Annotated in this window: 145 protein-coding genes, 1 tRNA gene and 2 pseudogenes; 69 read left to right on the top strand and 79 right to left on the bottom strand. The window is 72.6% G+C overall.

Going from position 1 to position 184268, the window contains the following annotated elements; all coding sequences use genetic code 11:
* Positions 1-60 precede the first annotated feature (60 nt).
* Both rox and ABT053_RS23830 read right to left on the bottom strand, forming a co-directional pair.
* Positions 61-1593 carry a rifampin monooxygenase gene (rox, locus tag ABT053_RS23835; protein WP_350971413.1) on the bottom strand — a complete coding sequence of 511 codons (1533 nt, stop codon included), beginning with the start codon at positions 1591-1593 and terminating at the stop codon, positions 61-63.
* 165 nt (positions 1594-1758) lie between these two features.
* On the bottom strand, positions 1759-1926 hold the full coding sequence (locus ABT053_RS23830) for a hypothetical protein (protein ID WP_350971411.1): 168 nt from the start codon (positions 1924-1926) through the stop codon (positions 1759-1761).
* Between the two features lie 34 nt (positions 1927-1960).
* On the opposite strand from ABT053_RS23830, the gene ABT053_RS23825 reads away from it, so the two are divergent.
* The gene (locus ABT053_RS23825) at positions 1961-2404 is read left to right on the top strand and encodes a VOC family protein (protein ID WP_350971410.1); all 444 of its coding nucleotides are present in this window, start codon (positions 1961-1963) and stop codon (positions 2402-2404) included.
* A 246-nt stretch (positions 2405-2650) separates the two neighbouring features.
* Here the strand turns inward: ABT053_RS23825 and ABT053_RS23820 are convergent, their stop codons facing one another.
* From ABT053_RS23820 to ABT053_RS23815, 3 genes are all read right to left on the bottom strand, one after another.
* Positions 2651-3313 (bottom strand): class I SAM-dependent methyltransferase, encoded by a 663-nt coding sequence (locus ABT053_RS23820; protein WP_350971408.1) that lies wholly within the window; start codon positions 3311-3313, stop codon positions 2651-2653.
* A 14-nt stretch (positions 3314-3327) separates the two neighbouring features.
* Positions 3328-3672, bottom strand: a complete 345-nt coding sequence (locus ABT053_RS43495) for a LuxR C-terminal-related transcriptional regulator (RefSeq protein ID WP_502991842.1) — start codon at positions 3670-3672, stop codon at positions 3328-3330.
* 174 nt (positions 3673-3846) lie between these two features.
* Complete coding sequence (locus ABT053_RS23815) at positions 3847-4452, bottom strand: TetR family transcriptional regulator (RefSeq protein ID WP_350971406.1); 606 nt, start codon at positions 4450-4452, stop codon at positions 3847-3849.
* A gap of 87 nt (positions 4453-4539) precedes the next feature.
* On the opposite strand from ABT053_RS23815, the gene ABT053_RS23810 reads away from it, so the two are divergent.
* The 5 genes from ABT053_RS23810 (at position 4540) to ABT053_RS23790 (ending at position 8182) form a co-directional block, all read left to right on the top strand.
* Positions 4540-5253 (top strand): type 1 glutamine amidotransferase domain-containing protein, encoded by a 714-nt coding sequence (locus ABT053_RS23810; protein WP_350971404.1) that lies wholly within the window; start codon positions 4540-4542, stop codon positions 5251-5253.
* Positions 5254-5391: 138 nt separating this feature from the next.
* Positions 5392-5685, top strand: coding sequence for a hypothetical protein (locus ABT053_RS23805; RefSeq protein ID WP_350971403.1), 294 nt, complete (start codon positions 5392-5394; stop codon positions 5683-5685).
* Between the two features lie 169 nt (positions 5686-5854).
* A complete protein-coding gene (locus ABT053_RS23800) occupies positions 5855-6292 on the top strand; it encodes a helix-turn-helix domain-containing protein (RefSeq protein ID WP_350971402.1) in 438 nt (145 codons plus the stop codon).
* A gap of 146 nt (positions 6293-6438) precedes the next feature.
* The gene (locus tag ABT053_RS23795; protein WP_350971401.1) at positions 6439-7467 is read left to right on the top strand and encodes a zinc-binding dehydrogenase; all 1029 of its coding nucleotides are present in this window, start codon (positions 6439-6441) and stop codon (positions 7465-7467) included.
* A 292-nt stretch (positions 7468-7759) separates the two neighbouring features.
* Positions 7760-8182, top strand: coding sequence for a transposase family protein (locus ABT053_RS23790; RefSeq protein WP_350971400.1), 423 nt, complete (start codon positions 7760-7762; stop codon positions 8180-8182).
* Here the strand turns inward: ABT053_RS23790 and ABT053_RS23785 are convergent.
* Positions 8131-8706 (bottom strand): TetR/AcrR family transcriptional regulator, encoded by a 576-nt coding sequence (locus tag ABT053_RS23785; RefSeq protein ID WP_350971399.1) that lies wholly within the window; start codon positions 8704-8706, stop codon positions 8131-8133. The genes ABT053_RS23790 and ABT053_RS23785 overlap by 52 nt on opposite strands.
* A gap of 95 nt (positions 8707-8801) precedes the next feature.
* Here ABT053_RS23785 and ABT053_RS23780 point away from each other — a divergent pair, with 95 nt between their 5' ends.
* Complete coding sequence (locus ABT053_RS23780; RefSeq protein WP_350971397.1) at positions 8802-9767, top strand: alpha/beta hydrolase; 966 nt, start codon at positions 8802-8804, stop codon at positions 9765-9767.
* A 21-nt stretch (positions 9768-9788) separates the two neighbouring features.
* Positions 9789-11096, top strand: coding sequence for an SDR family NAD(P)-dependent oxidoreductase (locus ABT053_RS23775; RefSeq protein WP_350971396.1), 1308 nt, complete (start codon positions 9789-9791; stop codon positions 11094-11096).
* Between the two features lie 405 nt (positions 11097-11501).
* Here ABT053_RS23775 and ABT053_RS23770 read toward each other — a convergent pair whose 3' ends face one another.
* The 4 genes from ABT053_RS23770 to ABT053_RS23755 all read right to left on the bottom strand — a co-directional run bounded on the left by ABT053_RS23770 (position 11502) and on the right by ABT053_RS23755 (position 16774).
* A complete protein-coding gene (locus ABT053_RS23770) occupies positions 11502-12218 on the bottom strand; it encodes an SDR family oxidoreductase (protein ID WP_350971395.1) in 717 nt (238 codons plus the stop codon).
* A gap of 386 nt (positions 12219-12604) precedes the next feature.
* Positions 12605-13774 (bottom strand): NAD-dependent formate dehydrogenase, encoded by a 1170-nt coding sequence (locus ABT053_RS23765; protein ID WP_350971394.1) that lies wholly within the window; start codon positions 13772-13774, stop codon positions 12605-12607.
* Between the two features lie 97 nt (positions 13775-13871).
* Positions 13872-14798 (bottom strand): LysR family transcriptional regulator, encoded by a 927-nt coding sequence (locus ABT053_RS23760; protein ID WP_502991837.1) that lies wholly within the window; start codon positions 14796-14798, stop codon positions 13872-13874.
* A gap of 296 nt (positions 14799-15094) precedes the next feature.
* Positions 15095-16774, bottom strand: coding sequence for a sensor histidine kinase (locus ABT053_RS23755; protein WP_350971390.1), 1680 nt, complete (start codon positions 16772-16774; stop codon positions 15095-15097).
* A 537-nt stretch (positions 16775-17311) separates the two neighbouring features.
* Here ABT053_RS23755 and ABT053_RS43490 point away from each other — a divergent pair.
* On the top strand, positions 17312-17746 hold the full coding sequence (locus ABT053_RS43490; protein WP_502991841.1) for a response regulator: 435 nt from the start codon (positions 17312-17314) through the stop codon (positions 17744-17746).
* 40 nt (positions 17747-17786) lie between these two features.
* On the opposite strand, the gene ABT053_RS23745 is transcribed toward ABT053_RS43490, so the two are convergent.
* From ABT053_RS23745 to ABT053_RS23720, 6 genes are all read right to left on the bottom strand, one after another.
* Entirely contained in the window at positions 17787-19286 is a 1500-nt protein-coding gene (locus tag ABT053_RS23745) for a cation:proton antiporter (RefSeq protein ID WP_350971386.1), read from the bottom strand.
* A gap of 125 nt (positions 19287-19411) precedes the next feature.
* Positions 19412-20635, bottom strand: coding sequence for an MFS transporter (locus ABT053_RS23740; protein ID WP_350971384.1), 1224 nt, complete (start codon positions 20633-20635; stop codon positions 19412-19414).
* A gap of 70 nt (positions 20636-20705) precedes the next feature.
* The gene (locus ABT053_RS23735) at positions 20706-21155 is read right to left on the bottom strand and encodes a hypothetical protein (protein WP_350971382.1); all 450 of its coding nucleotides are present in this window, start codon (positions 21153-21155) and stop codon (positions 20706-20708) included.
* Complete coding sequence (gene hisG, locus ABT053_RS23730) at positions 21152-22042, bottom strand: ATP phosphoribosyltransferase (RefSeq protein WP_350971381.1); 891 nt, start codon at positions 22040-22042, stop codon at positions 21152-21154. Before hisG (ABT053_RS23730) ends, ABT053_RS23735 begins: the two co-directional genes overlap by 4 nt.
* An 85-nt stretch (positions 22043-22127) precedes the next feature.
* Positions 22128-22832 carry an SDR family NAD(P)-dependent oxidoreductase gene (locus tag ABT053_RS23725; protein WP_350971380.1) on the bottom strand — a complete coding sequence of 235 codons (705 nt, stop codon included), beginning with the start codon at positions 22830-22832 and terminating at the stop codon, positions 22128-22130.
* The gene (locus tag ABT053_RS23720; protein WP_350971378.1) at positions 22819-23511 is read right to left on the bottom strand and encodes a phosphoribosylaminoimidazolesuccinocarboxamide synthase; all 693 of its coding nucleotides are present in this window, start codon (positions 23509-23511) and stop codon (positions 22819-22821) included. Before ABT053_RS23720 ends, ABT053_RS23725 begins: the two co-directional genes overlap by 14 nt.
* 202 nt (positions 23512-23713) lie before the next feature.
* On the opposite strand from ABT053_RS23720, the gene ABT053_RS23715 reads away from it, so the two are divergent.
* The 18 genes from ABT053_RS23715 (at position 23714) to ABT053_RS23630 (ending at position 44696) form a co-directional block, all read left to right on the top strand.
* Positions 23714-24985: an aminotransferase class III-fold pyridoxal phosphate-dependent enzyme gene (locus ABT053_RS23715; RefSeq protein ID WP_350971376.1), complete on the top strand. Its 1272-nt coding sequence runs from the start codon at positions 23714-23716 to the stop codon at positions 24983-24985.
* Positions 24978-26009: a Gfo/Idh/MocA family protein gene (locus ABT053_RS23710; RefSeq protein WP_350971374.1), complete on the top strand. Its 1032-nt coding sequence runs from the start codon at positions 24978-24980 to the stop codon at positions 26007-26009. Before ABT053_RS23715 ends, ABT053_RS23710 begins: the two co-directional genes overlap by 8 nt.
* A 41-nt stretch (positions 26010-26050) precedes the next feature.
* Positions 26051-27808: an ABC transporter ATP-binding protein gene (locus ABT053_RS23705; RefSeq protein ID WP_350971373.1), complete on the top strand. Its 1758-nt coding sequence runs from the start codon at positions 26051-26053 to the stop codon at positions 27806-27808.
* A complete protein-coding gene (locus ABT053_RS23700; protein WP_350971371.1) occupies positions 27801-29579 on the top strand; it encodes an ABC transporter ATP-binding protein in 1779 nt (592 codons plus the stop codon). Before ABT053_RS23705 ends, ABT053_RS23700 begins: the two co-directional genes overlap by 8 nt.
* Positions 29576-30133, top strand: a complete 558-nt coding sequence (locus ABT053_RS23695) for an NUDIX hydrolase (RefSeq protein WP_350971370.1) — start codon at positions 29576-29578, stop codon at positions 30131-30133. The genes ABT053_RS23700 and ABT053_RS23695 overlap by 4 nt, the downstream gene beginning before the upstream one ends.
* A gap of 4 nt (positions 30134-30137) precedes the next feature.
* On the top strand, positions 30138-31028 hold the full coding sequence (hisG, locus tag ABT053_RS23690) for an ATP phosphoribosyltransferase (protein ID WP_350971369.1): 891 nt from the start codon (positions 30138-30140) through the stop codon (positions 31026-31028).
* 133 nt (positions 31029-31161) lie between these two features.
* Positions 31162-32043, top strand: a complete 882-nt coding sequence (locus ABT053_RS23685; protein ID WP_350971368.1) for an HAD hydrolase family protein — start codon at positions 31162-31164, stop codon at positions 32041-32043.
* A 53-nt stretch (positions 32044-32096) separates the two neighbouring features.
* On the top strand, positions 32097-33140 hold the full coding sequence (locus ABT053_RS23680) for a BMP family lipoprotein (RefSeq protein WP_350971366.1): 1044 nt from the start codon (positions 32097-32099) through the stop codon (positions 33138-33140).
* A complete protein-coding gene (locus ABT053_RS23675; protein WP_350971365.1) occupies positions 33137-34666 on the top strand; it encodes an ABC transporter ATP-binding protein in 1530 nt (509 codons plus the stop codon). Before ABT053_RS23680 ends, ABT053_RS23675 begins: the two co-directional genes overlap by 4 nt.
* A 59-nt stretch (positions 34667-34725) precedes the next feature.
* Entirely contained in the window at positions 34726-35862 is a 1137-nt protein-coding gene (locus ABT053_RS23670; protein ID WP_350971363.1) for an ABC transporter permease, read from the top strand.
* Entirely contained in the window at positions 35859-37076 is a 1218-nt protein-coding gene (locus ABT053_RS23665; RefSeq protein ID WP_350971361.1) for an ABC transporter permease, read from the top strand. The genes ABT053_RS23670 and ABT053_RS23665 overlap by 4 nt, the downstream gene beginning before the upstream one ends.
* A 2-nt stretch (positions 37077-37078) precedes the next feature.
* Positions 37079-39244 (top strand): N,N-dimethylformamidase beta subunit family domain-containing protein, encoded by a 2166-nt coding sequence (locus ABT053_RS23660; RefSeq protein WP_350971359.1) that lies wholly within the window; start codon positions 37079-37081, stop codon positions 39242-39244.
* 1 nt (position 39245) lies between these two features.
* Complete coding sequence (locus ABT053_RS23655) at positions 39246-40157, top strand: 6-phosphogluconolactonase (RefSeq protein WP_350971358.1); 912 nt, start codon at positions 39246-39248, stop codon at positions 40155-40157.
* Positions 40133-41086 carry a PfkB family carbohydrate kinase gene (locus ABT053_RS23650; protein ID WP_350971357.1) on the top strand — a complete coding sequence of 318 codons (954 nt, stop codon included), beginning with the start codon at positions 40133-40135 and terminating at the stop codon, positions 41084-41086. The genes ABT053_RS23655 and ABT053_RS23650 overlap by 25 nt, the downstream gene beginning before the upstream one ends.
* A complete protein-coding gene (locus tag ABT053_RS23645) occupies positions 41083-41808 on the top strand; it encodes a GntR family transcriptional regulator (protein ID WP_350971355.1) in 726 nt (241 codons plus the stop codon). Before ABT053_RS23650 ends, ABT053_RS23645 begins: the two co-directional genes overlap by 4 nt.
* Positions 41809-41932: 124 nt before the next feature.
* Positions 41933-42931, top strand: a complete 999-nt coding sequence (locus ABT053_RS23640; RefSeq protein ID WP_350971353.1) for a nucleoside hydrolase — start codon at positions 41933-41935, stop codon at positions 42929-42931.
* Positions 42928-43680, top strand: coding sequence for a helix-turn-helix transcriptional regulator (locus tag ABT053_RS23635; RefSeq protein ID WP_350971352.1), 753 nt, complete (start codon positions 42928-42930; stop codon positions 43678-43680). The genes ABT053_RS23640 and ABT053_RS23635 overlap by 4 nt, the downstream gene beginning before the upstream one ends.
* A gap of 74 nt (positions 43681-43754) precedes the next feature.
* On the top strand, positions 43755-44696 hold the full coding sequence (locus ABT053_RS23630) for a 2OG-Fe(II) oxygenase family protein (protein ID WP_350971351.1): 942 nt from the start codon (positions 43755-43757) through the stop codon (positions 44694-44696).
* A 204-nt stretch (positions 44697-44900) separates the two neighbouring features.
* Here the strand turns inward: ABT053_RS23630 and ABT053_RS23625 are convergent, their stop codons facing one another.
* On the bottom strand, positions 44901-46013 hold the full coding sequence (locus ABT053_RS23625) for a hypothetical protein (protein WP_350971350.1): 1113 nt from the start codon (positions 46011-46013) through the stop codon (positions 44901-44903).
* A 106-nt stretch (positions 46014-46119) separates the two neighbouring features.
* Entirely contained in the window at positions 46120-46866 is a 747-nt protein-coding gene (locus tag ABT053_RS23620; protein ID WP_350971348.1) for a phosphotransferase family protein, read from the bottom strand.
* A 267-nt stretch (positions 46867-47133) separates the two neighbouring features.
* On the opposite strand from ABT053_RS23620, the gene ABT053_RS23615 reads away from it, so the two are divergent.
* Positions 47134-47748: an MBL fold metallo-hydrolase gene (locus ABT053_RS23615; RefSeq protein ID WP_350971346.1), complete on the top strand. Its 615-nt coding sequence runs from the start codon at positions 47134-47136 to the stop codon at positions 47746-47748.
* A 163-nt stretch (positions 47749-47911) separates the two neighbouring features.
* Here ABT053_RS23615 and ABT053_RS23610 read toward each other — a convergent pair whose 3' ends face one another.
* The 6 genes from ABT053_RS23610 to ABT053_RS23585 form a co-directional block, all read right to left on the bottom strand.
* The gene (locus ABT053_RS23610) at positions 47912-49393 is read right to left on the bottom strand and encodes a cryptochrome/photolyase family protein (RefSeq protein WP_350971345.1); all 1482 of its coding nucleotides are present in this window, start codon (positions 49391-49393) and stop codon (positions 47912-47914) included.
* 108 nt (positions 49394-49501) lie between these two features.
* A complete protein-coding gene (locus ABT053_RS23605; protein WP_350971343.1) occupies positions 49502-50149 on the bottom strand; it encodes a peptidoglycan-binding domain-containing protein in 648 nt (215 codons plus the stop codon).
* Between the two features lie 58 nt (positions 50150-50207).
* Positions 50208-50423, bottom strand: coding sequence for a hypothetical protein (locus ABT053_RS23600; RefSeq protein ID WP_350971341.1), 216 nt, complete (start codon positions 50421-50423; stop codon positions 50208-50210).
* Between the two features lie 142 nt (positions 50424-50565).
* Positions 50566-51255 carry a response regulator transcription factor gene (locus ABT053_RS23595; protein WP_350971339.1) on the bottom strand — a complete coding sequence of 230 codons (690 nt, stop codon included), beginning with the start codon at positions 51253-51255 and terminating at the stop codon, positions 50566-50568.
* Positions 51227-52996 (bottom strand): sensor histidine kinase, encoded by a 1770-nt coding sequence (locus ABT053_RS23590; RefSeq protein ID WP_350971337.1) that lies wholly within the window; start codon positions 52994-52996, stop codon positions 51227-51229. Before ABT053_RS23590 ends, ABT053_RS23595 begins: the two co-directional genes overlap by 29 nt.
* On the bottom strand, positions 52989-53357 hold the full coding sequence (locus ABT053_RS23585; protein WP_350971335.1) for a response regulator: 369 nt from the start codon (positions 53355-53357) through the stop codon (positions 52989-52991). The genes ABT053_RS23590 and ABT053_RS23585 overlap by 8 nt, the downstream gene beginning before the upstream one ends.
* 408 nt (positions 53358-53765) lie before the next feature.
* On the opposite strand from ABT053_RS23585, the gene ABT053_RS23580 reads away from it, so the two are divergent.
* The 3 genes from ABT053_RS23580 to ABT053_RS23570 all read left to right on the top strand — a co-directional run bounded on the left by ABT053_RS23580 (position 53766) and on the right by ABT053_RS23570 (position 58169).
* The gene (locus tag ABT053_RS23580; RefSeq protein WP_350971333.1) at positions 53766-54863 is read left to right on the top strand and encodes a right-handed parallel beta-helix repeat-containing protein; all 1098 of its coding nucleotides are present in this window, start codon (positions 53766-53768) and stop codon (positions 54861-54863) included.
* A 658-nt stretch (positions 54864-55521) separates the two neighbouring features.
* Positions 55522-57339 carry an RICIN domain-containing protein gene (locus ABT053_RS23575; protein WP_350971331.1) on the top strand — a complete coding sequence of 606 codons (1818 nt, stop codon included), beginning with the start codon at positions 55522-55524 and terminating at the stop codon, positions 57337-57339.
* A 125-nt stretch (positions 57340-57464) separates the two neighbouring features.
* A complete protein-coding gene (locus ABT053_RS23570) occupies positions 57465-58169 on the top strand; it encodes a ThuA domain-containing protein (RefSeq protein ID WP_350971330.1) in 705 nt (234 codons plus the stop codon).
* A gap of 66 nt (positions 58170-58235) precedes the next feature.
* Here ABT053_RS23570 and ABT053_RS23565 read toward each other — a convergent pair whose 3' ends face one another.
* The gene (locus tag ABT053_RS23565) at positions 58236-58796 is read right to left on the bottom strand and encodes a hypothetical protein (protein WP_350971329.1); all 561 of its coding nucleotides are present in this window, start codon (positions 58794-58796) and stop codon (positions 58236-58238) included.
* A gap of 235 nt (positions 58797-59031) precedes the next feature.
* Here ABT053_RS23565 and ABT053_RS23560 point away from each other — a divergent pair, with 235 nt between their 5' ends.
* Positions 59032-59667, top strand: coding sequence for a TetR/AcrR family transcriptional regulator (locus ABT053_RS23560; RefSeq protein ID WP_350971327.1), 636 nt, complete (start codon positions 59032-59034; stop codon positions 59665-59667).
* 175 nt (positions 59668-59842) lie between these two features.
* Here ABT053_RS23560 and ABT053_RS23555 read toward each other — a convergent pair whose 3' ends face one another.
* Positions 59843-62968: an AfsR/SARP family transcriptional regulator gene (locus ABT053_RS23555; protein ID WP_502991835.1), complete on the bottom strand. Its 3126-nt coding sequence runs from the start codon at positions 62966-62968 to the stop codon at positions 59843-59845.
* A 658-nt stretch (positions 62969-63626) separates the two neighbouring features.
* On the opposite strand from ABT053_RS23555, the gene ABT053_RS23550 reads away from it, so the two are divergent.
* From ABT053_RS23550 to ABT053_RS23540, 3 genes are all read left to right on the top strand, one after another.
* Positions 63627-64826 carry a cytochrome P450 gene (locus tag ABT053_RS23550; RefSeq protein ID WP_350971324.1) on the top strand — a complete coding sequence of 400 codons (1200 nt, stop codon included), beginning with the start codon at positions 63627-63629 and terminating at the stop codon, positions 64824-64826.
* A 235-nt stretch (positions 64827-65061) separates the two neighbouring features.
* On the top strand, positions 65062-66357 hold the full coding sequence (locus ABT053_RS23545) for a cytochrome P450 (protein WP_350971322.1): 1296 nt from the start codon (positions 65062-65064) through the stop codon (positions 66355-66357).
* Positions 66358-66439: 82 nt separating this feature from the next.
* The gene (locus tag ABT053_RS23540; protein ID WP_350971321.1) at positions 66440-67186 is read left to right on the top strand and encodes a TetR/AcrR family transcriptional regulator; all 747 of its coding nucleotides are present in this window, start codon (positions 66440-66442) and stop codon (positions 67184-67186) included.
* 256 nt (positions 67187-67442) lie between these two features.
* Here ABT053_RS23540 and ABT053_RS23535 read toward each other — a convergent pair whose 3' ends face one another.
* Positions 67443-67829 carry a tautomerase family protein gene (locus tag ABT053_RS23535; protein WP_350971319.1) on the bottom strand — a complete coding sequence of 129 codons (387 nt, stop codon included), beginning with the start codon at positions 67827-67829 and terminating at the stop codon, positions 67443-67445.
* Positions 67830-67891: 62 nt separating this feature from the next.
* On the opposite strand from ABT053_RS23535, the gene ABT053_RS23530 reads away from it, so the two are divergent.
* Positions 67892-68359, top strand: a complete 468-nt coding sequence (locus tag ABT053_RS23530) for a MarR family winged helix-turn-helix transcriptional regulator (RefSeq protein WP_350971317.1) — start codon at positions 67892-67894, stop codon at positions 68357-68359.
* 198 nt (positions 68360-68557) lie between these two features.
* Here the strand turns inward: ABT053_RS23530 and ABT053_RS23525 are convergent, their stop codons facing one another.
* Entirely contained in the window at positions 68558-69463 is a 906-nt protein-coding gene (locus ABT053_RS23525) for a LysR family transcriptional regulator (protein WP_350971315.1), read from the bottom strand.
* A gap of 142 nt (positions 69464-69605) precedes the next feature.
* On the opposite strand from ABT053_RS23525, the gene ABT053_RS23520 reads away from it, so the two are divergent.
* From ABT053_RS23520 to ABT053_RS23500, 5 genes are all read left to right on the top strand, one after another.
* On the top strand, positions 69606-70910 hold the full coding sequence (locus ABT053_RS23520; protein WP_350971313.1) for an aspartate aminotransferase family protein: 1305 nt from the start codon (positions 69606-69608) through the stop codon (positions 70908-70910).
* Between the two features lie 505 nt (positions 70911-71415).
* Positions 71416-85698, top strand: a complete 14283-nt coding sequence (locus tag ABT053_RS23515; protein ID WP_350971311.1) for a hemopexin repeat-containing protein — start codon at positions 71416-71418, stop codon at positions 85696-85698.
* 100 nt (positions 85699-85798) lie between these two features.
* Positions 85799-87886, top strand: a complete 2088-nt coding sequence (locus tag ABT053_RS23510) for a hypothetical protein (protein WP_350971310.1) — start codon at positions 85799-85801, stop codon at positions 87884-87886.
* 111 nt (positions 87887-87997) lie between these two features.
* Positions 87998-89047 (top strand): permease, encoded by a 1050-nt coding sequence (locus ABT053_RS23505; protein ID WP_350971308.1) that lies wholly within the window; start codon positions 87998-88000, stop codon positions 89045-89047.
* A gap of 52 nt (positions 89048-89099) precedes the next feature.
* Positions 89100-89933 carry a TIGR03943 family putative permease subunit gene (locus tag ABT053_RS23500; protein WP_350971307.1) on the top strand — a complete coding sequence of 278 codons (834 nt, stop codon included), beginning with the start codon at positions 89100-89102 and terminating at the stop codon, positions 89931-89933.
* 92 nt (positions 89934-90025) lie between these two features.
* Here the strand turns inward: ABT053_RS23500 and ABT053_RS23495 are convergent, their stop codons facing one another.
* Together ABT053_RS23495 and ABT053_RS23490 are read right to left on the bottom strand one after the other, a co-directional pair.
* Positions 90026-90862, bottom strand: coding sequence for an MBL fold metallo-hydrolase (locus tag ABT053_RS23495; protein ID WP_350971306.1), 837 nt, complete (start codon positions 90860-90862; stop codon positions 90026-90028).
* Positions 90863-91572: 710 nt separating this feature from the next.
* On the bottom strand, positions 91573-92739 hold the full coding sequence (locus tag ABT053_RS23490) for a Gfo/Idh/MocA family protein (protein ID WP_350971304.1): 1167 nt from the start codon (positions 92737-92739) through the stop codon (positions 91573-91575).
* Positions 92740-93258: 519 nt separating this feature from the next.
* Here ABT053_RS23490 and ABT053_RS23485 point away from each other — a divergent pair.
* Together ABT053_RS23485 and ABT053_RS23480 are read left to right on the top strand one after the other, a co-directional pair.
* The gene (locus tag ABT053_RS23485) at positions 93259-94230 is read left to right on the top strand and encodes a LacI family DNA-binding transcriptional regulator (RefSeq protein ID WP_350971303.1); all 972 of its coding nucleotides are present in this window, start codon (positions 93259-93261) and stop codon (positions 94228-94230) included.
* A complete protein-coding gene (locus ABT053_RS23480; RefSeq protein ID WP_350971301.1) occupies positions 94227-95180 on the top strand; it encodes an aldose epimerase family protein in 954 nt (317 codons plus the stop codon). The genes ABT053_RS23485 and ABT053_RS23480 overlap by 4 nt, the downstream gene beginning before the upstream one ends.
* A gap of 76 nt (positions 95181-95256) precedes the next feature.
* On the opposite strand, the gene ABT053_RS23475 is transcribed toward ABT053_RS23480, so the two are convergent.
* Positions 95257-96354, bottom strand: coding sequence for a hypothetical protein (locus tag ABT053_RS23475; RefSeq protein WP_350971299.1), 1098 nt, complete (start codon positions 96352-96354; stop codon positions 95257-95259).
* A gap of 472 nt (positions 96355-96826) precedes the next feature.
* Between ABT053_RS23475 and ABT053_RS23470 the strand changes: the two genes are divergently transcribed.
* The gene (locus tag ABT053_RS23470; RefSeq protein ID WP_350971297.1) at positions 96827-98086 is read left to right on the top strand and encodes a flavin monoamine oxidase family protein; all 1260 of its coding nucleotides are present in this window, start codon (positions 96827-96829) and stop codon (positions 98084-98086) included.
* Here the strand turns inward: ABT053_RS23470 and ABT053_RS23465 are convergent.
* From ABT053_RS23465 to ABT053_RS23435, 7 genes are all read right to left on the bottom strand, one after another.
* Complete coding sequence (locus ABT053_RS23465; protein WP_350971296.1) at positions 98056-99303, bottom strand: cytochrome P450; 1248 nt, start codon at positions 99301-99303, stop codon at positions 98056-98058. The genes ABT053_RS23470 and ABT053_RS23465 overlap by 31 nt on opposite strands.
* A gap of 118 nt (positions 99304-99421) precedes the next feature.
* The gene (locus ABT053_RS23460) at positions 99422-100186 is read right to left on the bottom strand and encodes an SDR family NAD(P)-dependent oxidoreductase (RefSeq protein WP_350971294.1); all 765 of its coding nucleotides are present in this window, start codon (positions 100184-100186) and stop codon (positions 99422-99424) included.
* Positions 100186-101964 carry a JmjC domain-containing protein gene (locus tag ABT053_RS23455; protein WP_350971292.1) on the bottom strand — a complete coding sequence of 593 codons (1779 nt, stop codon included), beginning with the start codon at positions 101962-101964 and terminating at the stop codon, positions 100186-100188. Before ABT053_RS23455 ends, ABT053_RS23460 begins: the two co-directional genes overlap by 1 nt.
* Positions 101961-102755 carry a SagB/ThcOx family dehydrogenase gene (locus tag ABT053_RS23450; RefSeq protein WP_350971290.1) on the bottom strand — a complete coding sequence of 265 codons (795 nt, stop codon included), beginning with the start codon at positions 102753-102755 and terminating at the stop codon, positions 101961-101963. Before ABT053_RS23450 ends, ABT053_RS23455 begins: the two co-directional genes overlap by 4 nt.
* 31 nt (positions 102756-102786) lie before the next feature.
* Complete coding sequence (locus tag ABT053_RS23445; RefSeq protein ID WP_350971288.1) at positions 102787-104055, bottom strand: YcaO-like family protein; 1269 nt, start codon at positions 104053-104055, stop codon at positions 102787-102789.
* A 115-nt stretch (positions 104056-104170) separates the two neighbouring features.
* A complete protein-coding gene (locus ABT053_RS23440) occupies positions 104171-105100 on the bottom strand; it encodes a TOMM precursor leader peptide-binding protein (RefSeq protein ID WP_350971287.1) in 930 nt (309 codons plus the stop codon).
* A gap of 4 nt (positions 105101-105104) precedes the next feature.
* Positions 105105-105518 carry a hypothetical protein gene (locus tag ABT053_RS23435; protein ID WP_350971285.1) on the bottom strand — a complete coding sequence of 138 codons (414 nt, stop codon included), beginning with the start codon at positions 105516-105518 and terminating at the stop codon, positions 105105-105107.
* Positions 105519-105658: 140 nt separating this feature from the next.
* Here ABT053_RS23435 and ABT053_RS23430 point away from each other — a divergent pair.
* The 3 genes and pseudogenes from ABT053_RS23430 to ABT053_RS23420 all read left to right on the top strand — a co-directional run.
* Positions 105659-105877 (top strand): annotated as a pseudogene (locus ABT053_RS23430) (Rieske 2Fe-2S domain-containing protein); the annotation flags it as partial.
* A 168-nt stretch (positions 105878-106045) separates the two neighbouring features.
* On the top strand, positions 106046-106588 hold the full coding sequence (locus ABT053_RS23425) for a hypothetical protein (RefSeq protein ID WP_350971423.1): 543 nt from the start codon (positions 106046-106048) through the stop codon (positions 106586-106588).
* Entirely contained in the window at positions 106569-107750 is a 1182-nt protein-coding gene (locus tag ABT053_RS23420; protein ID WP_350971283.1) for an alpha/beta hydrolase, read from the top strand. The genes ABT053_RS23425 and ABT053_RS23420 overlap by 20 nt, the downstream gene beginning before the upstream one ends.
* A 21-nt stretch (positions 107751-107771) precedes the next feature.
* On the opposite strand, the gene ABT053_RS23415 is transcribed toward ABT053_RS23420, so the two are convergent.
* From ABT053_RS23415 to ABT053_RS23400, 4 genes are all read right to left on the bottom strand, one after another.
* Entirely contained in the window at positions 107772-109322 is a 1551-nt protein-coding gene (locus ABT053_RS23415) for an acyl-CoA reductase (protein WP_350971281.1), read from the bottom strand.
* Entirely contained in the window at positions 109319-110599 is a 1281-nt protein-coding gene (locus ABT053_RS23410) for a LuxE/PaaK family acyltransferase (RefSeq protein WP_350971280.1), read from the bottom strand. Before ABT053_RS23410 ends, ABT053_RS23415 begins: the two co-directional genes overlap by 4 nt.
* A gap of 149 nt (positions 110600-110748) precedes the next feature.
* Positions 110749-111399: a LysE family translocator gene (locus ABT053_RS23405; protein ID WP_350971278.1), complete on the bottom strand. Its 651-nt coding sequence runs from the start codon at positions 111397-111399 to the stop codon at positions 110749-110751.
* 97 nt (positions 111400-111496) lie between these two features.
* Positions 111497-112381 carry a LysR family transcriptional regulator gene (locus ABT053_RS23400; RefSeq protein ID WP_350971276.1) on the bottom strand — a complete coding sequence of 295 codons (885 nt, stop codon included), beginning with the start codon at positions 112379-112381 and terminating at the stop codon, positions 111497-111499.
* 75 nt (positions 112382-112456) lie between these two features.
* Between ABT053_RS23400 and ABT053_RS23395 the strand changes: the two genes are divergently transcribed.
* Positions 112457-112981 (top strand): cysteine dioxygenase family protein, encoded by a 525-nt coding sequence (locus ABT053_RS23395; RefSeq protein ID WP_350971274.1) that lies wholly within the window; start codon positions 112457-112459, stop codon positions 112979-112981.
* A gap of 426 nt (positions 112982-113407) precedes the next feature.
* Here the strand turns inward: ABT053_RS23395 and ABT053_RS23390 are convergent, their stop codons facing one another.
* From ABT053_RS23390 to ABT053_RS23380, 3 genes are read right to left on the bottom strand one after another with little or no spacing between them, the layout of a single operon-like run.
* Positions 113408-114154, bottom strand: a complete 747-nt coding sequence (locus ABT053_RS23390) for a PspA/IM30 family protein (RefSeq protein WP_350971272.1) — start codon at positions 114152-114154, stop codon at positions 113408-113410.
* 9 nt (positions 114155-114163) lie between these two features.
* Complete coding sequence (locus tag ABT053_RS23385) at positions 114164-114904, bottom strand: hypothetical protein (protein WP_350971271.1); 741 nt, start codon at positions 114902-114904, stop codon at positions 114164-114166.
* Positions 114904-116730, bottom strand: a complete 1827-nt coding sequence (locus tag ABT053_RS23380) for a substrate-binding and VWA domain-containing protein (RefSeq protein ID WP_350971270.1) — start codon at positions 116728-116730, stop codon at positions 114904-114906. Before ABT053_RS23380 ends, ABT053_RS23385 begins: the two co-directional genes overlap by 1 nt.
* Before the next feature lie 303 nt (positions 116731-117033).
* Between ABT053_RS23380 and ABT053_RS23375 the strand changes: the two genes are divergently transcribed.
* Positions 117034-117942 (top strand): hypothetical protein, encoded by a 909-nt coding sequence (locus tag ABT053_RS23375; protein ID WP_350971268.1) that lies wholly within the window; start codon positions 117034-117036, stop codon positions 117940-117942.
* A gap of 64 nt (positions 117943-118006) precedes the next feature.
* Here the strand turns inward: ABT053_RS23375 and ABT053_RS23370 are convergent, their stop codons facing one another.
* The 4 genes from ABT053_RS23370 to ABT053_RS23355 all read right to left on the bottom strand — a co-directional run bounded on the left by ABT053_RS23370 (position 118007) and on the right by ABT053_RS23355 (position 121916).
* Entirely contained in the window at positions 118007-118888 is an 882-nt protein-coding gene (locus ABT053_RS23370; RefSeq protein WP_350971266.1) for a bifunctional diaminohydroxyphosphoribosylaminopyrimidine deaminase/5-amino-6-(5-phosphoribosylamino)uracil reductase RibD, read from the bottom strand.
* A 26-nt stretch (positions 118889-118914) separates the two neighbouring features.
* Complete coding sequence (locus tag ABT053_RS23365) at positions 118915-119226, bottom strand: 4a-hydroxytetrahydrobiopterin dehydratase (RefSeq protein ID WP_350971264.1); 312 nt, start codon at positions 119224-119226, stop codon at positions 118915-118917.
* Positions 119227-119233: 7 nt separating this feature from the next.
* A complete protein-coding gene (locus tag ABT053_RS23360; RefSeq protein ID WP_350971262.1) occupies positions 119234-120418 on the bottom strand; it encodes a helix-turn-helix domain-containing protein in 1185 nt (394 codons plus the stop codon).
* Positions 120419-120569: 151 nt separating this feature from the next.
* On the bottom strand, positions 120570-121916 hold the full coding sequence (locus ABT053_RS23355; protein ID WP_350971260.1) for a M20/M25/M40 family metallo-hydrolase: 1347 nt from the start codon (positions 121914-121916) through the stop codon (positions 120570-120572).
* Between the two features lie 281 nt (positions 121917-122197).
* Between ABT053_RS23355 and ABT053_RS23350 the strand changes: the two genes are divergently transcribed.
* Together ABT053_RS23350 and ald are read left to right on the top strand one after the other, a co-directional pair.
* Complete coding sequence (locus ABT053_RS23350; RefSeq protein ID WP_350971259.1) at positions 122198-123592, top strand: aspartate aminotransferase family protein; 1395 nt, start codon at positions 122198-122200, stop codon at positions 123590-123592.
* A 283-nt stretch (positions 123593-123875) separates the two neighbouring features.
* Positions 123876-124991, top strand: a complete 1116-nt coding sequence (gene ald, locus ABT053_RS23345) for an alanine dehydrogenase (protein WP_350971257.1) — start codon at positions 123876-123878, stop codon at positions 124989-124991.
* A gap of 142 nt (positions 124992-125133) precedes the next feature.
* Here the strand turns inward: ald and ABT053_RS23340 are convergent, their stop codons facing one another.
* From ABT053_RS23340 to ABT053_RS23315, 6 genes are all read right to left on the bottom strand, one after another.
* Complete coding sequence (locus ABT053_RS23340; protein WP_350971255.1) at positions 125134-126546, bottom strand: tetratricopeptide repeat protein; 1413 nt, start codon at positions 126544-126546, stop codon at positions 125134-125136.
* A 221-nt stretch (positions 126547-126767) separates the two neighbouring features.
* Complete coding sequence (locus ABT053_RS23335; RefSeq protein WP_350971422.1) at positions 126768-127781, bottom strand: sulfite exporter TauE/SafE family protein; 1014 nt, start codon at positions 127779-127781, stop codon at positions 126768-126770.
* A gap of 359 nt (positions 127782-128140) precedes the next feature.
* Entirely contained in the window at positions 128141-128422 is a 282-nt protein-coding gene (locus ABT053_RS23330) for an SHOCT domain-containing protein (RefSeq protein WP_350971253.1), read from the bottom strand.
* A gap of 104 nt (positions 128423-128526) precedes the next feature.
* Complete coding sequence (locus ABT053_RS23325; protein WP_350971251.1) at positions 128527-129150, bottom strand: Uma2 family endonuclease; 624 nt, start codon at positions 129148-129150, stop codon at positions 128527-128529.
* A gap of 93 nt (positions 129151-129243) precedes the next feature.
* Positions 129244-129891, bottom strand: coding sequence for a response regulator transcription factor (locus ABT053_RS23320; protein WP_350971249.1), 648 nt, complete (start codon positions 129889-129891; stop codon positions 129244-129246).
* Positions 129888-131015, bottom strand: a complete 1128-nt coding sequence (locus ABT053_RS23315) for a sensor histidine kinase (RefSeq protein WP_350971248.1) — start codon at positions 131013-131015, stop codon at positions 129888-129890. Before ABT053_RS23315 ends, ABT053_RS23320 begins: the two co-directional genes overlap by 4 nt.
* Before the next feature lie 130 nt (positions 131016-131145).
* Between ABT053_RS23315 and ABT053_RS23310 the strand changes: the two genes are divergently transcribed.
* A complete protein-coding gene (locus ABT053_RS23310) occupies positions 131146-132900 on the top strand; it encodes a gamma-glutamyltransferase family protein (protein ID WP_350971246.1) in 1755 nt (584 codons plus the stop codon).
* A 321-nt stretch (positions 132901-133221) separates the two neighbouring features.
* Here the strand turns inward: ABT053_RS23310 and ABT053_RS23305 are convergent, their stop codons facing one another.
* Both ABT053_RS23305 and ABT053_RS23300 read right to left on the bottom strand, forming a co-directional pair.
* Positions 133222-134685, bottom strand: coding sequence for a flavin-containing monooxygenase (locus ABT053_RS23305; protein WP_350971245.1), 1464 nt, complete (start codon positions 134683-134685; stop codon positions 133222-133224).
* 354 nt (positions 134686-135039) lie between these two features.
* A complete protein-coding gene (locus ABT053_RS23300) occupies positions 135040-135216 on the bottom strand; it encodes a hypothetical protein (RefSeq protein ID WP_350971244.1) in 177 nt (58 codons plus the stop codon).
* A 132-nt stretch (positions 135217-135348) separates the two neighbouring features.
* On the opposite strand from ABT053_RS23300, the gene ABT053_RS23295 reads away from it, so the two are divergent.
* Entirely contained in the window at positions 135349-136344 is a 996-nt protein-coding gene (locus tag ABT053_RS23295; RefSeq protein ID WP_350971242.1) for an SURF1 family protein, read from the top strand.
* Between the two features lie 29 nt (positions 136345-136373).
* Positions 136374-136691 (top strand): DUF3817 domain-containing protein, encoded by a 318-nt coding sequence (locus ABT053_RS23290; protein ID WP_350971240.1) that lies wholly within the window; start codon positions 136374-136376, stop codon positions 136689-136691.
* 84 nt (positions 136692-136775) lie between these two features.
* Here ABT053_RS23290 and ABT053_RS23285 read toward each other — a convergent pair whose 3' ends face one another.
* From ABT053_RS23285 to ABT053_RS23270, 4 genes are all read right to left on the bottom strand, one after another.
* Positions 136776-136967, bottom strand: a complete 192-nt coding sequence (locus ABT053_RS23285) for a tail-anchor membrane protein (RefSeq protein WP_350971238.1) — start codon at positions 136965-136967, stop codon at positions 136776-136778.
* Positions 136968-137093: 126 nt separating this feature from the next.
* On the bottom strand, positions 137094-138131 hold the full coding sequence (locus ABT053_RS23280; RefSeq protein WP_350971236.1) for an LLM class F420-dependent oxidoreductase: 1038 nt from the start codon (positions 138129-138131) through the stop codon (positions 137094-137096).
* Positions 138128-139297 (bottom strand): acetyl-CoA C-acyltransferase, encoded by a 1170-nt coding sequence (locus ABT053_RS23275; RefSeq protein ID WP_350971234.1) that lies wholly within the window; start codon positions 139295-139297, stop codon positions 138128-138130. The genes ABT053_RS23280 and ABT053_RS23275 overlap by 4 nt, the downstream gene beginning before the upstream one ends.
* A gap of 227 nt (positions 139298-139524) precedes the next feature.
* Positions 139525-140976 carry a carotenoid oxygenase family protein gene (locus tag ABT053_RS23270; protein ID WP_350971233.1) on the bottom strand — a complete coding sequence of 484 codons (1452 nt, stop codon included), beginning with the start codon at positions 140974-140976 and terminating at the stop codon, positions 139525-139527.
* 284 nt (positions 140977-141260) lie between these two features.
* Between ABT053_RS23270 and ABT053_RS23265 the strand changes: the two genes are divergently transcribed.
* Entirely contained in the window at positions 141261-142181 is a 921-nt protein-coding gene (locus ABT053_RS23265; RefSeq protein WP_350971231.1) for a winged helix-turn-helix transcriptional regulator, read from the top strand.
* Positions 142182-142272: 91 nt separating this feature from the next.
* On the opposite strand, the gene ABT053_RS23260 is transcribed toward ABT053_RS23265, so the two are convergent.
* Genes ABT053_RS23260 through ABT053_RS23245 form a run of 4 tightly spaced genes read right to left on the bottom strand, consistent with a single transcriptional unit; the run spans position 142273 to position 149040 of the window.
* On the bottom strand, positions 142273-143652 hold the full coding sequence (locus ABT053_RS23260) for a protein kinase family protein (protein ID WP_350971230.1): 1380 nt from the start codon (positions 143650-143652) through the stop codon (positions 142273-142275).
* A gap of 45 nt (positions 143653-143697) precedes the next feature.
* On the bottom strand, positions 143698-145257 hold the full coding sequence (locus ABT053_RS23255; protein ID WP_350971228.1) for a serine/threonine-protein kinase: 1560 nt from the start codon (positions 145255-145257) through the stop codon (positions 143698-143700).
* On the bottom strand, positions 145250-147472 hold the full coding sequence (locus ABT053_RS23250; RefSeq protein WP_350971226.1) for a hypothetical protein: 2223 nt from the start codon (positions 147470-147472) through the stop codon (positions 145250-145252). Before ABT053_RS23250 ends, ABT053_RS23255 begins: the two co-directional genes overlap by 8 nt.
* Positions 147469-149040, bottom strand: a complete 1572-nt coding sequence (locus ABT053_RS23245; protein WP_350971224.1) for a serine/threonine-protein kinase — start codon at positions 149038-149040, stop codon at positions 147469-147471. The genes ABT053_RS23250 and ABT053_RS23245 overlap by 4 nt, the downstream gene beginning before the upstream one ends.
* A 165-nt stretch (positions 149041-149205) precedes the next feature.
* Here ABT053_RS23245 and ABT053_RS23240 point away from each other — a divergent pair, with 165 nt between their 5' ends.
* Positions 149206-150879, top strand: coding sequence for a class I adenylate-forming enzyme family protein (locus ABT053_RS23240; protein WP_350971222.1), 1674 nt, complete (start codon positions 149206-149208; stop codon positions 150877-150879).
* Between the two features lie 66 nt (positions 150880-150945).
* Here the strand turns inward: ABT053_RS23240 and ABT053_RS23235 are convergent, their stop codons facing one another.
* The 3 genes and pseudogenes from ABT053_RS23235 to ABT053_RS23225 all read right to left on the bottom strand — a co-directional run.
* Entirely contained in the window at positions 150946-151794 is an 849-nt protein-coding gene (locus ABT053_RS23235; protein ID WP_350971220.1) for an arylamine N-acetyltransferase family protein, read from the bottom strand.
* A 287-nt stretch (positions 151795-152081) separates the two neighbouring features.
* On the bottom strand, positions 152082-152831 hold the full coding sequence (locus ABT053_RS23230; protein WP_350971218.1) for an ABC transporter permease: 750 nt from the start codon (positions 152829-152831) through the stop codon (positions 152082-152084).
* A gap of 263 nt (positions 152832-153094) precedes the next feature.
* A pseudogene (locus ABT053_RS23225) lies at positions 153095-154048 on the bottom strand (ATP-binding cassette domain-containing protein); the annotation flags it as partial.
* Positions 154049-154122: 74 nt separating this feature from the next.
* Here ABT053_RS23225 and ABT053_RS23220 point away from each other — a divergent pair.
* From ABT053_RS23220 to ABT053_RS23205, 4 genes are all read left to right on the top strand, one after another.
* Positions 154123-155097, top strand: a complete 975-nt coding sequence (locus ABT053_RS23220; protein WP_350971216.1) for a helix-turn-helix transcriptional regulator — start codon at positions 154123-154125, stop codon at positions 155095-155097.
* A gap of 164 nt (positions 155098-155261) precedes the next feature.
* Positions 155262-156278 carry a GNAT family N-acetyltransferase gene (locus tag ABT053_RS23215; RefSeq protein WP_350971214.1) on the top strand — a complete coding sequence of 339 codons (1017 nt, stop codon included), beginning with the start codon at positions 155262-155264 and terminating at the stop codon, positions 156276-156278.
* Positions 156279-156615: 337 nt separating this feature from the next.
* Positions 156616-157305, top strand: coding sequence for a response regulator transcription factor (locus ABT053_RS23210; RefSeq protein WP_350971212.1), 690 nt, complete (start codon positions 156616-156618; stop codon positions 157303-157305).
* A 337-nt stretch (positions 157306-157642) separates the two neighbouring features.
* Positions 157643-161371: a DUF4153 domain-containing protein gene (locus ABT053_RS23205; protein ID WP_350971210.1), complete on the top strand. Its 3729-nt coding sequence runs from the start codon at positions 157643-157645 to the stop codon at positions 161369-161371.
* Between the two features lie 161 nt (positions 161372-161532).
* Here ABT053_RS23205 and ABT053_RS23200 read toward each other — a convergent pair whose 3' ends face one another.
* From ABT053_RS23200 to ABT053_RS23190, 3 genes are all read right to left on the bottom strand, one after another.
* Entirely contained in the window at positions 161533-161967 is a 435-nt protein-coding gene (locus ABT053_RS23200) for a plasmid mobilization protein (protein ID WP_350971208.1), read from the bottom strand.
* Between the two features lie 2 nt (positions 161968-161969).
* Complete coding sequence (locus ABT053_RS23195) at positions 161970-162278, bottom strand: BrnT family toxin (RefSeq protein WP_350971206.1); 309 nt, start codon at positions 162276-162278, stop codon at positions 161970-161972.
* Positions 162279-162507: 229 nt separating this feature from the next.
* Positions 162508-164133: a glycosyl hydrolase family 8 gene (locus tag ABT053_RS23190; RefSeq protein ID WP_350971205.1), complete on the bottom strand. Its 1626-nt coding sequence runs from the start codon at positions 164131-164133 to the stop codon at positions 162508-162510.
* A 309-nt stretch (positions 164134-164442) separates the two neighbouring features.
* On the opposite strand from ABT053_RS23190, the gene ABT053_RS23185 reads away from it, so the two are divergent.
* The 4 genes from ABT053_RS23185 to ABT053_RS23170 all read left to right on the top strand — a co-directional run bounded on the left by ABT053_RS23185 (position 164443) and on the right by ABT053_RS23170 (position 168977).
* Positions 164443-165966 (top strand): N-acyl-D-amino-acid deacylase family protein, encoded by a 1524-nt coding sequence (locus ABT053_RS23185; protein ID WP_350971204.1) that lies wholly within the window; start codon positions 164443-164445, stop codon positions 165964-165966.
* A gap of 238 nt (positions 165967-166204) precedes the next feature.
* Positions 166205-167314, top strand: coding sequence for an alanine racemase (locus ABT053_RS23180; RefSeq protein WP_350971202.1), 1110 nt, complete (start codon positions 166205-166207; stop codon positions 167312-167314).
* 33 nt (positions 167315-167347) lie between these two features.
* Positions 167348-167734: a Rid family detoxifying hydrolase gene (locus ABT053_RS23175; RefSeq protein ID WP_350971200.1), complete on the top strand. Its 387-nt coding sequence runs from the start codon at positions 167348-167350 to the stop codon at positions 167732-167734.
* Between the two features lie 31 nt (positions 167735-167765).
* On the top strand, positions 167766-168977 hold the full coding sequence (locus tag ABT053_RS23170) for a hypothetical protein (RefSeq protein WP_350971199.1): 1212 nt from the start codon (positions 167766-167768) through the stop codon (positions 168975-168977).
* A gap of 171 nt (positions 168978-169148) precedes the next feature.
* Here the strand turns inward: ABT053_RS23170 and ABT053_RS23165 are convergent, their stop codons facing one another.
* Positions 169149-169769, bottom strand: a complete 621-nt coding sequence (locus ABT053_RS23165; RefSeq protein ID WP_350971197.1) for a LysE family translocator — start codon at positions 169767-169769, stop codon at positions 169149-169151.
* Positions 169770-169888: 119 nt separating this feature from the next.
* Here ABT053_RS23165 and ABT053_RS23160 point away from each other — a divergent pair, with 119 nt between their 5' ends.
* Complete coding sequence (locus tag ABT053_RS23160; RefSeq protein ID WP_350971195.1) at positions 169889-172702, top strand: helix-turn-helix transcriptional regulator; 2814 nt, start codon at positions 169889-169891, stop codon at positions 172700-172702.
* Positions 172703-172905: 203 nt separating this feature from the next.
* Here ABT053_RS23160 and ABT053_RS23155 read toward each other — a convergent pair whose 3' ends face one another.
* The 3 genes from ABT053_RS23155 to ABT053_RS23145 all read right to left on the bottom strand — a co-directional run bounded on the left by ABT053_RS23155 (position 172906) and on the right by ABT053_RS23145 (position 175009).
* Positions 172906-173286, bottom strand: coding sequence for a response regulator transcription factor (locus ABT053_RS23155; protein WP_350971421.1), 381 nt, complete (start codon positions 173284-173286; stop codon positions 172906-172908).
* Between the two features lie 448 nt (positions 173287-173734).
* Complete coding sequence (locus ABT053_RS23150; RefSeq protein ID WP_350971193.1) at positions 173735-174736, bottom strand: serine hydrolase domain-containing protein; 1002 nt, start codon at positions 174734-174736, stop codon at positions 173735-173737.
* Positions 174737-174739: 3 nt separating this feature from the next.
* Positions 174740-175009, bottom strand: coding sequence for a hypothetical protein (locus ABT053_RS23145; RefSeq protein WP_350971191.1), 270 nt, complete (start codon positions 175007-175009; stop codon positions 174740-174742).
* An 803-nt stretch (positions 175010-175812) separates the two neighbouring features.
* Between ABT053_RS23145 and ABT053_RS23140 the strand changes: the two genes are divergently transcribed.
* Entirely contained in the window at positions 175813-176232 is a 420-nt protein-coding gene (locus tag ABT053_RS23140) for a C40 family peptidase (RefSeq protein ID WP_350971189.1), read from the top strand.
* A gap of 330 nt (positions 176233-176562) precedes the next feature.
* Positions 176563-176634 (top strand) — tRNA-Arg (locus ABT053_RS23135).
* A 222-nt stretch (positions 176635-176856) separates the two neighbouring features.
* Here the strand turns inward: ABT053_RS23135 and ABT053_RS23130 are convergent.
* Genes ABT053_RS23130 through ABT053_RS23115 form a run of 4 tightly spaced genes read right to left on the bottom strand, consistent with a single transcriptional unit; the run spans position 176857 to position 181506 of the window.
* Positions 176857-178008 (bottom strand): alpha/beta hydrolase family protein, encoded by a 1152-nt coding sequence (locus tag ABT053_RS23130; protein WP_350971187.1) that lies wholly within the window; start codon positions 178006-178008, stop codon positions 176857-176859.
* A gap of 11 nt (positions 178009-178019) precedes the next feature.
* Entirely contained in the window at positions 178020-179555 is a 1536-nt protein-coding gene (locus tag ABT053_RS23125; protein WP_350971185.1) for a S41 family peptidase, read from the bottom strand.
* Entirely contained in the window at positions 179552-180619 is a 1068-nt protein-coding gene (locus tag ABT053_RS23120) for an ABC-2 membrane transporter-related protein (protein ID WP_350971184.1), read from the bottom strand. Before ABT053_RS23120 ends, ABT053_RS23125 begins: the two co-directional genes overlap by 4 nt.
* Complete coding sequence (locus tag ABT053_RS23115) at positions 180616-181506, bottom strand: ABC transporter ATP-binding protein (protein WP_350971182.1); 891 nt, start codon at positions 181504-181506, stop codon at positions 180616-180618. The genes ABT053_RS23120 and ABT053_RS23115 overlap by 4 nt, the downstream gene beginning before the upstream one ends.
* Before the next feature lie 932 nt (positions 181507-182438).
* Between ABT053_RS23115 and ABT053_RS23110 the strand changes: the two genes are divergently transcribed.
* Positions 182439-183548, top strand: coding sequence for a sensor histidine kinase (locus ABT053_RS23110; RefSeq protein ID WP_350971181.1), 1110 nt, complete (start codon positions 182439-182441; stop codon positions 183546-183548).
* Positions 183545-184234 carry a response regulator gene (locus tag ABT053_RS23105; RefSeq protein ID WP_350971179.1) on the top strand — a complete coding sequence of 230 codons (690 nt, stop codon included), beginning with the start codon at positions 183545-183547 and terminating at the stop codon, positions 184232-184234. The genes ABT053_RS23110 and ABT053_RS23105 overlap by 4 nt, the downstream gene beginning before the upstream one ends.
* Positions 184235-184268: the final 34 nt, after the last annotated feature.

The raw sequence follows: 184268 nt of genomic DNA, 5'->3' as shown, positions 1-184268 counted from the left end.
CGAGCAGGCCGCGCGCTTCCCCGCCCGTCCGGCCCGGACCGGACGGGCGGGCGGGCGGAATCAGCCGGCGGGCTCGCCGAACCAGCGGGAGAGGTGGTCGTCCAGGTCCCGCTGGTCGTCGCCGATCCAGGCGACGTGACCGTCGGGGCGTACCAGGACGCACGGGACGTCCAGGTCCGCGGTGGGATCCGCGAGGTGGTCGACCCGGTCCGACCAGCCGCCGGCGGTCAGGCGTCCGGTGCGGTCCAGCAGCAGGCCGCGGCCGCGATGCAGCAGGCCGTAGAGGTTGCCCTGTCTCACGCCGACGTCGCGCAGGCGGCGGCCGAGCAGGTCGGGGCCCTCGCCGAAGTCGTAGCGGACGCCGATCGCGGTGATCTTCTCGATCAGATGGCGGTTCACCTCCTCGAAGTCCATCAGTTCGGTGAGCAGCCTGCGCACGGCCCGCGGGCCCGGCTCGGGGGACAGCAGTTCCGTCTGGGCGCGGGTGTTGTCCAGCACGTCCTGGGCGACCGGATGACGTTCGGCATGGTAGGTGTCGAGCAGTGTCTCCGGCGCCCAGCCGCGGACCTGCGCGGCCAGTTTCCAGCCGAGGTTGAAAGCGTCCTGAACGCCCAGGTTGAGGCCCTGTCCGCCGATGGGCGGATGGATGTGGGCCGCGTCGCCGGCCAGCAGCACCCGCCCGACCCGATAGCGTTCGGCCAGCCGGGTGGCGTTTCCGAAGCGGGACAACCAGCGCGGGGAGTGCACGCCGAAATCGGTCCCGGCGATGGCGCGCAGCCGTTGTCTGAAATTCTCGAGGGTGGGCGGTTCCGCGCGGTCGCCGACTCCCCCGGCGGGAACCACGACGCTGTAGACGTCCTCGCCGAAGGGCCGGAGCCAGAACGGCTGATGGATCTCGCGGATCTCGGCCACCCTGGCGGCGATCTCCTCCCCCGGTACGGCCGCTCTCATCTCGCCCATGAGCGTGTCGGCCTGTGAGGGCTCGCCGGGGAAGCCGACGCCGAGCAGTTTGCGCACCGTGCTGCGCGCGCCGTCACAGCCGACGAGGTAGCGCGAGCGCAGCCGTTCGCCGTCGGACAGCTCGACGGTCACGCCCTCGTCGTCCTGCTCGAAACCGGCGACCGCGCGACCGCGCCGGACCCGCGCGCCCAGTTCGAGTGCATGTTCTTCGAGCAGGCGAACGATGACCGGCTGCGGGATGCCCAGCAGATAGGCGTACGCGGAATCCAGGCCCTCGGGCGCGGGTTTGGGGATGGCGGCGAAGAAGCCGCCGGCCGGACGCCGCCTCCCGTGCGGGAGGACGCGCTCCAGCAGTCCGCGCATCGCCATCAGCTCGAGACTGCGAACGTGCAGGCCGACGATGCGGACGAACGACGCGGGCTCGGTCTCCCTCTCCAGGACGAGGACCCGCACATCGTGCAGCCGCAGTTCGGCGGCGAGCGTCGCGCCGGCCGGCCCGCACCCGGCGATGATCACATCGAAGGCGGGGGGCACGCGATCGGCGCCGGAGGCCGGAGACCGGAGAGGTCCGGGGACGTCACGCCCGGCCGTGTCGTTCGACGGCGGCTCGGGGGTGAACTGCTGAGAGTGCATGGGTGTTGCCTTTCGGGAGTGCCTTGTTGGCGAGGCGCTCCCGGCGACACCTACGTCAGTCGCCCGACCGTGACGGCGAGGGGGAGCACCCACATCGATACAGCGTTCATGGGTCTCACCTCCTCGGGCGGTGTCACGTTCGCCCGTAAGCTACAAGCCCGGCCGTCACACCGTCCAGTCCTTTTCCAGCCACATGATCACGACTCCGGAAGGGCGCGCGATCGCCGGGCGAATCCGGCGCGGCGGCCCGGCCTCCGGCCGGTCACGGTCGAGGGTCTTGCCCTCCCCCGAGACGGCCGGATCAGGGAACGACGCGGTGTCCGATTCGTTCAAGACGGCCTTCTCGCTGCTCGGACATACTGGCGGCATGGAGCAGAAAGTGCATTTCATCACTTTGTCGACGCCTGATCTCGACGCCGCCCGCGCGTTCTACCGCGGAGGCCTGGGCTGGACGCCGCTTCTGGACGTGCCGGGGGAGATCATCTTCTTCCAGGTGGCCCCCGGGATGGTCCTGGGGCTGTTCGACGCGGAGAAGTTCGTCGCGGACATGCACGGCACGACGGCCGACGGCAAGCTGGGGGGTCTCACCCTGTCGACCAACGTGCCGACACCCGCCGACGTCGACACCACCGTACGACGCGCCGTCGAAGCGGGCGGCACGCTGGTGAAGCCTCCCCAGACCGCGGCCTTCGGCGGCTACCACGGCCATGTCGCCGACCCCAACGGGGTGATCTGGGAGATCTGCCACAACCCCGGCTGGCGGCTCGACGACACCGGCCGGGTCCACCTCGGCCTGGTGGAGACGGAATAGCCACAAGGCGGGAGCCCCGAGCCCTCCGTCGCACGCACCCGTCCCCGTCAGGACGTGCGGCCCGTCGCGGGGCCGGGCGCGAGGCCACGGGGCATGACGAGCATCGGAACGAAAAGTCCCGTTAGCAGAGCAGCGTTGAGCGGCCTACCCTGACTTTCCGTTCGGATGCGTCTCACGAGAGCGTTTTCGCAGGTCACGATTTGCGGGTAAGCCAGTGGGGGTCGGCCGCCCACTGAGGCGATCACGTCAGTTTCGGTGGAACGCCCTTACCGCCAGCACCGACGGGACGGGGTGCTCGCGTGGCTCGGAGAGCCGATCGATGCTCAGTCCCGCGTCGATGAACGCGTTGATCAGGTCGGGCAGCGGCACGTGGCTCATTCCGACCCGGTCTCGGACCCCGCCTTCGCGCCACCACGGCGAGCGCTTGTGCCGGCCCTTGAGCCGGTAGGTGGGGTGGATGACCACCGCTCCGTCCATGCGGAGCTCAATGTGCGGACCGTTGAAACAGGGATGCACCCCGTAGAACAGCAGCAGCCCGCCAGGAAGCAGCACTCGGGCCGCCTCCTTGATCAGCCCGGCGAAGTCTCCGATATCGGTGGAGACCCAGAGCGCGGTGACGGTGCCGAAGGTGTCCGCGGCGAACGGGAGCGTGGTCGCGTCGCCCTGGAGGAGCGGGGCGCCGTCCCTGCGGCGGGCGAGACGCAATTGGTCGGCCGAGCGGTCGAGGCCCACGACGGTTCGACCAGTGGATCGGATGGCGTCGAGGTAGAGGCCGGTGCCGCAGCCGACGTCCAGACACAGGCCTTCACCAGGGCCCAGGAGATCGGCTATGTCAGCGATGTCGGCGGTGGCACCGGGCCCGATGTAGTCGTCGTACCACTCGGCTTGGCCGTCATATCTCGCGGTCATGATTCATTCAAACATCAAGTCCGCACGGCTACTGACATCATCTCCGCGCGCAACAGCTGTGATGCGCGACTTGGGTGGAGTGAGTCCACACGACGCACGGCGACCTCGCCGGCCCTGGACTGTGGCCGGTGGGAGGTCTCCGTAGCGTCACTGCACCGAGCAAGCACGCGACACGCCCCCGTCACGTTCTCCACGTACGTCTTCACCGTGGACTCGCCAAGCACGAGCCGCTGGGCGGTCCGAGTGTTGTTCGAACTGCTGGCGACCAAGCGCAGGATCTCGGTTTCCCGGGCGGTCGGGCACGCGAGGTCGGTGTCGCGCGGGGCCGTAAGCCGGTGGCGTGTCGAATACGTCTCCACCAGGCGCCGGGTGACGGCGGGGCTGATCAGCACGTCGCCGACGGCTGCCGCGAACACGGCAGCGGCGATGCCGGTCGAGGGCCGGCGGTGAGGACGCCGCCGTAGAGTTCGGCGCGTTCGCGCATCCCGATGACGCCGCGCGACGGGCTGCGGTGTCGCCAGCCCCGTAGCGGGCTACTCGTCCGCGAGGGCGGAGCGGACGGCGGCGATGAACTCGTCGCTGATCGGGTCGCCCTCGGTGGCTCGGGACAGCGCGAGCACGCCCATGAGCATCGAAAGCCGGGCAAGTGAACGTGCCCGGTGTCCGGGTGTCCCATCGTTGTCGAGCGCCTCGACGCCATCCGCGAAGGCGCGCACACCGGCGACGAATGACGCGCGGGCTTGGCTGTCGGCGTCGGTGCGGACGATGTCGCCGCTGAGGGAAGCCAGCGGGCAGCCGTTGGCGACATCGGAGCGGTGCGGGTCCGACAGGTAGAAGTCGACGAACGCCTGCTCGGGATCTTCGGCGGTGCGGGCGAACTCGTGCAGCCCGTGGACCTGCTCCGCGAAGGCGTGCGCGCAGGCGATCGCGGCCAGCTCCTCCTTGGAGGAGAAGTGGCGGTAGAAGCCGCCGTGGGTCATGCCGGTGGTCGCCATCAGCTCCGGAATGCTCACGTTGTCGACCCCGCGCTCGCGGAACAGCTGCGATGCGGCCGCGATCAGCTGCTCACGGTGCTCCTGAGCCTGCGCCTTCGTGGCCCGTCCCATGTCGCGCTCCTCAAAATAGATGACGCCGTTCATCTTACCCCTTGCGCAGGTCGCGCTGGATAGCTTATAGTCATCATCTATCGGAGGTCAGCGAGCCTCCTCCCACACGGAAGGCATGACATGATCAAGGTTCTGCTCGTCGTCTCCGGCTCGGACCACTGGACCCTCAATGACGGTTCCAAGCACCCCACGGGATTCTGGGCGGCGGAGTTCATCCACCCGCACCAGGTGTTCAGCGCGGCCGGCTACGACATCACGATCGCCACCCCAGGTGGCGTCGCCCCGACCGTGGACGAGGTCAGCCTGCGTCCCGACCTGAACGCCGGGCAGGCCGACGTTGACGCGCAGCGCCAGTACCTGACCGACCTCGGCGAGACGCTGACCAAGCCGGCGCGGCTGGAGGATGTCGACCCGGCTGACTACGACGCCGTGTATGTCTCCGGCGGTCACGGCCCGATGGAGGACCTGGCCGACAACGCGGTGATCGGAAAGATCTTCGCGGCACTGTACCCGGACAAGAACAAGGTCGTCGCGGCTGACTGCCACGGTGTCGGCGCCCTGCTGCCGGCCCGCGACGCCGACGGGACCTGGCCGTTCGCCGACGTCAAGATGACCGGCTTCACCGACGAGGAAGAGACGCTGTTCGGGTTCGGCGACAAGGCCCCGTGGTTGCTTGAGTCCCGGCTGCGGGAGAACGGTGCCGATTTCAACGGTGGGGCGGCCTTCGCGCCCACGGTCGTGATCGACGGCAACGTGATCACCGGCCAGAACCCGGCCTCGGCTCAGCCGTCGGCCGAGGCGGTCGTCGAGTACCTCGCCGCCCACACCGCCTGATTCGCGGAAGCGACCACTGTGTCCGCCACAGGTGCGTCGCGGCGGACGCGATGGTCCGCGAACTCTTCACGAGCTTCCCCCCGCAGGACGGACACCTCGTCCGAGTCGACCTTGTGTCGGCCGGGAAGGAAGAGATCCGTGCCCGCACCTCACTCGCCCGAGTTTCGTGAGCGCGCCGTCGCGTTGGCTCGACTCGGTGACAAACCGATCGTCACCCTGGCGAAAGAGCTGGGAATCAGCCGCTCCTGCCCGCGAAATCGGCCGGCCCAGTCCGACGCCGATGAGGAAGGCGGAACATCGGGCCGGCTGACGACGGCCGAGAAAACCGAACTCGCCGAGCTGCGACGTGAGAACAAGCAGCCGGCGCCGGAAAATGAGATCCTCAAACGCGCGGCTGCTTGTTTCGCGCGTGAGAACGTTCTCCAAAAATAGCGTACTCGCTGGTCCGTGAACTCGCCGATGACGATATCCCTATCGCGGTGGCCCGCCGAGTGCTGAAGGCATCGCGCTCTGGATACCACGACTGGCTCGGTCGGCCCGCGCCCGCAAGGGAGCAAGCGAATGCCGAAACGGCGAAACGGCGAAACGGCGAAATGAAGAAATGGCGAAAATCATCCGCGAAATCCACGCCGAGTCCCGCGGTAGCTACGGCTCGCCGCGCGTGCATGCGGAGCTGACACTCGGTCTGGGCCTGGCAGTGAACCGCAAACGTGTTGAGCGGCTCATGCGCCGCGCCAGCGACGGAGCTGGTCGTCAACGCGCTTTCCATGGCCGTCACCCGCCGCGCTCCGGACGGTGGATCGACAATCCCGAATTCCGATCACGGCTGTCAGTACACGTCCTGGGCATTCGGGCAACGACTCCGGAAGGCCGGGTTTCTGGGCTCCATGGAGACGGTCGGCGATTGCTTCGACAACGCGATGAGGGAATCGTTCTGGGGACAATTCAACTCGAACTACTCGACACCAAGAAAAGGGTAACAAGAGCAGAACTCGCCAACGCGGTGTTTGAATGGATCGAGTGCTGGTACAACCCCTAGGGGCGGCATTCCAGCATCGGAACGCTCAGCCCGAACGAGTACGAGCGGCGTCACCAGCCGCCAGCCCCGGAAGCCTGATGGCACACCGCCGGTGTCCCGGCTACGGGGGAACCTCACTTACCGTCAAAACTCTGAAGGAACACATAATGACCGTCGCCGCGCAAAAGACCTACCGAGCGATCCACGTCGCTCCCTCCGGTGACCTCGAACTCACCGAACGCCCGCTGCTCGACCCACCCGCCGGGCACGTGCGGCTGCGGGTCGAGGCGTGCGGGATCTGCAACACCGATGCCCGCCCGGTCCACCCCCATCCCGAAACCGAACCGGGCATCGTGCCCGGCCACGAGGTGGTCGGGGTCATCGACGCGATCGGGCCCGAGGTCTCCGGTGGCTGGAGGGCCGGCCAGCGGGTTGGCGTCGGGTTCCTGGCCGGCCACTGCGGGTACTGTGCCGCGTGCGGGCACGGCGACTTCGTGCGCTGCCAGAACCAGGTGCAGACGGGGATCGGTGTCGACGGCGGCTACGCCGAGTACATGACGGCGCGGCAGAACGCGCTCGTCGCCATCCCGGACGAGTTCACCTCGGTCGAGGCGGCCCCGCTGTTGTGCGCCGGCCTCACCACATACAACGGGATCCTGCGGGCCGCCCCCCGCCCCGGCTCGACTGTGGCAATCCAGGGCATCGGCGGTCTCGGACACCTCGGCATCCAGTACGCCCGCAAGATGGGCATGAACACCGTCGCCATCGCCCGCGGCACGGCCAAGGAGCAGGTCGCCCGCGAGCTCGGCGCGGATCACTACATCGACGCCGCCGACCCCGACGCCGCCGTCGCCGCGCTCCAAGCCCTCGGCGGCGTCGACCTCATCGTCGCCACCGCCGCTTCCGGCGCCGCCTCCTCGGCGCTGATCGCGGCGTTGGCCACCAACGGCAAGCTCGTGATCGTCGGCGCCTCGGCCGACCCCATCACCGTGTCGACCGGCGATCTCATCGGACGCGGCATCCAGGTGCTCGGTTCCCTCACCGGGCGCCCCGTCGAGAACGAGGAGAACCTCGCCTTCGCACTGCGTGAGGGCGTGCGCCCGGTCATCGAGCAGACATCGCTGAGCGAGGCACCGGCCGCGTTCGCCCGCATGCAGTCCGGCCAGGCCCGGTTCCGCATGGTCCTCGTACCCTGACCTCAGCTCGTCCGCGACATCTCACGACCGGAGCAGGCGGTGAGGTGATCTCAGCGACTTTCATTTCAGGTAGCCGTGTTTGAAATGGGGGAGAACGAGCGCGGCTTTGACGATGTCGCCGATTCTGCCGGGGCCGGCGGTGATGTGCTGGGATGTGCTGGAGGGTGCGCCGGCGGAGGGTGAGCAGGGCGAAGCCGCGTTCACCCAGGCAGCGCAGGGCGGGGACCGTACAAACAACGGCTCTGTCTCTCTCTCGGTGGTGACGGAGCGCCCTGACGCGTCACGGTGAGTCATGCGTGATGTCGATGAGCTTGTGAGTGTGGTGTTCGCGGGGTTATCGCCGCTGGTCGTGGAGAACGTGGCGGACGAGCGCGAGCGGATTCGGGTACGGGCGCGAACCCCGGACGGCCCTGTCGCCCGCCCTGGCTGCGGTGCCGAGACCGCACGCGTGCACGGCCATCACGAGCGGAACGTGGCCGATGTCCCGGTCGACGCACGCCGCGTGTTCGTGGCGATGCGGACCCGCCGCCTGACATGCCCGACGCGAGGCTGCCGTCAAAAGCGTCCGGGACGAGAGAATCGTCAGCCTGGTGATCATCTTCACCCGGCCGGCCGACTACTGAAGGGCAGCCGCAGACGCGGGAGCGGGCAGGCTCGAATCGTTCAGGAGCGCGGGGTATCGCTGATCAGGTCGGTTACGACCTGTGCGATGTAGCAGCGGCGGGCCGCCGCCGACGGGGGTTTGCCGGCCGAGGCCGCCTCGGGGCTGGTGCTCGCCCACATGGCGGCGGTGTGCAGGATGGCGGTCAGCAGCACGTCGGCCGGGTAGCGGCTGCTGACGCGCCCCTCCCGCTGGGTCTGGGCGATCTGGCTGACCTTGCGCTTGGTCACTGCGACTGCGGCCTCACTCGGCGGCTGGTCGCCTCGCTCCAGCCGCTGCCAGGTCACGAGCCGCAGGATGTCCGGATGGCGCTCGTAGCCGTCGGCCAGCTTCACGGCGTAGCCAGGCAGGTCATCGGGGTCCAGCGGAGCCTCCCGCAGCACCTCCTCGACGATACCGGCGAACACCGCGTCGAACAGGCCCTCCTTGTTGGTGAAGTAGTGGTAGATCTGCGCCTTGTTGCTGCCCGCCTCGGCGGCGATGCGGTCGACCCGGGCCCCGGCGATACCGTGTGCGGCGAACTCGGCCCGGGCCGCGGCCAGCAGCCGGGCCCGCGTCGCATCCGCATCCCGAACCATGCCCGAGAGTGTATCAACTAACTAGACGGTTGACAGCGTGGGCCAAGGGACGTAGCGTTCCGGTAATCAACCAACTAGTTAGAAAGTAATCGGGTATGGCCGTCATGTCACCACACGACCAGCCCGCGCCGCGCGCCGCCGCGATGCGGGCCCAGCTGTTCCAACGGACGTTTCCGCTTCTCCGCCCTCTGCTGCTGGCCTCACCGCAGCTGCAGTTCGCGACAAAGCCGATCGCCAAGCCGACCACGCTCGACGTGCCCACCCGCCACGGCCGTGTGCGGACCCTCGTCTACGCCCCGACCGAGGACGACATCGCCGCGCAGCGGGCCGCCGGGCAGCGCCCTCCGGTGCACCTGATCACTCACGGCGGCGCGTTCATCCTTCGCTCGCCGAAGCAGGAGGACAACGTTGCTCGTTACCTGGCCAGCGAGGTCGGCTGCTACGTGCTGGTTCCCGACTTCGACACGGCACCGCAGGTCCGGTTCCCGGTCCAGGAAGAGGAGTGCTACGACGTCTTCCGCTGGATTCACGAACAGGCCGCGCGGCACCCGTGGGACGGCGACCGGATCTCGGTCGGCGGGGCCAGCTCTGGCGGCAAGCTGGCGCTCAACGTCGCGCTGATGGCCATCGATGACGGCTACCACCGGCCGGTCGCGGTCTCCAGCGAGTTCGGGGTGGCCAACGTGTCGCTGCCCGATTCGACGCGAACCTCGAGCAAGCCGCGGCCGGTCGTCGGCCCCGGCCTCATGACCCTGGTGCGTCAGACCTACTTCCACGGGGTCGACCTGCAGTCCCCGCTTGCCTCGCCGGCGCTGCATCCACGCCGGGCCGAGCTACCACCCATCCTCATCGAGACGGCCGAGTTCGACACGCTCAAGCACGAGTCCAACTCCCTCGCTCTCGACCTGATCGCCCGGGGCGTGGCCGTGACTCACCGCGAGTTCGCCGGGGTCGACCACGGCTTCACCCACGTCAAGCCCGTCGAGACCGCCCGCGCGGCCGTCGCGCTCATCGGCAAGCACCTCGCATCGGCCTACGCCGCAGCGATCGAGACCACGTAACGACCGGCAGGAGTCCGCAACATGAGCAGCAAACCCGACACCACCACCGTCTGGCTGGTCACCGGCAGTTCCCGGGGCCTGGGCCGCGAGATCGTCGAGGCCGCCTTGGAGCGCGGCGACTCCGTCGTCGCCACCGCCCGCCATCCGGAATCGCTGGCCGACCTGACAGCGAGGTACGCCACGACGTTGCGGACGGCCACCCACGACGTGAAGGTCCGCGCCCACGCCGACGCCGCGGTCGCGCTGGCCCACGACGCGTTCGGCGGACTCGACGTGGTGGTCAACAACGCCGGATACGCCAACCTCGAAGCCATCGAGGACGCCGACGAGGACTCGTTCCGCGATCAGATCGAGACCGTTTACTTCGGCACCGTGCACACCACCCGCGCTGCCCTGCCGGCCCTCCGCCAACGCGCCGCCGGCGACCGCACGCCGCACATCATCAACGTCAGCAGCGTCGGCGGCCGACTCGCCTCACCCGGTCTCGGCGCGTATCAGTCGGCGAAGTGGGCCACCGGCGGATTCACCGAGGTCCTCGCCCAGGAAATCGCTTCACTGGGCATCAAGGTGACCGCCATCGAGCCCGGCGGCATGGACACCGACTGGGCCCGCTCCTCGATGACCATCCCGCCGGTGTCGGCGCCCTACCAGGCCACCGTCAGCGCGGTGGCGACGCAGCTCGGGGTGATGCGCCCACTCGGCGACCCAGGCAAGGTTGCCCGGGTCGTCCTGCAACTGGCCGACATGGATGAGGCCCCGGTGCGGCTGCTGCTGGGTAGCGAGGCGTATGCCTACGCCACCGGCTACGCCCAGAACCTGCAGGCCGGCGACGCCCGGTGGCTACCGCTGACCCGCTCCACCGACCGCGACGACGCCACCGACACCGACCGCGACCCGCTCGGCGCGCTCGCGAGCAACCCCGAGAGCATCGTCCGCCGGTTCATCGACGAAGTCATCAACGGCGGCAACCACGACGTGCTCGGCGAACTCTGGTCCGACGACCTAGAGTGGCACGGCGGCAGCCTCGGCGACATCCACGGACTCGCCGCCTACAAAGCGTTCGCCGCCGCCAACAGCACCGGCGCGTTCAGCGGCATGCACCTCGACATCAAAGAAGTCATCACCGCCGGCAACAAGGTGGTGGTCCGCTTCACCAACAGCGGCACCCAGATCGGCGAGTTCATGGGGACACCGGCCAGCGGCAAGCACGCCGAGTGGCTCGGCATCGGCGTCTACACCGTGCAGAACGGCAAGATCACCGAAGGATGGTTCGGCGAAGACATCCTCGGGATGCTCATACAGCTCGGCGTCCGCACTTTGCCGGGCTGAGGCCGACCGGTTGTGCTGCCACCGGCACGCAGTCGCCCCACCTCCGGATGTGATGCCCAGAGATACCGTGCCGACAGGAAGAGGAATCACTCCACCTCCGCCTGGGACGGAGCCCCCGAGAACCGGCCGTACGCGGCCACCTCGCCATCACCTAAGAACTCGACTGGCATAGCCGCTGAAAGTAGGGCAGTCCCGGCGGCCAGGGCGAGCAGAAGATCAAACAGTTGGCCGGGGCAGCTGCTTCGTTTCGATGCTCGTCATGCCCCGCCACGGGCCGGAGCCGTTCACCCCTGCTCGTGAGGGCCCGGGCCGTTCCCCCTGTTCGTGACGGTCGCCACCGTCCTGGCACGCACCCCGGCACGCATCCCGTGTGGCCGGTGTCATCGCCGTGGTGGGCGGCGGCGCTCAGGTCAGCGGCTCCCCGCCGTCGACGCGTAGCGTCACACCGGTGAGGAACGGGCTGGTCATGGCGTACAGGACCGCGTCGGCGATGTCCTGTACGGTTCCGATGCGACGGGCCGGGTTGCGGGCGCGGAGATCGTCGAAGTAGGCGCGCTTGCCCTCGTCCCCGAAGGAGTCCCAGATGCCGGTGTCGACCACGCCCGGCGAGATCGCGTTGACCCTGATCGGTCCCAGTTCGAGCGCCAGGGACCTGGTGAGGAAGTCGACCGCTCCGTTGGTGGCCGCCACGCCGAGGTAGCCGACGACGGGCTTGAAGGCCGCGACGCCGGAGAAGAGCACGAAGGAGCCGCCGTCTGCGATGTGCGGCGCGAAGTGCTTGGCGAGGATGACCGGCCCGATGACCTTGGTGTCGAAGGAGCGCCGCAGGGAGTCGCGGTCGAGATCGGCCAGGAGCCCCCGGGCGCGTGCCGAGGCGGTCGAGACGACGTGATCCACCGGCCCGAGCCGCTCGGCGAGGGCCTCGATGGTCGCGTCGTCGTTGAGGTCGACGGTCTCGGCCGTGACCCCCGGATCGTCGTAGGCGGATCGCAACGCCGCCCGGTCGCGTCCCGCGACCACGACACGGGCTCCCTGCGCACGCGCGGTCAACGTGACGGCATGGGCGATCCCGCTGCCCCGGCCGACGACGAGGACGGTGCGGTCGTGCAACGACAGTGCCATCCCTGCTCCTCCCCGATCCTTCGGCCCTACCCTCCTTTCGACTCTAACTTTCCCGTTCTCCCAGGTCAGAGAGGGGGCCCGGCATGAAGTGGCGCGATCCGCGCCCCGGGCCTCGCACCCAACCCGCCGGACAGCGCCGCGCACCGCCGGTAACCGAGCCCTGAAGATCACATCCGTGCCGGAAGGAAAGCCCCGGAACGACCCTCCCTCGTACATGATCACGAGCATCCCGGAAGCCGGGCGGCGGGGACGTCGCCCCTTCGTGATCATGTACGAGGAACGGGGTGGGAAGCCTCTGCCCGCGCGAGGTGATCGGCGCCGGGCTTCCCGGTGCGGGTGGAGATTCTCAGGTGCGGGGGGAGGTTCTCAGGTGCGGGTGGAGGTTCTCAGGCGCGGGTGGAGTAGGAGTGGGCTCCGGTGCCGGCCAGGCGGCGGTCGTGGACGATCAGGTACTCGTCGCGGATGGGCTTGTCGTCCAGCCAGGCTTCGAGGATCTCGCGGGTGCCGGCGGCGTAGCGGGCCTGGGCCGAGAGGGAGGAGCCGGAGATGTGCGGGGTCATGCCGTGGTGGGGCATGGTGCGCCAGGGGTGCTCGGGGCCTGCGGGCTGGGGGAACCACACGTCACCGGCGTATCCGGCGAGCTGCCCGCTCTCCAGGGCGCGCACGACGGCGTCGCGGTCACAGATCTTGGCGCGGGCGGTGTTGATCAGGTAGGCGCCGCGTTTCATGGTGGCGATGAGCTTGTCGTCGAAGAGGTTCTCGGTCTCGGGGTGCAGCGGGGCGTTGATGGTCACCACGTCGCAGGCGGGGACCATGTCGGCGGCGGTGGGGTGGAAGGTGAGGTTGAGCTGCCGCTCGATCTCGCGCGGCAGGCGGTGGCGGTCGGTGTAGTGCAGGTGTACGTCGAACGGTGCCAGGCGGCGCAGGACGGCCAGGCCGATCCTGCCGGCCGCGACGGTGCCGACGTGCATGCCCTCCAGGTCGTAGGAGCGGCTCACGCAGTCGGCGATGTTCCATCCCCCCTCCAGCACCCGGCGGTGGGCGGGCAGGTAGTCGCGTACCAGCGACAGGGTCATCATGACGACGTGCTCGGCCACGCTGATGCTGTTGCAGTACGTGACCTCGGCGACGGTGACCCCGTGGGCGATGGCGGCCTCGAGGTCGACGTGGTCGGAGCCGATGCCCGCGGTGATCGCGAGCTTGAGCCTGGGGGCGCGGGCGATGCGCTCGGCGGTCAGGTACGCGGGCCAGAAGGGCTGGGAGATCACCACGTCGGCGTCGGCGAGCTCGCGGTCGAAGACCGAGTTCCCGGCGCCGTCGGCGTCCTTGTCGGAGGTCACGACCAGCGTGTGCCCGCGCTCCTCCAGGAAGCGGCGCAGGCCGAGCTCGCCGGAGACGCTGCCCAGCAGGTGCCCGGGGGTGAAGTCGACGGCCCCGGGGGTGGGCAGGGACTGGCCGCCGGGATAGTACTCCAGCGCGGGGAGGTCGTCGCGGGCGTAGGAGGAGGGGTAGCCGTCGATGGGGTCGTCGTAGAGCACGCACAGGACTTTCGCCATGGCCGTCGCCTTTCGTCCGAGGGGCCGGTGCGTTCACCTTCGGCGGGCGGTGAAGTGATCGTCAAAGCGCGAAGCCCTATGGGCCGATAGCCGGCGCCTATCGGCCCAGGTGGTCGCGGAGCATCCGGTCGAAGGTGTCGCGCAGGTCGAGGTCTCGGGTGACCTCCAGCAGGGCGCGGGCCAGTACCGGCTCGGGGGTGCGGTCGGCCATCACCAGCCCGACGCGCGGCGCCTGGAGGGGGCGTTCCATGCCCACCACCCGCATGCCGTCCGGGACGCCGAACATGTGCAGCCAGGCGTGGGCGATGACGCTGGACCAGCGGTGCGTGGCGACGTGGGCGAACAGGGCCGAGACGGTGTCGGTCTCGACGGCGGGGACCGCGACGGCGCCGGAGGCGGCGAAGACGGCGTCCAGGATCCGCCGGTTGCGCATCCGCGGGCTGAGCAGGCACAGCGGGAGCGCGGCGACCTCCGCCCAGCGCGCCACGTCCCGGCCGGCGAGCTCGCCGTCGTCGGGGGTGAGCAGCAGGTAGCGCTCCTCGTACAGCGGCCTGGCGTGCGTGCCGCCCAGGTCCGCCTCGTCGAGGTAGGTCAGCGCCACGTCGATCTCGAACTCCGCCAGCTGCCGGTCGATCTCGCGCGAGGACAGCGAGGTGAGGCTGACACGCACGTGCGGGTGGCGCTCGCAGAAGGGTCCGGTCAGCAGGGGCGCCGCGGCCAGCGCGGTGGGGATGGCGCCCAGGCGCAGGGTGCCCGACAGGCTCTGGCGCATCGTGGCCAGGTCGTGGCGCAGCGCCTGGCAGTCGGCCAGGATGCGGTGCGCCCAGGGCAGGACCCGCTCCCCCTCGGCCGTCAGGCCGTCGAACCGCTGCCCCCGCCGCACCAGCGGCACGCCCAGGTCGCGCTCCAGCCGGCGGATGCCCGCCGACAGCGACGGCTGGGAGACGTGGCACGCCGTGGCCGCGCGCGCGAAGTGCCGTTCCCTGGCCAGGGCCACCAGATACTCCAACTCTCGCAACAGCACGCCACAGGATGCCCCGCCACCGGGCCGCGCGTCCAGGCTCGCCGCCGGCCGGGTTCTCCGGCCGTCCCCGCCGGCGTCCGGCTGGAGGCCATGAGCCGGTTCCTCACCCGCGTCGGGTTCCTCACCCGCGTCGGGGAGGACCTGGTCCGCCCGGCCGAGCACCGGCGCCGGGTCTACGCCGCCCCCGGACGGGTGAGGACGGGTAGGCCACGCATGACCGCTCTCGTTCGCCCGGCGCCCGGCCCCTGGTAGGCCGCCGCGGGAAGTGCGTGCTCTCGGGCGGGGTGGACGTGCCGTCAGCCGGGCGGATTCGCCGGTGTCGTCCCGGCCGGAGTGGCGGGGAGGGTGAAGGTGATACGGGTCCCGGGCTCGGTGGCCGGGGGGTCGGGATCCAGGGGGCCGGTGGCCAGAGGGCCGGGGTCCAGGGGCTCGGCGTCGAGGGGGGCGGGGTCCAGGGCGATGACACCGCCGTGGAATTCGACGATCTTCTTGCACAGGGCCAGGCCGATGCCGTTGCCGGGGTAGGCCTGGCGGGTGTGCAGCCGCTGGAAGATGACGAAGACGCGTTCGGCGTACTGCGGTTCGATGCCGATCCCGTTGTCGGCGAGGGTGAAGCGCCACATCCCCTCCTCGCGCCGTACGGCCAGGTGGACGCGGCAGGGCCGGTCGGGAGAGCGGAACTTGATCGCGTTGCTCAGCAGGTTGTGCAGCAGCATGCCCAGCTGTGTCCTGTCGCCGGTAAGGGTGGGCAGCGGGTCGTGGGTGAGGTGGGCGCCGGATTCGGCGACGGCCAGGCTCAGGGCCTCCGCGGTGTCGGCGAACACGGCCTCCAGGTCGACGCTGGTGTGCTCGTGGTCCAGGCGGCCCACCCGGGAGAACTCCAGCAGGTCGCTGATGAGGGTTTGCATCCGTGACGCGCCGTCGACGGCGAAGCCGATGTACTGCCGGGCCTGGTCGTCGAGGCTGCCGCCGTAACGGCGCTCCAGCAACTGGCAGAAGGCGGTGACCTTCCGCAGCGGTTCCTGGAGGTCGTGGGAGGCCACGTAGGCGAACTGCTCCAGCTCGGTGTTGGAGCGGCGCAGCTCGGCGGCCTGCTCGTCCAGGCGGGTGCGCGCCTGTTCGGAGTGGGTGAGCTCCTCGGCCAGCCTGCGGCGCATCGCCTCCACGTCCTGGCCCAGGGCGCGCAGATCGGCCGGTCCGCTGCCGACGATGGGATGGGAGAAGTCGCCTCCGGCCACGTCGCGCGCGTCGGCCGAGAGCCTTTCCAGCGGGCCGGTGACGGCGCGGCGCAGGGCGACGGAGACCAGGAGGGCCAGCGCCACGACCAGCAGGGCGATCGCGCCGAAGACCCCGTTGCGCAGCGAGGTCGCCGCCCTCAGCGCCTCCCGGTTGTCGTCGCGGGAGATCTGCAGGTGCCGCTGCTGGGCGGTCAGCGCCCGCCGGAGTTCGTCGAAGGCGGCCTTGCCCGCCCTGGCGCCCTCCTCGGTGGTCACGACCGGCTGTCCGGCGGGGGTGGCGGCGACCTCGGCGGCGAAACCCCGCTGCCAGGCGCGGGCCCGCTCCCGTACGAGCAGCAGGTCGTCCTCGGAGGTCCGGTCCCCCGCCAGGGCCCGCAACTGCCGTTCGGCCTGCCGCTGCTGGACCAGGCCCAGTCGGTAGGGCTCCAGGAACACCCGGTTGCTGACGACGCCGTAGCCGCGAATGCCGGTCTCCTGGTTGACCAGCGCGGTCTCCAGCCGGATGGCGGCGGTCAGGGCGGGCGAGCTGTGGTCCACCAGGTGGTCGCTGAGCGTGGTCATCCGGTTCAGCACCAGCGCGCCGGTCACGGCCAGCAACGCCAGCACGAGCAACGACGACGCCATCCCGATCCGCAGCCACTGCCGCGTCGTCCGGCGCGCCCACCGGGCCGGGGCCGCCGGTCGCGCCGGCCCGCCCGCCTGCGGTGGCGGCTGCGCGGATCGTGCGGTGGTGCTCACGTACGGCTCCTTCGACGAGACGGCCACAACGGGCCCCACCGGCGGGATGCGAGCCGGCCGGTCCGCCCACCCCGGGCGACGGTGTGTCGGATCCTACTGCCCGCTCGACAACACATGTTGTCCACGGTCGGGGAGGTGCGTAAGGTGGGCGGCATGGCGCGGAACAGTTTCCCGACCGGCCTCACCGAACGACAACTCGACGATCTCGCGGAGGAAGCCGTCGCCCGCCTCGCCGACGACCTGGCGGAACGCGTCTTCGCCTCGCCTCCTCCCGGAACCGGGGACCCGGCGGCGCGGGCGCCGCGTCCGGTGCCGGCGCTCAACCGGCTACGGATCCTGGCGCATCTCAGCCGCGCGATCGAGCGCCGCGCCCACCGCGAGGCCGCCGACGCCGTCCGGCTCGGTGCCGGCTATCCGCAGCTGGGCGAGGCCTGGTACATCACCCGGCAGGGAGCCCGCCGCCGCTGGCCGGGACTGGTCTTCGCGGCACACCCCTCTACCCGGCCCCTTCCCGGCGGCCATGACAGGAATCTCGGCGTGAACACCGACCCCCGCACCTACAGCGTCCTCCTGGTCGAAGACGACGACGCCGACGCCGCACTGATCGACGCCGCCCTGAACGAGCACGGCACGGCCCGTGACATCCACCACGTCCACGACGGCGTTGACGCGCTGCACTACCTGCGCGACCCCGGCACCCCGCGCCCCGACCTGATCGTCCTGGACCTCAACATGCCCCGCATGAACGGGCGGGAGCTGCTGGCCGTGCTCAAGGACGACGAGAACCTGCTGAGCATCCCCGTCGTGGTCCTGACCACCTCCTCGGCCCCCGGCGACGTCAGCGCCGCCTACCACCAGCACGCCAACGCCTACGTGACGAAGCCCATCAACCTCGACGACTTCCTCCAGGCCGTCCGCAGCATCGACGCCTTCTTCCTGGAGATAGCCGCGGCACCCCGCCGCCGCCCCTGACCCGAGGTGGCCGCCGGTTCCCGGCGGGTGTACGCACCCCTCAGGGAAGAGGACGGGCCTCGACGCGGTACGGACGCGACGTCACGTCCGCGGCGGTCACCTGCCCGTCCGGCTGGAACAGCCGCAGCAGCCGCAGCGCCGGCACGGTCATCACCGTGGTGAGCAACGCCATCATCACCAGGACGGTGAACGTCCCCGACGAGATCACCCCGATGCTCAGCCCCGTGCTCAGCACGACGATCTCCGTGATGCCCCGCGCGTTCATGAGCACCCCCAGCCCCACGGCGAGCCGTCCCGGCATGCCGCCGACCCAGGCGATCACCGCGGCGGTGCCGAGCTTGCCGAGTACCGCGGCCACCAGCAGGATCGCCCCGCCGACGAGCACCACCGGCTCGTCGAAGGCGAGGAACACGTTCGTCTGCAGGCCGATCGAGGCGAAGAACACCGGCAGCAGCAGGGACCGGTTGAGGGCGCCCAGCCGCCGTGGCACGGCGCCGAGCACGGGCGCGTCGCGGGGCAGCGCGATGCCCGCGAGCAGGGCGCCGAAGATGGCGTGGGCACCGGCGACGTCCGTCGCGGCCGACAGCGCGAAGATCAGCCCGAGGACGAGGACGAGCCCGGCGGGCGTGGGCAGCGTGACCGCCGAGTACCTGGCCGCCAGGGCCCGCAGGAGCGGGCGCAGCACGAAGATCACGGCCAGGACGATCGCGGCCGTCACCGCGATCGTCGTCAGGACGCCCGCGGCCGAGCGCGCGTGCGCGAGCGCGACGACGGCGGCCAGCGCGCACCAGGCGAGCACGTCGGCGACGCCCGCGCAGACGATCGCCAGGGTGCCCAGCCGGGTGCCCGCCAGCCCCGACTCCTGCAGGATGCGGGCCAGGACGGGGAACGCGGTGACGCTGAGCGCCGTACCGACGAACAGCACGAACGCGGCGCCGCCGCCGGAGGGACCGGCGAGACCGGCGGCGAACGGCAGGGCGGCGAGCACGCCCAGCGCGAACGGGACGGCGACCATGGCGAGGGAGGCGACCCCGATGACGGTGCGCTGGCGGCCGAGGGCGGCGGTGTCGAACTCGGCGCCCACGGTGAACATGAAGATCACCAGACCGGCCTGGGCGAGCAGGTCGAGCTGCGGGTGCGCCCACTCCGGCAGGATCAGGCCGGTCACCGCCGGCGCGACCGAGCCCAGCACGGACGGCCCCAGCAGCAGCCCGGCCGCGATCTCCCCCACCACCGCGGGCTGGCCGAGGCGGCGGGCCAGGCGTCCGCCGAGGGAGGCGAGGCCGCCGATGACGGCGACGGCGAGGAACAGGCGCAGGATGGGCTGGGCGGGGCCCGTCCCGGCCCCGGGCGGCGGCGCGGGCGCGGCGGGTGCCGGGCCGGAGCCGGTGACCATGACGAGCAGGAGCGACCCGGCGGCCACGACGATCAGCGCTCCCGCCAGCGCCAGCGCGCGGGCTGGGGCGGGCAGCAGGCGGCCTTCGGCCTCCTCCAGCGGGCTCTCGCCGCGCGCGTGCACGTCGGGTCGCACCTGTCGCACCTGTCGGTCCTCCGCGTTCTCGGCGTGCTCGGCGTTCTGGCGTTCTCCACGTACTCGGTGTTCTCGGTGTTCTCGGTGTACTGACGTTCTCGGGGTTCTGGCGTGCTCGGCGTGCGAGGGGTGGTTCAGGCGGCGTCCGGTGGGCGTCTCACGGCGCGGCCACCGGCCAGCAGCAGCGCGGCGACGGCGGCGACGAGCCCACCGGCGATGACCGGCACGAGCGCCGCGAAGCCGAAGGTGGCCGCGACCTCGCCGAACATCGGCGGGCCGAGCAGCGAGCCGAGGCTGCCCGCCTGGGCGACCAGGCCGCTGCCGACGTCGGCGTGGTCGAGCCGCTCCAGGATCAGGGGCAGGGCCGCGAAGACGAGGGCGGCCAGGAACCCGTTGGCGAGCGACAGCGTCCCGGCGCCCGCGAGCACGCCCGCGAGCGGGCCGCCGCCGTACACGAGCCAGGCGGCGGGCACGGCGAGCAGGCCGAGCAGCGCGAGGGCGCCGACCCGGGCGCCGCGGCGCAGCAGCATGCCGGCGAGCAGCCCGCCGGCCGCGCTGAGCAGCGAGATCACCGAGGTGCCCGCGCCCGCGCCGGCGGCCGAGTGCCCGTGCTGGTCGATGAGGAGCGTGGGGAGCAGCACGATCACCGGGATGGTCACCAGCGCGGTCAGGCAGAACGAGGCGGCCAGCACGCCCGGCCAGCGCAGCGCGCGCAGCCGGGGGACGGGCCCGGCGGCCACCCGCGGGCCGGCCCCCGAGCGGGGCAGCCGCAGCCGTACGGCCACCGCCATCAGGAGGGTGAGGCCGGCGAGCAGGCCGATCCAGCCGTGCCAGCCGAGGGCGTCCCCGGCCGCGCCGCCGACGAGCGTGCTGGCGAACAGGCCCACGGACACGAAGGTGGCCCAGATCGACAGGGCGGCGCTGCGGTCGCGTTCGTCGGCCAGGCGCAGGACGAGCACCGGCCCGGCGATGGTGACCAGCAGGTAGCCGAAACCCTCGACGAGGCGGGCGGCGAGCAGCCCGGCGAAGTCGCCGGCCAGGGCGCTCGCCGCGCTCGCCACGGCGATCAGGACGAGGCCGTACACCAGCGACCCCTGCGCGCCGAAGCGGCGCATCAGGTAGCCGCCGGGCAGGCCGAGGACGGCGCCGACGCCGACGACCGCCGAGATGATCCAGCCCAGCTGCGACAGCGACAGCGACAGCTGTTCGGTCACCGCCGGCCCGACGGGGGCGAACTTGCCCAGGCTCATGGCGGCGACGACGCCGCCGAGGTAGACGACGCCGATGGTCGCCCACCGCGAGCGCCGCCCGGCCTGTACGGGGTGCACGGGCGTGTCCGGGGCTGGCTCAGACTTCACGGTCTCTCCTTCGCACGATGTCACGGCGGCTCGATGATCGCTCAATGGTCATCGTGCCCTCACGTGCCGGTCAACCCGGCACGGCCCGGACGGCGACGAGGCGCGGGCCGGCGAAGGAGAAGCGGACGAGCGCGGGCTGCCGGTGCCGCGACGCGCGGCGGCCGTCGCGGACGTGGAGCCACAACCAGGCGGCGTCCTGGTCCAGGGCGATCGAGCCGCAGCGGGCCGACGGGTCGGCGGGAGCGGTGTAGCGGCTCAGCCAGGCGAGCAGCTCGGGCGGCAGGCCGACGAGGTCGACGTCCAGGATGCCGGCGCGTTCGTCCAGGTCGACCCCGAGGACGACGTCCACCTCCAGGTGGTGGAGGGCGGCGGGGGCGGCACCGGCGAGCCGCAGGTCGAGCGTCGCGGAGCCCGGCCGCCACCCGGCGCCGTCGGCGGGCAGCAGCCGGTCGTCCACGGGGTGGGCCGGGGTCGACAGGTTCGACGGTGTGGCCGGGGTCGCCGGGGTCGGCGGGGTCACGGCCGCACCGCGTTCGTGGCGAGGATGCCGATCCCGGTCTCGGTGACGTTGACGGCGCCGGCCGACAGCAGGACGTCGATCGTCTCCGGCACGTCCCGGCTGGACAGCACGCCCTGCAGGACGACCATGTTCTCGTCGGCCAGCTCCGCCCCGGCCCGCCACGACCGGCCCGGCATGGCCAGGGTGACCTCCGGCAGGCGGTCGGCGGGGGCGCGGACCGTGAGCAGCACGTTCGCCGGGCCGGTCCAGGCGCCGCGCAGCAGCCGGGCGACCTTCCGGATGACGGCGCTCCTCTCCTCGTCGGCGTACGCGGCGGGGTTGGCGATGAGCTGGGCGCCGCAGGTGCGGATCGTCTCGATGACGCGCAGGTTGTTCTGCTGGAGCGAGTGCCCGGTCTCCACGACGTCGACCATCACGTCGGCGAGCTCGGGGATCTTGGCCTCGGTGGCGCCGTAGGAGACGACCACCTCGGCGCGCCGTCCGGCGTCCTGGAAGAAGCGGCGGCCGATGTTGGGGTACTCGGTGGCCATGCGGACGCCGTCGGCGAGGTCGGCCACGCTGGTCGCCGGGTGGTCGGCGGGCACGGCGAGGACGAGCCGCCAGGGTTTCTCGGTGTTGCGGGAGTAGTCGAACGACTCGACCACCTCGACCTCGGCGCCGGTCTCCTCGACCCAGTCGGCGCCGGTGAGCCCCATGTCGAAGGAGCCGTCCTGGACGACGAGCGGGATCTCGCGCGGTTTGTAGAACGCGACCCGGGTGGTGCCCGCGTACTCGATGGTGCCTCGGTAGGAACGTTCGGAGGGCCGTCGCACGTCGAGGCCGGCGGCCGCGAAGAGTTCCAGGGCCCGCCGTTCCAGGGATCCCGTCGGCAGGGCGAGCGAGATCATGGTTCCTCCTTCGCGTGTCGGGTGTTTCGCGTGTCGGTCGGGCGTTTCGCGTGTCGGGTGTTTCGCGTGTCGGGTGTTTCGCGTGTCAGACGTGGAGCAGCCGGTCGATGCCGACGATCGGCGGCGTCGCCAGCTCGGCGGGGCGTACCTCGATCTCTCCGACGACGAGGTCGGTGGGCCAGGAGTCGACGATGGTGCCGACGCAGCGGGCGATCGAGCGCGTGCTCATCTTGTACGGGTCGTCGTCGCCGTCGAGGTTGGCGATGGCGCCGGGCGAGACGAGGCAGGCGCGCACGCCGTTGCGCCGCTCCTCCAGCAGCAATGTCTCGACCAGCGCCTTCAGCCCGGCCTTGGTGGCGCTGTAGGCGGCGCCGCCCTCGAAGTAGCGGGTGCCGGCGTGGCTGCCCATCGCGACGAAGACGCCGCGGCGGGCCCGCAGCGCCGGCAGCGCCGCCTGGAGGAGGTGGAAGCCGGCGCTGAGGTTGATCGCCACCAGGCGTTCCCAGTCGGCCTCGCGCAGGTCGGCGATCGGGTCCAGGACCCGGTCGACGGCGTTGGACACGCAGACGTCCAGGCGTCCCGCCTCGGCCAGGACGTCGGCGACGGCCCATCTGATCTCCGCGGGCCTGGACACGTCGCAGCGCCGTTCGCCGAGCCAGTCCGCGCCGGCGAGGGAGCGGTTCAGGGAGAAGACGCGGAACCCGCGCTCGCGCAGCTCCTCGGCGATGGCCCGGCCGCTGCCCCGGTTGGTGCCGGTGATCAGCGCCACCCTGCCGTCATCTGATGACATCGAGGATGCGACTCCACTGGTTGACGATCTCGTCGGCGTCGACGCCGTCGCGGAACAGGTCCTTGTCCAGCGGGGACCCGTCCTCGTGCCGCAGCCGCATGCAGTCCTGGGAGATCTCGGAGATGACGCTGAGGCCTCCCTCGGCGGTGACGCCGAAGATGAGGCACATGTCCCAGACGTCCACGGGGTGCAGCCAGGAGCGCAGCGTCTCGTTGACGGTCAGGGCGAGCTCGCGCATCTCCTCGACGGGCAGCCCGAGGGCGCGCAGGTAGTCCTCGCCGATCGGCTGGTCCTCCGGGTCGACCCGGTAGTCGAACTTCACGACCGGGCGCGGCAGCGGCGCGCCGTCCTCGAACAGGCCGGGGTACTTGCGCGTGGTCGAGCCGGTGGCCCGGTTCTTCACGATGACCTCGAAGGGCGGGGCCGGGCAGTAGTCGGCGAGGTAGGTGTCCGGGCCGACCCGTTCACGGAACGCGCACGCCACCCCGGCCTCCTCGATCCGGGCCGCGGCCTTTTCGTAGAAGGTCAGCCGCAACGGGCCGGTGCGTTCCACCATTTCGTCGCGCTGGTAGGTGAAACTGCGCAGGCTGGGGACTATCTGCACGAGGCACCGGCCGTCGGGCAGCCGCCACAGGCGCTTACTGCGCCCGACGATATCCGGTTGCACCGTTCTGGCCATTTCGGAGATCGGAATTCGCCGGCTCGATCCGTGGTCCACATCGCCTCCATATCGGAGTTCGGCTCGATCTACCACCTCGACCGTTGCAGTCTTATTACGGCGTTGTAAACCTAGAAGAAAGTTCACCTTGACCCTCCTCCGAGGCCGCCGCTACGGTCTCGGAAATTAAGCGCATGATCTTATTCACGATTTCCGGGGAGGGATGAGGGTCTTGTCGCAAAATGAGCGAATAGCTCACTCGAAGATCACTCGTAAGTTCCGGTCCGAAGGCCGCCAGCTCCTGTTCACGCAGGGGAAGGGGGGTGAGGTATCGGACGCGAACGGGATGACGTACATCGACTTCGTCATGGGATACGGGCCGGTGATAATCGGCCACTCGGACGAACTCTTCAATGAAATTCTGAGCGGCTATCTCGGTAACGGCGTGATGATGCCGGGCTACACGACCTTCCACGCGGAGTACCTGGAGCGGCTGCTCGGCGAGCGGACCGGAGACCGCGGCGCGTTCTTCAAGACCGCCTCCGAGGCGGTCACCGCGACCCTGCGGCTGGCCGCGATGCGCAACGGCCGGCTGGGGGTGGTGCGCAGCGGTTACATCGGCTGGCACGACGCGCAGATCGCCAATTCCCTGAAATGGCACGAGCCGCTGCACTCGCCGCTGCGCGGGAAACTGCGCTACACCGAGGCGATGCGCGGCATCGGCGACACCGAGCCCGCGGTGAACTGGGTGGACCTGCGGCTGGAGTCGCTGGCCGAGATCCTGGACCGCCACCGCGACCGGCTGGGCTGTTTCGTCTTCGACGCCTACCTGGCCTCGTTCACCACGCCCGAGGTGCTGCGGCGGGCCGTCGCGATGTGCCGGGACGCCGGCCTGCTGACCGTCTTCGACGAGACCAAGACCGGCGGCCGCATCTCGCCGCTCGGCTACGACCACGACCACGCCATCGGCTCGGACCTCACCGTGATCGGCAAGGCGCTGGCCAACGGGGCGCCGCTCAGCCTGGTGGTGGGCGACGCCGAGCTGCTGGCCGACGCCGAACGGGCCCGGCTCAGCGGCACGTTCTCCAAGGAGATGATCGCCGTGTACGCGGCGCTGGCGACGCGCGACATACTGGAAAAGCCCATCGGCGACGCGCCGGACGGCTGGGCCGAGATCGGCCGGATCGGCACGCAGGTGGCGGCCACCCTGACCGCGGCGGCCGAGGACGCCGGCGTGGCGGCCCTGGTCGGCGCCCGCCCCGTCCTGGGCGGCGGGATGTTCGAGCTGGTCTACCACGACGACGCGCTGCTGGGCGACAAGGCCCGGCGTGAGGCGCTGCTCGCCGCGCTCACCGGCGCCGGCATCCTGCTCCTCGAGGGGCACCCGTCGTTCGTCAGCCTGGCTCACCGGGAGGTCGACCCGGACGAGCTGCGCGGCCGGGCGCGCCGCGCCTTCGAGCAGTGGAGCGCGACCGTGGAGGCCGGCCGTGACTGACCTCCCGCGCCTCGCCCTGGTCGGCTGCGGCCGGCAGATGCGCCAGAACCTCCTGCCGTTCCTCCAGCGCGCACGCGGCAACCGGATCGTGGCCTGCGTCGACCCCGACCTGTCCCTGGCCAAGGAGCTGCAGGAGGAGTCCGGGGCCGCGGTCTGCGCCGACTCGATCGAGGCGCTCGACCTCGACACCGTGGACGCGGCCGTCATCGCGGTGCCGCCCGAGCCGTCGTACCGGCTCACCCGCCAGCTGGTGGAGGGCGGCGTCGACTGCTTCGTGGAGAAGCCGGCCGGGCCCTCGACGCCCGCGTTGCAGGACCTGCACCACGTCGTGGACCGCAGCGGCAGGCACGTCCAGGTGGGCTTCAACTTCCGGTACGCCGAGACGTTGCAGCGGCTGCACGAGCTGAGCCGCGACGCCCGCGCGACCTCGTGCTCGGTGACGATCGACTTCTACAGCCGTCATCCCTCGGCCCCGCAGTGGGGCGTGGACACGACGCTGGAGGCGTGGATCCGGCACAACGGGGTGCACGCCCTGGACCTGGCCCGCTGGTTCACCCCCTCCCCCGTCGTCCAGGTGGACGCGCACGTCATCCCGGGCGAGGGCGACCGCTTCCAGGTGAACGTGTTCGTCCGGCACCGCGACGGGTCCCTGTCGACGCTGCGGATGGGCAACCACGTCAAGCGGTTCCTGGTGGGCGTCACGGTGCAGGGCATGGACGGCAGCCGCTACAGCGCGCCCTCCCTGGAGCGGGTGACCCTGGACCTGGCCGACGGCCTGCCGCTGGGCCAGGAGCTGCACGGCACGAAGAACCTCGACCACGGCTGGGGCCGGAGCGGCTTCGGGCCGGAGCTGGAGGCGTTCGTGGCGTCCTGCCGGGGCGACGCCGCCCGTCCGGACGGCACGCCGTCGGTCGCCGACGCGCTCGCCGCCTCCGTGCTGGCCGACCAGGTGATGGAGGAGATCGACCGGGCCGGCAAGAACGGCCTGGGACACCTGACGGACACGGTCCAGGCCTCCGCGTAGGCCGGCCGGTGACCACGGAGGAACCGACGACGGAGGAGTCCATGGGCCAGACGCGACCGGCAGGCCGGGCCGGGAGGGCACGGCCGGTCGCGTCACCGGCGGTGCTCGGATGGATCGCCGTCCGGCTGCGCGCGCACCGGCCGCTGCTGCTGGTGTTCACCGTGGCGGCGGTGGCGGCGAACGTGTGCACGACGCTGGTGCCGGTCCAGATCGGCGCGGCGTTCGCCGAGGCGACCGGCGGGCGCGCCGACCTCGGCGTGCTGGCCGCGGCGGCGGTCGCCGCCGCGCTGCTGGCGGCCGGCCGGTTCGCCGCCGACCTGCTGTCGCACGGCTCGATGGAGGTCGTCGCCCAGCGGGTCAAACGGGACGTGCGCGACGAGCTGTACCGCAGCCTGCTCGCCAAGCGCATGTCGTTCCACGACCAGCAGCGCGTCGGCGACATCATGGCCCGCGCCATCAACGACGCGCGGCTCGTCGACTACATGTTCAGCCCGGGCACCGCCACCGCGTTCAACGCGCTGCTGGCCCTGGCGGTGCCGATCGTGTTCATCGCCTCGATGGACGCGCAACTCCTGCTCGCCCCCTGCGCGCTGATCGTGGTGTTCGCGGTCGCGCTGCGCCGGCACCTGCGGCGGCTGCAGCCGCTGACGATGCGCATCCGGGAGGCGTTCGCCGACCTGAACGAGCGCTTCTCCACCACCCTGGCCGGCATCGCCACCGTGAAGGCGGCCACCCAGGAGGAGCACGAGCGGCTCGCGTTCCGGCGGGCCGCCGCCGCCTACCGGGACGCCTTCGTGCGGCGCGGCCGGGCGCAGGCCGTCTACCTGCCCGCGCTCAGCTTCGCCGTCGCGATGGCCGTCGGCGCCCTGCACTCCCTCTACCTGTACGGCCAGGGCGGGCTGACGCTCGCGCAGGTCGTCACCTACCTGGGCTGGCTGGTGTCGCTGGCGCAGCCGGTCACCCTGTCGGAGCAGGCCGTGCCGGTCGTCCAGGAGGGACTGGCCGCCGCCGCCCGGATGCGGCACATCATCGACGGGCCCGGCGACCTGGAGGAGACCACCGGCGTCACGACGGCCGTCGAGGGCGCGATCACCTTCGACCGGGTGACCCTGCGCCACGACGGCAGGGACATCCTGCGCGACGTGTCCTTCCACCTGCCCGCCGGGCGCACGCTGGCCGTCGTCGGCCCCACCGGCAGCGGCAAGAGCATGTTGCTGAAACTCGTCGGCCGCATGTACGACGCCGACGAGGGGCGGGTGCTGGTCGACGGCCGGGACGTGCGCGACTGGGAGCCGGGCGCGCTGCGCCGCCAGATCGGCCACGTGGACCAGGAGATCTTCCTGTTCTCCAAGAGCGTGCTGGACAACATCGCCTTCGGCGCGCCCCCCGGGACCGCCGCCGACGAGGACGTCAAGCGCGTCGCCAAGCTGGCCTGCGCCGACGAGTTCGTCCAGGCGATGGAGCACGGCTACGCCACCGTCCTGAACGAGGGCGGCACGACGCTGTCCGGCGGCCAGCGCCAGCGGCTCGCCATCGCCCGCGCGCTGCTCACCGACCCGCGCGTCCTCACCCTGGACGACGCGACCAGCGCGATCGACGCGAGCACGGAGGCGACCATCACCGAGGCGATCGAGCGGGCGACCACCGGCCGCACCACCGTGCTGGTCTCGCACCGTCCGGGCCAGATCCGGCGCGCGGACCTCATCCTGCTGCTGGACGCGGGACGCGTCGCCGACCTCGGCGGGCACGACGAGCTGATGGCGCGCTGCGCGCTCTACCGGGAGATCTACAGTGACTGACCTGTTCGCGGGCCTGCACGCCGACTCGTACGACCGCGTGTACGGCAACCGCCGCCTCCTGGGCCGCATCCTGACCTACCTGCGCACCCAGCGCGCCACGATGCTGGGCTGCGCCGTCCTCGTCGTGGGCTCGGCCCTGCTGACCGCCTCGGTGCCCGTCGTGATCGCGCAGCTGATCGACGAGGTCGGCGGCGGGGCCGGGCTGGGCCTGTGGCTGTGCCTGTTCGTCGTCGCCGCCGCGGTGCTGGCGTGGGTGATGAACTGGGCGCGCCAGGCCGTCACCGCCCGGCTGGTCGGCGACATGGTCTACCGGCTGCAGTGCGAGGCCGCCGACGCCGCGCTGGACAAGGACGTCGCCTTCCACGACGACAACTCCGTCGGGCGGGTGCTCAGCCGGGTCACCGGCGACACCGAGGGCTTCGGCTCGGTGATGACGCTCACCCTGAACCTGCTCAGCCAGTCGCTGCTGGTCCTGCTGCTCGGCGGCGTGGTGTTCTGGACCGACCCGGGCCTGGGCCTGATCATCCTGGCCGCGCTGCCGTTCCTGCTGGGCACCGCGCTCGCCTTCCGCCGGATCGCGCGCACCGCGGCGGCCGCCACCCGGCGGGTGATGGCCAAGGTCAACGCCAACGTGCACGAGTCGATGATGGGCATCGCCGTCGCCAAGAACTTCGGCCGCGAGCGGACCGTGTACGGCGACTTCGACGACGTCAACCGGCTGTCGTACCGGGTGTACGTGCGCCAGGGGCTCATCTACGCGGTCATCCTGCCGGTGCTGACCCTGCTGGCGGGGCTGGTGACGGCCGTGGTGCTCTACCAGGGCGGGCGTTTCGCGGTGCTCGGCCGGCTCTCGCCCGGCGAGTGGTACTTCGCGCTGCAGGCGCTCGGCATGCTGTGGCAGCCGGTCACCCAGGCGGCGGCGTTCTGGAGCCTGTTCCAGCAGGGGCTCGCCGCCGCGGAACGGGTGTTCGCGCTGATCGACGACCGCGGGTCGGTCGTCCGGCGGGGGCGGGAGCCGGTGCCCCGCCTGGACGGCGGGATCGAGGCGCGCGGCCTGCGTTTCGGCTACGGCTCCGGCGCCCCCGTCTTCGACGGGCTCGACCTGCGGATCCCCGCGCGCGAGACGGTGGCGATCGTCGGCCGTACGGGGAGCGGCAAGTCCACCCTCGCCAAGCTCATCGCCCGCGCGTACGACTTCCAGGACGGCGACCTGCTCGTCGACGGCCGCGACGTCCGCGCGCTCGACCTGACGGCCTACCGGCGGCGCGTCGGCGTCGTCCCGCAGCACCCGTTCGTGTTCGCCGGCACGCTCGCCGAGAACATCGCCTACGGCCGGCCCGGAGCGGACCTGGCCGACGTCGAGCGCGCCATCGACCGGATCGGGCGCCGGGTGTGGACGCGCAGCATGCCGATGTCCCCGCACGACCGGCTCGCCGACGGCGGCCGGGGGGTGTCGGTCGGGCAGCGGCAGCTCATCGCCGTGGCGCGGATGTTCGTGCGCGAGCCCGACATCGTGCTCCTGGACGAGCCGACCGCCAGCGTCGACCCCCTGACCGAGCGGGGCATCCAGAACGCGCTGACGCGGCTGTTCGCCGGGCGGACCGTCCTGGTCATCGCGCACCGGCTGTCGACCATCCGGCGGGCCGACCGGATCCTCGTCCTCGACGAGGGCCGGATCGCCGAGGACGGCCCCTTCGACGAGCTGCTGAGCCGCGACGGGCCGTTCGCCGCCCTGTACGCCACGTACTACGCCCACCAGGAGACGGCGTGACCGGCCCACCGCCGGACCGGCAGCCGCACCCGGCGCCGGGCCGGTGCGCGCCGCACCCGCCGGAGTTCGACGTGATCCAGCGGGAGGCCTCGGCCGAGGGCGTGCGCTGCGTGGTGGGCGCCGTCCTGGTCAACCCGCGCGGCGAGGTGTTCCTGCAGCGCCGCGCCCCGCACGTCCGGCTGTTCCCCGGCTGCTGGGACATCGTCGGCGGGCACGTGGAGGCCGGCGAGACGCTGTGCGCGGCGCTGGCCCGCGAGATCGCCGAGGAGACCGGCTGGCGCCTGGACCGGGCCGGCGACCTGGTCAAGGTGTTCGACTGGCAGGGCGGCGACGGCGTCCGGCGGCGCGAGATCGACGTGCTCGCCACCGTCACCGGAGACCTGGAACGGCCCCGGATCGAACGCGACAAGTTCGTCGAGGCCGGCTGGCTGGACGCGGCCCGGCTGCGCGCCCTGGCCGCCGGCGGCGGCGAGACCGGCATGATCGACCTCGCCCTGCGCGCCCTCGCCACGCGCTCCCTCAGGGAGAACGCCCCACCTACCTGGAGACGCTGACCACATGATCTCGCTCGCGCTGCCCAAGGGGTCCGCTCTGGAGCGGCCGGTCCTGAACCTCTTCGCCGCCGCAGGGCTCGGCGTGCGCCGGACCTCCGGCCGCAGCTACCGGGCGAGCATCGAGTACGGCGGCCCGATCCAGGTCGTCTTCTTCAAGCCCCGGGAGATCCCGCTGGTCCTGGAGAAGGGCGTCTTCGACTTCGGCGTCGCCGGCACCGACTGGATCGAGGAGACCGGCGCCAAGGTCGAGATCGTGGAGCCGGTGGCGGCGGGCGGCCCGTGGCGCCTGGTGCTGGCCGTACCGGCGGAGGGTCCCGGCGGCCTGTCACCGGGCGCCCGCGTGGCCACCGAGTTCCCCGACATCGGCCGGCAGTACCTGCGCAGCCGGGGACTGGCGGCCGAGGTGGTGCACTCCTACGGCGCGAGCCAGGCCAAGATCCCCGAGCTCGCGGACGCCGTCATCGAGGTGCTCGAACCGGGCGCGTCCCTCGCGCCGGACCTGCGGGTCGCCGACACGGTGCGCACCTGCGCGCCCAGGCTCGTCGCCGGGCCGCACGCCTGGCGCGACGCCCGCAAGCGCGCCCGGATCCAGCGGGTGGCCCGGCTGCTGGACTCGGTGCGGGCGGGGGCGGCGCACGTGCTGCTGACGGTGCGCACGTCGGCGCGCGAGCTGCCGCGCGTCGCGCCGGCGCTGCCCCCGCGGTCGTGGCGCGTCGGCGGCGACCCGCGCGAGGACGGCCTGGTGGTGGTGCAGGGGCTCGCGGCGCGGAGCGGCGTGGCCGAGACCATCGACGGCATCCTGGCCGCGGGCGCGGCCGACGTCGTGGCGTCCCCGGTCGGACGGGTCGCGACGCATCAGCCGGAGCCCCCTTCGCGGGAGCCCCGCCGGCCGTGAGGACGGCGGGTCGTGACCCGTCAGCCGGGGCGCCCGTCGCGGAAGCCCCGCCGGCCGTGAGGGCGGCCGGGTGGTGACCCATCAGCCGGGGCCTGTCGCGTGAGCCCCGCCGACCGTGAGGAGCGTGCCGCCCGTGGAACGCCGAATGATCGTCTGCGACCTGGACGGCACCCTGCTCGACTCGCGCGGCGAGCTGTCGGAGCGCACCCGCGCGGCCGTGCGCCGCGTCCGGGCGGACGGTCACGTGTTCGTCGTCGCGACGGCGCGGCCCGTCCGCGACACCCGGCACCTGGTCGCGGGCCTGAACGACGCGCCCGGCACGACCGGCACGACCGGCACTGCCAACGCAACCGGCACGACCGACGTGACCGGCACGACCGGCACGACCGGCACGGCCAACGCGACCATCGCGGTCTGCGGCAACGGCTCCGTCGTCTACGACTTCGCCCGCGACGAGGTGGTCGATCACCACCCGCTCGCCGAGGCGGACGTGGTGACGGCGCTGACGGCGCTGCGCGAACGGTTCCCCGGCATCCGGCTGGGCGCCGAGTGCCACCTGGAGCTGCTGCTGGAGGACGCCTTCGAGCTGGCCCCCGCGCTGGCCGGCGACGCCCGGCGGGTGCCGAGGCTGGAGGAGGCCATCGACCGGCACGGTGTCGGCAAGATCATGGTCCAGCTGGAGGGGGCGGCCCGCCAGTACTACGAGAGCGTGGGCGTGCTGCTGCCCGGGTGCGAGGTCACCGTGTCGGCGGACGTGTTCTGCGAGGTGACGCGCGCCGGGGTGACGAAGGCGGCGGCCCTGGAGGCGATGGCCGGCCGGCTCGGCTTCGGCCGCGCGGGGGTGATCGCCTTCGGCGACATGCCCAACGACCTGCCCATGCTGACCTGGTCGGGGACGGCGGTCGCGGTCGCCAACGCCCATCCGGCGGTGCTCGCGGTGGTCCACGAGGTGACCGCGTCCAACGACGACGACGGCGTCGCGGTCTGGCTGGAGCGGTTATCAGAGAAGCATTGACACTTGTCTGATGAGTACGCATTCTGGTCGGAGGTTCGGTTTGGGAGGTGCGTATGACCCGCCTGTTCATCCGGTTGTCGGCCGCTCTTTGCGTCCTGTTCACGCTCGCCGCCTGCGGGGGCGCGCAGGGCACCGCCCGGGAGGCGGGGGCGACCGGGGCCGCCTCCGCCGGTTCCGACCTGCGGGTGGGCGTCGCCTACAGCCGGGGCGGGCGCGGCGACAAGTCCTTCAACGACTCCGCCGGGGCGGGCGTCGACCAGGCCAAAGCCAAGCTCGGCGTCGGGGTCAAGGAGCTGAGCCCGAACGCGGCAGGCTCCGACCTGGAGGAGATCCTGCGCCTCCTGGCCGAGACGGGCCACAACCCCGTCCTGGCCGTCGGCTTCTTCTACGCCCAGCCGCTCACGAAGGTCGCGCCCGCGTACCCGAAGACGCACTTCGTCATCATCGACGACGCGACGGTGAAGCTGCCCAACGTCACCAACGTGGTGTTCCGCGAGGAGCAGGCCAGCTACCTGGTCGGGGCCGCGGCGGCGCTGAAGTCCGCCACCGGCCGGATCGGCTTCGTCGGCGGCGTGCAGACGCCGCCCCAGGAGAAGTTCCTCGCCGGGTACGCCGCCGGCGCCCGCGCGATCGACCCGAAGATCCGGCTGTCGAGCGTCTTCATGACGCAGCCGCCCGACTTCAGCGGGTTCTCCTCTCCCGACAAGGCGCGGGAGGCGGCCCGCGGCATGTACGACGGCGGCGCCGACGTCGTCTACCACGCGGCCGGCGCGTCGGGGCTCGGCGTCTTCCAGGCGGCCAAGGCGGCGGGCAAGTGGGCCATCGGCGTCGACGTCGACCAGCGCCGCACCGTCGGCAAGGACCTGTCCGACGTGATCCTCACCAGCGCCACCAAGCAGATCGACGTCGCGGTGCGGAGCATCATCGAGGAGGAGGCGGCGGGCAAGGCGGTCTTCGGGGTGCGCGAGTTCGGGCTCGACGAGGACGGCGTCGGCTACGCCACCACCGGCGAGGACCTCGCCGACATCCGGCCCCGGCTGGACGAGCTCAGAAAGAAGATCATCGCGGGCGAGATCGACGTCCCGGTCGTCCCGTGACGCGTCCCGAGATGGCCTCCTCCGGCACGGGTTCCCCCCCGGGCGTGCCGCTCGTCGAGCTGCGCGGCATCACCAAGCGCTACCCCGGCGTCACCGCCAACCGTGACATGAACCTCGTCGTGCGGCCGGGCCAGGTGCACGCCGTGGTGGGCGAGAACGGCGCCGGCAAGTCGACCCTCATGCGCATCCTGTACGGCGAGGAGCGGCCCGACTCCGGCGACCTGCTGCTCGACGGCGTCCCCGCGCGGTTCCGGTCGCCCGCCGACGCCATCGCGGCCGGCATCGGCATGGTGCACCAGCACTTCCTGCTCGCCGAGAACCTGACCGTGCTGGAGAACGTGGTCCTGGGCGCCGAGACCTCGCGCCGGGGGCTGCTCGACCGCCGCGCGAGCGGCCGTGCCCTGCGCGACCTCGGCGAGCGCTACGGCCTGGCCGTCGACCCCGGCGCCCGGATCGAGCACCTGGGCCTGGGCGAGCGGCAGCGGGTGGAGATCCTCAAGGCCCTGTACCGGGGCGCGCGCGTCCTCATCCTCGACGAGCCCACCACGGTGCTCGCGCCCGGCGAGGTGACGCGACTGTTCGCCAGCCTCGCCGAGCTGCGCGCGCGGGGCCTGGCCGTGCTGTTCATCTCGCACAAGCTCGACGAGGTGCTCAGCGTCTCCGACCACATCACCGTCATCCGCGCCGGCACCGCCGTGGGCGAGTTCGCCGCCGGTGAGGCCGACCCGGGCGTGCTCACCCGGCTCATCGCCGGTGGCGACCTGCCGCCCGCCGCGCGCGCCGGGCGCGCGGAGAGCGGCCCCGTCGTGCTGCGCCTGGAGGGCCTGCGCGCCGACGCCGTCCAGGAGGCCACCCTGGAGCTGGCCAGGGGCGAGATCCTGGGCATCGCCGGTGTCCAGGGCAACGGGCAGTCCGAGCTGATCGACGCGCTGGTGGGCACCCGCGAGATCACGGCCGGGACCGTGCGCCTCGGTGGCCGCGACGCCACCCGGCTGGGCGTGCGGCAGCGCCGCCGGCTCGGGCTGGCGTGCATCCCGGAGGACCGGCACCGCCACGCGCTGGCGCTGCCCGCCACGCTGTGGGAGAACGTGATGCTGGGCAGCGAGGACCTGCGCCGCCGCAGCCGGTGGCGCCTGGACCGCGCGGCCGCCCGGGAGGCCGCCGGGGAGATCGGCGCCCGCCTCGGCATCGGCGCGCCCTCCCCCGACGTCCCCGCCGCCGCGCTGTCCGGCGGCAACCAGCAGAAGCTCGTCGTCGGCCGGGCGCTGCGCGGCCGTCCCGAGGTGCTGCTGGCCGCCCACCCCACCCTCGGCGTGGACGTCGGCGCCCAGGCCGTCATCTGGGACCTGCTGCGCGACGCCCGGGACGCGGGCCTGGCCGTCCTGCTGGTCAGCGCCGACCTCGACGAGGTGCTCGCCCTGAGCGACCGCGTGCAGGTCATGCTGCGCGGCCGGCTGACGCCCGCCCTGCCGGCCGGTGAGCTGACCCCGGCGCGCCTGGTCCGGCTGATGACGGGGACGCGATGAACACGGGGCAGACAGCGAACACCGCGAACACGGGGCACACGGCGAACACCGCGAACACCGTGAACACTGCGAGGGCCCGGATCCGGGGGGTGCCGCGCGCGCTCGCCGCGCCGGCGCTCGCGCTGCTGCTGGCCCTCGTGGTGGCCACGGCGCTGCTGGCCGTGGCGGGCGCGTCGCCGGGCAGGACGTACCTGACGATGCTGGAGTTCGGCGCGCGGCCGGACTCGGTCGTCTCGGCCGTCAACCGGTCGGTCGTCTACTTCCTCGCCGGTCTCGCGGTGGCCGTCACGTTCCGCATGAACCTGTTCAACATCGGCGTGGAGGGCCAGTACCGCCTCGCCGCGCTGCTGGCCGCGGCCGTCGGCGCGGGCCTTGACCTGCCGACGCCCCTGCACGTGGCCGTCGTGTGCGCGGTCGCCGTGCTCGCCGGGGCCGCGTGGGCCGCGCTGGCCGCGCTGCTCAAGGTGTGGCGCGGCGTCTCCGAGGTGCTGTCGACGCTGCTGCTGAACTACGTCGCCACCGCGGTCGTGGCCTACCTGCTGGCCGAGGTGTTCGCCGCCGGCAGCACGACGGGATCGACCGCCGAGCTGCCGCCCTCGGCCCGCCTGCCCGAGCTGAACGGCCTGCTGGGCCTGGTGGGGGTGACGCTTCCCGGCGGCGCGAGCCTCGGCGGGGCCGTGCTCGGCGCCGTCGTCCTGGGCGTGGCCGTGCACCTGCTGCTCACCCGGACGCTGTTCGGGCACGACCTGCGGATGAGCGGGCTGAACCCCGCGGCGACCCGCGTGCACGGCGTCGAACCGCGCCGCATGGTCATCGTGACGATGCTCGTCTCTGGCGGGATCGCCGGGCTGGCCGGGCTGCCCCACCTGCTGGGCACCGCCTACCACTTCGGCCTGGACTTCCCGGCCGGGGCGGGCTTCACCGGCATCGCGGTGGCCCTCCTCGGCCGCAACACCCCGCTCGGCATCGCGCTGGCCGCCCTGCTCTTCGGCTTCCTGGAGCGGTCGGCGCTCATCCTCGACATCGAGGGCGTGCCCAAGGAGATCGTCACGATCATGCAGGGCGTCATCGTGATCAGCGTCGTGGTCGCGCACGAGGTGGTGCGCCGCGCCGACCGCCGGCGCGCCGCGCGGCTGGTGCGCGAGCGGGCCGAGCCGGACGCCACGCCGGCCCCGGTGGCGGGGAGGGTCCCGTGAACGCGCTGACGCGGCGGCTGGCACTGATCGCCCTCCTGGTGCTGCTGGCGGTGGCGGGCGTCCGCGTCCTCACCGGCGAGGCGCTCACCGGCTCCGGCATGGTCGGCGCCGCGCTCCGCCTCGCGGTGCCGATCGGGCTCGCCGGTCTGAGCGGGCTGTGGAGCGAGCGCGCGGGCGTCGCCAACCTCGGCATCGAGGGCATGATGATCATCGGGACGGTGTGCGGGGCGTGGGCGGGCCACTTCCACGGCGTCTGGGCCGGCGTGCTGGCCGGGATCCTGGGCGGCGCCGCCGCCGGACTGCTGCACGCCGTCGTCACCGTCACCTTCGGCGTCGACCAGGTGGTGTGCGGCATCGCCGTCAACATCCTGGCGGCGGGGGTGGCGCGCTTCCTGTGCGTCGTCGTGTTCACCGGCCTGCCCGGCGCCGGGGCCACCCAGTCGCCGCCCGTCACGGGCGACATCGGCACCGTCAGCATGCCGCTGCTCGCGGGCGGCGCGGGCACCGGCGACCTGCTGGGCGACCTGGAGCGCGGCGGCGTCTTCCTCCTCGCGGACACCGCAGGACTGCTGCGGGGGCTGCTGCACGAGGTGTCGTGGCTCACCGTGGCCGCCGTCGTGCTCGTCCCGGTCAGCGTCGTCGTCCTGTGGCACACCGCGTTCGGGCTGCGGCTGCGCTCGGCCGGGGAGCACCCGGCCGCGGCCGACTCGCTCGGCGTGCCGGTCCGGCGCATGCGCTACTGCGGGGTGCTGGTCTCCGGCGGGCTGGCCGGTCTCGCCGGCGCCTACCTCGTCACCGTCTCCTCCGGCCTCTACCAGGAGGGCCAGACCGGCGGGCGCGGCTTCATCGGGCTCGCCGCCATGATCTTCGGCAACTGGCGGCCGGTCGGCACGGCGGGCGGGGCGCTGCTGTTCGGCTACGCCGACGCCGTGCAGCTGCGCCAGGCGAGCGCCGTGCACACCCTGCTGCTGCTGGGCGCGGTGCTGGCGTGGGCGGCGGCGATCGCCCTCGCGCGGCGGCGGCCCCGCCTGGCGGCGGGCACGGCCCTGCTCGGCGCGGCCGCCTTCGTGGTCTTCGAGAGCACCGGCTCGGTGCCCAGCCAGCTCGTCTACGCCACGCCGTACCTGACCACGCTGCTGGTGCTGGCCACGGTCGCCCAGCGGCTGCGCATGCCCGCCTACGTCGGCCTGCCCTATCGACGGGGAGGTGCCTGACGATGGCGCACGTGCCCCAGACCCGGCTGCTGGCCTACCTGGACCGCTGGTCGGCGGCGCCCGGACAGCACGTGACCGTGCACGCGAGCGGGCCCGCCGGGGCCGCGGAGGTCGAGCTGACCGACCTGGTGGACCAGACCGCGCTCGGCCCGGCGACACCGGTCACCGTCGAGCCCCGGCGCATCCGGACCGGCTCCCACCTGGAGGCCGCCGGCGTGCCGGCGCCCGCCCGGGGCGGCGTCGCGGTGTGGCTGCGCCCGCACGAGCGCCGCGACGCCGGCGCCCGCCAGGTCGTGGCGGAGCTGGACACCGGCGGCTGGCGGCTGCTGGTCACCCTGGACGGGACCGGGCATCTCGATGCCGTCGTCGAGACCAGGTCCGGCTCCCTGCGCGTACGGTCCGGCCAGGCCCTCCCCTGCGGGTCGTGGTCCCTGCTGGCGGCCGCATGGGAGGCGGAGCCGTCCGGCACCCGGCTGCGCCTGGCCGTCCGGGGCGGCGTACGCGACGACGCCGCCGCGCACGGGGCGGACCTGCCGCTGCCTCCGGCGACCGCGACCCTGCGCCTCGGCGCGGGCGCGGGCCACGGCGACCCGTACGCCGGGCGCCTGGCGCTGCCCCTGCTGACCACGAACGCGCTCACCCCCGGCGACTGCGACGCCCTGGCGGGCCTGACCACCGGCCCGGCCCTCGCCCGGCACCTGGGCGCCGGCCTCGTCGCCCTGTGGGACCCGGCCGCCGATCCGGGCGCCCCCGCCGTCCCGGACGTCAGCGGCAACGGCCGGCACGCCCGCGCCGTCAACCGGCCGCTCGCCGGGCTCGCCGGCCCCGGCGGAGACGGCACCCGCAGTGCCCTGCAGCTCAGTCCCGAGGACCTGGACGACGCCCGCTGGCCGCGGACGTGCGCGGTGACCGTGCCCGCCGGCACCGGCTCGACCGTGCTCGGGGTGCGGGTGCGCGCCGGCGGCGACTCGTACGTCGTCCCGCTCGTCGTGCGCCCGGAAAGCCCCGCGGGCCCCGCGGGCCCGGCGGGCCCGGCGCGCACGGCCGGTCCGGCGCGCCCGGCCGCGGTCGTCCTGCCGACGTTCACCTACCTGGCCTACGCCAACCACCGCCAGTCCAGCGAGGCCGAGTACTTCGGCGACTACTCGCGGGTGACCGACCGGGGCATCGAGCTGTCCGGCACGGACGCCTACCTCAACGAGCACCGCGAGCTCGGCCTGTCCCTCTACGACCAGCGGCGCGAGGGCGGCCCCGTCTACCACTCCTCGGGGCGGCGCCCGGTGCTCAACCTCACGCCCGGCTACCGGTGGTGGATGACCGGGGCGCCCCGGCACTTCGCCGCCGACCTGCTGCTGCTGCGCTGGCTGCGCGCCGAGGGCTTCGCCTTCGACGTGCTGACCGACGAGGACGTGCACGCGGGCGGGGCCGCCCTGCTGGCCCGCTACCGCGTCGTGCTGACCGGCAGCCACCCCGAGTACGTCAGCGCGCCCGAACGCGAGGCCGTCGCGGCGTACGTGTCCGGCGGCGGGCGGCTCATGTACCTGGGCGGCAACGGCTTCTACTGGGTGACCGGCGTCGACCCCCGCCACCCGCACGCGATCGAGGTGCGCCGGGGCCGCACCGGCGCCTGGTGGGACAACGAGCCCGGCGAGGACGTCCTCACCTCCACCGGGGAGCCCGGCGGGCTGTGGCGCGAGCGCGGCCTGCCGCCCCAGGAACTGCTCGGCGTCGGCTTCGCCGCCCAGGGCTGGGGCCCGGCACCCGGCTTCACCCGCCTGCCCGACAGCTACCGCGCCGAGGCGGCCTGGGTGTTCGACGGCGTCACGGAACCGGTCGTCGGCCGCCACGGGCTCGCCCTCGGCGGCGCCGCCGGGGACGAGATCGACCGCGCCGACCCCGGCCTCGGCACCCCGCCCGGCACCCTGCTGCTCGCCACGTCCGCGGGCGGGCACAGCGGTCACTACCAGAACGCGCCGGAGGAGGCCCGCCTCGGCGCGGACGCCGTCCGCGCCGACATGACGTTGCGCCTGACCCGCGCGGGCGGTGCCGTCTTCGCCGCCGGATCCATCAACTGGGTGGCCAGTCTCGCCTGCTGCGACGGCGACGTCCGGCGCGTCACGCGAAACGTCCTGTCCCGGTTCCTTTCCCCGAAACCCACCGAGGAGTGACGTGACCGTCGTCAGGACAGAGGCGCACGCCTACCCCTATCCCCGCACCTCGGACGAGCTCACCGAGGAGCACCTGAGCATGCCCGCCGCGTCGCTCGCGGCGATCGCGCGGTACCCGGTGACCGTGCATCCGGACACCAAGGCCCTCTACCAGCGGCTGGCGCGCGAGATGGCCGACGAGCTGCGCGACAACAACCTGCGCGGCGAGCCCACCCGCTGGATCCTGCCCGTCGGCCCCAAGGCGCACTACCCGCTCCTGGCGCGCATCTGCAACCGGGAGCGCATCAGCTGGGCCGACGTGCACGCCTTCCACATGGACGAGTTCCTCGACTGGCAGGGCCGCCCCGTCGAGCCGTCGCACCCGTTCAGCTTCCGCGGCTACTGCGACCGCAACCTCTACCAGCTGCTGGACCCCGGGCTGCGCCCCCACCCGGCCAACGTCGTCTACCCCGACGTCCTGGACCCCGACGCGTACGGCGCCCGCCTACGCGAGGTCGGCGGGGCCGACACGTGCTTCGCCGGCTTCGGCTTCCGGGGGCACCTGGCCTTCAACGAGCCGCCCTCGACCCGCTGGCACCGGTACACCGTCGAGGAGTTCGCCGCCTCCACCACCCGGGTCGTCACCCTGCTCGACGACACGCTCGTGGCCCTTTCCAACCGCCTGACCGGCGGCTACACCCAGGCCATCCCGCCGATGGCCATCACGCTGGGCATGGCGGAGATCCTCTCGGCCCGGCGGCTGCACCTCATCACCGACGGCGGCGCCTGGAAGCGGTACATCGTCCGCGTGCTGCTGCTGACGACCGAGCCGGAGGTGCTGCTCCCGGTCACGCTGGCGCACCGCCACCCCGACGTGCGCGTCTCGGTGGACGCCGACAGCATCGCCCCGTGCGCGCTGGGGCTGGGCGCATGACCGTGCTCGCCCTCGGCGCCTACACCCTGGACCTCTACATGTTCGGCGACCGCCTGCCGGTGGCCGGCGAGAGCGTCAACGCCGCCGAGTACGCCACCGCGCACGGCGGCAAGGCGGTGAACGTGGCGGTCGCGGCGGCCCGGCTCGGCGCGCCCGCGCGCTTCGTCGGCTGCCTGGGCGACGACGCCGACCGGCTGGCGGCGCTGGAGGCGCTGCGGGCCGACGGCGTCGAGGTGGGCGACTGCGCGGTCGCCGAGGGGGTGGCCACCGGGCGCAGCTTCGTCTACGTCGACGGCACGGGGCGGCAGATCGTGATGACCTGGCCGGGGGCGGCCGACCTGCTGGACCCGGCGCGGGCGGCCGCCACGGCGGCGCGGCTGCCCGCCGGGTCGGTGCTCGTCCTGCAGGGCGAGATCCCGGTGGCGACCTCGTGCGCGGCGGCGGCGGCCGTCCCGCCCGGGGTCCGCGTCCTGGTCAACCCCAGCCCGGCCAGGGCGTTCCTCGGCACCGGCGGGGCGGACCTGCTGAGCCGCGCCGACGTGGTGGTGCTCAACGAGGGGGAGCTGAGCGTGCTGACCGGCGGCCACGCCGCGAACTCGCCGGAGTCGCTGCGCCCCCGTACGAGAGGGGGCGCCGTGGTCGTCACCCGGGGCGAGCGGGGAGCCGGGGTGAGCGACGATCACGGCACTATGCTGGTCGACGCACCCCGCGTGGACGCCGTCGACACGACCGGAGCGGGCGACGCCTTCACCGGCGCGCTGGCAGCCGCCCTGCGCGCCGGCGTGAGCCTGGCGGCCGGGGTCGGACTCGCCTGCCGGGTGGCCGCCGTCTCGGTCACGCGACGTTTCTGCGCGCCCAGTTACCCGTCCGCGGGAGAGCTCGGCCTCGCCCCTCTCCACGGTCCACCGGCGCAGGAGATATCCGCATGACACCACGACCGCACACCCTGGCCATCAGGATCCGCGACCGGCTCCGCCTGCTCATCGTCGAGCAGGGCCTGCGCCCGGGTGACAAGCTGCCGTCGGAGAACGAGCTGATGAGCCTGTTCGACGCGGGCCGTACCAGCATCCGCGAGGCGTTCAAGCTCCTGGAGCAGGAGGGCGTCATCCAGGCGCGCCACGGTGACGGCCGCTACCTCACCGCGCAGCCGAGCCTGGACCGCCCGCTGACCCGCCTCGAAGGCGTGACGGAGATGCTCGCCAGCCGCGGCTTCACCGCCGACGACACCGTCCTGGACGTCGCGTCGGCCGAGCCGGACCGCCACCAGCGCGAGGTGCTGCGGATGGCGCCCGGCGAGACGATCGTGCGCCTGGAGCGGCTGCGCCGCCACCGGGACGACGCGCTGCTCTACTCGATCGACCTGTTCCCGCGCCAGCTCGTCCCCCTGCCGATGGACGAGGTCGACTGGTCCGGGTCGCTGTTCCAGCTCCTCACCGAGCACGGCCACACGATCGCGTACGCGGTCACCCAGGTCCGCGCCGTCACCCTCGACGCGGCGCAGGCCGAGCGCATCGGCGGCACCGAGGCCGGAGGCGCGTGGCTGCTGCTCATCCAGACCCACCACGACAGCGCGGGGCGGCCCCTGCTGTTCTCGCAGGACTACCACCGCGGCACCGACTTCTCCTTCCACCTGGTGAGGCGCCGTGACTGACCCCCCTGTAAGCGGCACCGCGACCGGCGCCACCGGCGCCGTAACCGGCGCTGTGACAGGCGCTGTGACCGGCCCACCGAACGGCCCCGTGAACGGCGCCGCGACCGGCGCTGTAAGCGACCCTGTGGCCGGCGCCGCGCCCGGTGCCGTGACCGGCGCGCGGCGCCGCCACGTCCTGTTCGACCACGACGGCGCGCCCGACGACCTGCTGGCGCTGCTGCTGCTGACCCGCTACGAGAACGTCGACCTGCGCGGTGTCGCCGTCACCCCGGCCGACTGCCTGCCCGCGCCCGGCCTGTCGGCCACCCGCAAGATCCTCGCTCTGATGGGCCGGGACGTGCCGACGGCGCTGGGCGTGCTGCCGGGCCGCAACCCGTTCCCGCTCGCCTGGCGGATCGACGCCCTGCGGGCGGACGCGCTGCCCGTGCTCAACCAGCGCGGCCACACCGTCCCGGCCGGGGACGCGCCCCCGGCGCACGAGCAGCTCGCCGCCTGGCTGGCGCAGGCGCCCGGACCGGTCACCGTGCTGGCCACCGGCCCGCTGACCAACCTCGCCTGGTGCCTGGAGCACCATCCCCGGCTCGCGGCGCGGATCGAGGAGATCGTGTTCATGGGCGGCGCCCTGGACGTCGCGGGCAACGTCCACCAGCCCGGCCACGACGGCACCGGCGAGTGGAACGTCTACTGGGACCCCGACGCCGTCAAGCGCGTGTTCGACTCCGACGTGCCGATCACCATGTTCCCGCTGGACGTGACCAACCGGGTGCCGGTGACCGCCGGCTTCGCCGAGACCTTCGGCCGCGCGTACGGCGAGCAGGTGAGCGACCTGGCCGGGTCGCTGCTGGCGCTCACCTTCGGCACGCTGGAGACCACCGGGCTGCCCTACTGCTGCTGGGACAGCCTCACCACGTCCTACCTCGCCGACCAGGACATCTGCACCTTCGAGACGGTGCGCTGCGATGTCGTGACCCGGAGCGCGAGCCAGGGACGAATCGTACGAAGTGCCGGTGGACGCGCGGTCCGCTGCGCCCGGTCGGTCGACGCGGACCGGTTCTACCGGCACTTCCTCACCACTCTCGCCCCGCGGGCGATGACCTCAACCACAGAGAGGATCATGCGATGAGCAGGAGCACGATGGACGCGGGCGAGCGGATCGCCGCGTCTCTTTGCGTCCGCCGCCGGGTCCTGTCCGTCTTCTGGCTGGCAGAGGACGAGATCTCCTTCTACGGACTGCCGCTGATGCTCCGCCGGGTACCGCACGTGGTCAGGGCGAGGGTCGGCCGGAGCGTGGCGGAGGCCGGCCAGGCGCTCGGCGGAGGGGACTTCGACGTGGTGGTGCTGCCGGTCGCGGCGGTGCCGCAGGTGATGGCGTCCGCCGGTGCGCTCCGCGGCCGGACCAGGGTGCTGGCGCTGACGCGGACCGAGGAGGCGCGCCACCTGTCCTCCCTGGCCGGTGACCACGGTGTCGACGGCTGCCTGCCGTGGGACGTGGTCAACGTCGCCGGATTGTCCGACGCCTTCGCGCACCTGCTCAGCGGCGACCCGCCCGCCTCCCCCGCCCCGCCGGTCGTTCCCGTCGTACCGGCCGCGTCGGCTGTGCCAGCCGGGTCGCTGTCCGAGCCCGCCGGCGCCGAGCTGACCGACCGGCTGACCGAACGCGAGCACACGGCGCTGACCCTGCTGCTGCGCGGGATGAGCAACAACCAGATCGCCCGCGCCATGGGCATCTCGATCCACGGCGTCAAACGGCACGTCTCGAACCTGCTCGTGAAGTTCGACTGCTCCAACCGGACGGAGGTGGCGCTGGTCGCGCAGCGGCTGGGACTCAGCTCCGCCACCGGCGTCCCACGCGTCAACCCGGCGGTCAGGTGAAGGACGGCGCCGCTGCCCTTCCCGATACGCATATTGCCCGCACCCCGAAGTGACCGAAGAGAAGTGGAGCGACAATGGACGTCCCCCCCATGGAACTCAGTGGTCGCGTTCCCATCGTGCGCGCCGACGAGCTCGACGCCGACATGGAGAAGGCGGCGGAGGCCATCAGGACGCAACTGACCGACTGGGGCTTCATGGCAGCCGAGGTCCCCGGCATCGGCGCGCGCGTCCGCACCATGATGGAGGAGTTCGCGTCGGCGTGCCGGTCGTCGGAGCCGAGGCTGGCCGACTACGCGCAGTCGTCGGTGCCCCAGCTGTCCGTCGGCGGCACGCACGGGTTCTTCCCGTACAACTCCGAGATCCCGCGCCTGGCCAACGGCGTACCCGACCCCAAGGAGTTCATCCACGTCAGCGGGGCGCTGCTGGCCGACCAGCCGCCCGGTGCCGGTGACGTCATGCGCGCCTTCCCGGCGTTCGGGGCGGCCGCGGCCGACGTGTTCGACACCGCGTTCCGGCTCATCTCCCTGTTCGGCGAGGTCGTCCGCGGCATGCTGCCGCCCGGCACTCCCGAGCTGGACCTGTCGCGCGAGGCCACGAACCTGCGGGTGATCCGCTACCGGGACGTGGGCGACCGCGAGGTGCTGGCGCACGAGCACTCGGGCATCCAGATGCTCGGGCTGCAGCTGCCGCCCTCCGACCAGGGGCTGCAGTACGTGCTGCACGACGGCACCTGGGTGGAGCCGGTGATCGCCGGTACGGACGTGGTCCTGTGCAACATCGGCCGGATGCTGACGAGCGCCTCCAACGACCGCTTCCGGCCGTCGACGCACCGGGTGCACACCAAGCCCATGCCGGCCGGCTACGAACGCCTGTCGTCGGTGCTGTTCGCCTACCCGCCGCACAAGGCACCCCAGTGGAAGATGGTCGACGGTGAGGTGACGATGCTCGACGCGACCTGGGGCGACTTCATCGACAACCGGTTCAAGGGCCTGGGCGACCCGCAGCCGTCGTCCTGACGAGACCTCCCGGATCGGGGTGGACGCGACGTCCGCCCCGATCCGGGAGGCTCTCCCGGCCCGCGGCGATCACCGGCCAGAACCGTGGCCCGTGACCCGTGAGCCGTGGTCGGTGACCCGTGGCCCGTGGCCGGTGGCCCGTGGCCGGTGGCCCGTGATCCGTGGCCGTAGGACGCCGGCCGTCACCGTCCCGGGCACCGGAGATCACCTGCCCGCCTCGTTCTCAGGGGCCGGCCGGAGGGCGAGGAGACGGCCGATGGTCTGCTGCGCGGTCTCCTCGCGCCGCTCGGCGGCCTGGGCGCGGTGTTCGGTCTGCCGCAGCGCCTGTCGCAGGTCCTCCAGCCGGGCGTCGGCCACCGCGGTCGCGGTCCGCGCCTCGTCGCGCTGGGCCCGGGTCCGCCGCAGGTCCTCGCGTTCGGCGGCGAGTTCCTCGCTCAGCCGGGTGACGTGCGCGGTGAGCTCCTCGCGCACCCGGCCGGTCTCGGCGCGAGCCGTCTCGGCCGCCCGCCGCGCCTGCTCCCGGGCGGTCTCGGCGCGTTCGGCGCGGCCACCGGCGGCCTCCAGGCCGGCGCGGGCCTGGTCGAGGTCGGCGGTGCGGTCGGCCAGCGCGTTTCGCAGGGTGGCGATCTGCCGGTCGTGCTCGTCGGCCACGGCCGCGGCCTGGCGGCGTTCGGCGTCCAGGACCCCCTGCAGGGCGTCGCGTTCGGAGGTGGTCCGCCGGACGGCCCGCTCGGCGGCCGCGGCGCGTTCGCCGGCCGCGGTGGCGTCCTGCCGGGCTCGGGCGCGTTCGGACTCGTGCTCGCCGGCCGCGCGCCAGGCCGCCCGCTCGGCGTCCTCGGCGCGCTGTTGCGCCGCGACGGCCCTCTCCCCCGCGGTGACGGCCGCCTGGGCCTTGTGCCGGGCGTCGGCGGCGCGCTGCTCGGCGGCCGCGGCGGCGGCGCGGGCCTCTTCCGCGGCCTGCTCGGCGGCGTCGATCTGGGTGAGCACGCCGGCGGTCGCGGCGCCCAGCGCCTCACCGAACGCGGCCAGCTGGGCGCTCCACCGCTCGCCCGCGGCCAGCAGCTCGCCGCTCAGCGCGCCGGTGCGGCGCAGGGCCTCGGTGACCGCCGGGGTGTGGGCGGCGGTGCGGGCGCGGTGCGCGGCGGCGCGGCAGGCGTCCCCGCAGTACAGGGCGGGCCGGCCCCCTCGACGGCCACCGCGGCCCGGCGGCTCCAGCCGGTTGGCGCATCCCGAGCGGGCGCACATCCGTCCCGGACCAGGATCATCGTGACTTCCGGCCGGGGAGGGCTCGAAGGCGTGGGGAGGGCCGTCGCTCACCCGCGAAGGGTAACACCGTACCGTTCGCGAACGATCAAGCTTCAAACGTACGGGACGGAATCGAGAGGATCGGCGCGCTCTGACCAGGCTCGCGGCAGGCGCGGCCTCACAGCCGGGATCTCAGCACGTCGACCTCACAGCCCGGCGCGAACGGGTCGAAGCCGTGCTCGACCAGCCAGCGAACCACCAGCAGGCTGCGCAACGACCACCACGCGCGGATCACGTCGAGGTCGACGCCGGTGCCGTAGCCGGCGACGACGTCGCCGAGGTGTTCCTCGTGTCCGAGCGTCAGGGTGGCGAGGTCGAACAGGGCGTCACCCCGGCCCGCCTCGGACCAGTCGATGATGCCCGTGATCCCGTCGCCGTCGACGAACACGTGAGCGACCTGCAGGTCGCCGTGCGTGAACACCGGAGCCCACGGCCGGAGCGCGGCCTCGGCGACCTGGCGGTTGCGGGTGACCAGGCCGGCGGGCAGGACGCCGTTCGTCACGAGCCACTCGCACTCACCGTCGAGCTCCGCCGCCAGCTCGCCGAGGCCCCGGCCGGCCTGGCCGCGCCTGGGCGGCAACGGCGCGTCGTGCAACCTCCGGACGGCGGCGCCCGCCGCGGCCCACGCCGCCGGGGACGCGGCCGACGGCTCGCCGAGGCGGCCGAGTGCCGTCCCCGGGACCGCGGCGATCGCGAGCACCGGCGGCTTGTGCCACAGGACCTTCGGGGTCGGGACCGGCGCCAGGGCCATCGCCTCGACCTCGGCCTCGAGGCGCGCCCGATCGGCGTCCACCTTCAGGAACACGTCGCCGACGCGCAGGGTCGCGCGCTCGGAATGGGCGACGATCATTTCGACCTCATCCATGGGCGACCAGTATCCCGGGGGTGATCGCCGGCGTCACCGGGTTTACCGCGTGCGATCGCGTACCGCCGCCGAGCGGCCTCGTGCGCGACACCGGCCGCCGGCCAGGGCGGATTCACCGCTTTCGCCAGGAGCCCCGAGGGACGGGAGGAGATCGGGGGTTTCGCGGAGGGCGGCGCTCGTCGTCACCGGTCTCATGACGAGACCGGTCGCCTCGGCCTCGGATTCCAGCAGGGAAGCGGCCTTTTGGGCAGTCGATAGGGTGATCCGGTGATACTTACGAAATTCGGGCACGCCTGTGTGCGCGTGCAGGACGGCGATCGAACGCTGGTGATCGATCCGGGCACCTTCTCCGGGGCGGAGACCGCGCTGTCCGGCGCCACGGCCGTGCTCGTCTCGCACGAGCACGCCGACCACCTCGACGTCGAGGCGCTCAGGGCGGCCCGGGCGCGCAACCCCGCGCTGACCGTCCACACCCATGCGGCGCTGGCCGCGGAGCTCGGCGAGGGAGCGGTCGCGGTCGCCGCGGGCGAGACCTTCACCGCCGCCGGCTTCACCGTGAAGGCCGTCGGCGGCGAACACGCCGAGATCATCGACGGCCTGCCCGGCTGCCCGAACCTCGGCTTCCTCGTGGACGGCCTCTACCATCCGGGGGACTCCTTCTTCGTGCCCTCCGAGGAGGTCGAGACCCTGCTGGTCCCGGCGTCCGGGCCCTGGGTGAAGATCGGGGAGGCCATCACCTTCGTGCGAGACGTCCGGCCCGCGCGGGCGTTCCCGATCCACGACATCCACCTCAGCGGGATCGGCCTGGAGTACTTCGACGCGTGGCTCGAAGCGGAGACCGACTACGCCCGGATCCCGGCAGGCACGTCCGTCGATCTCTAGGCCGCCCGTTCCAGGCGTCCGACGCCGACCGGGCAGGACGCGACGGCGCCGGAACGGGAGTCCCGCCAGTGGCGCCGTGATCGGCCAGGACTCCGGCGGTCCGGACACCTCCGGCCTCGATGAAGCGGGGCGGTCATGTACGGGTACCGCACCCCGGCCGGGGTCAGGGGGGCGCGTCGCCGCGCGCGGCCTCCTGGGCGCACACCTCGTCCAGGTCGTCGAGCCGCCGCATGCCGTGCACGCCGCGGGCCGTGCGCGGGTTGGCGGCCAGCCACTCCTCGTTGCGGGCGAAGAACCACCAGTAGCCCGCGGTGAACGGGCAGGCGTCCTCGCCGGTCCGCCGGGAGGGCCGGTAGCGGCAGGGCGCGCAGAAGTCGCTCATGCGGTTGATGTACGCGCCCCCGGCCGCGTACGGCTTGGTCGCCAGCATGCCGCCGTCGGCGTGCTGCGACATGCCGATCACGTTGGGCACCATCACCCAGTCGTACCCGTCGACGAAGCAGCGGTGGAACCACTCGGTCAGCCGCGCGGGGTCGTACCCCCGCTGGAGCGCGAAGTTCCCGAACACCATCAGCCGGACGATGTGGTGGGCGAACCCGGTGTCGCGCACCTGGGCGAGCGCCCACGACAGGCAGCGCGCCTCGACGGCGCCGGCGTCCAGCTCCTCGAACCAGGCGGGCGGCGCGACGCGGGCCGACAATCGGTTGAGGTCGCGGTAGTCCTCGCCGAAGTACCAGTACAGGTGCCAGATGTAGTCGCGCCAGCCGATGAGCTGCCGCACGTACCCCTCGACGCTCGCGAGCGGGGCGTGGCCCGCCCGGTAGGCGGCCTCGGCGGCCCGCACGCACGTCATGGGGTCGAGCAGCCCGAGGTTGATGGCGGGCGAGAGCATGCTGTGCGCCATGAACGGGTCGCCGGTGAGCATCGCGTCCTGGTACGGGCCGAAGGCGGGCAGCCGGTGGCGGACGAAGCGCCGCAGCGCGTCGCGGGCCTCCGCGGCGGTGGCGGGGAACAGGCGCGGGCCGTCGCGCCCGACGAAGGACACCTCGCCGTCGCGTTCCCACCGGTCGAGGTCGTGGCGCACCCGCTCGTCGATCTCGTCCTCCTCGGCCGTCCACGGGCCGGGCACGTCCAGCCCTCCGGCGGGCGGCGGCTCGCGGTTCTCCGCGTCGAGGTTCCACCGGCCGCCGGCGGGCTCGTCGCCGTCCATGAGCACGTCCAGGCGGCGCCGGGCGTCGCGGTAGAAGTCCTCCATGAGCAGCCGGTGGCCCTCCCTGCTCCCGGCCCAGGCGGCGAACTCCTCCGCGGTGCTGGTGAACCCGCGCGAGGGCAGGACGGTCACCTCGGCGCGGCTCCGGACGAACGCGTCGGCCGCGTGGCTGGTGGGCCCGCAGACGGTGAACCGGCCGCCGGCGCGGTCGAGCGCCTCGCCGAAGGTGCCGGTGCGCAGGAACAGCGCGCGGTCGCCCAGTTCGGCTGCCCGGTGCCGCAGCGCCGAGAGCACCAGGTGCGCCTTCTGCCGGTGGTAGCGCCGCCGCCGCAGCGCCGACCTGGCCTCGACCAGCAGCACCGGCTGGTCGTCGGAGTCGAGGAAGTGGTCCCCGAGCTGATCGGCGAAGAGCCATCGCCTGCCGTTTTCCCCCATGTCGTCATCTTGACGGCTCGGCGCGCCGCTTCCGCCGCGCCTCGCCGGTCGGGCCGCCTCCCGCCGAGATCCCCCGCTCAAGAGCGGCCGGGAGGCGCGGAGGTGTCCTCAGCTCCGGCATGTCACGGAGGCGAACCTGAGGAGGTTCGGGGTGCCGCCGCGGGGAAGGCCGATGGAGATCCGCACGCAGGCGTTCCTCCCGGCGGCCGATCTGAGCGTCGCGATGAAGTCACCGGCCTCCCTCTCCACCAGTTTCTCGCAGCCGAACCTGGCGATCGTCGCGATCCTGGCCGCGCCGCACACCTGGAGCGCGAGCAGGTCGGCGGACGCGTCCACGGCACGGCCGGGATTGTTCGCCAGCCAGTTCCCCACCTGACGGGTGGCCCCCCGGGGTACGACGAAATGGCAGACCTCGCCCCGGCAGTACGGCGAGCCCAGGTCCAGCCCGGAGAGGGCGAGGGGCGCGGAGCCGCCGAACAACGCCGCGAGGGTCCGCGGGCCGGCCGCACCGTCCGGCCGCAGCCCGGAGGCCCGCTGGAAGGCCATCACGTTCGCCCTGGTACGCGGCCCGAACCTGCCGTCCACCCGCTGGCCCGGGTAGCCGAGGTCGCGCAGTCTCCGCTGGAGCACGCGCACGCAGTCCTTCCCGCCGACCGGGTCGGTCTGGCCCGCCCGCAGGAGCGGGCAGCCGCCCGGCCCCCCGGTGACCAGCGGCCCGGCGTCGATCGGCGACCTGGAGATGAGCCCCGAGCCCATGAGGAAAACGCTCAGAAGCGCGATTCCCGCCATCCACCTGAACACGTCGGCCCCCGGATCAGCGGGCGGTGCCGACGGAGGCGGGAACGCTCCGGGGACCGCGGCCGGACCCGGGCCGCGACCCGCCGGTGTCGCCGCGGCCCTGGACGGTGAAGGCGGGCCTCCCGGCCGGGTGACCGTCGAGGGCCCCCGCCGTGACCGCCGCCGCGAGCGGGGCGGTCCTGGGCTTTCGGGTCCGGGTCTTCCGTACGCCCGGCGTGCCTGGGTCCGGCATCCGATCTCTCCTGCCTGTCGGTGTCGTCTCGCCTTCCTCATGGTCGGGCGCGGACGGCCGTCGCACATGCGTGCGGGCACGGAGGTGTTGGCACGGTCCAGGGGCGGGGGCGGGGGCCGGGGGCGGGGGCGAAGGCCGGGGGTCAGCCGATCTCGCCGCGCAGGTAGGCGAGGACCGCCTGCACGCGCCGGTGGTAGTCCGGCGCGGGCGGCAGGCCGAGCGTGCTGAGCAGGTGACCGATGTGCGCCTCCACCGTGCGCGGCATCACCTTCGCCCGTGCGGCGATCGCCCTGTTCGACAGGCCCTCGGCCATCAGGGCGAGGATCTCCTTCTCGCGCTGCGTCAGGTGCGGCAGCCGTTCGCCGCCCCCGCGGCGCATCATGCCGGCCACCACGTCCGCGTCGACGATGTACTCGCCCCGGTGGATCCGGTGGACCGCCTCGGCCAGTGCCTCCACCCCCGCGACCTTGTCCTTCAGCAGGTAGCCGACGCCCCGGCCGCCCTTGCCCATCAGGGTGAACAGATCGCGGGTCTGGAGCTGGGACGACAGCAGGAGCACGCCCAGGCGCGGGTCGGCGGCGCGCAGCTCCACCGCCGAGCGCAGTCCCTGCGTCTCGCCCAGCGGCGGCATCCGGATGTCGATCACCGCCACGTCTGGCCGGTGCCGGGCCACGGCGTCCATCAGGCCGGGCCCGTCCCCGGCGCCCGCCACGACGTCGATGCCCGATTCGCGCAACGCGTCGACGAACAGTTCGCGCAGCAGCGGGGAGTCCTCGGCGACGACGACCCGGGGAGCCACCGGGTCAGGCAGGGGTGGGTGCTGGAGGTTCACGGGGGAACACCGCCTCAAGGTTGGTCCCGCCGCCCGCGGGACTGGACAACGTCAGTTTGCCGCCCGCCGCCGCGACCCGGTCGGCCAGCCGCGCCAGGCCCGAGCCGGGCGAGACGGTGGCACCGCCGCGGCCGTCGTCGACGACGCTCAGGGTCACGTCGGCGCCGGTCACCCGCGCCTCGATGCGGGCACGCGTCGCGTGCGCGTGCTTCATCGCGTTCGTCAGCCCCTCCGCGGCGACGAAGTAGACCGACGCCTCGGTCAGCGGATCCAGCCGCGGCAGCGCGTCCAGGTCCAGGGTGACCGGGACGGGACACTGCCGCCCCAGTTCCCGTACGGCCGTCACGAGGCCGGCCGTGGTCAGCAGCTGCGGGTAGAGGCCGCTCGCCAGGATCCGGATCTCCTCGATCGACTGCTGCACGTTCTCCAGCGCCTGGACGAGCCGCTCGTCGGCCTTGTCCGGGTCGGTCCTGAGCGCGCCGCGGGCCATGTCGATGCGTAACTTCGCCGCCGTCAGCAACGGCTGCGCCCCGTCGTGCAGGTTGCGCTCGATGCGTTTGCGTTCCTTGTCGGCCGCCGCGAGGATGCGCGCCCGGCTCCGGCGCACCTCCTGGAGCTGGGCCTCCACCGTCGCCGCCAGCGACTGGTTCGTCAGCGCCAGACCGGCCGCGGTCGCCACGACGTCCAGGACCTTCGGGTCCTCCTTCAGCAGCGCGTCATGGACGAGCACCGCCCCGCGCGGGCCGCCGACCGAGGTCACGGCCTGCCACGGCCTCACCTCCACCGGGGCTCCCGCGAAGTCCAGGAGACCGGCCGGCGTACGGTGGACGAGACGCAGCGAGTCGTCACGCAGCGACCTCGCCAGCAGCTCCTCGACGTCTCCGGCCCGGGTCAGGGCGCGCATCTCGTTGAGCAGCCGGTTGACCGCGCCGTTGCCGAGATAGAAGTACAGGGTGCCGGCGAGCAGGGCCAGGGGGACCGAGGCGTACATGACGTCGTAGAACCGCAGGAGCCCGCCGCGGACCGCGCCGTCTCTGGGGAACGCGGCCTGCAGGGTCAGCCCGACCACCGCGACGAGCCCGGTGGCCAGCACGAGCAGGATCACCGGCGCCAGGAGCCGGCGCATCAGCAGGCGCCCGGTGATCCAGCGGCGGAGGAGCACGACGACCAGCCCGGCGGCCACGACCACGGCGGCGGCCTGGGAGGTGTCCTCGGCCAGCCCGCCGACCACCGGGTGCTCGCGGACGAACAGCATGCCCGGCGGGGTGTGGTCGTCGTCCGACGTCTGGTCCATGAAGAAGGCCACCGCGACGCCCATCTGGGCCGCGAACGCGTAGGCGACGGCCATCAGGGCCTTCTGGACCCGCGTCTCCAGCCGCCCGGTGGGGAACATCAGGAGCAGGTGCGTGACCACGGCGCCGGAGAAGGCGACCAGGAACTGGCCGATCGTGTGCGGCCACGCCTCGTCCGACAGCTGGAGGTCCTCGGCGAACATCGCGATCCCGGCGACCAGCATCAGCGGGCCGATGGCGTTCGCGCTGTACCTGTAGTGCGCGACGACGCCGGCCGACAGGTACAGGACGCCGGTCACCGCGTGCATGACGACGCGGAAGGGGTCGGACACCGGGTACAGGGCGGCGGCGGTGGTCGTGTAGCCGCCGAGGAGGAGCCCGGCCGCCGCGACACACCAGATCACCGTGTCGGACTCCCACCACCGGGGCCGCTCCTCCACCTCAGCCACCCGGCCCGCTCTCCCCGAGAACCGCGGAGAGAGCCGCGACGGACAGGTGGTCCTTGAGGACGAAGCCCCGGGCCCCGCTCCGCCCGACGAGCGACCCGTAGGACGAGGCGTCCCTGATCGAGGTCAGTACGACGGCCGCGCCGGAGTCCGCCATCGCGGGGCAGACGTCGAATCCGCTGGCGTCGGGCAGCTGAACGTCCAGGAGGACCACGTCCGGGCTCAGCCGCCGGGTCGCGTCGAGCCCGCCGGAGCCGCTCGCCGCCTCGCCGACGACGGCGAACCGTTCGCCGTCGAGCAGGTCACGGGCGACGGCGCGGAAGACCGGGTCGTCGTCGACGATCAGCAGGCGTTCTCGGGGCACAGCGTAACTGTGACGCGTTCCGCCGTTTCGTGCATCCGTGCTGGCCCCGATACCGGGGATGCCGGGGATGCCGGCCGGGGCTCGCCCGGTGGGGGCCGCGGCGCGGTGGCCGGGATTTTCTCGATCTTGTAGCGGCCACCGGTGAGGAGCGTCCATGATTGCAGCGTTGATCATCCCGATGTGACGGGCAGGCGGTGTTCGTGGTGGGGTGGGTGGGTTCGGTACGGTGATCGCCGTTCGTGCCGGAGCCGTCCCGTGGCCTCGCGGGCGGGCCGGGTCGCCGGGGAGCGTCCCCGTTTCCAGTGACGTCAACCTTTGATCATCAGTAGGCGTCATCTCACGAGTTTTCATGTTTTTGATGGACTAATGGACTAATCGTCTGTCGACCCCCGGAAAGGGAGACGAGTCATGAGGATCGGTATCAGGCTGACCGCCGGGCTGGTGGGCCCGCTGGTCGTGGCCACGGGGCTCTGGCCGGTGGCCGGCGGCGAGGGCCTGGGCCTCGGGAACGGCACCGGCGGTCACGGGAACGGGGAGGCGAGCGACCTCGGGGGCCTGAGGACGGTGTCCGCGTCCGCTCCCGCACCGGTCGCGGCGGTGCCGACCGGCCCCGGCGCGGTGCGCTGCCCGCCGCCGACCAAGATCGTCGGCAATGCCGACGAGCTCCGGCGGGCGATCGGGTCGGCACGGCCGGGCGACGTCATCCGGCTGCGGCCGGGCACCTACGACGGCAGGTTCGTCGCCCGGAGGCCGGGAACCCGGGGTAAGCCGATCTTCCTGTGCGGCAGCGCCACATCGGTCCTGGACGGCGGCGGCATCAAGAAGGGCTACGCCTTCCACCTCGACAGGGCGAGTTTCTGGCGGTTGGTGGGCTTCACCGTGCGAAACGCCCAGAAGGGTGTGATGGCGGACAGGAGCAACGGCTCGATCCTCCAGGGCCTCACCGTGCGCGACATCGGCGACGAGGCCGTCCATCTGCGCAATTTCAGCAGCGGCAACACGGTGCAGTACAACAAGATCTACAACACCGGCCTGCGCCGCGCGAAGTTCGGCGAGGGCGTCTATCTCGGCTCGGCGGAGTCGAACTGGAAGCGGTACTCCGGCGGACAGATGGACAAAAGCGACAACAACCTGGTGCGCGGAAACGTGATCCGGGCCACGGCCGAGGCCGTGGACATCAAGGAGGGCACCAGCGGGGGCCGCGTCGTCGGCAACGTCTTCGACGGGTCGGCGCTCGGCGGGGACGAGCTCAACGACTCCTGGGTCGACGTCAAGGGCAACGGCTACGTGATCGAGGGCAACACCGGGAAGAAGACGCCGCAGGACGGTTTCCAGACCCACGAGATCGTCGACGGCTGGGGCACCGGCAACGTCTTCCGCAGGAACACCATCGACCTCGCCGGTGGCGGGGGCGTCGGCATCAACGACACCGTGGGCGGCAACACGATCACCTGCGACAACAAGGTCATCGGTGGCCGGCTCACCAGGAAGGGCGGCTGCTCCTGACGCTCCGGCGGCGGCACGGGGGGCCGGCGTCGCCGGTGTCGACGGGGCATCGTGGGATCGGCGGGTTCTCACGAACACCGCGAGGTCGCCGGTGTTCCCACGAGCACCGCGAGGTCGGCGGTGTTCTCACAGGCACCGCGACCTCCCCGGTGTTCCCAGAAGCACCGCGACGTCGGCGGCGTTCCCACGAGCACCGCGAGGTCGGCGGTGTTCTCACAGGCACACCGGCGCCCCGCGCGCCCTCGCTCCCGCCGCCGGCCCCCCGCCCCGCCCCCGATCTGACCGGCCCGCGCCCCCGGTTCGGTCGTCACCCGGTCGTCACCCGGTCGTCATCCGGCCGGACCGGACGGTTCACCTCGCCATCGACCCTCGGTAAGCGGTAACACGTATCGGCCGAGGAGACCGAAAAGCCCGTCGCGCGTTTCGGCGGACCGAATTTCCGGTCGGCGAAAGGCGAGATCGGCACAAAAATATCGTTTCTCATAACATGCTGGGGTTATTACACAAGGTGATAAGCACCTAATTGGCCATTTATGTCACCTCGCGTCAATGGCTTGTGATAAATGTTACAGTCAGCCGTATTTACATACTTCTGATGTGATCATTACCGATGAATCGTCCATATCGGACGTATCCGTACCGATCGGAGTTCATCGGAATGCAGCTCAGGCGAAAACTCTCTCTGGCCGCCGCGTGGTTGCTCGTCGCGGCCGGTCTGGTCGCCTCACCCCCCGCGGCGTCTGCCGCAGAACCCCCCGGCAAGGGCCCCCAGGTGGTGTCCGACGTCTTCCCAGGCGCCAAGATCGGCCAGCGCGTCGGCCCCGAGGCCATCGCGCAGAGCCAGTCCCAGGCGAAGGTCAGCCCGCAGCTGGTCGCCTGTGACGGCAACGGCACCAGCGGCAAGCGGGTCGAGGTCCTGTACGTGCGCGAGGCGTCGATGCCGGACCGCTACACCCAGTTCCTGCCCATCTTCCGCGCCTGGCTGGCCAACGCCGACGACGCGTTCAACGACGCCGCGGCCACCTCCAACCGCAGCAGGCACATCCGGTACGTCACCACGGCGGTGTCCGGCGGCTGCGCCGCCGTCGTGCGCAACCTGGTCGTGCCCGCCGGTTCGCTGGTCGACTTCTACTCCAGCGTGAGCGCCGTGCAGGCCCTCGGCTACACCAGCACCGACCGGCACTACCTCCTGCTCACCGAGGCCACGGCGATCTGCGGCATGGGCGAGATCCAGGGCGACGACCTGACCACCGGGTCCACCAACCTCAACAACGGCCGCGCCTACGCCCGCGTGGACGCCATCCCGGGCTGTTTCGGCGCGAACGCCATCGCCCACGAGCTGGGACACACCTTCGGCGCGGTCCAGCTCAGCGCGGCCCACTCCGACGGCAGCTGGCACTGCCTGGACCAGTGGGACCTCATGTGCTACGGCGGCACGCCCTCGTGGAGCTGCCTGCAGTGGAACGACTACCGGCTGCCCGACTGCAACCGGGACGACTACTACAACGCCGCCCCCACCGCCGGAAGCTACCTGGCCACCCACTGGAACGTCGCCAACAGCGCCTACCTCATCGCGGGCGGCACCGCCGACAGCGATCCACATCCGAAGGTCGGCAACACCTACGTCATAACGAACGTGTCCACCGGAGGCGCGCTGGAACCCATCGGCGCCTCCACCGGGACGCTGACCGAGCTGAGCCAGCGCACCCGCGTCGACACCCCCAGCCAGAAGTGGCTGATGGGCTACACGACCGGCCTGCAGTTCATCAACGTCGGCAGCCGCCTGTGCGCCGACAGCGCCTACAGCGGCACGACCCCCGGCACGACACTCCTGCAGTACATCTGCGCAGGCCAGGACGGCATGCGCTTCGCCTACCTGTCGACCGGCGGGAACACGTACGCGATCTTCGACTGGCTGTCCGGGCTGGCCCTGACCGCGGGAGGCGCGTACCCGGCACCCGTCACCCAGCAGACCTACACCGGCGCCACCAACCAGCAGTGGGTGTTCAACCAGGTCTCCAACACCGCGCCGGTCAACAACGGCGTTTACTACCTGCAGGGTCTCGGCAGCCGCGACAACGCCGAACCCGTGGGCGGCTCGACCGCCTCCGGCGCGCTGGTCACGCACAACGCGCCGTCCGCCGCCACCAGCCAGCGCTGGCAGCTCCAGGCCACCGGGTCGTACTGGAAGCTGGTGAACGTCAACAGCTCCAAGTGCCTGGACCTCGTCTCGGCGAGCACGTCCAACGGCGTCCAGATCAGGCAGGCGAACTGCGGTAGCGCCAACAGCCAGCAGTGGACTCTCAAACGGGTCGCCGACGGAACGTTCTACCTGGTCAACCGGCACAGCAGCAAGGTGCTGGACCTGCCGCCGGGCAGCGGCACCACCCTCGACCAGCAGACGATCACCGGTAACACCGACTCCGGTCTCGGCATCGTGGCCGGCAACCAGATCTGGTACCTCAACCCCGTCTGACCCGTACGGCCGCCCGGTCCCCCCGGGCGGCCCCCGGTCTCGGGGAGTGCCCATGCGGCACTGGTGACACCAGCTGTGAAATGTGAAGATTGCAGTCATTTGTCCCCTGACCGACGGGTGAAGACATGACAGGCGATCACGCGCGCAGAGCCCTGCTGGTCCGGGGCGGCTGGGAAGGACACGCCCCGGTGGCCGCCACCGAGCTCTTCGTCCCCTTCCTCCAGAGGAACGGGTTCGAGGTGCACCGGGCGGACTCCCCCGCGCCGTACGCCGACACCGCGTTCATGTCCGGTGTCGACCTCGTCGTGCAGTGCCACACCATGGGCACGATCGAGCCGGACGAGCTGCGCGGGCTCGAGGCCGCGATCCGCGCCGGGACCGGCATGGCCGGCTGGCACGGCGGCATCGCCGACTCCTTCCGCGGCTCCTCCGACTATCTGCACCTCATCGGCGGGCAGTTCGCCTGCCATCCCGGCAAGGACCCGGCCGAGCGGGACGGCTCGCAGGCCGACAACTTCGTCCCGTACACCGTCACCATGCTGCCCGGGGCCGGAACCCATCCGATCACCGCGGGCGTCGCCGACTTCGACCTCGTCACCGAGCAGTACTGGGTGCTGACCGACGACTACGTCGACGTGCTGGCCACCGCGACCCAGAAGGCCCGCCCGTGGGACCCCTGGCACAGGGAGGTCACCTCACCGGCGATCTGGACCCGCGACTGGGGCGACGGGAAGATCTTCGTCACCACCCCGGGACACGACCTCGGCGTCCTGCGCGACGACAACGTGCGCACCGTCATCGAGAGGGGGATGCTGTGGGCCGCCCGGTGAACGCCGGCGTCGCGCCGGGCCCGACCGGCCCCGAGGACGACGGCGTCGCAGGCGTGGCCGCCCGTCTCAGTCCCCCTTCGCGGCGCGGCCGAGACGGAGGGCCGAGATGAGGAAGAAGACGCCGCCGGGGATGGCGTAGCCGGCCACGTTGGTCAGCGTCGCGCCGGCCGCGGAGGCACCGGCGACGAACGACGCGCCGGCGAGCACGGAGACGCCGCCGCTGATGATCATCGGCCACTGGCCGCCCATCTTGCGGCGGGTGACCCCCACGATCAGCTGGACCAGCCCGGCCACGACCGCCCAGGCGCCCCACACGCGCAGCACCGCCGGGATCCCGGACGCGCAGGCGACGGCCACGCCGACGGCGGTGATCAGACTGACCGCGACGTTCACGTAGAGCAGGGCGGGTGATCCGGTGGCGCGCGTCGCGCAGGCGTCGACGACGGCGGCGGCCACGTCGAACAGCGGGTAGAGAACGAGCAGGGCGACCGCGACCGGGCCCAGGTGCGAGGCGGTCGTGAACATCACGAGGGCCCAGGCGACGGCGAACACGAACCGGACGAAGTACAGCCGCCGCAGGACGGAGGCGGTCCCGGAGACACCGGGCGAGGCAGCGATGGCGCTCATGACGAGCCTTTCGGTGGGTGAGTGACGAGGAGAGAGGTTCGGCGCGTCCCGCGGCCGGGCCTTCCCGGCCGGGTGGGTGGCCAGGCCGGCGTGGCCGTTTCATGACAGCGGGGCGGCGCGTGCACGGGCCGCCGGAGCGGTTCTCCGGCAAGACCGAACGTTCTATCGCGACTCAGCATGGCGGCCTGTGGCGCGAACTGTCAAGACCGAACGTTCTACCCGCTAAGATGGCGGCATGCGCAGCCAATCCGAGGGCAGGCCGTCCGAAGCGCGATCCCGGCTGCTCGACACGGCCACCCGGCTCTTCTACGCGGAGGGCATCCACTCCGTCGGCATCGACCGCATCGTCGCGGAGGCGCGGGTGACGCGGGCCACCCTCTACCGGCACTTCCCCGGCAAGGAAGACCTCGTCCTCGCCTACCTGAACCAGGTCGACCTGGCCATGAGAGGCCAGGCGGACGAGGCCCTCGCCGCCGGGCTCCCGGCCGACGGCACCCTCCGGGCCATCGGCGAGTCCATCGCCCAGGGCATCGGGTCCCCCGGCTTCCGGGGATGCGCCTTCCTCAACGCCGCCGCCGAGTATCCCGACCCCGAGTCCCCGGTCCGCAAGGCCGTGCTCGCCCACCGCCGGTGGTTCCTCGAAACCGTCACGGAACCGCTGGCCAGGATCCGGGAGACGGGCGCCGAGCCCGCCGCCCGCCACTTCGTGATGCTGCGCGACGGCGCCATGGCCGCGGGCTGCCTGTTCGACCCGGCGCTGATCTGCGAGACCTTCCTGCACGGGGTCGACAGGCTCCTGCGGGTGCACGCCGCCGCCGGCGACCTCGGCCCGGCGAGCCCGGAAGACGCCGTCGACGCGCCCGTACGGTGACCGGGTGGTGTGAGACGTCAGTACGGCCGAGCACGCGGCTACCGAGCACGCGGCCACCGGCCCCGGCCCGGCCGGGAGCGGTGGTCACCGGGCCGGGCACTTCCCGTCCGGGCGCGCGCCGGCCCGCGGCCCGTCCCGGACCGGAACCCACCCGGCGGGCGGGGACGCACGGCGTTCACGAGGCGAGCGTGGTCTCCGCCAGCTCACGCCAGTCCGCCCGACGGCCCGCGCGGGTCGCCTCGGCGAACGCGGCCTCCCCGAGGTGCTCCCGCGCGTCCGCGGCGATCCTGGAGGCATCCGGCTGCGAGCGATCCGGCATGCCGCGCACCTCGTCGCTCGCCGCGAGCAGCCGCGTGGCCTGCTCGTACCGTCCCCGGCGCAGCGCGAGATCGGCGATCCCGATCAGCACCTCGGCGACCAGCGGCGGATACGCGTACTCCGCGACCGCGCGGAACGCCTTGGCCCGGTACGCGCCGGCCTCGCCGGGATCCTCGCTGAGGTAGCCGTACAGGTCCAGGGCCCTGGCCTGGACGGAGTCGCCCAGCTCCGCCCGCGCCGCGGACAGGTGCCGGCGTGCCTCGTCCGGCTCGCCGCGCCAGCGCGCCAGCTGCGCCTTCGAGAGCGCCAGCTCGGCGAGCGCGTCCGGCCAGGTGATCCCGCCCGCGCACCGCTGCGCCTCGGCCATGGCCGAGGCGCTGGACCGCTCGTCGCCGAGCAGCCAGTACAGCTGGGCCTGCCGCGCCCGCAGGCCGACCACGTCCTCGTCCGCGCCTATCTCGGCCAGCGCCGCGACCGCCTCCTCGTAGTGCTCACACGCGCGGGCGAACTCCCCGCGCATCGCGAGCCGGTCGGCCAGGAAGGTCAGCGCCATCGAGATCCCCCACCGGTCGCCCAGCGCGCGGAACCCGGCGAGGGCGATCTCGATGTCGGCGTCCACGTCGGTCTCGTCACCGCCGAGCGTGAGCCGCAACCGGCCACGGGTGAGCCTGGCCTGCGCGCGCACCCACGGGTCGCCGTCGGCGATGAGCGGCTCGAACGCGGGCAGGAAGTCCTCCGGCTCCCGCAGCATCCGCTCCAGCGGCTCGACGAACCCCAGCAGCGGGTTGCGGTACCCGCCGCTCCGGGTGAGCCGGTGCGCCTCGTGGATCCACTCCCGCGCCTGGTACTGGTCGCCGACCCCGGAGGTCACGAAGATCGCCACGATGGTGTACGCCATCGCCCGCACCTCGTCGGACACCTCACCCTCCAGCGAGGTCGCCGCGATGCCCAGCTTGGTGCCCTCGGCCCGGTACCCGCTGAGGAACCAGTACCAGCCCGCGGCCGCGACCAGCCGCATCGCCTCCTGCGCCCACCCCTCGGCGATCGCCCCGCGCAGTCCCACGCCGATGTTGTCCTTCTCGGCGTCGAGCACGGGCAGCCACTCCAGCTGCGCGGCCCGGCGCAGGTGCGGGTCGGCCGTCTCGGCCAGCTCGGTGAAGTAGGCGAGGTGCGCCCGGCGCGCCCCCTCTGTCTCCCCGGCCTCGGCGAGCCGGTGCGCGGCGTACTCCCGGATGGTGTTGAGCATCCGGTAGCGCGGCGTGCCCTCGCCGTCGGCGAGCAGCAGCGACTTCTCGATCAACGCGGTCAGCACGTCGAGCGTCTGCTCCCCGCCGGGCGCCTCGTCCCCGCACACCCGTTCGGCCGCCTCCAGGCTCGCCCCGCCGGAGAACACCGACAGCCGCCGCAGCACGGCGCGTTCGGCCTCGGTCAGCAGGTCCCAGCTCCAGTCCACGACCGCGCGCAGCGTCTTGTGCCGGGGAAGCGCCGTGCGGCTGCCGCCGGTCAGCAGGCGGAACCGGTCGTCGAGCCGGCGGGCCAGCTGGTCGACGGACATGGTGCGCAGCCGGGCCGCGGCCAGCTCGATCGCGAGCGGCATCCCGTCGAGCGCCCGGCAGATCCGCGCCATCGCCGACAGGGTGGGCGCGTCGGAGCCGATGTCCTTGCGTACCAGCTCCGCGCGGTCCCGCAGCAGCCGCACCGCGGGCGAGGACCCGGCCTCGGAGGGGGCCGCGCCCGGCGCGGGCAGCGCGAGCGGCTCGACCTGCCACAGCACCTCCCCGGTGATGCCGAGCGGTTCCCTGCTCGTGGCCAGGATCCGCAGGCTCCGGCACTCCCCCAGCAGCCGGTCCGCGAAGGCCGCGGCCGCCTCGATCACGTGCTCGCAGTTGTCCAGGATCAGCAGGATCGTGCGCCCCCGGGCCGCGGCGACGAGCCGGTCCATCGGTTCCCCGCCCCGTGCGCCCCCGAGCAGTGCCTGGTCACGCAGGCCGATCGCGGTGAGGGCGGCCTGCGCCAGCTCGCCGCCCGCCCGTACCGAGGCCAGCTCGACCAGCCACGCCCCGTCGGGCAGCTCGGCGAGCATCGTCCGCGCGGTCTCCGTGGCCAGCCTCGTCTTGCCGGAGCCGCCCGCCCCCGTCAAGGTGACCAGCCGGTGCCCGACGGCGAGGGCGGCGACCGCGGAGACGTCCTCGTCCTTGCCGACGAAACTCGTCAGCTCGGCGCGCAGGTTCGTCCTGCGGCTCTCCGCCCGCTCGCCCAGCTCGCCCCGCAGCAGCGCGGTGTGCAGCGCGGAGAGCTCGGCCGACGGATCGGCGCCCAGCTCCTCGGCGAGCCGCTCGCGCGTCCGCTGGTAGGCGGTCAGCGCCTCGGTGCCGCGCCCCGCCTCGGCGAGCGCCCGCATCAGCGCCGCCACGAACCCCTCGCGCAGCGGGTGGGCGGCGACCAGCTCGGTCAGCTCGGAGACCAGCTCCGCGCCGCGGCCGAGGCGGATGTCGGCGTCCACCCGATCCCCGAGCGCGGCGACGTGGAGCTCGTCCAGGCGCGTGACCACGGCGTCGAACGCGTCGCTGTCGCGCAGCGCGATGTCGGCCATGGCCGTGCCCCGCCACAGGGCCAGGGCCGAGCGCAGCAGGTCCGCCCGCGCCGCGGGCTCGGCCGCGCGGGCCTGGCCGATCAGCCGCTCGAAGCGGTGCACGTCCACGGCGTCGGGGGGCACGGCGAGCCGGTATCCGCCGGAATCGGCCTCGATCACGCCGTCCGGCACCACCCTGCGCAGCCTGGACACCAGCGCCTGCAGGGCGTTCGCCTCGTCCGCGGGCGGCCGGTGCCCCCAGATCCAGTCCACCAGCCTCGCCCGCGAGACGCTGCGGCCGGGTTCGAGGGCGAGTGCGGCCAGCAGCGCGCGCAGCCGGACCCCGGGAACCTCCACCACGGCCCCGTCGCGGTTCCGGACCTCGAACGGACCAAGCAGTTCAACTCGCACATCAGTCATTGTGCCGAACCGTGGCGACGCCCCGAGCCGGTCCCCGGGCCGGCCGGTCCCGGCCCCGGCGACCACGAGGCCGATCACGGGGGCCGGCGGTGCCGGGAGGGACGGTGCCGACGCGGATGCCGCGCGGGCGTGTCCGGGGACGGCGCCGCCGTTCAGGCCGGCGATCCCGTGTCCGGGCCGGGTGTCGTGGTCGTATCAGTGGCCGTGTCAGCACGGCGACGGTCCCGTGTCAGCGCGGTCGGCGAGGGTGGACGCCATGAACGGTTCGGCGGGCGTGGGGTGTGCGGGGTGTGGCGCGGGGTGCGGGGTGCGGGTGTGCGGGGCGCGGGTGTGCGGGGTGCGGGTGTGCGGGGTGCGGCGCGGGGTGCGGGGCGCGGCTTCATCGCCTCGACGGCGTCTCCGTGCCGCCTCGACGCCGCTTCCGTCCCGCCTCGGCGTCGCTCTGACATCGCCCGGTGTCGCCCGGTGTCGCTCGGTGTCGCTCGGTGTCGCTCGGTGTCGCTCGGTGTCGCCTCGATCCGTGCTGATCACCTGCTTGAACGCGCCCGCTGCGACCGGCCCGGAACTCCGAACGCGACGCGGCCACCGAGCCGCGTCGAACCGCACCCCATCACGTCCTGTACGTCCCATCTCAAGACGGGGAACGACCATGGAACACACCGTCACCACGCTGCCGGCCGTACGTGAGCCCGGCTGCCCCTTCGACCCGCCCAAGGAGCTGATCCGGGCCCGCGAGCACGGCCCGATCAGCCGCTATCCCTTCCCCGACGGGCACCGGGGCTGGCTGATCACCGGATACGACCTGGTCAGGGCGGTCCTGGCCGATCCACGGTTCAGCTCCCGCAAGGAGCTCATGCGCCACCACCCGACCATCGACATCGGCGACTTCGAGGTCCCTCCGGCGGCACCCGGCGAGTTCCTCCTCATGGACGAGCCGCAGCACGGCCGCTACCGGAAACCGCTGGTGGGCAAGTTCACCGTCCGCCGGATGCGGCTGCTCACCGAGCGCGTCGAGCGGATCACCGCCGAGCACCTGGACGCGATGGAACAGGCCGGGCCGCCGACGGACCTGGTGACCGCGTTCGCCAAGCCCATCCCCTCCATGGTGATCTGCGAGCTGCTGGGGGTGCCGTATCGGGACCGGGGCTCCTTCCAGGAGAACATCGACAAGTTCCTCGGCGGGGAGGTCGGCGACGAGGAGCTGATCGCGGCCTACACCGCGACCCAGCACTACCTCGCCGAGCTGGTGGCCGCCAAGCGCGCGAACCCCACCGACGACGTGCTCAGCGACCTGCTCGACAGTGACCTCACCGACGAGGAACTGAGGGGCGTCGCCCTGATCCTGCTGGCGGCCGGGTTCGACACCACCGCGAACATGCTGGCGCTGGGCACCTTCGCGCTGCTGAGCAACCCGGCGCAGCTGGCCGCGCTGCGCGCCGACCCCTCGCTCACCGACAAGGCCGTGGAGGAGTTGCTGCGGTATCTGAGCGTCGCCAAGACCTTCATGCGAACGGCCCTGGAGGACGTCGAGCTGGGCGGCCGGACCATCGAGGCCGGAACGACCGTCATCCTGTCCTACAACACCGCCAACCGCGACCCCGAGCGCTTCACCGACCCCCACACGCTCGATCTCGGCAGGCAGGAGGGCGGGCACCTGGCCTTCGGCCACGGCATCCACCAGTGCCTGGGCCAGCAACTGGCCCGCGTCGAGATGCGAGCCGCCTTCCCCGCGCTGCTCACCCGCTTCCCCAGCCTGCGCCTGGCCGTACCGGCCGAAGAGGTCGGCCTGCGCCCGGAGACCGCGGACATCTTCGGCGTGAAGAGCCTCCCGGTCACCTGGGACGCGTGACCGGGAGGCGGTGACGGGCGGGGTCGCGTACAGGGTGCGACAGGGGTCGCCACTGGAATCAGCCGGGATCAGCCCGGCCGGTCGAGGAGAGATGAGGCCGGGGGCCGGGCCCTTGGGTAAAGAAAAGATGCACGTTGTGCATCGATGCTCGTCGTGCATGTTCTCCGTGTAGGGTGGCGGCGAACCCCGCCAGTGATGGGCGGCGCGGCCCGCCGCCCAGGAAGAGGATGTGGTGATGACGACTCGCGACGAGCCGGTGACGAAATCCCCGACGCAGATGCGCAGGATGCTGCCCGCGGACCTGGTGGAGCGGGGCGGCTGCCCGTTCGACCCGCCCTCCGGGCTGCGGCAGCGGCGTGACCAGGGGGCGATCCAGCCGCTCAGGCTCCTCAACGGCGCTCCCACCTGGCTGGTCACCGGCCTGCAGGAGGCCCGCGCCGTCCTGGCGGACGCGCGCTTCAGCGCCGACCGGGTGCGCTATCCCGACGTCACCAGCCTGCAGCCGCACGAGGTCGAGCAGCTGGTCGCGGCACAGGGCGGCCAGGGGGCGGCCGGCCTCGCGCCGAAGGTGGAGAGCCGCGCCGACGGGATGTTCGTCTTCATGGACCCGCCGGAGCACACGCGCCTGCGGCGGCTGCTGACCGGCCAGTTCACCGTACGGCGGATGAAGGCGCTGGAGTCACGCCTGCGCGAGATCGCCGTGGAGCACATCGAGGCCATGCGGGCGGCCGGCACCGAGGCCGACCTCGTGCCGGCCTACGCGCTGCCGATCCCCTCGCTGGCGATCTGCGAGCTGCTCGGCGTCGACTACGCCGACCGGGCCGAGTTCCAGGAACGCACCTCCATCGCGCTGAACTCCACCACCCCCGAGGAGGAGCGGATCCGCTCCGGCCTGGAGCTGTACGGTTTCATCCAGGAGCTGGTGGCGGCCAAGCGGGCCCAGCCGGCCGACGACATCCTGTCCGGGCTCGTCCACGACGCCGACCCGCCGCTGACCGACGCCCAGCTGACCGACATGGCGCTGGTGCTGCTCGGCGCCGGGCACGAGACCACCGCCAACATGCTGGGCCTGGGCACCTTCGCGCTGCTGGAGCACCCCGAGCAGCTCGACGCGCTGCGCACCGACCCGGCGCTGATGGACAACGCCATCGAGGAACTGCTGCGTTATCTGTCCATCATCCAGATGGGCGTCAGCCGGGTGGCCGTCGAGGACGTCACGCTCGGCGACGTGAAGATCCCCGCGGGTGCCACGGTGATCATCGCCACGCCCGAGGCCAACCGCGACTCCCGCCACTGGGACGATCCCGACCGGCTCGACGTGCGGCGGCCCCGCGCCGCGCACCTGGCCTTCGGGCACGGCATCCACCAGTGCCTGGGCCAGCAGCTCGCCCGCGCGGAGATGAAGGTCGGCCTGGGCGAGCTGATCACCAGGATGCCGAACCTGCGCCTGGCCGTGCCCGCCGAGCGGGTGCCGCTGCGCAACGAGATGCTCATCTTCGGCGTGCACTCCCTGCCCGTCACCTGGGCCTGAGAGGATCTGCTCCAGACTGGGTTCACCACGCCCCGGCGGGCCCGGCCCGGCCGGGCCCGCCGACCCCGCGAAAGGGGACACCATGGCCCGCCCCGAGGCGCCGCTCACACCGGTGAGCGCCGAACCCGGCACGACCACCGGGACAGGGGCCAGGACCGGGGCCGGGGTCGTGACGGGGCGCCGCGAGCGCAAGAAGCTGGCCACCCGGGCCGCCGTACGGGAGGCGGCGCTGCGGCTGGGGCTGCGCCACGGCGTGGAGAACATCACCGTCGAGCAGATCGCCACCGAGGCCGACATCGCGCTGCGGACCTTCTTCAACTACTTCTCCAGCAAGGAGGAGGCGGTGGTGGCGGTGCTGGCGGCCGGTTCCGAGGCGCTCACCGCCGAGTTCCGCGCCCGGCCCCGGACCGAATCGGTGCTGTGGGCGCTCCGCCAGGCGGTCCTCGCCGTCGTCGACCACGACGACGAGACCAGCCGTGACTACGTGAGGGCGACCCGGCTCATCTCCAGGACGCCGTCGCTGCTGCCCCACCAGCTGGCCCTGCTGGCCTCCCAGGAGAAGGCGCTCGCCGAGGCCATCGCCGAACGCCTCCGGTCCGGCGCCGACCCCGCGCCGAGCGGGATCTACCCGGCACTGTGCGCGGCGACGGCGCTGACGGCGCTCCGCGTGGTCCTGGGCCGGTGGCTCCAGCACGCGGACGGCCTCGACGAGACGCCGCCCATGGACATCCTGCGCCGGGAGATCGACCAGGCGATCGCCGACCTGGCCGCCGGGCTGGACCGGCCGGGTTCGGCCGGGACCGGCGATCCCCCGCTCACCGCCCCTTGAGCCGGACCCCCGCGCGGGACAGGGACCGCGCGCCTGCTTCACGCGCGTCCTCTTCACGTGTGCCCGCTTCATGCGCGTCCTCTTCACGTGTGCCCGCTTCACACGCGCCCGCTTCACGCGCGTCGCTTCACGCGCCCCGCTCCTCTCATCGCGAGCGGGCCCGCTCCTCATCACCGCGGGCGGTCGGGCGGGGACGCCGGTGAGGCCCGCTGGCGGCCTCCGGCGGCGCCGGGCACCTCGGTGCGCGAGAGCGGGGCTAGCCGTCGACGATCACACCTCCGATCGCGGTGCGGCCGGCCGGGGTCGCGACGAGCTCGACCGTGACGGTGTCGCGCAGGTGCGCTCCGAGGACTCCGGCGGTGGCGTCGGTGACGTCTCGCACCAGCCTGGCGACGAGCTCGCCGCTGTCGGGGCGGGCGAACGCCGCCTCGCGGATACCGAACACGATCACGGGTGGGGCCTCGCCGACCGGCTTTCCTCGCAGGCCCCAGCGTCCGGCGGGCACGCCCTCGAGGTGGACGACCGCGACGTCGCGCGCCCACTCGCCGTACACGCCGACGACGGCGTCGGTCAGCGCGGCGATGAGGGCCGGCTCGTTGCCTTCGAGCTGCGGCTCCAGGACCCGGACGGTCAGATGTGGCATCGTGGACCTCTCGTTTGCTTCCAAATTAGCTTTATGTTCAAAGGTAATAGGTGAAGTGCCATATGGTCAACGACGCGGACGGCATGACGTCCCAGCAGGCGGTGCGGTCGATGCTGCTGCTGATGCCCAGGCTCGTCGGGCGGGCCAAGCGGCTGCCCGTCCCGGAGCCGCTGCGGACGCTCGACCTCGCGCCCCGCCACCTGTCGCTGCTCGCCTACCTGCAGTACGACGGCCCTCTCACGGTGAGCGGGCTGGCCGAGCGGCTGGAGGTCGCCCCGACGACCGTCAGTCTCATGGTGGGCGACCTGTCCCGGCGCGGCGTCCTGACGCGGGAGGAGGACGACGCCGACCGGCGGCGGCGGGTCGTCGCGATCGCGCCGAGGTACGCCGAGCCGATCCGCGAGTGGCTGTCGGGCAGCGCGCTGGCGTGGGCCGAGGTCCTGGCCGACCTCACCCCGGCCGAACGCGCCACGATCGTGCGGACGATGCGCGCCTACGAGACCGCCCTGGGCAGGCGGATGCCCGGCTGAGGCGAACAGGCGCCGGACCGGCTCGCGGCCGACGCCGGGCACACGGCGCTCATGCGGGACGCGCCGGTGCCGGTCACACCACGCTCGCACGAAGCACGGCCGACGCCGGGCACACCGCGCTCGTACGGGAGCGCGGCCGGAGGGGTGGGCACCGTCGCCGTCCGGCTCGCGGGAGGGTCGTGCCGGTGGACCGGCGGGTTACGCGGGTTCCTCCTCGCGGGCGCCGGCCCGGAGCTGGGCCACCGCGCGGGCGATGAGGTCGCCGCGGCGGCGGTCCTGGCGGGCGTGCACGACGACGCGCCGCAGGACGGCGGGGCGGACCAGGGGCCTGGCGACGACCCCGCCGGGGAGCTCCGCGACGGCCAGGCGCGGCAGGACGGTGACGCCGACGCCCGTCGCCACCAGCCGCAGCGCCGCCCGGTGGTCGTCCAGGCGGGCGGCGTGGCGCGGCGTGAACCCGGCGGCCCGGCAGGCGGTCTGGATGATCTGCCCGATCGGGCTGTCGTAGATGTCGTGGTCGATCCAGGGCTCCCCTTCGAGGTCGCGCAGGGTGAGCTCCCGGGCGGCGGCGAGGGGGTGGGCGGCGGGAAGCACGGCGACGAGCTCCTCGACGGTGAGCTCGTGACGCCGGTAGCCGTCGAGGTGCACCCCGGCTCCGCCCGCGGGCTCGGTCCGGATGTCGAGGTCGGGCCGCCGGCGTCCGCGCCCGTCGACGGGCTCGTTGAGGCTGATCTCGACGGTGAGGTTCGGCTGGTGGCGGCGAACGGTCCGCACGACCTCCGGGATCCACCGCTCGGCCGCCGAGGCGAAGCAGGCGATCGCCAGGTGCTGCGCCTGACCGCCCCGCAGGTCCGCGACGACGCGCTCGAGGCGCCCGAAGTCGGCCAGGAGCGACTGGGCCTGGTCCGCCAGGTGCCGGGCGGCGTCGGTGGGGCTGATGCCGCGCCCCTGCCTCTCGAAGAGGACCAGCCCGGTCTCCCTCGCCAGGGTGGTCATGTGCTGGCTGATCGTCGCCGGGGAGTAGCCGAGGTTGCGTGCCGCCCTGTTGATCGACCCGGCGGCCAGGACCGCGCGCAGGATCGCTAGACGTTGCGGGTTGAGCATGGCGTCAAACATAAGGCAGTACCGAACGGTGAGGCGTATTTGTTTGCTTGTTACGAGCTTTGCCGCCGATGGAGGATGGCGAGGAGGCGGCATCGAGCGGGACATCCGGTGTCCTGCCGGGCGCGGTGGGAGAGGACTGGCGATGGACGACACGACGTTCTGGGACGAGGCGGACCGCCTGCTGGTCCGCTACGGAGCCCGTTTCACCCCCCGGGTCATCGAACGCGCCTCCGGCGCGTACGTCTTCGACCGCCAGGGCAGGCCGATCCTCGACTTCACCTCGGGGCAGATGAGTTCCATCCTGGGCCACGCGCACCCGGACATCGTGGCGACGGTCTCGTCCGCGGTCGCGTCGCTGGACCACCTGTTCAGCGGCATGCTCAGCACGCCGGTGCTGGAGCTCGCCCGCAGGCTCACCGCGACCCTGCCCCCGGCGCTCGCCAGGATGCTGCTGCTCACCACGGGAGCCGAGGCGAACGAGGCCGCGATCAAGATGGCGAAGCTCTCCACCGGCCGCTTCGAGATCGTCTCCTTCGACCGCTCCTGGCACGGCATGACCCAGGGGGCCGCCGCGGCGACCTTCTCCGCCGGGCGGCACGGCTACGGCCCCCCGATGCCGGGAAACCTCGCGCTGCCCACGCCGAACGCCTACCGTTCGCCGTTCCGCTCCTCCGACGGCTCCCACGACTGGGAGGCCGAGCTCGCCTACGGCTTCGCCCTGGTCGACCGGCAGTCCGCCGGCAGCCTCGCCGCCTGCCTCGTCGAGCCCATCCTGTCCTCGGGCGGGATCATCGACCTGCCGCCCGGGTACCTGCGCCGCCTCAGGGAGATGTGCGACGAGCGCGGGATGCTGCTCGTCCTGGACGAGGCGCAGACCGGCCTCGGCCGCACCGGGACCATGTACGCGTTCGAACGCGACGGGGTCGCGCCCGACATCCTGACGTTGTCGAAGACCCTGGGAGCCGGGCTGCCCGTGGCGGCCGTCGTCACGACCGCCGAGATCGAGCGGGTCTGCCACGAGCGGGGGTTCCTCTTCTACACCACCCACGTCTCCGACCCCCTGGCGGCGGCCGTCGCGCTGACGGTCCTCGACGTCATCGACCGGGAGAACCTCACGGAGCGCGCCGCGAGGCTGGGCGAGCAGCTCACCGGCCGGCTGCTCGCGCTGCGCGACACCTACGAGGTCGTCGGCGACGTCCGCGGCCGTGGCCTGCTGCAGGGGGTCGAGCTCGTCAAGGACAAGAGGAGCAAGGTGCCCGCCGACGCGCTGGGCCACGCGATCACCTCGGCCTGCCTCGAACGGGGCCTGCACATGAACATCGTCCAGCTGCCCGGGATGGGCGGCATCTTCCGCGTCGCCCCGCCCCTCACGATCGGCGAGGACGAGCTGCACGCCGGTCTGGACATCCTCGAGACGTCTCTCGAAGCCGTGCTCCGCGCCGGGTGAGGACCCGCCGGCCGAGGTGGGGGCGGCCTTCGCCGGCGTGTCCGGCGCGCCTGTCTCCCCGGACGCGGCGGGAGCCGCCCCCTGACGCGCGGGTGTGACCCCTGGTGCGCATGTTACGAATATGCCCCGTTTGCCGTCAGACGGTGAATTCTCCAGTATTCGCCCGGTATTCGCCTGCCCCAAAAGTGCTGTCCGAAAAATGGCATTTGCTTATGGGGGCAATTCACGGCCGATGACCGATCCGAATAGACCACCCAGTTGAGAGGCTATGGCTATCCTCGTACGAGGTTGATACTATTCGTCCGCTTAGCTTACGCATGCATGATCTTTCGCTCGGGGATCCGAGGTCGGCTGCGGTTTTTCGCACCACGGGGGACCCGCGGCAGCACCCGCAAGGACGGCGCGCCGATACGTCCTGCCCGAAACGCACGGCAATTCCCCTGCCCGTTCCATGCCCATGTGAATTCCGCACGCCCGCGGTCTCGCGGCCCGCCCAGGAGGATCTATGCAGCCGGCCGACTCTCTCCCCAGTTACGAGCAGTTGTTCGGTGACCTCGACTTCCGCGAGCTGGACGAGTCCCGCTCCGTGTACTCCCCCGCCGCCTACCTCGCCGAGCTGATCCAGCTCCTCGGCGACGACGCCCCGGCCGGGCTGCTGGGCGACCTCCTCTCACGCCGCCCCGCCATCGGGAACGTTCCACTGGACGGCGCGAACACCTACACCGAGCTGCCCTACCTCGACGTGGTCAACGAGGTCCTGGAGAAAGAGCTGACCCGGGGCCGGACGGTCGGCGCCGACCAGGTGCTGCGGGCGCTGCGGCACCCGTTCACCATGCCGTTCTCGCTGCGGCACGAGCGGCTGCGCCGGCTGCTGCACCACCTGCGGGTCGAGCCCGCCGAGCTCTACCGCCACCTCGCCGACGTCCCCGCCCCCGACGTCGTCGCCCGCGAGTACCTGGGCCTCACCCCCGACGACGTCGAGGTGCTCACCACCCCGCTCGGCGACGGCCCCGTACTGCGCGGGCACTGGGGGCTGGACGCCGAGGCGGAGGAGAGCCTGCGCGTCCTGGAGGCGGTCCCCCGCTTCCGGCAGGCCGCGTCGATCACCGGCGCCGAGCTGCGGGACCTGCTGTACGGCGGCCTCGGCGCGGCCTCGAAGGGCGGGGTGCCCCCGGAGCGGGCCGCGGCGTCCGCGCTCTTCGTCCACCACGGCGGCCCGGTGGTCGTCCTGGACACCGAGGAGGAGGAGCTCGTCCGCGCCGACGGCGACGGGCCGATCCCCGCGGACTGGTTCGACCGCGTCTCCCGGTTCGTCCGGCTGGCCCGCCGCACCGGCCTGGCCTTCACCGACCTGGACCTGGTGCTGCGCGACTGCTGCGGCAACCGGATCGACGCCCGCGCGCTGCGCCACCTCGCCGTGCTGCTCCACCTGCACCGCGGCCTGGAGGTGCCGATCGACGTCGCCGTCAGCCTGGTCGCCCCGATGAACACGCTCGGCGCGGGCGACGGCGAGACGCCGCGCGACCTGTTCGACCGGGTGTTCAACGTGCCCTTCGCCACGGCGGGCGCCCCGGTGGTCCTCGGGTCGGCGCGGGTGCCGCACGGCTACGCCGACCGGCCGGTGCTCGCCTGCTCGGGCGACGTCCTCGCCACCCGCAACAGGGACTACCGGCGGCGGATCACCGCGGCGCTGTCCCTGACCGAGGACGAGCTGGCCGCCCTCGTCACCCGCTTCCGGGAACGGTCCACCCCGGACGGCACGGCGCAGCCGCGCCCCTTCGACCGCGCGACCGGCCCGGCCGAGCTGTCGCTGCTGCACCGGATCCACCGGCTCTCCACCGCGCTCGGCGTCTCGGCCGCGGAATTGCTCGACGTGCTCGACGCCCTGGAGAGCGACCCGGCGCTGCGACGGCACACCACCTTCCCGCTGCTGATCGACACCGGGGCGACCACCGGCGACTACCACGCGGTCCTGGCCGGCGGGGATGTCGCCTCCGGCCTGTGGCTGGCGCAGACCCTGCTGGCCGTGGTGCCGTGGATGCGCTCGGCCGACCTGAGCGGCCGGGAGCTGGCCACCGTGCTGGGCGCCGCGGCGGCACGGGCCCGGGCCGGAACCGCCGGGCGGAACGGATCCGGTGGCGGGCTCGGCAGCGGGACCGGTGGCGGGCTCAACGCCGGTGCCGGTGCCGGTGCCGGTGGCGGGGCCGGGGCGCGGGCCGTCCTGAACGGGCAGGCCGTCCCGGGCGCGGAAGAGGAGCCGGACGCCGACGCGGCCCTGCTGGCGCAGCTGCGCCTGCGCTTCGAGGAGCTCGCCCCCTCCCCCGACCTGTTCGTCTCCCCCCGGTTCGGCCCGCGCGCCGCCGCGGTGATCCACGACATCGCCGTCGCCCACCCCGACGGCGTGGTCTCGCGCCGCGACGCCCGGCTGCTGCGCGTCGAGGCCGCCCAGGCCGCGGCCGCCGCCTACAACGCCCTCACCGAGCTGGACATGGTGGTGGGCGGCGACCTGGAGGGGATCGGGCTCGGCGACCGCCTCGCCGTCAAGGTCTACACCAACCTGGTCATCGCCGGCCATCTGGAACCGGGCGGCGCCCTGGTCGCGGACCGGCTGCCGGACACGCCCGCGCGGCTGCGGCTGGCCCGCGACTTCGGCGGGTACCGCGACGCGCTGTTCGGCCTGCTGCGCGACCTGTGCCCGGTGCCCGTCCCCGGGCGGCCGCTGCCGGAACCGGCCGTCTTCTTCCCCTCCGACCTGGCGAAGCTGGCGGGCCTGGACGACGCCGGGCGCGCCGAGCTGTACGACAACCTGATCTTCAACGGCCACCTCGACGAGGCCGGGACCGTGCTGCGGCCCGGCTTCTTCGCCCTCCCGCACAACCGCGCCGCGTTCACGGTGAACGCCGACCTGGGCGGCGTCGCGGCCGGAGTGCACGCCCGCCTGGGCGAGCTGGCCGCCCGCTTCACCGCCGGCGCCGTCGTCTTCGACCCGGCCGCCCTGGCCGCGCTGCCGCTGTCGCCGCAGCAGATCACCGCCCTGGTCGAGAGCCTGCGCTTCAACGGCCACCTCGACGCCGGCGGCTTCTTCGCCGACCCGGCGGCGCTGCTCGACCCCGGCCTCGGCGAGCTAGCGCTGGCCCTGGAGTTCTACCCCTACCGCCGCCACGTCCTGACCGCCCTGCGCGGCCAGCTCACCGGGGCCCGCGCCAGGCTCCTCGCCGTCACCCCGGCGGACTTCCTGGACATCACCGACCCGGCCGCCGCGCAGCGGGCCGCCGACCTGCTGGACGGCGTCCACCTGGCCGACGACCGCGTCCTGCAGGGCAGCAAGGCGTTCTTCGCCGACCCGGCGAACCGGCTGGAGCTGGCCGGGTTCACCGCGGCCGAGAACTCCGCGATCTTCCAGCGGATCGCCACCGCCCTGGCCGACCACCGCCCCTACCGGGTCGACCCGGTGGCCTCGGCCGAGTTCGGCTTCGACCCGGACGAGCAGGCCCAGCTCGTGGCCAGGCTGGTCAAGGCCGGGCACCTCACCCCGGAGCTGGGCGTCCCCGAACACCGGCTCGGCTACTTCGCCGAGGTGTACAACGCGCTGGACTTCGCCCTGCCCGGCCTGGAGGACTTCGCCAAGGACGTCTTCTTCCTGCTGCACGCCGTCGCGAAGCGGACGAACGCGGCGATCGCCGAGATCACCGCCGGGCTGGAGGCGCTGGCCGTCCGGCAGAGCGCGGCGCTGCTCGCCGTGCTCCAGGACGAGCTGGGGATGAGCGCGCCGATCACGGCGGCGGCCTGCGCGGCGGTCACCGGCGGGGCGGCCGGGGCGGTGGAGCTGCTCGCCGCCCCCGCGCTGGCCGGCGCCGGACGCGGCGCCGACCTGCCGCCGGACTCGCGCGCCGCCCTGCGGCGGATCCGCGCCGTCGCCCTGCTCGCCGCGAAGTTCGGCCTCGACGCCGGCCAGATCGCCCTCGCCTTCCGCGACCAGGACCTGGCCGGCAAGTTCCCCGAGCCGCTGGCCGCGCCCCCCGGCGTCGACCGGATCGACGCCCTGCTGGAGAGCTCCGACGGCAACGTCTACCTGTTCCGGGACCGGGGGTGCTGGGTGTACGGCCCCGGCTACGTCCGTACCGGCGAGGAGGCGGTGCCGCTGGCCACGCTGTCGGCCCGCTTCGCCGGCCTCGCCGGCGTCGACGCCGCGTTCAGCGACGTCACCGGCACCGACTGGATCATCGGCCGCGACACCGGCGGGGTGGCGCGCACCTTCACCCGGCAGCGCGGCGGCGCCCGGTGGGCCCCGAACCAGCAGGAGTGGGGCGTGGTCGAGAACGCCTTCGACGCCCCCGCGGCGATCGACGCGGCGTTCACCGACGAGGAGGGCCGCGTCTACCTGTTCTGCGGCGACCAGTACGTGCGCTACTCCGGGACCGGCCGCGAGCACGTCGACCCCGGCCACCCCCGCCGGATCGGCGAGTGGTGGCAGGACGGGCAGCGCGGCGCCGAGCTGCCCGAGCGGTTCCGCCGCTCGCTGGACGCGGCCTTCCGCGGCACCGACGACACCACCTACCTGTTCTCCGGCGACCGGTTCCTGGCCGTTGACAGCACGGCCGCCGTCGTGGACGGCACCGCCACCGAGCGGCCGGTCGCCGACGCCTGGGGGCGGATCCGCAACGCGTTCGCCGAGACCGGCCGCGTCGACGCCGCCTGCGCCGACGGCGCCGCCTACCTGATCTTCTCCGGCGACCAGGTGTTCCGCTACAGCGGCGACGTCGAGAGCGGCGAGCCGCAGGCCGACGCGGGCTTCCCGCGGCTGATCGAGACGTTCCTGCCGCAGGCCCCCGCGGAGTTCACCGGCGGCCTGGAGGCGGCGTTCCGCGACCCGGCCGGGGTGCTGCACCTGTTCAAGAACGGCAGGACCGTCGCGCTGCGCCCGGACGGGCCCGACATCGCGCCCACCGCGCAACGCTGGGGGTCCCTCGGCGCCGCCCTGCCCGGCGGCACGGTCGACGCCGCCTTCGTCGGCCTGGACGGCCGCACCTACCTGTTCTCCGGCGACCGCTACCTGCGCTACTCCGGCGCCGACTACTCGACGGTGGACCCCGGCTACCCGCGGCGCGTCGCCGACGACTGGGGCGGGCTGCTGCGGGTGGACGCCGCGTTCACCCTGGGCGGCGCCACCCACCTGTTCGGCACGGCCGGGCTGATCACCACCCTCCCGGTGGAGCACGCCGGCGACCTGGACGCCGGACGGCTGCCGCACCCGGTGCGCAGGCTGCTGCTGGAGCACGGCATCGCCGCCGCCGAGGACGCGCCCGTGTCCGGGACCGGCCCCGAGTGGCACGTCGGCGCCGACCACGGGATCCGGCTGACGCTGCGCCGCGCCGCCGACCCGGCCGCCGTGGACCCGATCACCGGCAAACGAGCCTTCGGGGAGCGCATCGAGGTGCACTACACCACCGGCTCCGAGGAGTCCGACGCCTCCTTCCACGTGCGCTACTCGACCAGGGACTACACCGTCCCCGACGCCGCCCACCCGCAGGCGCTCGCCGCCGGCCGGTGGAACCTGCCGGACGCGCTGGCCGACGCCCCGTTCACCCGGGTGGACGCCGTCTTCACCGGCCGCGACGGCCTGGTGTACCTGTTCTCCGGCGGGCACTACGTCACCTTCGACAACAAGCGCCGCTGGTGGTCGGAGCCGCGGCCGCTGCGCCGCCACTGGGACGACCTGCCGTTCGACCGCGTCGACGCGGCCCTGCTCGGCAAGGACGGCCGCACCTACCTGTTCTCCGGCACCCGCTACGTGCGCTTCTCGACCGGCGACCACACCAGGATCGACGACCGCCACCCGGCGACGATCACCCGTTTCTGGGGCAACGTCGTCAACGCCATCGCCCGCACCGGGCGCGTCGACGCGACCCTCGTGGCCGACGACACCGGCACCGACGGCGTCGTGCGCACCCGCACCTACCTGTTCTCCGGCAACCACTACGTCCGCTACACCGGCACCGACCTGTCCGCGCCCGACCTCGGCTACCCGCAGGTCCTGGCCGCGCTGCCGCGCGAGCCTCGGCTGGGCGCCCTCAAGGAGGCTCCGGCCGCCCTGGACGCCGCGTTCGCCGACCGGGGAACCGTCTACCTGTTCGGCGGCGGGCGCTGCCACGCGGTCTCCCAGAGCGCCTACCGCCGCTACGGCGACGCCCTCGCCGAGCCGGTCGGCTGCGCGTTTGACCAGGACGGCGCCCTGCTCGCCGAGCACGGCGGCGGCTGGTACCTGCACGGCCAGCCGGAGCGGGGGGCCGTCGCGCCGAGGCGGGCCCGGCCGAGGTTCCCGCGCGCGGTGCCGCCGGAGTTCCGCAGCGACCTGGACGCCGTGCTGCACGGCGCCGACGGCAACACCTACCTGTTCAAGGGCACGTCCTGCTTCGACGCCCGGCTGGGACGGGCCTACCCGCTGGCCGAGGAGTGGGGCCGGGCGCGCAACAACGTCTACCACGACAACGCGGTGGACGCCGCGTTCGTCGGCGCCGACGGGAAGACGTACCTGTTCAGCGGCGACCAGTTCGTGGCCTACGACGGCGCCGCCGCGATGGACGCCGACGTCGAGGGCGCGCCGCTGCCGATCGCGGCGCACTGGGGCGGGCTGACCCGGGTGACGCTCGCCTACGTCCAGGACGGCACCACGTACCTGTTCGAGCCCCCCGGGCCCGACGGCACGATGCGCTACGTCACCTACACCGGACGCGACTACACCCGGGCGCCGCAGGGCGGGGTGCCTCGGGTCGCCGACGCCGGGTTCTGGGGCGTGCCCGAGGAGCACCGGCCCGCCGGGTTCACCGTGCCGGACGCCGTGCTGACGGTCGGCGAGAGCACGCTGCTGCTGTTCGACGGCCAGTACGTGCGCCGGGACCCGGCCACCCCGGCCGGTACGACGACCGGCGGGCCGGTGACCGGGGCGTGGTCGCAGCCGCGCCCGCTGGAGCGCGTCTGGCGCGGGCTGGCCAAGGCCGACGGCCTCACCAGCGCGTTCGTCGGCCGCGACGGCGCCGCGTACTTCTTCTTCCCCGGCGAGTTCGCCCGCCACGACGGCACCCTGGCGGCGCGGCGGCCGATCAGGGACGCCTGGGGCCGGACCCGCAACAACTTCCTGGGCACCGGCGACGACGTCGTCGACGCCGCGTTCGCCGACACCGCCGCCGACGGGAGCCGGGTCACCTACCTGTTCTCCGGCGACCAGTACGTCCGCTACACCGGCACCTCCTACCGGCACGCCGACCCCGGCTATCCCAGGCCGATCGCCGGCAACCTGCGCGCCGAGGAGGCGTTCACCGGCCTGCCGGTCTCCTTCGACGAGGACCTGGCCGACCGGCTGGAGACCGGCGGGCGCTCCATGGTCGACGCCGTGACCGGGAGCGGGCGCACCGTGCGGATCCTGTCGGGCACCGTCTGCCACGTGCTGTCGCGCGGGCTGAGCGCGCGCTTCGAGCAGACGGCGCTGGCCCGGGTCCGCAACACCGTCGCCGAGCGGGGGCGGGTCGACGCCGCCCTGGTGATCAGCGGGACGATCGGCGGGACGACCGGCGGGGAGAGCCGCCGGAGCACCCTGCTGTTCTCCGGCGACCAGTACGTGCGCTACTCCGGCGCCGGCGGCTACGACCGCGCCGACGAGGGCTACCCCCGGAGCATCGCCGAGGCGCTGCCGGACGAGCTGGGGATCGCCGAGCTGCCCGAGGCCTTCCGCGACGCGATCGACGCGGCCTTCCAGGACGGCGACGGCGCCGTGTACCTGTTCGCCGGATCCCGCCACCTGCGCGTCCACGACGGCCGGGTGAGCGAGGCGGCGATCGCCGGAACCTGGGGCGTGGTGGACAACGCCTTCCGCCGCCCCGGGGCGGGCGTGGAGGCGGCGTTCACCTCCCGCGACGGCGACCTGTACGTCTTCTGCGGCGGCCAGTACGCCCGCTACCGGATGACCCGGCTGAAAACCGTCGAGGACGGCTACCCGCGGCCGGTGGCCGGCGACTGGGGCAACCTGCCCGAGGCGTTCGACGCCGGGCCCGACGCCGCGTTCTCCTTCGAGGGCCGCGCCTACCTGTGCCGGGACACCGAGCACGTCCGCTACTCCGGCGAGCGCTACGACACCCCCGACCGGACCTACCCGCAGCCGCTGCGGCACCGCTGGTCCGGCACGGCCGACTTCCGGCTCGGCGACGTGCGGACGATCGCCCGCTTCGCCGAGCTGGCCCGCGCCCACCCCGGTGACCTGGCCGCCTTCCTGCTGCCCGGCGAGAGCGCCGTCGAGGACCCGTACCGCTACCTGGCCGACCTGTTCGGCTGGGACGCCGACGAGATCCGGTGGTGCCGGCGGCGGGTCGGCCTGCTGACCGACGGCGCGGCCGACGAGTCGCTGTTCGAGCTGGAGTTCCTGATCCGGATCGCCGGCCTGTTCGCGTTCACCGCCCGGCTGGGCACCGTGCCGTCCGCGCTGCACGCCGACGTGTGGTCCCGGCTGCACGCCGACGACGCCGACAAGGGCGGCAGTGGCGGCGATGCCGCGCTGGACGCCGCCGCCGAGGCGTTGCAGGAGCTGCTGATCCGCCGCGAGGACCCGGCGGACCGGCCGGCGCTGCGGCGCGTCCTGCACGACGAGCTGAACGTGCTGCGGCGCGACGCGCTGGTCGCGGCCCTGCTCGCCCGCGGTCCCGGCGACGGGTTGCGCACCCCCGGGGACCTGTTCGACCGGTTCCTGATCGACGTCGAGATGGGCCCCCGCGGCACCACCTCCCGGGTCCGGGAGGCGATCGCCGCCGTCCAGCTCTACGTGCACCGCTACCTGCTCGGCCTGGAGGCCCCCGGGGCCCCCGGGGCCCCCGGGGCCGCCGCCTCCAACGGGGCCACGCCGAACGGGCCCGGCGGCACCGGTGCCGCCGCTGCCGCCGGTGTTGTCGCTGTCACCGGTGCCGCCGGTGCCGCCGGTGCCGCAGGTGCCGTCGAGACCGCCGAGGAGGTCCGCCGCCGGATTCGCGAGTGGTGGCAGTGGATGCGCGGCTACCGGCTGTGGGAGTCCAACCGCAAGGTCTTCCTCTACCCGGAGAACTACATCCGGCCCGAGCTGCGCGCCGACCGCACCCCCGCCTTCCGCGCGCTGGAGGGCGACCTGCTGCAGAACGAGATCACCGCCGTGACGGTGGAGCACGCCTACAAGCGCTACCTCGACGAGTACACCGAGGTCTCCCGCCTCACCATCGCCGGCGGCTACGTCTACACCAAGGACCGGGCGGCCGACGGCCCGTACCGGCTGGCGCTGTTCGGGCGCACCAAGACCGACCCGCGCCGCTACTACCACCGCCGGGCGGAGTTCACCAGCCGCGAGCGGCTGTCGGCGTCCTGGGAGCCGTGGCAGAAGGTCGGCCTGCAGATCGACGCCGACCAGGTGCACCCGGTGCACGCCTTCGGCCGGATGTTCGTGTTCTGGGCGGCCGTCGAACCGGTCGCCGGCGACGTGGCCACGAGCACCGTGGTGTCCGAGTCCAGGGGCGACGGCCAGCAGGTCAGCGGCAAGCCGCCGACCCGGCAGATCAAGATCTTCTACTCGTTCGAGAACCTGAACAAGGAGTGGGTGGCGGCCCAGACGCTCGGCGTGAGCGCCCCGCGCGGCGGCACCATCGACAACGTCACCCTGTTCATCCAGCCGGTCGCCGCCGGCGAGGACCGCACCTCCGTCGTGGTCGCCTGCGCCTACACGCTCACCACGCCGAACCCGCCGGACAAGGACGGCAAGCCGCGGAACCCGACCGTGCGGCGCATCGGCCTGATGTTCTCCCTCAGCCCCGAACTCGTCGCCGAGGACCTCACCGAGCGGGCGCTGGCCGACATCCCCGGCATCTCCGACCTGCCCTTCGGGATCTTCCACGGCCCCGTCCTGGAGGTGCTGGCCGGGGCGTGGGTCGCCGGCGAGACCGACGACAAGGTCGCCCAGGCCCTCTCCGCGGCGGCCGAACGGGTCGCCAAGATCTTCGTCGACCCGGTGAGGCCGGCCGACGTCGTCCGCTTCGACACCCCGGTCGCCGCGGAGTCGGGCTCCTGGTTCAGCGTGGACGTCCAGGGCGGCAGCTTCCTGTGCCGCCCGGCCGACGCCGGCCCCGACACCTCGGCCGGCCTGCTGCCGCTGGCGGGCAACGGCGACGGCCTGCCGGAGTGGGGACAGGTGGACGCCGCGGTCGAGCTGCCCGGCGGCGCCCGCTACTTCTTCGACAGCGCCACCGGCCAGTACGCGGAGTCGGTGCCGGGCGAGGTCCCGGCCGGAGCCCCGGCGGGCACGCCCGCGGGCGCGCTGAGCGGGCGGCTGGCCACCGCCTCCCGGTGGGGCCTGGTCCCCACCGTCCTGCCCAGGGCCGACAAGGTCGACACCGTGCTCACCCGTGGCCGGCACACCTTCGTCTTCTCCGGCCAGCGCTACGTCCGCTTCACCGGCGTCCCGTTCCAGGTCATCGACGAGGGCTACCCGAAGAACATCAAGACCAACAGGGACGGCCTCCCGCCGTGGACGAAGGTCGACATCACCTTCACCACCCCCGACGACGTCGAGTACTTCGTCTCCTACGGCCTGGGCCGCTACACGACGTCCGAGGACATCGCCGCCGCCGCGGCCAAGAACCCGCCCGAGCCCCCGGCCGACCACCGGCTGGAGGACCTGTGGATCTTCAAGGACCTGCCGGCCACCTTCAAGCCGCTGGACGCGGTGCTGGTCGGCAACCGCTTCGCCTTCGCCTTCGCCGGGAACTTCTACGCCCGCTACACCTGGAAGACCGACCCGGACGGGCCCGGCAGGGGACACGGCGCGGGACAGGGCGGCGGGCAGGGCGGAGGACAGGGCGGTGGACAGGGCGGTGGACAGGGCGGTGGACAGGGCGGGCCCCGGCGCAGCCGGTTCGTCCTCGACGAGCTGGAGGGGCAGAGCAAGTACCCGCTCCCCCTCGCCGGCAACCGGGCGGGCCTGCCGCAGACCCGGGTCAACGCCGCCGCGTGGCGCGACGACACCACCTACTTCTTCGACAACGGCGACAACGGCACCGCCGGCGGCACCGGCAGCGGCTTCTACCGCAAGATCACCTCCACCGGGACCACCACCCAGCACCAGATCAGCGCCACCACCCACCTGGCCTCGACCGGGAAGGCCGGCGCGGCCTACACCGGCGACGGCAAGCTGTACCTGACCAGCGGCGACGAGTACGTCCGCTACACCCTCGGCACCGACGGCCTGCCCGGCCGCCTCGTCGACACCGGCTACCCCAAACCGCTGACCAGGGAGATCGACACCGCCTTCACCCGCGGCGACAAGGTCTACCTGTTCTCCGGCGCCGCCTACGCCCGCGGCGCGACCGGCCACGGGCCCGACGAGGCCGGCGAGTACCTGCCGGTCGCCGGAGCCTGGGGCGGGCTGCCCCGCGAGTCGCCCACCCCGTTCGACGCCGCGATGGACTCCGACGAGGGCCTGTTCCTGTTCGTCGGCGGCTTCTACGCGCGCCGCACCAAGACCGCGGCCGTCCCCCGCCCCTACGAGCGCACCGCCCTGCCCTTCGAGATCATCCGGCTGACCACCGGCACCGCCGCCGCGCTCAACCAGCGGCTGCTGTCGGGCGGGGTGGCCGGTCTGCTGGACACCGCCACCCAGGAGAGCGACGAGGTGGCCGTCACCACCGACCCCGGCGCCACCACCGCGGTCCGGGTCCACGAGGACACCGTCGACGAGGGACGGCTGCCCACCGGCGCGCACCTGGACTTCCAGAGCGCCAACGGCGTCTACTACTGGGAGATCTTCTTCCACGCGCCGCTGCTCATCGCGCAGGCGCTCAACGAGGCCCAGCGGTTCGAGGACGCCAAACAGTGGTACGAGTACGTCTTCGACCCGACGAACCCGCACGGCCACTGGCGGTTCCTGCCCTTCCTCGGCACCGACCTGCGAGCGCTCGCCGACGGCTGCGCCCGCGACCTGGAGGTGCTGCGCGAGCTCGCCGTCCCCCTCACGACGGTCGAGGACGCCGGGCTGCCGGACGTGCTGGCCGCGCTGCGCAGGCTCGCCGCCGCCGACACCGGTGACGGACGGCCCCGCGAGAGCGACCTGCTCACCGTCACCGCCGACGACACCCACCGGGCCGTCGCCGCCGCCGTCACCGCGCTGGCCGCCACCACGGGACTCACCCCCGGGCAGGCCGCCGCCGTGGCCGCGCTGGGCGAGCGCACCGCCGTCCTCGCCGACCTGGAGAAACAGCTCCAGGCCCTGGGCGGCCGGGCCGACCTGCTGCGCGCCTACCGCGACGACCCGTTCGACCCGCACGCCATCGCCCGGCTGCGCCCGGTCGCCTACCGCCGGGCCGTGGTGATGGGCTACATCGACAACCTGCTCGACTGGGGCGACATGCTGTTCCGGCAGTACACGCCGGAAAGCGTCGACGAGGCACGCATGCTGTACATCCTCGCCTTCGACCTGCTCGGCGAGGCCCCCGAACGGCTGGGCACCGCCCTGCCCCCGCGGGCACAGAGCTTCACCGACCTGGACCGGGAGCCCGGCGACCTCGACCTGCTCGGCTACCTGACCGGTGGCGGCTCCCTGCTGGAACAGGCGGGCCGGGTCAACGCGGGCGTGGCCGACTCCTACTTCCACATCCCCGACAACACCGTGTTCACCGAATACTGGGAGCGGGTCATCGACCGGCTGCGCAAGATCCGCGAATCGCTGAACATCCTCGGCGTCAGCCAGCCGCTGCCGCTGTTCGAACCGCCGCTGGACCCGATGCGGCTGGTGCGTGCCGCCGCCGCCGGCACCCCGCTCGGCGAGGCCGCCGCGGCCGCGGCGACCGTGCCGGTACCGCCGCAGCGCTTCCCGGTCGCCCTGCGCCGCGCCCAGGAGCTCACCGACCGCGTACGCCAGTTCAGCGCCGACCTGCTGGGCGTGCTGGAGCGGCGCGACTCCGAGGAACTGAACCTGCTGCAGGTGAGGCAGGAGGGGACGATCCTCGGCCTGACACTCGCCGTGCGGCAGGCACAGGTGAGGATCGCCGAGGAGGACCTGGCCGAGCTGCAGGAGAGCCTGTCGGCGGCGAAGGGGCGCTCCGACCACTACGGCGACCTCGTCGACAAGGGGATGTCGCCGCTGGAGCAGGGCCAGCTCGCGATGATGTCCATCGGCGCGTCCCTGCACGTCGTCGCCGCCATCCTCAAGACCGGCGCCGCGTTCGCCTACCCGGCGCCGCAGGTCAAGGTCGGCCCGTTCATCCTGGGCACCGAGTGGGGTGGCGAGCAGGTCGGCCGCGCCCTGGACAAGGCCGGTGAGGTGGCGGAATCCTCCGCCGAGGGCCTCAGCATGACCGGCGAGGCGATGGGCGTGCGCGCCCAGCACGAACGTTCCGTCGAGGACTGGAAACTGCAGCAGGCCATCGCCGGCAGCGACATGCTCCAGCTCGGCCACCAGATCACCGCGGCGAACCACCGGCTGGAGGCCGCCCGCCAGGAGCTGCGGATCCTGGAGCAGGAGACCGCCCACAACGCCTCGACCGCGACGTTCATGCGCGACAAGTTCACCGGCGCCGAGCTGTACGGCTGGCTGTCGGCGCGGCTGTCCGGCCTGTGCTTCCAGGCCTACGAGCTGGCCTACGAGGCGGCGCGGGCGGCCGAGGCGGCCTACCGGTTCGAACGCGGCGTGCCCGACGGCGAACCCGAGCTGATCCGGCCGTCGTACTGGGAGAGCCGCCGCAGCGGCCTGCAGGCGGCCGAGGGCCTCGGCATGGACCTGGAACGGCTCGGCCACGCCTACGCCACCGGCAACACCCGCGGCATGGAGATCACCAAGAGGGTGTCCCTGCTGGAGGTGGACCCGGTGGCGCTGCTGCGGCTGCGCTCCGGCGGCCGGTGCGAGTTCACCCTGGGCGAGGACCTGTTCGGCCGGGACTTCCCCGGCCACTTCCTGCGCCAGATCCGCACCGTGTCGGTCACCTTCACCGACGCCGCCGGCGAGCAGCTCGGGCTGAACGCGACGCTGACCCAGCTCACCAGCAAGACCGTGCTGGAGGCCGACCCCAAGGCGGTCAAGTACCTGCTCGACCCGCAGGGCGACGCCCCCGCCACCCTGCGCGGCGACTGGCGCCCCGGCCAGCGGATCGCGCTGTCGCAGGTCGAGTACCCGCTGGAGAACAACGGCCTGTTCGAGCTGCGCTACGACGACGAGCGCTACCTGCCCTTCGAGGGCACCGGCGCGGTGTCCACCTGGCGGCTGGAGCTCGGCGGCGGCCCGCGGGGCGCCGCCGCGGCCGGCGCCCTGACCGACGTGACACTCACCGTGCGCTACACCGCCGAGCACGGCGGCGACGTGTTCACCGAGGCGGTCAAGGGCATGCTCCGCCCCTACCCGGCGGCCCACCTGATCGACGTGGCCCGCGACTTCCCGAGGGAGTGGGCGGCCTTCCTCGACGGCGACGGCCCCCTGGTGCTGCCGCTCTCCCCCGAGCTGTTCCCCGCGATGAGCAGCCGCCGGATCACCGGCCTGTACGCGAGGTACGAGTACGCCGGCGAGGGCGGCGCGGGCAGTGAGGGCGGTGGAAGCGGTGGGGGCGGCGAGGGCACGGCACGGCTGGTGCTGGAGACCGGGCGGCGGCTCCCGCTCGCCGACGGCGTCCCGCTCACCACCCCCGGCCTCAGCCTCAACGGCGGCGGCCCGTCCCCCTGGACCTTCACCACCGAAGGCGACCGGAGCGCCCTGGGCAACGTCACCCTGGTGCTCACGTACCAGGCCGCCGTCCGATGACCTTCCCGAGCCGAGGCCCCGGGCGGAGGGCGGACCCCCTCCGCCCGGCCGCCTCGGTCACCGGGAGCACGACGAGACCGACCACACAGGAGGAGGCACGATGAGCGGCTCAAGCTCGAAGAGAAAATCGCTGCGGCGCAAGAGGTCCTCCCGCACCACCACCCCCGACTCGTCCTCCGCCGACTCGTCCCCGCGCTCCTCCCCGGACCTCTCCGAGAACGAGTCCGGCGACGATGACCCCTGGGCCGCGATACAACGCCAGATCGCCGCCACGCAGATCGACGATGACGAGATAGACGATGCCGGCGAGGACTTCTGGGCCGATATAGAACGCCAGATAACCGGCACGCCACCAAACAGGCGGAGCCGCGATGACGACACGAACGAGGAGACGGCCGACGAGACGATCGAAGCGGCGACGCGAGCGATCATGGAGGAGCTGGACGCGCTCAGCCGGGTAGAGGCCGGGCCGTCCCGGCGGGAAGGCCAGCCGGAGACGTCCACCCCCGAGGACGGTGAGGAGGCCGACGCCGCCGAGGAGGCCGAGGACGTCGAGGGGGCCGGCACGCTGACCCTGAACAAGCGGGATCTCCTGACGGACTCCGGCTCGGAGGCGCCCTTCGGCGCTCCCACGTCGTCGGCGATCGAGCTGGTGGAGCACCCCAGGTTCCACGCTTCGGTCAACACCCCCGCCCCCGCCCGTACCCCCATCTACCGGCGGAGGCCGAACGGCGAACTCGGCGACGCCGAGGAGAAGCAGCTGGGATACGGCGACTTCATGTGGCACAGGATCGGTCAGCCGGTGCCCGTCCGCGGCCCCAACGGCGTGCCGATGGTCGCCTCCAAATCAACACTCGACGACGGTGACTACCTCATCGGCCGCGACGCCCTCGTCGAGAAGACGTACCAGAAGACGGTGGACGCGATAGACGCGACCGAGAAGCGGCACGACGCGGACCACTCGGAGTTCTGGACGAGAATGCTCGCGACACTCAAGGAGCTGCCGGAGGTGACAGTCCCCTCCCAGCTGTCCGCGTTCCCCAAGACCGCGGTGGACCAGCGCAAGCTCAGGAACGCGCGGCCCGTCCCCGTCCCGCCGGGAACCTACCCGAAGACCGGGATCCTGGACCGGAGGATGGAGTCCGGCCAGTTCTCCCCGTTCAGCCTGGCCATCACGGTGGGCACGCAGGAAGTGGTGATCAACCCCGACCTGGTCGTCAGCGACCTGATCCCGTCCAGGGACTCCAACACGCCCGAGGGGAACACGCCGCAGGTCGTCGACGCGCTACAGCGGGCCGTGTCGGAGTCCGGGGGCGAGAAGGCCAGGGCGGCGCGGCTGACCGCGGAGCAGATCGTGACCCTCTTCACCGGCAGCGCCACCTTCCAGCAGTACGTGACACTGCCCGCGGATCCCGGCTGGCTCCGCGACGAGCACGTCCACTACGTCACCCAGGACGAGATGGGCGCACTCCTCGTGCTCAACAGGATGCCGGACAACCCGGGGGAGATCGAGAAAGCGCGCTCGGACGACAGGTTCGCCACGTCGGACACCACGAACGGCACCCAGATCGACGACCACATATACATCAAGGAGAACCGCACCGGCATCGGCACCGAGTACCACGAGACGGTCCACAGGCTCTCCAGCCCGGCGGTGCTGGCGGTCTTGGGCTTCTGGTTCAACGAAGGCCTCACCGAGCACTTCACCCAGCTGCTCCTGGAGGGCGGAACGCTCGTCAGGAACAAGAACCAGTACGGCGAGCAGCACCAGGCGATCACCGCGCTCATGGAGTACGCGGGGGTGACCGAGACCGAGCTGGCCGACGCCTACTTCCGGGGTGAGCTCCAGCCGCTCTACGACCGGGTCGCCCGAACGGCCGTCCACCCCCCGTTCAGCCGGAGCGCCCCGTTCAGCCTCGACGGCTACGCGGCGCGCGTCGACGAAAAACGCTCCGCCGCGGCGCGGGAGACGCTCAGGGTCGCCTGCACCGCCCCCACCCAGGACGACTCGGACGACGTCACCACGACCATCGCCACCGACATCACCGACATCACCGACGACACCGCCGACGAGACCGGCCAGGGCGAGGAGCAAGCCGACGACCAGGACGACGAGCAGAACGACGACCAGGGCAACGAGCAGGACGACGAGGGCGACGAGGGCGACGAGGGCGACGACAAGCACTGACCCCTCTTGGCTTCCGGGTTCTGTCCGATCTTGAGGTCGCCGTATGCCTTCACGATGTGGATTTCTGGAGGCCGTCCCGGCCCGCCGGAGCGGTCTGCCACGATAGGGCGCATGTCCGATCTTCGATCCGGCCCGCGCGACGTGGACGCGTGGGCCACCGACGAGAGCCCGTTCCCCCCTGACTCCTGGGGACGTACGGGCTCGGCGGGCGCGGGGGCCGCCGCCGCCCTGCCGTGGGGGTTCGCGCTCGTCGTCGTCCTGCTGGTGGTGGGCCGCCTCGCCCTCGCGCCGCACCTGACGGCGCCCGCGTTGCGGACGTGGGCCACGATCTTCGTGGCGATCTGCGTGCAGGCGTTGCCGTTCCTGGTCTTCGGGGTGGCGCTGTCGGCGGCGATCACGGCGTTCGTCCCGGCGTCGTTCTGGACCAGGGCGCTGCCGAGGCACCCGGCCGCCGCCGTACCGGTCGCCGGGGTGGCGGGGGCGGTGCTGCCGGGGTGCGAGTGCGCGTCCGTCCCGGTCGCCTCGGGCCTGATGGCCAGGGGGGTGGCCCCGGCCGCCGCGCTGGCGTTCCTGCTCGCCTCCCCCGCGATCAACCCGATCGTGCTGGTCGCGACCGCCGTCGCCTTCCCGGGGCAGCCGCTGATGGTGCTGGCCAGGTTCGGCGCGTCACTGACCGTGGCGGTGCTGGTCGGCTGGCTGTGGCTGAGGTTCGGCCGTACCGGCTGGCTGCGGATCCCCTCCCGGCCGCACGGCGACGGCCGTAAATGGGCGCGGTTCGGGGAGGCGATGCGGCACGACCTGCTGCACGCGGGCGGGTTCCTCATCGTCGGCGGGCTGGCCGCGGCCACGATGAACGTCACCGTCCCCCGCGAGTGGCTGACCGCGATCGCCGAGGTGCCCTGGCTCGCCGTCCTGGTCATGGCGCTGCTGGCGGTGCTGCTGTCGATCTGCTCGGAGGCCGACGCGTTCGTGGCCGCCTCGATGACCGCCTTCTCCCCCACCGCGAAGCTCGCCTTCCTGGTGGTCGGGCCGATGGTCGACCTCAAGCTGATCGCGCTGCAGACCGGCACGTTCGGCAAGGCCTTCGCCCTCAGGTTCGTCCCGGTCACCTTCGCCCTCGCCGTCCTGGTGAGCACCCTGTTCGGATGGCTGCTGCTGTGAAGCCCCTCTCCCTCTCGCGTCCCGTCACGGCGGAAGGAACCCGCGTCCCCCGATGAACCGTGTGACCCAGAACCTCGTCCTCACCCTGCTGGGCTGTGCCGTGCTGTGGATCTCGGCGTTCTCCACGACCTACCTCAACTACGTCAAACCCGGCTTCCGGCCGTTCCTGATCGGCGCCGGGGCGGTGCTGGTGGTCCTCGGGCTCATCGGCCTGTTCCAGGCGATCCGGGCCCAGGAGGACGTGACCGGGGAGGGCGTGCGCGAGCACCCGCACGACCACGACCGGCCCGGCGCGAGCGGGCACGGGCCCGCAAACGGCGGCGGCGACAGTGGCGATGACGGTGACAGTGACAGGGACGGTGACGGTGACGGGCACGACCACGCGCACGGCGGCCCCCGGGTCGCGTGGCTGCTGTGCCTGCCGGTGTTCGCGATCTTCCTGATCGCGCCGCCCGCACTGGGCTCGTTCGCCGCCTCCCGCGACGACACGCCGCCGCCCCGCGACCGGACCCCGGGCTCCTTCACCCCGCTCACCGGCACCGGCGCCGTGGAGATGACCGTCGGCGACTTCATCGGCCGCGCCTGGGACGACGACAAGAAATCCCTCACCGGCCGCGAGGTCAAGCTGACCGGCTTCGTCTCCCCCGCCAAGAGGAAGGGCCAGTGGTACGTCACCCGCATGCAGATCGCCTGCTGCGCCGCGGACGCCTTCCCCCTGAAGGTCGCGGTCAGGGGACTGCAGGCACCGCCCACCGACACCTGGGTCGAGGTCACCGGCACCTGGATCCCGCAGACCTTCGGCAAGATGACCACCGGCGTCATCTACCCCCAGCTCACCGGCAAGAGCCTCGTCAGGGTCGACGCCCCCGACGAGCAGTACGAGTAGCACCAGTAGCACCAGTAGTGCGTACGACCCCGGGTTCGCCTTCCACGTCGAGGGAGCCGGCGGGACGGATATGCGGCCGGGTGTCCCGTCCGCTAGCCGGTCATCCCGTCGCGCTCGCCTCTCCGGGCGAGGCGCCGGGCCTGCCCGTCGTGCACGTCGCTCACCCACTCCCAGCCTGGCTTGGCCGCCGGGCCGATCCGCGGGTCGTCGGGAACCCGGTCCTCACGCAGGGCGAGCACGTACGCCCGGTCCCGCTCGATCCGTGCGCGCACCTGATCGGCTCCACCGACCGACCCGTGTCCGGGGACGACGGCGCCGACGTCGTCCGCCACGGCCTCCAGCAGCCGTAGCGCCGCGAGGTAGTCCTCGATCGGGTCGGCGGTGCCGTCCAGGTCGAGCATCGGGACCAGGACGTCGGAGAGCATGTCTCCGGCGACGAGAACCCCGCGTTCCTCGATGAACAGCGCCGCGTGGCCCGGGGCGTGCGCCTGGTGCTCGATGATCCGGACGTGAGGGCCGTCCCACGGGATCCGCGCCGTGCCTGCGGGCAGGGCGGTGATGAGGCCGAGCAGGTCCAGCGGGACCTTCCCGCCGATCTCCGTCTCGAGCAGGTGGTCGGCGATCTCGGCCTTCGCCCCCGGGGCCGACAGCTGCTCCCGGATGGCGGCCGCGCAGCGGGCCGTGCCGTAGCGAGGGGCCGTGCCGAGCCGTTCGTGCCAGAGCAGGTGGTCCCAGTCCGGATGCGTCGAGAAGCCCGCCACGACGTCCTGCCCCGAATCGGACAGGTCGTCCGCGAGGCAGGCCATCTCGTGCTCCTGCACCCCGGGGTCGATGAGCAACACGCCGGCCCGGCCGTGCACGACGACGGCGTTGCTCTGGCAGAACTCGCTCTCGTGGACCAGTACACCCTCCGCTACCTGCCTCAGCACGGGTGACTCCTTCCGCTTGTGGTTTGCAACCGCTTTTCGGGACCGTAGTGCCAAGTGGTGGTAGTTTGCAAGCACTAAGGGCGAAACGCACGAGCCGCGGCCGGAGCGCCCGATCGACGCCGCCGGGATGTTCGGCGGAGGATCGCGCGGATGACGCCGCCGGGTTCCCCCATCGCCGGGCGGGCCGGTTACACGGTCATCCGGCGGCGTCGGCGTACGCGGTGCGTTTCCCGGGAAGCGGCGCGTTTCCCTGCAAGGTGGCCCGTTCACGGCGGGCGAGGAGAGGGAGGGGGAAAGGGGAGAATCCACTCCTTTCCACTCTCAACGTATAGCGGGCCGGGGGGCTTGCGGCAAGACCCGGGGCGTACCGCATAATCGTCCGCCGGGGCCGGAACCCGCGGAAACGGGGGACGACGAAGTGCGCGTGCCGTCGCCGACGCCACTCGACGCGACCAGCCGGGAAAGGCCGCTCGCGTCCGCGTGAACCCCACGCGATCGACGAGCCAGAACCCGGAACCCGCCAACACTCGACCACGAGACCCATCTGACAGGAGAATCCGCGGATTCTGGCGACCCGGACCGGTGACGGCCACGGGGGCCGTGCCGGGGGGGGGCCCCCCCCGCCCCGCTTTGACGGCCCAGCCGCCGTCGCGCCGCGCGTACGACGCCCGCGCTCCGGTCGGCTGGGCCGCGAACATGTCCGGCCGGGGTCATGGCCGGCCGGAGGGCCGCCGGCCCGTGGGACGCACCGCCCCGGGCAGGTCGCAGCCGGAGGGCGGCCGCTCCGTCCCGGGACGCCGCCCGCTCCAGGGCACCCGGAGCTCCGAGTAGAGCGCGAGCCGTTCCGCGCTCGTCGCCGTCACCTCGGCGATCCTGGGCAGCACCCGGCGCTCGTCGCCGACCTCCTGGAACACGTCCGGTATGGCGAGGGGCTCGGGCGCCAGCCGCACCGCGTCGAGGACGCGCATGAAACCGGCGGTCCTCTCCGGCGGCACGAGCAGGCCGGCGCCGTCGCGGATGTGCGCGACGAGGTTCTCCAGCAGGTCGGTCCTGGGGTGGACGACCGAGGTCCCGTCGAACTCGACCCGGTCCTCGGTGTAGGTCAGCCGGATCCGCCCGCTCTCGCCGTGCACGATCAGGTACGGCTCGTGCCGCCGGTCCGCGCACAGCGAGACCGCGACCGTCACCACCGTCCCGTCGTCCATCCGCGCCCGTACGCACGAGGTGTCGTCCGCCTCGATCGCGTTGGCCCGGTAGAGCTCGACCTCGACGTCCTCGACCCCCGCGCCGGAGACGGCCAGCGCGGTCGCGGTCGCGTGCGCGAGCGGGTTGGTGAGGACGCCGTCCATCACGGGAACGCCGCCGACCTCGCGCCTCCCGGCCCACGGCACCCGGTCGTAGTAGGAGTAGGGACGCTCCCAGGCGCCCGCCGCGCCGATCCCGGTGACCCGGCCGATCGCCCCTTCGGCGATCATCCGCCGGACGGCCGGGATCGCCTCCGAGCCCAGGCTCTGGAACCCCACCTGGCAGGCGAGCCCGGTCTCCTCCACCACCGCGACGATCCGCAGGTAGTCCGCGTACGTGGCGGCGGGCGGCTTCTCCAGCAGCACGTGCGAGCCGGCGCGCAGCGCCTTCTCCGCCAGCTCGGCGTGGGTGTGGATGGGCGTGCACAGGATCGTCACCTCGGCGCCGGTACGCCCGATCAGCCCGGCCAGGTCGCCGGAGAACTCCGCCCCCTCGGGCAGGTCGTCGACGGGCCGCACGTCGCACACCCCGGCCAGGTCCACCAGCCCGGCCTCGGACAGCCGCCGGACGTTCGACAGGTGCCACCAGCCGTGCCCGTGCGCCCCGGCGAGCACCACGCGAACCGGTTCCATCACGCCATCTCCCATCGCAGTCCCCGCTCCCCGGGCCGCGCCCGCCGCGCCGTCGCCGGCCGTCCGGCCCGGCCGGGACCGGGCCGGACCCGGCCGGTCCGGCGAGCCCTTCCACGTGTTCGTGTCATCGGCCGCTCACCGCTCCTCGCTCGTCAGGGAGCTCGTCGGAGAGCTCGTCAGGGAGACCGCCGCCACGCGCGTCACCGGTGCCGGGGGCCTCGCCGTCACGGGCGCCGGGGGATCCGCCGTGGTGATCGACATCGCCGTTGACTCCCTCCGAGTCGGCGTTACGAGCTGCAACCGGTTGCAAGAAACATTGAGGACATCTTCCGGCAACGTCAAGGGCCCAATTTGGTAAATCACCTGTCATCTGCGGATTTTTCGGTATTTCTGATAGCCAGGGGTGCACAACCGATCTCGTACCGCTTCGCAAAGCATCCGATTCCAGCGTTGACAGTCACGCAACCGCTTGCACTAATGTGCTTCAGGGCCCGATACGGGTCAGGGCGAAGGAGCATGGTGGCAGCGACGATCAGGGATGTGGCGCGGGCGTCGGGAGTGCACGTCTCGACGGTCTCCCGCACCTTCTCCGCGCCCCACCTGGTGAACACCGACACCCGCAACCGGGTGCTCGCCGTCGCCGAGGACCTCGGCTACCGCCCCAACCGCGCCGCGCGGGCCCTCACCACCGGCAGGACCCACAACATCGGCCTCATCGTCGCCGACATCTCCAACCCGTTCTTCCCGCCGCTGATCAAGGCCGCCCAGGCGCACGCCAGGGCCCGCGACTACCACGTGTTCGTGGCCGACACCGACGAGGACCCGCTGGTCGAGGAGGAGCTGATCCAGACCCTCGCCAAGCAGGTCGACGGGGTCCTGCTCTGCAGCCCCCGGCTCTCCAACCGGGCCATCGAGCGCCTGCACGCCGACGTGCCGTTCGTGGTGGTCAACCGGCGGATGAAGGGCCTGCCGACGATCCTGATGGACGTCGGCGAGGGCGCCCGCCTCGCGATCGAGCACCTCACCGGCCTCGGCCACCGCAGGATCGCCCTGCTCTCCGGGCCGAGCGGCTCGTGGACCAGCGGCGAGATGAGCGCCGCCGCCACCGCGATGGGCGGCGTCGAGCTGGTCATCCTCGGCCCGAACGCGCCCACCGAGCGGGGCGGCCTTGCCGTCGCGGCGGAGGTGATCGCCTCCGGGGTGACGGGCGTGCTCGCCTACAACGACCTGGTGGCCATCGGCCTCATCGAGGGCCTGTACGAGCGCGACGTGCGCGTCCCCGACGACGTCAGCGTGGTCGGCGTCGACGACATCGTGTCAGGGCGGCTGAACCGGCCCAAGCTGACCACCGTGGCCATGCCCACGGCCGCCGCCGGGCGGATGGCGGTGGACCTGCTGCTGCAGTCGTTCGGCGAGGGTGCCACCCCCACCCTCGCCACCCTGGACACCAGCCTGGTCGTCCGTGAATCCACCGGAGAGGTGCGCACATGAGCTTCGGAACCACCCCGTCGGGCGAGCGGGTCGAGCGGCACGTGCTGTCGAACGGGCGGATGCGCGCCGCGATCCTCAGCTACGGGGCGATCCTGCAGTCGCTGGAGGTCTCCGGCGTCGACGTGGTCCTCGGCTACGACAACCTCGGCGACTATCTGACGCGCAGCCGCTACTTCGGCGCCGTGGTCGGCCGGTACGGCAACCGCGTCGCGAACGGGCGGTTCACCCTCGACGGCCGCGACCACGAGCTGCCGGTCAACAACGGCCCCAACAGCCTGCACGGCGGGCCGCAAGGCTTCGACACCCGGGTCTGGCGGATCACCGACGCCTCCGGCACCGCCGTCACCCTGGAGTACGTGAGCCGGGACGGCGAGCAGGGCTACCCCGGCACGCTCACCGCCTCGGTCACCTACACGCTGACCGGCGACGCGATCAGGCTCGACTACGACGCGGTCACCGACGCGCCGACCGTGCTGAACCTCACCAACCACTCCTACTTCAACCTCGCCGGGGGCGGCGACGTCCTCAAGCACGTGGTCCGCATCGACGCCGACCACTACCTGCCGGTCGACGCCACGCAGATCCCGACCGGGGAGCTCGCCCCGGTCACCGGCACCCCGTTCGACTTCACCTCGCCGTACGAGATCGGCGAGCGGATCGCCGACCCCGGGCTGGGAGGCGGCTATGACCACTGCTACGTCCTGCGCGGCGGCATCGAGGTCCGCGAGCCGGCCGGGGGGCTCACCATGGAGGTCACCACCACCGAACCGGGCGTGCAGTTCTACACGGGCAACTTCCTGGACGGCGTCGCCACCGCGTACGGGAAGCACGCGGGCCTGTGCCTGGAGACCCAGCACTTCCCCGACTCGCCGAACCGGCCGCACTTCCCCTCGGTGGTCCTGCGCCCCGGCGAGCGGTTCGCCTCCACCACCACCTACCGCTTCACCTGACGGCCCCGGCTCCCCGGGGCTCCCCGGGGCTCCCCGGGGCTTCCCGGGTAGCCGTGGACGGCCATCGGAACGGCCGTCAGGTGGGCCAGAAGTAGAAGGTCAGCGAGGGGCGGCGCGCGTCGCCGCCCAGCGCGATCAGCCCCAGCCTCACCCCGGTCCCGTGGGCCGCCATCGCCTCCCGCAGGCGCAGCAGCGGGGTGAGGTCGTGCTCGTACGACCTCCGCAGGAACCCGAGCAGCTCCGCGAGCCCCGCCGGGTCGTCCCACCCCCACGCGGCGCAGAGGAAGAAGATCTTCTGCCGCGTGGTGGTCCCGTCGTGCGACAGCTGCAGGAAGAGTGATCGATCGGCGGGCCCCGGCCGCGCCGCGGTGACGAAGAGGTCGTGCAGCCGGGTGGCGGGGAGCAGGTCCGGGTGCGTCCCCGCACGCTTGGCGAGGGTACGGCCCCGACTCGCGGGCAGCCACTTGTAGGTCTTCCACGCCGTGAGCTCGCCCCCCGCCAGGTCGTACCCGATCACCTCGACGGCGCCGGGAAGCCCGCAGCCGTGCAGGCGCTCCGCCCGCCCGAGGGTCTCCGCCAGGGTGGGGAGCCTGGTGGCGAGCTCGTCCGGGCGCAGCCAGCCGGTCCTGAAGTAGACCGTTCCGCGCCCGCCGCCACCGGCTCCGTAGCCCAGGCCGAGCATCAGCGGCGCCGGGAGGTCGGCGGGGGCCCCGGCCAGGTGGGCCTCGAACAGCCCGGCCATCCGGGCGGCCTGCTCCCCGGTGGAGCACCCGGCGACGGACCGGGCACGCGTCAGGGAGTCCGCCCACTCGCCGGGCCGGTGCCCGACCAGGTCCACGACGCAGCGCAGGGACGGGACACCCCGCTCGTCGAGCTTCAGCGAGACCTCGACCGGCACGTCGGAGCCGGTGAGCAGGGAACGCCGCCGGGGCTCCCCGGTGACCCGCAGCAGCTCGTCCGCGACGGCGCCCGCGTCGTCGCGCACGCCGAGCCGCACGGCGAGATCCCCGAACGCGGTGGCCAGCCGGACCGTCGGCGTGCGGCCCGCCGGAGCGGAGGCCGCCGGAGCGCGGCCCGTCGCGGTCGAAGCGGAGACGGTCGAAGCGGAGGCGATCGAGGTGGAAGTGGTCGAGGTGGAGGTGGTTGGGGAGGAAGCCGTCGGAGTGCGGCCCATCGCGTCCGGTACGGGACTCGCCGGGCCCGGTACGGACCCCCTCGGGCCGGGCACGGAAACCACCGGATCCGGAGCGGAACCCGCCGGACCCGATGCGGAGGAACCCGCCGGACCCGGTGCGGAGGCGGGCGGGCCCGGCGGGGGGAGCGCCGGTTTCACCGGGCGGGACGACCGCCCCCCTGTTACGGTGCTGCTGTCCGGAACGGTCAGCGCCTGACCGTCGCCCGCCCCGGCCGGGCCAGGCGATGAGCTGCTCCCGTGGGGAAACGGGGGAGTGGAGACCACGGTTCTCTCCTCAGGACGGGCGGGCACGGTGACGACTCGCATCGGGGGAGCACGGTGAGGGCTCGGGTCGGGTGGAGCACGTGACAGCTCGGGTCGGGCGGGGCATGGTGAAGGCCCGCATCGGACGGGGCACGGTGAAGGCCCGCATCGGACGGGGCACGGTGACGACTCCGACCGGGTGGGTCACATGACGGACGAGACGGACGACACGGCCGACGTGGTGGTCATCGGTGCCGGTGTCGCCGGGCTCGCCTGCGCGCGAGAGCTGACCGCGCGCGGATTCCGCGTCGTGGTGGCCGAGGCCAGGCCCGCGATCGGCGGCAGGGTCCGCACCCTCAGGACGGGACTGGCCGGACCGGTCGAGCTGGGCGCCCAGGTCGTCCACCCGGCCCGCTGCGACGCCTTCGACGACCTGCTCCGCGAGGAGCGGATCACCACCGCGCCCATGGAGCCCGCCGCCGGGTTCGTGGTCGTCTCCGAGGGCGCGCACCACGACGCCGCCGCCCTCGCCGCGCGGGTGCGCCCCCTGCCCTGGGTCGCCGAGGACGGGCTGTACGCGTCGCACCCGCTGTCCGGCACGGTCGGCCGCGCCCTCTCCGGCCTCGCCCCGCCCGCCCGCGCGCTGGCGCGCTCCTGGATGGAACAGGTGGTGGGACAGGACCCGGCGCTGCTCGACCTGGCGGAGACCGCCGCGTCGTACCACGGCCGGGGGCGGGGCGGGGAGCGCGTGGTCGTGGACGGGTTCGACCGGGTGGTCCACGCGCTCGCCGGGGGGCTGGACATCCGTACGGGCTCCCCGGCCGAGAGGTTGCGCTGGGGGACCGGCGGTGTGGAGGTCGCGACCGCCTCGGCGGTGATCCGCGCGCGTGCGGCCGTGGTCACCCCGCCCCCGCCGGTGGTCGCGGGGGGCCTCGTCCTCGACCCGCCGCTGCCCCGGAGCAGGATCGGCGCGGCCGAGGTCCTCGCCTCGTGCGACGCCGTCGTGGTCGTGCTGGTCAGCGCGGCACCCGCCGCCCGCTCCCGCTCGTTCCTGCTGACCGGCCCTCCCGGCGGCCTCTGGACCCGCCGGGCCGGTTCGCGCCTCACGACCGGCCACGTCAAGGGCCCCTCCGCGCGGCTGGCGCGACGGCCCGGATGGGAGAACGACCTGATCAGGTCGCTCGGCCCCGGCCTGGGGGGCGTGGACGACGTGCTCGTCATGGACTGGGGACGCGACCCGTGGTCGCGCGGCGCCTACAGCGTCCCGGTGGCCGGTGCCGGGGCCGCCTCCGCCGCGTGGGCCGAGCCGCTGGGCGACACCGTCTTCTTCGCCGGGGAGGCGTCGGCGGCACCGGAGCTGCGCGGTCTCGTCCAGGGGGCGCTGGCCAGCGGCCTGAGAGCCGCCGCCGAGGTGGCGCTCAGCCTGTCCGGCGGCCCTCACGACCAGCGCACCGGAAGGGACGCGTAACCGCGGGGAACGGTGCCCGGCCGGCGGATGGCGGGCGCGCCCGGCCGGGGCTCGGCCCCGCAGCCCCGGACCGCCGAGACCAGCAGCCGCGCGAGCAGCCTGACCAGGGGCGCGCCGAGGCAGGCGTGCGGCCCCGCCCCGAAGGACAGGTGCGGGTTGACGCGACGGCCCAGATCGAGCCGGTCGGGGTCGGCGAACCTCGCGCCGTCACGGTTGGCCGCCCCGAGCAGCGGCACGACGCCGTCACCCCGGCGGATGACCCGGTCGCCGACGACGAGATCCTCCCTGGCGGTGCGCGCGGTGAACTGGATGGGCGGGTCGATCCTCAGCAACTCCTCCACGGCCCGCCGCTCCGGCGACCGGGTCTCCGATGAGCGGGTCCTCCCCCGTGACAGGCTCTCCGATGACAGGCTCTCCGGCGACCGGCCGGGGCTCGTGAGGTCGTGCCAGCGGCCCGGTTCGGCGAGCAGGGCGGCGACGGCGTTGGTGATCATGTCGGCCAGGGGCTCGACGCCGCCGACGACGAGGAGACCCGCCGTGGCCATCGCCTCCGCCGGGGCGATCAGCCCTTCGGCGTGCCCCCGCGCCAAGACGGTGAACGCGTCCTGGCGCGGGTCGGCGATCCTGGCGAACAGGTGGTCGGCGAACCGGTCGCACATCGCCGCCATCGCCGACATCGCCTCCTCCCCGCGTCCCGCCCGATCGGCGAACGGGTCGAGGTTGCCCGCCACGGCGTCGGCCCAGCCGCCGAAGTCGGGCAGGTCGTCGTCCGGCAGCCCGAGGAAACCGGCGATCACCCGGACGGCCAGCGGGCGGGCGAACCCGGCGGCGAGGTCGATCTCCCGGCCCGAGCCGGCCGCCTCGCGGACCCGCGACACCCACGCGGTGACCAGAGGGGCGAGCCCGCGCTCGTACTCGCGAAGCGCCCGAGGCCGGAACGCGGGCGTCGCGGCCCGCCGGAGCCTCGTGTGGTCGGGCGGGTCGGTGTTCAGCATGGACACCGGCAGCGCCGCGTGCCCCTGCCGCAACCGCTGCCCCTGCCGCGCGGAGAAGCGGGCGTCGCCGAGCACGGCCAGGCAGTCGCGGTGCCGGGTGAGGAACCACAGGCGGGCCCCCGGCACGAGACGCATCGGATCGTGCTCGCGCAGGGCGCGGTAGGCGGGATAGGGATCGGCGTGGATCTCCGGGGCACGGGGGTCGTACGCGGGCTCTGTCATCGGCGTCAATCAGCGTCAATCAGCGTCGCTCGGTGTCGTCGGGGGCCGTCTTCGCCGGGCACTCGCCCCATCCGGTTTCGAGGCACGGAGATTCGAGGCACGGAGATCAGTGCATGGATCAGTGCATGGTCAGGCCGCCGTCGACCGTCAGGACCTGGCCGCTCATGAACTCCGAGTCGGGGGAGCAGAGGAACAGCATGGTGCCGACGAGGTCGCGGGGGTGCTGGTGCCGTTTGACGGACTGGTACTGCAGGATCTCCTGCACGGCCTCCTGGCCCGCAGGAGTGAGGCGGCGGTCCGGGAGGTCGGGGACCACCGCCCCCGGGGCCAGCGCGTTCACCCGGACGCCGTGCTCGCCGTACTCGCGGGCGAGGGCCTTGGTCAGCCCGATCACCCCCGACTTGGCCGCGATGTAGTGGGCCATGTTGGACAGCCCCGACCACACCAGGTTCGTCGTCACGTTGACGATCACGCCGTGCCCCTGCTTCCGCATCACCGGCAGCACCGCCCGGCAGCACAGGAACACGCTGTCGAGGTTCAGGGCGACCACCCGCCGCCAGGCGTCGTGGTCGATGTCCTCGAACGCCACGTGCGGGTAGCTGCCCGCGTTGTTGACCAGCACGTCGACGGCCCCGAACCGCGACAGCACGGTGGCGGCCATCCCGGAGGTCTCGTCGGGGGAGGTCACGTCGATGCCGAGGGGGTGCGCGCGTTCCGCGCCCGCCCGCTCGTTGAGCCAGGCGGCGAAACCGGCCGCGCTCTGCTCGTCGATGTCGCACACGACGACCCGGGCGCCCTCCTGGACGAGGGCCGTGCAGTACCAGCGGCCGATGCCGTTGGCCCCGCCCGTCACGATGACGACGCTGTCGTCCAGCCTGCCCATCAGATCCTCTTCCGGTCGTCGTCCGGCTGGTAGAACATCAACCGGTTGCCGTCGATGTCGCTCGCCTCCAGGAACCGCGCGACGCCCGCGACGTCGCGCGTGCGGGCCGGCGGGGTGGTCCCGTCGCCGTCGAGCAGCTCGCGGACGCGCTCCAGGTCGTCCACCCGGAAGTCGAGCACCGCCCCGCGGCTCACCCCGTCGGTGGGGATCTCCGACAGGCCGATGCTCACCCCGGGCACCGGGGACGCCAGCTCGATCCAGCCGAACTCCGGGATCGCCGCCAGGACGCGGCAGCCGAGCATCCGCTCGTACCAGCCTGCCGCGACCTCGGCGTTCGCCACGGTCAGCACGCACTGCAGCCTGCGGTCGTCCGTGCCGGTGACGGCCGGGGGCTGGGCGGCCATCCGGGCGGCGGCGCTGCCCGGGGAGGCGGAGGTCGCCGCCGCCAGCAGGGCGCCGTCCAGCGGGAGCGCCCTGAGCGCGTCGATCAGCTCCTCCCGCCGCTCCGCCAGGAACCCGGCCACCGCACCCGCCACCGCACCCGCCACGTCACCCGCCGTCCTGCTCGTCGTGTCGCCCGCTGCGCCCGCTGCGCCCGCTGCGCCCGCTGCGCCCGCTGCGCCCGCTGCGCCCGCCGCGCCCGCCGTGCCCGCCGTGCCTGTCGCGTTCGTCGTGCCGCTCGTGTCACCCGCCGCCGTGACGTACGCCTTCCCGGTGTTCTCCCTCGACGGATCCCCGACCGGATCCCCGACCGGATCCCCGACCGGAGTCCCGGACAGAGCCCCGGACGAACTCCCGGACGGAGCCTCGGATGGCCTCCCGGTCGTTCCGCCGGTCGCGGGTAGCCCGGAGCGCCAGGTCTCCCGCTCCTCCAGGCGGGGCCTGACCGCGTCGGTGAGGAGTTTGAGGATGTCGGCGGGGGCGAACGCGATGTTGACGGCGAGGGAGTGCCCCACCGCCTTCGCGCTGTGCCAGGTCCCGGCGGGCAGGCACAGCACGTCGCCGGGACCCAGCAGGACCTCGGCGAACGCCTCCTCGGCGATCTCCGGGCGTTCCCAGGGACGGACCGAGCTGGGGGCCCGCCCGATGTAGCGCACCCCGCCGTCCGGGCCGGCGAAGGCGTTGCCCAGGGGGAACGGCACACCGGGTGCCCGTGACAGGCGCCAGCGCTTGTGCCCGTCCAGCTGCAGGGTCGTCACGACGTGGGCGTCGAAGTGGGTGTTGAAACCGTAGCCGTGCGGTGAGAGATAGCACTTGACGCTCGCGTCGCCGTGGTGGCCCAGCTCGTGCTTGAGCCGGGCGGCCAGCTCCGCGATCCGGGGGGCGGCGCGCTCGATGGGCTCCACGCAGATCGAGGCGCCACGCCCGAGATGCCCGGCCACGTCGGCGGCCTCCACCGCGACGTGCGCCCCGGCGGCGCCCCCGTCGCCCTCGTGGTCGCCGCTGGCGCGGATGAGCAGGCCGAGCTCGCGCTGGCGGCTCACCGCCTCGCGCAGGTCCGCCATGGTGAACAGGTCGCGGAACCGGCCGGCGGGCCCCTGGACGTGCAGCGGCCTGCGCTGCCAGTACGCGGTGCGGAACACGCCGGGGTCGAGCGGGTGCACCAGCGAGGCCAGCGCGGAGGCGCCCTGCCGCGCCGGACCGGGGGCGGTGACGGTCAGCGGCCACGTCCCGGTCGTCCCGGCTGTTCCCGTCGTCCCGGTCGTCCCGGTCGTCCCGGTCGTCCCGGTCGTCCCGGTTGTGTCGCTCAGTTCGGCCGTCCCGGTCACCTCGGTCATTCCGCCTCCCGGGAACCGAGGAGGAGGCTGTAGACGACCGACTCGTGCAGCCCGTCGAAGCCGAGCAGGTCGTCGAGCTCGCGGTCGAAGTAGCCGCCGACGGGCACCGCCGCCAGGCCGCGCCCGGAGGCGGCGAGCACCGCGTTGTGCACGGCGTGCCCCGCCTCGATGAGCACGAAGCGGTAGCCGCGCTCGCCGTACTTGAAGACGGAGCGCTGGAACACCGCCGACACCAGCAGCACGGCCGGTGCCGCGCCGACGAGCTCGGACTGGACGAAGCAGCTCCCGGCCTCGAACTCGCCCAGCTCGTGCAGCTCGTGCGCCGTCGGATCGTAGTGGTAGAGCCCCCTGACCAGGCCGGACACGTCGCGCGCCCAGAGATACAGCTCCAGCGGATACAGGGCGCCGCCCGAGGGGACGGCCCGGAAGGGGCGCGGGTAGCGGTTGTCGGCGTTGGGCCTGGTCACCCCGTACGCGCACCGCAGGACCTTCGACACGTCGGGCAACCCCACCGGCCCCCGGCCGAACCCCCGCGCGGACTCGCGGCCGATCAGCGCCTCGTCAAGATCGATCTTCGACGGCGGGAGCTCGTACGGCAGCGCGATCCGGGGACGGTCGCGGTACGGCTTCGTCTCGCGCAGCCCGTTCATCACCGCGACGACCGTGCTGTCGGCGGGGTGCCTGTCGAAGTACAGGTGGGGTGTGGCCCGGCTCGTCTTGGAGTTCTCGTGGAAGCTCTCCCAGACCGCCTCCTCGCTCTCCTCCAGCAGGAACGCGTCGACCGGATGCATGGTGGCCCTTCCTCGTCGGGGATCTTCCTCGTCAGGGAAACGGGTGGGGATGCGGGTTGTCCTCACCGGGGGACCAGCCGGGCAGCGAGGTCAGCCGCCACCCGCCCGTCGCCCGGTTGGAGTGGCCCATGTGCAGCGGGTGCAGGCCGGGGACGACCACCCGCACTACCGACAGGCCGAGCTCCGCGACGTCCGGCGTCGTGAGGTCGCAGGCGATCACGTCCTCACCGGTCGCCGCCACCCCCGCGACGAGTGCGCGGAGGGACAGGTCGCGGTCGCCGGACAGGTCGAGGTCGGTCTCCTGGGAGGAGTCCCAGGAGAAACGGGCGTACTCCTTGGACTCCTGCGGGCAGTAGTAGCGCAGATGGGCCCGCTGGCCGTCGACGGCGGGATGGCCGGACTCCACGTCGACGGGGACGGGGGGCAGGTAGTCCATCACCTGGACGGAGAACTTCCGCGTGTGCGCCAGCTCCTCCAGGCTCTTGCGGCAGGCGACCTCGGCGTCCGGGTGGGAGGCCGCGGCGAAGGCGAGGGCGGGTGACGTCCGGGTGAAGCCCTCCGCGATCGTCATGACGGACGGGCAGCCGACGTCGGTGCCGATGTCGACCATGTGCACCGCCAGCCCGACCTCCTCGAAGCGCCGCACCAGGTCGGTGAGGGAGTCGGGCAGGCGGTCGAGCCTGATCCGGGGACGGCTCAGCCGTCCCTGCCACATGAGCGTGAACGCGTCACGCTCGACGACCTCGCACAGGGCCGACACCGTGGCCTCCTGGACGGAGGGCCCGCAGGCCAGGCCGGTGGAGATGGGCTGGGCGATCGGCGTCTCCGCCCGGTAGTGGTAGGGGACGTACACGAAGGCCGCGGGCAGCAGGATCTCCTCCCCGGTGACCAGGGAACGCCCGCGCGTCCAGGCGACCCGGGTGGCCGACGTGAACGGCCGCCAGGGGAAACCCGGGGTGGCGTACTGCTCGGGCCGGTAGAGGGCGTAGGTGCCCGGCGGGGTGGCCGGGCTGTCGAGGTCGTCGTAGGCGGAGACCAGGAGGTCGTCGTAGGAGAAGCAGGCCGAGCAGTAGCGCTCGACCGCCTCGCCGACCGCCTTGGCCAGGGCCCTGCGCCGATCGGTCGCGGCGCCGCCGTTGTTGCCGAAGTTCTTCAGGAAGCCCATCGCCTCGGTGGAACAGGCTTCGGACAGGTAGTGGACGAAGCGCGGGTCGTCGTCGTCGATCCGCAGCTCGGTGATCTCGCGGACGATGCCCGTACGGGGATCCACGAGATCCGTCCACGCGTCGAGCAGATCCATCGGCCTCCTTTTCCGGTGATCCTGATGACCGCGATGGTCCTGATGACCGCGGTGGTCCTGGCGGTTCCGGCGGTCCCGGCGGTCTCGTTCGCGACAGGTTCGGAGCCGTCACGGGTCATTCGGAGAGCTGGGAGCCGTGAGTGATCACGGGCGCGCCCTGCCTGGCCGTCCCGCCGCAGTCGGGGCAGCGCGGCACCCGCAGCACCCGGCGCACGGCCGAGCGGAACGGCACGAGACCGACCTCGATGACCCGGCCGCACGCGGTCACCGGCAGCCCGGCGAGGTGCTTGACGGCCTCGGTGGCCGCGATCTCCCCGGCCACCGAGGGAATCGAGGGCAGGAACCCCGCGCCGGGCGAACGCTGGGCGCGCAGCATCGCGTGGGCCTCGCGCCACACGTCGCCCGAGTCGATCCTGAGCAGGTAGCAGCGCAGGCAGGCGGTGTCGAAGGGATGGGTGAGCGGGCCGACCCGGATGACGAGGTCGTCGATCCAGACGGGCAGCAGGACGACGCGCGCGTCGAGCGCGCGCCGCGCCACGTCGACGAGGGCGGGGTCGGCCGGGCCGTCGGCCGCGGCGCACCAGAGGTCCCAGCCGTCCTCTCCGGCCGCCGGCGCGGGCCGCGACCCGACCCGGCCCACACCGCACGCCACCAGCGACCGGGTGAGCGCGTCGGCGACCCGGCCGGTGCCGGTCACGAGCACCGCCGACTTCGCGATCTCACCGGGCCCGTCGGGGGACAGCCGCGCCATGCTCGACCAGAACCGGGCCGCGGGGTCGTCACCCGCGTCCTCGCCGAGCAGGCCCCGTGCCCGCAGGTTGACGATCACCTCGCGGGCGCCCTCCCGCTCCTGCGGGGGGAAGGCGTCGACGAGCTCGTCCAGCGAACGCGATCCGTCCGCGAGTTCGGCGATCCGGTCGAGCAGGGCGCCGATTCCCGGTGCGGCCAGCCGCACCTCTGTCAGCCCACGTTTCGCGACGGCCTCGTCGGGGCCCAGACGGGCGATCTGGAGCTCCCGGCCGCTCAGCGGTTCCTGTGTCGCCAAGGCGCTAGGAGGCCGTGGGGGTCATGTCGGCCGCCGCGCAGGAGCAGCAGGGCGTGCAGCAGCAGCACGAGACGTCGACGCTGCGCACCGTGGCCCTGCGGCTGACCAGGTCGCTGCCGACCGCGCGCTTGAACTCGAAGAACACACCCTCCAGGTCCTGCAGGTCGTCGAGGCTCAGGGCCGCGACACGGCGGTTGTCGGTCGGGATGCCGCTGAACTCGGCGGCGAGGTCGTTGAGGTCGTGGACCGTCAGGTCGCGGATCCTGGGCAGCTGCTCCAGCTGCTCCGGGGTCGCGAGGCCCAGATCGGCGACGGTCCGCGACTGCTCCTTCTTCTGGAGGTTCTCCGCGCGCTGCAGGTCGTCCGGATCTCTCGCGGGCACCGCGGACAGATCCTTGAAGGGATTGTTCTCGGTCATTCGAGTCACCTCTTTCGGTTGGGCGCCGTTCCTGTACCGTAAACTTTTGAGGCTTGCCAGGCAATGGCGAATAATTATTCAGGAATGGATTTTCCATGGTGAGGTAACCGTGGTTTCGGGCCAATCGAAAGGAGGGGGAATTGTCGATCTCCTCGGGGTGGACGCAGCTGGCGTTCGGTGCCGACCTCGGCGACGACGTCACCGTCCTCGACCTCTCCGGCCGCTCGCTGATCGCCGTACGGATCGGTGGTGACGTGGGAGTTTATGACGCGACATGTCCGCACAGAGGGGCCCATCTCGGATACGGCGGAAAGGTCGATGGAAATGCAATTATTTGCCCTTTTCATGGGCATCGAGTGCAGTTGGGAGGTGAGAGCTCCGGCCGTTTCCGGATCGACCGCCACCGCTCGGCGCTCCGGGCCGGGGGCCTTTTCGTGCTCCTCGACCCGTCGTTCGACACCGGCCTCGAAGATTTCCTGACGAACTTACAGGAAAGCCACAGAATTGTTTCGGGATTCTCGCTCCACGTGAAGGTCCCGGCGGAATACGTCATCGAGAACGTCTTCGACGCCGATCACTTCGCCCCCGTCCACGGGCTCGGCAGGCGTCCCCGGCTGAGCGTCCGCCCGGCGGAGGGCGGGGTGCTCTGCGTCGAGGGCGACCTCGACATGGCGCGTCCCAACCGCTGGCAGGCGAGGGAGCCCGAGGACGACCCGGCCAGGGCCCACTTCCGCGCCCTGGTGTTCAGCCCGAACCTGGTGGCCACCGAGCTGGGGCCGCCGGACGAGCCCAACGTCGTCGTCACCGCGGCCACCCCGGCCGGTGACGGGGCCTGCGTGGTCAGGGTGACGGTCGCGGTGCCCGCCCGCAGGGCCTCCGGCTCCCCGACCGTCCGCGAGGTCGCCTCGCTCGTCGGCGGCAGCCGCACGGCGTTCGAGCAGGACGCCCTGATCTGGGAGCACCTCGACACCACGGTCGTCCCCCGATACACCGAGGGGGACGAGCTCGTGCGCGCCTACCGGTCGTACTGCCAGAGGTTCGGGGGCCCCGATGAGCGCCGACCGGCCTGACCCCGCCGTCACCGCCGGTGGCCGGCCCGGCGCGCCCGCCGTCGAGAACGACGGCCGTCGCGGTCCCGCCATCAGAGGCGAGGGCCCGCCCGGTCCCGCCGTCGTGGAAGGGGGCGGTCCGGCTGTCACCGACGGCGGAGGTTCGCGCGGTCCCGCCGTCGCGGGGAAGGATCCCGCAGGTGAGGGCTCGCCCGGCCTCGTCGTCACGGAGGAGGGCGACTGGGACGGTCTGGCCGTCACCGCGAGCGGCTCGGGGAGCGGAGTCCCGGGGAGCGGGGTGCTGTGGCTGCACGGCTACACGATGAGCGCCGCCATCTGGCCGCCGCTCTGGGAGCGGCTGCCCGGCCACCGCCACGTGGCCGTCGACCTCCCCTGGCACGGGCGCTCCAGGCCGCCGCGCGACGGCGAGGACCGCGCCGCGCTGGCCGATCTGCTGGTGACCCGCGCCCTGGAGGCGGGCGTACGGCATGTCGTCGCCCTGTCCTTCGGCACCGTGGTGGCCCTGGAGATGGCGCTGCGCCACCCGCGCGCGTTCGCCTCCTGGACGCTCGCCGCGCCCTCCTACGCGGGCGGCCCGCAGGACCGGGCGGTCGAGCGCCACTATCTCGACCTGCTCCTCCTGCGCCGAGGTGCCGGTTCGAGGGCACGGACGGCCGCGCTGTGGATGTCGTACGCCCCCATCTTCGGCGGGATCGCGGCCCGGCCCGGGGCGCGCTCCGCGCTCGCCGACGTCATCGGCGGGCACGCCTGGGACGAGCTCGACGGCGCCGGTCTCCGTCCCCTCCTGGAGCCCCGGCAGCCGGTGGCCCGCCTGGCCGCGCTGGCCGCGCCACTCCTCGTGCTCGTGGGCGACGGCGAGATCCCGGCGCACCGCGCCTGCGCGGAGACGATCGCGGCGGCGGCACCCCGGGGTTTCCTGCGGGTCCTTCCCGGTACGGGGCACCTCGCCCTGCTGGAGGAGCCGCGAGCCGTCCTGGAGATCGTCGGCGCGCACATCGCCGACGCCGACCACACCGACCAGACCGACGCCGACCACGCCGACGCCGACCACGCCGACGCCGACCACGCCGACGCCGACCACGCCGACGCCGACCACACCGACGCCGACCACACCGACGCCGCCGACGCCGCCGACCACGCGGACGACGTGGGGCGCGGCTGAACCCGCCCACTCCGGGCTGGTTCAGCCGTTGACCCATCTGACCAGCCGGTTGAGCACCCGCATGCCGTCGTGCGGGCGTCCGGCGTACCCGTGCTCGGCCGCGCCCAGCGGGACGACGTTGTCCACCCCGCACGCGGCGACGGCGTCCCGCAGCGCGAGCCGGGTCTCCTCGGGGGCGATCCCGGCCGTCGAGACGGCGGGTCCCAGCAGGGGCAGCGCCCGCCGCAGGTCGTCGACCGCGCGGACCAGGACGAGCCGGGAGCCGGGGTGCCGCGCGAGGTCGAAGGCGCCGTCGACCCGTACGACCGCCGACGACACCTCGGGCCACTCCCCGTTGACGTACCAGCGCCCGGTGCCGAGCAGGCCCCTGCGCAGCTGGACGAGGCGTTCCCGGGCCTGCCGCGAGGGCCGGTGCGGGAGCGCCACGTCCCACTCGGCCAGCACCCCGGCGAGCGTGCGGGCGTACGCGTCGGCCGTGGGGGCGTCGCACTCCACGACGTGGAGCAGCGAGGACGTGCAGGCGGCCTGGTTGGCGATCAGCGAGTCGACCGCGGCGAGGCGGGCCGCGGCCTCCGGGTCCGAGCGGACCAGGGCGGCCCCGATCATGCTCAGCGAGAACCTCGGGCCCATGACCAGGGTGTCGGTGCTTCCGCCGCGGGCCGCCACGCTGCCGACGGTCTCCGCGGAGCCCCAGACGACCCGCCGGTCGAAGGCCCCGTCGGCGAGCAGGGTCGCCTCCACCCGCCGGTCGCCGCCCCGCCAGTACGCGAGCGTCGTGTGCCTGGCCAGCGGGTGGCCGGGGTCGGTGTCGCGCAGCGCCGCACCCAGCGCGACGACGAGCGCGGCGGCCTCTGCGGCGGGTTTGATCACGGCGGCCCCCTTGGTCGCCCACGCCCACAGCAGGGAGACCACCGGGACCACCGGGGCGTTCCCCGCGGTCAGATGGAGCTGCCTGGTGGGGAGCGCGCGCAGCGCGGGCCGCGTCTCGCGGGCGTGACCGGCGAAACGCGCGGTCATTCCCCGTACGGGCGTCTCGCCGACCTCCCCCCAGGTGTCGAGCGGGCCCGTACCGAGGTCGCGCTCGATCATGCGGCCGACGGCGTCGCCGTCGAAGAGCGCCGGGAGCTGGGCGAGGAAGGCGCGGTGCGCGCGATCGGCGACCAGCGAGGTCGCCGCCAGCAGCGCTCCCGCCTCGGCGGCCTCGGGGGAGCCCGCCAGCAGCGCCCGCCCGACCGCGTCCACGAAGGAGAGCACCTCGGGCACGGGGGTGCGCGCGAGTTCCAGCAGCGCGCCCGCCGGATCGGGTTCGAGCAGGGAGGACGGGTCGGGGGCGGGCAGCACGAGCACCTGCGTCTCACCGGTGAGCGCGAGCGAGTCGCGGTCCACCACCGGCCGCCCGATCAGGTAGCAGCCGTCGCCGCCCGTCCCAGGGACGTGGTGCGACCCCCGCTCGGCGACCGCCAGGCGGACGTCACCCACCCGGGGCCAGGGGGGCATGACGACCTCGCCCCGGACCACGGCCGGGAGCCGGACGATCCGCGTACCGGCGATCGTGCGGGCGTCGAGCGTCATCGGGCCGTCCTCCCCGTTTCCCCCGCTTCTTCCCCGGCGGCGCACCCGCGCTCGCCCGCGCCGACGGCACGGACGATCGGAGCGGCCAGGGACGGTCCCGGCAGACCGCATCCGCAGGGGTCGCGGCGGAGCCGGACGGCGTCCCCCGTGACGACGAACCCCGGGTAGGACAGCGCGAACGGATCCAGCACGGCCAGCACGCCCTCCACGTCGTCGCCGTCGACGGGGGTGAGGAGCCCGTCCACGACGACCGGTTCGACGCAGGGAGGGACGTGGTAGCGGTCGTTGACGCAGCTCGGGAAGACCGTGTTCAGCTCCGAGGTGGAGTAGGTGTCGACGTACCGTTCGCGCGGCACGCCGAGGTGCTCGGCCACGCGCTCCACCAGCTCCTCCCGGGGGATCGCCGTGCGGCCCTTCCAGCCCCCTCCGGTGACGACCTGGCTGCCGGGCGGCAGCCGGATCCGCCGGGCCGTCGGCGAGAGATGGCCGAGATGGCGGAGAAGGCCGGAGAGCTCCGGGGGCGTCCCGAACACGAGCACGGGCCGCTCGGCGCCCCTCAGGAACTCGGCGGCGGCCTCGTGGCCGGGAGGCGCGCCGCCGGGACGGGACAGGGCCTCGCCGGAGAGGGCGCGCAGGCCGGACGGGGTCTCCCGCAGCAGGTGGACGCGGACAGCTCCGGCGGCCAGGCCGGTCGCCCCCGACTGGATCCCCGTGCCCAGCCCGGGGGTGACGAGCTGGAGGAAGTCGTAGCCGCCGGTCGCCGGGGTCCAGGGCAGGCGCACGCCGGAGGTGGCGCGCAGCGCGGCCAGGGTCAGGCGGTCGCGGGGAACGATGGACGGCCGCCCGCCGGTACCGCTGGAGAAGGTGACGTACACCCCGTGCCGCTTCAGGACGGCCCGCCACTGGTCGACGTCGTCGGCGTGCAGGCCGGGGCCGGTGAGCCGCTCGACGAAGATCGACCCCAGCCAGCGCGACAGCTCGGACAGCCCTCCCCGCAGCCAGGCCGGGTCGTAGCCCTTGAAGAGCTCGCCGGTGACCAGGAACCGCTCGCGGACGTCGGCGAGGGTGACCGTCCCGATGGAGGACGACTCGCCGATGAGCGCCGCGTACGCGGGGATGGTGGCGGCGTAGCGGTGGTGGTTGCCGACGAGGGCGGCCTCCCTGAGCCTGGCCGCCAGGTCCTCGTCGATCGGGGCTCCCGAGGACCACAGCCTGGCGCAGACGAGCAGGGACTGCACGGGGGAGACGGCCGTCAGCCGTGGATTCGGACCGGGCACCGTCCGATCGTCGCCCGTATTCGGTTGCCTGACCACCCCGCGGACCGAGAATAACGGCGTGGTTGTCAGTCGGTGAGCGTAATAAATCTGGATTTAATGGGAAAATGCCATAAATTTTTTTGTGGCCTTGACGGCCCGCGGGGCCGGTCTCAGGCCCTGGCTGCGGCGGTGGAGTGCTCGCCGCCGAAGGCCGCGACGGCTCCCAGGCCGAGATAGACGACACCGCTGGTGACGTCCAGGCGGCGGCGGGCGCGGGCCGAGCGGCGCAGGCGGCCCGCCATGGCCGAGGCGAGCAGGGCGAAGGCGCCGTCGCTCGCCACCCCGAGCACCGTCCAGATCAGGCCGAGCAGCACGATCTGCGGGGCGATCGGCCCGGCCTCCGGGTCGGCGAACTGCGGCAGGAACGCGAGGAAGAAGATCGCGGTCTTCGGGTTGAGCACGTTGACCACGAAGCCCTCCCAGAACATCCGGGACCTGGTCGCGATCCGCGGCTCGAAGGACTCCTCCCCGTTCGAACGGGTCATGAGCTTGCGTACGCCCAGCCAGACCAGGTAGGCGGCGCCGAGGTACCTCACGATCGTGAACCCGGTCGCCGAGGCCGCGAGCAGGGCGCTGATGCCCAGGGCGGCGGCGGCCACGTGGACCAGCGAGCCGAGGTGGATGCCGAGCACCGACACCAGCCCGGCGGACCGGCCCTGGGCGACGCTGCGGGTCACGATGTAGAGCACCGCGGGCCCCGGGACGAGCAGCAGGGCGAGGGTCGCCGCGGCGAAGAGGGCGAGAGCAGGCAGATCTGGCATGTCCGGATCGTAGGGTCACCGGTTTCCCCGGCGCCTCACATTTTCACCGCCGGACGGCGGGGCGCCCGTACCGTCCGGAGGCCAGACGGTACGGGGATCACGAGTGTTCCACCGGGATCCGCGACGTCACCGAGGTCAGCGCGGTCAGCAGGGCGGTGGTGGCCGGGGGGTCGGGGGGCTCGCCGTAGGTGGCGGCGTAGACGTGGCGGGTCGAGCAGGGCAGCTCGGTCGTGTTGATCTTCGGGTGCCGGTGGGCGTGCAGGGCGAGCCCCGGCAGGGCGCTCACCCCGATCCCGGCGGCGACCAGGGCCTGGACGGCGACGATGTCGTCGGTGGTGAAGGCGATCTCCGGCTCGAACCCGGCCTTGGCGCACAGCTCCAGCAGGTGGGTCCGGCACCGGTCGCAGCCGCCGATCCACCGGGAGTCGCGGTACGAGGTCAGCTCGCCGACCGGGCCGGAGGTGACCAGGTAGCTGGGGTCGTCCAGCAGGTGGAGCAGCCGGATCCCGTCGGCCTCGGGGGCGGTTTCGTCGTAGCGGAAGATGACCGCCACGTCCACGTAACCCGCCTTGAGCATGCGCAGCGCGTCGGGAGGCTCCGTCTCGGTCAGCCGGAGCTCCAGGGCGGGGTGCCCCTCGGCGAGGACGGCGGCGGCCTCCGGCACGAACGTCCCCAGGGCGGAGGGGAAGGCGGCCAGCCTGACCCGCCCGGCGCGCAGGCCCACGTGCGCCGACAGTTCGGCGGACGCGGAGTCGAGGCGGCCGATGATCTCGGTGGCCCGCTCGGCGAGCAGCCGGCCCGCCTCGGTCAGCCGGATTCCCCGGCCGGCCCGCTGGATCAGCTTGGCCCCGGTCTCGGCCTCCAGCTTCGCGAGATGGTGGCTCACCGAGGGCTGGGAGTAGTGCAGCTCCCTGGCCGCCGCGGTCACCGAGCCGTGCCGGGACACCGAGGCGAGGACGCGAAGGCGCACGATATCGAGCATGTATTAACTTTATCTATGAATGAGCGGGAAGATAGGCATTGGACGTTATGGATCTCCCCGTCGCATCCTTGACGCATGACAACCTTGACGCTCACCCGCCCGGGCCTGGCAGAGCTGGTCGCCGGGGTCCGTGACCTCGTCGGCCCGTCCGCCGACGCTCGGACCACGGCCTTCGCCGTGGCCGGGCTGCTGCGTGAACGGCTGCCGTCCCCCGAGATCCTCACCGAGCAGGAGCGCCTCGGCGACCCCGACCGCTACGTCGGCCACACCCTTCACGCCGAGGACGACTTCTCGATCGTGGCCGTGGTCTGGCGCCCCGGGCAGAAGACCGTGATCCACGACCACATCGCGTGGTGCGTGTTCGGCGTGCTGCAGGGGGTCGAGTACGAGACCCTCTACCGCGACCACGGCGACCACCTGACCGAGATCGGCAGGGCCGCCAACCTGACCGGCGAGGTGAGCGGGTTCGCCCCGCCCGGTGACATCCACCGCGTCCACAACACGGGCGACAAGACGGCCATCTCGCTGCACATCTACGGGGCCGACCTCAGCGCCGCCCCCACCAGCGTCCGCCGCGTCTACGAGCTGCCCGTCCGCTGAGGGTCCGTTCGCTGACAACCTGTTCGCCGACGACCCGTTCGCCGACGATCCGGACGATCTGTTCGCCGACGATCCGTTCGCCGGAGGATCGAAGGATCGTCCGCCGATGAACCGTCCCGCGCCCCGCCCGTCCGGTGAGCGGGGATCACGGGCCCGGCCTCCCCATCGAGCCGGGCCCACCCCCGGGCACCACTGAGCCGCGCACCCCGACCCCCCGGCCACTGCTGAGCCGGGCACCCCGGCCGCCCGCGCCATCGAGGCGGGACCACCCCGACCACCCCGATCACCCCGTCGCCGCCGTCCAGCAGGGCCCACGACTGCTCGCCGCCGTCATCGAGCAAAGCCGAGCTCAGCCCAGTCCTGGCCCGCCGTCGCCGTCGTCGCCGTCGAGCCGGGCCTCCCGGCCGCCCGGCCACCCAGCCGCCGTTATTTCTCCACCTCGGGTTTCCTCTCCGCGTTCAGGCTCTCCCTGATGGCCTCCAGGCGGGCGGCGCCCTCGGCGTCGACGGCGGCGCGCTCGACCTCGATCATCCGGGCCTCGACGGAGCCGGAGGTCAGCTCGGCCTCGCCCAGGGCGCGGGCGTAGCGCTTCTCGATCTTGTCGCGGACCTCGTCCATGGTGGGCGTCTCGTCGGCGGGGGTGAGGCCGGACAGGTCGCCCATCGCCCGGTTGAGCTCCTCCTGCACCTTGGCCTGGTCGAGCTGGGAGAGCAGGCGCATCCGCTCGGCGATCTTCTTCTGCAGGGCCATCGCGTTGGTCTCGACCGCGGCCCGCGCCTGGGCCGAGGCCTGTGTGGCCCGCTCGTGCGCCAGCCGCGACTCCCGCTGCGCGCTCTCCGCCGCCACCAGGCGCGAGGCGAAAGCGCGGGCCGAGTCCTCGTACGACAGGGCCTTGCGCTCGTCACCCGCGACCCGGGTCCGCTCGGCCAGCAGGAGGGCCTGGCGGGTGTTGGCCTGGAGCCTCTCGGTCTCCTCCATGGAACGGGCGAGCCTCATCTCCAGCTCGCGCTCGTTGCCGATCACCGCCGCGGCCTGCTGGCTCAGCCGCCGGTGTCGTTCCTTGGCCTCCTGGATGGCCTGCTCGATCTGGACCCGGGGGTCCGACAGCTCGTCCAGCCGCCCGGAGAGGGCGAAGACCAGATAGCGCCAGGCCCGACGGATGACCTTGAACATGAGGGCTCCTTATCGATCCAGCGCGTCGCGCGTGATCTGCTCGGTTTCGTGGAGGCCCTGGCGGACTCCTTCGAGGGTGTCGGCGAGCTCGTCCAGCACCCGGACCGGCTCCAGCGGGCCGTTCGCCGACACCGCCGACAGCTCCACCAGGCGGGCGAGGAGCCCTTCGATGCCGATGGCGCTCGACTCCATCCGGGCGAGCACCCGCTCCCGGGTCGCGGAGAGCCGCTCGACCACGGCCCGCTGGGAGGCCAGCGAGGCGAGGGCGCGGTCGATGTCCTGGGTCAGGCCCTGCCCCGCCTCCTCGCGGGCCCGCGCCAGCCTGACCTGCTCGTTCCAGAGGCCGCCGAGGTCGAACCTGGCCAGCGCGGCGCCGGTGAGCGAGGCCTGCCCGGCGAGCCGCCGCAGCGTGGCCGTCGAGTCGTCGATCCGGGGCCGCATCAGCGCGATCCGCTCCGCCAGCGGGCCGCGCTCCATCGAGGCGCTCAGCTCGCCGAAGCCGTACGCGGCGGATCCGGCCCGTTCGAGCCAGTACTCCTCCGGGCTGCCGGGGGTGACGGCGAGCCCGTCGCGGTGTCCGTGGTGGCCGCGGTCCTGCAGGACCGCGACGCCCGCCTTGGACAGCCAGACGACCACGCCCACGAACGCGGCGGCCGCCGGGTGCACGCTGACGGCCCACGCGGCGCCGCCGGCGGTCGCGCCCAGCAGCAGGCCCCATGGGTCCCTGAGTTCGTCGGCGAGACGTGCCATTAGAAGTTGGATACCACCGCGGTGAACACCTGGTCGATACTTCCGGATTCGCGAGAGTCGTACGCGGCGGCGGCGGTCGCCTCGGAGATCTGCTTCAGCACGCCGAGGTCGGCGTCCTGGCCGTAGGCGATCGTGAACATCCGCACCGTCTCCTGGCCGGATTCGGTACGCAGGTCGGGCAGCAGGTTCTCCAGGGAGAGGCTGTCGGGGTCCTCGTTCTTGCCGTCGGTCAGGAAGACCACCGCGTTGATCGCGTCATCGTTCCGCAGCTCGCGCACCTGCTCGTGGGCCGCGAACGCGGTGTCGTACAGGCCGGTGCCGCCGTCGGGGGTGAGGCCGTCGAGCCTGGCGCGCAGCTTCTCGCGCTGGGCGGTGTCGACGGTGGCCAGCGGGGCCAGCTCCAGGTGGTCCTTCGCGCCGTCGCGCTTGGTGGAGAACATCCACAGGCCCACCCTGTCGTGCGGGCCGAACTGGGGCAGCGCGTTGATCGCGGCCTGCTTGGCCAGGTCGAGCTTGCTCTTGCCGGTGCCGGGCACGGGGGCGCCCATCGAGCCGGAGACGTCGATGACCAGGAGGACGTTCGCGGGTTTGCGCAGGTCGGCCCAGCCGGTGAGCATCTTGTCGAGCACGTTCGGGGCGGGCGGGCTCAGCGTCGTCCTCGGCTCGGCGGGCAGCAGGCCGTTCGCCTGGGTGATCAGCTTGCCGGCCTCGCCCTCGTGCGAGCGGAACGCGAACTCGGCGAACCTGGCCTGCTGCTCGGGGGCCTGGAGGTGCGCCAGGAAGTCGGCCGCCACCGCCCGCTTCGCGTCGTCGACCCACGGGGCGGTGAGCACCGCGTACGGGTTGTCGGACATGAGCGTGCCCTCCTTGGGATAGATCGCCGCGAGCGGCACCTTGGGCTTGGCGTGCTTGCCCAGCGTCGCGGGGTCACCGGTCGGGTTGCCCTGGTTGTAGTCCCAGACCGACTTCTCCTCCACGGCCACCGCGGAGATGTAGCTCAGGCCCGCGCCCGCGTCGTCGGCCCGCTGGAGGTTCGACAGGAACGTCAGCGTGGTGTCGCCGTAGTGCACGATCGAACGTTCCACGCCCCGCACGAAGTCCCTGGCCTTCGCGTCGGCCACGTTCTTCTCCGACAGGTCGCCGGACAGGCCGGTCGCCGCGAAGTAGGCGCCGACGGTGGCGTTCAGGCCGCTGGTGGAGAAGTTGGGGTTGGTCTTGCCGAGTTTGAACTGACCCCATTCGGGATGCCCGTACTTCGCCCACGACCCGGCCGAGACGGCGAGCACGTCGGACCAGCCGAGCTTCTTGCCCGGCCAGCCCAGCGCCTGGGCCATCGGCAGCGGCATCGCGACGACCAGCGGTGTCTTGGCGATCGACGGGTTGTCGGCGGCGACCAGGGAGCCGGAGTCGTTCGCCGAGGCGCGCTGCTGGAGGAGGGTGATCCAGCCGCTGCTCGCGGGCGACCACACGTCGGGGCGGGGGCCGTCCTGGCGCTCGTCCCAGCCCCGGGCCAGCGCCTGCATCGCGCCGCCGCTCGCCTTGGTCTCGACGACGACGTCGGCGCAGCGCCCGCCCACCTGCCTGCCGTTGTAACCGGAGGCGATCGTCCTGAGGAGCTCGGCCTTCTCCGACGAGGCGGCGACGGTCAGGGTGACACCCCCGTCGCAGACCTTGGCGGGCTGTTCGGTGGCCTCGCCCGCCACTCCGGCTCCGGGCTCGCTCGCGCCGACGAGGATCCGCAGGGCGACGATCAGGGCTCCGGCGAGAATGACGGCGACGATGAACGGGGCGAAGTTTCTCCGCCGCCGCTGTGGTGGCTGGTACAACCCTGCCTCCCGGGGGATGTCTGTACTTATCCGACGAACGAATCGCCCCGAGAGTTCTCCGCGGCCGGAGTTCGTCGCGGGTACCGGAAACCGCGGCGGTCGCGGGGAATCCCGGACCGCCGGAGGTGACCTGGGAAACCCCGCTGCCGCTCCCTCTTCGTGAGCCCGAAGCATGCCGGGGCCGAATGGGCCAGAGCATGCCGGGACCGGATGAGTACGGGTGTACTCATGTGCGGCCGGGCGTCCCAGGACGACGCTGGAGTTCTCGAAACGGGCACCGGACGACGGGAAGGGGCGGCTGGCATGAAGGAGGCGCGGAAACGGCGGGGGATCGTCGAGGTCGGCGACGAGGCGGTCGTCCAGGCCGAGACGCGGAAGGCGATCCAGGCGCGGCAGGAACTGGCCGAGGCCGGGCTGAAGGTCCAGCGGGAGCGGGCGGCGTCGAGCAAGGCCGCGCGAAGGGCGATCGGGGAGACCCTCCAGCGGCTGGTCACCCAGGACGAGGCCGGGCGGGAGGCGGCGCGGAGCCTCCTCGCCGCCCGGGAGCCGGCCTCACCGGACGACTCCACCTCGTCACCGGAGAGGAGACACGCCGCCCGGTCGTCGTTCGCCGCGACGGCCGTCCCGGAGATCGCGCCGGGCGGGGAGACGCTGATCTTCACCGGGCAGTCGTACGACTACTGGAGAACCGGGAACACGTGGGGATCCCCCCTGTACAGCGACGATCCGGCCGACGAGTACGCGGTCAGGGTGCAGTCCATCGACGGGGAGCCCGACTACGCCTACGGGGCGTACGGCTTCGAGATCGTCCTGGAGACGCGGACCGCCACTACCGTCGAGGTGCGGCCCTTCCTGAGGTACGAGTACCAGACCAGGCTGGAGGGGCCGACGAGCTTCTGGGGCGACGGGGAGGCGTGGTTCCGCTGGGGGCTGGAGATGGGGGTCTGGCAGAACGGGAACCCGGTCGCCGACCTCTCCACCACGCAGATCTCCAACGGGAGCATCAGCGGCGGGGCGCCCATCGAGAGCTGGGACGGGGGCTACGCGCCCTCCGAGCTCAAGGTGGGCTTCCTCATGGAGGCCGACCGCCCCTACGTGATCACGGCCGGCGCCTGGGCGAACTGCGACTCCTGGTGCAGCCCGGGAGCCTGCGGCAAGGTGACCGTCGACATGTGGCTGAAGATGCCCCTGCTCTTCGTCGACCCGGTCTGACCCGGGGTGAGCCGGAAGGATCATCGTGTGACGCGCCCCCCGAGGAGATGGCCGGGGTGGCGCGTCACGTGCGCTTGACCGTGGCGCCGAACCTGGTCGCACGTACGCGTACGTGCCCCGCCACCCGCTCGATCCCGGTGATGCGGAAGTCGGCGGGAACCACCGAAGATTCCCCGCCCGCCGGAACGCGGGAAGGAGACGGCTCGTCCGGGAGGTAGGCGACGACGTGATCGACGAGTCCGGAGGCGACGAACGGCCCGGCGAGATCCGGACCCACGTCGAGCAGCAAGGAGCGGACCCCGTCCGCGTACAGCGCCCGTAATGTGTCCGCTGGATCGAGGACCGGCAGGCGTGGCGGAACGCGCAGGACACCCGCGCCGTGAGCGTCCGGTACGCCTTCCTCAAGGTGTCCGTCCACGCGGAGGACCGCGTCGGCGCCGATCCTGAGCCGACCGGCGGCGGGAACCCTTTCCAGCGCGCCGAAGGTCCCGGCGTCGTCGGTGACGTACACCCACGTGACAAGCGTCCTGCCCAGGTCCAGCGCGCCGAGCCAGGGGCCGAGCACGAGCCGTGCCTCGTCGGCCAGTACGCCGGTCTCGACAGCGACTCCCGCGTTCCGCAGCGCGGTCACTCCACCCTCGCCCCGGGACGTCGGGTCGATCAGGGCGACGACCGTGCGGGCGATCCCCGCTTCGATGAGCAGCTGCCTGCACGCGGGCGCGCGTCCCACGTGGTTGCAGGGTTCCAGCGTGACGACGGCCGTACCGCCCCGGGCCGCGACACCGGCCGCGCGCAGGGCGTTCCCCTCGGCGTGTGCCTCGCCCTTGCGACGGTGGTACCCCTCACCGACGGGGTGACCCCACGCGTCCAGGATGACGCAGCCGACCGGTGGATTGGGGCTGGTGGTGCCCAGCCCGTGGGCCGACAGGGCGATGGCGCGCCGCATCCCCCGGATTTCGGCGGAGGAGGCCATCAGGCTGTTACGGCTCCGTGCTTCTCGGCGATCTGGTCGATGCGGGCGACGAGAAGGAAGTCCAGCTCCGTCACCACGTCGCCCGCTGTGTGCGTGGTCATGACGATTTGCAGGCGGTCCCATCGGATATCGATGTCGGGCCGATGCTCCAGCTTCATGGCCGCCTCGCCGATGCCCGCGACGATTCGGATCGCGGAGTCGTAGTCGACCGCGAATGTCTTGCCGATCTGGCGAGCGTCTCCTTCCCACCCGTCTAGGGCGTCAAGGCGGCGCCGTACTTCGTCCTGTGGCAGGGGATCGCGGATAGTCATGGATCCACTATGCGAGGTCGCTCAGTTTCTCCGCTAGATCTCTTCCCACCCGGCTGTCCTTCCAAGCTGTCATCTGGGGGCGTAAGCCGGTCAGTTCGCGGATCAACCTGGCCGACCCGGTTTCCCGGGCGACCTGGATAGCCTCCAGCGCCGCTTGAGCGGCCTGCTCGGCCTCTGTCACGGCGAGCGCGACGGCCTGCCGGGCTCGGAACACCCCGACGTCCCGGCGTGAGGTGACCGGCATGGCGGGGATGATCTCCTCCCACAACACGCTGCTCTGCCGCGCGAGCCCGAGATGTCCGTAACACGTCGCGCGTTGGATCAGCAGGTAGTTAGGGGTACGGCAGGCGGCGCCCACCAGAAGGTCGTCGTCGAGTATGCCGACGAGTCGTTCGGCTTGCTCCAGGAGTCGTTCGCAGTGGCCTTGATTTCCCGCGAGGGCATGCCCGTGAGCACCTTGCTGTAGGGCGAGCAATCGCATTTTCGGAATCAGCCTGTGCTGGTCGGCGAGTGCGGCCTCCGTCAGGTCTATGACGGCGGTGGAGTCACCGAGATCGGCCGACAGCATTGCGCGGTTGGTGAGGGCGTGGCTCACCAGGTGGACGTCCTGCGCGCGATGCGCCGCCTCCAGGTTGGCACTCAGCCAGAACGACGCTCGTTCGGTCGAGCCGGCGTCCTGGTAGAGCCAGCCGGCGAACGCGGCGTAGGCAGCCGCCAGCCGGAACAACTCACGCCGCAGTCCGGGCTCGGCACCGCCCGCGAGCTCCATGATCGATGAGAACTGGGAACAGACCGGACCTACGAGGTAACGGGGCCCAAGAAGGGCATCGGCGCGGTAGTGGATCATCAGCTGATCTCTGAAGTAGCCGACAAGGTCGGGAGAGACAAGCCGGGGGGTCTTGCTCGGGAGCGGCCCCGGGTCTTGTTCCGCCGTGTCACAGGCGTCGCCGAACAACTCCGCCTCGGCGACGCCGAACGCTCGCGCGAACAGCTGGGGGTAGGGATCACGCGGACGATGTTTCCCTGACTCCCAGGTTTTGAGGCTTCGGACCAGGGACTCCCGGGTCGGCAGCCGGGCACGGACACGGTCGTCGGCCGCCTCGGCGAGTTGTTTGGCCATCTCCCTCTGCGACCAGCAGCGGCTACGGCGCTCGGCTCGCAGGCGGGCGGCCCAGGGCGCGACTTCGTTCACGTGGCACCTCACGGAGGTGGGAATCCGCTTGTCTCCTCCAGTTTTCACTGTCAGGGGGCGGTCACGCAGCGTTGTGGCGGAAGTGTGCGGGCATCCGACCGCACACCGCCGCCCTTTGCGCTCGCTGGTCCTGGGACGCGCCGGGGACCCGTCAGAACGCCGCGGAGCCGTACTCCTGGAGGAAGAGGGCCTCGGCGGTGGCGGTGCGGCGGAGTTCCTCGATGTTCACCCGCTCGTTGGGGGCGTGGATCGCCGCGTCGTCGTCCTCGGCGCCGAAGAGCAGGATCGTGGCGGCGGGGAACTGCCTGACGAAGGTGGAGACGAGCGGGATCGAGCCGCCCGCGCCGACGTCGCGCGGGGGGCGGCCGAAGGCACGTTCCATCGCCCGGTTCAGCGCGGAGCGGGCCGCGCCGCCGGTGTCGGCGAGGTAGCCGGACCCCATGGTGTAGTCGCCGACGTCCACCTGGACGCCCCAGGGGGCGACCTGCCGCAGGAAGTCGACGACGGCCTCGACGGTGGTCTTCGGGTCGCCGGCCGGGGGCACCCGCACGGTCACCCTGGCCCTGGCGACGGCCTGGACGGCGTTGATCGCGCCGGAGACCGTCGGCACGTCCAGGCCGGTGACCGTGATCGCGTACGACGCCCACAGCCGGTCGGCGAGCGAGCCGGAGCCGACCGCGGAGACGCCGTCGAGGATGCCCGCGGTGGAGCGGAAGTCCTCCTCCGACGGGCCGGAGCCGAGGAAGCTGCCGCGCGGCAGGCCGGGGACGCGGATGTCGCCGTGGTCGTCGTGCAGGGCGGCGAGCATCCGGATCAGCGCCGCGAGGGCGTCGGGGGCGGCGCCGCCGAACGAGCCGCTGTGCAGCGACTCCTTGAGGGTGCGCACCTCGACGGTGAAGGCGCCCATGCCGCGCAGCGAGGTCGTCACCGCCGGGTCGCCCACCCGGGGGTTGCCGGTGTCGGCGACCACGATCGCGTCGGCGCGGAACAGCTCGGGGTTGTGCTCGACGAAGGACTCCAGGCGCTCGCCGGCGTACTCCTCCTGGCCCTCGATGATGACCTTGACGCCGACCGGGAAGTGCCCCTGGAAGGCGCGGAGCGCCGCGACGTGGGAGATGACGCCCGACTTGTCGTCGGCCGCGCCCCGGCCGTGGATCGCGCCGTCGATCTCCGTCGGCTCGAAGGGCGGGGTGCGCCAGAGCGCGAGGTCGCCGGTGGGCTGCACGTCGTAGTGCGCGTACAGGAGAACGGTCGGCGCGCCGGGCGGGGCGGGGGCCTCGGCGTAGACGGCGGGGAAGCTGCCCTCGACGGGGAACTGCTGGACGCGCGGCAGGCCGGTGCTGCGCAGCAGCTCCTCGACCGTCGCGGCGGCCGCGTGCACGGGCTCCTCGGGGTGGCCGGGGAAGGCCACCGACGGGATGGCGACGAGCCTTTTGAGGTCCGCTATCGCCTGGGGCATGCCGGCGGTGACGGCGTTCTCGATCTCGTCAGGAGTCACGACTTTCCCCCGCATCTCAATATCTGGTGCGTCCTATTGGATCACAACCGCAGGTACGGCCGCTCTCGCGCACGATTCCAGCACACCAGGGTTCCGCCAAGTGGAACCGGGGTTTGGGCAATGCTCGGAGACCCTTCTCGTCTGATCGCGGATTTCGTCGTTGTTACATAGACGTTTTGCGGATTCCGAGGTTCTCGCACTTTAATGCCACGTTTTCACTTGGCAAGCGCTGTTCTGGCAGGCAGACTGGGGGAAGCTCAGCTCAACGAGGGAAGATCGTGATGACGCACCCTGAAAACACCGACGTGACCTCGCTCATGAAGGCCGCGCAGGACAACCTGTGGATGCACTTCACCCGGCACAGCTCGTACGAGGGCGCCGAGGTGCCGATGATCGTGCGGGGTGAGGGCTCCTACATCTACGACGTGCACGGCAAGCGCTATCTCGACGGCCTCGCCGGGCTCTTCGTGGTCCAGGCGGGTCACGGCCGCAGCGAGCTGGCCGAGGCCGCCGCCAAGCAGGCCCAGGAGCTGGCGTTCTTCCCGCTGTGGTCGTACGCGCACCCCAAGGCCGTCGAGCTGGCCCAGCGTCTCGCGGCCGAGACCCCCGGCGACCTCAACCGCGTCTTCTTCACCACCGGCGGCGGCGAGGCCGTCGAGAGCGCGTGGAAGCTCGCCAAGCAGTACTTCAAGATCACCGGCAGGCCGCTCAAGCACAAGGTCATCAGCCGCCAGATCGCCTACCACGGCACCCCGCAGGGCGCCCTGTCGATCACCGGCATCCCGGCCTTCAAGCAGATGTTCGAGCCGCTGGTCCCGGGCTCCGTCAGGGTGCCCAACACCAACCACTACCGCGCCGACGAGATCACCGGCGTGCCCGGCATGACGCCCGAGCAGTACGGCTACTGGGCCGCCGAGCGCGTCGCCCGCGCCATCGAGATGGAGGGCCCCGACACCGTGGCCGCCGTCTTTGTCGAGCCGGTGCAGAACGCGGGCGGCTGCTTCCCGCCGCCCCCCGGATACTTCAAGCGCCTGCGCGAGATCTGCGACGAGTACGACGTCCTGCTCGTCTCGGACGAGGTCATCTGCGCCTTCGGCCGCCTCGGCACCATGTTCGGCGGGCAGAAGTTCGACTACGTCCCCGACATCATCACCTGCGCCAAGGGCATGACCAGCGGCTACTCGCCGATCGGCGCCATGATCGCCTCCGAGCGCCTCTTCGAGCCGTTCAAGAACGGCACCGAGATGTTCGCCCACGGCTACACCTTCGGCGGCCACCCGGTGTCCTCGGCCGTCGCGCTGGCCAACCTCGACCTGTTCGAGCGGGAGGACCTGCTCGGCCACGTCACCCGCAACGAGCCGGTCTTCCGCTCCACCCTGGAGAGGCTCCGCGACCTGCCGATCGTCGGCGACGTGCGCGGCTCCGGCTACTTCTGGGGCATCGAGCTCGTCAAGGACAAGGCCACCAAGGAGACCTTCAACACCGAGGAGTCCGAGCGCCTCATCAGGGGCTTCCTGTCCGGAGCTCTCTACGAGGCGGGCCTGTACTGCCGCGCCGACGACCGGGGCGACCCGGTCATCCAGCTCGCCCCGCCGCTCATCTGCGGCCCCAAGGAGTTCGACGAGATCGAGTCCATCCTCCACTCGGTGCTGACGGAGGCATGGAGCCGCCTCTGAGCGCGCGCGGCCGCGCCGCCTCCGGACCGCCACGGGCGGCCCGGAGAGGTGCGCCGCACCCACCGGTGACCGTGCCGTGCAGGTCCTCCCGGCCCGCCGCGTCCTTCGTGCCCTCCCGCCGCCGTACCGCGTACCCGCCGGTCCGCCACCGGACCGGCGGCCTGCCCGGCGACGGGCCCGGCGGGACACCGTGCCTCCGCCCCGTGCCCCTCCGGAGCGAGACCGCGCCGCACCCGCGGAAACCCCGCCGTGCCACTCCGTCGGAACAACGAAAGGAAATCCCATGAAGATCGGCGTGCCCGCCGAGGTCAAGAACCACGAGTACCGCGTCGCCGCGACCCCGGCGGGCGTGCACGAGCTCGTCCGTCACGGCCACGACGTCTACATCCAGCGCGACGCGGGCCTCGGCTCGCACCTCACCGACGAGGAGTACCTCTTCGCCGGGGCCAAGATCCTCGACACCGCCGACGAGGTGTGGGACCAGGCCGAGATGATCCTCAAGGTGAAGGAGCCCATCGCGGAGGAGTACCACCGCATGCGCCCCGGCCAGGTGCTCTTCACCTACCTGCACCTCGCGGCCGGTCGCGAGTGCACCGACGCCCTCCTCGACCGCCAGGTCACCGGCATCGCGTACGAGACCGTCCAGGTCGGCAACACCCTGCCGCTGCTCGCCCCGATGTCCGAGGTCGCGGGCCGGCTCGCCCCGCAGGTCGGCGCCTACAACCTCATGCGCTTCAACGGCGGGCGCGGCGTGCTGCCCGGCGGCGTGCCCGGTGTGGCCCCCGCCAAGGTCGTCGTCATCGGCGCGGGCGTCTCCGGGCTCAACGCCGCGCAGATCGCGGTCGGCATGGGCGCGGACGTCACCGTCCTCGACCTCAACATCGACCGCCTGCGCTTCGTCGACGCCATCTACCAGGGCCGTCTCAAGACCCTCGTCTCGACCTCGTACGCGATCGAGAAGGAGGTCCTGGAGGCCGACCTGGTGATCGGCGCCGTGCTGATCCCCGGGGCCAAGGCCCCGACCCTCGTCTCCAACGAGCTGGTCTCCCGCATGAAGCCGGGCTCGGTGCTCGTCGACATCGCCATCGACCAGGGCGGCTGCTTCGAGGACTCCCGCCCGACCACGCACGCCGAGCCGACCTACCAGGTCCACAACTCGATCTTCTACTGCGTGGCCAACATGCCGGGGTCCGTCGCCAACACCTCCACCTACGCGCTGACCAACGCCACCCTGCCCTACGCGGTCAAGCTGGCCGGTCTCGGCTGGAAGGCCGCCCTCCAGGGGGACGCCTCCCTCGCGCTGGGCCTCAACACCCACGCGGGACGCCTCACCAACGAGCAGGTCGCCATCGCCCTCGGCCTGCCGTACGTGCCGGTCTCCGAGGTCATCGCCGCCTGAGCCGGGGCCTCCGTACGTCCCGCGCCCGGCCGGCGCGGGGCACGGACGGCTTCCGGCGGGCGCACGGCTTCCGGTGGACGCACGGCTTCCGGTGGACGCACGGCTTTCGACAGGCGGGCGGCTTCCGGCGGGGCGGCGCCGGTCACGACGACCGGCCGGAGCGCAGGGCGCGGGCGGTGACCAGGACGTGCTCGATCTCCACCGGGGTCGGCCAGGGGGCGCCCCCGGGACGCAGCAGCGTGGCCCGTACGGACGCCAGGTGCTCGATCGCGCCCGACGGCAGCCCGCTCCGCTCGGTCAGCCACGCCGTGACGTCGGTGTGGTCGCGCAGCGGACGGGTGACGAGGTCCCAGGTGCCGAGGATCTCGGTCAGGTCGGCGACCCTCAGTGAGGTGCCGCCCCGCCGGGCGACGGCGGCCACGGCGAGTTCGGCGCGGGCGACGAGCTCGGGCTCGGTGGTCCGGCCCCACGGGGGAGCGGGCGGATCGGCGAGCCACCGCTCCGCCTCGCGGGAGAAGCCCGCGGCCGACAGCAGCGCGGCCAGCTCGACCGCGGCCCGGTGGTGCCCGGCCTGTGCCGCCTGGCGGAACCAGTGCTGCCCGCCCCGCAGGTCGCTGTGCTCGGCGATGAGCAGCAGGCCGAAGTTGAAGGCGGCCTCCGGGTCGCCGCCCGCCGCGGCCCGGCTGAACCAGTGCCCGGCCCCCCGCGCGTCGCTCATCTCCACGCACACGAACCCGGCCGTCCGCTGGTCGTCGATCCTGCCGGTGCAGGCCGCCCGCTCGAACCAGGCGCGCGCGGTGCGCAGGTCGCCGAGGGAGAGCGCGATCCCGCCGAGCTGGGACGCGGCGCCGGGGTGCTCGTTCCTGGCGGCGAGCCTGAAGAACGCCTCCGCCCCCTCGGGATCGCGGTTGGCCTGCAGGAACAGCCCGAGGTGGTAGGCCGCGTCGGCGTGGCCGCTCCGGGCGGCCAGCTCCCACCAGCGCAGCGTCTCGTCCTCCTCGCCGGAGGCGTAGGCGAGGAACCCGAGGTCGTGGGCGGAGGCCAGGTCGCCGTCCATCGCGGCCCTGCGGTGCCACTCCCCGGCCGCCTTCGCCTCGCCGCCGTCCTCGCAGAGCAGCGCGAGCCGCCTGGTCGCCGCGCGGGAGCCCGCCCTGGCCGCCGTCTCGAACCAGCGCCGGGCGGCGGGGACGTCGCCGTGCTGGTCCAGCAGGAGGGTCGCCAGGTTCACCGCGGCCTCGACGTCCCCGGCGTTCGCCGCCAGCTCGTACCAGCGCGCGGCCTCCGCGGGAGTGCCGTGCTTCTCGTGCCAGATCCCCAGGTTGTAGGCGCTGTCGAGATTTCCCGCCGCCGCCGCGCGCTCCCACCAGTGCCGCGCCGCCGAGCGGTCGCCCCGCTGCGCGAAGTGGCGGCCCAGCTGGTGGGCGGCCTGCACGTCACCGCCGTGCGCGGCGAGCAGCAGCGCCGTCTCGCCGTCCGTGTCGTTCTCGTGCTCGGTGCTCCGGGGGGTGGGTATCAACCCCGCGGCCGCCTCCGGCTCGTCAGGCCACCACCCCATGTCACCCTCCTCGCCGACGTCGCGCAGCCGACAGACCACAGGGTGCCACGTAACCCTTCGGTCGCGGAGGGTAATCATGACTTCCGGTCGCCGGACCCGTTTGCCGGTCTGGTCACCGGTCCGGTCACCGGTCCGGTCGTCGATCCATTGGCCGATCCGCTCGTCGTGTCCGGGCCGTTCGTCGTGTCCAGGCCGGTGGTCCGCCGCCCGGGTCCCGGCGCTCAGACGAAGCGCACGAACCCCACGTACATGCCCATCGAGCAGACGTAGCGCAGGGAACCGGCCTCCCGCGCGCCCAGCCGTACGGTGGCGGGCAGCACCACGTCGCGGCCGTCGATCGTGAGGGTCCGGGTGCAACCGGGGATGCCTTCGAGACGGAAGACGAGGTCGGTGGGAACCCCCGCGCGGACGGTCACCACGCCCGGCCGGTAACCGTGGCCGGTGGCCCGCACCTCGACCCGCTGGACGCCGCCGACGCGTACGGCCGCTCCCGCCGCGCCTCCCTGGTGGTCCGCCGTTCCCTCCGCCTGGGCGCCCGTGGGCCGTGCCGGGCCGTCCGCCGCCATCGCCGGGCCGCCGGATCCGGGGAGCCACCCCCCGAGGCTCAGCCCCGAGGAGATCGTCCACAGGCCCGCCGCCAGCGCGACGACCCCCGCCAGCGCCGCCAGCCTGCCCGTCGCGGCCCGCCGCAGGGCGAGCCCGAGCAGGGCGAACGCGGGAGCCGTCCCCACCACGAACCCCGCCATCACCGCGGTCCCGCCCAGCGCCGACCCGCTGGAGACCGCGACCATCTCGGTGCTGAGCGTCACCCCGCACGGCAGCAGGACCGTCGCGGCCCCGAGCGCCAGCGCCCTGGGCGCGGGGGCGGCGATCCCGGACACGCGGCCACGCCAGGACGTACGCCTCCTCGGCGGGGCGTCCGGGTGGCATCCGTCCTCCGGTCCTCGGCCGAACATGCGGACGCCGAAGAACACGACCGCGATCCCGGCCGCGACGAGCAGCGCGGCCCTGACCTGAGGTCCCAGCCGCACCGCGGACCCGGCCAGCCCGAGCAGGGCTCCGGCCGCCAGGTGGGAGCCGAGGCGCCCGGCGAGGAACAGCGCGACGACCGCCGGGCCCGAGAGGCCCGCCCCGGCCCCGCCGCACCCGGTCGCGCGGCTGCGGGAGGTGCGGGAGGTGAGGCCGGTGAGCAGGCCGCCCTGCACGGCCGCGCACGAGGCCGTACCCGCGACCAGTCCCGCGGCGAGCCCTCCGGCGAACAGCGCGGCCGGTCCCGCGCTCAGCGGACGTTCCCGGTGACCATCCAGATCCCCACGGACCCAACGTAATCTCGCCGAAGGGTAACCGAAGGTGATATTTCCTTACCGAGCGCGCACGCCGCCCTTACCGGATGTCCAGGTGTCCCGGCGACCGGCTCGCACCCCGGGACGCGAGCCACGTCGCCCGCCCGCCGCCCCGCTCACGTATGGGGACGGGGGCGTAGGAGGGCGCCCGCGCATGGGGTCCGGGTCCGCGAGAGAGCACCCGCCTATGTGGGGACGGGATCCGTGCCTTCCGCCGGTCCTGTCGCCGTCGCGGCCTGATGGGGTCGCGCTCAGGCGACACCGCTCCGCAGCACCGACATGCGCTCGAAGTACTCGTCGCCGCTCATCTCGCCGCGTGCGTACCGTTCGGCGAGGATCTGCTCCGCCGCCACGGTCGGGCCGGGCGGCGGGGTCGCGGGGGACGCGCGGCGGGCTCCCCACGGTCCCCGTCCGTTGCGCCGGGCCCGGAACGCGAGCGTCCCCAGCACGATCCAGAACACGATCCAGAAAGCCGGGAACACCGGCCACCACGGTCCGGGCCCCCACTGGGGGGCCATCGAGAGGACGTCCATGCCCTCACCTCCTTAGACGTCCTCCACCCTCCTCTCGCGACGCCCGCCGCGAATCGACCCGTCGGCTGATCCCGCCCTACCGCCCGTGGCGTACGCCCCGCCCGTCATGACGCGGCCCGGGTGTCCGTGAAGACCGAGGTGTCGAGGGGGAAATCGACCGGCTCGGGGAGGTGGAGGCGCGAGCCCATCTCGACCCGGGTGGAGGTGCGGTACTCGCCCTCCTTGGGGTCGCTGAGGACCGTCACGGTGGCGGGCGCGGCCACCGGGTCGATCAGGAGCGTCACGGGAACACCGCCGGAGGCGTAGATGAGGGGCTTGCGGTCGCGGTCGTCGACGGTGCTCCCGGGGGACACGATCTCGGCGACCATGAGGAGACCGGAGGAGCGCAGCTCACGGGCACCCCGGCGCGGGCAGTCGGCGGGTGCCAGGACGAAGTCGGGCTCGACCGGGTCGCGTGGCCCGTCTATGCAGACGTCGACGTTGCCCGGGTAGGAGCGCCAGCCATTTTTGATGACAAGTGGATGTAGCTCGTATGCGAGAAGCATCGCCAGCCAGCTGTGCTCGGGGGTGCCCACCGGGCTCACTATGAGTCTCCCGTCGATGATCTCGGTCCGCAGCCCGGGAAGCTGCGGGAGCGCGTCGAAGAGTTCGCGCGCCGTTCCTGGCAGGGGCTGGGACGAGGTCTCGGGGGAGGGGCGCAGCTTGGCGTGGCTCCGTCGCGATGTCATGACCATGACGATATGTCCCTTCGTGTTCTGGTGAACACGTTGAGTATCGCAAGTGGGGCGGGCACGCACGAGCCTTTACCGGGATCTGGTACGTCAGATCCAGCCGGGGCGGACGAGGCCGGATTCGTAGGCGATGACGACCAGCTGGGCGCGGTCGCGGGCGTGGAGTTTCATCATGGTCCGGCTGACGTGGGTCTTGGCGGTGGCGGGGCTCATGAAGAGCTCGCCCGCGATCTCGTCGTTGGTCATGCCGGTGCCGACCAGGGCGAGGACCTCGCGCTCGCGGTCGGTGAGCAGGCCGAGGTCGCGGGTGTGGTGCGGCTCCTTGGCGCGGCTCGCGTACTCGGCGATCAGGCGGCGGGTCACGCCGGGGGAGAGCAGGGCGTCGCCCTCGGCCACCACCCGGACGGCCTGGATCAGTTCGGCCGGTTCGGTGTCCTTGACGAGGAAGCCGCTGGCGCCGCCGCGCAGGGCCTCGAAGACGTACTCGTCCAGCTCGAAGGTCGTCAGGATGATGACCTTCGGCCCGGGGGGCATCTCGCGGGTGGCGGTCAGGCCGTCCATGCCGGGCATGCGGATGTCCATCAGGACCACGTCCGGCTCGTGCTCGGCGACCAGCCGCAGGGCCTGCGCCCCGTCGGAGGCCTCGGCCACCACGGTCATCCCCGGCTGCGCGTCCAGCAGGGCACGGAACCCGGCCCGTACGAGGGCCTGGTCGTCGGCGAGGACAATCTTGATCATTGAGGCTCCTCCGGGATCGGCAGCCGGGCCTCGACGCGGAAGCCCCGGCCGTGGTGCGTGGCGGTGAGCGTCCCCCCGAGGGCGGCGGCCCGTTCGCGCATGCCGGGGACACCGTTCCCGCTGCCCAGGCTCTCCCCGGGGGCGTCGCCGCCGGTGTCGGTGACCTGGACGGTCAGCGCGCGGGGGTCGTAGCGGAGCACGACCGTGACCGACGCGCCGGGGGCGTGCCGGGTGACGTTGGTGAGGGCCTCCTGCACGATGCGGTACCCGGCCCGGTCGACACCGGGGGGCAGCGGCCCGGCCTCGCCGACGATCTCCTTGACGACCGGCAGCCCGCTGCGCTCGACGAGCTCGTCGAGCCGGTCCAGCCCGGCGGTGGGGGAGCGGGGGGCGCCGTCGCGCAGGACGTTGAGCACCGACCGCATCTCGGTCAGCACGTCCTTGGACGCCTGCTTGATCGTGGTGAGCGCGGTCCGCGCCTGCTCCGGCTGGTCGTCGATGAGGTGCAGCGCGGTGGACGCCTGCACGTGGATGAGGGAGATGTTGTGCGCGAGCACGTCGTGCAGCTCCTGCGCCATGGTGAGCCGCTCCTCGCTGGCCTGCCGCCGCAGCTCCTCCTCCTCCACCCGCTCGCGCTCGGCCTGCCGTTCCCTCCTGGCCCGCGAGAACTCCGCCACCACCAGGACCAGGCCCATCAGCGCGCCCACCGTGAGGTCGTGGAGCCAGCCGGGCGTACGGACGGGGGCGAGCCAGGACGTGTAGACCACGAAGAACGCGTAGGCCAGGCCCCACGCCGACCAGGCCGCCCGCCGGTGGCCGCTCACCACGGCCGAGTGGAGCGCGATGATCGGGCTGAGGAAGACCGGGCCGTAGGGGTAGCCGAGGCCGATGAAGATCATGGTCGAGCCGACCGCGACCGCCAGGGTGAGCACCGGACGGCGGCGGCGTACGATCAGGGCCAGGGGCCCGGCCAGCGCGAGCGCGCAGCCCAGCGGGTCGAGCGGGACCCTGAGCATGCCGGGGTCGTGGACCTGCCACCACTGCACGCCGCGGGTGGCCATGACCTGGAAGACCCCCGCGAACAGCGGGAGCAGCAACTCGGCCCAGCGGGGTTTGGCGTGCACGCTCAGCACTGTACGTGCGCCCGCCCGGGGAGCGCGTCCATCTCGTGAGGCATGAGGTACTACATCCCCCGCGGTAGGGAAGGGGCTGACAAGGCTCACGGGCTGAGTCAAGCTGTCTGCGGGAGGTCTCATGATCAATCGTCGATTCGCCACCCCCCTGGCGGGGATCCTGGTGGGAAGTTCCTTAGTGCTCGTCCAACCCGCGGCCGCCTCTCCACAGGCGCCGCGGGCGGAGAAGAAACCCGTCGCGGAGGGGTACGGAGGCGCGGTCTCGACCGTCGACCTCGAAGCCAGCGAGGTCGCGCTGGGCGTGCTGCGCGAGGGCGGCAACGCCATGGACGCGGCGGTCGCCGCGGCCGCCACCCTGGGCGTGACCGAACCCTACTCGGCCGGTCTGGCCGGGGGCGGGTTCATCGTCTACTACGACGCGCGCCGCAAGAAGATCCACACGATCGACGGCCGGGAGACCGCGCCGAGGGCGATGGGGCCGTCCTCCCTGGAGGGCATCCCGTTCGAGGAGGCCGTGACCAGCGGGCTGTCCGCGGGAGTGCCCGGCAGCGTGGCCCAGTGGGAGCTGGCGCTGCGCAGGTTCGGCACGCTCTCGCTGCGCCAGGCGCTGAGGCCCGCGGTCGACGTCGCGTCCAGGGGATTCAAGGTCGACCAGACCTTCTACGACCAGACCGCCGCCAACGCCGCCCGCTTCAAGGACTTCACCTCCACGGCCAAGCTCTACCTGCCGGGCGGTGCCCCGCCGCCGGTCGGTTCCACCTTCCGCAACCCCGAGCTGGCCGACACCTACCGCAGGCTCGGCAGGCAGGGCGGCGAGTGGCTGTACGGCGGCTCGCTGGGCGCCGAGGTCGTGGCCACCGTCAAGAAGCCGCCGGTCACCCCGGGCTCCACCCGCAACGTGCGGCCGGGGCTGATGGAACTGGCCGACCTGAAGGCCTACCGGGCGCTCGAACGGCCGCCCACGAAGGTGACGTACAAGGGCATGGACGTGTACGGCATGGCGCCGCCGTCCTCGGGGGGCTCGACGGTCGGCGAGGCGCTCAACATCCTCGAGGCCCTGCCGAAGGTCGGCGAGCACGAGTACCTGGAGGCGTCCAGGCTCTCCTTCGCCGACCGGGGCAGGTACGTGGGCGACATCCCGAACGTCCCGCTCAAGGAGCTGCTGTCCGACGGGTTCGCCAAGGAGCGCGCCTGCCTGATCGGTGAGCGGGCGCTGACGAGCCCGGCCGCCCCGGGCAACCCCGACGGGACGTACGGGCCGTGCGCGCCCGCGCCCTCGGCCGAGGCCACCCCGTCGGCGCCCGAGGGGCCGGAGACCACGCACCTGGTGGTCACGGACCGGTGGGGCAACGTGGTCGCCTACAACATCACCATCGAGTCGACCGGCGGCAACGGCATCGTCGTCCCCGGCCGGGGCTTCCTGCTCAACAACGAGCTGACCGACTTCACCTTCGGACCGGCCCCGGGCGACCCGAACCTGCCCGCGCCCGGCAAGCGCCCCCGGTCCTCGATGGCACCGACGATCGTCCTGAAGGACGGCAAGCCGCTGCTCGCGCTGGGTTCCCCCGGCGGCTCGACGATCATCACCACCGTGCTGCAGATCCTGGTCAACCGCTGGGACCTCGGCATGACGCTCCCCGAGGCGCTCGCCGCGCCCCGGGCCACCCAGCGCAACACCGCGCAGACCCAGGCCGAGCAGGCCTTCATCGACCGCTACGGCGCCGAGCTCACGGCCCGGGGCCACAGCCTCGTGCTGAACCCCGAGATCGGCGCGGCCACGGCGGTGGAGTTCCTGCGGCACGGGAAGCTCCAGGCGGTCGCGGAGCCGACCCGCCGCGGCGGCGGCAGCGCGCTGGTGGTGAGCGGGCGCAGGTAGGTTCCCGTAGTTTCCCGCCCGCGCGCCGGTACGCGCGGCGACGGGCACGATGACGGGCACGATGAGGTACGAACGGACGCCGAAGCCCGGAGGCGCGGTCCCAGCCGCGCGGCCGGGCTTCGGTGCGTCCGGTGGGCGTCCGGTGGTCTCCGGTGGCGTTCGGTGGTGTTCGGCGGCGTCCCGTGGTGTCGGTGGTGGCACCGGTGACGTCGGTCGCGGCCGTGAGTGGTGGCGGGAACGCCGGGGGTGGGGGAGCGCCGGGGGCGGGAACGGTGAACCCCGTGGACGCGGGGGCGGTCGCCTCGTGGGTGGGGGACGTGGTCAGGGGATCAGCTCGTAGGCCTCGCGTCTCGGGGTGCGGGTGCGTGCCCAGTACTCGAAGGTGAAGCCGGGCCAGAGGGTCCTGTTGACGCCGTGCTCGTCGAGGTACCAGCTGCCGCATCCGCCCGTGTTCCAGACGCGGCGGTTCAGGCGCTCCTGGAGGCGGTCGTTGTGGGCGCGCTGCGCCTCGGGGCGGACGTCGAGGGCCCTGACCTTCGTCCGGGACAGCAGGCGCAGGCAGCCCAGGACGTACCGGACCTGTGATTCGATCATGAAGACGACCGAGTTGTGGCCCAGGCCGGTGTTGGGGCCGAGCAGGAGGAACAGGTTCGGGAACCCGGCGACGGTGACGCCGTAGTAGGCCTGCGCGCCGTCCTGCCAGGCGTCCTGGAGCTTCCTGCCGTGCCTGCCGACGATCCGCCGCCCGTCCAGCGCGGGGGTGACCCTGAAGCCGGTGCCGTGGACGAGCACGTCGACCTCGGTCTCCCGGCCGGTGGAGTCGACGATCGAGCCCTCCCGGATCTCCCGCACCTCGTCGGTGATCACCTCGACGTTGTCCCTGGCCAGCGCCGGGTAGTAGTCGCTGGAGATCAGGATGCGCTTGCAGCCGATCGTGTAATCGGGGGTGAGCCTGGCGCGCAGCGCCGGGTCGGGGACCTGGGCGGCCAGGTGGCGCAGGGCCAGCTCCCGGTGGGCCCCCATCAGGCGCGGGTCGACGGCGAAGCCCAGCGCCCGGCTCTCCAGGGCCCAGTAGATCGCGTCGCGCAGCGCGCGGGCGGCGCCGGGCAGGCCGAGGATCCGCTTCGCCCGGGGGGAGAAGGGGAAGTCGGGCTTGGGGTGGATCCAGGGGGGAGTGCGCTGGAAGACGTGCAGGCGGGAGACCCGTTCGGCGATCCGTGGGACGAACTGGACCGCCGACGCGCCGGTGCCGATGACCGCGACCCGCTTCCCGGTCAGGTCCACCGAGTGGTCCCATTCGGCCGAGTGGAAGGACGGGCCCGCGAAGCTCTCGCGGCCGGGGATGGCGGGCAGTGACGGGACGTGCAGCGCGCCGGTGCCCGAGACCACGGCGTTGGTGGTGAAGGTCCCGCCCCCGGCGACGTCCACCCGCCAGTGCCGCGCCGCGTCGTCGTACTCCAGCCCGACGACCTCCTCGCCGAACCTCAGGTGGGGGGCGAGACCGTACTTCCCGACGCAGGCCCGCAGGTAGTCGCGGATCTCGGCACTGGGGGAGAACATCCGCGACCAGCGGGGGTTGAGCTCGTACGAGAAGGAGTACAGGTGCGAGGGGACGTCGCAGGCGCAGCCGGGGTAGGTGTTGTCACGCCAGGTCCCGCCCAGGTCGCCGGCCTTCTCCAGGATGACGAAGTCGTGGTATCCGGCTTCCTTGAGCTTGATCGCCATGCCCAGCCCGGCGAAGCCGGAGCCGATGATCGTGATCCCGGGATGCGTGCTCGTCCTCACCGGGCCTCCTCGCTCCCCGTCGCCCTCGGGCGGCCCCGTCACGCCCTGTCGCTCCCTGCCGCCCTCCGGCGCCTTCGGTCGCTCTCCCGCCGGTCCCTCGCGGTCCCCCGTGGTTTCGGGAGGTGGTGGCGCGGGCGTTCGTGGTGTTCGTTATCTATTGGATTATTCGTCCAATGTAATGAGCGGGGAGCGTGCCGTCCAGCCTAGGAGGTGACGGAGCGTTCCGGGCCGACCGGTCGGTATCTTCCGTCCCCGGAAGGGCCTGGTCGTTGGAAAGGGGCGTTCGGGAACGCGAAAAGCGCCGAGGGCGATGCCGTCGGCGCTGCGGACTCTCCGGTCTTTAGGGCAGGTCGTTCAGAGCAGCAGGTACGCGGCCACGGCGACGACGACCAGCACCGCGACCACCACCGCCGCGGTGATCGGCAGGGCGAGCGACCGCTTCTCGGGAGCGGCCTCCGGGTCCTTGCGCTGGGCGAACGCACGGAACGCCTGGGTGTTGCCCGCGGGGTCAATCGGCTGAGGATCAGACATGGGGATGACTTTAGCGATACGGGATACCCTCCAACACTGATTTGTCCACTTTCACGGGAAGGATGTCCCGGTGCCTGGCCAAGGGCGGGTGCTGGGGACCGGACCGGCGACAGGGGCGGATAGCGTGGTGTCATGCTCCGGACCCTCTTCTCCGCCCGCGTGGTGGCGCTCCACCTGCTCGCGGTCGGAGCCCTCGTCGTGTGCGGCCTGCTGGGCAGGTGGCAGCTCGGTGTCTTCGAGGAGTCCGGCAAGCCCCAGTCGCTGCTCGACCCGGCCCCCGTGGCGGTCGCCACGCTCACCGCGCCCGGAGAGCACCTGACGGCCGACAAGGTCAGCCGCCGGGTGACCGCCGAGGGCACCTTCGACGCCTCGAAGCAGCTCCTGGTGGCCGAGCGCGACGGGGGCCTGTGGCTGCTCGCGCCGCTCGACCTCGGCGACGGCACCTCCATCCCGGTCGTACGCGGCTGGGTGGCCACGGCCGGGGATCCCGCCGTCACCGCTCCGGCCGGGGGCAGGGTGACCGTGAGCGGGCGCCTGCGGCCCTCGGAGGCCACCGACAGCGTCCAGCGCCGGGTCCGGCGGCTGCCGCCGGGGCAGGTGCTGACCGTCTCGTCGGCCGAACTGATCAACGTCTGGCGGGGTACGAGGCTGCGCGACGGATTCCTGGTCGCCGCCACCCAGTCACCGGCCCCCGAGGTCGCGCTCCGGCCGGTGAGCGTCTCTCCGCCGACCGAGCCGGGCGGGCTCACCTGGCGCAACCTCGCCTACGCCGCCCAGTGGTGGATCTTCGGGCTGTTCGCGGTCTTCATGTGGTGGCACTTCGTCCGCGACGCGCTGCGCGGCCGTACCCGGGAGCGCGACTCCGCCGCTCCTTCCCCCGACGGTCCCATTCCGGGGGATCCTCCCGGCGCGCCCTCCTCCGCCGGTCCTGCCCCCGAGGACGCCGGTCCCGCCCTCGGGGACGCCGGTCCTGCCTCCGGGGACGCGCACACCGGCTCCGGGGACGCCGACACCGGTGCCACTCCCAGGGACCCCGGCACCGGTTCCCCCGCCGGGGGCGTCGATCCCGGGGCGGGTCCGGGAGCCGAGCCGGAGACCCCCGCCCTACCAGCCCGCACCGCCCCGTGAACCGAACCCCAAGACCGAGGTAACCGACCGTGGAATCCGCTCTCAAGCCCTTTCGAATCCTGGCCTACATCGTCGGCGTGATGCTGCTCGTCCTGGTCACCTGCATCGTGCTCAGGTACGGCTTCGGCATCGAGGAGCCCTCGAAGATCGTCTCCCCGATCCACGGCTTCCTCTACATGCTCTATCTCGTGGCCACGATGAACCTGGGCATGAAGGCGCGCTGGACGTGGCCGTACATCGTCGGGGTGATGCTCGCGGGCACCGTGCCGCTGCTCTCGTTCGTGTTCGAGCGCAAGGTCACCCGGCGGGTGGAGTCGGAGCTCGCGACCGCCGCCGCTGCCGCCTGATCCGTCCGGCCCGGTCCGGCCCGGCCGGGAGACGCGGGTTCGCGTGGCCGGGCCGGACGGGCCGCGGTGGTGTCATGTGCCGCGTCAGCGGCCGAGCCCCCGGCGACGCGAGCGCCTGAGGCGCGCGCGCTGTGACGGGTCGAGCATCAGGTAGCCGACGACCGGGGCGGCGACGACGCCCAGGAGGATCAGCAGCGTCACGAAACCTGGCAGGAACAGCCACGACAGGAACACCACTGCTCCGGCGCCGATCGCGTACTTCTGGACGGGCGACATCCTCAACATCCTCCGAACGCGGGGCGGACGCCCCGTCTGTAGTTCATTGTGCGTCGCCGGTCCAACGTGTGGACCTACCACGGTGGTTCCAACCGAGATATATCGTGATTTTGCCGTCGGATTTCGCTACCCGGCCAGTGCCTTGAGTGTCGCGACGCCGCCGGGGTCGGCGTCCGTGCTGACCGGGACGAGGGCCACCTCGTCCACGCCCGCGTCGGCGTAGGCGCGCAGCCGCTCGCGGGCCGCACCCACGTCGCCGAGCAGGGCGACCGACTCCAGCAGGCCGTCGGGGATGGCGGCGAGCAGCTCGCGGGGGTGCGGGCGGGTCCTGGCGAACGCGACCACGTCCCCGAACCCGGCCTCGACGAACATCTCGCCGTATCCGGGCGCGGCGAGATATCCCACGACGGCGCGCCGTATCCGGTCGACCGCCTCGCGTCCCGGGTCGACCGCGGCCGTCACCCAGGCCGCCACCCTCGGTACCGGGCTCTGCCCGTGGGCCGCGTCCTGCCCCGGTGCCGGTGCCGCGTCCCGCCCCTCCTCCTGTTCCTCCTGTTCCTCCTGTGCCGACGCCGTCCGGGCCGCCGCGCGGAGATCGGCGGTGAGGCGGGCGGCGGAGGCGGGGGTGATCAGGTTGAGCACCATCCGGTCGGCCGTCGCGGCGGTCCGTACGGCGGAGGGGCCGAAGGCGGCCACGGTCAGCTCGGCGCGGGGTGCCGGGAGCCGGAGCCGATAGCCGCGACTCTTCACGCACTCACCCGAAAAATCGGATTTGTCGCCATCGAGCAGCGGCCTGAGGGCCCGTACCGCCTCCCGCAGCACCGTGGCCGAGCGCGCCCGTGACCTGCCGTGCCACTCCTCGACGACGAGCGGGCTCGACGTGCCGACCGCCACGTTCACCGGCCTCCCGACGAGACCGGCCACCGACGCCACCCCCATCGCGATCGTCACGGGGTCCCGTACGGCCACCGCCAGCGGTCCCACGGTGAGCCCGATCCGGCCGGTGGACAGCCCGATCGCGGTGGCCAGCGCGAAGGCGTCGTAGGTGGCCATCTCGCCCACCCACAGCTCGCCGTAGCCCAGCTCGTCGGCGGCCCTCGCGGTCAGCAGGGCCTCCTCGGCGGGCCGGTCCTGCCAGAGTCCCAGGGAGACGCCCAGCCTCACGCGACACGCTCCAGCAGCACGGCGGAACCGCTGCCCGCGGCCCCGCTCACCGCGGCGACGCCGTACCGGGCCCCGCGGCGTTCGAGCTCGTCCGCGCAGGCGGCGACGAGGAGGGCCCCGGTGGCGCCGAAGGCGTGGCCCATCGCGATGGTGCCGCCGTTGACGTTGAAGCGGTCCTCGCCGACCTTCAGGTCCCGCTGGAACTTCAGGCACAGCGCGGCGAACGCCTCGGCGAACTCGTAGACCTCGACGTCGTCGGGGGTGAGCCCGGCCCCGGCGACGACCCGCTCGACCGCGAGCTGCCCGGCGGTGAGCATGGTGACCGGGTCGACGGAGGCGGTCGCGGTGCCCACGATCCTGGCCCTGGGCCGCAGGCCGAGCTCCGCGCCCGCCGATCCGGAGGCGACCAGGACCAGGCCCGCCGCGTCGCACAGGCTGGGGGAGGTGCCCCGGGTGTGCAGGTGGCGCAGCTCGCCGACCTCGGGACGGTGCCCGCGGACGATGGCGTCCTGGTCGTCCTGACCGGCGAAGGCGGGTGCCATCGCGGCGAGCGCCTCCAGGGTCACGCCCGGCCGCACGTGCTCGTCGTGCCGCAGGTCGCCGACCGGCACCAGCGAGCGGTCGTAGCGCCCGGCGGCCCACGCCTCGGCGGCCAGGGTCTGGGTGCGCAGGCCGTACGCGTCGAGCTCCTCGCGTTCGAAGCCCTCGACCGTCGCGACCAGGTCCGCCGCGATGCCCATGTGGATCGACCCGACCCTGTCCACCACCGCGGGGTCGGCCCACAGCGGTCCGCCGTCGGAGAACATCGGCACCCGGGAGACCGACTCGACCCCTCCGGCGACCACGACGCGGCTCTGCCCGGACTCCACGAGCGCGAAGGCCGTACGGACCGCGTCGACGCCCGAGGTGCAGTAGCGGTTGACGGTCATGCCGGGCGAGTCGAAGCCCGCGGTGAGCGCCGCGGTCCTGGCGAGGTTGCCGCCCTGGTCGGCGTTCTGCGAGGCGCAGCCGACGATCATGTCGTCCGCCCGCTCGACGCCGGTCCGCTCGCGCAGGGCGTCCAGGAGCCTCTCCAGCATGGTCAGCGGCGTCACGTCCGCCAGCCCTCCGCCGGGTCTCGCCTTACCCCGGGGGGTCCTGACTGTCTCGTAGATGTATGTCGTCATCTGTCCTGCTCCTGCCGGGTGTCGTGCGCGGTGCTCACACGGGTCTTACGCGGTTCTCGCGTGGTGCTCGCAGGGTTCTCGCAGGGTTTTCGTGTGGTCCCATGCGGTCCTCGTGTGGTTCTCACGCGGTCCTCGCACGGGTTCTCACGCGGTCCTCGCATGGTTCTCACGCGGTCCTCGCACGGGTTCTCACGCGTTCCTTGCACGGGTCCTCGCGGGGTCGGGTCTCATGCGGTCGAGTCCCTCAGCTGGTCCTCGCGTACCCAGGTGGCGTGGAAGCCGAGCGGCACCCGCTGGGGCAGGACGATCCGGGCGATCGGCCCGGCGCCCAGGTTCGCCGCGTGCAGGACCTGCACCTCGGAGGTGCCCTCGCGCTCGTCGGTGACGAAGCTGACGAGGTAGCCGTCCGCCTCGTCCGTCGCGCCGTCGCGCGGCGCGAACGGGGCCTCGCTGCCGTAGCGGTGCTCGCCGTAGTAGTACGTCTCCTTGCCGCCCGTCACGTTGTCGTAGCGGACCAGGCCGTCGAAGAGGTTGGTCGCGGCGTCCTTGACCGACACGTTGTAGGCGTAGCGCGACCGCAGGCCCGTCAGCCGGGCGTCCATCGAGGGGAACTCGGTGTTGTGGTCGGAGTCCACGAACCCCTCCGACGTGCGGCCGGTGCGCAGGTCGAAGCGGTAGCGGTACATCCGCGCGTCGAGCTTGAGATAGGAGATCATGCGGGCCAGCGGGCTGCCGCTCCCGGCGGGCGCGGGCCGGCCCACCCTGCAGACGTCCAGGACGATCTCCCCGTCCTCCTCCCAGGAGTTGACGACGTGGTAGATGTAGCAGGGCTTCGCGTCGAACCAGCGGATCTCGTGCGCCTGCCCGCGCCGGGGGATGACGCCGAAGCGCGAGGGCAGCTCCCGGTCGAAGGTGAGCTTGTAGCGGCCCTGCCGGGCGGCGTCCATGTCCTGGTAGAGCGGCAGGTCCATGAGGATCGCGTGGTTCTCGGTGATCGCCATGTCGTGCGGCAGCCGCGCCCCCGGCAGCTCCAGCTCCACGCAGTGCTCGACCTGCCCGCCCGCGCCGACCACCCCGTAGCGCAGGTACGGCCTGCGGGGCCCGTAGTCGAACCAGAACAGCTCCCCGGTCCGCTCGTCGACCTTGGGGTGGGCCATGAAGTCGCCGGTCAGCGTGTCGAGGAAGGTCTCGACGCCGAGCGTCTCCAGGCTGAGGGGGTCCATGCCGTACGGGGAGCCGCACAGGTACCAGGTGGTGAGGACCCGGCCGCGGTGGAAGATCACGTCGGTGTTGGCGGAGTCCTTGAGGCCGAGCCCGCGGGTGTTGCCGAACGGGTTGCCCTTCGGGTTCTCCATCACGCCGGTCCACAGCGACCGCCCGGCCGCCGACTCGGCCTCGAACGCCCTGGTCCTGACATAGCGGTTGCGGTAACGGGCCCTGCCGTTCTCGAAGTGCATCGCGTGCACCATGCCGTCGCCGTCGAACCAGTGGTAGCGCCCCTTCATCGGGAACCGGGCGTTGGGCCCGTTGCGCAGGTAGACGCCGTTGAGGTCCTTCGGGATCTCGCCGATGACCTTGAGGTTCTCGGCCGTGATCTCGTCCTGGACCGGCGCGTAGACGCCCAGCAGGTACGGATTCGGCTCGCCCGACTCGTCCATGACCATCACAGGTTCCGCCATGTCCTGACGCTACGATAAAAGAAGTCAGGTCGTCAATGACCGTTCTCCGCCGACGGCGTGGCCGGTCTCCGCGGATGGCGTGTCCAGGAAGGGCGCGCCGCTGTCCGCGCGGCGCCGGGTTGGTAGTTTGGCGGTTTCGCCGGGAGCGGGCAGGGCCATACCTGATGGCGACGAACATGACGGTGTTCGCCGAAAACGGGTACGGACCCGCCTGCCGGCGACGAGCACGACCATGACCATGACCAGGACCACGACCACGCGACCATCCATCGGGAGGACAGGCTGTGAACGGCACTGAGCGGGAGCCGGCGTGGACCGAGCTCAGTGCGATAGGGCAGGCACTGGTGATCCTGGGTGACCGGTGGGTGCTGCTGATCCTGCAGCGGGCGTTCCTGCTGCGGATCAGGACGTTCGCGGGCTGGCGCGACGCGCTGGGCATCTCCGAGTCGGTCCTCGCCGCCAGGCTCAGGGAGCTGGTCGACCACGGCATCTTCGAGCTGTCGGCGTACCGCGACGGCCGCACCCGCTACGAGTACCGGCTGACGGAGCGCGGGCTCCAGCTGTGGGCCCTGCTGGTGGCCATCCAGGCGTGGGAGCGCGACTGGGTCGCCCCGGGGCGGCTCCCGCCGCTGCTGCACGAGCAGTGCGGCCAGGACGCCAAGCCGTACCTCGGGTGCGGTTCCTGCCTGGAGCCGATGAGCGCCCGCGACACCCGGACCGAGCCGGGCCCGCTGGCCACGTTCTCCAGGATCGGCCCGCCGCGGCGGCACCGCCGCACGGTCCGCTCCGACGCCTCGCCCGACCTGATCGGCTACTGCCCGGCGTCGATGGAGATCCTCGGCGACCGGTGGAGCACCAGCGTCCTGGCCGGGGCGTTCCTGGGCACCCGGCGCTTCGTCGACTTCCAGTCCGGGCTCGGGATCGCGCCCTCGGTGCTCACCGACCGGCTGCGCCGCTTCGTCGAGCTGCGCGTCTTCGACGCCCGGCCCGACGGCTCGTACCGGCTCACCGACAAGGGGCTCGCCTTCTTCGAGGTGTTCGCCTTCCTGGTCGACTGGGCCCAGCGCGAGCTCCCCGCCCCCGAGGGCTCGGCCCTGTCCATCACCCACGCGCTCTGCGGCGCCACCTTCCAGCCGGTCCTGCTGTGCCGGGCGTGCGGCCGGCCGCTCCAGCGGCGCGAGGTCCGTTTCGTCCTACCGGAGTGACGGCGGCCCGGGACTCGTCCCCGGCCGCTCTCTTCTCAGGGGTCTCTTTTCCGGCCGTGCTTGTCCCCGGGGCTCTCGTGTCCGGCCGTGCTCATTTCCGGCCGCGTAGGGAGTCGACCGTCCAGCGGGCCGCCTGGAGCGCCCCGGCGCGTCCCCTGCCTCCGGTGTCCGGAACGGTGAACCGGTGGTACTGCAGGGCCGTCACGATGTTGCCCGCCCGGAGGACGACCACCGAGTTGACGCTCGAATGGCCGTTGCTGAGCTGGTAGGCGTAGGCCTCGTCACCGAGACCGGGCACGTCGGCCGGAACGCTCACGATCCGGGTGTCCTTCGCGTCCCTTGAGCGGAGACGGAGGTACGTCGCGTGCGCGAGCTCCGCCTTCGGTTCGCGGACAAGGGTGATCTCCAGCGTGTTCCTGAGACCGCCGGGTGCCTTCGGGTCCGCCGCGGACCAGGCGCACGACGTTTTCCTCCTCGACGAGGAAGTCGCGAGGTAGAGACGCTCGGCCTGTTCCCCCGAGATCAGGGAGCACGGGTCCGGAGCCTTCGCGAAGAAGGTGGGCAGCGGTGCCGGGCTCGGCGGCGGGGCCGCGGGGCGGGGCCAGAACCAGAACGCCGTACCGCCGACGGCCAGGAGGGCGAGCGCGGCGGCCACGAGGAGCAGGCCGGTACGGCGGCGGGACCTCGCGGGGCGGGAGGTGAGTCCCAGCAGGACCGTGCGGGCCGTGGTGGCGTCCGGGCGGTGCGCCGGGTCGGCCGCCAGCAGGCCCTCCAGCAGCGGGGCCAGCGGGCCGGAGTCCGCCGCGCCGGTGCCCCCGGTGCCCCCGGTGCGCCTGTCGTGCCCGGTGACGGCGGGACCGGGCCCGCCGGTGTGCCCCCGGGCCGGGGCGACGCCGTCCGCCGGGCGCGGTCCGGCGTACGGGGCGGTGTGCGGGCCGGTGCCCGGGGCCTGTCCCTCGACGGCGGTGAACAGCACGGCGCCCAGGTCGCGCAACTCGTCGGTGGCGTCGGTGTCGTCGAAGACGGCCAGGCCGGTGACCACGACCCTGTCGTCCGGGGTGAGAAGGACGCTCTCCGGGTCGGCCAGGAGGTGGACGCCCCGCCCGTGGGCGGCGGTCTGCGCGTCCAGGACGCGCAGGCCGACCTCGGCCGCCCGCTCGGAGGTGAGCGGTCCTTCGGCCCGGACGGTCCGCAGCACCGAGCGGCCTTCGACCGACTCCAGGATCAGCCACACCTGGTCGGGAAAGGAGACGACGTCGTGCAGGGTGATGACGTTCGGGTGCCTGAAGTCGGCCGCGGCACGGATCCTGCCGAGAAGCAGGTCACGGTGCGGGCCGGGCGGCGGGAGCGATATCCCGGTGATCGTGACGTCCCGCTGGAGCAGCTCGTCGCGGGAGCGCCAGGTGCTCCCGGCCCGGTCGCGACGCTCCAGCAGCCGGTAGCGACCGGCCAGCAGATTCGGATCGGTCACGCGGACCGTCCGGGGGCGGTGGGGCCGTACGCGGGCCGGGGGTGGTCAGTCACTGCTGTTCAGCTTCTCGGCGACCTGGCGGGCGACGCGGAGGGCGTGCTCGCGCAGCTCGGCGTCGGGGCGCTCGCCCTTCCGCGACACGTCGACCTCGACCAGCAGGTTGCTGATCCGGAAACGGACCGTGGAGTTGACCCGGTCCAGCGCGACCACCTCGTAGGCGAAGGCCTCCGCGCCCAGTCGGCCGACGTTCCGGAGGGCGCCGGTCGAGCCCAGGAGGCCCTCCCCCCTGTCGGCGACGACCTTGGTGCGGTCGGAGGCGAAGAACTCGTGGGCCACCTCCGGGGCGGCCTTCGCCCGCACGGGCGCCTTGCGGGTCAGCGTGAGCCGTAACCAGCGCGCCTCCGTGGGACCGCCCCAGCCGCAGTAGGACTCCCCTTCCTTCGACGCGCTCGGCGCGGGATCCGGGGTCGAGCCGGGTGCCACGGCCCGGCTCTGGGCGCTGTTCAGCAGCGAGCAGGCGTCGGGCACGGTGGCGAACCGCCCGGTGCCGGCCGTCGGCGGCGAGGGCAGGGACGTCTCGGGGGCGTCCGCGTTCGTCGTCAGCAGTACCGTCCCGGTCGCCAGTGCCGCCACCGCGGCTAGCACGGCCGCCGCGATCAGAGCGGTACGGCGGCGCGGGGCCACCCGTCTCCCGGGCACGGTCTCCTGCGAGGAGAGGGACGAGGCGGGCGGGACGGGCAGGGCGGGCGAGAGCTGGGAGAGCGGCTCCACGGGCAGCCCCTGGGAGACCTGCCGCAGGGCGGCGCGCAGCCCGGCCTCTCCCGGGCGCCGCCGGGGATCCTTGACCAGCGCCGCGACGAGCACCGGAGTCAGGTCGCCCGCCCGGCGGGGCGGGGGCGCCTCCTGGGTGAGGATCGCGCCGATGGTCGCGGCCGAGGTGTCGCGACGGAAGGGGCTGTGGCCCTCGACGGCCGTGTACAGGGTCGTCGCCAGGGACCACAGGTCGGTGGCCGGGCCGTCGCCGATGCCGCGCAGCCGTTCGGGGGCCATGTACGCGGGGGAGCCGACCAGCGCGTCCGGTGAGGTGAGCTGGACGTCCCCCTCCAGGGTGGCGATGCCGAAGTCGGTCAGCAGCACCCCGCCGTTCCTGGCGAGCATGATGTTGGCCGGTTTCACGTCGCGGTGCACGATGCCCCGGCTGTGCGCGAGGGCGAGCGCGTCCAGCACGGCCAGGCCGATCACGGCCACCCGCCGTGGCGGCAGCGGTCCCTCGTCCTGGACCGCCTGTTCCAGCGAACGGCCGTCGACCAGGTCCATCACGATCCACGGCCGGCCGTCCTGCGCCACGACGTCGTGCACGGCCACGATGGACGGGTGCCCCAGCCGGGCGGCGGCGCGCGCCTCGCGCAGGGTGCGCTCCCGCGCCTCGGCGCGCTGCGCCTCGGGCAGGTTCGGGTCGAGCTTGACCTCCTTGATCGCCACTTCGCGGTGGAGCAGCTCGTCGCGAGCCCGCCACACCACGCCCATCCCGCCCGCGCCGAGCTTCGCGAGCGCCCGGTAGCGGCCCGCCAGCACGGGCAGCGGGCCCGCGACCCGATCAGTCATCGGTCTTCAGGGACTCGGTGAGCCAGCGCGCCACCTTCAGCGCGCCTTCGGAGATCTTGCCGTCGGGGTCCTCCTTGACGCCGCCCCGCTCGTAGTCGACCTCGGCGATCAGGTTGCTGATCCGGAAGACCACGGTCGCCTTGTAGGAGCCTCCGTACAGGTTGATGGAGTTGTACGCGCTGGAGGTGAACGCCTCCTCGCCGACGCCCCGCAGGTCCTTGGGCGGCAGAGGCTTGGGAGTGGTGAACTGGCTCTTGTCGAGGAGGTCCTTCTTCTTGCCCGCCAGATACTCCCTCGCCCTCGCGACCTCCGACCCGTCCTGCTTCTGGGCGATCAACCGGACCCGCAGGTCGTACTTCTCGACGTTGGGCTTGCGCCAGTCGTGCTGGTTGAGCCAGTTGCAGACGGAACGCTCGACCTCCGAACTCTTGAAGCCCGGCACGACCTCGTTCACCTGCTTGTCGTCGAGCAGGCTGCAGGCCCGGGGGGCCGTGGCGAAGCGGCCCTTCGCGCCGGAGGGCTCGGCGGTGGAGAGGCCGTCGTCCGAGTTCGCGACCACGGAGGTGAGCAGGACGCCGATGGTGACCGCCATGCCGAAGAGCAGCACACCGGTGAGCGCCACGACCGGCCGGGGTACGAGCACCCCCGTCGTCCACGCCGACCGCGCGTCGGGTGTCTCTCCCGGCGCTGGTACGGGGAGGAGGGCCGGCTCGCGCGAGGTGGGGGCGTCCCGAGGGGTCTGATGCGGCGGGGTGGGGCCGGGCGCGCCGGAGTGGGGTCGTCCTCCCTGGGGAGTCGCCTGCCGGGACGGCCCCTGCGGAGACGCCTCCTGCTGGGACGGTCCCGGGGGCGGCCCTTGGGGCGGTCCCTGGGGTGTCGCCTGCTGAGGGAGCCCGGGGTGGGGCGGGCCCTGGTGGAGGGTGTCCTGCTGCGGAGGGACCGAAGGCTGGGCCGTGAGAGGAACCGTGGGAGGAGCCGGGGAAGGGGCCGTGGGAGGGGCCGAGGGGGGGACCTGCCAGACGATCGGCGTGCCCGGGGAGGAGGAGAGCGCGACCTGAGGGGGGACGGGGACGTCCTGGAGGGGGAGCCTCGCCGTGATGGCGGACATCTGCTCGGTCAGGTTCTTCCTGAAAGGCGCGGTCACCTCCCCGGGGGCGGCCGGGGCGATCCCGCCGTCCTCCTGCCCTCCGGGGGCTCCCGGAGCTCCAAGGGGTCCGGGGGCTCCAGGGGCTCCGGGACTCCCGGGCGGCGCGGTCGTGTCCCACCCCTGAGGACCGGCCGCACCCGGCCCTGTCGTCCCTGGCCCTGTCGTCCCCGGCGCTGTCGTTCCCGGTCCGGTCGCGACGGGTCCGGTCGTGCCCGGTCCGGTCGCGGGGTGCGGGCCCGGCGTCCCGGGCGCTCCGGGGCCCTGGAGAGGGGCCTGTCCGAAGGCCGCAGGGGTCCCGGGGGCGGGGGGAGACAAGGGGCCGGAGAACGGGAAAGGGCCGGAGGAGGCGGACGCTCCCGGGTCGGAGGTTCCTGGAACCTGGGGGAGCGAGCTTCCCGAGGGGGACGGGAAAACACCCGGCGGGAGCGGACCAGAGGAGAGCGGACCTGCCGGAAGCGGCCCCGAGGGAAGCGGGCCCGAGGAGAGCGGACCTGAGGAGAGCGGGCCCGGGGGCGGCGCGGCCGGAGGTTCGGGACGGTACTGGGAGACCTCGATCAGGGCGCCGCGCAGGGTGCCCGGGTCGGGCCGCTGGGCGGGGTCGCCCGCGAGCAGGTGGAACAGGACGGGCGCGATCGGGCCCGCGTTGTCCAGGGAACCGCCGGGGGACGGCGGACGGCCCTCGACGGCGGTGTAGAGGGTCGCGCCGAGCGACCACAGGTCGGCGGCCGGGCTGGTCACCCCCTCGGGAGAGGTGAAGAGCGACGAGGGCAGGGAGGGCGCGGCGAGGACGATCTGCTCGTACGGGCCGAGCAGCACCGAACCCGGCCGCACGTCGCCGTGCAGCATGCCCTGCCTGTGCATCGCGACGAGCTGGTCCAGCACGGCCACCCCGACCACCGCGGCCTGCTGCGGGGACATCGGCCCGAAGCGGGCGACCACCTGTTCCAGGGAGCTCTGCTCAAGCATCGGCGGGCCCTCGGCTCCGGCGATCCCGGGCCCCGGAGCGACGGGGGCGGTGTGCCCGCCCGCGTGCCTGCCCTGCGATCGAGGGACGTCTGGATGGTTCATCCGCTCGCCTTCTGCTTGTTCAACGCGTTCGCGATCCACGTCGCGGTGGTGTGGGCTCCGGCCTGGATCGCCGGGCCGTCCTTGCTGCCGTCCACCACGGTGTAACCGACGTCGAGGACGAGGTTGTCCACGCGCATGACCACGTAGCTCTGCTCCAGCCTGCCTGTCTTGCGATTCTCGTAGACGTCGTAACCGAACGCCTCGTCCCCGGCGGGTTTCACCGTCGTCGGCGCCGTGGAGCGGGAGGAACGGATGCCGGCCTGGATCTCCGGCCAGCTCCAGGCGTTCTCCCCGCTCGGTATGACGCTCTGGCGCCGGTTCACGAACAGCTCGTGGGCCTGGCGCGGGCTCTTGCCCCACTGGTCGGCGCCGGAGAGACGCACCTCCAGCCCCATGCCCCTGGCCGCCCACTGGCAGCCGCCGTCGTTGGTCGGCTTGCCCTCGCCCGCCAGCGCGGGCAGCAGCTGCCTGGCCATCGCGCCGGGGACGAGCTCGCACACGTCCACCGGCGTGGCGAAGGCGCCGGGACTCTCGCTCAGCCTGACCCGCTTCTCGGCGGCCGTGGGGTCCGAGGTCAGCAGGAACGTCACCCCGAAGGTGACCGCGATGACCACCCCGATCCCGGCCGTCTCGACGGCGGCCCACAGCGCCGTGCGGCTCGGGCGCGGCGCGGGCGGCCGTACGGGGGCGGACGCGGGGGCGGACGCGGACGCGGGGGCGGGGGACGGCGAGGGGGCGGGTGGCGCGGCCGGTGTCTCGGTGACCGTACGACCGGCGGCCAGCTCTCCCAGCGAGCGGGCGACGGCCTCGAAGGACGGCCGGGCCTCGGGGACCGGGTCGAGCATGCGTACCAGCAGCGGGCCCAGCTCGCCTGCGCGCTCCGGCGGCCTCGGCGGCTCGGTGAGCACCCGGCTGATCGCCGCGATGGGGGTCTCCGCCGGGTGCGGGGGCACCCCCTCGACGGCGAAGTAGAGCGTGGCGCCCAGGGACCACAGGTCGGAGGCGGGGCCGCCGCGCTCGCCGCGCAGCCGTTCGGGCGCGATGTAGTTGGGCGAGCCGACCAGGTGGCCGGTCCGGCCGGAGGTGGCCTCGCCCTCGGCGACCGCGAAGCCGAAGTCGGTGAGGACGGCCTTGCCGGTCCGGGTGAGGAAGACGTTGCCCGGCTTGACGTCGCGGTGGACCACCCCGGCGGCGTGCGCGGCACCGAGCGCGCTGAGGATGCCCACGCCGATCCTGGCCGCCTGGTGCGCGGGGAGCGGGCGCCGGTCGCGGACGGTCTGCTCCAGGGACGAGCCCGACAGCAGCTCCATGACGAGCCAGGGTCGTTCCCGGTCGACGACCACGTCGTGGACGGTCACGATGGAGGGGTGTTTGAGCCGGGCGGCGAGGTTGGCCTCGCGGATCGCCGAGGCGAAGACCTCCTGCCGCCTGACGGGGTCGAGGTCGGCCGGGAGCCGTACCTCTTTCACCGCCACGTCGCGGCCGAGCGTCTCGTCGGTGGCGAGCCAGACCGTGCCCGCCCCGCCCTCGGCGAGAGGGTTGAGCAGCCGGTAACGGCTTGCCAGCACTCGAGTGTCGATCCCGCTCACCCCGTTCGCTTATCCCATCGCGGACAGCAACATAGTCACTTAGTGGCACATGAACCAATGAACAGTTGTTCCGCCCCATCCATTGACCCCTGGCTTCTGTTTTCGTAGTGTCACGACAATCCTCACGACGCCCTTGGAGCCGCGATGAAGCGCCTGCACACGCAAGAGCGGATCGACCGCTACACCTCCGGCGGCTGGTGGACCGGAGACACGATCGACCGGCTGCTCCGTGCCCAGGTGAGCGCCCGTCCCGGCGCCCTCGCGATCGCCGACCCGCTCAACAAGGCCGACCTGCTGCCCGGTGAGATCAAGAGGCTCACCTGGTCCGAACTGGACGCCGAGGTCGACCGGGTGGCGGGGGTGCTGCGCGCTCGGGGCGCCGGTCCCGGGGACGTGGTCGCCGTCCAGCTTCCCAACAGCGTGGAGCTCGCGGTCACCTTCCTGGCCGCGGTCAGGGTGGGCGCGGTGGTCACCCCGTTCCCGGTGCAGTACCGCGAGTACGAGCTGAACCAGCTCTGCGCTCTCGCCGGGGTCGTGCTCTTCGTCACCTCGACGACCGCCGCCGCCCGCGTGCCGGAGGACATCCCGGCCCTCACCTGGGGCGCCGACCTCGACACCGCGACCGTCGCCTCCTCGTCCATGGACTCCTTTTCAGGAGAGCCCGACCCCTCCGCGCCCGGCTCGCGGTCGTCCGAGGTGCCCGGTGTCCCGTACGAGGCGCACCCCGCCGACCCCGTCACGATCTGCTGGACCTCCGGCACCGAGGCCACTCCCAAGGGCGTGCCGAGGTGTCACTACGACTGGCTCGCGGTCGCGTCCACCTGTGCCGACGCTCCGGGCCTCACCGAGGACGACGTCATCCTCAACCCCTTCCCCATGGTCAACATGGCGGGGATCGGCGGGGTCTTCCTGCCCTGGCTGAAGACCGGTGCCGTGCTCGTCCAGCATCACCCGTTCGACCTGCCGACGTATCTCAGGCAGATCGCGGAGGAGCGCGTCACCTACACCCTGGCCCCGCCCGCGCTGCTGACGATGCTGCTCCAGCAGGAGGCGATCCTCGCCAGGACCGACCTCACCACGCTGACCCGGATCGGCTCCGGCTCGGCGCCGCTGCCGCCGCCGATGGTCAAGGGCTGGCAGGACAGGTACGGCATCGCGATCATCAACTTCTTCGGGTCCAACGAGGGCGTCGCGCTGCTCTCCGACCCGGTGCGCATGCCCGACCCCGAGGACAGGGCCCGCTTCTTCCCCCGGCCCGACGCCCCGGGCGCCGACTGGCCCGGCACCCTCGGCGCCACCCGGACCAAGCTGGTCGACCCGCTCGGCGAGGAGATCGTCGAGGCCGGGGTCCCCGGCGAGCTCCACCTGTCGGGGCCGACCGTCTTCTCCGGCTACCTGCCGGGCACGGCCGCCGCCGACCCGTTCGACGGGGACGGCTACCTGAGGACCGGCGACGTGTTCGAGATCGCCGGAGACCGGGGACAGTACCTGCGCTACGTCGACCGGGCCAAGGACCTGGTCATCCGGGGCGGCATGAACATCGCGCCCGCCGAGCTGGAGGCGCTGGTCTCCGGGCACCCGGCGGTGGCCGAGGTGGCGGTGGTCGGCTACGCCGACGAGGTCCTCGGCGAGCGGGTCTGCGTCGTGATCGTCCCCAAGCCCGGCCAGACCGTGGACCTCGCCTCGGTCGTGGACCACCTGCGGGGCAAGGGCATCGCCTCGTACAAGCTCCCCGAACGCCTGGAGGTCGTCGAGGCGCTGCCCCGCAACCCGCTGGGCAAGATCCTCAAGCGGGAGCTGAAGGAGTCACTCGGCTGAGTTCCCTTTCGTCCCGGCGGCCGTGGTCCCCCGCGACCGGGCCGCCGGGCGCGCCGTGCCCGAGGGTCAGTACGAGTCGGACCACTTCTCGTGGGCGGTCCACAGGCGCTGCCAGAGCTTGGCCCGCTCGACGGGGGTGACGTCGGGCAGGGACAGGCCGAAGACGTCGGCCAGCATCTCGAAGTAGTCGCGTTCGGTCCACGCGGTCTGGGTGTGCTCGCGGTCGCCGAGACGGGCCAGGACCAGGCCCCGCATCACGTCGACACCGCTCGCGTCGCGCCGCTGGACCGTGGCCACGCGTACGAAGCCCGACTCCGGCGAGGTGGAGAGGAACTCGTGCATCGCCGCGAACTCCGGCATCGTGGCGGGCCCGGCGCGGAAGTCCATGCCGAGGAAGTCGCCGCGCGGGTCGTGGTCGAACCGCCACCCGCCGGGCTCCACCTCGGAGGGACGCAGGCCGTAGGTGAAGGGGCCCTGCCGGTACGTGCCCTCGACGAGCGGGAGCGGGTCGTGGATCGCGTCGCCCAGGCCCTGGTCGACCAGCCACTCCCCGCCGGGGTTGCCCGGACCCGGGAGTCCCGAGACCGTGAGCACGAGGTGGCCGCCGTCCACGTTCGCCGGGCCCCCGGCACGGCCCTGCACCCCGCCGAGGTGCCGGGTCACCCGGTAGCCGAGCGCCTCCAGCAGCAGGGAGAAGGCCCCGTTCAGGTGGTAGCAGTAGCCGCCCCGGCCCCGCATGATCCGCGCGACCGACTCCATCGGGTCGACGGTCGTCGGACGGCCCAGCCAGATCTCCAGGCACTCGTACGGCACACGCTCCACGTGCGCTCGGTGCAGCAGGTGCAGTGACTCCGCGCTCGGAGGTCCGTCGACCTTCACACCGATCCTGCGGAGATACGTGGTGACATCGATCACCCCGTCACGGTAACGCCGAGGTGGGCGCGGACCTAGCGTTGGACATGCGCTTTCTGGAGAACGGTCGCGAACAGCCGTGAACGGCCGCGAACGGTGGAGACGGCCGTGGACGCTCACGAACGGCCAAGACGTCCACGAACAGCCGTGAACAGTCGTGAACCCGCGCACTTCCGCCGCGCCCCGGCGAGGGTGCCGGGGCGCGGCGCTCAGATGAGGTCGGGAGAGGCCGGAGGAACTGGGAGAAGGGCGGAGGAGGGAGCCGGAGGAGGGAGCCGGAGGAGAGGAGGTCAGGCGCGGCGCATGGCCCGGGTGCCGACGAGCAGGCCCAGCGCGGCCACGACCACCGCCGAGACCAGGCCGCCGCCGGTGGCCGCCGAGACGATCTCGCCGTTGAACAGGGCGCGCTCGGCCTCCACGACGTACGTCAGCGGGTTGAGCCGCGAGAGCGCCTGCAACCAGTCCGGGCCGCCGCTGACGGGCAGCAGCATCCCGGCGAGCAGCATCAGCGGGAAGAGCAGGGTCTGCTGGACCCCCCAGAACATCCACTCGCTGTCCTTGGACGCCAGCGCCAGCGTGTAGGACAGCGCGCCGAGACCCACGCAGAAGACGGCGAGGATCAGCAGGCCGAGGAGGGCTCCGGCGAGGTGCGGGCGGAACCCGAAGGGGATGGTGGCGGCGACGACGACCACCGTCTGGGCGAGCATCGGCACGATCTCCTTCAGGGCCCGTCCGACGATCAGGGCGGGTCTGCGCAGCGGGGAGACGAGCATCCGCTCGTGCGACCCGGTCTGGATCTCGAACAGCAGGTTCGCCCCGGTGGAGGAGGTCCCGAACAGGCAGGACATCACCACGATGCCGGGGACGAACCACTGCAGCGCGGACCCGCCCTCCACGGCCGGGAGCAGGGGCGCGAACAGCGCCAGGAAGAACAGCGGCTGCACCATCGTGAAGATTATGGAGAACGGGTCGCGCAGCACGGGGCGCAGCTCGCGGTTGAAGACGGTGACGGTGTCGGTGACCAGGGTGGTGCCGCTCATGCCGGGTTCTCCTCGGTGGTGGTGACGCCGGACTCGGCGGTGTGCTTCGTGGCCCCGGATCCCGTGGCCCCGGATCCCGTGGCCCCGGATCCCGTGGCCCCGGATCCCGTGGCCCCGGATCCCGTGGTCCCGGATCCCGTGGTCCCGGATCCTGCGGCGCCGGTTTTCGCGGTGCCGGGTTCCGTCGTGCCGGACGCTGCGGTCCCGGTCCCGGTCCCGGTCCCGGTCCCGGGGGCGGGGTCGAGGTCGGGGGTGGGGGCCGCGGTGCCGTCCTCGCGGAGGCTGCGGCCGGTCAGGTTGAGGAAGACGTCGTCGAGGGTGGGACGGGTGACCTCGACACCGGTCACCTCGATGCCCGCGTCGTCCAGGCCGCGCAGCAGCTTCGGCGCGAGCTGGACGCCACCGGCCACCTCGATCACGACCCGCGCGCCGGTCCGCTCGACCCGCGCGCCCGCCACGACGCCCAGCGACTCGGTGACGGCCCGCCGGGCGTCCCGCTCTCCGCCGAACGTCAGGGTGACGCGGTCACCCGCGTGGTCGGCCTTGAGCCGCGCCGGGGTGTTGTCGGCGATGATCCGCCCGTGGTCGATCACGATGACCCGTTCGGCCATCTGGTCGGCCTCGTCGAGGTAGTGGGTGGTCAGGACGATCGTGGTGCCGTGCTCGGCGCGCAGCGCGCGGATGTGCTCCTGGAGGTTCGCCCGGTTCTGCGGGTCGAGGCCGGTGGAGGGCTCGTCCAGGAACAGCAGGTCGGGGGCGTGGATCAGGCCCATCGCGATGTCCAGCCGCCGTCGCTGGCCGCCGGACAGCGACGACACCGTCCGGTCGGCGACGCCCTCCAGGTCCAGGGAGGCGATCAGCTCGGCCGCCCGGTCGCGTGACGCGCGGGCACCGAGCCCGTACGCGCGGCCCTGGCTGATGAGCTCGTCACGGCCCCGCTGGCTGTGCGCGGCCCCGTTGCCCTGGCCGATGTAGCCGATCCGGGAGCGCACGCCGCGCTGTCCGGTCGTCACGTCGTATCCGGCGACCTCCGCGCTGCCCGAGGTCGGGGGGAGCAGCGTGGTGAGCATCCGCAGGGTGGTCGATTTTCCTGCCCCGTTCGGTCCCAGCAGTGCCACCATCTCGCCGGAGGCGACATGCAGGTCGAGGCCGCGTACCGCCTCGACCGTCTCTTTCCTGACGGTGAAGTGCCTGGTCAGCCCGCTCGTGCGGATCATCGTGCTGTTCATGTGGACCACGCTAAAATCCATTCAGGCCACTTCCTGACCGGAATCGACGAGAGTCTGGATTCATGGCGAACACGAGTGCGCGGATGCTGCGGTTGCTCTCCCTGCTGCAGACCCATCGATACTGGCCGGGCGGTGAGCTCGCCGACCGGCTGGACGTGAGCGAGCGGACGCTGCGGCGCGACGTCGACAGGCTGCGCGAGCTGGGTTACCCGGTCGACGCCAACCGGGGCGTCGCGGGGGGCTACCAGCTCCAGACCGGTGCGACGATGCCGCCCCTGCTGCTCGACGACGAGGAGGCGGTGGCCATCGCCGTCGGGCTGCGCACGGCGGCCGGGGGCGCCGTGGCCGGTATCGAGGAGACGTCGGTGCGGGCGCTGACCAAGGTCGTCCAGGTGATGCCGCCCCGGTTGCGGCGGAGGGTCGACGCGCTGCGGGCCTACACCGTCCCCGCCGTCATGGGCGGGGGACCCACGGTCGACTCGCTCGCCCTGACGGTGATCGCCCAGGCGTGCCGGGACGACGAGCGGCTGCGGTTCGAGTACACGGCGCGCGACGGCGACCGGACGAACCGGCTGGTCGAGCCGCACCGGCTCGTGTCGCTGGGACGCCGCTGGTATCTCGTCGCCTGGGACGTCGAGCGCCACGGCTGGCGGACCTTCCGCGTCGACCGGCTGGCCGGAGCGGAGTCGACGGGTGCCCGGTTCCGGCCGCGCGAGCTGCCCGGCGGCGACGCGGGGGCGTTCGTCCGCGACAGCATCACGTCGATGCCGACGCAGTACCAGATCGTGGTCGTCGTACGGGCCACGGTCGCCGACGTCGAACGGGTCGTGTCGCCCCTGGGAGGGGTGGTCGAGGCCGTCGACGACCGGTCGTCCCGGTTGCTGATGAACGCCGACGGGATGGAGTGGCCGGTCCTGGTCCTCGCCGCGCTGGGCGCCGACTTCGAGGTGGTCCAGCCGGTGGAGTTCCGCGACTACCTGCGCACGACCGGCGAACGGTTCGCCCGCGCGAGCGGTGGGGACGGTTTATCTGGTTGAGGTCACTTATCCGGTTGAGGTCGCGGCGGGCACGCCGGTAGCCTGACCGTCCCTTCGAGTGTGAGGAGGTGAGGAGCACATGTTCGCCATCCTGGTCACGCGCTCCCGCCTCGGGCGACAGGCCGCCTGAGCCCGGGAAGCGCACCCGCTTTCTGGAGTTTCGCTTGTCCGAGTTATCGCTGCCCGACCTGTCCGGCCTCTCCGACTCCTCTGATCTCTCTGATCTGTCCGACCCGCTCGTGCCCGGCGTGCGGTTCCGCCCGCTCGGAGCGGGCGAGTTCGACCTGTTCCACCGCTACGGCCCGCTCCCCGCCTCCGGCGTCGGCGCCCGCCACCTGCCCTTCGACGAGCTCGGCTACCGGCCCGGATGGGTCTGGGTCGCGCTGCGCGGCGACGAGGTCGTCGCCAGGGCCGCCTTCTGGGGTCCGCCGGGCTCCGAGCACCCCTTCAGCCTCGACTGGCTCGACCCCGGGTCCGGCCCCGATCGGATCGAGGTGGGGGCAGCCCTGCTGCGAGCCGCGTACGCGGCCCTGGTCACGCCCGGGTACGCCACGCCGTCCGGGGCCCGGCCCGACTACCACCTGTTCCTGCCCGCCGACTGGCGCGAGCGGCCCGACGCGTTCGCCGACGCCTCCGACCGGATCGCCGCCGCCGAGAGGGCCGGGCTGCGGCGGTCCGTCGAGCGGCTCAACCTGCGCTGGCTCCCCGAGTACGGCCTGCCGCCCAGGTCGGCCCGGCTCACCTTCGCCCCGGTCGACGACGACGAGGTGGCGGTGAACCTGCTGGCCCGCGTCGCCGAGGGCAGCCTCGACGACTGGGACCGGCGCAACCTCGCGGAGAGCGGGGCGAGGGCGGCGGCCGAGAAGACCGTGGCCGAGGTCGCGGACATGCCCGGCGGGCGCGGACGGTGGAGGTTCGCCCGCGACGCGTCGGGGGAGCTCGTCGGCATCGTGATGGCGACGCGCAACTCCAGGAACGCCACGATCGGCTACCTCGGGGTCGACCCGGCCCACCGGGGGCACGGCTACGCCGACGACCTGGTCGCCGAGGCGCTGCACATCTTCGTCGCCGAGGGCGAGCCCGAGGTGAAGGACAACACCGACGTGGGCAACGCGCCCATGGCGGCGTCGTTCGCCCGGATCGGCTACCGGATCACCGGCCGCCGCCTGATCCTCGTCTGACGCCGGCCCGGTTCCCGTCCGATCCTCGTCCGATTCTTGTCTGATTCTCCTGGCGGTGAGGATGTGGATGAACGCCTCCCGGTGAGGTCCGGCCCCTCGTCCGACCTGGGCCCGGTCCCCATACGACCCAGGCCTGTATCCCATCCGCCGATTCAGGCCCGCACCCCGTCCGATCCAGGCCTAACCCCGTCCGATCCAGGCCTGATCCCGGACTCTCCGGCTGGGGCCCTCGTACACGCGAGAGCCCCGGCCGGTAGGACGGCCTCGCCGCCGGGTGCGCAGAACCTTCACAATTCACCACAGGTCTTCTGCACGGCTCCGGTCTACGCTGCCGAGCATGGCAACCCCTCAACAACGACGTGTCCTCGTGGTCGAGGACGACGAGACGATCGCGCGGGCCGTACGCCACAGGCTGGCCGCCGAGGGTTTCGACGTGCAGGTCGTCGGGGACGGCCAGGCGGCCCTGGCCGCCTACGCGAGGACGGGGCCCGACGTGGTGGTGCTCGACCGGCTGCTGCCCGGCCTCGACGGGCTGGAGGTGTGCCGGAGGATGCAGGCGGCCAGGCCGGTACCGGTTCTCATGCTCACCGCGCTGGGCGAGGAGACCGACCTGCTCGTGGGACTCGGGGTCGGGGCCGACGACTACATGGCGAAGCCGTTCAGCATGCGCGAGCTGGTCGCCCGGGTGCACGCCCTGCTGCGCAGGGTCGAGCGGGCCTCCCAGCTGGCCGTGAACGACACGGTCATCCGCCTCGCCGATGTCGAGATCGACACCGCGGAGCGCCGCGTCTACGTGCGGGGCACCGAGGCCCAGCTGACCAGGACCGAGTTCGACCTGCTCTGCCGCCTCGCCGAACGCCCCGGCCAGGTCTTCGAGCGGGAGCGGCTGCTGGCCGACATCTGGGGCTTCTCCGAGGCCGCGGCCACCCGTACGGTCGACAGCCACGTGCGGGCCCTGCGCCGCAAACTCGGCCCCGGCGTCGTCCGTACCGTCCACGGCGTCGGTTACGCCCTCGTCAAGCCGTGAACGGGCCTCCGGTCGCGACCGGTGAACACGCGCTCGGGCACGGCCGCGCGGAGGCGCGCTCGCACACCCCCGGAAGGTCGGCATTCGCCCCTGGAACGGTGGTACTCGCGTCCGGAACGGCGGCATTCGTCTCCGAAAGAGCGGCATCCGCCCCCGGAAGGGCGGTACTCGCCTCCGGAGCGGAGGCTTTCGCCCCCGGAAGGGCGGCATCCGCCCCCGGAAGGACGGCTTTCGCGTCCGGAAGGGCGGCATTCGTCTCCGGACGAGAACCGATCGTCCTCTTCGTCACTCAGACACTCATGTGCCCTTCAACTCCAACACCGGGACGCGCCGACCATTGAGACCTCTCGACTTTCTGGGCCGGATCAAGATAAAGCTCGGCCTGGTGATCCTGCTGGCCGTGCTGGCGGCGTTCGTCGTCAACGAGGTCGGCATCAACGCCGGATACTCGCGCAACGTGCGCGTCGCGGTGGCCGCGGTGTTCGCGCTCATTTTGGTGCAGCTGCTCGCGCGGGGGATGACCAAGCCGCTGCGCGAGATGGCCGCCGCCGCGCAGACCATCGCCAAGGGCCGGTACGGCCTGCGGGTCACCGCGTCCTCCCGTGACGAGGTCGGCGAGCTCGCCCGCGCCTTCAACGCGATGGCCACCGACCTGGGCGAGGTGGACCGGCAGCGGCGGGAGCTGGTGGCCAACGTCAGCCACGAGCTCCGTACGCCGATCACCGCGCTCCGGGCCGTGCTGGAGAACGTGGTCGACGGGGTCTCGGAGCCCGACCCCGTCACCCTCGGCACCGCGCTCGCCCAGACCGAGCGGCTGGGCCGCCTGGTCGCGCAGCTGCTCGACCTGTCCCGCCTGGAGTCCGGGGCCCGGCTGATCGAGCGCGAGGACGTCGAGCTGCGCCAGCTGTGCGAGCAGGCCCTGCGGGAGGCCGTACTGGCCAGGGAGGGGGTGGTGGCGCGCTGCGAGGTCCCGGAGGGGCTGAGCGTGCGCGCCGACCCCGACCTGCTCGCGCAGGTCCTCGCCAACCTGCTGGACAACGCGGTACGGCACAGCCCCGACGGCGGGGTGGTGGTGCTGGCGGCGACGGCCAGGGGAGAGGGCGTCCGGCTGAGGGTGAGCGACCAGGGGCCGGGGATCGCGGCCGAGGACCGGGCGCGGGCGTTCGAGCGCTTCTCGCGCCTGGACGCGGGCCGGGCCGCCGACGACGGCGGCGCCGGGCTGGGCCTGGCCATCACCAAGGAGATCGTCGAGCTCCACGGCGGCTCCATCCACGTCGACGACGGGATCGGCTGCCACATCGTGGCCGACCTTCCGGAAAGGATCGAGATGAATCCCCCGTCTCTCCCCGCGAAGGGGTCCCACCCCGCGAAGGGGTCTTTCCCCGCCGAGGTGGACACCGTCGCGCCGGGCAAGGCCTCTCCGGGCGAGGCCTCCGCGGGTACCGCGGTCTCCACGCCTTTCGTCCCGCCCGCGGCCGGTACGCCGTCCGGACGTCGCGAGGCCGCCGAGAGCGTCGAGACCACCGGGGTCGCCGGAGCCGCCGGGGGTTCCGGATCCGACGAACCGGTGGAAGCCGGTCGGGTGTCCGGTGCTGACCAGGGGACAGGGGCCGCCGAACCCGTCGAACCGGTTGAACAGGGCGAACCTCCGGAAACCGAGCGGGTGCCCGAGGACCGTGAGATGGCCGGGGCCGGGCACGGCCTCCGGCCACGAGAGGCCGCGGCGACCGCCCCCGCCTCCGCGACCACCTCAACCTCCGCCTTCGCCTCTGCGACCACCTCCGCCCCCGCCTTCGCCTCCGCGTCCGGCTCGGTGACCACCCCGGTGACGAGTTCCGCGGCAGGTCCGGCGCCCGGCTCGGCGACGGGTTCCGCGGCAGGTCCGGCGACCAACTCGGCGCCGGGTCCCGCGGGCGACCCGGCGATCAGCCCAGTGACCGGCCCGGTAACCGGCCCAGCGATCAGCCCGGCGAGCGGCCCAGCGGTCAGCCCGGTGACCGGCCCGGCGAGCGGCCCGGCGGTCAGCCCGGTGACCGGCTCGGCGACCGGTCCCGGAGCCGCCGTCCCCGAGGTCGCGACCTCACCCTCCCCTCCCGCACGGCCCTCCGCGCAGCCGTACCCTCCGCAGCCCGTTCTCGCCCGGGACGGGAGCGTGCGTCAGAAGCCGGTCGTGGTGCGGAACTGGCCGGGGGCGATCATCGGGGTCATCCTCGGCGGTGTCGGGGGGCTGGTGTGCGCCGCGATCGTGGGCCTCGCCCTCGCGAGCGTCGCCCCCCTGCTGGGCATGCTCGCCGTGGCCGCCATCACCACCGTCGGCGCGTTCGTCGGCACGGTCATCGGCGCCACCACGCCCACCGACGACATCCTGGCGGCCCCCGCGGAGCGGCTCCCGCACCGGCCTCCGGCACAGGGACCCGTCGCGCAGCGCGTCACCGTACCGGGTCCGGAGGCCCCGCACAGGGAAGGGGCGACGGGTTCGACGGCGGTCTCCCGGCCGGGAGGGCCGGCGGAGGGCGGAGTGCGGCCTGGAGGGCCGGTGGAGCCGGGCGGGGGGCGGGGACCCGGGGCTCCCGGCGGGTACGAGGCGCCGCCGATCTTCCCCCGGCCCGAACTGCCTGACACGCCCCGGTGGGTGCTGCCGGTGTCGGCCGCCGTCGGGGCGCTCGCCGCGGTCGCGGTGCCGTACGGCAGGGCCGGGCTGGGGCTCGTGCTGGTGGCCGCGGCGATGGGGGTGGCGACGATCCCCGCGGCGCGCAGGAGGATCAACCCGTGGTCGGCCGGGATGGGGGCGATCGCCTACGGGCTGGTCGCGACGGTGATGTTCAGGGACGCGGACTGGCTGGTCGGCACCCTCCTCCTGGCCGGGTTCCTGACGGCCGCGCTTGCCCTGTCGGGGGCCGGGCGCGGCTGGCTCGGGGTGATCAGGGGCGGCGCGTCGGTGGTCCTGGGCCTGCTGCCGGTGCCGTGGTTCCTCGGCGCGAGGCTGAAGGGCCTCGCGTCCCGCCGCCGGGTGATGCCCCTGCTGCTGGGCGGCGGGCTCACCGTCGTGCTGCTCGCGGTGTTCGGGGCGCTGTTCGCCTCGGCGGACGCGGTCTTCGCCGAGGCGGTCGAACGGGTGTTCAGCGCGCAGGCGTGGGCGGAGTCGATGCCGCTGCGCATCGTCCTCTTCGTCGTCTTCGCGGTCGTGGTCGCCTCCTCGATACTGGTCGGGCTGCGACCGGTGAACGAGCCGAAGGCCCCCGACCTGAAGGTCACGGTCGGCCGGGGTCTCTGGGTGACCCCGCTGACGGCGCTCAACCTGCTGTTCGCCACGTTCGTGGGCATGCAGCTGACCGTGCTGTTCGGCAGCACCCGGTGGGTGCTGGAGGCCACCGGGCTGACCTACGCCGAGTACGCGCGCTCCGGGTTCTTCCAGCTCGTCGTCGTCAGCGTGTTCGTGCTGGCCATCGTGGCGGTCGCCTCGGGGACGCTGGAGCTCAGGGGAGCCGACCGCTGGCTGATGGCCGGGCTGCTCGGCGTGCTCTGCGTGCTGACCCTGGTGATCCTGTTCTCCGCGCTGCACCGCCTGGACCTGTACGCCGACGCCTACGGGCTCTCCCGGCTGCGGGCCTCGGTGTCGGCGGCGGTGCTGTGGCTGGGCGGGATCTTCGCGCTGGTCCTCGCCGCGGGCGCGGCCCGGCTCACCGGGCGCGGGCACGCGCGCTGGCTGCCCAGGACCGTCGTCGTCATGACGAGCGCCTCCCTGCTGGCGTTCGCGGTCTGGAACCCCGACCTGCGGGTCGCGGAGACCCAGATCGCCGTACGTGGGGTGGAGCGGGTCGACCTCGAATACCTGGGCGACCTCGGCGCGGAGGCCGTGCCCGCCCTGGACAGGCTCCCGGAACCGGCCCGCAGCTGCGTCCTGCGTGACGTGGTCGCGGCCAACGAGCTCTCCGGACCCGACCCGTGGAACGGCTGGAACCTGGCCCGCCGCGAGGCACGGGAACTGCTGGAACGACGCCCGGTCGACAGAGGCGCCTCCTGCCCGCAGACGCCCTCCCGCCTGGAGATCCCCGACCAGGACTGAGCGACTCCGGGGGACCGGTATCACGGTGCTTCCCCGCTTTTCGCCGACCGCGCGAAACGGCGTCTGACCAGGTGCCCAGCCTGGTGAGGCGCCGTCGGGCGTCACCGGGACGGGTGACCGCGCGTCACCCCGGGCCGGTGCTCGCGGCTCGGCTCCCCGGACTACTTCCCGGCTTTGATCTTCTTCTTTCGCGGACGGCGCAGTGATTTCAGAACCAGCGATCGATCGCCTTCGTCCGCCGTCGTGTCGAGCCTGATGCCACTGCGCTCCAGCAGTTCCACGATGTTCAGAACGGAATCCTGGAGCCGCCGCGTCTCCTCGCCGGACAGCACCGCCGCGGGCGGAGCGGCGGATGCCATCGCCGCGTTTTCCAACGCCACCTTGCGCAACCACGCGCTCAGTTTCATTCCCGCCGCAGCCGCGGCCTCGGTCAGCAGACCGAGGTCCTCGGGGCTGACCCGGACGGATACGACTCGGTCAAGGACGGCGGGGGTGGACTCTTCGGCGACCTGCTCGCGGTTGTCGTGGAACCACTGGGCGCGTTCGGCCTCGTCCATCGCGGCGATGTCCCGCGCGGTGGGTTCGCTCTCGGTCATGCTCAGCCTTTCTTCGGTGTGTCGTACGAGGTGATCGGCCGTGCGATTTCCAGCTCGTACACACCCCAGTCACGCTTCCTGGTGACGGGATAAAGGATGACCACGGTGACACATCGTCCCGCGTCGGTCACCCCCACCAGGAGGTAGTGATCAGGGACAGGTCTTCCCTCCCTGCGTGATTGGCGCACGTCGGGCAGATTGCGGACGACCTGCTCGATCTCCTCTCGCGAGACTCCATGCCGCTGCGCATGGTCGATGTTCCACTCGTCCCAATCCAGCGGCAGTTCGACGATCGGGAGCGGGTTGCTCATCCACGACCTTCCTCGTCATACAGATTACCCCGTTTTTGTCATACGGACCGGTCTCGGAGGTGAAGCGTCGGATCGGTCTGTCGGGGGTCAGCGTTGCACGCTGCGGATACGCCTCGTCACCCAGATCGCGGAAATCACCTCTCCTGTGGTGCCGAGGCCGTCCCAGGCCAGGTGGTGCAGGACGCGACCCCCGTCCCGGGTGCGGGGGTCGCGTCGTGTCGTCTGAGGGTCAGGGGACCCAGTGGTTGCCGGTTACGGTGATCATGACCTGGAGCTGGATGCTGGTCGAGTAGTAGTCGTTCGCGGTGAACGGGGTGTTGACCATCTTGTTCCAGAGGGCGTCCAGCCAGGCCTGGCTGCCGGGGTCGGTCATCGCCGCCACCGCGAACGGGGCGAAGTAGGCCGGTTCGCTGCCGCCGGAGATCTGGGTGCCGTTGAGGGAGTAGCCGACCGCGATGTTGTTGGGGTTGCCGCCGGTCTTGCCCTTGATCCAGGTGTTGAGCTTGCGCGCGGCGGCGAGGGACTTGGCGTCGCCGCTGGTCACCGCGTCGTCGCCGATCCGCCACGGGTCGCGGCAGGCGTTCCACCAGAACCTGCCGTCGTTGGCGTCCTCCAGCACCTGGCCCGGCGCGGGCTTCGGGGTGGTGTTGGTGTCGACCACGAAGTCGGCGAGCAGGCCCGTGCCCGGGGCGTGGGTCGCCTGCTGGGAGGCGATCAGGTTCTGGTGGTTGGTGCGGACGGTGTCCCAGGTCGTGTCGCCGGTGGCCTTACGGAACGCCCTGAAGTGGTCGATCATCCAGTCCGAGGAGCGGCTGATCCAGTAGTACTGGTCGCCCGGGCTGCTCCAGTCGCCGAGCTTCATGAGCTTGGTGGTCGCGTTGACCTCGCCGGACTTGATGGCGTTGATGTGGTTGATCGCGAGCTGTTTGTAGTTGTAGGTGCCCGAGCTGCCCCACTGCCGGTCGGCGAGCAGCAGCCCGTAGGCCACGTCCAGGTCGCCGTCGGTGGCGGAGTCGCCGCCGTTGACGCTCTGGCAGGCGGTGTTCTGCTCGGCGGCGAGCAGGCCGGGGGTGATCGACGACGGGTGGGCGAGGACGTACTTCACCAGGCCGTCGAAGATCTTCTTCGCGTCGGGGTCGGCCCCGGCCATCGTGGCGGTGACGACCATGCCGTAGCCCTGGGCCTCGGCCACGTACGGGTGGTCGGCGTCGGGGGAGATGATCTGGTACCAGCCGTTGCCGCAGTTCTGCTTGACGAACGCGGCCTTCCACGCCTTGTAGTAGTCGACCACCTTCTGGTCGAGCGCCGCCTGCGCGCCGGTCGGGCGCAGGATCCCGGACGCGTAGGGGATCTTGTGCGAGCCGAACGGCACGCCGGGGCCGCCGGGCGTCGGGGTGATCGTCGGCGTGGGGGTCGGGGTCGTGCCCCCGGTGCTGCCGTAGACCTCCATCTCGTACAGCGAGTAGCCGTAGGAGGTGCCCCGCGCGGTCCCGTACATCCGCACGTAGCGGCCGGTGCCGGACAGGGTCAGGTCGTCGACGCCGCCGTCGCCGGTGGTGGTCGAGTAGGCGGGGGTCCAGGTGGAGCCGTCGGGCGAGACCTCGACGCGGTACGACTTCCCGTACGCGGCCTCCCACGTCAGCTTGACCCGGGAGATGGTGGCGGAGGCTCCGAGGTCGACGCGGATCCACTCGGGGTCGTGCCCCTCGGCGGAGGCCCAGCGGGTGCCGGTGTTGCCGTCGAAGGCGGCGGCGGGGAGCAGCGTGGCGTCCTCGTTGGAGGAGGAGGTGGCCGGGCGGCCCTGGGAGAGCAGGGAGTCGGCGGCGAATCCGGGCGGCGCCACCAGCACGAACACCGATGCGATCAGTGCCGGCGCCAGTGCCAGGGCGAGGACGGTCGAGGGGCGTCGGAGACGTTGGAGGCGCGGTCTCGCATGCACAGGGGGTGCCCTCTCTGCGATCAACTGACGAGAATCTGAGGTCAACTAGTTAGGAAAGATTCCTAACTAGTGAAAGATGGCACCATCCCTGATACGTCACGGTCAAGGGGATGGGGGGCCCAAATTCCCCCACTTCGTGATCGAGGGGAAATCCAGGACATGGGCTGGCAGAACAAAGGCGATCGCTGGATGTGGCGAACACCTTCCGGGTGATTGAATCCCGGCATGTCGTTCGATGTATTGATCAGGGATGGCTGGGTGCTCGACGGCACCGGAGCCCCGGCCTGCCGCGCCGACGTCGGTGTCAACGGTGACCGGATCACCGCCGTGGGCCGCCTGGACGGCGCGGACGCCACGACCGTCGTCGAGGCCGCCGGACGCCACGTCATGCCCGGCCTCGTCGACTGCCACGCCCACGGCGACGCCCTCGTCCTCGACAAGGAGGTGCAGCTCGCCGCGCTCCGGCAGGGCGTGACCACGTTCGTCCTCGGCCAGGACGGGCTCTCCTTCGCCCCCTCCACCACCCCGGAGACCTTCGCCTACGCCACCCGCTACTTCGCGGCCGTCAACGGCGTCCACCCCTCGGCCGACGGGCCGGTCGGCGTCGGGGAACTGCTCGCGGGCTACGACCGGTCGACCGCGCTGAACACCGCGTACCTGCTGCCGCACGGCACGATCCGCCACGACGTGATGGGCCCCGCCGAGCGGGCCGCGACCGCCGACGAGCTGGCCGCGATGCTCGCCCGCGTCGAGCGCGGCCTGTCGGAGGGGGCCTGCGGCCTCTCCACCGGCCTGGAGTACGCCCCGGGCCGCTACGCCGACGCCGCCGAGATCGCCGCGCTCTGCGCGCCGCTGGACCACCTGCCCTACGTGACGCACATGCGCGGGTACGGGGCCGCGGCCCCCGCCGGAATGGCCGAGGTGACCGACATCGCCCGGCGCTCGGGCGCCGCCGTGCACGTCTCGCACTACCACGGCCCGGCCGCCACGCTCCTGCCGCTGATCGACGAGGCCCGGCTCATGGGGGTCGACATCACCTTCGACACCTACCCCTACCTGCGGGGCAGCACGATCCTCGCGATGGTCGCGCTGCCCTCGTGGGTCCCGGCCGCCGACACCGGCCGCGCGCTGGAGCTGCTGGAGTCCGAGACGATCGAGTGGGACGAGACGCTCTGGCCGAGGATCACCTTCTCCCACGTGCCCGGCGCCGAGTGGGCCGAGGGGATGACGCTGCCCGACGCCGCCGCCGAGGCCGGGCTGGAGCCGGGCGAGTTCTGCCGCAGGATCCTGATCGACACCCGGCTGGAGGCCGGATGCGTGGCGGCCCGCCCCGACGAGGGCCCCGAGGGCGAGGCGTCGGTCCGCGCGATCCTGCGCCACCCGGCCCACACCGGCGGCTCCGACGGCATCTACGTGGGCGGCCACCCCCACCCCCGGGGCTACGGCGCGTTCGCCAGGATGCTCGGCCACCACGTCCGCGAGACCGGCGCCTGGACCCTGGAGCAGGCCGTCGTCCACCTCGCCTCGCACCCGGCCCGCCGCTTCGGCCTCGAGGGGCGGGGCCTCGTCCGCCCCGGGCAGGTCGCCGACCTGGTCGTCCTCGACGCCACCGCGGTCGCCGACCTGGCCACGTACGCCGTCCCGCGCACCCCGGCCACCGGGATCGGCGACGTCCTCGTCTCCGGGGTCCCGGTCCTCGCCGGAAGGGAGCTCACCGGCGCCACCCCCGGCAGGGCGCTGCGTCCCTAAGGCGTTCCTAAGGCGTTCCTAAGGCGTCTCCGAGGCATTCCCGAGGCGTTCCCGAGGCGTTCCCGAGACGCTTTTGAGGCGCTCCCGAGCCCTCGGAAGCCCTGCGGGCACGGTCCTGGAGGGGCCGCCGTGAGGATAGGGTCCTCGGGGCGGACAAGAGGGGACGCGATCTCCCACGCCCGGATCCGGCGGACGTCGAGCCGCCACATCCGCGGAGGCGACCAGAGGGGGACGGGACGTGAAGGGGATCGTGGATCCCGGGGCCGCGCTGGGGGCCTCGCTGTTCGGCGGGACGTTCACCTTCCCCGTGATGGTGGCCCACCGCGACGCGCTGGAGCACAACATCGCGACCCTCGCGGCCTTCACCCGCGAGTACGGGCTCACCTTCGCCCCGCACGCCAAGACCACCATGTCGCCCGAGCTGGTCGGGGCGCAGCTCGCCGCGGGCGCGTGGGGGCTCACGGTCGCCACCCCCAGCCAGGCGCTCACCCTGCGCGAGTTCGGCGTCTCCCGGATCGTCCTCGCCAACCAGGTCTTCGACCCGGCCGGGCTGACCGCCCTCGCCGCCCAGCTGGCCGGTGACCCCGCGTTCGAGTTCCTCTGCTTCGTCGACTCGGTCGCCGGGGTCGAGGCGCTCTCCCGGCACGCCGGGGCCAGGCCGTTCCGGGTGCTGGCCGAACTCGGCCACGAGGGCGGGCGGGGCGGCAGCCGTACCCTCGCCCAGCTGCTGGAGGTCGCCTCGGCGGCGCAGGCGGCCGAGGGCGTGGAGCTGGCGGGCGTCGCCGGGTACGAGGGGTCGCTGGGCTCGGCCGGGGAGGTGCGCGCCTATCTGGGACGGCTGCTGGAGGCGCTGGAGCACCTGCGGGTGCGCGACCCGATCCTGTCGGTGGGCGGCAGCCAGTGGTTCGACGTGATCGGCCGCGAGCTCGCCGCCTGCCAGGCCAGGGTGATGCTGCGCAGCGGCGCCTACGTCTCCCACGACGACGGCTACTACCGCGAGCGCACCCCGTACACCCGGATCGACGGGGAGCTGCGCGCGGCGCTGGAGATCTGGGCGCACGTGCTGAGCGTCCCCGAGCCCGGCCTGGCCGTGGTCGGGTTCGGCAAGCGCGACGCCCCCTTCGACGAGGGGCTGCCGATCCCGCGCGGAGCCGTCGCGGACGCGACGGTGCTCAAGGTCCAGGACCAGCACGCGGTCCTGAGGCTGGCGCCCGGCTCGCCGGTGGGGCCCGGGGACCTGGTGTCGTTCGGCATCTCCCACCCGTGCACCGCCTTCGACAAGTGGCGGGTCATCCCGGTGGTCGACGAGGAGTACGTCGTCGTCGATCTGATAAACACCTTCTTCTAAAGTCACGTCTTTTCCGTTGTGAGGAATGCTGAGATGAGCGATAAGCAGGAGCTGAGGACCGACGAGGGCGCGGCGCCCGTCGGGGCGTACTCGCAGGGCCTCGTGGTCGGCGACTTCGTCTACACCTCGGGCATGGGGCCGCTCAGCCCCGAGACCGGCGAGGTCGTCGGGACCGACGTGGCCGAGCAGACCCACCAGGTGATGCGCAACCTCGGCGCGATCCTCGCGGCGCACGGTCTCGGCTTCGACGACGTGGTGAAGTCGACCGTGCACCTGGAGCACCTCAAGCGTGACTTCGCCGCCTACAACGAGGTGTACAAGTCGTATTTCACCCGCCCGTACCCCGTCCGCACGACCGTCGGCTCGGACCTGATGGACATCCTCGTCGAGATCGACTTCGTGGCCCACAAGCCGCGTTAGAGTCTGACCGACTTCGTGGGAGGGCGGCGGCTTGGACAGCTCGCTATACGTCTACGTCGAGGACGTGCGCGGGGAGGGCCTCGAAGCGGTCCTCGACCGGATCACCGGATACGGCGTGACGGGCGTGACCGTGGCCGCGGCCTACCACCGTGCCCGCGACGTCACCCCGCACGGCCGCTCCCGGGTGACGCTCCGCAGTGACGGCGCGCACTTCACGCCGCCCGCCGACCTGTTCGGCGGGCTGCGGCTCGTCCCGCCCGTCCAGGCCGGAGCCGAGGACGAGCCGCTCGCCGCCCTGCGCCGGGCCACCGCCGAGCGCGGGCTCGCGCTGCACGGCTGGACCGTCTTCCTGCAGAACACCACGATCGGCCTCGCCGACCCCGACGTGACCGTGCGCAACTGCTTCGGCGACCGCGGCTCGCCCGCCGACCTGTGCCCCTCCCACCCCGACGTGCGCCTGTACGCGGTCGCGCTGGGCCGGGCGGTGGCCAGGCAGGGCGTCGACAGCGTGGTGGCCGAGGCGTTGCACTTCGGGACCTTCGGCCACGGCTACCACCACGAGCGCAGCTTCGTGCCGCTCGGGCCGATGGACGCGTTCCTGCTCGGCCTGTGCTTCTGCGGCTTCTGCATGCGCCGCGCCGCCGACCTGGGGGTCAACGCGGAGGTGGCGCGCGAGGAGTGCTCCAGGATCGTGGGCGCCGTGCTCGACGGCGACCCTCCCGCCCAGGGCGAGGTGACCCGCGCCGCCCTCACCGCGTACGCGGGACCCGAGGTGGTCGCCTACGCGCGGGCCCGCTCCGAGGTGGTGACCTCGCTCGTCTCCGAGGTCTCCACCGCCGTCACCGACGAGGGCTCGCGCCTCGTCTTCCTCGACGCCACCGGCGCCGTCAAGGGCTACGCCGACGGCCTGCCCTCACCGGGGCTCGCCGCGCACGACTCCTGGCAGCTCGGCGTGGACCTGGTCGCCCTCGGCGACCTGGTGCCCTCGCTCGGCGTGCTCGCCTACGCCCGCGACGCGGTCAGGGTGGCCGACGACGTGGTCGCCTACCGGCGCTCGACGGGCAAGGACAGGGAGCTGCGGGTCGTCCTGCGGCCCGGCCTGCCCGACACCGACTCGGCCGACCGCCTCGCCGCCAAGGTCCGCGCCGTGCGGGCCTCGGGCGCGGACGCGGTCGACTTCTACGCGTACGGGCTCATGCCCTACCCGATCCTGGACCGCATCCCGGGGGCGCTCTCCGTCTGACGCCTTCCTGACCGGGCGGGGGTGGCGTCTCGTACGGCCGGACGCCTTCGCTCGTCGGAGTGCTTCGCGTGTTCGTCAAAGCTTCGCGTGTTCAGACGGAGCTTCGCGTGTTCAGACGGAGCTTCGCGTGTTCAGACGGAGCTTCGCGTGTTCAGACGGAGCTTCGCGTGTTCAGACGGAGCGGCCGGAGAGGGCGGTCGCGACGCCGAGGCCCAGGTAGACGACTCCGCTGAACCGGCCGATCAGGGGTGCCCTGCTCCTCAGCCGACCGCCGATGGCGCCCGCCGCCATGGCGTAGATCAGGTCGGAGAGCAGGCCCAGGAGCAGCAGGGTTCCGCCCAGGACGGCGATCTGCAGCGGCACCGCGCCCGCCTCGGGCTCCACGAACTGGGGCAGGAACGCCAGGAAGAAGAGGATCACCTTGGGGTTGAGCACGTTGACGACCACGCCCTCAAAGAAGATCGCCCGAAGCGGCTGCGGAGCGGTCTCCCGGCTCGCGAGCTCCTGCCTGCTCGTCAGCGCCCGGATGCCCAGATAGACCAGGTAGGCCACACCGGCCCACTTGATCACGTTGAACAGCGTCGCCGACCGCGCGATCACGTACGAGAGACCGGCCGCCGCCGCGGCGATGTGCACCAGCGTGCCCACCTCGATGCCGAACGTGCTCGCCACACCGGCGGCCCGGCCCTGCGAGACGGCGCGGGTGATGATGTAGAGGTGGTTCGGGCCCGGTACCAGGACCAGTGCCAGCGAGGCGAGCGAGAAGATCAGTAATGTGGACGGCGAGATCATGCCCCGACCCTAAGGTCGTCCCGGGCCCCGTCGTCAGAGCCAATGCGCGGACCCTTTGGTGTACCAATCGGTCCATGTTCGTCCCCTGATGGGGGTACCAATGGGCCCTCGTCACCGGGATGTCGATTCCGTCGGTACCCCGTGCGATACTCGCCGACGTGGGGTGGCAAAGCGCGCGGAGTGTTCTGATCGGGCGATCGGTGGAGCTCGATCGCCTCACCGCCGTGCTCGACACCGCGGCCACGGGGCAGGCCGGGGTGGCCCTCGTGGGAGGCGACGCGGGCATCGGCAAGACCCGCCTGATCACCGAGCTGGCCGGGCGCGCCGAGGCCGCCGGGTTCGCCGTTCTCGTCGGCCAGTGCGCCGAACTCGGCGACGCCCTCCCCTACCTCCCGCTCGCCGACGCCCTGCGTTCGGCACGCGGGGAGCTGCGCGCGGCGCTCGACGCGCGGCCGGTCCTCGGCAGGCTGCTGCCCGGCGGCACCGACCCGGGCAGGGAGAGCACGTCGGGCCTGACGCAGCAGCAGCTCTTCGGCTCGGTGCTCGGCTTCCTGTCCGCGCAGCCCGTGCTGCTCGTCCTGGAGGATCTGCACTGGGCCGACCAGTCCACCCGCGACCTGCTGGTCTTCCTCAGCCGGATGCTGCAGAGCGAGCGCGTCTGCCTCGTCGGCACCTACCGCACCGACGACCTCCACCGCCGCCACCCGCTGCGCCGGGTCCTCGCCGAGCTCAAGCGCCTCCCCTCGGTGACATCGGTGGAGCTGGCCCCTCTCGACCGCCACGAGATGACCGACTACCTGGCCGCGCTCGGCGGCGCCGACGCCGGGGTGATGCGGAAGGTCGTCGACCGGGCCGAGGGCAACCCCTTCTACGCCCAGGAGCTGCTGGACGCCGCCTCCGAGGGCTCCTCGATGCCCGACGGCCTGGCCGGCCTGCTGCTCTCCCGGGCGGAGCTGCTCTCCGACCCCGCGCAGCGGGTGCTCGGCGGCGCGGCCGTCGCGGGCCGCCGGGCCGACCACGACCTGCTCCAGCAGGCCTCGGGCCTCGACGACCTCGCCTTCGAGGAGGGCATGCGGGAGATCGTCTCGCGCGGCCTGCTCCGCCCCGACGGGGAGTACGGCTACGCCTTCCGGCACGCGCTTCTCCAGGAGGTCGTCTACAACGACCTGCTGCCCGGCGAGCGCACCAGGATGCACGCCGAGTTCGCCCGCCTCCTGACCGCCAGGGAGGGGGCGGCGGCCGAGCTCGCCCACCACTACCTGGCGGGCCACGACCTGCCCGGGGCGCTGGCCGCGTCCGTGGAGGCCGGGCGAAGGTCCGAGCGGCTCGGGGCTCCCGCCGAGGCGCACCACCACTTCGACCGGGCGCTCGGGCTCTGGGACCGGGTTCCCGACGCCGAGCGGCTCGCCGGGATCGACCACGTCGCCCTCGCCGCGCGCAGCGCCGCCGCAGCGGCCGACAGCGGCGACAACCACCGGGCGATCTCCCAGCTCCGGCGCCTCCCGCCGTCCGCCGAGATCAACGAGCGGCTGTCGTACTACCTCATCGACACCGAAGACGTCGAGGGCTCGATCGCCGCCGCGTACGCGGCCGTCGAGGCGGCGCCGGAGGGGCCGGTGCTCGCCCGCTCGCTCGCGACCTACGCCCGCTCGCTCTACTGGACCGAGCGGCATGGGGAGGTCGAGGCCCTGGCCCGCCGCGCCCTGGAGACGGCCCGCGCGAGCGGCGCCGCCGACGCGGAGACCAGCGCGCTGATCACCCTCGCCGCCCTCGCCGCGCTCGCCGACGACATCCCCCGGGCCAAGGAGTTGCTCGCCTGCGCGAGCGCCGAGAGCTCGGGCAACCTCGCCATCGACCTGCGGGCCACGTTCACCTACGCCCGGGTCCAGTACGAGAGCGGCGACCTGGCGGAGGCGGCGACCACCACCGACCGGGGGCTGCGGCTGGCGCACGAGAGCGGCCTCAACTGGAGCACCTACGGCACCGACCTGCGCTTCCTGCGCCTCCTGATCCACTACGTCGCGGGGGAGTGGGACCTGGCGGAGAAGGTCGCCTCCGGGTTCGCCGTCCGCGTCGGCACCCCGCCGGAGGCGCTCCTGTCGTCCTTCGCGCTCTTCGTCGAGGTGGCCAGGGGCCTTCCCGTCGTCGAGGACCGCCTGTCCTGGCTGAAGTCCTTCTGGCCCGGCGACACCACGGTCATCGCCATGAGCCGGGGCCTGGCCGCCGAGCACGCCCTGTGGCACGGCGACCCCGAGGCCGCCCTCGAACACGCCCGCGCGGGGCTCGACGCCCTGCTCCCCAACGACCCCGCCGTGATCCGGCTCAGCAGCACCGCCCTGTGGGCGCTGACGGACCTGGGACGCGCGGAGGAGGCCGACGCCTTCCTGGAGCGGGCCAGGGTGCCCGCCGCCGTCGGCCCCGGCTCCGTGCGGCGCGGCCCGCTCGGCCCCGAGGGGCTGGCCTGGCTGGCCAGGGCCGAGGCCGAATGGCACCGCGCGCACGGCCGCCCCGAGGTCGCGGCGTGGCGCGCGGTGGTCGAGGCCTTCGACTTCGGATTCGTCTACGAGGTCGCGCGCTCGCGGTGGCGGCTCGCCGAGGCGCTGCTCGCCGAGGGCGACCGTGCCGAGGCCCTGAAAGAGTGGAAGCTCGCCGTCGAGGCCGCCGAGTCACTGGGCGCCCAGCCGCTCGGCGCGGCCCTGGCGGAGCTGGGGCGCAGGGCGCGCTTCACCTCCGCGCCGCCGACCGTGCTCACCTCCCGCGAGCAGGAGGTTCTCGCCCTGGTGGCCGAGGGCCTGCCCAACCGCGAGATCGGCGAGCGGCTGTTCATCGCGCAGAAGACGGTGAGCGTGCACGTCTCCAACATCCTGGGCAAGCTGGGCGTCTCCTCCCGCACCCAGGCGGCCGCCGTCGCCCACCGCGACGGCCTGCTCTGACCCTGTGAGATGGATGCGGCTCTGCCGGGACGGTCTGCTCTGACCTCGTGGTGAGGTCGAAGCGGCTCCGCCAGCACGCCCTGCTTTGACCTTGTGAGGTCGAAGCGGCTCTGCCGGGATGGCCTGCTCTGACCTCGTGGTGAGGTCGAAGCGGCTTCGCCGGGCCGAACGCCGCGAGCACTCGTCCCGTTCGCCCGGTGAGGTCAGGTCTTGCCCTGGCCGCTGCGCGCGGTCAGGGCCAGCTCGCGGACGACCTGGATCAGCTCCGCCGGATCGAAGGGTTTCGTGAGGTAGGCGTCGACCCCGATTCCGAGGCCCCGCCGCTTGTCGTCCTCCTGTGCCCGCGCGGTGATCAGGACCACCTTGATGTGGCTGGTCCCCGCGCCGTTGCGCAGCCTGGTGGCGGTCATCCAGCCATCCAGTCTGGGCATCATGACGTCCAGCGTGATGACGTCGGGCATCACGTCCAGCACCCGGTCCAGGCAATCCTGCCCGTCGGAGGCCGTGTCCACCTGGAACCCCTCCAGGGTCAGGTTGACCGCGATGAGCTGCCGGATGACGTCGTCGTCATCCACTACCAACACCCTGCCCAGAACCTCTCCCACGGCGTGAGGCTAACTCCTCTCCCTCGCCCCCGTGCGGGTTTCCGAGGATGTGTACGCACAGCTATTCGGAGACGGCAGGTGTCTCCCGCTTTTCCCCGAGAACTCCGGGCCCGGCGAACCCGCCGCCGGAGAGACGGGAAGGGGCCGGAGAGGTGGAAAAGCAACCGAGGGAAGGAAAGCGGCAGAGAGGGCAGGGGTGCCGGAGGGGTGGGGGAGGCGGGTCCCGCACGTCGATCGGGCCAGCCACGGACGTTGGTCACGGACACCGGCCATGGACGTTGGCTACGGATATTGGCCACGAACATTGGTCACGGACACCGGTCACAGATGTTGGTCACGAACAGTGGTCACGGGCGCCGGTGACGAATGTCGGTCACGGACACCGGTCACGACAGCCAGGGTAGCCAGGACGGCCGGTGCCCGGTGATCATTGGTTTTTCTCCCCGGTGAGTCGGGCCAGCAAGGCGAGGCCGTGACGGTCCACCGAGACCGAGGTCGCTGACATGACGACCACGCCGGTGCCCGCCGCGCGGTCGATTCCGAGCCACGTACGAAACCCGCCGGTGCCGCCGTTGTGCCAGGTGACGCGGCGCCTGTCCACTTCGACGGTGATCCACGCGGCGCCGACGCGCACCCCCGGCCCGGAGAGGTTCGCCACGGGGTCGAGGGCCGCGATGCCGGGGGCCGTGCCGTCGAGCAGGGCGGACGTCAGGCGCGCCATGTCCTCGATCGACGCCCGGATGCCGCCCGCCGGTGCGATCGCCTCACCCGTCCACGGCTGCCGTACCCGCCCCGACCTGCTTCTGCCGATGAGCGCGCCGGGCGGCAGCTCGTCCGGATTCGAGGGCGTGTAGAACACGCTGAGCCCCAAGGGCCCGGCGATCCGCTTGTGGACGAGGTCGCGATAACTCGTCCCAGCCGCGTGCGCGATCGCGTGGCCGAGCAGCTCGAACCCGAAGTTGGAGTATCGGGCCCGAGGTCTCCCGACTCTCACCCCCTGGGCCTGGACGAGAAGCTGCTCAAGGCTCTCGCCGTAGGGATTCGTCCCGTGCCGCCACAGTGCGAGAGTCCGCCGCCACGGTGCCGCCGACCTGGGCAGCCCCGGCAACCCCGAACGGTGCGTGCTGACCGACGCCAACGTCACCCCCGCCACCTCTGTCCCGTCAAGCCGCAGGAACTCGCCGAGGGTCGACGTCGTACGGATCTCTCCGCGCGTGAGCGCGTCGGCGTAGAGGAGGCCCGTGACCCCCTTCGAGATCGAGCCGATCTCGAAATCCGCGCCCAGGGGCGCGCCCACACTCGCCACCGTCGTCCCCGTGGGCGAGACCGTCGCGACCGCGATCACAGGATGCCGGTCACCCACGAGATCACGGAGCCGCGCCGCGAGTTTTTCGTCACCGTACGAGTCTGCTGGCCGCCTGTCGCTCATGCGTCAACCATAGTTGACATATGTGCCGGCGACAATCATGGCCGACACGACCGGACATTCCAAAGGGCGGCCTGCTTGCGCCTGTGCCGCGCGTGTGTCCCTGTACCCACCCCTCCGCGCCTGCCCTCCGTACCTTTGCCTCTGACCGGTGCCGGTGCCGGTGCCGATGCCGATGCCGATGCCGATGCCGATGCCGATGCCGATGCCGATGCCGATGCCGATGCCGATGTGGGCCGGTTCCCCTCCTGGGTGCGGATATCCCTGGTTGTCCACAGGGGGCGTCATTCTGCGGGGTTATTCACAGAACCCTGTTCGGCTCATTGGTGATCACCTCCCCACGCCGATCCTGGGGCCTCGATCCTTCATCGAGCCCAAGGAGGGCTTGCGTGATCACGACACTCGTCACCGTCACCATCCTCTCGGCGGCCATCGCGGGAAGCTCCCCGTTCCCCGCGCCCCGCCTCTCCCCGGAAGCCTGCGATGCCTGGGGCCGCCTCCTCTCCCTCTCTCCGGCGGTCTCGCCGGACGACACCCCTCACTGGCTGCCGGAGGAGATCCGCGCCGCCCTCGCTGCCGCCTGCGAGCCACGATCCCCGTTCTCTCCGGACGCGGACGGCGGCCGATCGACGTCCTCGCAGGGCCCCTTCCCGGCCTCGGTCCCGATCCCAGCCTTGTCGTCGGCCTCGGCCCCACCTCCGGACCCGATCGGCGAGTGGCCGTCATGGCTCTCCGGGGCGGGCGACGGGTGGGCGGTCGATCCTTCCAACCCGAAGACGGGAAGGACGGTGGGACCTCTGGAGACAGGAGGGCCGGTGGATCCCTCAGACATTCCGGATGTGTGGGCCGGCTCGTCTTCTTCAGTGGAGCAGGGAGATCCTTGGGCCTTTTCCGGGCCGGAGTCCTCGCGGGCGAGTGCCAAGTGGTCTCAGCGCCCCTCTAAGGGACGAAAAGCGCCCTCCAGGCCAGGGAAGGTCTCCTCTCCAGGGAAGGCGTCCTCCCGAGGTAAGGCGTCCTCCCAAGGGAAGACCCTCTCCGGTGGGCGGGCGGCACCCTCGCGAGGGACACGAGGGAGGGGGTTGCCCTCACGCGAAAGCGCCCTGGCCCTGCGGGGCCGGATCGCGGCTGACACGGCGCTCCGGCAGGTCGGCAAGCCATACGTATGGGGCGGCGGTTCGAGTGCGGGGCCGACCGGTGGGGGCTTCGACTGCTCGGGGCTCGCCCTGCACGCCTGGGCCAAGGCCGGGGCCAGGCTCACCCACTACACCGGCACTCAGTTCAAGCAGGGCCGTCGAGTGCCCTTTTCCCGGCTCCGCCCGGGAGACCTGGTCTTCTTCGGCGGAGGCACCGGAGACCCTACCCACGTGGGCGTCTACGTCAAAGACGGCGTAATGGTCCACGCCCCCAAGACCGGCGACGTCGTCAGGACAGCCGATTTCGCCGCCTCGCCCTACTACCTCTCCCGCTACCGAGGCGCCGTCCGCCCCACCCCCCGCTGACCTACCTCACTTTGACCTGACCCGCCCCCGGCTGATCCGTCTCATCCCGCGCCTGACCGCCCACTCCTGTTGACCCAGCTCGTCTCGCGCCGACCCGTCCAGCCCCGCTGACCGCCTTACCTGGCGCCGTTCTGACCCCGTCTGGCGGCGCCGCGTCCGGTGGTGTCCCGTCCCGCGCGGCGCGAGCCCGTCCGTCCCGTCGGCGCTCAGCCGTCTCGATAGCCTTTCACCCTCGGCTCTCCCGTCGCCCCGGCCCTGCTCCGGAGATCACTTGCTTCCCTAACCGAGTGTCGGTTTCCCTCAGGATGCTGGTAATGTAATCACGCGTTGGCCCCCTTAGCTCAGGGGATAGAGCACCGGCCTCCGGAGCCGGGAGCGCAAGTTCGAATCTTGCAGGGGGCACCCTCGATCAGCATCGCGAGATGCACTAGGACCCGCGGAAACGCGGGTCCTTTTGCGTTCCCGGGTGTGCCATCCCGTGCCGCCGACGGCGAGGGTGTGCTCATGATCATGTAGCAGACGCATGCTGATCATGGACCTGGTTGGGACCTGACAGCCGCCACTCTCGCCCCTCCGGCAGGCGGTCTTCGACCTCCTCCGACGGTTTCCAGGATGCGCGGGATCTCAGGATCGGCAGGTCGCGGAGCAGAACGTGACCTCGGGGTGGCGTGACGACGGCCCCTCCAGGAGAGGCTGCGTCCGCGATTTCAGGTGCCGGTCGAGGAAGGCCGCCACGTAGGTGCGGGTGAGCTCGGAGCCACGGGCCGCGGGCAGCATGCCGGGAAGAGGTTCGAGGCCGAGGACGCTCGCCAGCAGCGGGATGTCGGTGAAGGACTGGTGTTCGGCGTCCGTCAGGACGAGCCAGCGTTTCCACCCGGTCAGCAGCTTCCAGTCGCGGTCCCATGAGGTGTCGCGGCCGCCCGGGACATGCTCTCGCGAGCCCAGGAACATGAATGGCCGGGAGAGGCCGCTCTTGGGGATCCGGGCATAGCCGGTGCCGTCCATGTCGATCCCGGCACGTATGCGGGGGTCTTTGACCATGGTCGCTATGGCGGCGGCCCCGCCGATCGACTGGCCCACCATCGCGATCCGGGAACGGTCGATCAGGCCGGAGCCGTCCCATTTCGACGGCAGCTCGTCAAGGACGAAGGAGACGTCGGCGGCGCGGCCCTGGACCAGCCCGGTGCCGAAGCCGGGGTCGGTGTTGCTGTCGCAGGCCAGGCATTCCGCGATCCGGCCGTCGGACAGGGTGGTGGCGTAGCTTTCGTAGGTGTGGTCGATCCCGGCCACGACATACCCTCGGCTGGCCAGGTCCTCGGCCAGTGAGGTGAGCGTGCTCATCGGTTTGGTGAACCCGGGGGAGAGTACCACCAGCGGAAGCTTGCGCCCGGAGGGGGCGGCGTCCTTGACGGCGTTGGTTCGTGTCCTGCTCAGCGTGTCGTACGGCGCGGTCGAGAGCCCGGAGTCTTTCAGGAGGAGTTCCGCTTCCTTGGCTGTCATGTAGAGCGAGCGTTGCCCGTCGCGCTGTCTGGTCGGGTACCACAGGGTGACCTTGAGCTCTCTGGCGTCGATGTCGGGGTTCCAGGGGTCGGGGCGGGAGGTGTCGGTCAGGTGCAGGGTGGTGGTGCCGATCGGGTGGGGGCCGGTGGGGGTTGGCAGGGTGATGGGACCGGTCGGTTTTACCTGCGGGGCGTCGGCTCTGGGGGGTGTGGGGGCGGAGCAGGCGGACGCGGCCAGGATGACCAGTCCCGCGACGGCGGCCAGGAGCTGTCTCATGGGGGGTCCGTTCATTTGTGCAGCAGGGTCAGGGCCTTGGCCAGGGCGGGGTCGTGTCCGGTGGCGGCGTCTTTGGGGGTGAGGGGGATGTGGTGGTGGGGTGGTACGCCGATGCGGTCGATCACTTCGCGGTCGGGTCCGAGGTGGTGTCGGTCGGGGAAGCTCAGGAGGGTGTTGTTGGTGAGGAGGTAGGGCTGGGCCGGGCCGGAGATGAGGCCGGCGGTCCTGGTGCCCACCAGCTGTCCGGCGTGCAGGTCTTTGATCGCGGAGCTGAAGTGTTCGCAGGCTGAGGCGCAGCCGCGGTCGGTGAGTACGACCAGTGGCAGGCCGAGCAGTTCGACGGTGTCGTCGGTGGGGGAGGCTTCGCATCGGGCGTCGGCGGTGCATTGGTAGGCGGTGTTCTTGCCGTGGGCGAACGCGCTCAGGAGCCGGATCGCTTCGGTGGGGCTGCCGCCGCCGTTGCCGCGCAGGTCCAGCACGACCCCGGACAGCATCCGGCCGGTGCGCAGCCGGGAGACGGCTTTGAACACCCGGTTGGCGGAGTCGGGGGCGAATCCGCTTATCCGCACATAGGCCACGTCGTGGTCCACCAGCTTCGATTGCACCACTTGCAGGGTGGTTAAGTCGCGTTGGAACAGGCCGGGCTTGAGGGTGGCGTTCCAGCGGTGGCCGGTGCTCTGTCGTAGCAGCCGCAGCCGCACCGGCCGTGCCTCCGGGTATTGCGGGTAGAGGGTGGCGATCGCGGGGGTAGCGGTGCCGTCGATGAAGGGCGCCGAGCCGTTGACTGCTTCGATGATGTCGCCGGGGCGTAGGCCGGCGGTTTTCGCGGCGCCGCCGTGGACGGTGGTGACGAACAGCGGGGCAAGGGCGGTGCCGGGGTTGGTGTCGGCTTGGGGGCCGGTGATGTTCGCGGCGAGGCCCAGGCCGTAGCCGTCGTCGTCGTAGGAGTCGGGGTGGCGTTTGACGTCGTGCGCCCAGCGGGCGTGGTTGTCGTCGAGGGCGGCCACGATGACTTCAAGGGTGACGTCGGCCAACCGGTCGCGCAGATCGGGGACCTGGTCGGTGACCTTTCGGTAGACGGCCTCGAAGGCGGCCCAGTCGGTTTTGCGGTCACCGGTCAGCGCGGGCATGGTCGCTTCGGGTAGGTCGCGTCCGTTGCGGTTGAGCTCTTGGGTGAGGGCGACGAATCCGGCGTGTAGTAGGGCGCGGGCGTCCAGGGTGGCGCCGCTGTAGTAGGTGCCGAGGATGCAGAAGTAGGCCTGCTCGATCACGTCGATCGTGGTGGCCGTCTCCATCCCGGGTGGGCCTTGGGGGCGGGCGCAGACCGTTGCCCCCGCCGCGCTCGCCTGGACGCGTGGCGGTGTCGGCGCGGTGCAGGCCGCCACCAGGAGAAGGGCGAGCCCGGCGGCGGCGGTCTTGAGGGCGGTGGTCCTGGCGGCGGTGGTCACGGCAGGCAGTCGCGGAGTCTTGGCGGCAGTTGTGACTAATGCCTTCGGGACCTTGGCAGCGGTCGTGACAGGTGCCTTCGGGGTCTTGGTGGTGGTCATGACAGGCGCCTTCGGATCCACCAGAAGGAGAACCAGGTGAGGCCGACAGTGAACAGGGCGTAGATGCCGGTCTCGATCCATTGGAAGGGCCAGAAGCGTTCCAGGGGCTGGTAGGTCGCCTGCTGCCGGTAACCCAGCCGGTTGATCTCGGCTATGCATCCCCCCGCGGGGAGTCCCTGCGGTGAGCAGGGTCCCGACGTCGTGGAGATCGGGACGGCCCGCACGATCGTCGACGACGGGCCCGAACTTCCGTCTCCGCCGGAGAGCGTACGGCCGGACGGATCGACCAGCTTGCTGGACAGGACCCAGGCGCCCGGGTGGCCGGGAACGGCCGACGTCCTCAGGAAGATCTGCAGGGATCCGCCTCTCGGCGCGCCGAGGCCGTCCATGTTCTCCCGGCCGAGCTCGAAGGTCCCGGCGACCGGGGGCATCAGATGGGGCCGTACCAGTAGCGGCATGGCGATCTGGATCGCGGCGAAGACGGCCAGGGTGAGGGCCATGGCGGGCAGCGTGCGGCGCACCAGCATGCCGACGGTCACGCCCAGGACGAAGGCGAAGGCCGCGTACCCCATCGGGACGATGCCGCGCGCGCCGAACACCACGGGAGCCATCTGCGCCATTTCCGGAACGGCCGACCTGTCGAGTGGGGCGGACCACCAGGTCACCGCGAGGCCGCATACGCAGGCCGCGGCCATGGCCGCCAGGCCGGTGAGCCCGAGCTTGACCGCCAGCCAGCGGCCACGGGTGACGCTCTGGTTCCACACCAGCAGGTGCGTGCCCGCCTCCAGTTCGCGGGTGATCAGCGGTGCCCCCCAGAAGAGCCCGACGAGGGCGGGCAGGAGCAGCACGACGAGAGTGAGGGCGAGGAAGAGGAGGTCGTACTCGCCGAAGAACCGGTCGAAGAAGTCGAGGCAGGTGTTGTCCGGGGTGCAGTCGGCGATCCCGGCGGCGTAGCCGGAGGCCAGGTCAGGCCCGGTCAGGGCCAGGACGGCGGTGAGAACCACGAGGACGGCGGCCATCATCGCGGCCGAGCCGCGGAACTGGCGCCAGGTGAGCCAGATCATCGTTGCGCCTCCAGGGCGGCTCGCCGGTTCTCGGCGGTGGGTTCTTCCATGTAGGCCAGGACGAGGTCCTCCAGGCTGGGCTCGGTGACCGTCCAGGCGGGGTCGAGGATCGGGGTGTCGGTACGGACCACGTACGTGCTCTGTCGCTCGGTGTGGCTGGCGGAGACGACGTGCTGGTCGGCGGGGAGGCGGTCGGGGTCGCGGCGCGGGCCGGTGAGCCGGTGGTGGGTGGCGAGTAACCGGTCGACCTTCCCGGCCATCCGTACGCGGGAGTCGACGAGGACGATCAGGTAGTCGCAGACCTTCTCCAGGTCGGAGACCAGGTGGGAGGAGAGCAGCACGCTCAGCTCGTGCTCGGCGGTGGCCTCCATCAGCCCCTGCAGGAACTCGCGGCGGGCCAGCGGGTCGAGTGCGGCGACCGGTTCGTCCAGGATGAGGAGTTCGGGGCGTTTGGCCAGGCCCAGGGTGAGGGCGAGCTGGGCGCGCTGACCGCCCGACAGCTTGCCCGCCCGCTGGGCAGGGACGAGGCCGAGCCGTTCGACGCGCTCCCGTGCCATCGCGGCGTCCCAGCGGGGGTTGAGGCGGGCGCCGAGCCGCAGGTGTTCGGCGACGGTCAGTCCCGCGTAGACGGGGGTGTCCTGGGCGACGAACCCGACCCTGGCCAGCTGTGCGGGCGTGCCCCCGGGCCGCCCGCCCAGCACGGTGATGCCGCCCGCCGACGGCTCCAGCTGGCCACCGGCCAGCTTCAGCAACGTGGTCTTACCGGCCCCGTTGGGGCCCACCAGCCCCACGACGTGGCCCGCCGGGATGTCGACGGTGCACTCGCGCAGCGCCCAGCGCCTGCCGTATTTCCTGCCCAGTGCCTGGGCTTCCAGGACAGCGGTCACGCTGCGTCCTCCTGATATGCGTGGTCCGAAAGGTGATCATGAATAGCGCTTCGGCGCTCTCGTCGAGATTCGAGGTCGAGATTCGGGGTCGAGGGCGAGGTTCGGGGTTGGAGGCGGGGTCGGGGTTCGGGGTGAGGGGGTGGGCCAGAGTGGTGTGGTGGCGGGAACGAAACTAGGAGCCGCCCTCGCCGGTGCGCGTCGGCCGTCCTGCCGAGATCGCGTACCTCCCGAGGACGAAGGGCCGCCGGGTCATCCCCGCGATGTACTCCCCGAGACCGTGAGTCCCCGTCACAACGGCCGATGCGGGACGGACGGGCAGGCGTGAGAATGTGCTGGTGGAAACCGGTGAACGACCGCGATGGTGGCGGCATGTGCTCGACCTGGGCGGCCGGCTGGACGAGGACCACCCGGCCCGGCGCGGCGTCCGGGACACGCCGGGGCCGGGGGGCGACGGACCCCCGAGGCCGTCTCGCGGAGCATTCGCCGCCGATGTGGTGATCGCGCTCGTCCTGACGGTCGTCGCGGTCACCGTATCGGTGAGATATCCGGTGACCGGCCCCGTCGCGGATCAGCCCGAAGTGATCGAGTACCTGCGGCTCCGGCCCACCGCTCTGCCCCCGCAGCCGCTTCCCGACCTTCCGGAGATCCCCGACCTTCCGGAGATCCCTGATCGCCCCGAGATCCCTGATCGCCCGGAGATCCCCGATTTCCCGGAGCTTCCTGATCTTCCTGAGATTCCCGATCACCCGGCGGCTCCCGGTTCCTCGCCCGGCCACTCGTCGCCTCCCGGCCACCTGTCACCTCCTGGCCTCCCGTCACCTCCCGGCCTTCCGTCACCTCCTGGCCTCCCGGTCGGCGGCCTGTCCCCGCTCTCCGGTGACCCGTCAGGCGACCTGTCGGGAGACCTGTCCGGCGACCCGTCCGGTGACCTGTTGGGAGACCTGTCTGACGACCTGTCCGGCGGTCCGTCCGGCAGCGTGCCGGGTCGGCGCTCGGGCCATGACGAGCCGTCCGTGCTGGTGGTGGCGTTGACGACGTTGCCGCTGGCGGTGCGGCGCCGGTATCCGCTCATCGCCTTCTGGGTGGTGCTGCTGGCGGCGCAGGCCACACACGACGCCGCGACCTGGATCACCGTGCTGGCCTGCGCTGTCACCGCGTACGGTGCCGTCGTGCACGGCCGTAACCGGTTCCTGGCGATGGGGGGTCTCGTGCTCGCGGCCGGGCTCGCCGGTAGTGCCTTCCGGGACGTCGCGCCCGAGTTGCCGAACTGGATGGGGCCGTTCGTCGTCCTGCTGAGCGCCGGAGTCTTCGGGAGTTTCGTCCGTTTCTGGCGGCGGCAGCTGGGAGCCAGCAGGCATCGGTTCGCCGAGCTGCAGCAGGCGCAGGAGGACGCCATGCGCAGGGCCGTCGCGGAGGAGCGCTCCCGGATCGCCGCCGAACTCCACGACGTGGTGACCCACAATGTCAGCGTGATGGTGATCCAGGCCGGTGCGGCCCGCAAGGTCATGGACGTGGAGCCGGAGCAGTCGAGGCAGGCCTTGCTCGCGATCGAGTCCGGCGGCCGGGCCGCCATGGCCGAACTGCGCAACGTCATGGGCCTGCTCGCCGGTCCGGGTGGCGAGCGCCTCGACGGGCCCTCCGACGGGCTCGAACCCCAACCCGGCCTCGACCAGCTCGACGCCCTGGTGGAACGGGTCCGCGCGGCCGGCGTGCCGGTGAGCGTCGAGGTGGCGCGGCCCGGACCGCTGCCTCCCGGGGTCGACCTCGCCGCCTACCGCGTCGTACAGGAGGCCCTCACCAACACGATCAAGCACGCGGCCGGGGCCGCCGCGTCCGTGACGATCGGTCACGACGGCGACCGGCTGGAGATCGAGGTGACCGACACCGGCGGGTCGCGGGGCGCCGGGCCGCGGAGCGGCGACGGCAGGGGGCTGATCGGGTTGCGCGAGCGGCTCGCCGTCTACGGCGGGACCCTGGACGCGGGGCAGACGGCCGGGGGCGGATTCCGGATCAGGGCCAGCGTCCCGTGGAGGATGACATGACCGAGCGGTTGCGCGCCGTCATCGCCGACGACCAGGCGCTGGTACGCACGGGATTCCGCATGATCCTCGCGGCCGACGGGATCGAGGTGGCGGCCGAGGCCGCCGACGGGGAGGAGGCCGTCGCCGCGGTCCGCCGTACCAGGCCCGACGTCGTGCTCATGGACATCCGGATGCCGCGGATGGACGGCCTGGAGGCCACCCGGCGAATCCTCGCGGGTGGAGCGGGCGGTTCGAGCGGCGCGGGGGACACCCGCGTGCTGATCCTGACCACCTACGACCTCGACCACTACGTGTACGCCGCGCTCGCCGCGGGGGCGAGCGGGTTCCTGCTCAAGGACGTCACCCCCGAGCACCTGGTGGCCGCGGTACGCCTGGTGCGTTCCGGCGACGCCCTGCTCGCGCCCACCATCACCCGCCGCCTGGTCGAGCGTTTCGCCCGCCGCGACGACGTGAGGCCCGCCCTCCACCGGGACCTGTCCCGGCTGACGCCCCGGGAGCTGGACGTGCTGCGGCTGCTCGCCACCGGGCTGAGCAACACCGAGCTCGCCGACCGGCTGAACCTCAGCGTGGCCACGGTGAAGACCCACGTCGCGCGCATCCTGTCCAAGCTCGGCCTGCGCGACCGTGTCCAGGCCGTGGTGGTCGCCTACGAGACCGGCCTCACCTCTCCCGGCGGCACCGGCTGACGGACGACACCTCCCGGGCCCGCGCGTCCCCGTA

Origin of the sequence: Streptosporangium sp. NPDC002524 (assembly GCF_040295985.1) — a bacterium.
In the GTDB taxonomy this organism is placed as follows: Bacteria; Actinomycetota; Actinomycetes; order Streptosporangiales; family Streptosporangiaceae; genus Streptosporangium.
This window is presented reverse-complemented; position numbering and strand designations above follow the sequence as displayed.

Excerpts from the sequence above, each read along its gene's own strand:
- rox (WP_350971413.1), bottom strand. The coding sequence starts at position 1,593 with ATGCACTCTCAGCAGTTCACCCCCGAGCCGCCGTCGAACGACACGGCC.
- ABT053_RS23825 (WP_350971410.1), top strand. The coding sequence starts at position 1,961 with ATGGAGCAGAAAGTGCATTTCATCACTTTGTCGACGCCTGATCTCGAC.
- ABT053_RS23820 (WP_350971408.1), bottom strand. The coding sequence starts at position 3,313 with ATGACCGCGAGATATGACGGCCAAGCCGAGTGGTACGACGACTACATC.
- ABT053_RS23815 (WP_350971406.1), bottom strand. The coding sequence starts at position 4,452 with ATGAACGGCGTCATCTATTTTGAGGAGCGCGACATGGGACGGGCCACG.
- ABT053_RS23810 (WP_350971404.1), top strand. The coding sequence starts at position 4,540 with ATGATCAAGGTTCTGCTCGTCGTCTCCGGCTCGGACCACTGGACCCTC.
- ABT053_RS23800 (WP_350971402.1), top strand. The coding sequence starts at position 5,855 with ATGGCGAAAATCATCCGCGAAATCCACGCCGAGTCCCGCGGTAGCTAC.
- ABT053_RS23795 (WP_350971401.1), top strand. The coding sequence starts at position 6,439 with ATGACCGTCGCCGCGCAAAAGACCTACCGAGCGATCCACGTCGCTCCC.
- ABT053_RS23790 (WP_350971400.1), top strand. The coding sequence starts at position 7,760 with ATGCGTGATGTCGATGAGCTTGTGAGTGTGGTGTTCGCGGGGTTATCG.
- ABT053_RS23785 (WP_350971399.1), bottom strand. The coding sequence starts at position 8,706 with ATGGTTCGGGATGCGGATGCGACGCGGGCCCGGCTGCTGGCCGCGGCC.
- ABT053_RS23780 (WP_350971397.1), top strand. The coding sequence starts at position 8,802 with ATGGCCGTCATGTCACCACACGACCAGCCCGCGCCGCGCGCCGCCGCG.
- ABT053_RS23775 (WP_350971396.1), top strand. The coding sequence starts at position 9,789 with ATGAGCAGCAAACCCGACACCACCACCGTCTGGCTGGTCACCGGCAGT.
- ABT053_RS23770 (WP_350971395.1), bottom strand. The coding sequence starts at position 12,218 with ATGGCACTGTCGTTGCACGACCGCACCGTCCTCGTCGTCGGCCGGGGC.
- ABT053_RS23765 (WP_350971394.1), bottom strand. The coding sequence starts at position 13,774 with ATGGCGAAAGTCCTGTGCGTGCTCTACGACGACCCCATCGACGGCTAC.
- hisG (WP_350971381.1), bottom strand. The coding sequence starts at position 22,042 with ATGATCTCGCTCGCCCTGCCGACGGGATCCCTGGAACGGCGGGCCCTG.
- ABT053_RS23725 (WP_350971380.1), bottom strand. The coding sequence starts at position 22,832 with ATGTCATCAGATGACGGCAGGGTGGCGCTGATCACCGGCACCAACCGG.
- ABT053_RS23720 (WP_350971378.1), bottom strand. The coding sequence starts at position 23,511 with ATGGCCAGAACGGTGCAACCGGATATCGTCGGGCGCAGTAAGCGCCTG.
- ABT053_RS23715 (WP_350971376.1), top strand. The coding sequence starts at position 23,714 with ATGAGGGTCTTGTCGCAAAATGAGCGAATAGCTCACTCGAAGATCACT.
- ABT053_RS23705 (WP_350971373.1), top strand. The coding sequence starts at position 26,051 with ATGGGCCAGACGCGACCGGCAGGCCGGGCCGGGAGGGCACGGCCGGTC.
- hisG (WP_350971369.1), top strand. The coding sequence starts at position 30,138 with ATGATCTCGCTCGCGCTGCCCAAGGGGTCCGCTCTGGAGCGGCCGGTC.
- ABT053_RS23680 (WP_350971366.1), top strand. The coding sequence starts at position 32,097 with ATGACCCGCCTGTTCATCCGGTTGTCGGCCGCTCTTTGCGTCCTGTTC.
- ABT053_RS23660 (WP_350971359.1), top strand. The coding sequence starts at position 37,079 with ATGGCGCACGTGCCCCAGACCCGGCTGCTGGCCTACCTGGACCGCTGG.
- ABT053_RS23645 (WP_350971355.1), top strand. The coding sequence starts at position 41,083 with ATGACACCACGACCGCACACCCTGGCCATCAGGATCCGCGACCGGCTC.
- ABT053_RS23635 (WP_350971352.1), top strand. The coding sequence starts at position 42,928 with ATGAGCAGGAGCACGATGGACGCGGGCGAGCGGATCGCCGCGTCTCTT.
- ABT053_RS23630 (WP_350971351.1), top strand. The coding sequence starts at position 43,755 with ATGGACGTCCCCCCCATGGAACTCAGTGGTCGCGTTCCCATCGTGCGC.
- ABT053_RS23620 (WP_350971348.1), bottom strand. The coding sequence starts at position 46,866 with ATGGATGAGGTCGAAATGATCGTCGCCCATTCCGAGCGCGCGACCCTG.
- ABT053_RS23610 (WP_350971345.1), bottom strand. The coding sequence starts at position 49,393 with ATGGGGGAAAACGGCAGGCGATGGCTCTTCGCCGATCAGCTCGGGGAC.
- ABT053_RS23605 (WP_350971343.1), bottom strand. The coding sequence starts at position 50,149 with ATGGGCTCGGGGCTCATCTCCAGGTCGCCGATCGACGCCGGGCCGCTG.
- ABT053_RS23600 (WP_350971341.1), bottom strand. The coding sequence starts at position 50,423 with ATGCCGGACCCAGGCACGCCGGGCGTACGGAAGACCCGGACCCGAAAG.
- ABT053_RS23580 (WP_350971333.1), top strand. The coding sequence starts at position 53,766 with ATGAGGATCGGTATCAGGCTGACCGCCGGGCTGGTGGGCCCGCTGGTC.
- ABT053_RS23575 (WP_350971331.1), top strand. The coding sequence starts at position 55,522 with ATGCAGCTCAGGCGAAAACTCTCTCTGGCCGCCGCGTGGTTGCTCGTC.
- ABT053_RS23570 (WP_350971330.1), top strand. The coding sequence starts at position 57,465 with ATGACAGGCGATCACGCGCGCAGAGCCCTGCTGGTCCGGGGCGGCTGG.
- ABT053_RS23565 (WP_350971329.1), bottom strand. The coding sequence starts at position 58,796 with ATGAGCGCCATCGCTGCCTCGCCCGGTGTCTCCGGGACCGCCTCCGTC.
- ABT053_RS23560 (WP_350971327.1), top strand. The coding sequence starts at position 59,032 with ATGCGCAGCCAATCCGAGGGCAGGCCGTCCGAAGCGCGATCCCGGCTG.
- ABT053_RS23550 (WP_350971324.1), top strand. The coding sequence starts at position 63,627 with ATGGAACACACCGTCACCACGCTGCCGGCCGTACGTGAGCCCGGCTGC.
- ABT053_RS23545 (WP_350971322.1), top strand. The coding sequence starts at position 65,062 with ATGACGACTCGCGACGAGCCGGTGACGAAATCCCCGACGCAGATGCGC.
- ABT053_RS23540 (WP_350971321.1), top strand. The coding sequence starts at position 66,440 with ATGGCCCGCCCCGAGGCGCCGCTCACACCGGTGAGCGCCGAACCCGGC.
- ABT053_RS23535 (WP_350971319.1), bottom strand. The coding sequence starts at position 67,829 with ATGCCACATCTGACCGTCCGGGTCCTGGAGCCGCAGCTCGAAGGCAAC.
- ABT053_RS23530 (WP_350971317.1), top strand. The coding sequence starts at position 67,892 with ATGGTCAACGACGCGGACGGCATGACGTCCCAGCAGGCGGTGCGGTCG.
- ABT053_RS23525 (WP_350971315.1), bottom strand. The coding sequence starts at position 69,463 with ATGCTCAACCCGCAACGTCTAGCGATCCTGCGCGCGGTCCTGGCCGCC.
- ABT053_RS23520 (WP_350971313.1), top strand. The coding sequence starts at position 69,606 with ATGGACGACACGACGTTCTGGGACGAGGCGGACCGCCTGCTGGTCCGC.
- ABT053_RS23515 (WP_350971311.1), top strand. The coding sequence starts at position 71,416 with ATGCAGCCGGCCGACTCTCTCCCCAGTTACGAGCAGTTGTTCGGTGAC.
- ABT053_RS23510 (WP_350971310.1), top strand. The coding sequence starts at position 85,799 with ATGAGCGGCTCAAGCTCGAAGAGAAAATCGCTGCGGCGCAAGAGGTCC.
- ABT053_RS23505 (WP_350971308.1), top strand. The coding sequence starts at position 87,998 with ATGTCCGATCTTCGATCCGGCCCGCGCGACGTGGACGCGTGGGCCACC.
- ABT053_RS23500 (WP_350971307.1), top strand. The coding sequence starts at position 89,100 with ATGAACCGTGTGACCCAGAACCTCGTCCTCACCCTGCTGGGCTGTGCC.
- ABT053_RS23490 (WP_350971304.1), bottom strand. The coding sequence starts at position 92,739 with ATGGAACCGGTTCGCGTGGTGCTCGCCGGGGCGCACGGGCACGGCTGG.
- ABT053_RS23480 (WP_350971301.1), top strand. The coding sequence starts at position 94,227 with ATGAGCTTCGGAACCACCCCGTCGGGCGAGCGGGTCGAGCGGCACGTG.
- ABT053_RS23475 (WP_350971299.1), bottom strand. The coding sequence starts at position 96,354 with ATGGGCCGCACTCCGACGGCTTCCTCCCCAACCACCTCCACCTCGACC.
- ABT053_RS23470 (WP_350971297.1), top strand. The coding sequence starts at position 96,827 with ATGACGGACGAGACGGACGACACGGCCGACGTGGTGGTCATCGGTGCC.
- ABT053_RS23465 (WP_350971296.1), bottom strand. The coding sequence starts at position 99,303 with ATGACAGAGCCCGCGTACGACCCCCGTGCCCCGGAGATCCACGCCGAT.
- ABT053_RS23460 (WP_350971294.1), bottom strand. The coding sequence starts at position 100,186 with ATGGGCAGGCTGGACGACAGCGTCGTCATCGTGACGGGCGGGGCCAAC.
- ABT053_RS23455 (WP_350971292.1), bottom strand. The coding sequence starts at position 101,964 with ATGACCGAGGTGACCGGGACGGCCGAACTGAGCGACACAACCGGGACG.
- ABT053_RS23450 (WP_350971290.1), bottom strand. The coding sequence starts at position 102,755 with ATGCATCCGGTCGACGCGTTCCTGCTGGAGGAGAGCGAGGAGGCGGTC.
- ABT053_RS23445 (WP_350971288.1), bottom strand. The coding sequence starts at position 104,055 with ATGGATCTGCTCGACGCGTGGACGGATCTCGTGGATCCCCGTACGGGC.
- ABT053_RS23435 (WP_350971285.1), bottom strand. The coding sequence starts at position 105,518 with ATGACCGAGAACAATCCCTTCAAGGATCTGTCCGCGGTGCCCGCGAGA.
- ABT053_RS23420 (WP_350971283.1), top strand. The coding sequence starts at position 106,569 with ATGAGCGCCGACCGGCCTGACCCCGCCGTCACCGCCGGTGGCCGGCCC.
- ABT053_RS23415 (WP_350971281.1), bottom strand. The coding sequence starts at position 109,322 with ATGACGCTCGACGCCCGCACGATCGCCGGTACGCGGATCGTCCGGCTC.
- ABT053_RS23405 (WP_350971278.1), bottom strand. The coding sequence starts at position 111,399 with ATGCCAGATCTGCCTGCTCTCGCCCTCTTCGCCGCGGCGACCCTCGCC.
- ABT053_RS23400 (WP_350971276.1), bottom strand. The coding sequence starts at position 112,381 with ATGCTCGATATCGTGCGCCTTCGCGTCCTCGCCTCGGTGTCCCGGCAC.
- ABT053_RS23395 (WP_350971274.1), top strand. The coding sequence starts at position 112,457 with ATGACAACCTTGACGCTCACCCGCCCGGGCCTGGCAGAGCTGGTCGCC.
- ABT053_RS23390 (WP_350971272.1), bottom strand. The coding sequence starts at position 114,154 with ATGTTCAAGGTCATCCGTCGGGCCTGGCGCTATCTGGTCTTCGCCCTC.
- ABT053_RS23385 (WP_350971271.1), bottom strand. The coding sequence starts at position 114,904 with ATGGCACGTCTCGCCGACGAACTCAGGGACCCATGGGGCCTGCTGCTG.
- ABT053_RS23375 (WP_350971268.1), top strand. The coding sequence starts at position 117,034 with ATGAAGGAGGCGCGGAAACGGCGGGGGATCGTCGAGGTCGGCGACGAG.
- ABT053_RS23370 (WP_350971266.1), bottom strand. The coding sequence starts at position 118,888 with ATGCGGCGCGCCATCGCCCTGTCGGCCCACGGGCTGGGCACCACCAGC.
- ABT053_RS23365 (WP_350971264.1), bottom strand. The coding sequence starts at position 119,226 with ATGACTATCCGCGATCCCCTGCCACAGGACGAAGTACGGCGCCGCCTT.
- ABT053_RS23350 (WP_350971259.1), top strand. The coding sequence starts at position 122,198 with ATGACGCACCCTGAAAACACCGACGTGACCTCGCTCATGAAGGCCGCG.
- ald (WP_350971257.1), top strand. The coding sequence starts at position 123,876 with ATGAAGATCGGCGTGCCCGCCGAGGTCAAGAACCACGAGTACCGCGTC.
- ABT053_RS23340 (WP_350971255.1), bottom strand. The coding sequence starts at position 126,546 with ATGGGGTGGTGGCCTGACGAGCCGGAGGCGGCCGCGGGGTTGATACCC.
- ABT053_RS23330 (WP_350971253.1), bottom strand. The coding sequence starts at position 128,422 with ATGGACGTCCTCTCGATGGCCCCCCAGTGGGGGCCCGGACCGTGGTGG.
- ABT053_RS23325 (WP_350971251.1), bottom strand. The coding sequence starts at position 129,150 with ATGACATCGCGACGGAGCCACGCCAAGCTGCGCCCCTCCCCCGAGACC.
- ABT053_RS23320 (WP_350971249.1), bottom strand. The coding sequence starts at position 129,891 with ATGATCAAGATTGTCCTCGCCGACGACCAGGCCCTCGTACGGGCCGGG.
- ABT053_RS23310 (WP_350971246.1), top strand. The coding sequence starts at position 131,146 with ATGATCAATCGTCGATTCGCCACCCCCCTGGCGGGGATCCTGGTGGGA.
- ABT053_RS23300 (WP_350971244.1), bottom strand. The coding sequence starts at position 135,216 with ATGTCTGATCCTCAGCCGATTGACCCCGCGGGCAACACCCAGGCGTTC.
- ABT053_RS23295 (WP_350971242.1), top strand. The coding sequence starts at position 135,349 with ATGCTCCGGACCCTCTTCTCCGCCCGCGTGGTGGCGCTCCACCTGCTC.
- ABT053_RS23285 (WP_350971238.1), bottom strand. The coding sequence starts at position 136,967 with ATGTCGCCCGTCCAGAAGTACGCGATCGGCGCCGGAGCAGTGGTGTTC.
- ABT053_RS23275 (WP_350971234.1), bottom strand. The coding sequence starts at position 139,297 with ATGACGACATACATCTACGAGACAGTCAGGACCCCCCGGGGTAAGGCG.
- ABT053_RS23270 (WP_350971233.1), bottom strand. The coding sequence starts at position 140,976 with ATGGCGGAACCTGTGATGGTCATGGACGAGTCGGGCGAGCCGAATCCG.
- ABT053_RS23255 (WP_350971228.1), bottom strand. The coding sequence starts at position 145,257 with ATGACTGATCGGGTCGCGGGCCCGCTGCCCGTGCTGGCGGGCCGCTAC.
- ABT053_RS23250 (WP_350971226.1), bottom strand. The coding sequence starts at position 147,472 with ATGAACCATCCAGACGTCCCTCGATCGCAGGGCAGGCACGCGGGCGGG.
- ABT053_RS23240 (WP_350971222.1), top strand. The coding sequence starts at position 149,206 with ATGAAGCGCCTGCACACGCAAGAGCGGATCGACCGCTACACCTCCGGC.
- ABT053_RS23230 (WP_350971218.1), bottom strand. The coding sequence starts at position 152,831 with ATGAGCGGCACCACCCTGGTCACCGACACCGTCACCGTCTTCAACCGC.
- ABT053_RS23220 (WP_350971216.1), top strand. The coding sequence starts at position 154,123 with ATGGCGAACACGAGTGCGCGGATGCTGCGGTTGCTCTCCCTGCTGCAG.
- ABT053_RS23210 (WP_350971212.1), top strand. The coding sequence starts at position 156,616 with ATGGCAACCCCTCAACAACGACGTGTCCTCGTGGTCGAGGACGACGAG.
- ABT053_RS23200 (WP_350971208.1), bottom strand. The coding sequence starts at position 161,967 with ATGACCGAGAGCGAACCCACCGCGCGGGACATCGCCGCGATGGACGAG.
- ABT053_RS23195 (WP_350971206.1), bottom strand. The coding sequence starts at position 162,278 with ATGAGCAACCCGCTCCCGATCGTCGAACTGCCGCTGGATTGGGACGAG.
- ABT053_RS23185 (WP_350971204.1), top strand. The coding sequence starts at position 164,443 with ATGTCGTTCGATGTATTGATCAGGGATGGCTGGGTGCTCGACGGCACC.
- ABT053_RS23175 (WP_350971200.1), top strand. The coding sequence starts at position 167,348 with ATGAGCGATAAGCAGGAGCTGAGGACCGACGAGGGCGCGGCGCCCGTC.
- ABT053_RS23165 (WP_350971197.1), bottom strand. The coding sequence starts at position 169,769 with ATGATCTCGCCGTCCACATTACTGATCTTCTCGCTCGCCTCGCTGGCA.
- ABT053_RS23160 (WP_350971195.1), top strand. The coding sequence starts at position 169,889 with ATGTCGATTCCGTCGGTACCCCGTGCGATACTCGCCGACGTGGGGTGG.
- ABT053_RS23150 (WP_350971193.1), bottom strand. The coding sequence starts at position 174,736 with ATGAGCGACAGGCGGCCAGCAGACTCGTACGGTGACGAAAAACTCGCG.
- ABT053_RS23130 (WP_350971187.1), bottom strand. The coding sequence starts at position 178,008 with ATGAGACAGCTCCTGGCCGCCGTCGCGGGACTGGTCATCCTGGCCGCG.
- ABT053_RS23125 (WP_350971185.1), bottom strand. The coding sequence starts at position 179,555 with ATGACCACCACCAAGACCCCGAAGGCACCTGTCACGACCGCTGCCAAG.
- ABT053_RS23120 (WP_350971184.1), bottom strand. The coding sequence starts at position 180,619 with ATGATCTGGCTCACCTGGCGCCAGTTCCGCGGCTCGGCCGCGATGATG.
- ABT053_RS23105 (WP_350971179.1), top strand. The coding sequence starts at position 183,545 with ATGACCGAGCGGTTGCGCGCCGTCATCGCCGACGACCAGGCGCTGGTA.